This window comes from Cupriavidus gilardii, assembly GCF_013347325.1.
Taxonomy (GTDB): Bacteria; Pseudomonadota; Gammaproteobacteria; order Burkholderiales; family Burkholderiaceae; genus Cupriavidus; species Cupriavidus gilardii.
In genome coordinates this window covers 3137255-3364504 of record NZ_CP054626.1, presented here as the reverse complement: position 1 = coordinate 3364504, position 227250 = coordinate 3137255, and the positions used below count along the sequence as shown (strand labels likewise).

The 227250-nt window shown below is 66.5% G+C and carries 204 protein-coding genes, 2 tRNA genes, 3 pseudogenes and 2 riboswitches (1 of these 211 running past the window's edge); of the genes and pseudogenes, 153 read left to right on the top strand and 56 right to left on the bottom strand.

The annotated features are described in order from the left end of the window. The first annotated feature begins 96 nt into the window (after positions 1-96). From FOB47_RS25410 to FOB47_RS25285, 26 genes are all read left to right on the top strand, one after another. Positions 97-624, top strand: coding sequence for a hypothetical protein (locus tag FOB47_RS25410; RefSeq protein ID WP_053822759.1), 528 nt, complete (start codon positions 97-99; stop codon positions 622-624). 10 nt (positions 625-634) lie between these two features. After that, on the top strand, positions 635-2605 hold the full coding sequence (locus tag FOB47_RS25405; RefSeq protein ID WP_053822758.1) for a phage terminase large subunit family protein: 1971 nt from the start codon (positions 635-637) through the stop codon (positions 2603-2605). Between the two features lie 10 nt (positions 2606-2615). After that, a complete protein-coding gene (locus tag FOB47_RS25400; protein WP_053822757.1) occupies positions 2616-2822 on the top strand; it encodes a phage head-tail joining protein in 207 nt (68 codons plus the stop codon). 1 nt (position 2823) lies between these two features. After that, the gene (locus tag FOB47_RS25395) at positions 2824-4350 is read left to right on the top strand and encodes a phage portal protein (RefSeq protein WP_053822756.1); all 1527 of its coding nucleotides are present in this window, start codon (positions 2824-2826) and stop codon (positions 4348-4350) included. A 22-nt stretch (positions 4351-4372) separates the two neighbouring features. Further along, positions 4373-5680 (top strand): S49 family peptidase, encoded by a 1308-nt coding sequence (locus FOB47_RS25390; protein WP_053822755.1) that lies wholly within the window; start codon positions 4373-4375, stop codon positions 5678-5680. Position 5681: 1 nt separating this feature from the next. Continuing rightward, the gene (locus tag FOB47_RS25385) at positions 5682-6059 is read left to right on the top strand and encodes a head decoration protein (RefSeq protein WP_053822754.1); all 378 of its coding nucleotides are present in this window, start codon (positions 5682-5684) and stop codon (positions 6057-6059) included. A gap of 2 nt (positions 6060-6061) precedes the next feature. Further along, positions 6062-7063 carry a major capsid protein gene (locus FOB47_RS25380; protein ID WP_053822753.1) on the top strand — a complete coding sequence of 334 codons (1002 nt, stop codon included), beginning with the start codon at positions 6062-6064 and terminating at the stop codon, positions 7061-7063. Continuing rightward, complete coding sequence (locus FOB47_RS25375; protein WP_174782328.1) at positions 7063-7347, top strand: head-tail joining protein; 285 nt, start codon at positions 7063-7065, stop codon at positions 7345-7347. The genes FOB47_RS25380 and FOB47_RS25375 overlap by 1 nt, the downstream gene beginning before the upstream one ends. An 11-nt stretch (positions 7348-7358) precedes the next feature. Then, a complete protein-coding gene (locus FOB47_RS25370; protein ID WP_053822752.1) occupies positions 7359-7784 on the top strand; it encodes a hypothetical protein in 426 nt (141 codons plus the stop codon). Between the two features lie 6 nt (positions 7785-7790). Next, positions 7791-7970: a DUF7210 family protein gene (locus FOB47_RS25365; protein ID WP_053822751.1), complete on the top strand. Its 180-nt coding sequence runs from the start codon at positions 7791-7793 to the stop codon at positions 7968-7970. A 2-nt stretch (positions 7971-7972) separates the two neighbouring features. Further along, positions 7973-8725 carry a phage tail tube protein gene (locus FOB47_RS25360; protein ID WP_060784898.1) on the top strand — a complete coding sequence of 251 codons (753 nt, stop codon included), beginning with the start codon at positions 7973-7975 and terminating at the stop codon, positions 8723-8725. Positions 8726-8735: 10 nt separating this feature from the next. Next, entirely contained in the window at positions 8736-9125 is a 390-nt protein-coding gene (locus FOB47_RS25355; RefSeq protein WP_060784897.1) for a DUF6631 family protein, read from the top strand. A 189-nt stretch (positions 9126-9314) separates the two neighbouring features. After that, complete coding sequence (locus FOB47_RS25350; RefSeq protein WP_053822749.1) at positions 9315-9962, top strand: DUF6441 family protein; 648 nt, start codon at positions 9315-9317, stop codon at positions 9960-9962. Between the two features lie 3 nt (positions 9963-9965). After that, positions 9966-13163, top strand: a complete 3198-nt coding sequence (locus FOB47_RS25345; RefSeq protein ID WP_053822748.1) for a tape measure protein — start codon at positions 9966-9968, stop codon at positions 13161-13163. Between the two features lie 2 nt (positions 13164-13165). After that, positions 13166-14137 (top strand): hypothetical protein, encoded by a 972-nt coding sequence (locus FOB47_RS25340; protein WP_053822747.1) that lies wholly within the window; start codon positions 13166-13168, stop codon positions 14135-14137. Between the two features lie 7 nt (positions 14138-14144). Further along, the gene (locus FOB47_RS25335) at positions 14145-15287 is read left to right on the top strand and encodes a hypothetical protein (protein WP_060784896.1); all 1143 of its coding nucleotides are present in this window, start codon (positions 14145-14147) and stop codon (positions 15285-15287) included. Beyond that, positions 15288-16970 (top strand): hypothetical protein, encoded by a 1683-nt coding sequence (locus FOB47_RS25330; RefSeq protein WP_141192903.1) that lies wholly within the window; start codon positions 15288-15290, stop codon positions 16968-16970. Continuing rightward, positions 16967-17770: a phage BR0599 family protein gene (locus tag FOB47_RS25325; RefSeq protein WP_053822743.1), complete on the top strand. Its 804-nt coding sequence runs from the start codon at positions 16967-16969 to the stop codon at positions 17768-17770. Before FOB47_RS25330 ends, FOB47_RS25325 begins: the two co-directional genes overlap by 4 nt. A gap of 9 nt (positions 17771-17779) precedes the next feature. Continuing rightward, complete coding sequence (locus FOB47_RS25320) at positions 17780-18010, top strand: hypothetical protein (RefSeq protein WP_053822742.1); 231 nt, start codon at positions 17780-17782, stop codon at positions 18008-18010. Next, positions 18007-18219 (top strand): hypothetical protein, encoded by a 213-nt coding sequence (locus FOB47_RS25315; protein ID WP_053822741.1) that lies wholly within the window; start codon positions 18007-18009, stop codon positions 18217-18219. The genes FOB47_RS25320 and FOB47_RS25315 overlap by 4 nt, the downstream gene beginning before the upstream one ends. Beyond that, on the top strand, positions 18216-20435 hold the full coding sequence (locus tag FOB47_RS25310; RefSeq protein WP_060784894.1) for a phage tail protein: 2220 nt from the start codon (positions 18216-18218) through the stop codon (positions 20433-20435). The genes FOB47_RS25315 and FOB47_RS25310 overlap by 4 nt, the downstream gene beginning before the upstream one ends. Before the next feature lie 29 nt (positions 20436-20464). Continuing rightward, positions 20465-20818, top strand: coding sequence for a DUF2793 domain-containing protein (locus tag FOB47_RS25305; protein WP_060784893.1), 354 nt, complete (start codon positions 20465-20467; stop codon positions 20816-20818). Positions 20819-20881: 63 nt separating this feature from the next. After that, positions 20882-21184 carry a DUF6127 family protein gene (locus tag FOB47_RS25300; protein ID WP_060784892.1) on the top strand — a complete coding sequence of 101 codons (303 nt, stop codon included), beginning with the start codon at positions 20882-20884 and terminating at the stop codon, positions 21182-21184. Further along, positions 21181-21657, top strand: a complete 477-nt coding sequence (locus FOB47_RS25295; RefSeq protein ID WP_053822739.1) for a hypothetical protein — start codon at positions 21181-21183, stop codon at positions 21655-21657. The genes FOB47_RS25300 and FOB47_RS25295 overlap by 4 nt, the downstream gene beginning before the upstream one ends. After that, entirely contained in the window at positions 21654-22118 is a 465-nt protein-coding gene (locus FOB47_RS25290; RefSeq protein ID WP_053822738.1) for a lysozyme, read from the top strand. Before FOB47_RS25295 ends, FOB47_RS25290 begins: the two co-directional genes overlap by 4 nt. A 78-nt stretch (positions 22119-22196) precedes the next feature. Continuing rightward, complete coding sequence (locus FOB47_RS25285; protein ID WP_053822737.1) at positions 22197-22487, top strand: hypothetical protein; 291 nt, start codon at positions 22197-22199, stop codon at positions 22485-22487. Positions 22488-22493: 6 nt separating this feature from the next. Here FOB47_RS25285 and FOB47_RS25280 read toward each other — a convergent pair whose 3' ends face one another. The 4 genes from FOB47_RS25280 to mads1 all read right to left on the bottom strand — a co-directional run bounded on the left by FOB47_RS25280 (position 22494) and on the right by mads1 (position 29497). Then, the gene (locus tag FOB47_RS25280) at positions 22494-25565 is read right to left on the bottom strand and encodes a type I restriction endonuclease subunit R (protein WP_244959387.1); all 3072 of its coding nucleotides are present in this window, start codon (positions 25563-25565) and stop codon (positions 22494-22496) included. After that, complete coding sequence (locus tag FOB47_RS25275; protein WP_223819439.1) at positions 25480-26799, bottom strand: restriction endonuclease subunit S; 1320 nt, start codon at positions 26797-26799, stop codon at positions 25480-25482. Before FOB47_RS25275 ends, FOB47_RS25280 begins: the two co-directional genes overlap by 86 nt. Before the next feature lie 77 nt (positions 26800-26876). Further along, positions 26877-29249 (bottom strand): type I restriction-modification system subunit M, encoded by a 2373-nt coding sequence (locus FOB47_RS25270; RefSeq protein ID WP_053822734.1) that lies wholly within the window; start codon positions 29247-29249, stop codon positions 26877-26879. A gap of 44 nt (positions 29250-29293) precedes the next feature. Beyond that, on the bottom strand, positions 29294-29497 hold the full coding sequence (gene mads1 / locus FOB47_RS25265) for a methylation-associated defense system helix-turn-helix domain-containing protein MAD1 (protein ID WP_053822733.1): 204 nt from the start codon (positions 29495-29497) through the stop codon (positions 29294-29296). A 111-nt stretch (positions 29498-29608) separates the two neighbouring features. Here mads1 and FOB47_RS25260 point away from each other — a divergent pair, with 111 nt between their 5' ends. The 3 genes from FOB47_RS25260 to FOB47_RS25250 are packed head-to-tail and all read left to right on the top strand — an operon-like array spanning position 29609 to position 33974. Next, complete coding sequence (locus FOB47_RS25260) at positions 29609-30751, top strand: hypothetical protein (RefSeq protein WP_053822732.1); 1143 nt, start codon at positions 29609-29611, stop codon at positions 30749-30751. An 11-nt stretch (positions 30752-30762) separates the two neighbouring features. Continuing rightward, positions 30763-32871 (top strand): ATP-binding protein, encoded by a 2109-nt coding sequence (locus tag FOB47_RS25255; protein WP_053822731.1) that lies wholly within the window; start codon positions 30763-30765, stop codon positions 32869-32871. Beyond that, positions 32868-33974: a DNA methyltransferase gene (locus FOB47_RS25250; RefSeq protein ID WP_063392212.1), complete on the top strand. Its 1107-nt coding sequence runs from the start codon at positions 32868-32870 to the stop codon at positions 33972-33974. The genes FOB47_RS25255 and FOB47_RS25250 overlap by 4 nt, the downstream gene beginning before the upstream one ends. Before the next feature lie 166 nt (positions 33975-34140). On the opposite strand, the gene FOB47_RS25245 is transcribed toward FOB47_RS25250, so the two are convergent. The 6 genes from FOB47_RS25245 to FOB47_RS25220 form a co-directional block, all read right to left on the bottom strand. Next, positions 34141-35424 (bottom strand): hypothetical protein, encoded by a 1284-nt coding sequence (locus FOB47_RS25245; protein ID WP_081092653.1) that lies wholly within the window; start codon positions 35422-35424, stop codon positions 34141-34143. 81 nt (positions 35425-35505) lie between these two features. Next, positions 35506-36390 (bottom strand): plasmid partitioning protein RepB C-terminal domain-containing protein, encoded by an 885-nt coding sequence (locus FOB47_RS25240; RefSeq protein ID WP_053822728.1) that lies wholly within the window; start codon positions 36388-36390, stop codon positions 35506-35508. Beyond that, positions 36387-37286, bottom strand: a complete 900-nt coding sequence (locus FOB47_RS25235) for a plasmid partitioning protein RepB C-terminal domain-containing protein (RefSeq protein ID WP_061953543.1) — start codon at positions 37284-37286, stop codon at positions 36387-36389. Before FOB47_RS25235 ends, FOB47_RS25240 begins: the two co-directional genes overlap by 4 nt. Continuing rightward, positions 37283-38776 (bottom strand): recombinase family protein, encoded by a 1494-nt coding sequence (locus FOB47_RS25230; protein ID WP_223819441.1) that lies wholly within the window; start codon positions 38774-38776, stop codon positions 37283-37285. Before FOB47_RS25230 ends, FOB47_RS25235 begins: the two co-directional genes overlap by 4 nt. Positions 38777-38980: 204 nt before the next feature. After that, positions 38981-39448 carry a hypothetical protein gene (locus FOB47_RS25225; protein ID WP_053823232.1) on the bottom strand — a complete coding sequence of 156 codons (468 nt, stop codon included), beginning with the start codon at positions 39446-39448 and terminating at the stop codon, positions 38981-38983. Positions 39449-39549: 101 nt separating this feature from the next. Further along, on the bottom strand, positions 39550-40161 hold the full coding sequence (locus tag FOB47_RS25220) for a type IV toxin-antitoxin system AbiEi family antitoxin domain-containing protein (protein WP_053822725.1): 612 nt from the start codon (positions 40159-40161) through the stop codon (positions 39550-39552). A 153-nt stretch (positions 40162-40314) separates the two neighbouring features. Between FOB47_RS25220 and FOB47_RS25215 the strand changes: the two genes are divergently transcribed. Further along, positions 40315-41430 carry a Fic family protein gene (locus tag FOB47_RS25215; protein ID WP_061953545.1) on the top strand — a complete coding sequence of 372 codons (1116 nt, stop codon included), beginning with the start codon at positions 40315-40317 and terminating at the stop codon, positions 41428-41430. Here FOB47_RS25215 and FOB47_RS26255 read toward each other — a convergent pair. Then, a complete protein-coding gene (locus FOB47_RS26255; protein ID WP_244959386.1) occupies positions 41412-41978 on the bottom strand; it encodes a helix-turn-helix transcriptional regulator in 567 nt (188 codons plus the stop codon). The genes FOB47_RS25215 and FOB47_RS26255 overlap by 19 nt on opposite strands. Further along, entirely contained in the window at positions 41959-42426 is a 468-nt protein-coding gene (locus FOB47_RS25205) for a helix-turn-helix domain-containing protein (RefSeq protein ID WP_060784888.1), read from the bottom strand. The genes FOB47_RS26255 and FOB47_RS25205 overlap by 20 nt, the downstream gene beginning before the upstream one ends. A 341-nt stretch (positions 42427-42767) precedes the next feature. Here FOB47_RS25205 and FOB47_RS25200 point away from each other — a divergent pair, with 341 nt between their 5' ends. The 11 genes from FOB47_RS25200 (at position 42768) to FOB47_RS25155 (ending at position 53042) form a co-directional block, all read left to right on the top strand. Continuing rightward, positions 42768-43667, top strand: a complete 900-nt coding sequence (locus FOB47_RS25200) for a tyrosine-type recombinase/integrase (RefSeq protein ID WP_104566654.1) — start codon at positions 42768-42770, stop codon at positions 43665-43667. After that, positions 43664-43975 (top strand): hypothetical protein, encoded by a 312-nt coding sequence (locus tag FOB47_RS25195; RefSeq protein ID WP_123876282.1) that lies wholly within the window; start codon positions 43664-43666, stop codon positions 43973-43975. Before FOB47_RS25200 ends, FOB47_RS25195 begins: the two co-directional genes overlap by 4 nt. A 27-nt stretch (positions 43976-44002) precedes the next feature. Then, entirely contained in the window at positions 44003-45049 is a 1047-nt protein-coding gene (locus FOB47_RS26055; RefSeq protein WP_197742969.1) for a hypothetical protein, read from the top strand. Between the two features lie 140 nt (positions 45050-45189). After that, a complete protein-coding gene (locus FOB47_RS26315) occupies positions 45190-45324 on the top strand; it encodes a hypothetical protein (protein WP_255407782.1) in 135 nt (44 codons plus the stop codon). Positions 45325-45569: 245 nt separating this feature from the next. Next, positions 45570-46388 (top strand): phosphonate ABC transporter ATP-binding protein, encoded by an 819-nt coding sequence (phnC, locus tag FOB47_RS25185; RefSeq protein WP_020200553.1) that lies wholly within the window; start codon positions 45570-45572, stop codon positions 46386-46388. A 2-nt stretch (positions 46389-46390) separates the two neighbouring features. After that, positions 46391-47251 (top strand): phosphate/phosphite/phosphonate ABC transporter substrate-binding protein, encoded by an 861-nt coding sequence (gene phnD, locus FOB47_RS25180; protein WP_046983516.1) that lies wholly within the window; start codon positions 46391-46393, stop codon positions 47249-47251. 12 nt (positions 47252-47263) lie between these two features. After that, on the top strand, positions 47264-48061 hold the full coding sequence (phnE, locus tag FOB47_RS25175; RefSeq protein ID WP_009238668.1) for a phosphonate ABC transporter, permease protein PhnE: 798 nt from the start codon (positions 47264-47266) through the stop codon (positions 48059-48061). A 24-nt stretch (positions 48062-48085) separates the two neighbouring features. Beyond that, complete coding sequence (locus FOB47_RS25170) at positions 48086-49096, top strand: phosphonate dehydrogenase (RefSeq protein WP_009238667.1); 1011 nt, start codon at positions 48086-48088, stop codon at positions 49094-49096. Further along, positions 49093-49977: a LysR family transcriptional regulator gene (locus FOB47_RS25165; RefSeq protein WP_080324167.1), complete on the top strand. Its 885-nt coding sequence runs from the start codon at positions 49093-49095 to the stop codon at positions 49975-49977. Before FOB47_RS25170 ends, FOB47_RS25165 begins: the two co-directional genes overlap by 4 nt. A gap of 204 nt (positions 49978-50181) precedes the next feature. Continuing rightward, entirely contained in the window at positions 50182-50973 is a 792-nt protein-coding gene (locus FOB47_RS25160) for a glycosyltransferase (RefSeq protein ID WP_045785179.1), read from the top strand. Between the two features lie 113 nt (positions 50974-51086). Then, positions 51087-53042, top strand: coding sequence for a glycosyltransferase family A protein (locus FOB47_RS25155; RefSeq protein ID WP_157773973.1), 1956 nt, complete (start codon positions 51087-51089; stop codon positions 53040-53042). A 592-nt stretch (positions 53043-53634) separates the two neighbouring features. On the opposite strand, the gene FOB47_RS25150 is transcribed toward FOB47_RS25155, so the two are convergent. Next, a complete protein-coding gene (locus FOB47_RS25150) occupies positions 53635-54162 on the bottom strand; it encodes a hypothetical protein (protein ID WP_174782327.1) in 528 nt (175 codons plus the stop codon). On the opposite strand from FOB47_RS25150, the gene FOB47_RS25145 reads away from it, so the two are divergent. From FOB47_RS25145 to FOB47_RS25110, 8 genes and pseudogenes are all read left to right on the top strand, one after another. Continuing rightward, positions 54161-54997, top strand: coding sequence for a DUF2243 domain-containing protein (locus FOB47_RS25145; RefSeq protein ID WP_174782326.1), 837 nt, complete (start codon positions 54161-54163; stop codon positions 54995-54997). The two genes, FOB47_RS25150 and FOB47_RS25145, sit on opposite strands and share 2 nt — an antisense overlap. Before the next feature lie 11 nt (positions 54998-55008). Beyond that, positions 55009-55304 (top strand): annotated as a pseudogene (locus FOB47_RS26250) (helix-turn-helix domain-containing protein). A 269-nt stretch (positions 55305-55573) separates the two neighbouring features. After that, the gene (locus FOB47_RS25135) at positions 55574-57787 is read left to right on the top strand and encodes a DUF6351 family protein (RefSeq protein WP_174782324.1); all 2214 of its coding nucleotides are present in this window, start codon (positions 55574-55576) and stop codon (positions 57785-57787) included. A 195-nt stretch (positions 57788-57982) separates the two neighbouring features. Beyond that, the gene (locus tag FOB47_RS25130; protein WP_174782323.1) at positions 57983-59968 is read left to right on the top strand and encodes a sensor histidine kinase; all 1986 of its coding nucleotides are present in this window, start codon (positions 57983-57985) and stop codon (positions 59966-59968) included. Then, a complete protein-coding gene (locus FOB47_RS25125) occupies positions 59952-61373 on the top strand; it encodes a sigma-54-dependent transcriptional regulator (protein WP_174782322.1) in 1422 nt (473 codons plus the stop codon). Before FOB47_RS25130 ends, FOB47_RS25125 begins: the two co-directional genes overlap by 17 nt. A 469-nt stretch (positions 61374-61842) precedes the next feature. Next, entirely contained in the window at positions 61843-62112 is a 270-nt protein-coding gene (locus FOB47_RS25120) for a MoaD/ThiS family protein (protein ID WP_053822864.1), read from the top strand. A gap of 100 nt (positions 62113-62212) precedes the next feature. Continuing rightward, positions 62213-63340, top strand: coding sequence for a WD40/YVTN/BNR-like repeat-containing protein (locus FOB47_RS25115; protein WP_053822863.1), 1128 nt, complete (start codon positions 62213-62215; stop codon positions 63338-63340). Positions 63341-63544: 204 nt separating this feature from the next. Continuing rightward, positions 63545-64285: an aquaporin gene (locus FOB47_RS25110; RefSeq protein ID WP_053822862.1), complete on the top strand. Its 741-nt coding sequence runs from the start codon at positions 63545-63547 to the stop codon at positions 64283-64285. Here the strand turns inward: FOB47_RS25110 and FOB47_RS25105 are convergent. Further along, positions 64269-66035: a carbohydrate porin gene (locus FOB47_RS25105; RefSeq protein WP_244959385.1), complete on the bottom strand. Its 1767-nt coding sequence runs from the start codon at positions 66033-66035 to the stop codon at positions 64269-64271. The genes FOB47_RS25110 and FOB47_RS25105 overlap by 17 nt on opposite strands. Before the next feature lie 490 nt (positions 66036-66525). Here FOB47_RS25105 and FOB47_RS25100 point away from each other — a divergent pair, with 490 nt between their 5' ends. The 4 genes from FOB47_RS25100 (at position 66526) to dinB (ending at position 69970) form a co-directional block, all read left to right on the top strand. Next, positions 66526-67671, top strand: coding sequence for a TRAP transporter substrate-binding protein (locus FOB47_RS25100; protein ID WP_023265089.1), 1146 nt, complete (start codon positions 66526-66528; stop codon positions 67669-67671). Positions 67672-67750: 79 nt separating this feature from the next. Then, on the top strand, positions 67751-68641 hold the full coding sequence (gene rarD, locus FOB47_RS25095; protein WP_006579856.1) for an EamA family transporter RarD: 891 nt from the start codon (positions 67751-67753) through the stop codon (positions 68639-68641). A 19-nt stretch (positions 68642-68660) separates the two neighbouring features. After that, entirely contained in the window at positions 68661-68834 is a 174-nt protein-coding gene (locus tag FOB47_RS25090; protein ID WP_174782321.1) for a hypothetical protein, read from the top strand. 17 nt (positions 68835-68851) lie between these two features. Next, positions 68852-69970: a DNA polymerase IV gene (gene dinB / locus FOB47_RS25085; RefSeq protein ID WP_174782320.1), complete on the top strand. Its 1119-nt coding sequence runs from the start codon at positions 68852-68854 to the stop codon at positions 69968-69970. A gap of 18 nt (positions 69971-69988) precedes the next feature. Here the strand turns inward: dinB and FOB47_RS25080 are convergent, their stop codons facing one another. Both FOB47_RS25080 and FOB47_RS25075 read right to left on the bottom strand, forming a co-directional pair. Further along, positions 69989-71041 carry a DUF2272 domain-containing protein gene (locus tag FOB47_RS25080; protein ID WP_390884854.1) on the bottom strand — a complete coding sequence of 351 codons (1053 nt, stop codon included), beginning with the start codon at positions 71039-71041 and terminating at the stop codon, positions 69989-69991. Between the two features lie 305 nt (positions 71042-71346). After that, positions 71347-71625, bottom strand: a complete 279-nt coding sequence (locus FOB47_RS25075) for an HU family DNA-binding protein (protein WP_006579334.1) — start codon at positions 71623-71625, stop codon at positions 71347-71349. A gap of 1211 nt (positions 71626-72836) precedes the next feature. Here FOB47_RS25075 and FOB47_RS25070 point away from each other — a divergent pair. Then, positions 72837-73388: an SET domain-containing protein gene (locus tag FOB47_RS25070; RefSeq protein WP_053823252.1), complete on the top strand. Its 552-nt coding sequence runs from the start codon at positions 72837-72839 to the stop codon at positions 73386-73388. 34 nt (positions 73389-73422) lie between these two features. On the opposite strand, the gene FOB47_RS25065 is transcribed toward FOB47_RS25070, so the two are convergent. The 4 genes from FOB47_RS25065 to phhA form a co-directional block, all read right to left on the bottom strand. Continuing rightward, a complete protein-coding gene (locus FOB47_RS25065) occupies positions 73423-75030 on the bottom strand; it encodes a sensor histidine kinase (RefSeq protein ID WP_244959496.1) in 1608 nt (535 codons plus the stop codon). A 148-nt stretch (positions 75031-75178) separates the two neighbouring features. Next, positions 75179-75883 (bottom strand): response regulator transcription factor, encoded by a 705-nt coding sequence (locus FOB47_RS25060; RefSeq protein ID WP_053822859.1) that lies wholly within the window; start codon positions 75881-75883, stop codon positions 75179-75181. 206 nt (positions 75884-76089) lie between these two features. Continuing rightward, positions 76090-76407 carry a 4a-hydroxytetrahydrobiopterin dehydratase gene (locus FOB47_RS25055; RefSeq protein WP_174782318.1) on the bottom strand — a complete coding sequence of 106 codons (318 nt, stop codon included), beginning with the start codon at positions 76405-76407 and terminating at the stop codon, positions 76090-76092. Between the two features lie 109 nt (positions 76408-76516). Further along, positions 76517-77464: a phenylalanine 4-monooxygenase gene (gene phhA, locus FOB47_RS25050; protein ID WP_174782317.1), complete on the bottom strand. Its 948-nt coding sequence runs from the start codon at positions 77462-77464 to the stop codon at positions 76517-76519. 195 nt (positions 77465-77659) lie between these two features. Here phhA and FOB47_RS25045 point away from each other — a divergent pair, with 195 nt between their 5' ends. From FOB47_RS25045 to FOB47_RS25015, 7 genes are all read left to right on the top strand, one after another. Beyond that, positions 77660-78133 (top strand): Lrp/AsnC family transcriptional regulator, encoded by a 474-nt coding sequence (locus FOB47_RS25045; RefSeq protein ID WP_053822856.1) that lies wholly within the window; start codon positions 77660-77662, stop codon positions 78131-78133. Positions 78134-78257: 124 nt separating this feature from the next. Next, positions 78258-84521, top strand: coding sequence for an alpha-2-macroglobulin family protein (locus FOB47_RS25040; RefSeq protein ID WP_174782316.1), 6264 nt, complete (start codon positions 78258-78260; stop codon positions 84519-84521). Between the two features lie 29 nt (positions 84522-84550). Continuing rightward, a complete protein-coding gene (locus FOB47_RS25035; protein WP_174782566.1) occupies positions 84551-85231 on the top strand; it encodes a lysoplasmalogenase in 681 nt (226 codons plus the stop codon). After that, positions 85228-87567, top strand: a complete 2340-nt coding sequence (pbpC, locus tag FOB47_RS25030; RefSeq protein ID WP_174782315.1) for a penicillin-binding protein 1C — start codon at positions 85228-85230, stop codon at positions 87565-87567. The genes FOB47_RS25035 and pbpC overlap by 4 nt, the downstream gene beginning before the upstream one ends. Before the next feature lie 127 nt (positions 87568-87694). Then, positions 87695-88720, top strand: a complete 1026-nt coding sequence (locus FOB47_RS25025; RefSeq protein ID WP_174782314.1) for a delta(1)-pyrroline-2-carboxylate reductase family protein — start codon at positions 87695-87697, stop codon at positions 88718-88720. Then, a complete protein-coding gene (locus FOB47_RS25020; RefSeq protein WP_174782313.1) occupies positions 88717-88872 on the top strand; it encodes a hypothetical protein in 156 nt (51 codons plus the stop codon). Before FOB47_RS25025 ends, FOB47_RS25020 begins: the two co-directional genes overlap by 4 nt. Positions 88873-89043: 171 nt before the next feature. Beyond that, positions 89044-89772 (top strand): OmpW/AlkL family protein, encoded by a 729-nt coding sequence (locus FOB47_RS25015; RefSeq protein WP_053822855.1) that lies wholly within the window; start codon positions 89044-89046, stop codon positions 89770-89772. Between the two features lie 57 nt (positions 89773-89829). On the opposite strand, the gene FOB47_RS25010 is transcribed toward FOB47_RS25015, so the two are convergent. Then, a complete protein-coding gene (locus tag FOB47_RS25010) occupies positions 89830-90024 on the bottom strand; it encodes a heavy-metal-associated domain-containing protein (RefSeq protein WP_006577909.1) in 195 nt (64 codons plus the stop codon). A 189-nt stretch (positions 90025-90213) separates the two neighbouring features. Here FOB47_RS25010 and FOB47_RS25005 point away from each other — a divergent pair, with 189 nt between their 5' ends. From FOB47_RS25005 to FOB47_RS24935, 15 genes are all read left to right on the top strand, one after another. Continuing rightward, entirely contained in the window at positions 90214-92718 is a 2505-nt protein-coding gene (locus FOB47_RS25005; RefSeq protein WP_174782312.1) for a heavy metal translocating P-type ATPase, read from the top strand. A 20-nt stretch (positions 92719-92738) separates the two neighbouring features. Continuing rightward, a complete protein-coding gene (gene cueR / locus FOB47_RS25000) occupies positions 92739-93197 on the top strand; it encodes a Cu(I)-responsive transcriptional regulator (protein ID WP_082371578.1) in 459 nt (152 codons plus the stop codon). Positions 93198-93250: 53 nt separating this feature from the next. Further along, a complete protein-coding gene (locus FOB47_RS24995; RefSeq protein WP_174782311.1) occupies positions 93251-94141 on the top strand; it encodes an alpha/beta hydrolase in 891 nt (296 codons plus the stop codon). A gap of 161 nt (positions 94142-94302) precedes the next feature. Continuing rightward, a complete protein-coding gene (locus tag FOB47_RS24990; RefSeq protein ID WP_174782310.1) occupies positions 94303-95922 on the top strand; it encodes a GMC family oxidoreductase in 1620 nt (539 codons plus the stop codon). A 402-nt stretch (positions 95923-96324) separates the two neighbouring features. Then, positions 96325-97101, top strand: coding sequence for an ABC transporter ATP-binding protein (locus tag FOB47_RS24985; RefSeq protein ID WP_053822852.1), 777 nt, complete (start codon positions 96325-96327; stop codon positions 97099-97101). A gap of 20 nt (positions 97102-97121) precedes the next feature. Beyond that, positions 97122-97847 (top strand): ABC transporter ATP-binding protein, encoded by a 726-nt coding sequence (locus FOB47_RS24980; RefSeq protein ID WP_053822851.1) that lies wholly within the window; start codon positions 97122-97124, stop codon positions 97845-97847. Positions 97848-97941: 94 nt separating this feature from the next. Then, positions 97942-99150, top strand: a complete 1209-nt coding sequence (locus tag FOB47_RS24975) for an ABC transporter substrate-binding protein (RefSeq protein WP_006577642.1) — start codon at positions 97942-97944, stop codon at positions 99148-99150. 156 nt (positions 99151-99306) lie between these two features. After that, on the top strand, positions 99307-100191 hold the full coding sequence (locus tag FOB47_RS24970; protein ID WP_006577643.1) for a branched-chain amino acid ABC transporter permease: 885 nt from the start codon (positions 99307-99309) through the stop codon (positions 100189-100191). A gap of 146 nt (positions 100192-100337) precedes the next feature. Further along, positions 100338-101255, top strand: coding sequence for a branched-chain amino acid ABC transporter permease (locus FOB47_RS24965; RefSeq protein ID WP_226994916.1), 918 nt, complete (start codon positions 100338-100340; stop codon positions 101253-101255). 427 nt (positions 101256-101682) lie between these two features. Next, the gene (locus FOB47_RS24960) at positions 101683-102120 is read left to right on the top strand and encodes a hypothetical protein (protein WP_053822850.1); all 438 of its coding nucleotides are present in this window, start codon (positions 101683-101685) and stop codon (positions 102118-102120) included. Positions 102121-102250: 130 nt separating this feature from the next. Then, positions 102251-103009 carry a TSUP family transporter gene (locus FOB47_RS24955; RefSeq protein WP_174782309.1) on the top strand — a complete coding sequence of 253 codons (759 nt, stop codon included), beginning with the start codon at positions 102251-102253 and terminating at the stop codon, positions 103007-103009. A 326-nt stretch (positions 103010-103335) separates the two neighbouring features. Then, entirely contained in the window at positions 103336-104484 is a 1149-nt protein-coding gene (locus tag FOB47_RS24950; RefSeq protein WP_174782308.1) for an ABC transporter substrate-binding protein, read from the top strand. Positions 104485-104656: 172 nt separating this feature from the next. Beyond that, positions 104657-105709, top strand: coding sequence for a branched-chain amino acid ABC transporter permease (locus FOB47_RS24945; RefSeq protein ID WP_053822848.1), 1053 nt, complete (start codon positions 104657-104659; stop codon positions 105707-105709). After that, entirely contained in the window at positions 105709-107589 is a 1881-nt protein-coding gene (locus FOB47_RS24940) for a branched-chain amino acid ABC transporter ATP-binding protein/permease (protein ID WP_226994915.1), read from the top strand. The genes FOB47_RS24945 and FOB47_RS24940 overlap by 1 nt, the downstream gene beginning before the upstream one ends. A gap of 27 nt (positions 107590-107616) precedes the next feature. Further along, on the top strand, positions 107617-108360 hold the full coding sequence (locus FOB47_RS24935; RefSeq protein ID WP_053822846.1) for an ABC transporter ATP-binding protein: 744 nt from the start codon (positions 107617-107619) through the stop codon (positions 108358-108360). Positions 108361-108502: 142 nt separating this feature from the next. Here the strand turns inward: FOB47_RS24935 and FOB47_RS24930 are convergent, their stop codons facing one another. Beyond that, entirely contained in the window at positions 108503-109447 is a 945-nt protein-coding gene (locus tag FOB47_RS24930) for a LysR substrate-binding domain-containing protein (protein WP_174782307.1), read from the bottom strand. A gap of 194 nt (positions 109448-109641) precedes the next feature. On the opposite strand from FOB47_RS24930, the gene FOB47_RS24925 reads away from it, so the two are divergent. From FOB47_RS24925 to FOB47_RS24810, 24 genes are all read left to right on the top strand, one after another. Further along, the gene (locus tag FOB47_RS24925) at positions 109642-110646 is read left to right on the top strand and encodes a tripartite tricarboxylate transporter substrate binding protein BugE (RefSeq protein WP_174782306.1); all 1005 of its coding nucleotides are present in this window, start codon (positions 109642-109644) and stop codon (positions 110644-110646) included. Next, the gene (locus FOB47_RS24920; protein WP_174782305.1) at positions 110646-111500 is read left to right on the top strand and encodes an N-formylglutamate amidohydrolase; all 855 of its coding nucleotides are present in this window, start codon (positions 110646-110648) and stop codon (positions 111498-111500) included. The genes FOB47_RS24925 and FOB47_RS24920 overlap by 1 nt, the downstream gene beginning before the upstream one ends. 299 nt (positions 111501-111799) lie before the next feature. Then, complete coding sequence (gene mnmG / locus FOB47_RS24915) at positions 111800-113743, top strand: tRNA uridine-5-carboxymethylaminomethyl(34) synthesis enzyme MnmG (RefSeq protein WP_174782304.1); 1944 nt, start codon at positions 111800-111802, stop codon at positions 113741-113743. After that, entirely contained in the window at positions 113744-114496 is a 753-nt protein-coding gene (gene rsmG, locus FOB47_RS24910) for a 16S rRNA (guanine(527)-N(7))-methyltransferase RsmG (protein WP_174782303.1), read from the top strand. It begins immediately after the preceding gene. 25 nt (positions 114497-114521) lie between these two features. Continuing rightward, positions 114522-115304 (top strand): ParA family protein, encoded by a 783-nt coding sequence (locus FOB47_RS24905; protein WP_006579397.1) that lies wholly within the window; start codon positions 114522-114524, stop codon positions 115302-115304. Positions 115305-115338: 34 nt separating this feature from the next. Next, positions 115339-116241, top strand: coding sequence for a ParB/RepB/Spo0J family partition protein (locus FOB47_RS24900; RefSeq protein ID WP_053822842.1), 903 nt, complete (start codon positions 115339-115341; stop codon positions 116239-116241). Positions 116242-116589: 348 nt separating this feature from the next. Beyond that, the gene (locus FOB47_RS24895; RefSeq protein ID WP_244959493.1) at positions 116590-117066 is read left to right on the top strand and encodes an ATP synthase subunit I; all 477 of its coding nucleotides are present in this window, start codon (positions 116590-116592) and stop codon (positions 117064-117066) included. 263 nt (positions 117067-117329) lie between these two features. Then, a complete protein-coding gene (gene atpB, locus FOB47_RS24890; RefSeq protein ID WP_053823245.1) occupies positions 117330-118193 on the top strand; it encodes a F0F1 ATP synthase subunit A in 864 nt (287 codons plus the stop codon). A gap of 64 nt (positions 118194-118257) precedes the next feature. After that, positions 118258-118524, top strand: coding sequence for a F0F1 ATP synthase subunit C (gene atpE, locus FOB47_RS24885; protein ID WP_006579745.1), 267 nt, complete (start codon positions 118258-118260; stop codon positions 118522-118524). A 98-nt stretch (positions 118525-118622) separates the two neighbouring features. Further along, positions 118623-119093, top strand: a complete 471-nt coding sequence (locus FOB47_RS24880) for a F0F1 ATP synthase subunit B (RefSeq protein ID WP_006579746.1) — start codon at positions 118623-118625, stop codon at positions 119091-119093. Between the two features lie 2 nt (positions 119094-119095). Further along, entirely contained in the window at positions 119096-119638 is a 543-nt protein-coding gene (locus FOB47_RS24875) for a F0F1 ATP synthase subunit delta (RefSeq protein ID WP_053822841.1), read from the top strand. A 41-nt stretch (positions 119639-119679) separates the two neighbouring features. Then, positions 119680-121221 (top strand): F0F1 ATP synthase subunit alpha, encoded by a 1542-nt coding sequence (gene atpA, locus FOB47_RS24870; protein WP_006579748.1) that lies wholly within the window; start codon positions 119680-119682, stop codon positions 121219-121221. An 83-nt stretch (positions 121222-121304) separates the two neighbouring features. After that, the gene (gene atpG, locus FOB47_RS24865) at positions 121305-122180 is read left to right on the top strand and encodes a F0F1 ATP synthase subunit gamma (protein ID WP_053822839.1); all 876 of its coding nucleotides are present in this window, start codon (positions 121305-121307) and stop codon (positions 122178-122180) included. A gap of 45 nt (positions 122181-122225) precedes the next feature. Further along, complete coding sequence (gene atpD, locus FOB47_RS24860; RefSeq protein WP_023264072.1) at positions 122226-123629, top strand: F0F1 ATP synthase subunit beta; 1404 nt, start codon at positions 122226-122228, stop codon at positions 123627-123629. A gap of 87 nt (positions 123630-123716) precedes the next feature. Beyond that, complete coding sequence (locus tag FOB47_RS24855) at positions 123717-124133, top strand: F0F1 ATP synthase subunit epsilon (RefSeq protein WP_006579588.1); 417 nt, start codon at positions 123717-123719, stop codon at positions 124131-124133. 691 nt (positions 124134-124824) lie between these two features. Next, positions 124825-125250 carry a CoA-binding protein gene (locus tag FOB47_RS24850; RefSeq protein WP_174782301.1) on the top strand — a complete coding sequence of 142 codons (426 nt, stop codon included), beginning with the start codon at positions 124825-124827 and terminating at the stop codon, positions 125248-125250. Between the two features lie 90 nt (positions 125251-125340). After that, a complete protein-coding gene (locus FOB47_RS24845; RefSeq protein ID WP_174782300.1) occupies positions 125341-126303 on the top strand; it encodes an alpha/beta hydrolase in 963 nt (320 codons plus the stop codon). 101 nt (positions 126304-126404) lie between these two features. Next, positions 126405-127505, top strand: a complete 1101-nt coding sequence (hemE, locus tag FOB47_RS24840) for a uroporphyrinogen decarboxylase (protein WP_174782299.1) — start codon at positions 126405-126407, stop codon at positions 127503-127505. A gap of 547 nt (positions 127506-128052) precedes the next feature. Continuing rightward, positions 128053-130455 (top strand): primosomal protein N', encoded by a 2403-nt coding sequence (locus tag FOB47_RS24835; RefSeq protein ID WP_244959492.1) that lies wholly within the window; start codon positions 128053-128055, stop codon positions 130453-130455. A gap of 242 nt (positions 130456-130697) precedes the next feature. Then, positions 130698-134705, top strand: a complete 4008-nt coding sequence (putA, locus tag FOB47_RS24830; RefSeq protein ID WP_174782298.1) for a trifunctional transcriptional regulator/proline dehydrogenase/L-glutamate gamma-semialdehyde dehydrogenase — start codon at positions 130698-130700, stop codon at positions 134703-134705. A 188-nt stretch (positions 134706-134893) separates the two neighbouring features. Continuing rightward, positions 134894-136045 (top strand): branched-chain amino acid ABC transporter substrate-binding protein, encoded by a 1152-nt coding sequence (locus tag FOB47_RS24825; RefSeq protein ID WP_053822835.1) that lies wholly within the window; start codon positions 134894-134896, stop codon positions 136043-136045. Between the two features lie 295 nt (positions 136046-136340). Then, a complete protein-coding gene (locus FOB47_RS24820) occupies positions 136341-138269 on the top strand; it encodes a tetratricopeptide repeat protein (protein WP_174782297.1) in 1929 nt (642 codons plus the stop codon). 123 nt (positions 138270-138392) lie between these two features. Then, entirely contained in the window at positions 138393-139616 is a 1224-nt protein-coding gene (locus FOB47_RS24815) for a cation:proton antiporter (protein ID WP_064574726.1), read from the top strand. Further along, positions 139616-140731: a YbdK family carboxylate-amine ligase gene (locus FOB47_RS24810; RefSeq protein WP_053822833.1), complete on the top strand. Its 1116-nt coding sequence runs from the start codon at positions 139616-139618 to the stop codon at positions 140729-140731. The genes FOB47_RS24815 and FOB47_RS24810 overlap by 1 nt, the downstream gene beginning before the upstream one ends. Positions 140732-140780: 49 nt before the next feature. On the opposite strand, the gene FOB47_RS24805 is transcribed toward FOB47_RS24810, so the two are convergent. The 7 genes from FOB47_RS24805 to gcvT all read right to left on the bottom strand — a co-directional run bounded on the left by FOB47_RS24805 (position 140781) and on the right by gcvT (position 148854). Beyond that, positions 140781-141521, bottom strand: coding sequence for an MBL fold metallo-hydrolase (locus tag FOB47_RS24805; protein ID WP_053822832.1), 741 nt, complete (start codon positions 141519-141521; stop codon positions 140781-140783). Positions 141522-141553: 32 nt separating this feature from the next. Beyond that, entirely contained in the window at positions 141554-142045 is a 492-nt protein-coding gene (locus FOB47_RS24800; protein WP_174782296.1) for a DUF4351 domain-containing protein, read from the bottom strand. Between the two features lie 92 nt (positions 142046-142137). Beyond that, positions 142138-143514: an L-serine ammonia-lyase gene (locus FOB47_RS24795; protein ID WP_174782295.1), complete on the bottom strand. Its 1377-nt coding sequence runs from the start codon at positions 143512-143514 to the stop codon at positions 142138-142140. Positions 143515-143592: 78 nt separating this feature from the next. After that, positions 143593-144126 (bottom strand): DUF421 domain-containing protein, encoded by a 534-nt coding sequence (locus FOB47_RS24790; protein WP_174782294.1) that lies wholly within the window; start codon positions 144124-144126, stop codon positions 143593-143595. 120 nt (positions 144127-144246) lie between these two features. Next, the gene (gene gcvP / locus FOB47_RS24785) at positions 144247-147165 is read right to left on the bottom strand and encodes an aminomethyl-transferring glycine dehydrogenase (RefSeq protein WP_174782293.1); all 2919 of its coding nucleotides are present in this window, start codon (positions 147163-147165) and stop codon (positions 144247-144249) included. A 73-nt stretch (positions 147166-147238) separates the two neighbouring features. Then, complete coding sequence (gene gcvH, locus FOB47_RS24780) at positions 147239-147619, bottom strand: glycine cleavage system protein GcvH (protein WP_006576219.1); 381 nt, start codon at positions 147617-147619, stop codon at positions 147239-147241. Between the two features lie 107 nt (positions 147620-147726). Further along, positions 147727-148854, bottom strand: coding sequence for a glycine cleavage system aminomethyltransferase GcvT (gene gcvT / locus FOB47_RS24775; RefSeq protein WP_151022886.1), 1128 nt, complete (start codon positions 148852-148854; stop codon positions 147727-147729). Between the two features lie 98 nt (positions 148855-148952). Continuing rightward, a riboswitch (glycine riboswitch) is annotated at positions 148953-149097 on the bottom strand. A 21-nt stretch (positions 149098-149118) separates the two neighbouring features. Continuing rightward, positions 149119-149229, bottom strand: a riboswitch (glycine riboswitch). A gap of 237 nt (positions 149230-149466) precedes the next feature. On the opposite strand from gcvT, the gene FOB47_RS24770 reads away from it, so the two are divergent. From FOB47_RS24770 to hemN, 4 genes are all read left to right on the top strand, one after another. Next, positions 149467-151551 carry a UvrD-helicase domain-containing protein gene (locus FOB47_RS24770; protein WP_174782292.1) on the top strand — a complete coding sequence of 695 codons (2085 nt, stop codon included), beginning with the start codon at positions 149467-149469 and terminating at the stop codon, positions 151549-151551. Between the two features lie 140 nt (positions 151552-151691). Then, positions 151692-152453, top strand: coding sequence for a response regulator (locus FOB47_RS24765; RefSeq protein ID WP_174782291.1), 762 nt, complete (start codon positions 151692-151694; stop codon positions 152451-152453). A 4-nt stretch (positions 152454-152457) separates the two neighbouring features. Then, complete coding sequence (locus FOB47_RS24760) at positions 152458-153543, top strand: ATP-binding protein (RefSeq protein WP_338031316.1); 1086 nt, start codon at positions 152458-152460, stop codon at positions 153541-153543. 147 nt (positions 153544-153690) lie between these two features. Further along, positions 153691-155307, top strand: a complete 1617-nt coding sequence (gene hemN / locus FOB47_RS24755) for an oxygen-independent coproporphyrinogen III oxidase (RefSeq protein ID WP_174782290.1) — start codon at positions 153691-153693, stop codon at positions 155305-155307. Between the two features lie 90 nt (positions 155308-155397). Here hemN and FOB47_RS24750 read toward each other — a convergent pair whose 3' ends face one another. Further along, positions 155398-156309: a c-type cytochrome gene (locus FOB47_RS24750; protein WP_174782289.1), complete on the bottom strand. Its 912-nt coding sequence runs from the start codon at positions 156307-156309 to the stop codon at positions 155398-155400. A 364-nt stretch (positions 156310-156673) separates the two neighbouring features. On the opposite strand from FOB47_RS24750, the gene FOB47_RS24745 reads away from it, so the two are divergent. The 7 genes from FOB47_RS24745 (at position 156674) to FOB47_RS24710 (ending at position 162170) form a co-directional block, all read left to right on the top strand. Then, a tRNA-Arg gene (locus tag FOB47_RS24745) sits at positions 156674-156749 on the top strand. 199 nt (positions 156750-156948) lie between these two features. After that, complete coding sequence (locus tag FOB47_RS24740) at positions 156949-157323, top strand: VOC family protein (protein ID WP_053822818.1); 375 nt, start codon at positions 156949-156951, stop codon at positions 157321-157323. Between the two features lie 41 nt (positions 157324-157364). After that, entirely contained in the window at positions 157365-158054 is a 690-nt protein-coding gene (locus tag FOB47_RS24735) for a helix-turn-helix transcriptional regulator (protein WP_174782288.1), read from the top strand. A 207-nt stretch (positions 158055-158261) separates the two neighbouring features. Further along, a complete protein-coding gene (locus FOB47_RS24730) occupies positions 158262-158957 on the top strand; it encodes an MOSC domain-containing protein (RefSeq protein ID WP_174782287.1) in 696 nt (231 codons plus the stop codon). A gap of 102 nt (positions 158958-159059) precedes the next feature. After that, the gene (arfB, locus tag FOB47_RS24725) at positions 159060-159458 is read left to right on the top strand and encodes an alternative ribosome rescue aminoacyl-tRNA hydrolase ArfB (protein WP_174782286.1); all 399 of its coding nucleotides are present in this window, start codon (positions 159060-159062) and stop codon (positions 159456-159458) included. A 343-nt stretch (positions 159459-159801) separates the two neighbouring features. Beyond that, the gene (locus FOB47_RS24715; RefSeq protein ID WP_174782285.1) at positions 159802-161004 is read left to right on the top strand and encodes an MFS transporter; all 1203 of its coding nucleotides are present in this window, start codon (positions 159802-159804) and stop codon (positions 161002-161004) included. 92 nt (positions 161005-161096) lie between these two features. Continuing rightward, a complete protein-coding gene (locus FOB47_RS24710; protein WP_174782563.1) occupies positions 161097-162170 on the top strand; it encodes a GlxA family transcriptional regulator in 1074 nt (357 codons plus the stop codon). A gap of 30 nt (positions 162171-162200) precedes the next feature. Here the strand turns inward: FOB47_RS24710 and htpX are convergent, their stop codons facing one another. Beyond that, positions 162201-163079 carry a protease HtpX gene (htpX, locus tag FOB47_RS24705; protein WP_174782284.1) on the bottom strand — a complete coding sequence of 293 codons (879 nt, stop codon included), beginning with the start codon at positions 163077-163079 and terminating at the stop codon, positions 162201-162203. Positions 163080-163181: 102 nt separating this feature from the next. Continuing rightward, on the bottom strand, positions 163182-163625 hold the full coding sequence (locus tag FOB47_RS24700; RefSeq protein WP_244959383.1) for a hypothetical protein: 444 nt from the start codon (positions 163623-163625) through the stop codon (positions 163182-163184). A gap of 241 nt (positions 163626-163866) precedes the next feature. Here FOB47_RS24700 and FOB47_RS24695 point away from each other — a divergent pair, with 241 nt between their 5' ends. The 4 genes from FOB47_RS24695 to FOB47_RS24680 all read left to right on the top strand — a co-directional run bounded on the left by FOB47_RS24695 (position 163867) and on the right by FOB47_RS24680 (position 165917). Further along, positions 163867-164310 (top strand): Cd(II)/Pb(II)-responsive transcriptional regulator, encoded by a 444-nt coding sequence (locus FOB47_RS24695; RefSeq protein WP_174782283.1) that lies wholly within the window; start codon positions 163867-163869, stop codon positions 164308-164310. A 172-nt stretch (positions 164311-164482) separates the two neighbouring features. Then, on the top strand, positions 164483-164695 hold the full coding sequence (locus tag FOB47_RS24690; RefSeq protein WP_174782282.1) for a hypothetical protein: 213 nt from the start codon (positions 164483-164485) through the stop codon (positions 164693-164695). A gap of 201 nt (positions 164696-164896) precedes the next feature. Then, the gene (rnk, locus tag FOB47_RS24685; RefSeq protein WP_174782281.1) at positions 164897-165316 is read left to right on the top strand and encodes a nucleoside diphosphate kinase regulator; all 420 of its coding nucleotides are present in this window, start codon (positions 164897-164899) and stop codon (positions 165314-165316) included. A gap of 247 nt (positions 165317-165563) precedes the next feature. Beyond that, positions 165564-165917, top strand: coding sequence for a hypothetical protein (locus tag FOB47_RS24680; protein WP_064574697.1), 354 nt, complete (start codon positions 165564-165566; stop codon positions 165915-165917). 192 nt (positions 165918-166109) lie between these two features. Here FOB47_RS24680 and ypfJ read toward each other — a convergent pair whose 3' ends face one another. The 6 genes from ypfJ to gcl form a co-directional block, all read right to left on the bottom strand. Further along, positions 166110-166979: a KPN_02809 family neutral zinc metallopeptidase gene (gene ypfJ / locus FOB47_RS24675; RefSeq protein ID WP_174782280.1), complete on the bottom strand. Its 870-nt coding sequence runs from the start codon at positions 166977-166979 to the stop codon at positions 166110-166112. A 119-nt stretch (positions 166980-167098) separates the two neighbouring features. After that, positions 167099-168568, bottom strand: coding sequence for a pyruvate kinase (gene pyk / locus FOB47_RS24670; protein WP_174782279.1), 1470 nt, complete (start codon positions 168566-168568; stop codon positions 167099-167101). Positions 168569-168732: 164 nt separating this feature from the next. Beyond that, on the bottom strand, positions 168733-170043 hold the full coding sequence (locus tag FOB47_RS24665; protein ID WP_174782278.1) for a glycerate kinase type-2 family protein: 1311 nt from the start codon (positions 170041-170043) through the stop codon (positions 168733-168735). Between the two features lie 155 nt (positions 170044-170198). Next, positions 170199-171113 carry a 2-hydroxy-3-oxopropionate reductase gene (glxR, locus tag FOB47_RS24660; RefSeq protein ID WP_064574689.1) on the bottom strand — a complete coding sequence of 305 codons (915 nt, stop codon included), beginning with the start codon at positions 171111-171113 and terminating at the stop codon, positions 170199-170201. An 81-nt stretch (positions 171114-171194) separates the two neighbouring features. Next, positions 171195-171977 carry a hydroxypyruvate isomerase gene (gene hyi, locus FOB47_RS24655; protein ID WP_174782277.1) on the bottom strand — a complete coding sequence of 261 codons (783 nt, stop codon included), beginning with the start codon at positions 171975-171977 and terminating at the stop codon, positions 171195-171197. A gap of 93 nt (positions 171978-172070) precedes the next feature. After that, positions 172071-173861, bottom strand: coding sequence for a glyoxylate carboligase (gene gcl / locus FOB47_RS24650; protein ID WP_151022897.1), 1791 nt, complete (start codon positions 173859-173861; stop codon positions 172071-172073). 255 nt (positions 173862-174116) lie between these two features. Between gcl and FOB47_RS24645 the strand changes: the two genes are divergently transcribed. Beyond that, positions 174117-175037 (top strand): LysR family transcriptional regulator, encoded by a 921-nt coding sequence (locus FOB47_RS24645; protein ID WP_064574685.1) that lies wholly within the window; start codon positions 174117-174119, stop codon positions 175035-175037. A 33-nt stretch (positions 175038-175070) separates the two neighbouring features. Continuing rightward, complete coding sequence (locus FOB47_RS24640) at positions 175071-175436, top strand: DUF2784 domain-containing protein (protein ID WP_174782276.1); 366 nt, start codon at positions 175071-175073, stop codon at positions 175434-175436. Between the two features lie 24 nt (positions 175437-175460). Here the strand turns inward: FOB47_RS24640 and FOB47_RS24635 are convergent, their stop codons facing one another. Together FOB47_RS24635 and FOB47_RS24630 are read right to left on the bottom strand one after the other, a co-directional pair. Next, complete coding sequence (locus FOB47_RS24635; RefSeq protein WP_053822801.1) at positions 175461-176150, bottom strand: GntR family transcriptional regulator; 690 nt, start codon at positions 176148-176150, stop codon at positions 175461-175463. A gap of 42 nt (positions 176151-176192) precedes the next feature. Continuing rightward, positions 176193-177641 carry a C4-dicarboxylate transporter DctA gene (locus tag FOB47_RS24630; RefSeq protein WP_053822800.1) on the bottom strand — a complete coding sequence of 483 codons (1449 nt, stop codon included), beginning with the start codon at positions 177639-177641 and terminating at the stop codon, positions 176193-176195. 471 nt (positions 177642-178112) lie between these two features. Between FOB47_RS24630 and FOB47_RS24625 the strand changes: the two genes are divergently transcribed. Then, positions 178113-179378 (top strand): allantoate amidohydrolase, encoded by a 1266-nt coding sequence (locus tag FOB47_RS24625; protein WP_174782275.1) that lies wholly within the window; start codon positions 178113-178115, stop codon positions 179376-179378. Between the two features lie 77 nt (positions 179379-179455). Further along, positions 179456-180724: a M20/M25/M40 family metallo-hydrolase gene (locus FOB47_RS24620; RefSeq protein WP_174782274.1), complete on the top strand. Its 1269-nt coding sequence runs from the start codon at positions 179456-179458 to the stop codon at positions 180722-180724. A 255-nt stretch (positions 180725-180979) separates the two neighbouring features. Here the strand turns inward: FOB47_RS24620 and FOB47_RS24615 are convergent, their stop codons facing one another. Both FOB47_RS24615 and FOB47_RS24610 read right to left on the bottom strand, forming a co-directional pair. Beyond that, positions 180980-181624 (bottom strand): hypothetical protein, encoded by a 645-nt coding sequence (locus tag FOB47_RS24615; RefSeq protein WP_144425854.1) that lies wholly within the window; start codon positions 181622-181624, stop codon positions 180980-180982. A 166-nt stretch (positions 181625-181790) separates the two neighbouring features. Continuing rightward, positions 181791-182375: a GNAT family N-acetyltransferase gene (locus FOB47_RS24610; protein WP_174782273.1), complete on the bottom strand. Its 585-nt coding sequence runs from the start codon at positions 182373-182375 to the stop codon at positions 181791-181793. Between the two features lie 110 nt (positions 182376-182485). On the opposite strand from FOB47_RS24610, the gene arsC reads away from it, so the two are divergent. Further along, positions 182486-182845 carry an arsenate reductase (glutaredoxin) gene (gene arsC / locus FOB47_RS24605; RefSeq protein ID WP_053822796.1) on the top strand — a complete coding sequence of 120 codons (360 nt, stop codon included), beginning with the start codon at positions 182486-182488 and terminating at the stop codon, positions 182843-182845. A gap of 72 nt (positions 182846-182917) precedes the next feature. On the opposite strand, the gene FOB47_RS24600 is transcribed toward arsC, so the two are convergent. The 3 genes from FOB47_RS24600 to FOB47_RS24590 form a co-directional block, all read right to left on the bottom strand. After that, complete coding sequence (locus FOB47_RS24600; protein WP_226994792.1) at positions 182918-183199, bottom strand: hypothetical protein; 282 nt, start codon at positions 183197-183199, stop codon at positions 182918-182920. 117 nt (positions 183200-183316) lie between these two features. Beyond that, positions 183317-184075 (bottom strand): exonuclease, encoded by a 759-nt coding sequence (locus FOB47_RS24595; RefSeq protein WP_174782272.1) that lies wholly within the window; start codon positions 184073-184075, stop codon positions 183317-183319. A 16-nt stretch (positions 184076-184091) separates the two neighbouring features. Further along, entirely contained in the window at positions 184092-184742 is a 651-nt protein-coding gene (locus FOB47_RS24590) for an MBL fold metallo-hydrolase (RefSeq protein ID WP_174782271.1), read from the bottom strand. 299 nt (positions 184743-185041) lie between these two features. On the opposite strand from FOB47_RS24590, the gene FOB47_RS24585 reads away from it, so the two are divergent. After that, positions 185042-185884 carry a septal ring lytic transglycosylase RlpA family protein gene (locus FOB47_RS24585; RefSeq protein WP_390884855.1) on the top strand — a complete coding sequence of 281 codons (843 nt, stop codon included), beginning with the start codon at positions 185042-185044 and terminating at the stop codon, positions 185882-185884. A gap of 226 nt (positions 185885-186110) precedes the next feature. Here FOB47_RS24585 and rsmI read toward each other — a convergent pair whose 3' ends face one another. Continuing rightward, positions 186111-187010 (bottom strand): 16S rRNA (cytidine(1402)-2'-O)-methyltransferase, encoded by a 900-nt coding sequence (gene rsmI, locus FOB47_RS24580; RefSeq protein ID WP_053822792.1) that lies wholly within the window; start codon positions 187008-187010, stop codon positions 186111-186113. Positions 187011-187028: 18 nt separating this feature from the next. Between rsmI and FOB47_RS24575 the strand changes: the two genes are divergently transcribed. The 4 genes from FOB47_RS24575 to FOB47_RS24560 all read left to right on the top strand — a co-directional run bounded on the left by FOB47_RS24575 (position 187029) and on the right by FOB47_RS24560 (position 190508). Continuing rightward, the gene (locus tag FOB47_RS24575) at positions 187029-187460 is read left to right on the top strand and encodes a YraN family protein (RefSeq protein WP_053822791.1); all 432 of its coding nucleotides are present in this window, start codon (positions 187029-187031) and stop codon (positions 187458-187460) included. Positions 187461-187751: 291 nt separating this feature from the next. Continuing rightward, complete coding sequence (locus FOB47_RS24570) at positions 187752-188537, top strand: BON domain-containing protein (protein WP_174782560.1); 786 nt, start codon at positions 187752-187754, stop codon at positions 188535-188537. Positions 188538-188849: 312 nt separating this feature from the next. Beyond that, entirely contained in the window at positions 188850-189179 is a 330-nt protein-coding gene (locus FOB47_RS24565) for a c-type cytochrome (protein ID WP_053822790.1), read from the top strand. Between the two features lie 33 nt (positions 189180-189212). Further along, a complete protein-coding gene (locus FOB47_RS24560; RefSeq protein WP_053822789.1) occupies positions 189213-190508 on the top strand; it encodes an NAD(P)/FAD-dependent oxidoreductase in 1296 nt (431 codons plus the stop codon). 56 nt (positions 190509-190564) lie between these two features. On the opposite strand, the gene FOB47_RS24555 is transcribed toward FOB47_RS24560, so the two are convergent. Continuing rightward, the gene (locus tag FOB47_RS24555) at positions 190565-191236 is read right to left on the bottom strand and encodes a hypothetical protein (RefSeq protein ID WP_174782270.1); all 672 of its coding nucleotides are present in this window, start codon (positions 191234-191236) and stop codon (positions 190565-190567) included. Continuing rightward, on the bottom strand, positions 191194-191976 hold the full coding sequence (locus FOB47_RS24550; RefSeq protein ID WP_174782269.1) for a hypothetical protein: 783 nt from the start codon (positions 191974-191976) through the stop codon (positions 191194-191196). Before FOB47_RS24550 ends, FOB47_RS24555 begins: the two co-directional genes overlap by 43 nt. 258 nt (positions 191977-192234) lie before the next feature. On the opposite strand from FOB47_RS24550, the gene FOB47_RS24545 reads away from it, so the two are divergent. The 12 genes from FOB47_RS24545 (at position 192235) to FOB47_RS24490 (ending at position 201486) form a co-directional block, all read left to right on the top strand. Continuing rightward, positions 192235-192633 (top strand): ArsR/SmtB family transcription factor, encoded by a 399-nt coding sequence (locus tag FOB47_RS24545; RefSeq protein WP_226994791.1) that lies wholly within the window; start codon positions 192235-192237, stop codon positions 192631-192633. Positions 192634-192758: 125 nt separating this feature from the next. Next, positions 192759-194165: a sulfite dehydrogenase gene (soxC, locus tag FOB47_RS24540; protein ID WP_174782268.1), complete on the top strand. Its 1407-nt coding sequence runs from the start codon at positions 192759-192761 to the stop codon at positions 194163-194165. Further along, positions 194149-195309 carry a c-type cytochrome gene (locus FOB47_RS24535; RefSeq protein WP_244959382.1) on the top strand — a complete coding sequence of 387 codons (1161 nt, stop codon included), beginning with the start codon at positions 194149-194151 and terminating at the stop codon, positions 195307-195309. Before soxC ends, FOB47_RS24535 begins: the two co-directional genes overlap by 17 nt. Positions 195310-195437: 128 nt before the next feature. Further along, positions 195438-195767 carry a c-type cytochrome gene (locus FOB47_RS24530; protein ID WP_006577473.1) on the top strand — a complete coding sequence of 110 codons (330 nt, stop codon included), beginning with the start codon at positions 195438-195440 and terminating at the stop codon, positions 195765-195767. Positions 195768-195966: 199 nt separating this feature from the next. Next, positions 195967-196422, top strand: coding sequence for a thiosulfate oxidation carrier protein SoxY (gene soxY / locus FOB47_RS24525; protein WP_053823237.1), 456 nt, complete (start codon positions 195967-195969; stop codon positions 196420-196422). Positions 196423-196477: 55 nt separating this feature from the next. Continuing rightward, positions 196478-196789, top strand: a complete 312-nt coding sequence (soxZ, locus tag FOB47_RS24520; RefSeq protein WP_006577471.1) for a thiosulfate oxidation carrier complex protein SoxZ — start codon at positions 196478-196480, stop codon at positions 196787-196789. A 105-nt stretch (positions 196790-196894) separates the two neighbouring features. Beyond that, positions 196895-197353 carry a DsrE family protein gene (locus FOB47_RS24515; RefSeq protein ID WP_053822785.1) on the top strand — a complete coding sequence of 153 codons (459 nt, stop codon included), beginning with the start codon at positions 196895-196897 and terminating at the stop codon, positions 197351-197353. A 102-nt stretch (positions 197354-197455) separates the two neighbouring features. Then, on the top strand, positions 197456-198289 hold the full coding sequence (soxA, locus tag FOB47_RS24510; protein WP_053822784.1) for a sulfur oxidation c-type cytochrome SoxA: 834 nt from the start codon (positions 197456-197458) through the stop codon (positions 198287-198289). A 20-nt stretch (positions 198290-198309) separates the two neighbouring features. Further along, positions 198310-199011, top strand: coding sequence for a sulfur oxidation c-type cytochrome SoxX (gene soxX / locus FOB47_RS24505; RefSeq protein ID WP_174782267.1), 702 nt, complete (start codon positions 198310-198312; stop codon positions 199009-199011). A gap of 64 nt (positions 199012-199075) precedes the next feature. Then, positions 199076-199549, top strand: coding sequence for a TlpA disulfide reductase family protein (locus FOB47_RS24500; RefSeq protein WP_244959491.1), 474 nt, complete (start codon positions 199076-199078; stop codon positions 199547-199549). 69 nt (positions 199550-199618) lie between these two features. Continuing rightward, positions 199619-201340, top strand: a complete 1722-nt coding sequence (soxB, locus tag FOB47_RS24495; protein ID WP_174782265.1) for a thiosulfohydrolase SoxB — start codon at positions 199619-199621, stop codon at positions 201338-201340. Positions 201341-201410: 70 nt separating this feature from the next. After that, positions 201411-201486 (top strand) — tRNA-Ala (locus FOB47_RS24490). A gap of 263 nt (positions 201487-201749) precedes the next feature. On the opposite strand, the gene FOB47_RS24485 is transcribed toward FOB47_RS24490, so the two are convergent. Continuing rightward, a complete protein-coding gene (locus FOB47_RS24485; protein ID WP_164491225.1) occupies positions 201750-202703 on the bottom strand; it encodes a hypothetical protein in 954 nt (317 codons plus the stop codon). Between the two features lie 3 nt (positions 202704-202706). After that, positions 202707-203942 carry a hypothetical protein gene (locus FOB47_RS24480; protein WP_164491224.1) on the bottom strand — a complete coding sequence of 412 codons (1236 nt, stop codon included), beginning with the start codon at positions 203940-203942 and terminating at the stop codon, positions 202707-202709. A gap of 244 nt (positions 203943-204186) precedes the next feature. On the opposite strand from FOB47_RS24480, the gene FOB47_RS24475 reads away from it, so the two are divergent. The 5 genes and pseudogenes from FOB47_RS24475 (at position 204187) to FOB47_RS24455 (ending at position 209674) form a co-directional block, all read left to right on the top strand. Further along, positions 204187-204528, top strand: coding sequence for a helix-turn-helix domain-containing protein (locus tag FOB47_RS24475; RefSeq protein ID WP_060121794.1), 342 nt, complete (start codon positions 204187-204189; stop codon positions 204526-204528). Positions 204529-204676: 148 nt separating this feature from the next. Then, a pseudogene (locus tag FOB47_RS24470) lies at positions 204677-204901 on the top strand (hypothetical protein); the annotation flags it as partial. A 223-nt stretch (positions 204902-205124) separates the two neighbouring features. Then, positions 205125-206768 (top strand): DotA/TraY family protein, encoded by a 1644-nt coding sequence (locus FOB47_RS24465; RefSeq protein WP_174782264.1) that lies wholly within the window; start codon positions 205125-205127, stop codon positions 206766-206768. Between the two features lie 1350 nt (positions 206769-208118). Then, positions 208119-208808, top strand: a complete 690-nt coding sequence (locus FOB47_RS24460; RefSeq protein WP_174782263.1) for an ATP-dependent DNA ligase — start codon at positions 208119-208121, stop codon at positions 208806-208808. Continuing rightward, positions 208805-209674 (top strand): hypothetical protein, encoded by an 870-nt coding sequence (locus FOB47_RS24455; RefSeq protein WP_174782262.1) that lies wholly within the window; start codon positions 208805-208807, stop codon positions 209672-209674. The genes FOB47_RS24460 and FOB47_RS24455 overlap by 4 nt, the downstream gene beginning before the upstream one ends. Positions 209675-209934: 260 nt before the next feature. On the opposite strand, the gene FOB47_RS24450 is transcribed toward FOB47_RS24455, so the two are convergent. Together FOB47_RS24450 and FOB47_RS24445 are read right to left on the bottom strand one after the other, a co-directional pair. Continuing rightward, the gene (locus FOB47_RS24450; protein WP_053821754.1) at positions 209935-210363 is read right to left on the bottom strand and encodes a protein tyrosine phosphatase family protein; all 429 of its coding nucleotides are present in this window, start codon (positions 210361-210363) and stop codon (positions 209935-209937) included. A 28-nt stretch (positions 210364-210391) separates the two neighbouring features. Further along, a complete protein-coding gene (locus tag FOB47_RS24445; RefSeq protein ID WP_053821755.1) occupies positions 210392-211141 on the bottom strand; it encodes an MBL fold metallo-hydrolase in 750 nt (249 codons plus the stop codon). Positions 211142-211265: 124 nt separating this feature from the next. Here FOB47_RS24445 and FOB47_RS24440 point away from each other — a divergent pair, with 124 nt between their 5' ends. The 11 genes and pseudogenes from FOB47_RS24440 to tnpC (FOB47_RS24390) all read left to right on the top strand — a co-directional run bounded on the left by FOB47_RS24440 (position 211266) and on the right by tnpC (FOB47_RS24390) (position 221223). Beyond that, on the top strand, positions 211266-211574 hold the full coding sequence (locus FOB47_RS24440) for an ArsR/SmtB family transcription factor (RefSeq protein WP_053821756.1): 309 nt from the start codon (positions 211266-211268) through the stop codon (positions 211572-211574). Between the two features lie 12 nt (positions 211575-211586). Beyond that, on the top strand, positions 211587-212018 hold the full coding sequence (locus FOB47_RS24435; RefSeq protein ID WP_053821757.1) for a YeeE/YedE family protein: 432 nt from the start codon (positions 211587-211589) through the stop codon (positions 212016-212018). Between the two features lie 10 nt (positions 212019-212028). Further along, the gene (locus tag FOB47_RS24430) at positions 212029-212466 is read left to right on the top strand and encodes a DUF6691 family protein (RefSeq protein WP_053821758.1); all 438 of its coding nucleotides are present in this window, start codon (positions 212029-212031) and stop codon (positions 212464-212466) included. 11 nt (positions 212467-212477) lie between these two features. Continuing rightward, positions 212478-213272 carry a sulfite exporter TauE/SafE family protein gene (locus tag FOB47_RS24425; RefSeq protein WP_053821759.1) on the top strand — a complete coding sequence of 265 codons (795 nt, stop codon included), beginning with the start codon at positions 212478-212480 and terminating at the stop codon, positions 213270-213272. A gap of 255 nt (positions 213273-213527) precedes the next feature. Then, a complete protein-coding gene (locus tag FOB47_RS24420; RefSeq protein ID WP_075791073.1) occupies positions 213528-214091 on the top strand; it encodes a recombinase family protein in 564 nt (187 codons plus the stop codon). 90 nt (positions 214092-214181) lie between these two features. Further along, positions 214182-214898, top strand: a pseudogene (locus FOB47_RS24415) (DUF4158 domain-containing protein); the annotation flags it as partial. A gap of 141 nt (positions 214899-215039) precedes the next feature. Beyond that, positions 215040-218027 (top strand): Tn3 family transposase, encoded by a 2988-nt coding sequence (locus FOB47_RS24410; RefSeq protein WP_174782261.1) that lies wholly within the window; start codon positions 215040-215042, stop codon positions 218025-218027. Then, complete coding sequence (tnpC, locus tag FOB47_RS24405) at positions 218020-218364, top strand: Tn3 family transposase post-transcriptional regulator TnpC (protein WP_053821762.1); 345 nt, start codon at positions 218020-218022, stop codon at positions 218362-218364. The genes FOB47_RS24410 and tnpC (FOB47_RS24405) overlap by 8 nt, the downstream gene beginning before the upstream one ends. Positions 218365-218787: 423 nt before the next feature. After that, entirely contained in the window at positions 218788-219252 is a 465-nt protein-coding gene (gene tnpA, locus FOB47_RS24400) for an IS66-like element accessory protein TnpA (RefSeq protein WP_017514071.1), read from the top strand. Next, complete coding sequence (tnpB, locus tag FOB47_RS24395) at positions 219252-219602, top strand: IS66 family insertion sequence element accessory protein TnpB (protein ID WP_017514072.1); 351 nt, start codon at positions 219252-219254, stop codon at positions 219600-219602. The genes tnpA and tnpB overlap by 1 nt, the downstream gene beginning before the upstream one ends. A gap of 31 nt (positions 219603-219633) precedes the next feature. Continuing rightward, complete coding sequence (gene tnpC, locus FOB47_RS24390) at positions 219634-221223, top strand: IS66 family transposase (RefSeq protein WP_034021473.1); 1590 nt, start codon at positions 219634-219636, stop codon at positions 221221-221223. Between the two features lie 711 nt (positions 221224-221934). On the opposite strand, the gene FOB47_RS24385 is transcribed toward tnpC (FOB47_RS24390), so the two are convergent. The 4 genes in view from FOB47_RS24385 to FOB47_RS24370 are tightly spaced (each overlapping or abutting the next) and all read right to left on the bottom strand, a layout consistent with a single transcriptional unit that may run on beyond the window. Continuing rightward, a complete protein-coding gene (locus FOB47_RS24385) occupies positions 221935-222273 on the bottom strand; it encodes a copper-binding protein (RefSeq protein WP_053821763.1) in 339 nt (112 codons plus the stop codon). Beyond that, on the bottom strand, positions 222270-225440 hold the full coding sequence (locus FOB47_RS24380; protein ID WP_174782260.1) for an efflux RND transporter permease subunit: 3171 nt from the start codon (positions 225438-225440) through the stop codon (positions 222270-222272). The genes FOB47_RS24385 and FOB47_RS24380 overlap by 4 nt, the downstream gene beginning before the upstream one ends. Then, positions 225437-227002, bottom strand: coding sequence for an efflux RND transporter periplasmic adaptor subunit (locus FOB47_RS24375; protein WP_151023070.1), 1566 nt, complete (start codon positions 227000-227002; stop codon positions 225437-225439). Before FOB47_RS24375 ends, FOB47_RS24380 begins: the two co-directional genes overlap by 4 nt. After that, on the bottom strand, positions 226999-227250 hold the 3' end of the coding sequence (locus FOB47_RS24370) for a TolC family protein (protein WP_151023068.1). 1056 nt of this gene lie beyond the right edge of the window; the window shows 252 of its 1308 coding nt (coding positions 1057-1308); its start codon lies off the right edge, out of view; it ends in the stop codon at positions 226999-227001. The genes FOB47_RS24375 and FOB47_RS24370 overlap by 4 nt, the downstream gene beginning before the upstream one ends.

Genomic DNA, 227250 nt, shown 5'->3' with positions numbered 1-227250 from the left:
GATGGGTGACGTGATGAACGCGCTGTTCCAGAGAGAAGCCAAGCTGATTCCGGGGGAATGACGAACAAATGAATGAAGGGGCCGCTGGTTCTCAAAATGGGCATCTCGATACGCGCTTACGCCCGCCACCGGGGCGTAACCGACACCGCTGTTCACAAGGCCATCCGGGCTGGGCGCATCACGCCGGAAGCTGACGGCACCATCGACGCCGACCGCGCGGATCGGGAGTGGGCACGCAACTCGGATGCTCCCAAGGCGGGGACGCGCGCCAAGGCCACGAAGGTCGCCGTACCGGAAGGCGGTGGCGACGGTCCCGCCGCCCTTCCTGCTGGCGGTGCGTCGCTGCTTCAGGCGCGCACGGTCAACGAGGTGGTCAAGGCGCAGACGAACAAGGTGCGGCTGGCCCGGCTCAAGGGCGAGCTGGTGGATCGGCCGCAGGCCATCGCCCATGTCTTCAAGCTGGCGCGCTCCGAGCGCGATGCGTGGCTGAACTGGCCCGCTCGCATCTCCGCGCAGATGGCGGCCAAGCTCGGGGTCGCCCCGCACACGATGCATGTCGCGCTCGAGGCCGCCGTGCGCGAGCACTTGCAGGAACTTGGCGATCTGCGCCCGCGCGTGGACTGAACAGGAACAAATGGACGTCGATTACGAAGGCGCAGCCGAAATCGAACGCGCGTGGCGCGAGGGCTTGACGCCCGATCCGCTGCTCACGGTGTCCGAATGGTCGGATCGGCATCGGATGCTCTCCAGCAAGGCATCCGCCGAACCGGGCCGCTGGCGCACCAGCCGCACGCCGTACCTGAAGGCCATCATGGATTGCCTGTCCCCGACCTCGCCGGTCGAGCGCGTGGTGTTCATGAAGGCTGCCCAGCTCGGCGCGACCGAGATGGGATCGAACTGGATCGGCTACGTCATCCACCATGCGCCGGGCCCGATGATGGCGGTCTGGCCGACGGTCGAGATGGCCAAGCGCAACTCCAAGCAGCGCATCGACCCGCTGATCGAGGAATCGGGCGTGCTGGCCGAGTTGATCGCTCCGGCTCGCTCGCGCGATTCGGGCAACACGATTCTGGCCAAGGAGTTTCGCGGCGGCGTGCTGGTGATGACCGGCGCGAACAGCGCGGTCGGCCTGCGCTCGATGCCGGTGCGCTACCTGTTCCTCGACGAGGTGGACGGCTACCCGCTGGACGTCGAGGGCGAAGGCGACGCGATCTCGCTGGCGGAGGCGCGCACGCGCACCTTCGCGCGCCGGAAGATCTTCATCGTTTCCACGCCGACGATCTCGGGCGCATCGGCCATCGAGCGCGAGTACGAGGCCAGCGACCAGCGCCGCTACTTCGTGCCGTGCCCGCATTGCTCGCACCGGCAGTGGCTGCGCTTCGAGCAGTTGCGCTGGGACAAGGGCGCGCCGGAGACGGCGGCCTATGTCTGCGAATCCTGCGACACCGCGATTGCGGAGCACCACAAGACGTGGATGCTCGAACACGGCGAGTGGCGCGCGATGGTCGAGGACGGTGCGCCGCGCACGGCGGGCTTTCACCTGTCCTCGCTATACAGCCCGGTCGGCTGGCGCGCGTGGCGCGACATCGCCGCCGCGTGGGAAGCGGCGGTCAGCAAGGAATCCGGTTCCGCCGCCGCGATCAAGACCTTCAAGAACACCGAACTCGGCGAAACGTGGGTCGAGGAAGGTGAAGCGCCCGACTGGCAGCGGCTGGTCGAACGCCGCGAGGATTACCGCATCGGCACGGTGCCGCAAGGCGGTCTGCTGCTGGTGGGCGGCGCGGACGTGCAGAAGGATCGCATCGAAGTCTCGGTCTGGGCCTTCGGACGCGGTAAGGAAGCATGGCTCGTCGAGCACCGCGTGCTGATGGGCGACACCGCGCGTGAGCAGGTGTGGAAGCGTCTGGCCGAGATGCTCGACGAAACCTGGACGCACGCCACGGGCGCGGCGATGCCGCTGGCACGCTTCGCGCTCGACACCGGCTTTGCCACGCAGGAAGCCTACGCCTTCGTGCGCGCCTGCCGCGATGCGCGCGTGATGGCCGTCAAGGGCGCATCGCGCGGCGCGGCGCTGATCGGCACGCCGACGGCGGTCGATGTCTCGCGCGACGGGAAGAAGCTGCGCCGTGGCATCAAGGTATTCACCGTCGCGGTCGGCATCGCCAAGCTGGAGCTTTACAACAACCTGCGCAAGGCGGCCAACGTCGGCGAGGACGGCGTCACCACGACGTTCCCCGCAGGCTTCGTCCACCTGCCCAAGATCGACGCGGAGTTCACCCAGCAGCTCTGTGCCGAACAACTGATCACCCGCCGCGACCGCAACGGTTTCCCCGTGCGCGAATGGCAAAAGATGCGCGAGCGCAACGAGGCGCTCGACTGCTACGTCTATGCCCGCGCCGCCGCAGCGGCGGCGGGCCTGGATCGCTTCGAGGAGCGTCACTGGCGCGAACTGGAGCGACAACTCGGCATGGAGCGTCCACCGGACGATTCGCCGCCGCTCGAACCGACACATCCCAACGAGGCCACCCACAGCGGTGGCCTTTCTGCTTCTGGAACCCGCAACGGCAGCCGGCGCGTGATCAAGAGCCGCTGGCTGACCCGATGAGAGAAGACCTTTGACCTACACCACCACCCAACTCGATGCGCTCAAGCGCGCGCTGGCCACTGGCGAGCGCCGCGTGAGCTTCGGCGACAAGACGGTCGAGTACCGCTCGGTCGAGGAACTGCAGGTCGCTATTCGCATCGTCGAAGCGGAACTTGCGCGCAGCGTCGGTCGGAGCACCAAGCGTCAGATCCGTGTCACCACGGGCAAGGGCTTCTGACATGGCGTGGTTCTCCCAAACCGTGCGCCGCCTGTTCGGCCAATCGCCCGTCCATGAAGCCGCCGGCCGTGGCCGCCGCGCGCTGGCGTGGATGCCCGGCAATCCCGGCGCGGTCGCCGCGATGCTGGCCACCCACACCGACCTGCGCGTCAAGAGCCGCGACCTCGTGCGCCGCAATGCGTGGGCGCAGGCCGCGCTCGACGCCTTCGTCGCCAACGCGGTCGGCACCGGCATCAAGCCGCAGAGCCTGTCGGACGACGAAGACTTCAAGGCCGACGTGCAGGCGCTGTGGCGCGACTGGACCGAGGAAGCCGACGCGGCGGGCCAAACCGATTTCTACGGCCTGCAAGCCTTGGCCTGCCGTTCGATGCTCGAAGGCGGCGAATGCCTGATCCGGCTACGGCCGCGCCGTGTCGAGGATGGCTTGGTCGTGCCCTTGCAGCTTCAACTGCTGGAGTCGGAGCACCTGCCGATCCACCTCACCACCGATCTGCCCTCCGGCAACGTGGTGCGCTCGGGCATCGAGTTCGACGCGCTGGGCCGCCGTGTGGCCTACCACCTGTACCGCTCGCACCCCGAGGACGGACGGCTCGCGCCGATGTCGGGCCAGGGCGGGATGGAGACCGTGCGCGTGGACGCGCGCGAGGTCATCCACCTCTACCGCGTGCTGCGTCCCGGCCAGATCCGCGGCGAGCCGTGGCTGTCGCGCGCGCTGGTCAAGCTCAACGAACTCGACCAGTACGACGACGCCGAACTGGTGCGCAAGAAGACCGCCGCGATGTTCGCGGGCTTCGTCACGCGCCAGAACCCCGAGGACAACCTGATGGGCGAAGGCCCGGCCGATGGCGACGGCATCGCGCTCGCCGGGCTGGAGCCGGGCACGCTGCAGATTCTGGAGCCGGGCGAGGACATCAAGTTCTCCGATCCGGCGGACGTGGGCGGCTCGTATTCGGAGTTCCTGCGCACGCAGTTCCGCGCGGTCGCCGCCGCCATCGGCATCACCTACGAGCAACTGACCGGCGACCTGACGGGCGTGAACTACTCGTCCATCCGCGCCGGACTGCTTGAGTTCCGCCGCCGCTGCGAGATGGTGCAGCACTCGGTGCTGGTCCATCAGATGTGTCGCCCGGTGTGGGCGACGTGGATGAAGCAGGCCGTGCTCGCCGGCTCGCTCGATGCGCCGGGTTTCGCGCGCGGTGGGCCGGCGCGCCGCCGCCAGTACCTGCAAGCCAAGTGGATTCCGCAGGGCTGGCAGTGGGTCGATCCCGAGAAGGAATACAAGGCCATGCTGCTGGCGATCCGTGCGGGCCTGATGAGCCGCTCGGAAGCCATCTCGGCCAACGGTTACGACGCCGAAGACGTCGACCGCGAGATCGCCGCAGACAACAAGCGCGCCGACGACCTCGGCCTGATCTTCGATTCCGACCCTCGCTACACGTCGAAGGACGGCGCGAATGTGCGTGATGGGGCGGAACCCAACCGCAACGCCATCGCGCCCGACGCCACCGGCGGCGACTCCTCCGCCTGACCGCTTTCCCCGAAGGATTCCCATGACCGTGCTGCCTCATCTGGCGGCTCGCCTGTTCGGCGTGCCGCTGGCGATCCATCGCCCGAAACTCGACGTCATCCTCTCCGTGCTCGGCGCACGCATCGGCCTCGCCGATCTCGCCGCGCCCGTGGGTTACACGCCAACGGCGCGCGCGCCCACGCCGGTCAGCGGCAAGGTCGCTGTCATCCCGATCCACGGCACGCTGGTGCGCCGCACCTCTGGCCTCGAAGCCGAGTCGGGCCTCGCCAGCTACGCCGGCATCGCCGCGCAACTGGACGCCGCGCTCGCCAGCCCCGAGGTCGCGGCCATCCTGCTCGACATCGATTCACCGGGCGGCGAGTCGGGCGGCGTGTTCGATCTGGCCGACCGCATCCGGGCGGCGTCGCAGCTGAAGCCGGTCTGGGCCGTGGCCAACGACATGGCATTCTCGGCCGCCTATGCGCTGGCGTCCGCCGCCACCCGCGTGTTCGTCGCGCGCACCGGTGGTGTCGGTTCGATTGGCGTCATTGCGATGCACGTCGATCAGTCCGCCAAGGACGCCAAAGACGGCGTTCGCTACACCGCCGTGTTCGCGGGCGAGCGCAAGAACGACCTCAACCCGCACGAGCCGATTTCCGACGCCGCGCACGCGGTGCTCAAGGCCGAGGTGGATCGCGTCTACGAGCTGTTCGTCGAGACCGTCGCGCGCCATCGCGGCCTCGACGCGGGTGCCGTGCGCGCCACCGAAGCCGGCCTGTTCTTCGGCCCGAATGCCGTCGCCACCGGACTGGCCGATGCCGTCGGAGGTTTCGACGACGCGCTCGCCCAGCTCACGCAATCGCTTTCCCCACTCCCGACTCTGGTGACTCCGGCCAGCCAAGCGGGCTTACGCGCCGCCGGGCCGTCCCAAGGCAAGCGCGCCCCCTCGGGGGGCAGCGAGCCGCAGGCGCAGCTTGGGGGCCATTTTCGCAACCACCCGATGGAGTCTTCCATGAATGAACGATCCGACCCCACTGCTCTTGATCGGCCTCTTGCTGATCCTGCTGGCAGTCCTCCTCAACCGTCCGCCGGCACCACGTTGAGTGTGCTTGAGGCCATCGAGATCGCACAGACCTGCACGCTCGCCGGTCGCGCCGACCTGATCGCAGGCTTCCTCGAAACCAACACCGCGCCCGCCCAGGTGCGCAGCCGACTGCTCGCGGCGCAGGCCGAGGCCAGTCCCGAAATCGTCAGCCGCATCGCGCCCGATGCCGCGCGTCCTGCGGCCAGCAATCCGCTGATCGACGCGGCCAAGCAGCTCGCGGCGCAATCCACCAAGAAGGAGATCTGAAATGTCCGTTCTCGCCGAACCGCTGAATCTGGGCGACCTGCTCAAGTTTGAGGCGCCCAACCTCTACTCGCGCGACCGCGTCACGGTCGCCTCCGGCCAGAACCTGCCGCTGGGCGCGGTCATCGGCATCGTCACCGCCACCGGAAAAGTCACACGGATCGACCCGTCCGCCACCGACGGCACGCAGGTCGCCGCCGGCGTGCTGCTGCAAGCTTGCGACGCGACGCTCGCCGACCGCGACGACGGCCTGATCGTCGCGCGCCACGCCATTGTCGCCGACCACGCGCTCGTGTGGCCCGCGGCCATCACCAACGCCGAAAAACTCAGCGTCGTGGCGCAGCTCAAGGCGCTGGGCGTGCTCGTCCGTCAAGGAGCCTGACCATGAATAACCCCTTCAGCAATCCCGCATTCTCGATGGCCGCGCTGACCGCCGCCATCAACATCCTGCCCAACCGCTACGGGCGCCTGGAAGAACTGAACCTGATGCCACCCAAGCCGGTGCGCCAGCGCCAGATCGTCGTCGAGGAAATGAACGGCGTGCTCAACCTGCTGCCCACGCTGCCGCCGGGTTCGCCCGGCACGGTCGGCGTGCGCGGCAAGCGCAAGCTGCGCTCCTTCGTCGTGCCGCACATCCCGCACGACGACGTGGTGCTGCCCGAGGAGGTGCAAGGCATCCGCGCCTTCGGTTCGGAAACCGAAACCGAGACGGTCGCGGGCGTGGTCGCGCGCCATCTGGAGACGATGCGCAACAAGCACGCGATCACGCTGGAGCACCTGCGTGTCGGCGCGCTCAAGGGCGTGATCCTCGACGCGGACGGCTCGGTGCTCTACGACCTGTTCGATGCCTTCGAGATCGCGCAGCAGACGGTGTCCTTCGAGCTAGGCACGGCGGGCACCAACGTCAAAGCCAAGTGCGGCACGGTGCTGGCGACCATCGAGGAAAACCTCAAGGGCGAGTTCATGAACGGCGTCCACTGCCTGTGCTCGCCGGAGTTCTTCGCCGCGCTCACCGGCCACGCCAAGGTCGAGAAGGCGTTCGAGAACTGGCAGAACGGAGCCATCCTCATCAACGACATCCGTCGCGGCTTCACCTACGGCGGCATCACCTTCGAGGAGTACCGGGGCCAGGCTACGGACGCCAGCGGCACCGCGCGCCGCTTCATCGCCGCCGGTGAGGCGCACGCCTTTCCGCTGGGCACCATCGACACCTTCGGCACCTACTTCGCGCCGGCGGACTTCAACGAGACCGTCAACACGGTCGGCCAGCCACTGTATGCCAAGCAGGAGCCGCGCAAGTTCGACCGGGGCACGGACCTGCACACCCAGTCGAACCCGCTGCCCATGTGCCACCGCCCGGGCGTGCTGGTGAAGCTGACCGTCTAATGGTGCGCGTCGAGGAGCTGTACGCGGCGGCCGCGGACGCGGGGCTGCTGGTGGATGCAGAGGTCGGCGGGCAGATCGTCATGGTGGACTTCCTTGCCCCGGACGAGACCGTGCTCGATGGCCTCGCGCTCTCCACCGACTACACGATGCGCTTCCTCGCCTCGGCTCTGCCCGATCTGGCCGTGGGCCAGGTCGTGAGCATCGGTGGCACGAGCTACCGCGTGCGCGACGTGCGGGCCATCGGTGATGGCAGCGAGCGGCGTGCCGATCTCACCCGCATTTGAGGACTCTGCCTATGAACTCCATCCGTGAGCGCATCTTGCGGGAGGTCGTGGCCCGTCTGTCGGCCGCTGTCGCACCCGTTCCAGTGCTGCGACAACCGGCCGTGCCGGTCACCCGCGACGCGAGCCCCGCGCTGCTGCTCTTCGCCGAGAGCGACCGCATCACCGGCTACGCCAACCACCTCGTCGACCGGGTGCTGACGCTGCGCCTCACCGTGGTGGCGCGCGGCGATGACGCGTTCGACCAGGCCGACCGGGCGATGGTAGACGCCCACTCGGCGCTGATGCCTGACGCGACCCTCGGCGGCCTCGCGCTCCTGCTGCACGAGGTCGATGCCGAGTGGGATGCCGAGGATGCCGACGCTGGCGCCGTCGCGCTGCCGGCCCGCTACGAGATCCGCTACCGCACCCATGCCATGGACCTGACCCAGAAAGGATGACTTGCCATGACCGTTGAACTCATCAAACCCCACACCCATGCCGGCGTGCAGTGCGTCCCCGGCACGCGCCTCGACGTCGACGAGGCCACCGCACGCTGGCTGATCGAACGCGGCGTCGCCAAACCTACCGAGGCGCCCGATGAGCCGGGCGTCAAACCGCAATTCACCGCACGCAAGGGAGACTGACCATGCCGTATTTCTCTGGACAAGGCCGTGTCTACATCGGCGCCCGCGACGCTGCCGGCAACCCGCAAGGGCTGAGTTTTGTCGGCAACGTGCCCGAGCTCAAGGTCTCGCTGTCGGTGGAAACGCTGGAACATCAGGAATCGACCAGCGGACAACGCCTGACCGACCTGCAGCTGATCAAGACCAAGAAGGGCGAATTCGCCTGCACGCTGGAAGAGCTGATCGCGGTGAATCTGGGCCTGGCGCTCTACGGCACGACCATCGAACAGGTCAGCGGCACGGTGACGGCCGAGGCACTGCCCAACCCGGTCACGGCAGGAAGCCTGTACCTGCTCGCCAAGCAGAACGTCTCCTCTGTGGTGGTCAAGGACGCCTCGGGCACGCCCAAGACGCTGCCCGCCGCCCAGTACAGCCTCAATGCGAAGCACGGATCGCTGGTCATCAACGACAAGACGACGGGCGGCCCCTACGTGGAGCCGTTCAAGGTCGACTACGCCTATGGAACCGCGCAATCCACCGCGTTGTTCACGCAGCCGCTGCCGGAGCGCTGGGTGCGTTTCGAAGGCCTGAACATCGCCGACAGCAACCGCGAGGTGGTGATCGACCTGTACCGCGTGGCGATCAACCCGGCCAAGGAACTGTCGGTGATCACCGACGAACTGCTGAAGTTCGAGCTTTCCGGACAGGTGCTGGCGGACACGCTCAAGCCCGCTGCCGGCGACCTCGGTCAGTTCGGCCGCATCGTGCTGCTGTGAGGAGTACACGATGACCACCTCTGACCTGGATGTTCTCGTCCCGCAAACCCAATCCCTGGAGATCGCCGGGCAGCGCCTGACGATCAGCCCGCTGGTAATCGGCGAGCTGCCCGCGATGCTCAAGGCCGTGCGGCCCTTTGCCGAGCAGCTGACCGGCGAGCCGGACTGGCTGGCTTTGCTCTGTGAACACGGCGATTCCTTGCTCACCGCTCTGGCGTTGGCCAGCCGACGCCCGCGTGAATGGGTGGACGCGCTGGCGCTCGACGACGCGATCACGCTCGCCGCCACGGTGTTCGAGGTGAACGCGGATTTTTTCGTGCACCGGGTCGCGCCGAAGGTCAGCACGCTCGCGCAGTCTCTGAGCGGACGGTTGGCTGGAGCGACGCCATCGCCCGCCTGATCCGCAGTGGCCACCGCTACCCGGACATCCTCGGCTACACGCTGGGCCAGCTGAACGCGTTTCTGGCCGCCGACAGCCGTCTCGAGCGCGAACGGCTCTCCACCCAGCTCGCGGTCATGACCACCGCCGCCCAGGGCAACCGCGAAGGCATCCGTCAGCTCCAGGCCGAACTCCAACAGGGAATGCGCGATGAAGATCGATCTGGTCGCTGAGGGCTTGCTGGATCGTCGTCGCTTCAACGCCTGGCAAACCGATACCCACAAAACGATCCACACCGCCGTCGCCCGCGCGATGCGGGATTCCGGCAAAGAGATGGCCGAGCGGGTGCGGGGCGAAATGCGCGCCAGCTTCAAGGTTGCAAGTCCCAAGTTCCTCCGGTCGATGCACGCCAAGGTGTTCGACCGTAAAGCCACGGAATTTCCGGCGCTCTACATCGGCTCGAAGGTGTCCTGGCTGGGCCTGCACGAACAGGGAGGAACGATTCGGGGGCGGATGCTGATCCCGCTGCTGCCGCAACACCGGCGTATCGGACGCAAGGCGTTTGCCCGGGTGATCGATGCGCTGATGCGATCCGGCAATGCCTGGTTCGTCGAAAAGAACGGCCAGCAGATCCTAATGGCCGAGAACATCGGCGAGAACGCCCGGCCGCTGGCGCGCTTCCGCAGCGCCGAGCGGGAGCGCACCGGCGCCAAGCGCATCAAGCGTGGCCAGGAGATTCCTGTCGCCATGCTGGTGCGGCGCGTGACCCTCAAGAAACGTTTCGACCTTACCCGTTCGGTGCGGGTCGATCTTCCCCGCCTGACGGCGGCCATCAGCAAGGCAATGTCGAAGGTTTGAGCAATGGCGAATAATCGCGCGCAGATCCTCATCACCGCCGTCGATGAGACGCGACGCGCCTTCCAGTCCGTCCAGGGCAGCCTCTCGCGCCTGCGCAGCGAAGCAGGCCAGGTGGGAGAAGTCCTGTCCCGCATCGGCGGTGCCATCGGTGTGGGACTGGGTGTGCGCGAACTGGTCGAGGTCGCCGACCAGTACAAGAACCTGCAGGCGCGCCTGCGGCTCGCGGTCACCTCCCAGGAGGAGTTCAACCGCGCCGACGCGGCGTTGTTCGAGATCGCGCAGCGCAACCGCGCACCGCTCGCCGAAACCGTCACGCTCTACGCGCGGCTGGCGCCCTCGGTGCAGGCGCTGGGGCGTTCGCAGGCGGACGTGCTGGCGGCGACCGATGCCATCGGACAGGCCGTATCGCTCTCCGGCGCCTCCAGCGAGGCCGCGGCCGGGGCGCTGTTGCAGTTGGGCCAGGCCTTCGCCTCGGGACAACTGCGCGGCGAGGAATTCAATTCGGTCATCGAGCAGACACCGCGTCTGGCGCAGGCCATCGCCGATGGCATGGGCGTGCCGCTCGGCTCGCTGCGGGCCCTGGCGCAGGAAGGAAAGATCACGTCCAAGGCCGTGCTCGACGCCTTGCTCAAGCAGCGTGGCCGGCTCGCCGAGGAGTACGGCAGCCTGCCCGATACGGTGTCGGGTGCGCTCACCCGTCTCAAGAACGCCTTTCTGCGCGCCTTCGGCGAGCGCGACGCGAGCTCCGGCCTGACCGCAGGTCTGGCGCAGGCGATCCAACTCGTCGCCCAGCATCTCGAACTGCTGATCGATCTGGCGGGGGTCGTTCTGGTTACCGCCTTCGGCCGGATGGCGGGCGCCTTTGCCACCAGCATCGCCGCCGCCCGAGCGGAAGCGGCGGCGCGGCGTGCCAACCTGCGCACGCTGGAAGCCGAGGCGCTGGCACGGGTCCGCCTCGCCGATGCGGCCTTGGCCCAGGCGCGGGCGCAAGGCCTCGCCACCAGCGCACTGGTCGTCGATGCGGCAAAGGCCCGGCTGCAAGCCACCGCCGCCACCGGTGCCGTGACTCAGGCGGTGGCCTCCACGTCGCTGCTCGGTCGCGCGGCGGGTTTGTTGCGCGGGGTGCTGGCACTCCTGGGCGGCCCCATCGGCGTGATCGTGACCACGGTGACGCTTTTGGCCGGGGCCCTCTATTCGGCGCGCAACGCCGTGGTCGAGTTCGGCGGCAAGACCGCTTCGATCAAACAGATCATCAGCGCCACCTGGGACCTGGTGGTCGAGAAGGTCGGCGACGTCGTCAGCGCCCTGGGGCGGCTGGTCGGCGCCAACAATCTGAGCTGGGCGCGCGTCCGCGAGGTGATGGTCGATGCGCTCCGAGCCATCGGATCTGCCATTCGAACGATGGTCAATGTCGTCATCGGCGCCTTCAACGCGGTCGGCAGCGTCGTCGGCGTCACGGCTGCCTTCATGGTCGAGCGCTTTCGCAATGCCTTCTCCGACATCGGGGAACTGGCTAAGGCCTTGGGCCAGGACGTGGCAGCGGCCTTCAGCGGCGACTTCTCGATGCAGTCGCTGCGCGCCGCGCTCGGCCGCCAGCTCGGCGAGGTACGAGATTTCGGGCAGGAACTGGCGGGGGCCGTGCGCGATGCCGTGACGCGCGACTACGTCGGGGAGGTCGCACAGGCCATTGCCGGCCGCATCCGCTCCTCCGATAAGAACCAGCCTGGCGTATTCGGCCGTCCACAACCACCCGCCAAGCCGACACCCGACAAGGGGGTCGAGGCGGCCAAGCTCGAACTCGTGCAGGCGCAGGCCGAGGCCGAATTCAAGATCCTCAAGGATGCGCTGGATCGCCAGGCGCGCGAACTGGACGCGGCGCTCGAAGACCGGCTGATTTCGCTGAAAGACTACTACGCGGCCAAGACCCGGATCGAGCAGCAGGAGATCGATGCGGAAATCCGGCGCGTGCAGGTGTCGCTCTCGCAGCAGCAGCGGCTGGAAAAGACGGGCAAGGACGAGCCCGCACGCATCAAAGCGAAAGGAGAAGTCGCAAAGCTCGAGAGCGAGTTGACCGTCCTCAACCACAAGCGCGCGGACGTCGAGGTCGCCAATGCCCGCAAAGCCGTCCAGGCCGAGCGCGAGTTGCGCGAGGAGCTCGCCAAGGTGCGCGACGAACTGCTCGATCTCACGGGTGCGGCGACCAGCCAGGACCGGCGCGCAGCCATCGAGCGGCAGTACCAGCCCCTGATCGAGCGGCTCCGTGCCGAGGGCGACACCGAAGGGGCGGCCACCGTCGGTCGGCTGATCGACGTCAAAGCATCGGCCGCCGACCTCGCCGAGTACGAGCGCCAGTTCAACGACACGCTCGCGCGGATGCGTGCGTCTGAAGAGTCGATCAATCTGCAGCGTCAGTCCGGGCTCCTCACGGAATCCCAGGCCCGCCAGCAGATCCTTGCGCTGCACCGGCAGACCGGCCAATCGCTCGATGCTCTGCTGCCGCAGTTGGAGGCTACCGCCACAGCCATTGGCCCGGACGCCGTCGCCCGGGTGCAAGCGTGGAAGAACGAGATCGCGCAGGTGAAGTTGGTCGTCGACGACGTGGCGGTGGCCATCGACGGCGCGGTGCAGGATGGTTTCGCGCAACTGTTCCAGGACATCGGCAGCGGCGCCAAGTCGGCCAAGGACGCATTCGCGGATTTCGGGCGATCCGTGCTGCAGACGATCAACCGCATCGCCTCGCAGAAACTGGCCGAAGCCTTGTTCGGCAGCCTGATGGGCGGTGGCACGGCAGGCAGTGCCGGAGGCTTGGGCGCGTTGATCTCGTCGTTCTTCGGCTTTGCCTCCGGGGGCTACGTGACCGGTCCTGGCACATCGACCAGCGACTCCATCCCGGCGCGCCTCTCCCACGGCGAGTACGTGGTCAATGCCCACGCGGTGAGCCGGCTCGGGTTGTCGTTCCTGGATGCCATCAACGGCTTGTCTGCCGGGCCCCGTGTGGCTGGTGGTCGTCTGGCCTTTGCCGCTGGCGGCCTCGTGCCGGAAGCCCCCGCGCAGCCAGCCCCGGGTCAGAACATCCGCATCGTCAATGTCATCGACCCGGCGATGGCGGCCGACTACCTCAACAGCAGCGCCGGCGAGCGCGTGGTGATGAACCTCATCCAGCGCAATGCCGCCTCCGTTCGCAACATCCTTGGAAGATAAGAATGGCCTGGACTTCTGGCACCGCAACCAATGCCGCCGACCTGTTCAACAAGCTGATCACGTTTCTGACCTCCGACGCGACCCTGGTCGCCGGGGGCGAAGCCTGGACGCTGTTACGCCGTGACACCTTCACGCTTGACGCGAAGCGGGATCTGGCCGAACTGCGGGGCCCAGGTTCCTCGGCGGGCGATGCGATCTACGTGCAGGTTTGCCTGTTCGCCGACGGTGCGGCACCCGCGTATTCGATCCGGGTGCTCGGGTCACAGTCCTGGCAAAGCATCGTTTCGATCAACACACCCGAGGGCCAGCCGGGCAGCCTGCTCTCGGGCGCCGGTTCGCTGGGCATCGTGCCGAGGATGCCGCTCTTCAACAGCGCGATCAGCTACTGGTTCGTCGCCAACGGCCGGCGCTTCATCGTGGTGGCGAAGTCCTCGGCGTATTGGGGCGCGCTCTACGCGGGCTTCATCCTGCCTTACGGCACCCCGGCCCAATATCCGTACCCGCTATTCATCGGGGCCAACACGTCGCGCGGCGACAACTACCAGAGTTCGGATCTCGACATCGCGGGCAGCGCCTTCTGGCGCAACGATGGTGAATACGGCAGCTACAGCGCGGCGCTCCTGCAACCGAGCGGCGGCTGGGTCGGCACCAACCGCTTCGATACGACCTACACCGGTCGCGCCTGGCCCTGGGCGATGTCGTTGGAGACCAGGAAAAACAGCGCCGGGCGCTACGACCTGGGCAATCTCACGCAGTTGCCGAGCGGCGCGAGCCCGCTGCTGCCGGCGATCCTCTATGACTGCGCGACGACTCGTCCGTTCTCGATATGGGGCGAGCTGCAAGGCGTGTTTGCCGTGCCGGGCTTCGGAGTGGCCGCTGGCGACACCGTGACCGTGGCCGGCAAATCCCATCTGGTCGTGCAGGCGGCGACTTCCACCAACGCGGCGCGCTTTGCCGCCATCCAACTCGCTTGAGGCGATCATGGCTTACATCACCGGTGCGTCGGCCGACATCAACACGCTGCTGACTGCCATCAAGAATTTCGCGGTCGCCAACGGCTGGACGGCCAATGCAACCGACACCTTTACGCTGACCTTTCCGACCTATGGATCGAATGGTGGCGCCACTCACGCCGGCACGACGTCGATGATTTCCTCGGTCAGTGGCTCCGATGCGTACAAGAACCAGTCGGAAACGAGCCTCGTCGCGAACCGGGTCGTGCTGACCAAGAACGGCTTGTCCTACCAGCTGTTCGCGGTCAACAAGAAGCTCTACAAGAACGGCGTCAATGGCACCTACGCCTGCCTGGAGGCCTGGGTGTGCGACGGCTTCGCTGCCGGCACGGCCGCCAACCTGCAGACCAACAACCGAAAGTTCGTGATGGTAGGTCCCTTGGCCACCTCACTCTATGCCTACCACCTGTTTTCCAACGGCGACTTCGTGCACGTGGTGATCGAGGAAACGCCGGGCCGATTCCGCCACCTGTCGTTCGGCTTCATCAACAAATACGGCGCCTTTGCCGGGGGCCAGTATCTGACCGCAGGATGCCCCATCGAATCGTTCACGACCACGGCCTACGCCTTCAACAGCTCGAATCAGATGGTCCCGTTCGGATCGAACGGCCAAGGGCTGTCGCGATCGGCGCTCGCGTCGAACGGTTATCCCGGTACCTACGTCCGAGCCGACATCGACGGCTGGACGGTCGGCTGGCGCCTGCTTTCGACCGGTGTCTGGGATACGGCCAACCTGGATGCCTACGGCTGCACGACCTATTCCAACTCGGTGAACAACCGCGCAGGCTATATCTCGGGGGGACCCCAGGTTTCCTTCCACACCCTGGCACACGATCTGGCCTACCACTGCTCCCCGCAGAGCTACAACGGCCTGGCACCGATGATGCCCTGCTACGTGGGCGTCAATCGCACGCCCTACGTCGGCACCTGGACGCTGCTCGGTGAATTCCCCGATGTGCGCTTCCTGAACATCTCCAATTTCAACCCGGGCGACGAACTGACCCTCGGCACCGACGTATGGAAGATCTTCCCGCTGTGGAACAAGGCCTACACGCTCGGGGCAGAACCGATCAGCTACGACTACGGCTTGGCTTACCGCAAGGTGGTGTGAATGCCTGACTTTGTCGGAGCCTTCACGTCAGGCATTCTGGGCGGTGCAGCGGCCGCAGGAATGAACGCCCTGTGGGACAACGGTCGGCCCGGGTATTACGAGCCGGCCACCGCCGTTGCCGCCATCGTCGGTGCGATGGGTGCCATCGCGAGCGGCCAGCCATCGCCCGAGGCCCTGATCGAGCGGGCCGGCGCACACTGCGGTTCGTTCTCGGACGACTACTACCACCGGATCTACCTGTCGCCGTCCCGGATCGAGTTCGGCAACCTCGTCATCCCCACGACCCGTACCGTCGAAATCTGGAACGCGTTCCTGGACCCGGTCACGATCTTCCTGCTCGATGGCGATACCGAGGGGCTGTCCCTGGGCTTCTTCCCGCCAGCGAGGATGCGAGCACTGGAGGACATCTTCTACGAGGTCACGGCCACCCTCGACGGCCCGAGCTTTGTCGACACGCTGCTGACGCTGCATTTTTCCGCCGGCGGCACCCGCGACCTGGCGATCAGCTACGGCCGGGTGCTGGTCATGGGCCTGCTGCACGATTGGCAAGGCGGCTTCACCGAGCGCCTGGAATGGCTCACCGACGTGCTGACGATGCGCGATGGCGGCGAGCAGCGGGTGCGGCTGCGAGCCGATCCCCGGCGCTCGTTCGAGTTCGACGTGCTGGAGTACGGCAACGGCGGGCAGCTGGACCTCTTGATGAACGTCTGGCAGTCGCGCGTCTATGCCGTGCCGGTGTGGACCGACAAGGCCTGGCTTGCGGCCGCCATCCATCCCGGCGACACGGTGCTGGCCGTGAATACCACTGACATGGACTATCACCCCGGTGGGCTCGCCATCGTCGGCTCAAGCGCTGGCGCCAGCGAGGCCCTCGAAGTTCTGTCCCTGACCGCCGGAACGATCACGCTCAAGCGCCCGACGTTGGGGAACTGGCCCGCAGGCTCCTGGATCGCCCCGGCCCGGCTGGGACGGTTACCCGCCCAGCAGACCGTCACCCGGCCAACGGCGGCAATCTCCCAGGCCAAACTGCGCTTCGAGCTGGAGGACCTGGCCTCGCCGGTGACGGCGATCAGTTCGCCGATCCAGTACCGAGGCTACGACACGCTGCTGCAGCACCCGAACCGGGTCGAGGACGTCAGCATCGACTATCAGCGACTCGCCGATGTGTTCGACGTTGAGACCGGCACGCCTGCGGTGATCGACATCCCGAATCGTCCCCTCATCGTGCGCCGCCACCAGTACCTGCTACCGGATCGCGCCCGGCTCACTGCGATGCGGGGCTGGCTCGCCGCCCGCGCCGGCCGGCAGGTGCCTTTCTGGGTGCCGACCTGGGAGCGTGGCCTCGAAGTCGCCCAGCCCTTCGCCCTGGATGCCACGGAAATTCTGGTCCAGGGCCGGGGCTTCGCCACCTACTACCAGGCCATGCCCGGCCGGCGGGACGTGGCCTTCCTGCACAACGACGGCACCTGGTTCTTGCGCAGCATCACCGGGTTCGAGTTCGTGGACGGGGTGGTGGAACGGATGCGGATCGACGCCGCGCTGGGACGGGCCTGCGTGCCGTCCGATTTCCGGATCGTCTGCTTCCTGGAACTGGCACGACTGGAGAGCGATGCCGTGGAATTTTTCTTCGAAACGGATCGTGTGGTTCGGGTGACTTTGCCTATTCGGAGCATCAACGGATGACCTATCAGAACATTGAGGCGAGCGTCCATTCCGGGCAGCCGGTCGAGTTGTACCGGTTCACGCTGGGCACGACCGTCTGGCGCTACACGTCGGCGCGGGATGCCGTGACCTACAATGGCGAGCCGTACATCCCGGCGCCGATCCGGCGCTCGGAGATCGAGCAGACGCAGGAATTCGGCCGCGCGATGCTCAATCTCGAAGCAGCGCTCGACATCGGCGTGGTGCAGTCCTTCATCGTGACCCCGCCCGATGGCGTGCTGTCACTCACCATCTTTCGCCAGCACCTGTCCGACCCGGGGACGGAATTCATCACTTGGTGGAAAGGGCGCGTCGTGTCGGTGGTGTTCGGCGGCATCACGGTGCAGATGCGCTGCGAACCGATTTTCACGACGCTCAAGCGTTCGGGGCGGCGGGCGAACTACCAGATCAACTGCCGTCATCCGCTCTACCACGGCGGCTGCAAGGTCAACGCGGCCGATTACAAAACGGCCGGCATCGTCGAGAGCGTGGCGGGGCTGGAGGTGACTGCGTCCGTCTTTCTGCCCAAGCCGATTGCCTGGTTTGTCGGCGGACGCCTCATGGCCGCCGGGGCGCAACGGATGATCGTCGCCAGCTCCGGCGGCGCGGTGACCCTCTCGGCGCCGATCCCCGGCCTGAAAGCCGGCGACGCCTTCGAGGCGTATCCGGGCTGCGACCACACGCTCGCGACCTGCGCCGCCAAGTTTGGCAACCAGCTGAACTACGGCGGTTTCCCCTACATCCCGGTGAAGAACCCCTTCACCGGCGACGCCATCGTTTGAGGCTTTTCCATGTGGCAATACCTGATCGTGTGGGTGATCACGACGGTCCTGTCGTCGCTGCTCGCCCCCAAGCCCAAGACCACCACGCCGCAGCCCGGCGATGTCGATGCGCCGGTCGCCGCGACCGACAGCCCGATCCCGGTGTTGTTCGGCACGCGGACGATCAAGCAGCCGAACTGCGTCTGGTTCGGCGACGTGCGCACGGCGCCGATCAAGACCAAGGGAGGCGGCAAGAAATGAGCGAACCCCGCATTGCTACCCATCTCGATGCCAAGGCGCTCGGCTACTGCAACGCTGGTCTGCGCCGATGGTTTCCGCGTGACGGCGTGACTTTCGATGATTTTCGCCGGCAAGGCGTGAGCACCGACTGGCTGCGCGCCACCGGGGACGCGATGGCGATCCGGCTGGCCGAGCACGTGGAGCGGGCCGAAACGGGAGCCAAGGCATGAGCGGCGGCAAAGGCAGCAAGAGCGTCACGGTCGGCTACCGCTACTACGCGGGGATGCATCTGACGCTGTGCCACGGTCCGGTCGATTCGCTCAACAAGATTGTCGTCGGCGAGCGCACGGCGTGGTCGGGGTCGATGACGTCTAGCGGCCAGATCACCATCAATCAGCCCGACCTGTTCGGCGGTGACGACCGTGAGGGCGGTATCGTCGGCGCCGTGGACCTGGTGATGGGCAATGCGGCGGACGGCCAGAACGACTATCTCGTGGCCAAGCTGGGAACCAATGTGCCAGCTTTCCGGGGCGTGGTGTCGCTGGTGCTACGTCAGCCGCAACTGTCGGCGATGAACCCCTACATCAAGCCCTGGAGCGCGGAACTCACGCGGATCATCCGCCGATCCGACGGCTCGCCGCAGTGGTACTCGGACAAGGCCGCCATCGCGGGCGACATGAATCCGGCGCACATCATTTATGAGTGCCTGACCGACCGCACCTGGGGCCGGGGCTACAGCTCGGCAGAGATCGACGACGCCTCCTTCCGTGCCGCTGCCGACACGCTCTATGCCGAGAATTTCGGGCTGTCGATCCTGTGGGATCAGCAACAGGACATCGAGGCCTTCATCGAACGCATCCTGCAGCACATCGACGGTTCGATCTACGTGAGCCCCCGCACCGGCCTGTTCACCTTGAAGCTGACCCGCGACGACTACGATCCGGCGACGCTGCTGGAGCTGAACCAGACCAACGTGATCCGGCTGGAGTCTTTCGAGCGCACCTTGCCGGAGGAGCTGATCAATCAGGTCACACTGTCCTACCACGACCGCACGACCGACAAGAGCGTGTCGATCTCGGTGCAGGACATCGCCGGCATCGAGCGATCCCTGGGGGAAATCAAGGACGCCAAGGTCAGCTACGAGGGCGTGGCCAACGGCGCCTTAGCCGCACGCCTCGCGATGCGGGATCTGCGCCAGCTTTCGTCCACTCTGGCGAAGATCACGCTGGTGGCCAACCGCACGGCCGCCAGCCTCAACATCGGCGACGTGTTCAGACTCTCCTGGCCCGAGCTGCGGATCGAGCAACTGATCCTTCGGGTCGCGCAGATCAGCTACGGGACGCTGGCCGACGGCCGGGTGCGGATCACCTGCGTCGAGGACGTGTTCGGCCTGCCCGATGCCGTCTATCTCGCACCCGCCGAGAGCGGCTGGGTCGATCCCCGGCAAGCGCCTATCGCCGCGAATTTCGTGTCAGTGAGCGAACTGCCGTACTGGACGATTGTTCACGAGCTGACCGGCGAGTCGGCCGCCGCCCAGGCCGAGATTGATCCGAATGGCGGGTTCCTGTCCGTCTCCGTCGTGCGACCCTCGGATGCGGCGATCAACTATGCAGTGCTGACCCGACAGGGCTCGGCGGCCTTTGAGAAGATCGGCGTCGGTGACTTCGTCCCCTCCTGCGTGCTGGCAAACGATATCGGGCAAACCGAGACAGTACTGAACGTGCTGTACGGGGTGGACTTGGATTTGGTCACGCTGGGCACCTACGCGCTGCTCGATGGCGAGCTGGTCGCGGTGAAGGCGGTGAATGTCGCCGCCGGCACGGTAACGGTGGATCGGGGCGTGCTGGACACGGTGCCTGTCACGCATTTGGCCGGCGCCCGGATGTACTTCGTCGACGGTGGACAGTTCTACAACGCGACCCAATACCTGAGCGGCGAGACGGTGCAAACCAAGGTGCTGCCAGCTACCGGGATGGGCGTTCTGGCCGAGGCGTCGGCACCGGCGATCAACTACACCTTCGCCAAACGGCAGACCCGCCCCTATCCACCCGGCAAGTTCCGCGTAAACAACCTCGACTATAGCCTCAGCTACATCACCGGGGAGGTGACGGTCAGCTGGGCGCACCGCAGCCGGGTGCTGCAGACCGCCTATCTGGTGACGCAAGGCGAAGCGAATATCGGTCCGGAGACCGGCACGACCTACACCGTGCGCATCTACGGCGAGGCCGGCACGCTCAAGCACACCGAGACGGGACTGACCGGCACGAGTTGGACCTATCCGATGGCCACTGAGATTGCCGACAGCGGCCTGAATCGTCCGAACGAGAAACTGACCGTCAAGGTGGAGACGGTACGCGACGGCCACAGCAGCTGGCAGGCCCAACAAATCGACATCCCCGAGTGCCGGGGCTACGGGATGTTCTATGGGGCAAGTTATGGGGAATGACCCCACCACAATCCATTGGAGAGAATGACATGGCAGCTCTGCAAGGCCCGAACTTGGGCGTGAACTACGGCTGGGCCGCCCGCGAGTCGGGCTGGAACACGGGGATGGACGCCAACCTGAAGCTGCTCGATGCGGTGCTGCAGCTGTCGGTGAAGTCGCGCGCGCAAGCCACGCCGCCGGCCTCGCCCGCCAACGGCGACCGCTACATCGTGGCGGCCAATCCCACCGGTGCCTGGGCCGGAAAAGCCGGCCAGATTGCCGTCCGCATCGATGCGGGGTGGTCGTTCTATGCTCCGAAGATCGGCTGGACCTGCTTCATCGAGGACGAGGGCGTGCTCTCAGTCTACAAGGCCTCCGGCTGGAGCCCTGGCCTCGCCTTCTGATCATTACTTTCGCCCACCTGAAACCCGCCCTCGAGGCGGGTTTCGCATTTCTGGAGACCACCCATGACTGAACCTGACAGCAAACCAGCGCTCGTCGAGAACATGCTCCTGCTGCGCAAGGAGGACTTCGACGAACTGCTCGACCGTGCCGCCGAACGCGGAGCCGAGCGTTGCCTCGCCCATCTCGGCCTGGAAAACGGCCACGCGGCGCGCGACATCCGCGAGCTGCGTGATCTGCTGGATGCGTGGCGCGATGCCCGGCGCACCGCGTGGCAAACCTTCATCAAAGTGGTCACCACCGGCATCCTGGCCGCGCTGCTGGTCGGTGCCGCCATCAAACTCAAACTGATGGGAGGCCCCCAATGATCGAGACTCTGCTTGGCGGCCTCCTCGGCGGCGCCTTCCGTCTCGCGCCGGAAATCCTGAAATGGCTCGACCGCAAGGGCGAGCGCGGCCACGAACTGGCGATGCAGGACAAGGCACTGGAGTTCGAGAAGCTGCGCGGCGCGCAGCGGATGGCCGAGATCGGCGCGAGCGCGGATGCGGCGTGGAACGTCGGTGCCATCGAGACGCTGCGCGAAGCCGTGCGCACGCAGGGAGAGAAAACCGGCGTGCGTTGGGCCGACGCGCTGTCGTGCAGCGTGCGGCCCGTGATCACCTACTGGTTCATGGCGTTGTACTGCGCGGCCAAGACGGCGGCGTTCGCGGCCGCCGTGACTGCCGGCACGGGATGGGGCTTGGCCGTCCTGCACGCGTGGACAGAGGCCGACCAGGCGCTGTGGGCCGGGGTGCTGAACTTCTGGTTTTTGGGTCGCGTGTTCGACCGGGTGCGGCCGTGATCGAGGTGCCGCAATCGGCCATCGATCTGGCCAAGCGCTTCGAGGGCTTCCACCGCGTTCCGAAAGCCGATCCGGGCCGCGCGTATCCGTACATCTGCCCGGCGGGGTATTGGACGATTGGCTTCGGCCACCTCTGCGATGCCCAGCACCCGCCGATCACCGAGGACGAAGCGGAAGCGTATCTCGCCCTCGACCTGAACACGGCGCTGGCCGCCACGCTGCGCTATTGCCCGGTATTGGCCTCCGAACCCGAAGGGCGGTTGGCGGCCATCGTGGATTTCACATTCAACCTCGGTGGTGGGCGCTTGCAGACCTCGACGCTGCGGCGGCGGATCAACCAGCGGGACTGGCCCGCCGCCGCGACGGAGCTGCGGCGCTGGATCTATGGCGGCGGCAAGGTGCTCCCCGGCCTTGTATCGCGTCGGGAAGCTGAGGCCGTTTGGCTCCTTTGCAATGCCTGAAAACGAGCAGTTCGCAAGCGCTTGGCTTCACGCCGAAACAGCGCGTTCATGTCATCTCCTTGATTTCTGGAGTGCGCTGTGAACCCACGATTCAAGAAGGCCATCATCGACGACGTCACCGCCGCGAATGTCGACGAATCCTTGCAAGCCCATCTTCTCGATCTCTTCGAGTACGCCATGAAGTCCGTCGCTCCAACGCTGATCCGAGAGGCGCGGTTTGACACCAGCGATTTCGGCACGGCCTGCCAGCACGGCGGCGACGGCTTCGCCATGCTGCTCAGCCGGGCCCATGCCAATTCCCGCGATGCATGGTTTGGCGCGTTCCAGCGCGGCGACCAACGACTTGATGTGGTCGGGCACCTTGAGTGAACAGATTCACGCGCTGCCCTGCGGCGGCGCGGGCGGTGTTGCACCGGGGCGATAGGTCGAATCGAACACCATGTCCGCCAGCCAGCGTTTGAAGTTCGGGTTGTCGCTGAACTGCTTGAAGAGTTCCGTGTGGTCGTCCAGCAGCTCCAACACCACGCGATTGAGCGCCTTGTCGTGCTCCAGCCGCGCGTTCTGTTTGCCCGAGTTGGCCTGCGCGTTCTGGTAGGCCTTGTCCTGCGCGACGCGCGCCGGAATCTCTTCGGTGACGACCTTGCGAATGTTGTCGGCGTCATGCCACTCGATGTTGCCGAACAGGTCGTTGAACTGCTTGATGATGTTCGACAAACGATCCAGTTCCGGCTCGCCGCCACCTCCGCCACCACCGGGCGGTGGAGGTTCGACCAAGGCATCGGTGTCGTCCATGGCCATGCGCATCGAGGCCTGCGCCTGCGCGCGGTAGCTGTCCATGTCGATGGCCTCCAGCACACCCTTGGACAGGTCTTCCTCTTTGGGCGCGGGCAGCTTCGGAATCAGGAAGTTCAGGAAGATCGACAGCTTCTCCCAGGCCGGGTGACCGTAGGGCAGGATGGCCGAAAGGAACGAATAGCTGCGGACGAAGGCCTTCGCCTTGCCCTTGAACTTCACTTGGTCGTCCTCCGAGAGCTTTTCGACGTACTCGGCGACGCACGCATCTAGGATCGGGTCGAGCCGGTCGCGCTCGGCGCCGCCCAGGTACTGCGCAACGAGGTCTTCGACCTGCTGCCAGCTGTAGACCTGCTGTGCGTCCAGGTCGCTCTTCAGGTCGTGGAGCTTGTTCGGGTCAGTCTCCCCCTCCTGGATCGTGGCGCGGTAGTACTCCTGAAACGCCGCCTTCACGGCCTCCGCGTTGTCGGCGAAGTCGAGCACGAAGGTGTCGGCCTTCTGCGGGTGCGCCCGGTTCAAGCGCGAGAGCGTCTGCACCGCCAGCACGCCGGCCAGCGGCTTGTCCACGTACATCGTGTGCAGCAGCGGCTCGTCGAAACCGGTGACAAACTTGTTGGCGACGATCAGGAAACGATACGGCTCCTGCCTGAGCTTGGCCGGAATGTCCTTGCTCGGAAACCCGTTGAGATCGGCCTCGGTCTTCTTCGAGCCGCCCACCTCGAACTCGCCAGAATACGCCACGATGGCCTTGTACGGACTCTTGATCTCGGTGAGGTAGTCCGACACCTCGCGGAAGTAGTCGATGGCCCGGGCGATGCCGTTGCAGACGATCATCGCGCGGGCTTTGCCGCCGATCTTCTTGGCGCCGATCACCTGTTCGGCAAAGTGATCGACCATGATCTCGGCCTTGCGGCGGATGGCCTTGTCGTGGGACTCCACGTAGCGCCGGATCTTCTTCAGCGCCTTGGCCTTGTCCACCTCCGGGTCGTGCTCGACGGTCTTGGCGACGTGGTAGAAGCTCGACACCGGCGTGTAGTTGGCGATCACGTCGAGGATGAAGCCCTCCTGGATCGCCTGCTTGGTGGTGTAGGTGAGCTCCTCGGGCGAACGGAATTGCACCGTGTCGCCCACCACCTGGCGCTCGCCGAAAAGCTCCAGGGTCTTCGTCTTGGGCGTGGCCGTGAAGGCGTAATAGCTGGCGTTGCCCAGCATCCTTCGGGATTCGATCAAGGCGTTGACCTTGTCCTCGACCGACTCCTCTTCTTCCTCGGCGCCCTCTGCCGCCTGGCTGGAGAGCGCCAGATGCATCTTGGCCGTGGTCTTGCCGCCCTGGCTGGAATGCGCCTCGTCGATTAGCAGCGCGAACTTCTTGTCACCAAGGTCCCCCAGTTCGTCCAGGATGAACGGGAACTTCTGCACCGTGGTGACGATGATCTTCTTGCCCCGGCGCAGGAAGGTGCGCAGCTCGTCGGCGCTTTCCGAATGACCGTAGATCGAAGCCACGTGGTCGTAGGCCTTGATGGTGCGGGCGATCTGCGCATCCAGCGCGCGGCGGTCGGTGATGACGATGACCGAGTCGAACTGCGCCTGTGTGTTGTCCGCCGCCGTCTTCAGCTCCACCAGCTGGTGTGCCAGCCAGGCAATCGTGTTGCTCTTGCCGCTGCCGGCCGAGTGCTGGATCAGGTAGCGCTTGCCCACGCCGTCGGCGCGCGAACGGCGCAGCAGCGCGCGCACGGTGCGCAACTGGTGGAAGCGGGGAAAAATCTGCTTGCGCGTCCTGCGTTTGCGGCCATTGGTGTCTTCCTCTTCCTCCTCGATGACCTGCGCGTAGTTCTCGATGATGTTGGCCAGCGACTCCTTGGCCAGCACCTGCTTCCACAGGTAGTCGGTCCTCAGGCCATTCGGGTTCGGCGGGTTGCCCGCGCCGCTGTTCCAACCCTGGTTGAAGGGCAGAAACCAGGAGGTCTTGCCGGTCAGGTGGGTGCAGAAGCGCACCTCGGCATCGTCCACCGCCACGTGGGCGATGCAGCGGCCCAGCTGGAACAGCAGTTCGGCCGGGTTGCGGTCGGTCTGGTACTGCACCACGGCGTCCGCCACGGTCTGCTTGGTCAGTGAGTTCTTCAACTCGAAGGTGAGCACCGGCAGGCCGTTGATAAACACCACCATGTCCAGCGCACGCTGAGACTCGTCGTTGCTGTACCGCACCTGGCGGGTGACGCTGAAGAGGTTCTTGCCGAAGGCCTCGGTGGCGGCCGCATTGCCCGGCGTGGGCAGCAGCTTGTAGAGATCGACGTGTACCGGCCCGTGGCCCACACCTTTGCGCAGCACGTCCACCACCCCGCGCTTGGCGATCTCGCCTTGCAGCCGGTGCAGAAACTGGGTGCGCTGGATGCCATCGGCGTCCAGGTTCAGCGTTTCGACGGCCTTCGGCTGCGTGGCCCGCAAGAAGGCGAGCAACTGGGTCAGGTCCAGCGCCACGTCGCGGTGGTAGTCCGCGGCATGGCCCTGCACGTAGCCGCAGGCGACCAGATCGCGCACGATCAGGGCTTCGAGACCTTTTTCGCTGGTGTCAGTTGTCGCCATCGGCTTCCTCCTCGTCGCTGTTGCCAGCCTCGTCGTCGCCCAAGGCAGCCAGTTCCTCGTCGCTCGCCACATCGTCCGGGCCGGGCTGCCATCCGCGCACATCGATTTGGCCGGTGACCACGTCGGCAATGAGACGGTCGCGGTATTCGCGGATCAGCTTGATTTCCTGCTCGGCGCGGGCGATGGCTTCGTCCAGCGGCGCACTCTCGGTCTTGATGTGCGCAACGATGTCCTGCTGCTCATTCACGGTTGGCGGCAACGCCACAGGGAAGCGCCCCAGCACAGTTTCTGCGATGGCGGGATATGCGATGCCGATGGAATTGGCCGTCACCCGGTTCACGAAGGCGTTGCTCTGGATGACGTAACCGAGGTACTCCGGCTCCACACTGTTGCTGGGTGTGAGCACCGCGAAACCGGTGGATGCGATCAGGTCTTCTGCGTCCTCACTGACATACCAGATGGCCTTCAGGTAAGTCCGCACAGTCGAGATAATGGTGTCGCCTCGGCGCAGGACGCGACGCGCTCGGGACGGCGCAGCCTCGAAGCGGATGCGCTCAAGTTCCTTCGCCAAGCGCCCGGTTCCTACCGAGCCGATGTCCACGTAGCGGAACTCGAAGTCGGGGTCTGTTTTCTCGCCGAGCGTTCTGGCGTTAAGGCGTGCCCACCGTTTCAGTGGCTTCACCTCCCAATGCGCTGGCACCTCGCCCAGCCATGCGATGCCGGAGGGTTTGAGCGGCGCGGCGGGGTTCAGGCCGCGCGTGACGGCGCGGTCGATGATGGCGAGCTTCTGTTCGGTGAGCAGCTCGATGAGCTTGCGCTTGGCGCGGATGAAGCGGGCGATGTGCGCGTCCTGCGCGCGCAGGTAGGCGACGATCTGGTCTTGCTCGGGGCGCGGAGGCACAAGCGAGGGCATCTGTTTGAAGGACTCCCAATACAGCCGGTTGCGGTCAGCCACGATGCCACGCGAGAACTTGTTGACCTCCTGCATGTAGGCTGCTGTGCGGAACAGGTAGCTGCAGTAGTGGCTGTTCGCCTCGTCGTAGGGCCTCACCACGACATAGGCCGGGCTGACCAAGCCGTCGGCAGGAGCGGGGCCGACCGCGCCTTGCCACATGCGCATCATGTTGTAGGCAATGTCGCCCTTGCACGCGCGCTTGTATTTCTCCTTCTGGCTCATCATCTGCTTGCGCTTCAGGTTGTCCATGTCCCGGACGCGAACGCCTGTGCGCAGCGACACCTCCAGAATCGGCAACTCAGGAAAACCCGTTTCCACACGGTGGCTGAACAGCCGACCATTGCGCAGCACTTGCCAGTCAGCGGGCACCCTGGGAGCCCATGGCAGGCCAGAGTCGCGGTAGCACGGATACGCGCTGCCCGCCGCCATCACACCGCCCCCACGATCTTCTTCAGCAAACCCTCGCTCTGCTGCTCCAGCGCGAGGATGTCGGCGCGGATTTCGGCCAGTGTGCGCAGCGGCGCGGGCTTGTAGAAGTAGCGGGCGAAGGAAATTTCGTAGCCGATCTGGGTCTTGCTCCGGTCGATCCAGGCATCCGGGGCGTGGGGCAGCACCTCGCGCTCGAAAAACGCCTCGATGCCGCCGGGCTCCTTGAGCGGCACCTGCTCGGTGTCGCGCAGCTCCGGGTCGGGCTCGTACTCGACCAGGAAGCGATCCTTGCCAACGACCTCCAAATACCTGCCGTCAAAGCCCTGCTCGAAGTGCCCGTCCATTTTCAGCTTGGTGCGCTTGGCAATCACCGGCGGCGCCGATTCGTCGCGCCAGCTCACGGCCTTGAAGATCGCCTTCTTTTCGGCGGCGGTCGGTTTCTTGTCGTGTGCGGCCATGGCGGCGTCGAAGCGCTTGCGGAACACGTTGTGGTCGTCGAAGACGCCGTCGCCCAGCTCCTGCCGAGCCAGTAGCGCCAGTTCCAGCAGCGCCTTGTCGCGTTGCCACGTCGTGGCATCGAGCAGCTTCTTGCGGCGCTTCTCGGGCACTGCCTTCTTTGCGGGCGTGCCCTCGTCCTCATCGCCCTCCAATTCGTCTTCTTCTTCCCCAGTATCGCCCTTCAGCCAGGCTTCGATTTCGGGCTTGAGCTTGGCGAACCGGGTGTAGAGCGCATCGCCATACCGGGCCCAAAGCTCGGCGCGCAGCGCCTCATCGCCGCTGGCAAAGCGCAGGCTCTCGATGGCGCTGCGCTTGAGCTGGCTCTTCAAGCGCAGCGGGCGTTCGACGGTGATCTTCCAGTAGCCGAAGTCGGCGTTGTCGAACCATTTGCATTCGGGTGTGTCTTGCGGCTGCCCGAGGTAGAGGTCCAGAATGCGCTGGATGTCGGCCTCGGCGAGCTCGCAATTCTTCTTGCCCAGGTTGCGGCGCAGCGGCGCAAACCATTTGCTGGCGTCGATCAACTGCACGCGGCCCTTGCGGTGCTCGGCCTTGCGGTTGGCGAGCACCCAGATGTAGGTGGCGATGCCGGTGTTATAGAAGATGTTGAGCGGCAGCGCGATGATGGCTTCGAGCCAGTCGTTCTCGATCACCCAACGGCGGATGTTGCTTTCGCCCTGGCCGGCGTCGCCAGTGAACAGGGCCGAGCCGTTGTGGACGATGGCGATGCGGCTGCCCAGGGGTGAGTTCTTCTTCATCTTCTGCAGCTTGTTCACGAGGAACATGAGCTGCCCGTCGCTGGTGCGGGTGATGAGCCGGAACTCGGGGGCGCCGCCGTGGCTCACGATGAAGCGCGGGTCGGAAAAGCCCTGCTTGCCGCCCATGCGCTCCAGATCGGTCTTCCAGCTCTTGCCGTAGGGCGGGTTGGAGATCATGAAGTCGAACTCGCGGGCGCGGAACTGGTCGGCCGAGAGGGTGGACTTGTCCGCGCCGCCGACGATGTGCTCGGCCTCGTCGCCCTCGCCCTTCAAGAGCAGATCGGCCTTGCAGATGGCGTAGGTTTCGGGATTGATCTCCTGCCCGAAGAGATGGATGGAAACTTCCTTGCCGTGCTCCTCGGCCAACTCCTGAAGCGTCTCCTCCGCGACGGTCAACATGCCCCCGGTGCCGCAGGCGCCGTCATAGAGCAGGTAGGTGCCGGACTGGATTTGGTCGGCGACGGGCAGGAACAGCAGCTTGGCCATGAGCTTGACCACGTCGCGCGGTGTGAAGTGCTCGCCAGCCTCCTCGTTGTTTTCTTCGTTGAAGCGACGGATGAGTTCCTCGAACACGGTGCCCATGCCGTGGTTGTCCAGCGCGGGCAGCTTGATGCGGCCGTCGGCGTCCTTGACCGGCAACGGCGACAGGTTGATGTCCGGGTCGAGAAAGTCCTCGATCAGATAGCCCAGCACATGGGCATCGACCAGGGTCTGGATCTGGTCGCGAAACTTGAACTTGGTGAGGATCTCCTGGACGTTGGGCGAAAAGCCGTCGAGGTAGGCGATGAAGTCTTCGCGCAGGCGCTGGCCCTGGCTTGCGGCCTTGAGCTTGGCCAGCGTGAATTCGGACGTGTTGTAGAAGGCCTGGCCGGCGGCCATGCGCAAGGCCCCGTCCTGCTCGGCGACCTTGTTCGTGTCGAGGAAGCGTTTGCGCTCCAGCACCTTCTGCTTGGTCGGCTCCAGCACCGCATCTAGCCGCCGCAATACCGTGAAGGGCAGGATGACGTCGCGGTACTTGCCGCGCACGTACACGTCGCGCAGGCGGTCATCCGCGATGTTCCAGATGAAGTCGGAGATCCATTTGATCTGGCTTTGGTCTTGTACTTTTCCGCTGTTCATATCGTCATGTTCTGTTCGCGCGGCACGGGCTGGGCTTGGGCATGTCAATCCTTATGGCCTTGCCGCCCCCCTTCGGTCTGCTCCGTGATCCACAGGTCGATTTCCTGGCGCCGGAAGCGCCAGGTGCCCCCGACTTTGAATGCCGGGATCTTCTTGGCCGCTGCCAGGCGGTACACCGTGCGCTTGCCCACCTTGAGGTAGGCCGCCACTTCATCGAGCGTGAATATCTCTGCCGCGTCGTCTGTCATCGCTGTTTCACCCGGTGCCGAAAGTAGGCCGGCATGGTGGTAATCTTGGCTAGGATACGGCAAAATCGTGCAATCTTGAACAGCTAACCGATTTACTTGGCAGGAGGGGGGATGATCGACCCGGCAAGCCAGGCCCAACTGAAGGAGGCCATCGCGGACTGCATCGGCACCGACCAAGGGGTGCTGGATGCGCTGCGGGAAGAGATTCGCCCGCTGAAAAGCGCCACACGCCGCATTCAGCCGCGCGCGACGACGTCCATCTCGCTGGTCGGCACCGATGGCGGAAACAACCAGCTCCAGTTCGACCCCTTTCTGATCCAGCTGGTCCGGGTGGTGGACAGCAGTAACAACGAGTACTGCTTGGAGGCCGTCTCGCCCACCACACCGGTTCAGAAGCTCAATGAGCGTCAGTTCGGGTCGGACGGGTCGGCGCGCACAGCCTTGGGCGAGATGATGGCTTTTTTGGGCGTCGACAACCTGCCGGCGCTCTCTCACATGATTCGACCGACCGACAAGGGCAAGCCGGTCTCTCCCAGCTGGGTGCAGGTCTACCGGGAGCTGGTCGAGTGGGCCATCTTGTTCGCGATCCTGAAGAAGGACTTTGGCACCGATACCTTGATCGTTTGCGACGGCCTGCTGCGCAGCAAGGTCTTCGCCAAGGATCGGTTCCAGCGGCTGCTCCAAGGCATGAAGGAGCGTATCGACGCGCAGTGGAACAAGAGCCGTCGTCGGGTGTACCTCGCTGGTGTGGCCAAGCACAGCAAGGTGCTTTCGCGGTATCGGCTCGCCATGGCCCTGGAAGGCGTGCTTCAAACTGACTACCCGGCCTACGTGGAAGTGCCGCGTGAAGTGGAGGAGAAGGCCTACGTCTGGTCGGAGTTCGCGCGAGGAGATGACCGCGCTGATGATGGCGGGGAGACCAACAAGTTTGTCGGCGGCAAGATGTTCTTGGTGAAATTCGGGTCGCACCGGCGTGACCCGGTGTGGCCGGTTGACGTCTTTGTTCCGCAAGTTGGCGATGCTCAGACCATCCTCGGCTCGATGCTGGCTGACGCGATCAACGGCTTTCCGGTGCCGCACTATCCGCGTTGCCTGCAGAAGGCCCATGAAAACGCAGCCCTGGTCGATTTCGATTTCGACATCCTGCAGGACTTCATTTACGAAGGTGTGCGATCGAGTCTTGGCGGTGACGCCGGGACCCTGGACGCGTTTCAGCTACAGGACGCTGACCCAGCCCAACGCCGGTACGGATAAGGAAGCACAACATGGCAGAAATTCAACTCTTTCCCAGGGAGCAGGTCGTCGGCATCTTCCGGGGCTTCCAGCAAGGCGGCATGGAGTTCCACGCCGACCTGGTATTGCCGTACCGGAACGAGTTCCAGAACATCCCGATGCACGGGCAGTTCCTCCTTGTCCAATTGGAGACGCCCGATGAGGCCGTGCTGGGACGCATCGCCTCCTTCTCCTCGGAGGGCAAACTGTCTTTCGGCTCCGGCGAGGAATTCAATATCCGCGCAGTCCGCGAGGAGCGGCCGATCCCCGAGGATCTGCGCGAGCAATACCTCAAGTACCGGGTCAACATTCGCGTGCTGGGCGTGCTGCGAAAGAATGGCAAGGGGCTGACGTTCGTCCCCTCGCATCGCCGGCTTCCCCATGTAGGCAGCAAGGTGGCCTTCCCGAGCGATGAGGTGCTGCGCGAGATCGCCGGCCACAACATCGACGGAGCTCCCATCGGCCATCTCGCCTTCGGCGAGTACATCTACGCCGCGGGCAGCAAGTCCTTCCAATCGCAGGAATGGATGCAGGTCGTAGACCCGGAGGTGCTGGTCCGCTTCCCCATCGAGTCGCTTGTGTCTCGCCGCAGCTTCATCTTTGCCCGCGCGGGCTTCGGCAAGTCCAATCTCAACAAGCTGCTTTTCTCGAAGCTCTACGAGACGACACCCTTCGTCACCAAGCGTGCCGGCAAGCAAGTTCCCGTAGGCACGGTGATCTTCGATCCGGATGGCGAGTATTTCTGGCCCGATGACAAAGGCCGCCCAGGTCTCTGCGATGTCCCGGCGCTGGAGGACAAGGTCGTCGTCTTTACGGACAGGAGGAATCCAAGTCCCTTCTACCAGTCGTTCGTGGCGGGCGGCATCAAACTGGACATCCGGCGCTTGCGCCCAGGCGATGTGATCTCGATCGCGCTCGGACCCGAGCGCCAGGAGCAGCAGAACGTTCGCAAGCTACGCGGTCTTCCGCAAGACCGGTGGGAGTCGCTGGTCAACCTGATCGACACCAACGGGAATACCACGCCGCTGGACGACATTTGTGGGCTGCTCGACCTTGACCCCCAGCGGCAAGAGGCCGAGGCCTTGGCGGCCCGAGGCAACATGACAGCGATCGTGAAGATGCTGCATGACAAGAGCAGCCAGCTCATGGACATGCTGGTTCACGCGTTGTCCGAGGGGAAGCTGTGCGTCATCGACGTGTCCCAGATGCGTGGCGGTCAGTCATTGGTGCTATCGGGGTTGATTCTTCGCCGGATCTTCGACCGCAACCAACAGGAATTCACCGCAGCCGACCCGAAGACGATTCCGACGATTGCCGTCGTCGAAGAAGCGCAGTCGGTGCTGAACGAGAACGCCCCGGCTGCCGAGCCCTACGTCGCTTGGGTAAAGGAGGGCCGCAAATACGACCTCGGCGCGCTGTTGATTACCCAGCAGCCGGGCAGCATCCCTGTCGAGATTCTCAGCCAGGGCGACAACTGGTTCATCTTCCATCTGCTGTCGGCAGCGGATCTCACCTCACTGAAACGGGCCAATGCCCATTTCAGCGACGACTTGCTGAGCTCGCTGCTCAATGAGCCCATCCCGGGCCAGGGTGTGTTTTGGAGCTCAGTGGGAGGCAAGCCTTACCCGGTCAGCCTTCGCGCCTTGTCCTTCGAGAAGATGTTCTCGATGCGCGATCATGACTACAACCAGCCTGCGGGCAATACCTATGCGCAAACCCTGCGCAGCACTTTCTCCGGGATGAGGCAGATGGCGGCCCGTGTCCCGGAAGCCGAGGGCACCGGCGGCTTGTTTCCAGCGGAGACGGAGCATGAAGAAGCCGACTCCGTGGATGTCATGGCAGCCATTGAGCGGCGCGCTATCGAAGCTCTGCAGGGAAACGACGACCTTCGCCAGAAACTCGAATCCCAAAATGGCATGCCATGGTATGGGGTTCAACAGTTCCTGATCGACCACTTGCCGGAGCACTTGGAGGACCGCCGTCAGTTTGCGTACAACTTGGTCTCGAAGGCCATGAACGCAGTGTTTGGACCACAACCCACAGCGTGGGAGACCTTCAAGAACCCAGGCACAGGAAAGACGTGGATAAGAGTCAGAAAATGACCGTTAACTTTCAGCGTGGCGATACCGCCCTGAATGGAATTTGTCCGTACTTCACGATGTTCCCGCTCGATTTTCCGCTGAACATACTGCAGCGGAAAGCGCGCCCGGGTGATGTCGTGCTTGATCCATTCTGTGGCCGGGGCACCACCAATTTCGCGGCGCGTCTGGTCGGCCTCCGTTCCCTTGGGGTGGATTCCAGTCCGGTTGCCGCAGCCATTACGGCTTCCAAGCTCGCGACAGCCACCGTCGAAGACATCCTTGCCGAAGCGCGCAAGATTCTGACCGAACGTGAGGCGCACCGCATCCCGACCGGTGAGTTTTGGCAATGGGCATTTCACTCCACCGTGCTGGATTCGCTGTGTCGGTTCCGGGAGGCATTTCTGGAGGACTGCGCCACGGACGCGCGCATCGCGCTGCGCGGCATTGTGCTGGGTGCCCTGCATGGCCCGAAGCAGAAGACCTTCCCGAGCTACTTCTCCAACCAATGCCCCCGCACCTACGCTCCCAAGCCTGCCTATGCGACACGCTTCTGGCAAGGGCGGGGACTTGTGCCCGAGCCTATCGACGTGTTGGCCGTGATCGAACGCCGGGCGAAGCGCTACTTCGGAACGTCTTCCGACATCACGGGCGCCGTGCGATTGGCAGACAGCCGCGAGGCGGGAGCGCTCCACCCGAACACTGCGGGCACTCGGTTCGACTGGGTGATCACCTCGCCGCCGTACTACGGGATGCGGACCTACATTCCCGACCAGTGGCTGCGCAACTGGTTCGTCGGCGGTCCCGACGCTGTTGACTACAGCAATCGCGATCAGGTCGTACATTCCAGTCCCGAGGACTTCGCAGCTGATCTGCGCCGGGTGTGGCGGAACGCGGAAGAGGTGTGCGCCGAAGATGCAAGAATGGTCATTCGATTCGGCGGCATCACGGACAGGCGCGCCGACCCGCTGGACCTCATCAAGAGCTCTCTCGGTGACAGCGGCTGGCGCATCACCACGATCAGGGAGGCAGGCTCCGCCACCGAAGGCAAGCGCCAGGCAGATGCCTTCCTTCGCACCAAGTCCAAACCGATGGTCGAGTACGACGTTTGGGCGACCAGACAGTAGCCTGTGGCCCGGGTTGCCTTGAGCTTCCCAGCTTTCACTTTTCTGCCCGCCCGGGTCGAAGAGCGAAAGTGGGCCGCGAAATGAGCGAAATCAACGAAATGAGAGTCCCGACAAGGACTTGCGGGCGTTTTGGTGAGGCGAAGCGAGCGAAATGAGCTTCGCGCCACTACGCGAGTCGGTACACCCGCGTTGGCGTACCCGGCGTGTCGGCAGGCCGCTCGACCCACTGCACGCTGATCCTGGGCGGCGTGCTGGCCAACAGGTGCTCCAGGCTGGCGTCGATCCGCGCCTTGGTCACCTTGCCCCGGAAGCACTCCGCGCTGATCTGGCTGCGCGTGGCCTGGCCACGCTCGTGGAGGAAAGCCAGCACGCGGTTCGACATTTCCAGCACCTGCGCCAGCTTCGCCTCCTCGGCGGCGCTGACGAACACGAAGCGCACGGACGCCGTGGCGTGGCGAATCCATGCCGTCGCCGCGTCGATGTGCTTGGCATCGATGCGGGTTTGCAGATCGGTCAGCGCCATCAGCATCGCCAGCCGTAGCAGCATCGGGGCACGGCGCTCCAACAACGCGCCGACGACGCCGTCGCCGAGATCGTCGTTCAGTTCGCCCCGGTAGAGCTGGGCATAGCGCCATTGCGCCTGCGGCGATAGCTCCATCCGCAGGTGGTCGCGACGGTCGTGCCGATTGGCATGAACGAAGGCCAACACCTCGAGCGTCCTGCACGCCAGATGCTCCACCACCGCCTGCGGCGTCTCCTTCGGGAAGGGCAGCATCCGCGTGCGCTCGGCCCAGATCAACAGGAAGCGATTGGCGAAGCCGTTGGTGAGATCGCGGGCGCTCATCAGGCCCGTCAGTTCGCTGGGCGAGATCGCGCCGCTCAGGCAGACGTGTGGTTGGCTGGCGTAAAGCCGGTTCGACTTGGTGGCGGGCTTCAGATCGACGCCATCCCAACAATCGCGCAGCGCCGCCGACAGCGTGTTGCCGTCGCGCCGTCCCTGATGCAGCACGTTGGCGAATTCGGATTCGACCACCCACAGCCGCTTGTCCTCGATGGCGGGCACCTCTAGTCGGCCTTGCCGATAACCATCGTGCATCAGCGCCACCAACCCCTCGCGGCTGGACAGGCCGCCGCGATGAATCTGCGGCGCGAAGCCTTCGTCCATCGCGCGCAGCGCCTGATCGATGCGCAGCACCAGCGACACCGCGTCGCCCTTGCGGCCACGGCCCGAGCGCCCGACATGCAAGCAGAACAGCCGCGCGTGGTGGCGGGTGTTGCCGACAGGCAGGTACACGCCGCGCCCGACCGCGCAGGACAGATAGGCCATGAAGTTGGCGGCGATGGCGACTGCATTGGTTTCCGTGCCTTCGCTGCCGGCATGGGCCACGTCGCCGATCAGGCCATACAGGCACGCCGGATCGGCCACGGGCGCATTGCGATGCGCGACCATCGCCGCCTCTCCGCCGTCATCGGCATCGTCCGGCGGTGATGTGGCGTGCGGTCGGTGAATAGCATCGCCGATCCGTCGCATTCACTTTCCGTCCAGCGCCACGGTCTGGATGATGTTCTCGAACTCGGCCAGCACGTCAGGCTGGCGCTGCGACAGAAAACGGAACACCGCCTTGTTGTCGATCAGCTTGCCGAGGTAGCCGCGTGCCAGGACCAGGAGTAGCACGTCCTGACCGTAGGACTTTTCGACCAGCTTCAGTTGCCCTTGGATGTTTCCCATCTCGCGCTCCATCTTCACCATCTGTTCCGCCGTGACGCCGGGCAGCTTCCGAGGCCGCTTCTCGCTGACCAGCAGGTGCGGCGGCGTGGCCGCAAGCAGGGCTTCGGCGTAGGCGACCGTCATGTTGTTGGCAGTGAGCATCAGCTCCACGCACTCGACCTGCCGGGTGGGTTTGAGTTTGCGCAGCACCGAACCGAGGTTGGCAGAGAAGTGCTGATCCTTCAGCATCTCGACCGCCTCCGGGCAGATGCCTTCGAGCAGGCTCACCTTCTTGTGGATCTGGCTGATGTCCACGTTCAGCGCCTTGGCCAGCCGCTCGGGCGAAACGCCACGCTCGACTGCTCGCCGAAGCATGTGGTGCTCCTGAATGGACGAGATGCGGTTGATCCGGTTGTTGTAGGTGTAGCTTTCGTCGTCGGTAGCGACCAGGCACGGTGCGTCGACGTAGCCGAGCTGCCGCAGCGCCAGCAGGCGCATGTGCCCGTCGAGCAGGATGTGCTGGCCGGTGGCCTTATCGGCCTTGCCCACGCTCAAGGGTTCGATCAGTCCGACTGCTTCCATCGAGGCCATGATCTGCTTGAACTTTCGCGACGTATTCAAGCCCTCCGGCGTCTTGCGCGACGGCAGAATCCGATCCAGCGCAAGCGTGATCGGTTCTGGGATGAACCCCAGCGGCGGGCGGCTCATGCCGCGTGACCTCCAGCCCAGACGCGCTCGGCCAGTTGCTTGGGCAAGGTGTCCAGTCCTTCGGCGCGCAGCAGGTTGGAGAAATGCTCGTCGGCCAGCAACTGGCGCAGCGCCTCGATCACGAACAGCAGGCGCTGCTGGGTGAATTCGGCCTTCTTGACCATCAGCTTCTGCCGCTCGACCTCGTGCTGGTAGTTGCGCACCAGGCTGGAGGTGGTGACGGACGCTCCCTTGCGCGTGGGCCGGTGGGCCAGCGTTTTGCCCAAGCTGCTGCGCCGCTGAAGCACGCGACGCGCCTGCATCAGTTGCCCGCCGCGCAGTTGGCCGCTTTCGTAGGCGTCCTGCAACGCGGCCTGCACCGCTTCTTCGTCGCTTGCGCCCGCGATGGTGATGGCGACGCTGAGCGGAACCCTTCCGGCCTCGACGGCGGCCAGCAGGCGTTCCTCGCTCTTTTCGAAGAGGAGCAGGATGCCTTTGATGTAGTCGAGACTCAGGCCGGTCTTCTGGGCGATGACGCGCTTGTCGTAGCCCTGTTGGCTCAACTGCTCGATGCTCATCAGCAGTTCCAGCGCACTGTATTTCCTGCGGGCGATGTTCTCGGTCAGGCTCATGATGAAGGCGTCTTCGTCATTGACCCGCACCACCAGTGCCGGAATCTCTCTCTCGCCGAGCGACTTGAAAGCCTTGAGCCGTCCCTCACCGCAGATCAGCAGGTAGCGTTTGCCGTCTTCGAGATCGTCGCGCGGCGTGACCGTGACCGGCTTCTTCAGACCGACGTTCTTGATGTTGCCGACGATCTCCTCGAACACGCGGCCGTTGCGGTCGCGTGGGTTGAGCACCGCGATCTGATCGACCGGGATCATCTGCAGCTCGGTGGCGTGGTGCATTTTGCTCATGCGACTCTCCTCAGACGGCTGCGCTCGGCCATGCCGTAGAGGTAGTCCAGGCTGTCGAAGCGGTAGCTCTCGAATTCGAGGCCGTTGTGATCGGCCAGGTGAATGCGCGGCTGGCCGAAGTCCAAACGCGGCAGCAAGTAGTAGTCCAACGCAGCCTGATTGCTGTCATCCAGACGCACGGCGACCGTGATGTCGGGCGTCAGGCTGGTATCGAAGCGCACCTTCCAGCGGCGGCGGTCGTTGTCCAGCAACTGGCAGCGCGAGAGCACCAGCGAGACGGTGAACTCGCGGTTGACCGTGAGCAGGTCGGTCGCCGGATCGCGCGCGACCGCGCCGCCGACATCGGCGATCATCCGCTCGGTTTGGCCGACGATCTCCGGGTGGAGGCGGCGCAGGAACTGGTTGACCTCCAGATACTGGTAGTCCCGATCCGGCGTGAAGCCCACCGTCTGGTAGGCGCGGATCAGGCTGCCGAAGCGGTGCGCGTAGGCCGCCGCCGACGGCATCCCCTCGGACTCGTCGATGATCAGGCCGGACAGGTAGCCGTGCTGCTGGAAGAGCCGCCGCAGCTTCTCGATCAGCTCCTCGTTGCTGAAGCGGTGGGCGCGTTCGCGCAGGATGCCTTGCGCCGTGTAGAACAGCTCGGGCGGCACGATGCCCTCGAACGCGCCTTCCTTCTTGATCCACATCTCCGGGCGGTTCACCACGCGCACCTTCTTGAGCTTGAAGGAGCGCCTGTTGTAGACGTTGTTGCCGATGTATTTCTCGTTGGACAACACCTCGCGCACCGTGGCCCGCGTCCAGTCGCGCCCGAGGTCGGTCCGAATGCCGCGGGTGTTGAGCCGGTCGGCGATCTCGGATTCGAACAGGCCGTCCTCGACGAACCAGCGGTAGATCTGGTTCACGACCGCCACTTCCTCGTCCGGGCCGGGCTGCAGGATCACGCGGTCGGTTTGCAGGCTCTTGTGCTCACCACGCGAAAGCTGCCCCTTCACCGCACCGGACTGGTCGATCAGCACGCGTCGCAGACCGTAGCCCGCTGGCCCGCCTTGGCGGAATCCGAGTTCGATCAGGCGGCACTGTCCGGCGAACACCTTCGCCGACAGCTCGCGGCTGTATTCGCCCGCCATTGCACGTTTGACGCCTTTGACGATGGTGGACACCGGCGAGCCGTCGTTCTCGAACTGCTCGGCGCAGTAGGCGACCTGAATTCCGGCGCGGCGGCAGATGTATTCGTAGTAGGCGCTTTCGTCGGCGTCCTGGAACCGGCCCCAGCGGCTCACGTCGTAGACGAGGATGATCTGGAAGTCGGCCTTGCCTGCCTGGACGTCGCCGATCAGTTGCTGGAGCGCCTGCCGACCGTCGATGCGCAGACCGCTCTTGCCCTCGTCGGCGTAGGTGCGGACGATCTCGATGTTGCGCCGGGCGGCGTACTCGCGAATTTTGTCGGCCTGGTTCTCCGTCGAGTATTGCTGGTGCTCGGTGGACATGCGCACGTACTGCGCGGCGCGGAACACCGGCCCCGGCGGACTTATAGGCGATTCGTTCGATTGCATAGACCCGGTCACTCCGTGATTGGCGATCTCGGGTCTGCCGCCCCTTCAATGGACACGCCGCCGCCGCACGGCGGCAACGCACACGGTTGGAATCGTTGCCATGCAGGATGTTCGAGAGAACCCGTTTTGGAAGCAAAGTTACGGGCGAATCGACGAGGCGTCGATCACGTCCTCTCTTGACACGTCCATCTTGCACGGACACGTCACGCAGACCGGCGTGATCTCGACGACCCACGAGTCGCCGTTTTCCCTCGGCAATGCCGGATGCAGCGTGATGCGGTACAGGCCGCTCGGCAGGTCGCACGCGTCCATCTTTGCAAGATCGCCGTTTCGGCCCTGGTCCCGCGACCGCGGCTGCTCGCGGTTGCGCTGTGCGTACTCGGGCCGGGCGTCGCGGTAGTTTCGCCAGTAGTCCTGATTGCGCTGCGACCACGCCTGCTGGGCGGCGCGCTGGTTGATCCGGTAGTCCGGATCGGATTGGAGCTTGGCTCGCTGCCACTGGCGCTTGCGGGCGCGCTGGCAGTCGGGCGCGGAACAGAAGGCTTGGTCGGGAACTTGCGGGCGGGGTTCGAAGGGCTCGCCGCAGCAGGTGCAGTGTCGGGTCATCGTCGGGGTCTCCATGCAAATCCGCACGGAAGCCGCGACCGATCACCGTCGCCGGATGATCACGGGGGCGATCAGGCGCTCATGGGAGCGAGGCCGCGCGATTACTCATGGGCGACCACTTCCATGTAGGGCCGCATCACGTTGGCGACCCGGCACACCTTGGCGTACCGCCACAGATCCTCCGCCGAGGCCTTGCGCGCCCTCCAGGCATCTTTCAGCGCCTCCATCGCCACATCCAGACCGATCTTGTTGCGGTGCTTGAAGCAGTCCACGACCGTCTTGGCCGCGCTGTAGACCCGCAGCGTCACGCCGTCGCCCCGGTGTTCCTCGATGCCTGCTGCGTGGGCATCACCCGTCATCTGCACCATCCTGATCGGCGGCCAATCGATGCGCGGCGCGTGGCAGCCGCGCGGCATGGCGATCCAGACCTGGGGTGGCAGTTGGGTGGTCAGTCCGTGGAATTGCAGCGCGGACAGCAGGCAGAACACGGCCTGCGGCGCTCTGGCCGCCACCACCACGAGGCTTTCGTGTTCCGAGACCGGATGGCCGGGTAGGCGGTAGAGGCCGCGCCCGACCCGGTCCAGCAGGCCGGCGGCGATCAGGCGCGTCAGGACGACCCGTGGCGCGTCGATGGCGTCCAGATCGCTGGCGCGCAGCAAACCTTTCTGGCTGGCCAGATCGAGCACGCGCTGGCTGTGGGTGTCGGCGGGCATGGCTGGAGCATGTTCCATATATTCTCTCAATGTAGCATTTTGGAGAAACATAGGAACATCGTGCTGCTGGATGCGGTGATTAGCTGCCACATTCGCCGCACATCATGCGGAGAATGACTTGCCCTTGCGGCGAATAAGGTGTTTAATCTCCGCATGGATAGCGGAGAAAAACTCTACATCTGGCAGGCCAACGACTGGCCGAAATGGCGCTACGACCTGTCGGCGCTCACTGGCCCGTTGACCGAGGTCAGCCGCGCCCAAGGCGTGCTGCTGGGCCGTCTGGCCGACGTGGGCATGGCGCTGCGCGATCAGGCCAGCCTCGCCGCCTTGACCGAGGACGTGGTCAAAACCAGCGAAATCGAAGGTGAAGTGCTGAACGTGGAATCCGTGCGCTCGTCCATCGCCCGGCGCTTGGGCGTGGACATCGGCGCAGTGGCTCCGGTGGATCGGCACGTCGAAGGCGTCGTGGAGATGGTGCTCGACGCCACCTCGCGCAGCGCCGAACCACTGACCGCCGAGCGCCTGTTCGGCTGGCACGCCGCCCTGTTCCCGACCGGGTACTCGGGCATGAATAGGCTCACCGTGGGCCAGTGGCGCGACGATGCCGCCGGGCCGATGCAGGTGGTTTCCGGCCCGGTGGGGCGACGCAAGGTTCACTTCCAGGCACCGCCCGCCGACGTGCTGCCCGTGGAGACGGCGCGCTTCCTCGCATGGGCCAATGAGGAAACCGGCGAGCCCATGCTCATCAAGGCCGGGCTGGCGCATCTGTGGTTCGTCACGCTGCACCCCTTCGACGACGGCAACGGCCGCATCGCCCGCGCCGTGGGCGACCTGTTCCTCGCGCGCGCCGATGGTAGCCCGCAACGCTTCTACAGCCTGTCGGCGCAAATCCAGCGCGAGCGCAAGGACTACTACGACGTGCTGGAGCGCACGCAGAAGGGCACGCTCGACGCCACCGGCTGGCTGTCGTGGTTCCTCGACACACTCGGGCGCGCCGTCACCAGCGCACAGTCCACGCTGGATGCCGTGCTGGTCAAAGCACGCTTCTGGCAACGCTGGGCGGGCATGTCGTTGAACGAGCGGCAGGTGAAACTGCTCAACCGCCTGCTCGACGGCTTCGAGGGCAAGCTCACGAGCAGCAAGTGGGCCGCCATCGCCAAGTGCTCGCCCGACACCGCGTTGCGCGACATCACGCAGTTGCTGGAATTGGGCGTGCTGAAAAAATCGCCCGGCGGCGGGCGCAGCACCGGCTACGAGCTCGCGGACTGAAGTGCATCGACGGGCATGCCCGCACCGCTGCGGCACGGACGCAGGTGATGCACCTCCCAGCGGAAGACTTCTTCGATGCTGAAACGGATGACGTCACCGTTCGCCATCCTGTAGAAAGGAATGCCGAGCCGCTGGCGTTCCTGATTCTGGTGAAGCCAGTGAGCGGGCAATCCAGTGATGTCGGCCACCTCCTTGGCGGAGTAGAAAATCTGATCGCGCCGACCGGGTCGCTGCTGCATCATCTGCTCGATGGCGTCTTCGCGCGCGGTGGACGAGGATTCGGACAAGGCGCGTCCGGCGCTGGATCTCCACGTCACCTGCGCCTTGCGCTCGAAGGCCTCGACCTCCATCAGGAGGTAGCGGACAGACCTGCCGATGTGCCATGCGGGCGGGCCGATGCCCTCCGAACGCCAGCGTTGGAGCGTCTTGGGCGAGAGGTTCCACCTCGAGCACAGCTGCGTTTCGTTGAGAACCGGATACTTGATTGGCGGTTCATCCGGGCCGGTGTCGGCGCGGCGGGTAGTGGAGTCAGCCTTGGGTTTCATCATGCGCCTCCGTCAGGGCGGCCTCGGCCGCCGCAAGGCTGCCGTACTGCGCGATGAGCGCGAAGGCCTCGTTGAGGTAGTACCGCTTCGGCTCGGGCGCGGCTGGCACCTGAGGTTCGACGACGGGCGTCGCCGCCGTCAATGGCGGCAAGGCAGCGTCGTTGGGCATCCCCTGGCGGTTTGCCTGCTCATAGGCCACGATTTCAGCCACCGCGTAGCGGACGGCCTTGGAGAGCTTGAAGTACGGTGGGCCGCGCTCTTCGCTGCGCCAGCGTTGCAAGGTCTTGATGCTGATGTTCCAGCGCAAGGCAAGTTCGGTTTCGGTGAAGGCGGGTTCGGTCAACATGGCGCTCCTTTCGTCGTTCGTGCTGGGCATTACGGCGGCGAACGCGACGAAAGCCAAGTTGCAGGCCCAGAAGCGCCCGGCATTGGCGACGGCTGCGAGTGCCAATCGGCCTCTCTGAACTTCCGGTCGTGGGCATGCGCGGGGGCGCGGAATCCTTCCTCGGAATCGCGCACATATGGCGGGGTTTCCGACCCGTGGCGAGGCACAGCGGAGAAGCGGGTTTCGTTTCTTGTTAAACTACGCCACCAGATACTTGTCCGACGAGGTTCGTCGGAATCCGAAAAGCCCTTTGTCTTCAACGACTTAGGGCTTTTTTCATTCCGGCGAGGTCCGACGAGGTACGCCCCGATCCAAGCGCCGTTGCAGAAGATTTTGCGGAAAGTCCAAATACCTTCCGACGATCTTCGCAGCGCTCTTCAACGAGTTCAGCGTAAGGAGGCCACAAGATGGCTTTGGAGAAGATCAAGGGCGACCGCGAGATCAAAGCACTCAAGCCCGGAGCGAGTCGACTCAGTGATGGAGGCGGCTTGTACCTGGTGCCATTCGCCTGGGGAAGCACGCATGTGTGGCGAATTGACTACACTTTTGAAGGCAAGCGCAAAACGCTGAGCTTGGGCACCTATCCCAAGGTCGGACTCGAAGACGCACGCCACAAAGCCCGTGAAGTTTGGTCATGTCTTGCTCAGGGTGGAGATCCCATGCAGGCACGGCACGCGGCCAAGCAAGAGCGCAAGGCGCTCAAGGAGGCAGCCCGCAGGAGCAAGGCCGGCGAGCCCCCCATCGGCAGCTTCGAAGAAGTAGCGCGCCGATGGTTTTCGGTGAAAAAGCGCCAATGGATGGATTCCTACAGTTCCAAGATCATCCGGCGCCTCGAGTTGCATGCCTTCCCCCGCTTTGGGCACATGCTGCTTGAAGACATCACACCCAAGACGGTGCTCGAGGCCTGCCGTGCTGTGGAGCGTAACGACACCCTGGAGACCGCACATCGGCTGCGCGAGCACTGTGCGCGGGTGTTCCGCTTCGCCATTGCGGAAGGCAGGGATCTGCGCGACCCATGTCAGGACATCCGTGACGCGCTGCAACAGCCCGTTGTGAAGCACCACGCAGCCATCGTCAAACCTGAGCCTCTGGGAGCTTTGCTGAGGTCGATCGATGGCTACACGGGCACATTCGTCGTGAAATGCGCTCTGAAATTGGCCCCCATGCTGATGCTGCGCCCAGGAGAGTTGAGACAAGCACGCTGGGAAGAGTTTGACCTCGACAACGGTCTGCTTTACGTGCCCTCTTCACGGTTGAAGAGAACAAAGCGTGAGAAGGCCAACGGCCACCGGATCATTCCGGCGTGATGCCGATGATTTACATGGCCGTGGAGGAATGTGGACCCATCATCGTGCCACTGGATGCGGTAGCCCTGTCTGCCATGCGAAGGATGTACTGGGTCGAGGACGATCAGACCGTCATCACCTGGCTGGATCACATCAAGCGACTTCTGCTGGCCGACGCAGGCCAGGGGTTGCTGGGCAACTTGCGCAGGACTGCGCCTTGGTTGGCTCACAACCCATTGCTCAAGATGGAGCGGCAACACAGCCGTGACATGGCCGCGCTCAAGGCGCTTTACACCAGTCTGGGCCATGACACCCAGACCACGCATTGATCAAGTGAAGGAAAGGGAAGGTTCACGATGACAACATCCATCACGTCCTACGAGAAACTCGAAGAGTTCGGGCGCGTCCCCCTGTCCGAGCACTTCTTCATGCGCGATTTCCTGCACAGCGAGATTGCCGCCTGGCACGGTTTGCGCAACATTCCTGATCACCCTGACGCGGCCATCTACGCTGGCGAGCAGCTTTGCCAACAACTGCTGGAACCGCTGCAAGCCACCTTTGGGCGCATTCATGTTCGCTCGGGTTACCGCTCGCCTGCCGTCAACGAGTTTGGCAATCAGAACAAGCTCAATTGCGCCAGCAATGCGTCCAACTACTCGGCTCATATCTGGGACTATCCGGATGCGCAAGGCAAGCGCGGTGCCACGGCTTGCATCGTGGTGCCCTGGCTGGTGGATCACATCGAGCGAGGTGGCAGTTGGACCAACATGGCCTGGTGGATCCACGATCACCTTCCCTACCACTCGCTGTACTTCTTCCCGCGCCTGGCGGCTTTCAACATCCGCTGGCATGAAGCGCCTGTCCGTCGAGTGGACAGCTACGCCGCCCCAAAGGGCTGTCTCATTCAACCCGGTACGCCGGGTGCGCCAGGCATGCATCAGGAGCACTACGTTGGGTTTCCCGACGTGGACGCGCCAATGATTGGGTCCGCCCCAGCCGTCTTCCCCACTCAAACCATCGTCCAGCCAGTCCAACACACCATGCAAACACCTGTCCCGACAAAACCTACAGCGGCTCGTCAAGGGTCAATCTTCTACCGTGCGGTGCATGCCACGACCGCTTGGCGGAAGGTGAACTCACACCACAGTCTGACGTCTGCGCTGACTGGCCCCCGAGGCGCCCGCGTGCTGTTGGCAGGCAAAGGTGCCATTGATTACGACTTGCATGGTGATGCGTTGTATGTGCTCGTGTGGGAAGCCGGTAGCCAAGAGGGGCAGGCTGTGCGACGTCATCCCACTCGAGCGGGCGAGTATCAGTTCGCCAAGGTACCCGTGGCCACACTCGAGCGCTTTGAAGCCGCAGGCCATGCGAGCCAAACTGATCTGGCATCACTTTTCGCGTGAGTTGTACAGAGGGCAACAGAGGCGCGACACCCATGCTTTGCGCATCAGTTGCATGGATGAGGCCAGGGTATGTGATCGCTCACACGCAAGGCTGGGATGGGCGCATGCTCCTCCCGGTCTTCAGTTAAGGACCCGGTGATATGAAACTCATCTCCAACATCCTCTTGTTCATCGCCTTGTACATCGCGGCCAGGATGCTTGATGCCATGCAGTACCACTTTTGGGGCTGGTCGGTCTTCTCCTTTCTTGGCTTCTGGGAGCACACGAGGAGATGACCACTATAGGCTGAGAGCTGCCCCTCGTGCTGCGCGCTTGGATCGGCGGCTATCGACCGATAGCAGGCGTCTATATTTGGCATAGATAGCACAACTTATTTCCCTCACAGGCACCCGCGACCATGTCTCAAAAATGACATCAACGAGTCATCAGGGTGTCATATCACGACATTACCATCGCTGCAATTCAGATTCGTAATCAGGTCATCATTTTTGATTACGATTTCAAATCTGCCGGAGGTGTCATGATCGAACTACAGAATGTCTCAGTCAGTTATGGTGATGCGATTGCACTGTATCCCACCACTCTCAAACTCCATCAGGGACAGTTCACCGTATTGCTCGGATCTTCCGGCGCTGGAAAATCCACGCTACTTCGCTGTATTAATTCGCTGCATGCGTCGCAGCGCGGCACCACCATTGTCGCCGGCTTAGGAAATTTGGCGAACTCGCGTGCATTGCGCATGCATCGCCGACAGACTGGCATGGTGTTTCAACAGCATCAATTGATTGGCCGACTGACGGCTTTGCAAAACGTTTCGATGGGCCGAATGGGCTACCACACGGCATTACGCAGTCTATTCCCCCTCCCGGCGAAGGATCAATCCATATGCCTGCAAAGTCTGGACCGAGTCGGCTTATTGCACAAAGCCTTAAGCCGTGTCGACGCATTGAGCGGCGGCCAGCAGCAACGCATCGGTATTGCCCGGGCTCTGGCTCAGCAACCTAAACTGGTGTTGGCTGATGAACCGGTAGCCAGCCTCGATCCTGCTACTGCAGAGCGAGTGCTAAGTCTGCTGCACCGCATTTGTAAAGAGGACGGGATTTCGGCGGTCGTCAGCCTGCATCAGGTAGACCTCGCTCAACGTTATGCCGACCGTATTATTGGCCTGTCCCATGGCCGAGTCATTTTTGATGCCGCCCCGCAGACTTTGGATCAAGCCAGTTACGACACGCTGTATGAACAAGTACCCCGTTCTTCTTTGAGCGTTCCACAAGACGCTCGAGAGGAACGGCTTATCGATACTTCATTTCCCATGCAACTTGCTACCGTAAAGGATTGATTATGAAAAAACTCGCATCCGCATTATTGTCTGTCTTGCTTGCCGCCGTCTGCAGCATTGGCCATGCATCATCCAATCCCGATCCAGAAACGCTCAAAGTTGCGCTGCTGCCGGACGAAAACGCATCGACCGTAATTAAAAACAACAAGCCGCTCGAAATCTATCTGGAAAAAGAGCTGGGAAAGAAAATTGAGCTGGTGGTTACCACTGATTACTCGTCAATGATCGAAGCCATGCGTCACGGCCGTATCGACATGGCATATTTTGGCCCCTTGTCGTATGTGCTGGCTAAGCAAAAGAGCGACATCGAGCCATTCGCAGCGATGAAGCAAAAGGGTAGCACTACCTACCAGTCCGTATTGATCGCCAATACTGGCGCCGGCATCGCCAAAATCAGTGATATCGTCAACAAGAATGTCGCTTACGGTGATAAGGCATCCACCTCCAGCCATTTGATTCCGAAGTCGATATTGGCGGAAAACGGTTTGAAAGCCGGCGAAAACTATCGCGAACACTTTGCCGGTGCGCATGACGCGGTGGCCATGGCCGTGCAAAACGGTCACGCGCAGGCTGGCGGCTTGAGTAAGCCGATTTTTGAATCCCTGGTTCAGCGCGGACTGGTCGATCCCAACAAAGTAAAAGTTCTTGCCGAATCGAAGCCATATCCGCAATACCCGTGGACCATGCGCAGCAATCTGAAGCCGGAACTGAAGGAAAAGATCCGTGCAGCCTTCTTGAATCTCAAAGATCCGGAAGTCCTGAAACCTTTCAAAGCCGATGGTTTCGGCCCGATCAGCGACAAAGACTATGACGTGGTGCGCAGCCTTGGCACACTGCTCAAGCTCGATCTGTCGAAGTTCTAAGTGAGCGACAGCATGCAAGCTGATTTTGGTTTGATTCTGGCCGAGCGCCAGCGCGTATGGAACCGCACGATACTGCAGTTTGCCGTTGTGCTGGCGATTGTGATCGGTTGCTGGTATTACGTCGGCCTATTTGATGCCGAGCGATTGAAGGATGGCATGCCAAGCCTGGTAAAAATTGCCGGCGAGATGTTCCCACCGAACTTCTCGCAGGCTGGCACCTGGGTCAAACCGGTACTGGATACCTTGGCCATGAGTATCGCCGGTACGGCAATCGCGGTATTGCTATCCATTCCCTTAGGAGTGCTCGCCGCGCGGAATACTAGCCCTCATCCACTCGTGTATCAAGCCACACGCGGCCTGTTAAACGCTTTGCGATCGATACCCGAACTGATCATGGGCATCCTGTTCGTGGCAGCCGTTGGCTTCGGCGCATTGCCGGGTGTTTTAGCCCTAGGCTTACATTCGGTTGGCATGATCGCCAAATTTTTTTCGGAATCGATCGAACATGCCGATCCGGCACCGGTAGAAGCCGCGCATGCAGCGGGCTGCACGCCATTGCAGGTGATTTTTCATGGGATCTTTCCCCAAGTGCTTCCGCAAATGGCCGATACCGCGATCTATCGATGGGAATACAACTTCCGTGCTTCGACCGTGATGGGCATGGTCGGCGCCGGTGGAATCGGGTTCGAGCTGATGGGCTCTCTGCGCATCATGCAATACCAGGATGTCTCGGCTATTTTGCTGGTTATTTTAGGCATGGTTACCCTCGTCGACGCCTTCAGCTCCTTCCTGCGTCGCAAGTTCAAATAACTCCCAAAGCTTACAAAGGTTTTTATGAAGCCCAAAGTCGTCCTCACCCACTGGGTGCACCCGGAAATCATCGAATTGTTGTCCGCTAGCGCCGATGTTATCCCCAACACCACACGGGAAACCTTGCCGCGTTCTGAGGTAATTGCGCGAGCCAAAGATGCGGATGCACTCATGGCTTTCATGCCGGACAGCATCGACAGCGCGTTTCTCGAGGAATGTCCAAAGCTGCGTGTCATCGGCGCCGCGCTTAAAGGCTATGATAACTTCGATGTCAACGCCTGCACACGCCACGGTGTATGGCTTACGATTGTGCCGGATTTGCTTACGATCCCGACCGCTGAACTGACTATCGGCCTTCTTCTCGGTTTGACAAGGCATATGCTGGAAGGCGATAGGCAAATCCGTAGCGGACACTTCCAAGGCTGGCGGCCGACACTATATGGCTCTGGTTTGACAGGAAAAACGCTTGGCATCATTGGTATGGGGGCGGTCGGCCGTGCAATCGCCCAGCGCTTGGCTGGCTTTGAAATGAATCTCTTGTATTGCGATCCGATTCCGCTCAATGCCGAACAAGAAAAGGCTTGGCACGTACAGCGCGTCACGCTCGATGAACTGCTCGAAAAATGTGATTATGTCGTGCCGATGGTTCCGATGGCCGCAGAGACACTGCATCTGATCGATGCCACCGCGTTGGCCAAGATGAAAACCGGTAGCTACCTGATCAATGCATGTCGCGGCTCGGTCGTGGATGAGAATGCGGTGATAGCAGCACTGGCGTCTGGAAAACTAGCTGGATATGCAGCCGATGTCTTCGAGATGGAAGAATGGATACGCGCTGATCGCCCGCAGGCTATCCCCAAGGCGCTGCTCGACAATACGGCACAAACGTTTTTTACGCCGCATTTGGGATCGGCGGTCAAGGAAGTTCGGCTTGAAATCGAGCGGCAGGCAGCGATGAACATCATCCAGGCACTCGCTGGTGAAAAACCGATGGGCGCGATTAATCAGCCGTATCCGGGAGTAAAGGCGGCGTGATAGATCTGGAGCGTGTGGCGACGTTCATTGCCGTCGTCAAATGCGGGGGCTTTCGCGAAGCGGCGAAGCAAACTGGATTGTCCCAGCCAACAGTAACGCAGCATATCAAGCGGCTGGAGCAGTCTTTGCAGGCCCGGCTGATTGACCGCGCAACAATGCCGCAAAGCCTGACATTGGAGGGAAAGATTTTTTTCCCCTATGCGGAACAATTGCTCCGTACTAGCCATAAGGCTACGGCAGCCCTCCACAATAAAAGCCTGGTCGTTGGTGCAAGCTCCAATATCGGCATTTATCTTTTACAACCCTATATCAAGGCGCTCCAAGATAAATTAGCAAACAAGATCGATGTGAGGATCGGCAAAAATATCGAGATTGCCGCTTTGCTGGAAACGCTTGAAGTGGATGTAGCGGTAATGGAGTGGTGGGACTCACGTCCTGGGTTCGTCTCAACAGTATGGCGGCGCGAGAGGATGGTTGTCATTGTTCGCCCCGGCCATCCTTGGGCTGCCGAGTCGACCATTCCACTTAAGTGGTTAAAATCCCAGATCTTGCTTGGAGGCGAAGCGGCTACCGGAACTGGGCGCCTACTACAACAATATGCCGGTGCCGACTCGGCAGAGTTCACAGTGGGTATGCAGTTAGGTAGCACCGAGGCGGTCAAACACGCGGTCCACGCAGGGCTAGGAATCTCGCTTGTGATGGAAAGCGCGGTCAAGCATGAACAGGCAAGCGGATGGTTACATGCAATTCCGATTGAAGAAGATGTTTACAAAGATCTTTATCTCGTACATCGCTCAGAAACTTCGTTAAGCGGTCCGGTGGCAAGCCTTGCAGATTTGATTCTCCATTCTCCGGATTTAGGCTCAATAGAATATAAATAGCAAAACGAATGTCTGCTTCTGGCCGAGAGCTGACCTTCTCTGCGCGCATCTCACTGACCGCAACCGCTGCAGAGCCGCCGGTCGCCCGGCGCCTTAAGGCTGGGTGCGTGGCGACCGGTGGCTTTCGACCCGACAGCGACGTTGACTGCGTCGGTGCCAAGCTGATCAGATAGAAGCGCGCAGAACGCGCAGAGAATATAGCCCATGACCGGGCAGCACATACCCATCGCCACACTGATCGCTTCAAAGCCCAAGAATCCAGATTTGCTGCGCCGTGCTCTGATCTCCGTCATCCAGCAGTACCGACGTCCAGACCTTTTGCTGCTCGCATTTGATCGTCGATTACCAGAGCCTGGCGCATTAGATGGTGTGATCAGTAATCCGTTTATCAATGGCGTCGTTGTCCTGCGGAACGAGCGCATGCAAGGGGCTGCTGGCACCTGGAACACCGGCTTGTCTTGGCTGCAAGAACAAGGCTTTGATGGCTACGTGGCGATACTCGATGACGACGATGAATGGGACCCCGATCACTTGAGCCAATGTGAGCGAGCAGGTGCCCGCGGTGGTGCTGACGTCGTCTTGTCTGGTCTTCGGGTGATGAAGGATGGCGTTGAGATTCCGAGAGCGCCGTTGTCTTCGGTCACAGTGGATGACTTCCTCGCCGGTAACCCCGGGTGGCAGGGCAGCAATACCTTTGTCAAGCTGGAGGCCCTGATGCGTGTCGGTGGCTTCACCGATGGTCTACCCAGCACCAATGACCGAGACTTGGCCGTGCGTTTACTCGGACTGCCTGATTTGAAAGTGGCATTCACCCACCGAATGACAGCGACCTGGCACATTGACAGCCAGGCAGATGCTTTGTCCCGCCCCGGCAGCCCTGAGAAGCGCGCAGGTCTGCTTCAGTTCCTGGCGATGCACGGTCACTTGATGTCGCCTGACGTCATGACCAGGTTCAAGGCGCGTGCCCGTGATCTGTTTGGCGTTGACATGCCATGAGCGTGAACGGGCATGAGCAGCCAGGGCTGCCAGATTGGTCAGAGCCGAGGGTACCCAAGGTACGCCTGACGCACCGAAACATTCACTTCCTCATCGCACCCGGTGACGTCGCCATGCAAGCATCGGTCATCGTGGGTCTGTCTCACCGCAACCACCCGAGTGGTTTGAACGAGGCGTTGCGGAGCGCCATGGCGCAAGACATGGCAGACGATCTGGCGTTCCTGGTGCTGGACGACAGTTCGGATGAGGGTTGGATGCAATCGCTGCATGCCGACCTCTTGTCTGACCCTCGGCTGGTAGTCGCAGCAGGGCACTTCGGTTCGCCCACCCAATCCAGGAATGGCTTGCTCGACCTGGTGGACGAGTGCTTTCCAAATGCGAAGTGGGTCGCTCGATTGGACGCCGACGATCGCTTTGCAGAACCCTCTAGCCTGCGGGCGCTGGTGCAAGCCGGCGATCAGCGTGGCACCTTGTTCGTCATTGGAAGCAATCGCCTGTCGGTCGATGGCGAGTTACTGCCCGCCGTGAACTGGGCAATGGCTGAAATCCTCCTGGATCAAAGCCGTCTCAATGGCTTCATTCAAGCGTTTTGTCGCCAGCAAGTCCCCAATGAGCTGCCGTCATGCAATTTGGTGCTTCGCACATGTTCGGGCATCAGGTACCCCAATGCCAACAGCGCCGAAGACCACTGGCTAGTTGCTGGCTTGCTGATGAATCGGCCAAACGAGGGCTGTGTGGTGACAGAGCCTGCCTACGCGGTGTACTCGCTGGATGGAGTGGTGACGCAGGCCAATCAGAAGTCAGATGCATGGGCAAAGTCCAGGCTGGCGTTGGCTCAGGCCGCGGAGGTGTGGCATCGCGCTCATATGACGTCTGACGCCTCGGTGTTGGGTTGGGGGCAAGAGGGCGTGGTCTGGCGAGATCCGTCTGGCACCTTCAAGAGTTTCTACCCGTACTCGCTGACCTATGAAGCGCTCAGTGAGATCAGGAGCCTGGCGGCATCCGTTGGGGATGCGGTCATTGCATTCGACATTTGCGATGACTCTGACCCTGGGGCACTGATTCGGCTTGACTCAGAACCTTTGCAGGAGCCGGGACGACGTTGGCCATTGGAGTTGTCTCGTCACTTCTTGCAGAAGCTTTATCGCGCAGGTGTGGTGACCAGCAATGTCAAGCGAGACAACCTGCGGATCACCGCTTCAGGCACTTTGCAGTACATCGACATTGGCCGAGACATCGTGCGTCTGACGGCTTCGCGCTTCCTAGATTGCGCCGCAAGGCTGTACGCCATTGGGGAGTTGGGATGGTCCGATCATGAATTGGCACGACGTAGGACACCTGAGCGCCAAGTGGAGGCCTTGAGTGCGCTGCCTGGCTTTGATACCTACTACGGCGAGTTGATGCGGTCATTGCACCCTGCTTGCGCGCTGGATACCGATAAAGAAGTGCCGATCCCCGAGCCGTCAGCTCACCCTGATGTGACGCTCTTGATCAAGTGCTGCCCGCAGGATGCGAGCTCTGCCCACTTGCAGGTGCAGCACCTGGTCAGTGAGTTGGGGATGCGTGCGCGTTTTGCGAAGAGGGTTCTTTTGATTGACCCTTTCGAGGGGCCTTACCTTCGGCAGTTCGCTGAGGGCGATCTGTCCGCGCTGCGTGTCGCAGCCAGTCAGTTGCATCAGTCGGGTTTTATTGACGAGGTGTGGGTTGCGCCCACCGATCCGGTTGAGAGATTCCACCTCAAGGACAACTGGTTTTCATCGAGGACCGGATACGTGATGACTGGCTCTTCCGGGCTGGCCACAACACCCTGTCTATCGGCATCAACCTTGGGCTTCATCGCGCGCCTCCGTCAGCGCGGCCTCGGCCGCTTCAAGACTGCCATACTGCGCGATGAGTGCGAAGGCCTCGCTCAAGTAATACCGCTTTGGTTCGGGGGCGGCGGGCGCGGGAGATTCGACAACGGGCTGCGAGTCGCACAAGGATGGCAACGGCGCTTCGTTGGACATGCCCTGGCGGATTGCCTGCTCATAGGTGACGATCTCATCGACTGGATAGCGGACGGCCTTTGAGAGCTTGATGTACGGCGGGCCGCGTTCTTCGCTGCGCCAGCGTTGCAGGGTCTTGATGCTGACGTTCCACCGACGTGCGAGCTCCGTTTCGGTGAAGGCGGGTTCGGTTTGCATGGCATTTCCTTTCGTCGTTCGTGCCGGGCATTACGGCGACAAACGAGAGGAAAGCCAAGTTGCATCCCCCAGATTCCCTGGCAGTTGCGGCAACTGCGAGTGCCAATCGGCCTCTCCGAACTTACAATCATGGGCATGTGCGGTTGCGCGAAATCCTTCCCCGGAATCGCGCGAGGGTCTCAAGGCTTCCGACCGGGGCTGAGAGACTGCTGATATGTGGGTTTGGTTTTCTGTTACACTCCACCACCAGGTTGAAAGAAAAACGGACGCTTCGGCGTCCGTTTTTCTTTGGTGCTCCGCCTTGCCGGCACCGGTCCCCCGTTTCGTTCTCGCCCCGTCCTGGCCACGCAAGGTGGCCGCGCCGTTCCGCCGCAAAGCCGGCAGAGCCTTCCACCACTCCCGCCGCCACGACCGACGCTGCAACAACGTGCATGCCGTCCGACACGCAGGCGGCAAAGCTTACAAGCGTTGGTATGTCTTACCCAGCCGGCGAGGCTGTCTTGCGCCGCACCGACAGACGGCCGGTCCACCGCCGCATCGCCAACCCGCGATTGGAACGCCGATTGCATATTGACGGGCGGCCCCCGATCGCGGGGTTCATGTCAGCGCTACGGGGACTTAGCGCACCGCTGGAGGAAAACAATATGAGAACGATGACTTCTATCGCCGCCCTGGCTTTCGCCATGGCTTGCGGACTCGCAGGCTGCACCGCCGCCGGCAGCGGCACGGGGTCGGGATCCGGTTCCGTTTCGGGCTCGGGCACGGTGACGCCGACCGACAGCTCGCGGTCGGGCACCGGCACGGGGACCAGCACGAGCGGCAGCTCGTCCGGTACCTCGAGCGGATCCGCCACCGGCACGAGCGGCACGCGCTGAGCGCCGCCGTCCATCCGCGACCACCAGTCGCTGCAAGCGGGCCCATCGGCTGACGTCGGTGCGGCCCGCTTGGCTTTGCGCTGGCATTGCGCAGCCACTGCGTCCCAACCGATTCGAAGGAGCGATGCCATGCCGACAGACCGTGCGATCCCTGTTGCCGGACCGGCCCATCCGCGCGCGTTCGCATGGGCCGGCTACACGCTTGGCTTCGCGATGAGCGGCTTCTTCGACGGCATCCTGCTGCATCAGATCCTGCAGTGGCATCACTTGCTGTCGGGCATCGAAGGCGGCGCGCTCGGCGACCTGCGCGTGCAGGTGATGGCCGATGGCGTGTTCCACGCGCTGATGTACGTGATCGCGGCGATGGGGATGTGGCTGCTGTATCGAAGCCGCGACGCACTATCGATCGCCAACGCTCCCCGGCACCTGCTGGCCAACTTCTGGATCGGCTTCGGCGTCTGGCACGTCGTCGATGCGGTGCTGTCGCACTGGATCACCGGCATCCACCGCATCCGCATGGACTCCCCCAATCCCTTGCTGTGGGATCTGATCTGGCTGTTCCTGTTCGGCGTGATCCCGTTGATCGTCGGCATCCGCATGCGCAAGACGAGCAGGGGTGCCGGACCTCGTGCCGGCGCCGGCCCGCGCGGCCCCGGCATGGCCGCAAGCTGGGTCGTGGCCGTGCTGGTCGGCGGTACGCTGCTCGGCGCCGCGCTGAACCTGTTCCCGGCAAGGGCGGCAACGATCGATACCACCACGGTGGTGATGCGCCCCGGCGCGGCGCCTTCGCAATTGTTCGCCGCACTGGAGGGCAGCGACGCCCGCATCGTCTGGACCGATGCCGGCGGCGGCGTCTGGGTGCTCAGCGGTGCCGAGGCGGTGGACCGGCTGCGCCTGTACCGGCATGGCGCGATGTACGTCAGCGGGACGGCAGCACCGGCCGGCTGTTCGGCCTGGGTTCGTTAGGCGCATTCCGGATCGGCCAATGGCCACGTCGAGCTGGACAGGACTACATCGCTCGCCATGCCGAGGAACGGGGTCTGATTCCGCATGCCGTGGTTCAGCGCACGGTCGAAGGCGCGACGCCCGCGCGAGCCTGGCGAGAACATCTCGGACTGACCCAATCCGATGTCGCGGCCCGTATCGGCATCTCCCAGTCGGCATCTCCCAGTCGGCGTACGCGCAGCAGGAACGCGGCGAGCGTCTGCGCAAATCGACGCGCGAGAAGATTGCCGCCGCGCTTGGCATTCGGCCGCAGCAACTCGACTTCTGATTGCGCGCCGACGCGACTTTCCGCACACCGCGCGCGTGCGGCTGTGCGGATTCCCATCCATGTCTGCCGCGATGCAGACATTGTCCGCAAGGCAAAACGCTTGTCTTTCAGCGACTTAGCTGCCGCCATCGGGCATGGCCTGCAATGGCACGCCCATTGCAACGCAGGCGCCTCGCAAGCTGCCGCGACAGACGGCAGACGCGCTGACCGCTCCGCTGCGGAGCGTGGAAAAGGCAGTGCCGGCGAGGCCGGCCAAACAGGAGACGACGATGCGGCAAACAGCAGCTCGGTGGAAGCGGCCGTCCTTGGGGACCGTCGCGATGGTGGCGGCATTGGTGGCCGCCGGATGCGGCGGCGGCGATGATGGGGGCGGCGGCAATCTGCAGCCGCAGAGCGCCGAGAACGCGCCCGGCCTGGGCCTGGGACACCGGGCCACGGTCGAGGCGACCGTGCTGTCGTCCGCGCCCGAGCGCGTGACGGGCGGCGATGCGCTGATCCGGCTGAGCGCCAGCGAGCGTGCGTCCGGCAACAAGTTCAAGGTCAGCCTCAACGGCGTCGATGTCAGCGACGCCTTCACGCCGACCGCCGACCGCGAGGCGCTCGGCATCGTCAGCGGACTGAAGCTCGGCGAGAACACGCTGGAGGTCAAGCACGGCCCCGCGCGCACCACGCTGACGCTGACCAACTATCCGATCACCGGCCCCGTGTTCTCCGGCCCGCACGAAAAGCCCTATATCTGCGCGACGCAGAATTTCACGCTGCCCGACGGCAGCAAGCTCGGCGCACCGCTCGACGAGAACTGCTCGGTCGAACGCCGCGTGCACTACGTCTACCGCTCGACCGCCAACAGCTTCAAGCCGCTGCCGACGCCGGTCGCCGCGTATCCGGCGGACCTGGCCAGCACCACCAACAACGCGGGCGCGACCGTGCCTTACATCGTTCGCGTCGAGACCGGCACGATCAATCGCGCGATCTACCAGACCGCGATCCTGCACGACCCATTGAAGGACGCCGAGCCGACGCCGCTGGCACCGCCCTCGGGCTGGAACCGCAAGGTCATCTATCCGCTCGGCGGCGGCTGCCAGGGCGGCTGGTACATGCAGGGCACGCCGGTGGCCGTTCTGAACCACAACTACCTGCGCAAGGGCTACGCGGTGGCCAGCGCCTCGCTCAATACCTTCGGCAACAACTGCAACGACCTGCTGTCGTCCGAGACCATCGCGATGGTCAAGGAACGGCTGATCGAGAACTACGGCACGCCGTTCTTCACGATCGGCACCGGCGGCTCCGGCGGCGCCTATCAGAGCCACCAGACCGGCGACAACTATCCGGGCCTGTTCGACGGCATCATCGTGACCTCGGTGTTCCCGGACGTCACCTCGTCGACGCTCTTCAAGCTGCACGACTCGCGCCTGCTGCACCTGTACTTCACGCAGAACGCGCCGGGCCAATACAGCGACGCGCAGCGCTCGGCGATCTCCGGCTACCTGAAGCCGGGCAATATCGCCGCGATGAGCAGCAGCGCGGGCCGTCTCGATCCGGTGGTGTCGTTCCCCGCGGGCTTCCCGGCCGACCAGAAATACCATCCGGTCACCAACCCGACCGGCGTGCGCGCGACCGTCTACGACCACACCGTCAACGTCTACGGCAAGGACGCGCGCGGCTTCGCCAAGCGGCCGATCGACAATGTCGGCGTGCAGTACGGCCTGAAGGCGCTGAACGACGGCATGATCACGGCCGACCAGTTCATCGACCTGAACGAGAAGATCGGCGGCGTCGACGTCGACTTCAAGAAGATCGCGCAGCGCACGGTCGGCGACCTCGACGCGATCGCGCGCGCCTATCAGTCGGGCCGCATCACCTCCACCGGCGGCGGGCTGGCCACGACGCCGATCATCGATCAGCGCGACTACTTCGACGATCGCGTCAACGGCGACATCCACAACAAGATCCACAGCTACTCGGTGCGCGCGCGGCTGATCGCGGCCAACGGGCATGCGGACAACCAGGTCATCGTGGGGCCGGGCACCATCCGCGACGACAACTTCGACCAGATGGACCGCTGGCTGACGGCGATGCTGCGCGACACCGGCCCGGGCAGCAAGGCCGAGAAGGTGGTGCGCAACAAGCCGGCGGATCTCGTCGATGCGTGCTGGGACGCGAGCGGCAACAAGATCATCGAGCCGCAGACCGCGCACGGGCCCGGCCAGTGCAATACCTTGTACCCGGCCGGCATCACGCCGCGCATGGTCGCCGGCGGCCCGCTGGCCGACGATATCGTCAAGTGCCAGCTCAAGCCGATCGATCCGGCCGACTACAGGGTGATGATGACCCCTGCGCAGCTCGCCCGGCTGCAGTCGATCTTCCCGACCGGGGTCTGCGACTGGTCGCGGCCAGGCGTCGAGCAGCAGCCGTTGAAGGGCACCTGGCTGTCGTTCGGCCCGTCGCCGGTCAATCTGCTGTTCGATGTGACGAAGCCCTGACGGCGCGGCCGTGAAGACCTGATGGCCCTGTCAGCGCGGACTGCCCCCTGACGGAGAAAGGGGGCCGGCGCCGATGCATCGACGATCCGATGCATCGGCGCGCCTGATGTTTACGCCGATTGACGCGCCGGGGCGCGGCTTTGCCTAATGGCCGGTCGTTGGCGCACGTCGCCCGCATCCTTCCCGCGCATCGATATGTTGGACTCCACCGCGACTTCCCCTGCGACGCAGACGATGCCGCCGCCGGCATGGCCGCGCGGGCGGGCGCGTCGCGCGGCGGCGATCGCCGCGGTCTGCGCCGTGATGGCGGCCGGTGTCACGGTCGCCTATCTGTGGGGCGAGCGCGTCGGCATCCGCGCGCAGCGCGATGGCACCGCGCACCGCATCGAAGCCTATATCGGCGGACTGCGCAGCGAGATGCGCCGCTACGAGTATCTGCCCGCGGTGGTCGCGCTGAACCACGACGTGCAGCGGCTGCTGCGCGAACCCGATACACCCGGCCTGCCGATGGCGGCCAACCGCTTCCTCGCCGAGGTCAACGCCGCCGCCAAGTCGACCGCGATCTACGTGATGGACGCCCACGGCCTGACGCTGGCCGCGAGCAACTGGAACGAGGCGGCCAGCTTCGTCGGCATCAACTTCTCGTACCGGCCGTATTTCCGCGACGCGATGCGGGGCAAGCCGGGCCGCTTCTATGGCATCGGCACCGTCAGCCGCGAGCCGGGCTACTACTTCTCGCAGCCGATCGTGCGCGAGGGCACGATGCTCGGCGTGGCCGCGGTCAAGGTCAATCTCGACAAGATCGACGAGCCCTGGCTCGCCAACGACGACCGCGTCCTGGTGGTCGACGCCAACGGCATCGTATTCCTGAGCTCGCAGCCCGACTGGCGCTTCAAGTCGCTGCGCGAGCTGCCCAGCGAGACGCGCTGGCAACTGGCGTCGACGCGGCAGTATTCGACGGTCGACTCGCTCGATCCGATCGGCTTTCGCGAGCAGCGCCGCTTCGCCCCCGACATCAGCGTGGTGCAGATGCCCGACGGCGACGAATTCCTCGCGCGGAGCCGGCGCATACCCGATACCGACTGGCGGTTGATCGTGCTGTCCGACATGGAGCCGATCCGCACGCTGGCGCGCAACAGCGCGGTGATCGGCGCCTTCGCGCTCGGCTTTCTGCTGCTGCTGATCCTGTACGTGCTGCAGCGGCGCCGTGCCGCCGCGCAGAACCGCGCCGCCAAGGAGGCGCTGCAGCGCGCGCACGACGAGCTCGAACGCAAGGTCGCGATGCGCACGCAGGCGCTGTCGGGATCGAATCTGAAGCTGCAGAAGGAGATTGCCGAGCGCAAGCGCGCCGAGCAGGTATTGAAGGCGGCGATGGACGAACTGGTGCAGGCGAGCAAGATGGCCGCGCTCGGCCAGATGTCGGCCGGCATCACGCACGAGCTGAACCAGCCGCTGGCGGCGCTGCGCACGCTGTCGGCCAATACCATCGTGTTCTTCCGCCGCGGCCAGACCGATGCGGTCGAGACCAATCTGAACGTGATCTGCCAGATGGTCGAGCGGATGGGCAAGATCACCGCGCAGCTGAAGAAGTTCGCGCGCAAGGCGCCGGTGCAGTCGGTGCCCACACCGGTCGGCACGGTGATCGCCGATGCGCTGTTCCTGCTCGACTCGCGCATTCGCGCCGACGGCGCGGAGCTGGTGGTGTCGGTGCCCGAGCCGTCGCCACTGGCGCTGTGCGAAGGCAACCGGCTCGAGCAGGTGCTGGTCAACCTGCTGTCCAATGCGCTCGATGCGATGAAGGATGCGAGCCCCAACGACGCAGACCACGACAGTGACAGCAAGGACGCCGCCGCACGCGTGCTCGAGATCCGCGTGCAGGCGGACCCGCAGTGGGTCACGATCGAGGTCGCCGATCGCGGCTGCGGCATCGACGACGACGTGATGCCGCGACTGTTCGAACCGTTCTTCACCACCAAGGAGCAGGGCGTCGGTCTGGGCCTGGGGCTCGCGATCTCCGCCGGCATCGTCCGCGAATTCGGCGGCACGCTGCGCGCGGAGAATCGCCGCGCGGTCGGAGTGTCCGGCGACCCCGGCGACCCGGACAACCGCGACGACATCGTGGGCGCGCGCTTCATCGTTCAGCTTCCCGCCGCACAGGAGACCCATGCCGATGCGAACTGATCTGTCGGTCCTCTATGTCGAAGACGATGCCGCGGTGCGGCTGGGCAGCACGCAATCGCTGCAGATCGCGGGGCTGTCGGTGGAAGCGTTCGGGTCGGCCGAACAGGTGCTGCACCGCCTCACGCCCGGTTTTGCCGGCGTGCTGGTCACCGATGTGCGCCTGCCCGGCATCAACGGCCTGGCGCTGCTCGACAAGGCGCTGGAAATCGATGCCGCGCTGCCGGTGATCCTGGTCACCGGCCACGGCGACATCTCGATGGCAGTGCAGGCGATGCGCCGCGGCGCCTACGATTTCGTCGAGAAGCCCTATTCGCCCGGCGAGCTGACCGAGGTCGTGCAGCGCGCGATGGAAAAGCGCGCGCTGACGCTCGAGGTCGAGGCGCTGCGCCGGCAGCTGGCCGACACGCAGGCGATCGAGGCCAAGGTCATCGGCCGCTCGGCGGCCGTCGAGCGGCTGCGCAAGCTGATCCTCGACCTGGCCTGTACCGACGCCGATGTGCTGATCCTGGGCGAGACCGGCACCGGCAAGGAACTGGTGGCGCGCTGCCTGCACGAGTACGGACCGCGGCGGCAGGGCAACTTCGCCGCGCTCAATTGCGGCGGCGTGCCCGAATCGCTGTTCGAGAGCGAGGTGTTCGGGCACGAGTCCGGCGCGTTCACCGGCGCCGCGCGGCGGCGCGTCGGCAAGATCGAATACGCGCAGCGCGGCTCGCTGTTTCTCGACGAGATCGAGACGATGCCGATGTCGCTGCAGATCAAGCTGCTGCGCACGCTGCAGGAGCGGCAGTTCGAACGGCTGGGCTCGAACACGCTGCTGCCGATGGACTGCCGCGTGATCGCGGCCACCAAGGTCGACCTGCTGGCGCTGTCGGCGGAGCAGCGCTTCCGCGCCGACCTGTACTACCGCCTGAACGTGGCGGTGATCGACATCCCGCCGCTGCGCGAACGGCGCGAGGACATTCCGCTGCTGTTCTCGCACTTCCTGCTGCAGGCGGCGCTGCGCTACGAGCGGCCGGTGCCCGAGGTATCGCCGCCGCATATGCGCGAGCTGATGATGCATCCGTGGCCGGGCAATGTACGCGAGCTGCGCAATGCCGCCGACCGCTTCGTGCTGGGACTGCCGGGCGGCGGCACCGGCTTGCCCGGCAGCAACGGCGGTGCATACGGCAGCGCATACGGCAGCGGCAACGCGAATGGAAACGGCAATGGCGGCGACACGCGTTCGCTCGACGAGCAGGTTGCGGTGTTCGAGCGGCATCTGATCGAGGAAGCGCTACGCGCAGCGTCGGGGCGCACCGCGGCGGCGAGCGATCTGCTGCGCGTGCCGAAGAAAACGCTGTACGACAAGATCAAGCGGCTCGGCGTCAATCTCGAGGCGTTCCGCGCGAACGCGGGCACGGAGTGAGTCGCGGCGTCCGTGCCGCGGCAATGCCGTCCACATCGAGGCTGTCCACATCGAGGCTGTCCACATCGGGTCCGTCCACATCCGGCGTGTCCACATCGAGCCTTCCACGTTTCGTCCGCATGTCGCCAGTTCGGCCGGCTCTTGCTAGACTGCGTGCGCGCATGCGACGCGGGGATGGAAGGGCTGAAAGCCATGCGCACTTCGGTGCCGGGCCTGGCGGTTTGCCGGCGCCGTCGCAGCGGTAAATACGACGTCAACAAAAGACAGGACTGCCAGGCGGCGTCTTTGTCGCGAGAGCGGCAAAGACGCCGGTTCTGATCGCAGTCGACATCCGCGTTGTCCACATCGAAGTGTCCACACGCGGTGTCCACATTCCTGCGCCGCAATTTCCCCGCATTTGCCCTTCCCGCGCAGCGCCGAGCGCCTACACTGTAGTGACCGTTTTTCGCGCTCCCACGCTCGCCGCACCATGGCCCATCTCACCTTCGCCCCGGCGATCCAGCGCCATGTCCCCACGCCAGACCGTCAGCTGTCCGCCGACTCGGTGCGGGCCGCGCTCGACGCGGTGTTCGCCGAGCAGCCGGAGTTGCGCGGCTACATCCTCGACGACCAGAACCAGTTGCGCCGCCATGTGACCGTCTTCATCGACGGCACGATGATTCGCGACCGGCAACGGCTCAGCGATCCGTTGCGCGAGGACAGCAAGGTCTACGTGGTGCAGGCGCTGTCCGGCGGATAAGCGGCGCGGGAGCACGGCGGCTTCGACGAACCATGTTCCGACAGCCAACGCGCCGACGGCCACGCGACCGGCGGCCGATCGATACCAGGAGACCTGAACGATGAACGACCGACTTCTCGTGGCAACGCGCAAGGGCTTGTTCGAGATCGAACGCCGGCCCGAGGGACAGTGGCAGCAAACCCGGGCGCATTTTCTTGGCGAGCCGGTCACGATGGTGCTGTCCGACCCGCGCGACGGCACCCTCTATGCCGCATTGAATCTGGGGCACTTCGGCGTCAAGCTGTGGCGCCGCGCGCGCGGGGAGACCGAGTGGTCCGCCTGTGCGGTGCCGGTGTATCCGCCGCAACCGGAAGAGCAGGCCGCCGCTGCAAGCCATGCCGCGCCGGACCCCGACGCGCCCAAGCCGGCGCCCTGGTCGCTGCAGCAGCTGTGGGTGCTCGAGGCCGGCGGTGCCGACGAACCGGGCGTGCTGTGGGCCGGCACCATTCCCGGCGGCCTGTTCCGCTCCGGCGATGGCGGCGCGAGCTGGGCGCTGAACCGGCCGCTGTGGGATCGACCCGAGCGCGCGCAGTGGTTCGGCGGCGGCTACGACTATCCCGGCATCCACTCGATCTGCGTCGATCCGCGCGACAGCCGCCATGTGTCGATCGCGATCTCGTGCGGCGGCGTCTGGCAGACCCGCAACGGCGGCGACAGCTGGGAGGCCACCACGCGCGGCATGAAGGCGGGCTATATGCCGCCGGAACGCAGCGAGGACCCGAACATCCAGGACCCGCACTACATGGTGCAATGTCCGGCCCAGCCCGACGCGCTGTGGGTGCAGCATCACGACGGCGTCTTCCGTTCCGAGGACGGCGGCGCCAGCTGGCGGCGCGTCGAAGGGCGTCCGTCGAAGTTCGGCTTCGCGGTCGCGGTGCACCCGCGCGATCCCGATACCGCGTGGTTCGCGCCGGCCACCAAGGACGAATGCCGCGTGCCGGTCGACGGCAGGCTGGTGGTGTCACGCACGCGCGACGGCGGGCGCAGCTTCGAGGTGTTCGACGAAGGCCTGCCGGCGCCGCCGGCCTACGACCTGATCTATCGGCATGGGCTGGCCGTCGACGGCAGCGGCGAACGGCTGGCGATGGGCTCGACCACCGGCGGGCTGTGGGTATCGGAGAACGGCGGCGAACGGTGGACCTGCGTATCGGCGCATCTGCCGCCGGTCTATTGCGTACGCTTCGGCTAGCGGCGCGCCGCATTCGATACCGCGGATCAGGACACAACTGCACCGGCGCGCATTGACGGCGGGCGGGGCGGGCGGAACACTGCGCGCTTCCCGCGCCGGACAACATCGCGCCGCGCACGGTCCCTGCAGGCCCCTGTCACCTTCGCTCCGCGTTCGATGTCCAGCTGCCGTTCTCACGCCACCTTCCCGGCCGATGCCGCCTCCATGGATTTCGCTGTCTCGCCCGCGCGCAGGCTGGTCGCCGAGGCGCTCGGCACGGCGCTGCTGATCGCGGTAGTGATCGGCTCCGGGCTGCGCGCCGAGCGGCTCGCGGCCGGCAATGCCGCGCTGGCGCTGCTGGCCAACTCGCTGGCGAGCGGCGCGGGGCTCGCCGCGCTGCTGCTGACCTTCGGCGGCATTTCGGGCGGCCATCTGAATCCGGCAGTCACGCTGTCGGCCTGGCTGCAGGGAATGCTGCCGGCGCGCGAGGCGCTGCGCTATGGGCTGGTGCAATGCGGGGGCGCGGTTGCCGGCGTGATCGCCGTCCACCTGATGTTCGGCGAGCCGCCGTTGAACGGGTCGAACCACGCGCGCACCGGCGCGCCGATGTGGTGGAGCGAATTCCTGGCGACGTTCGGACTGATCGCCGTGGCGATGGGCACCGCGCGCGCCCGGCCGGCGCTGCTGCCGTTCGCGGTGGCGGGCTATATCGCCGCGGGCTACTGGTTCACCGCCTCGACCTCGTTCGCCAATCCTGCGCTGACGCTGGCGTGCGCGCTGACGGCGAGCTTCAGCGGCATCCGCGCGATCGATGTGCCGGGCTTCGTGCTGGCGCAGTGCGGCGGTGCGCTGACCGCGACGCTGGTGTTCCACTGGCTGCTGCGCACCGTGCCCGGCGGCAGCCGTGCCGCGGCAAGGTCCGACGGTGCGTGCCCCGGCGGCGCCGCGCCTACCAGCGCCGATTGAGCTGGATGCCGAAGATCGAACCCGTGGCCTGCGAGGCCCAGGCGTCGGCCGGCGCCGCGAAGGTGATGCCGTCGACGTCGTTGGCGCGGCTGTAGGTGTAGAAGGCGCGCAGATTGGCGTTGCCGGCGGCCTTGCCGAGCGTCAGCGTCGGCGCCACCGTCAGCGCGGTGCGCTGGCCGCTGACGCCAAAGCCCGACGAAATCTGGTCGTGCGCGACCTCGAAGCTCAGGCGGAAGCGCTCGGTCGGCGCATAGGCCGGCCGCACGCGCGTGGTCATCCATTGCAGCGTGCCCAGCGCCGAGCGGTCGTACTGCAGGCTCGATTCGACCGAGCCGATCAGGCCCGCGCGTCCCTTCCATTCCATCGATTCGGCGACCCGCACGCGCGACAGCGTGTCGCCCATGCCGGTATAGCCGGTCATCGCGGTGCGGCTGCCGGCGCCGTACTGCAGGCCGAAGCGGTTGGTGCCGGCCAGGACGCCCTTCTGTTCGTGCATTGCCGACGCCCACCAGGCATCGCCGGCGGCATCGGCCAGCGCGTCGGCCTGGACGCGCGTGAAGCCCAGCTGCAGCGTGCCCTTGTCATTGACGCCGATCGGCGCGGTGCGGACCGAGTGATAGCTGGGCAGATGCTGGCCATTGGTGTCGTTGCGGGCGGTGTACTGATAGCTGAGGCCGACGCCGGCGATCCTGGCGTCGTCGACGCCGAAACGCAGCGCGCTGGAGGTCGGCGGCAGCAGGCCCGACGACATCAGGAACGGGGACGTGTCGCGCCGGCCGGCCCACATGGTGGCGCCGTCCAGCGCGGCCACGCCCTTGACCGCGGTATAGAACTGCGGGATCAGCTGATAGGGATCGACCGGAGCAGGCCGCCCATCGATGGTCGTGGTATTGGTGCCGCGCGCCTGCGCCACCACCTCGATCGCACCGCCGCCGTCCAGCGTATAGAGCTGCTCGCGCAGCTTGACCTCGCCGCTGCTCTGGCAGGCCACGCCGTGGCCGATGCCGGTCGACAGGCTGCCGCCCGGACAGGCCCGCATCGCGTGGGTGTTGTCCTCGTAGGCCGCGCGGCCGCTGTACGACAGGCTCCAGACGGTCTCTTCGGCCGGTTCGGCGCTCGGCAGGTTGGAGGCGAATACCGGCGGCGCATCGCTGGGCGTGGCCGCGGCGTCGCCGCCGGCCGGCGCCATGGCCTCGGGCATGAATTCGCCGAGCCGGTTCGGGAACAGCACCACCGGTGGTGGCGCAGGCGGCAGCGGCTCGGGCGGTCCTGCCAGGCCCGGGTCGAGGTCGGCCAGCGCGGTCTGTTCCGGCGTATCCGCGGGCGGCAGGTCCAGCGTTCCGGTGGCGGCGTCGGCCGCGGCCGGCGCCTCGCGCTGAAGCAACCCGGCGAGCGGATCGGCGTCGGCGGCCTGCGGCTGCGGCTGCGGCTGCGAGCCTGCCGACTCCGCCGGCGGCACCGGACCCTCGACCGACGGGTTCTGCGTCGGGTTCTGCATCGGATTCTGCGTCGGATTCGGCCTTGAATCCGGCGTCCAGCTCGACAGCCGCGCAACCGCCGGCACCGGGGCGGCCGGCGCGAACACCGGCGGCGCGATCGGCTCCGGCGCCGGCGGCGTCTGCGCGCAGGCAACGATGCCCCACGCCGCCAGGCCGGCCAGATACAGCCAGCGCGGACGCGGCAGTACGGACGAACGGACGGAGCGGTTCAGCGGACGACGGCGAGAGGAAGACGACGCGGACAACGACATGCGGTGACAACAGGGCGGCAACGGTGCGCAACGGCGAGCACGGGCTCGGCCGTGCCGGACCGACGGTTTTATCAGTCGGGCTGATTGGACAGCAAGAGAGGTTACAAAATCCATCGGCTGTGCACTGCAGATGACGAAAGCGTACGTTCGGCCACCGATGCCGACGCAGCGCGCCATGCCGGATCGCCCCCCGCGAAGGCGCGCCATACCGCACTTTCCTAGCGAAAACCCGGAGCTTGGCGCGGCCCCGTGGCGAATTGGGCACCGCTATAATCGATCAGCCTGCTGGAACGGGTATGAGCGGGCAAACCAGAGGGTGAATCCGGGCCTGTTATCGGCGCAAGCTGCCACGTCGGCGGGTGCGGCGGTAACAGGCCCGTTATTGCGCGCTGTCGTACCACGGCCTGCCGCGCGTTCCCGGCCAGCGTTGGAGTCGACGCACTCTCTCGCCCTCGGCCGGACCAAAATTCGAAAACGAGGAGAGTAGTCGATGGAACGTCGTTCCTTTCTGTTGAAAGCGTCGGCCGTGGCGGCCACCGGTGCGCTGGCCGCCTGCGGCAAGCAAGAGCAGGCCGCCGCGCCGACCCCCGCCAGCGCCCCCGGCACGCCCGCCGCGCCTGCCGTGGTCGGCAGCAACCCGGCCGTCGAATGGCGCCTGGCGTCGAGCTTTCCGAAATCCCTCGACACCATCTACGGCGGCGCCGAGACGCTGTCGAACCGGGTCAAGGAACTGACCGACGGCAAGTTCAACATCAAGGTGTTCGCCGCGGGCGAAATCGTGCCGGGCCTGCAGGTGCTCGACGCCGTGCAGAACAACACCGTGCAGATCGGCCACACCGCCGGCTATTACTACTTCGGCAAGAACCCGACGCTGTGCTTCGACACCACGATCCCGTTCGGCCTGACCGCGCGCCAGCAGAACGCCTGGATGGTGCAGGGCAACGGCATGAAGCTGATGCGCGAGTTCTTCAAGGAATACAACGTCGTCAACTTCCTGGGCGGCAATACCAACGCGCAGATGGGCGGCTGGTTCCGCAAGGAGATCCGCACCGTCGCCGACCTGCAGGGCCTGAAATACCGCGTCGCCGGTTTCGCCGGCGTGGTGCTGTCGCGCCTGGGCGTGGTGCCGCAGCAGATCGCCGGTGGCGACATCTATCCGGCGCTGGAGAAGGGCACGATCGACGCCGCCGAGTGGGTCGGCCCGTATGACGACGAGAAGCTCGGCTTCTTCAAGGTCGCGCCGTTCTACTACTACCCGGGCTGGTGGGAAGGCAGCGCACAGCTGTCGTTCTACGCCTCGGCCAGCGAATTCGAGAAGCTGCCGGCGCTGTACAAGCGCGCGCTGGAGACCGCGACCTTCGAGGCGCACACCACGATGATGGCCAAGTACGACACCGTCAATCCGCAGGCGCTGGCGCGCCTGCTGGAGAACGGCGTCAAGCTGCGCCCGTTCTCGCGCGAGATCATGGAGGCGTGCTTCAAGGCGACCCAGGACGCCTATGCCGAGGAAAGCGGCAAGAACCCGTCGTTCAAGAAGATCTACGACGACTGGCGCGTGTTCCGCAACAACCAGGCCGCGTGGTTCAACGTCGCCGAGCAGGCCTTCGCGCAGTTCAGCTTCGCCCGCAAGCTGTAAGCGCCGGCGGGCGGCATCGCGCCGCCTGCACGGCTCGGTCCGCACCGGTAGAATCCTCGGCTTCTGAGAGGATTCTCCGATGCAGACCGGCATACTCTACGCCCTGCTGGCGTACATCATCTGGGGCCTGCTGCCCCTGTACATCAAATCCCTCCACGGCATCGCGCCCCTCGAGATCCTGCTGCACCGGATGGTGTGGTCGCTGGTCTTCCTCGGCGCCATCCTGGCGATCCGCCGGCACTGGGGCTGGCTGCGCGGGGTCTGGTCCGATCGCCGCCTGCTGCTCGGCTTCGTCGCCAGCGCGGCGCTGCTGTGCGGCAACTGGTTCCTCTATATCTGGGCGGTGTCCAACGATCGCGTCGTCGATGCGAGCCTGGGCTACTTCATCAATCCGCTGTTCAGCGTGCTGCTCGGCGTGGTGTTCCTGCGCGAGCGGCTGCGGCCGGCGCAGTGGGTCTCGATCGCGCTGGCGGCCGCCGGCGTGGTGTGGCTGACCTTCGCCGCCGGGCAGCTGCCGTGGATCGCGCTGGCGCTGGCCGGCACCTTCGGCGGCTACGGGCTGCTGCGCAAGACCGCAGCACTGGGTGCGCTCGAGGGGCTGTCGCTGGAAACGCTGCTGCTGTTCCCCTTCGCCGTCGCCGCGCTGGGCTGGATGTTCTCGACCGGCGAGGCCGGCTTTGCCCATGCGAGCCTGGGCGTGCAGTTCCTGGTGGCGATGGCCGGGCCGGTCACCGCGGTGCCGCTGCTGTTCTTTGCCGCGGCGGCGCGCCGCATCCCGCTGTCGCTGCTCGGGCTGTTGCAGTACACCGGTCCGACGCTGCAGCTGCTGCTCGGCGTCTGGCTGTACCACGAGCCGTTCCCCGCCGACAAGCAGCTCGGTTACGCGATGATCTGGGTATCGCTGGCGCTCTATGCGCTGGAGGGGTTCTGGATGTCGCGGCGCCGCCCGCCGGCGGTGGCGGTCGACTGATCGATCATTGGCGGTATCGATGGAACGTGTTACTGGCGGCGCGCGACCATTCGTCGACAACATGATTGTGCCTGTCGAGCGGGGGACTGACGCGATTGCCATGCGGCGGCGCCGGGCACATCCACGCCATTCCATCGATGCGACCGATGGCATCGGCGATCCGGCCGCCATGTTTGATTATTGGCACGAATAATCGAACGCCGAGCTCCCATGTCCAGTACGACGGTCCCGCCGCTGCGCAAGATCATCCATTGCGACTGCGACGCGTTCTACGCCTCGGTCGAGATGCGTGACGACCCGTCGCTGCGCGGCCGGCCGATGGCGGTCGGCGGCGCCCCGGACCGGCGCGGCGTGATCGCGACCTGCAACTACGAGGCGCGCGCCTATGGCGTGCGCTCGGCGATGTCGTCCGCGCAGGCGGTCAAGCGCTGTCCCGAGCTGCTGATCCTGCGGCCGGCGATGGACAAGTACAAGGAAGCGTCGCGCCAGATCTTCGGCATCTACCGCGAATACACCGAGCTGGTCGAACCGCTGTCGCTCGACGAGGCCTATCTGGACGTCAGCGCGTGCACGCAGCACCGGGGCAGCGCGACGCGCATCGCCGAGGAGATCCGCCGGCGCGTGCGGGAAGAGGTCGGCGTCACGGTCTCGGCCGGCGTCGGGCCCAGCAAGTTCATCGCCAAGATCGCCAGCGACTGGAACAAGCCGGACGGCCTGTTCGTGGTGCGGCCCGAAGCGGTCGACGCCTTCGTCGCCGCCTTGCCGGTCGAGCGCATCCACGGCGTCGGCCGGGTCACCGCGGCCAAGCTGAACCGCCTCGGCGTCAAGACGTGCGCGGATCTGCGGGCGTGGACGCCGGACCTGTTTCATCGGCACTTCGGCAGCTTCGGCGGCCGGCTTTACAACCTGTGCCGCGGCATCGACGAGCGGCGGGTATCGCCCGAGCGCGAGCGCAAGTCGATCAGCGTCGAGGAGACCTATGCCGACGATCTGCCCGACCTGGCGGCGTGCCTGGCCGAGCTCGAGGCGCTGATCGCGCAGCTGCAGGTACGCATCGCGCGCGCCGGTGCCCAGCATCTGATCCACAAGTTGACGGTCAAGCTGCGTTTCTCCGACTTTCGCCAGACCACGGTCGAATGCCGCGGCCAGATGCCCGAGCGCGACGTCTACGCGCGGCTGCTGGCCGAGGGCCATGCGCGGCGGCGCTTGCCGGTGCGGCTGCTGGGCGTGGGCGTGGCCACCAGCGATCCGGACACGGCACAGCTGGATCTGTTCCAGGATCTGGCCGATGCGGGCGACGGCAGGGACAGCGCGCACGAAAGCGCCTGAGCCGGTCCGCCGCCATCGTCACGGCAGCTGATTGCGCATCAGCACCAGCCAGGGGGCATGCGAATTGGTAAAGCCGTCCACCAGGCCGGAATCGCCCAGCTCGACCAGCTCCATCGACACCGACTGCTGCAGGTTCCCGCCGATGGTCTTGACCACGCGGGCGGTCGCATCGACCTCGACCACGATGTCGCAGTGCATCGGCGTGGTGCCGAAGCCGACCTCGTCGACGCTGCTCAGGTATTTGTCGCGGCCGCGCCCCGCGCACAGGATGTCGCCGGGGCGCGGCATCGCGGGCAGCGGCTCGAGGCGGAAGGCCGGCGCGGGCAGGATGCCGTCGCGCGCATCGACCACATACATCGAATGCGATTGCCCGGTCAGGAACTGGCGCTCGTTCAGCCCCGCCTGGCGCAACACCCACGAAATGAACACCGCGGACCACGCCCACCGTCCCTCGGTGATCTGCTGGCAATCGACCTCCTTGCCGACGATGGCCCAATAGCGCTGCGCCAGCGCGCAGCCCTGCGGCGTCGCCTCCATGCCGGTGCCGTCCGGAAAACCGGCGCACCCCGGGGCGGCAGTGGTGCCGAAACTCTCGTCGGTATCGGCCGACGAGGCGGACGCGCCATTCGTCGCGCCATTCTGGATCCGCGCTTCGATGCCGTCGGGCAGCGCCGGCGGCGGCAGTGGCAGCGGACTGCTGACCACGCAGGCGGTGTCGTCGCGCCCGATGCGGATCGTCTGGCCTCCCCAGCGCTGCCACTCCTGCAGCGCGATCTGCACGATGCGCTGGCGCGGCGTGGCGCCTGGCATCGCCGGCGGCGCCTGTACCTGGGCCTGCGGCAACGGGACCGCCTGCAGACGCGCCGTCGGTGGCGGCCCCGGCGGAGCGGGCGGCTGCATCGCGCAGGCGCTCAGCAGGCAGGCGGCAACCGTGCCGGCGAGGGCCGCCAGACGGCGGCGCAGCGCGCGCGACACCGCCCCCGGTAAACCTGCCGGGCGCTGTGGAAAATCATGTGAGAAACGATGTGAATAACGCTGTGGAAATCCGGGTGGCAAGGCGTGCATCGGCATGACCTGAAAACGGCGGACGACGACGAAGGAGGCGCGCGCAATGGCGCCGAAAGACCCGCGCAAGGCTGAAAAGACGCGGAAAAACGCGGGAAAGAACGCCGATCCGGCATGCCGCGCGTGGCATCGCGACGCCGCCTCGGGCGCCGCCCGGCCCGGGGGCCGATGCCGGTGGAAAAACGGGGAAAAGCCTTGCGGCTGCGTTGTGGATAACATTTCCCGCCCGGTGCCCCACGCTCGCCTTGCGGCGACAGGCGGCGGCACGGCGGGACCCTGTGGAACCGGGCTGGTCGGTACCGCCCGGCAGCTTACTGATTGACGGCGTCCTTGAACTTCTGGCCGGCCTTGAACTTGACCGTCTTGGCCGCTTCGACCTTGATCTCTTCGCCGGTACGCGGGTTGCGGGCCATGCGCTCGCCACGCTCGCCCTGGCTGAACGTGCCAAAGCCGATCAGGCTCAGCGTGTCGCCCTTGGCGACGGCGTCCATGATGGCGTTCAGCGTCACGTTCAGTGCCTGCTCGGCCTTGGCCTTGGTCAGACCATCCACACCCGCTGCGATCGCGTCGATCAGTTCGGTTTTCGTCATGCTTCACTCCGTATCGAGTTGAAAAAACACATTGCCTCCCGCCCGCCCGGTGTGCCGGACGTGGCCCCGGAAAAGGCGCTGCGGGCCACATCATACCGTGTCGCGCCAGCCGGTCCCCGCGCGACATTGTTACAGCAACCCTTGCTGGACAAGGCCTGCCGGGATTGGAGCGGGAAGTTGGACGGTTTACGGGCGCGCCAGCAAGGCATGCAGCGCGCCGCATACCGCCATGCATACCGTCACGCAACCGTGACGTATACGGACCCTGCCGAACCGCGTTGACGGCCGTGCAGGGCCCGTATACGCCTGCTGAGCGCCACGGCACCCCTGCAGGTCCCGGAGCCCATCCAGGGACGTTAACGGCGCTCCGGGGGGCTCTCAGGCGCCTCCGGGCCTGCTCGGGCCGATTCCGGCACGTTGCGGGCACAGGTATACGCCGGTTTGTCGGCATTCCACGTCCGGGGTTCACACGGGGTGCGGATGCGGAGTCAAGGCGGGCTGGACGTATACCGGCTCGGCCGACAGCCTTGTCCAAGGTATACGGCGTCCAGCGGTATACGCCCGATACGCCTCGACGGGGTAAACGCCGCACGGGTTTACCTCGTTTTGCCTGTCTTTTCTGGTGTCCCGCGAGGGAGCCGATGGGGGACGTAGTCCCTTTGGTTTAGATAGTTCTTTTGATGTATACGGATAGTAGTAGTAGGTAAACCCGCCCCCTTTCTGTGGACAAGTAGGTAAACGTCAGGCGGATCAATGGTTTACCGAATGCAGAACCATCGGGACGAAATCCCGGTGCAGGTGGATGACTCAGCCGTTCGGTGGAGGGACCCGCCGACAGTGCTAGGACTTATGCCCGAGGCATCCCCATGCCAGCCCCAGGCGGCCCACATCAAACCCGCGTGCTTATCCACAGAAGAAGGCGAGGTTGTCCACAACTTCGGTTCGTTCGTCGCCCCCTTTGCGTCGCGCTACGCGGGTATACGTCGGTGGGCAGCACGTGGTGGATGGACCGCTTCTTGCTCCGTTTCGCGTCGGCCGTTTCCGTAGCGCCCCGGTAAACGGCCACCATGCGGCCACCAGGTATACGCCGCGCCACGCACCATCACGCACGGTCACGCGGCGCGGGTATCATCCGGCATCGCCCGGCCGGCACGCGCCGGCATCGGGAACACGACCAGCAGACAGACCGAACGACGGTAAACAGGATGGATATGGCCGAACAGTCGAAGCGCAAGCAGGACAGCAAGGGGGACAAGAGCGACAAGGCAGGCAAGGGCGCCAAGGCCGAAAAGGACAAGAAGCCCAGGACCGCCAAGGACCGCATCGAGGTCCGCCAGTCCGGCGTGCACGGCAAGGGCGTCTATGCGATCGCGCCGATCGCCGCCGGCGAACGGATCATCGAATACAAGGGCGAGCGGATCTCGTGGGAGACCGCGCTGGAGCGCCACCCGCACGATCCGAACGAGCCGAACCACACGTTCTATTTCAGCCTCGAGGGCGGCGACGTGCTCGACGCCAAGTTCGGCGGCAACCGTTCGCGCTGGATCAACCATGCCTGCGAACCGAACTGCGAGGCACGCGAGAAGAAGGGCCGGGTGTTCATCCACGCGCTGCGCGATATCGAGCCGGGCGAGGAGCTGTTCTACGACTACGGGCTGGTGATCGACGCCCGCTATACGAAGAAGCTGAAGAAGGAGTTCGAGTGCCGCTGCGGCAGTCCGAACTGCCGCGGCACCATGCTGGCGCCCAAGGGCCGGCGCTGACGCGCTGCCGCCGCGGCGGCCGGGGCCAGCGGATCTAGCCCGCCCCGGGCGCCTCGCAAGGAATCCGGATCACGAAGCGCATATTGGCGCGCGCCTGGCCGTCGGCGCGCTGTGATTCCGTATCGGGCACATCCTCGATGCTGATGCTGCCGTGATGCAGGCTGATGATTTCGTGCACGATCGCCAGCCCCAGTCCGGCGCCGCCCGGCGTGGCCTCGGGACTGCGTCCGGGAACATGGTCGCCGCGGAAGAAGCGCTTGAACACCTCCTCGCGCCGTGCCGGCGCAATGCCGGGGCCGTTGTCCTCGACCATCACCACCGCCATGCCCCGATGACCGATGGCCTCGCCGCCGGCCCGCACGGTGATGCGGCCGCCGGCGGGCACATACTTGACCGCGTTGTCGATCAGATTGTTCAGCGCCTCGCGCAGCAGCAGCCGGTTGCCGCGCACCATCGACGGCGCGGCGCCGGTGAAGGTCGGTCCCGGCAACGTTTCGAAGCCCAGGTCGATATGGCGCGCCAGCGCCTGCGGCACCCATTCGGCGCCGGTCTCGAAGGCCAGCGTGGCCAGGTCGAAATGCTCGATCGGGCCGAGCCGCTCCAGCGACAGGCCGGGCTCGGCGCGCGCCAGCGACAGCAACTGGTTCGACAGCCGCACGGCCCGGTCCGCCGCCGACTGCAGCTCGCGCAGCGCATGGCGGGCCACCTCGGCGTTCTCGGCCTCGACCGCGCGGTCGGCATGCAGCTTGACCGCGGTCAGCGGCGTGCGCAGCTGATGGGCGGCATCGGCGATGAACTTGCGCTGGGCGTCCAGCGCATCGCGCAGCCGCGCCAGCAGCGCGTTCAGCGCGCGGATCAGCGGCTCGACCTCGGCCGGCACTTGGGTCTCGTCGAGCGAGGCCAGCGAGCGCGCGGTCTGCCGGTTCAGCTTGTCGGTCAGGATCTGCAGCGGCACCAGCTCTTCCTTCAGCACGTGCGACAGGATCAGGCTGCCGACCAGCAGCAGCAGGATCAGCGGCACCGACACCGACAGCAGGATCTCGTTGGCGGCGGTCTCGCGCCGGTCCAGCAGTTCCGCGACCTCGACGACGATCGGGCCGCGCGACGGGGCGGCGGCGGCCTGCGGCACACTGGCCGCGCCGTTCGCCGCGCTGGCGGGCACGCTGTTTGTGATGCTCGCGGCAACGTCCGCGGCAACGTCGATGTCGCCATCGGCCGGCGCGGCCGGCACCGGATCGAGATGCACCGGCAGCCGCACCGCCCGTACCTGCCGCCCGCTGAACCAGGCGTAGAACAGCCGCGCGTCATGCAGCGTGGTCTGGCCGGTGCCGTATCCCAGCCAGGTGTCCATGCCGCCGATCAGGCCATCGGGTCCATGGATGCGCCAGTAGATCCGGTCGCTGCCTTCGGCCTCGACCAGCGTCTGCGCGATCGCGGGGATATCGTGTTCGAGCCGGGGACCGGCGATGCGGATCTGCTGCGCGATATTGTTGGCGACGCCGTACAGGGCGCGGTCGAACACCTGCGTGGTGTAGTGTGCCGCGAGCCAGTAGGACAGCGAGCCGCTGGCGAGCACCAGCGCGAACAGCGGCGTGGCCAGCGCGCGCAGCAGGTGGATGCGCAGGCTTTGCGTCGAGGCCAGGCGTACCTGCTGGGGGCCGCCGCTGGCGCTCGCGCCCGCGGTGCCGCCGGTCCCCGCGTTGCCGCCGGTCCCCGCGTTGCCGCCGGATGCGCCTTCGCCGCGCGCGCTCCGCAGAGGCGCCTGGAGCCGCCGCACGCCGCGCCTCGCGCTAGGCCTGGCCGCGGCTTTGCAGCAAATAGCCGAAGCCGCGTACCGTCACGATCTCGACGTCGCTGTCCTCGAGCTTCTTGCGCACGCGGTGAACGTAGACCTCGATCGCGGTATCGCCGACGGTGTCCCCGCCATCGCCGGCCGGATGGGCGAAGGTCGCCAGGTGGTCCTGCAGCTGCGCCTTGCTGACCACGCGCCCCTGCCGCTGCAGCAACAGTTCGAGCACCGCGAACTCGCGCGGCGACAACTCCAGCGGCTTGCCGTCGACGAACATGCGCCGGTCGCTGCCCGACAGCCGCAGCCGGCCCAGCCGCACGTCGCGGTCGGGCGCCGCCTCGCCATGCTGGCTGCGGCGCAGCAGCACGCGCACGCGTGCCTCCAGTTCGGGAAAGGCGAAGGGTTTGACCAGATAGTCGTCGGCGCCGGCGTTCAGGCCGGACAGCTTGTCCTCGAGCTCGTCGCGCGCGGTCAGGATCAGCACCGGCGTGGTGCGGTTGCGCGCGCGGTAGCGCGACAGCAGCGTCATGCCGTCGATGCCGGGCAGGCCCAGGTCGAGGATCACCAGGTCGTGCTGCTCCTTGAGCAGATGCTCGGTGGCATAGACCCCGTCATGGACGACGCGCACCTGGTGGCCCGCCTGGAACAGGCCGGCTTCGACGCCGCTGGCGATCTGGCGGTCGTCTTCGATCAACAGGATGCGCATGGGCGAAAGGTTCGGCTACGGGTTCGGCAGGGTGCTGCGGGGCGCCGGAGGGAACGCGGCTGGCGTCGCGCTTCGGGTGCCGGGGCCCCGCCTGGCCGCCGATTGTACCGCGCGTGGCGCGGGCCTTCCTTTCGATTGGCTTGCGGACCGGGGCCACGGCGGGTCCCGGGGACAACAGGATCGGCCTTGCGGTACGCCGGCGCGGTTCAGCGCCTGACGAGAGTCGCGGCGGCCTGCTCGATGAAGCGGGCCAGGTCGATATCGCGCTGGGTCAGGCCGTTGGCGTCATGGGTCGACAGCGTGATGTCGACGCGGTTGTAGACGTTGAACCATTCGGGATGGTGGTCGGCTTTCTCGGCCTGCATCGCCACGCGCGTCATGAAGGCGAAGGCGGCGTTGAAGTCGGCAAAGGTGAAGCGCTTGTGGATCGCGTCGCGGTCGGCGACCGCACTCCAGCCGGGCAGCGACGCCAGCAGCGGCGCGCGTTCCTGTTCGGACAACGGAGAAAGAGCGGGTGAGGTCATGATGGCAAGGCCCGTAAAGTAGGGAATCGGAACAAGGCAGAGCCGGCCCGCCCGACCATCGCGGTCGGACATGCCGGCATTGTTTCATAAAGCGGGAAACGCGGCGGCGTCAGATATCGTCGCTGTCGCCCCAGCCCTCGCGATTGCCCGCCTGCAGCACCAGGTCGCCGTCGGCGATGTCGCCGGCGCCCAGCGTCCGCTGCTGGCGCAGCTCGGCGTACAGAGGCGTGAAGTCCGGGCGGGTCGCCTCGAACAGCTGTTCGAAGCTGTCGATGACGAAGTAGGTCTTCTGGAAGGTGTCGATGCGGTAGCGGGTCCGCATGATGCGGCGCACGTCGAAGCCGATCCGGTTCGGGCTGGCCGAGTCCAGGCTGTAGATCGACTCGCCCTGGCTCGAGACGATGCCGGCGCCATAGATGCGCAGGCCCTCGGACGTGCGGATCAGGCCGAACTCGACGGTGTACCAGTACAGCCGCGCCAGCATGTCCAGCGCGCCCATGCCGGCCGCCTTCAGGCCGCCCTGGCCGTAGGCCTGCATGTAGTCGGCGAAGACGGGGTTGATCAGCAGCGGCACATGGCCGAACACGTCGTGGAAGCAGTCCGGCTCCTGCAGGTAGTCCAGCTGCTCCGGCTTGCGCATCCACCAGCTGGCCGGGAAGCGCCGGTTGGCCAGATGCTCGAAGAAGACCTCGTCGGGCACCAGGCCCGGCACCGCCACCACCTGCCAGCCGGTGGCGGCCATCAGCTTGTCGTTCAGGCGGGCGAAGTCGGGCACGCGGTCGGCGTCCATGCCCAGCGTGTCCAGGCCGCGCAGGAACTCGTCGCAGACCCGGCCGCGCAGCATCGACGCCTGGCGCGCATACAGCTGGCGCCAGACGGCGTGGTCGGCGTCGGTGTAGCGGTGCAGCGGCTGGGCGATCGTGAAGTCCGGATTCAGGTCCGGGTCGGACAGCAGCCCGGCTTCGAACTGTTCCTTCAGCTTGTCGGTCAGCGTGCCGGTGAAGGTGGCGCTGGCCGCGGCTTGCTGCTCTGGGGTCTGGTCGAGGATCGCTTCCATCTGCTTGTCTCCGGCGATTCGGTGCGGGTCGGGCCCGGTGTCGTTTGCGGTATTGCCGCACGCGGTTGGTGGTGCATGCGGGATTTCTGCAAAGTCTACCGAGATGACGCTGCAAATAGCCCGCAAAAACGGCTTGGATTGCCGTTCCGATGCGGGTAATCTGCATCAAACGCAAAACCGATGCAGGATCTTTGTATGCTGAGTCTCGACAACTTCGATCTGGCGCTGCTGGCCGCGCTGCAGGCCGACGGCCGCAGCACCCACCAGCAACTGGCCGAGCAGGTCCATCTGTCGCCCAGCCAGGTCGGCCGGCGCATTGCGCGGCTGGAGGCCGAGGGCGTGATCTCCGGCTACCGTGTCGTGCTGTCGCCGCCGGCGCTGGGGCTGGGCGTGCTGGTCTTCACCAGCGTCAAGCTGGCCCACCACGGCGACACCGCGATCGAGCGCTTCAAGGAAGAGATCCTGCTGCTCGAGGAAGTGCAGGAGTGCTACTCGGTCGCCGGCGAGGCGGACTACCTGCTGCGCATCGTCGTCACCGACCTGCCGGCGCTCGCCGATTTCACCATGCGCAAGCTGATGCGGGTGCCGGGCGTCGAGAGCGTGCGTTCCAATATCGTGCTGACCGCGCTCAAGCGCGAAGGCGCGCTGCCGCTGTCCCATCTGCGCTAGGCCCCGTGCGTGCGGCTCGTGCGCCAACCCGTCGGTTGGCTTGCGCGCGGACGCCTCGCATGTCACTCTCGCCAGGTGCCCGCTGATGCACCGCAGCGGGGCCGACCATGCGGAGAGGGACGAGATGCGAGACCGGGCCACGGGCTTTGGCGGGGAAGGCGAACAGGACGTCGTGGGCCAAACGGGGACGGACGACCCGCCGAACAGGGCGAGGACCGATGCCCGCGGACCGGCCCGCCGGCGCCTGTTTGCGCATGTCGTGGCGGCCTGTTCGCTGGCGCTGGGCGCCCACGCCGCGCTGGCGACGCAACTTACCCGCGTTTCGCCGGAAGGCCAGGTCTCCAAGGTCCGCCAGGTCACGCTGCGCTTCGACCAGTCGATGGTGCCGCTGGGCGACCTGCGCGCGACCGCACCGGCCGCCGTCCAGTGTACCGGCGCCGCGCCGGCGGATCTGGGCGGCGAAGGCCGCTGGGTCGACGACCGCAACTGGGTGTTCGACTTCGTCCACGACCTGCCGCCTGGCGTCTCGTGCACGATCCGGCTGCGCGCAGGCCTGAAGAGCCAGGCCGGCCAGGATTATCGCGGCAAGTCCGATTACCGTTTCGAGACCGGCGGTCCGATCGTGGTGTCCAGCCGCCCCTCCGGCGGCGAGATCGAGGAGGACCAGGTCTTCGCGCTGCGCTTCAACGGTCCGGCCACGCCGGACTCGGTGCGCCAGCATGCCTTCTGCCAGGCGCAGGGCGTCGGCGAGATGATTCCGGTGCGGCTGGTGACCGGCGCGGACCGCGACGCGGTGCTCAAGGCGCTGGGCTGGAAGCCGCGCGGCGCGGACAGCGTGCATCTGCTGGCCTGCCAGCAGCGGCTGCCGGCCGGCGCCAGGATGGAACTGCTGCTGGCGCCGGGCATTGCAACGCCGTCGGGCCTGGCCAGCAAGGAAGGGCGCCGCTTCGAATATCGCGTGCGCGAACCGTTTACCGCCAGCTTCAGCTGCGAGCGGGAAAACGCGCAGGCGCCCTGCACGCCGCTGCGGCCGATCTCGCTGGAGTTCTCCGCGCCGATCGCCCGCCGTGCTGCCGAAGCCGTGGTGCTGCGCACGCCGTCGGGGCAAGTGGCGCCGAAACTGGAGGCGAACCTGGCGGCCGATGCCACGGTCACCTCGCTGCGCTTCGAGCCCCCGTTCGCCGAGAACGCGAACATGACGCTCGAGCTGCCGTCGGGACTCAAGGACGAAAGCGGCCGCCCTTTGAGCAATGCCGATCTGTTTCCGCTGCGGGTGACGACTGCGCCGATGCCGCCGCTGGCCAAGTTCGCCGCGGCGCCGTTCGGCGTGATCGAGCGCTTCGGCGAGGTGCCGAGGAGCCGGACCGACAAGCCGGCCGACGGGTTGGCTGATTACCCGCCGCTGCTGCCGGTCACGCTGCGCCATGTCGAGCGTGAACTTAAAGTGCTCGGCGTGCGCGCCGAAGCCGGAACGGTCAGCCGGGTGCGGGTCGACGACGATGCCGCGGTGTTGCGCTGGCTGGCACTGGTGCGGCGCATGCACGAGACCAGCTGGACCCGCGCCGAGCTCGACGCGATGCTGGCCGGCAAGCCGCCGTCGGCGGCCCGCATTCCGCGCAACGCGCCCCAGATCGAGACGCGCGCCGTGTCGCTGCTGGCCGGGGTGCCGGGCGTGCGCAAGCTGGCCGTGCCGGCCTCGGTGGGCGAGGGCGCCAGCCGGCCGTTCGAGGTGGTCGGCATTCCGCTGCCGGAGGCGGGCTTTCATGTGGTCGAGATCGCCTCGCCGAGCCTGGGCGCGGCGCTGCTGGGCAAGCCGGCGCCGATGTATGTGCGGACCGCGGCGCTGGTGACCAATCTGGGCGTGCACTTCAAGGTCGGGCGCGACAACGCGATGGCCTGGGTCACCACGCTGGACGGCGGCAAGCCGGTGCGCGAGGCCAATGTCGCGGTGCGCGATTGCAGCGGCAAGCTGATCGCCACCGCGCGCACCGACGATGCCGGCGTGGCGCGCTTCGGCCGGCTCGGCGACGATGGCACCGACGGCGCCAGCCGCGCCAGCCGCTATTGCGAGGACACCGGGCTGTCGGGCTACTTCGTGTCGGCGCGCATCGTCGCCGCGCACCCGCAGGCACGCGGCCAGGCCGACATGGCCTTCGTGATGTCGGACTGGAACCGCGGCATCGAGAGCTGGCGCTTCCATGTGCCGACCGATACCAGCCCCACGCCGACCGTCCGCGCGCATACCGTGTTCGACCGCACGCTGCTGTCCGCGGGCGAGACCGTCTCGATGAAGCACTACCTGCGCGTCGAGACCTCGAACGGCTTCGCGCTGCCGCCGGGCGGCGCCGGTGGATCGGCGCAAATGCCGGAGAAGCTGGTGATCCGCCACGAGGGCAGCGGCCAGACCTACGAACAGCCGCTGCAATGGCGCATTACCGCCACCGGCGGGCGCAGCGCCGAGAGCCGCTTCACGTTGCCGCCGGCGGCCAGGCTGGGCCGCTATACGGTCGAGCTGGCCGACGCGCGCCAGCGCAGCTACGACAGCGGCGCCTTCCGCGTCGAGGCCTTCCGCCTGCCGGTGCTGGCCGGCACGATTCGCGCCGCGACCGCCGGCGGCGCCCAGGCGGTGGTCGCGCCGAAATCGCTGCCGCTGGACGTCGAGGTGCACTACGTGTCGGGCGGCGCCGCGGCGGGTTTGCCGGTACGGATATCCGCGCTGCTGCGCGAGCGCCTGCCGCGCTTTGCCGATGCCGCCGGCTACAGCTTCGATGCGCCGCGCGCGCCGGACGAGCAGCGCGACGAATCGGACGAGGTCGAGGACCAGGACCCCGGCCAGCCGGCGGCGCAGGACGGCCAGACGCTGATCGCCGACAAGCGCGCGCTGACGCTGGACGCCAACGGCGGCGGCCGCCTGACGCTCGACACGCTGCCGCCGGTCACCGCGCCGCGCGATCTGCTGGTCGAGGCCGCCTTCGCCGATCCCAACGGCGAGATCCAGACGCTGCGGCAGACGCTGCCGCTGTGGCCCGCCGCGGTGGTGGCCGGCATTCGCGCCGACGACTGGGTGGCGGTCAAGCGCCAGGCCACGGTGCAAGGCATCGCGCTCGATATCGACGGCAAGCCGCGCGCCGGCGTGCCGATGGAGGTGCACGCGCGCGCGCGCATCACGACGTCGGCGCGCAAGCGCGTGGTCGGCGGCTTCTATCGCTACGACAACCGCACCGAGGTGCGCGAGCTCGGCAAGGTCTGCGAGGCGAAGACGGACGCGCGCGGCCGCATGCAGTGCGCGGTGTCGCTGGAACAGACCGGCGAGGTCGAACTGATCGCCCGTGCCCGCGACGATGCGGGCCGGGTCTCGGAAGCGGCGACCAGCGTCTGGGTCACCGGCCAGGGCGAGCTGTGGTTCGGCGGCGAGAACCACGACCGCATCGACCTGCTGCCCGAGCGGCCGTCGTATGCGCCCGGCGATACCGCGCGCTTCCAGGTGCGGATGCCGTTCCGCCAGGCCACCGCGCTGGTCGCCGTCGAACGCGAGGGCATCCTCGAGACCAGCGTGGTGACGCTGGCCGGCAAGGACCCGACCGTCAGCGTCAAGGTCAGGCCCGAGTGGGGGCCGAACGTCTACGTGTCGGTGCTGGCGCTGCGCGGACGCCTGCACGAGGTGCCCTGGTATTCCTTCTTCACCTGGGGCTGGCGCGAGCCGCGCGAATGGTGGCGCGCCTTCCGCAGCGAGGGCCGCGAATACGTCGCGCCGACGCCGCTGGTCGATCTGTCCAGGCCGGCATTCCGGCTCGGTCTTGCCGAGATCCGCGTCGGCAACGAGGCACACCGGCTCGACGTCAAGGTCGTCACCGACCGCGCCAGCTATCCGGTGCGGGGCCAGGCCAGGGTGACGGTGCAGGTCGCGCTGCCGGACGGCAAGCCGGCCGCCAACGGCGAAGTCGCGCTGGCCGCGGTCGACGAGGCGCTGCTCGAACTGATGCCCAATACCAGCTGGAACCTGCTCGAAGCGATGCTGCAGCGGCGCAGCTACGGGGTCGAGACCGCGACCGCGCAGATGGAGATCGTCGGGCGGCGCCACTATGGCCGCAAGGCGGTGCCGGCCGGCGGCGGCGGCGGCAAGAATCCGACTCGCGAACTGTTCGACACGCTGCTGCTGTGGAATCCGCGCGTGCAACTGGACGCGGCCGGCAAGGCCACGCTGACGGTGCCGCTGAACGATTCGCTGACGCGCTTCCGCATCGTCGCGATCGCCGATCTGGGCGTCGCCCGCTTCGGCACCGGCAGCGCCACCGTGGCGGCGACACAGGACCTGCAGCTGATCTCGGGTTTGCCGCCACTGGTGCGCGAGGGCGACCGCTATCGCGCGATGTTTACGCTGCGCAATACCACCGCGCGCGCGATGACGGTGGAGGTCGGCGCGCGCAGCGTGCCGGCTGGTGCCGCCGGTGGTGGCGCCTCCGGCGCCGTGGCCGGCGATCCGGCAGCCGGCGCGGGGACGGCAACGCTGCCCACGCAGACCGTGGCGGTACCGGCCGGGCAGGCGCGCGAAATCGGCTGGGACGTGGTCGCGCCGCTGCTGGCGCAGGCGAGCGGCGAGCCCACGGTCACCGAGAGCGAGCTGCAGTGGGAAATCACGGCCACCGAACAACGCAAGGGCGACGGCAAGAGCGAGGACAGCGCACCCGCGTCGGACCGCATCCGCATCGGCCAGCGCTTGGCCGCGGCGGTACCGCTGACCGTGCAGCAGGGCACGCTGGCGCAGCTGGCGCCGGGCCTGTCGGTGCCGGTCCGCGCGCCCGCGGCCGCGCTGCGCGATCCCTCCGGGGCACCGCGCGGCGGCCTGCAGATCGGCCTGCAGTCGTCGCTGGCCGGCGGCCTGCCCGGCGTGCGCGACTGGTTCGCCCGCTATCCGTATACCTGCCTGGAGCAGCGCGCGTCGAAGGCGGTCGGCCTGGGCGACGCCGCGCTGTGGCAGTCGCTGATGGGGCAGCTGCCCGCCTATCAGGACGACGACGGGCTGGTGGCGTACTTCCCGATGCAGGGCGAGGCGGTGCGCGACGGCGGCAGCGAGGTGCTGACCGCCTATCTGCTGGCGCTGGCCGACGAGGCGCATCGCGCGGGGCTGCCGCTGCAATTGCCGGCGCAGGCGCGCGAGCGGATGGAGCAGGCGCTGGCCGCCTTCGTCGAGGGCCGGCTGCAGCGCCGTGCCTGGGCGCCATCCTCCGACCTGGAGATCCGCAAGCTGGCCGCGCTGGAGGCGCTGTCGCGCGGCGGCAAGGCGCAGGCCCGCATGCTCGGTTCGATCCAGATCGCGCCGCAGCAGTGGCCGACCTCGGCGCTGCTCGACTGGACCGCGCTGCTGCAGCGACTGCCCGATGTGCCGCAGCGCGAGGCGCGGCTGGCCGAGGCGCAGCGGTTGCTGCGCGCGCGGCTGGACCTGCAGGGCACGCGGCTGGCCTTCTCGACCGAGCGCGACGACCACTGGTGGTGGCTGATGGCCGGCGGCGACATCAACGCCGCGCGGCTGCTGACGCTGGCGCTGGAACTGCCCGAGTGGCGCGAGGATGCGCCGCGGCTGGCCAGCGGCCTGCTGGGCCGCCAGAACGGCGGCGCATGGAACACCACCAATGCCAATGCCTGGGGCGTGCTGGCGGTGCGCCGCTTCGCGCGGATGTTCGAGCGCGAGCCGGTCGGCGGCACGACGCGCGTGACGCTGGGCGAGGCTTCGCGCAGCTTCGACTGGCGCTCGGCCGCAACCGGCAAGGACGGTGTGGCGGCGGGCGCGCTGATGCTGCCGTGGCCCGCGCAGCCCCCGCAGCCCCCGCAGCCCCCGCAGTCGCCGCAGCCGACCCCGTCCGCCGCGCCCGCCACGCTGCAGCTGCAGCACGAGGGCGCCGGCCGGCCGTGGGCGACGGTGCGCGCGCTGGCGGCGGTGCCGCTGGCCGAGCCGATCGCCGCCGGCTACCGCATCCGCCGCAGCGTCAGCGCGGTCGAGCAGGCCACGCCGGGGCGCTGGTCGCGCGGCGACGTCTATCGCGTCAAGCTGGAGATCGACGCGCAGGCCGACATGACGTGGGTGGTGGTCAGCGATCCGGTGCCGGCGGGCGCGACGATCCTGGGCAGCGGCCTGGGCCGCGACTCGCAGATCGCCACGCGCGGCGAGCGCCGCACCGGCGCCTGGCCGGCCTTCAGCGAGCGCACGCCGCAGGCGTACCGCGAGTACTACGCCCACCTGCCCAAGGGCACGGCCACCATCGAGTACACCGTGCGGCTGAACAACGCGGGCGAGTTCGCACTGCCGCCGACCCGGGTCGAGGCGATGTACGCGCCCGAGGTGTTCGGCGCCGCGCCCAATGCGGGCCTGAGCGTGGGGCCGCGTTCGTGAGCGATGTCCTCGAACGGCGCGGCTGGACGATGCCGCCGCGCGTGCGCGAATGGTGGATGGCCGGCACCGTCGCCGGCACCATCTACGGCACGCTGCTGGTCAGCGCCGCGCTGGAGCTGCCGCCCGGCACGCCGCTGACGGGCAGCTTCGCCTGGCAGCCGGCATGGAAGACGGCGATGGCGTTGCTGCTGGCGCGTGCGGCGTGGTTCCATCCGGTGCGCCGCGAGCGGCGCTGGCTGGTTGCTGCGCTGCTGTTCTCCGCGGTGGGCGATCTGCTGCTGGCGGTGCCGTGGCTGCCGTTTTCCTTCTCCGGCGGGCTCGGCTTCTTCCTGCTGGCGCATCTGTGCTATCTCGCGTTGCTGCTGCCGCTGGTCGGCGACGACCGGCCGCACCGGCTGCTCGCCAGCGGCGCGGTGATCGGTACGGTCGGCACGCTGCTGGGGCGCTTCTGGCCCAACCTCGGCACGCTCCAGATCGAGGTCTGCGCCTATGTCGTCGCGCTGACGGCGATGGCCTGCGCGGCGCTGCTGGCGCGGCTGCCGACGCCGCTGGCCGCGCTCGGCGCGCTGTGCTTCGTCGTGTCCGATGCGCTGATCGGCATCGCGCGCTTCCTGTCGCCGTTCGATCGCTTCGAACTGGGCATCTGGTGGACCTATGCCGCGGCCCAGGTATTGCTGGTCGCGGGCATCGTCGCGGGGCGGCGGCCATGACGCGGGCAACGCGATGGCCCGGCATCCGGCGCGCGGCGCGGGCGGCGGCGCTGCTTGGCGTGCTGCTGTCCGCGATACCGTCCGCGCCGGCGTTCGCCGACGCGCTGCCCGGCTTCGACCAGGTGCGCGGCAGCTACCGCAGCGCCGACGTGATCGTGCGGGATCGACATGGCGAACCGGTCGCCACGGTGCGGACCGATTTCGGCGCGCGGCGCGGCCAGTGGGTGGCGCTCGACGAGATCTCGCCGGCGGTGCGCACCGCGATCGTGCTGTCGGAGGACCGGCGCTTCTACCGGCACAGCGGCGTGGACTGGCAGGGCGTGGCCGGCGCGGCCTGGGCCAATCTGTGGAACACGCGCACGCGGGGCGCCTCGACGCTGACGATGCAGCTGGCCGCGCTGATCGACGACGAGCTGCGCCGCGGCGCGGGCGGACGCAGCGCGGCGCAGAAGATGAGCCAGGCCTGGCGCGCGGCGCGGCTCGAACAAGGCTGGAGCAAGAGCCAGATCCTCGAGGCCTACCTGAACCTGGTACCGCTGCGCGGCGAGCTGGTCGGCCTGTCGGCGCTGTCGCAGGGGCTGTTCGGCAAGCTGCCGAGCGGGCTCGATGCGCGCGAGGCGGCGCTGGCAGTGGCGCTGGTGCGCGCGCCCAATGCCGCGCCGGCGCGCGTGGCGCAGCGCGCCTGCCAGATCCTGCGCGAGATGGCGCAGCCGGACGGCTGCAACGGGCTGGACGGCTTTACGCAACTGGCACTGGCGCGCGCCGCGATGCCGCCGGCCGGACCGGGCCGCGCGCAGCTGGCGCCCCACCTGGGCCGCCTGCTGGTCGAGCGGACCCTGCACAGTGCAGGCACGACGGCGCGGGCCGCGATCGACTCGACGCTCGATGCCGGCGTGCAGCGGCTGGCGATGGCCAGCCTGCAGCGGCACCTGCGCGAGCTGGCCGGACGCCATGTCGAGGACGGCGCGGTGGTCGTGCTCGACAACGCCAGCGGCGACGTGCTGGCCTATGTGGGCTCGTCGGGCGCGCTGTCTGCGGCGGCGCAGGTCGACCATGCGGCCGCGCTGCGCCAGGCCGGCTCGACGCTGAAGCCTTTCCTCTATGCGCAGGCGCTGGAGGAGCGGCGCCTGACCGCGGCCTCGCTGCTGGACGACCGGCCGGTCAACCTGCCGACCGGCGGCGGCCTCTATATTCCCCGCAACTACGATGGCCGCTACGGCGGCTGGGTCAGCATGCGCGCCGCGCTGGCCGGTTCGCTCAATGTGCCGGCGGTGCGCACGCTGGTGATGGTGACCCCGCACCGCTTCCATCGGCGGCTGGTGGCGCTCGGCCTGCCGCTGACCGAGGCCGGCGACTACTACGGCTACAGCCTGGCGCTGGGCAGCGCCGACGTGTCGCTGCTGACGCTGACCAATGCCTACCGCACGCTGGCCAACCAGGGCCGCCAGGCGCCGGTGCGGATGCGGCTGGCCGAGCCGGCGCCGCGGCCGCTGGCCGTAATGTCGGCCGCGGCGGCGCATGTGATCGGCGACGTGCTGTCCGACCGGCATGCGCGCGCGCGGACCTTCGGCCTCGACAGTCCGCTGACCACCCGCTTCTGGACCGCGGTCAAGACCGGCACCAGCAAGGACATGCGCGACAACTGGTGCATCGGCTGGTCGCAGCACTACACGGTCGGGGTCTGGGTCGGCAATGCCAGCGGCGCGGCGATGCGCGATGTGTCCGGCGTATCGGGCGCGGCGCCGGTCTGGCACGACGTGATGGCCTACCTGCATCGCGAGCGCGCGAGCCGGCCGCCGGCGATGCCTGCGGACGTGGAGCGCATGCCGGTGCGGTTTGAAGGCGTACCCGAGCCTGCGCGCGAAGAGGTGTTCCTGGCGGGCACCGCGGTGCCTGTCGTCGCCGTCGGCAGCCACCACGCGGGCACGGCGGCGGGGCGCGGTGCAGGGCGGACGGCGGCGGCGCGCGGTGCGGACACCGGCCGTGCCGCGGCGATCGCCAGTCCGGCCGATGGCACCGTGTTCGCGCTCGATCCGGATATTCCGCCGCAGGCGCAGCGCGTCTGGCTGCACGCCGAGGATGTCGCGGGCCGGACCGCACGGGCGGTGGCCTGGCGGCTCGACGGCAAGCGCCTGGGCCGTGGCGGCAAGCTGGCCTGGCTGCCCTGGCCGGGGCGGCATCGGCTCGAACTGGTCGATGCCGGCGGCACGGTGCTCGATACGGTCCGCATCGAGGTGCGCGGCGCGACCGTGCGCGAAGGGCGCGACGGTCCTCCGCCAGGGCGGGGCAGGACGGCGGCGAGGCAGGGCGCCGCAGCCGCGGCCGAGCGCGGATAATCGCTGCCTCGCTGCCTCGCTGCCTCGCTGCCTCGCTGCCTCGCTGCCTCGCTGCCTCGCTGCCTCGCTGCCTCGCTGCCGTCGGCCGCTACCCTCAGATTCCCAGCGTTCCCAGGAGCTCGATCCCATGCCTACCGAACCGATTGCCTCGCCGACCGCCTCACAGACCGTCCCGCCGATGCTGCTCGATGCCGCGCAGACGGCGGCGCGGCTGCCGTATCCCGAACTGGCCGTCGCCATTGCCGACATGCTCGGCGAACTGCGCGCCGGCACCGCGATGGCGCCGCCGCGGCTCGCGCTGCCGGTCGGCGACGTGACCGCCGCGGCCCCGGAGGGCGAGGGGACGCTGCTGGTGATGCCGGCCCGCAATGCCGACCTGGTGATGACCAAGAACATCACGGTCCATCCGGGCAATCCGGCGCGCGGGCTGCCCAATATCCTCGGCGAAGTGGTGGTGGCCGACGCGCATACCGGCGTGCGGCTGGCGCTGCTGGACGGACCGACGGTGACGGGGCGACGCACGGCCGCGGTGTCGCTGCTGGCGGCGCAGCGCTTCGCCGCACGGCCCGACGGCGGGCTGCTGATCGTCGGCGCCGGCGTACAGGCCACCACGCACCTCGAGGCCTTCGCCGCCGGGCTGCCGCTGCGGCGGGTCTGGCTGCATTCGCGCACGGCGGACAAGGCCCATGCGCTGGCGGCGCGGGCACGCGAACTTGGCCTGGAGGCCGAGGTGCTCGAATCCGCCGGCGAGGTCGAGGCGGTGCTGGGCCGCGTGTCGATGGTCGTCACCGTGACGTCGAGCCGCACGCCGGTGCTGCCGGACCTGGATGCCGGCTGCTGGCGCGACGACCACTTCATCGCCGCGGTCGGTGCGTTCCGGCCGGACATGTGCGAGTTGCCGCCGGCGCTGTGCCGCGGCGCCGCGCAGGCGGGGCGGCTGCTGGCCGATACGCTGTTCGGCATCGAGGACGAGGCCGGCGACCTGCTGCAGGCCGGCATCGACTGGGCCGCGGTGCAGCCGTTCGAGACGGCGATCCTGGCCGCCGACGCGATCCGCGCGCGCACCGGCAGTCCGCTGGTGTTCAAGAGCGTCGGCTATGCGCTGTGGGATCTGGCGGCCTGCGCGCTGGCCGTGCGAAGCGACCGCGCATGACGGCGCCGACGGTGCCGGCGGTGCGGATGGTGCCGATGGTGCCGATGGTGCCGATGGTGCCGATGGTGCCGATGGTGCCGATGGCGTCGATGGCGTCGATGGTGCCGATGGTGCCGATGGCCCTGGATCACCGCTCGCTGTCACATTACTGAGACACTTCTGCCGCCTCTCTCCCGGCTGTGGTGCCCCTTCGGATACCGCGGATTGCGGTAAACCCTCGATTTAGTGGCGTGCCTCTACAAAATGTCTCTGGAATGAAACGATGACGGCATCGGCGGCGGGATAATGCTGCCCTTGCAGTTGAAAACCACGAAGGAGAGAGGATGTTGAACAACAAGAAAATCCTGGTGGCTGTCGCGGCCATGGTAGTGGGCGGAGCTGCCCAGGCACAGTCGGCCGGCAGCACTGTCGTCAGTGCGGGCTGGTTCCGCGTGATGCCGAACAGCTCGGCCGACCCGCTGACCATCGACAGCGTCGGCGGCCGCCCGGTCGGCATGCAGCGTCCCAATACCGGCGCCGACATCAAGGCGGCCAATACGCTGGGCTTGTCGATCGACCACTTCGTTACGGACCACATCTCGACCGAGTTCGTGGTCGGTATCCCCCCGGAGCACGATGTCGAGGGCGACAAGGGCTACGGCCGGTACGGCAAGCTCGGCACGGTGCGCCAGTGGAGCCCGGCGGTGCTGGTCAAGTACCACTTCCTCGAGCCGGCCTCGCGTTTCCGCCCCTATGTGGGCCTGGGCGTCAACTACACCTGGTTTACCGACGAGACGATCACCAACCAGCAGTTCGTGCGCCAGGAGTTCGGCCCCAACGCCACGATGACCGCGAGCGCCAAGTCGTCGTGGAATCCGGTCTTCAACATCGGCGCGAACTACAAGATCAACGAGCGCTGGCATATCGGCCTGTCGGTGTCCTACCTGCCGCTGGATACCCGCGCGACCTTCGTCACGCGCAATTCCGCGCAGGGCGGCGCCACCGTGGTGTCGCACACCAAGATCAAGATCGATCCGATCGTGACCTTCCTGAACGTCGGCTACCGCTTCTGAGCCGCGCCGACCGGCCGCGTCCGCGTCTCCCCGGAGCGCGGACGCGGTTCCTTCCGGTCAGCCCTTGACCGGATAGCCCGCCGCTTCGATCGCCTCCCGCACCTCCTGCACATCGGCGTCCGCTTCCACGCTGACCGCCTGCGCCGCGATATCGGCCGACACGCGCGCGTCGGGATCGACCTGCTTCACCGCACGCGTGATCGCGCCCACGCAGTGATTGCAGGACATGCCTTCCACTTGAAACTGCATCATCGTTGAACTCCTCGGAATGGGCTGGAAATCCGGCAAGTACCCGGAATGACGCCATTGTGAACCTTCCCATCGTGTCAGGCGCAAGCCCCGCAGCCTCGCTGCGACACCTGGCGCACCGGCCTTGACCTTCCTAGCATGGTAAGGTCCAGCATCCAGTGACAGGCTATGTCAACGAGGATGTCAACCGCCATGTCCACTTCTTCACTTCCGCTGTCGCCGGCCCCGTCCGGTGCCAATACCACGCCGGCCGCGCCCGAATGGCGCCTGCCGATCGAAGGGATGACCTGCGCCTCCTGCGTGCGCCGGGTCGAGAATGCGCTGGCCAAGGTGCCGGGCGTGCGTTCGGTCGCCGTCAACCTGGCCACCGAGGAGGCTACCGTCCAGGCCGACAGCGCGGCCGTGCTGCCGGCGGCCGCCGACGCCGTCGCCGCCGCCGGCTATGCGGTGCCGCGTACCGAGCTGGAGCTGGCGGTGCGCGAGATGACGTGCGCCTCCTGCGTCGGCCGCGTCGAGCGCGCGTTGCGCGCGGTGCCCGGCGTGGTCGATGCCCAGGTCAATCTGGCCACCGAGCGCGCCCTTGTGACGCTGGTGGGCGGCGGTGCGGCCGACATGCTGCCGGCGCTGACCGAGGCCGTGGCGCGTGCGGGCTATGCCGCCGAACCGGTGGCCGAGACGGCGACGGGCGGGCAGACCGCGCCCGAGCGCGCCGCCGGCTTCTGGTCCGGACCGTGGGCCGTGGCAATCCCGGCCGCGCTGTCGCTGCCGCTGGTCGCGCCGATGGTGCTCGGCTGGTTCGGCATCGACTGGAACGTGCCGGCACTGTGGCAATGGCTGCTGGCCACGCCGGTGCAGTTCGTGTTCGGCTGGCGCTTCTATCGCGCCGGCTGGAAGGCGGCACGCGCGGGCACCGGCAATATGGATCTGCTGGTCGCGCTCGGCACCTCGGCCGCCTACGGCCTGTCGCTGTGGCTGGTCTGGCGCGGCGCCGCGGCGCATGGCGCGGGCCATCCGCACCTGTATTTCGAGAGCGCGGCGGTGGTGATCACGCTGGTCCGGCTCGGCAAATGGCTCGAGGTCCGCGCCAAGCGGCAGACCGCGGACGCGATCCGCGCGCTGGCCGCGCTGCGGCCGGATACCGCGCGTGTGCGCCGCGACGGCGTCGACACCACGGTGCCGCTGGCCCAGGTACGCGTCGGCGACGAAGTGATCGTGCTGCCGGGCGAACGCATTCCGGTCGACGGCGTGGTGATCGACGGCGACAGCCATGCCGACGAATCGATGCTGACCGGCGAAAGCCTGCCGGTGCCCAAGCATGTCGACGACCGCGTGACCGGCGGCGCCATCAACGGCGAAGGCCGGCTGGTGCTGCGCACCGCCGCGGTCGGCGCGGAAACGGTGCTGGCGCGCATCATCCGCATGGTCGAGCATGCGCAGGCGGCCAAGGCGCCGATCCAGCGGCTGGTCGACCGCGTCAGCGCGGTGTTCGTGCCGGTGGTGCTGGCGATCGCGCTGGTCACGCTGCTGGGCTGGGGACTGGCGCTGGGCGACTGGCAGTCGGCGCTGCTCAATGCGGTGGCGGTGCTGGTGATCGCGTGCCCGTGCGCGCTGGGCCTGGCCACGCCGACCGCGATCATCGCCGGCACCGGCGCCGGCGCGCGCGCCGGCATCCTGGTCAAGGACGCCGAGGCGCTGGAGACCGCGCATCGCGTCAATGTGGTCGCGTTCGACAAGACCGGCACGCTGACCGTCGGACAGCCCGAGGTGGTGGCGTTGCTGCCGGCGGACGCAACGGCCGGCGACGCGCCGTCGTTGCTGCTGCGGCGGCTGGCCGCGCTGCAGGCCGGCAGCGAACATCCGCTGGCCCGGGCGGTGCTGCACGCCGCCGGGCAGCGCGAGTTGACGGTGCCGGTCGCCAGCGAACTGCGCGCGCTGCCGGGCCGCGGCATCAGCGGGCGCATCGACGGTGTTGCATGGGCGCTCGGCAGCGAGCGGCTGCGCAAGGAGCTGGGCGCGTCGCGGGACGAAGGTTCCGCGCTGCAGCGCGAAGCCGATGCGCTGCGCCGGGCCGGCCGCACGGTGTCGTGGCTGATCGAGATCGATGCGCGCCGCGTCGAAGGGCTGGTCGCGTTCGGCGATGCGATCAAGCCCGGCGCGCGCGAAGCGGTGGCGCGCCTGCACGCGGCCGGCGTGCGCACCGTGATGCTGTCCGGCGACAGCCAGGGCGCCGCGGCGCAGGTCGCCGACGCGCTCGGCATCGACGACGTGCAGGCCGAGGTGCTGCCCGAGGACAAGGCCGCGCGCGTGGCGGCGCTCAAGCGCGCCGGCGCGGTGGTCGCGATGGTCGGCGACGGCGTCAACGATGCACCGGCGCTGGCCGCGGCCGACGTCGGCATCGCGATGTCCACCGGCACCGACGTGGCGATGCACGCGGCCGGCATCACGCTGATGCGCGGCGATCCGGGCCTGGTCGCCGATGCGCTGGCAATGTCGCACCGTACGGTGCGCAAGATCCGGCAGAACCTGTTCTGGGCATTCGTCTACAACGTGATCGGCATCCCGCTGGCGGCGGCCGGTCTGCTCAGTCCGGTGGTGGCGGGCGCGGCGATGGCCTTCTCGAGCGTCAGCGTGGTCGGCAACGCGCTGCTGCTGCGGCGCTGGCGGCCGGCGCCGCGCAGCGAGGCCGTGCAGCGCTGAAACATGGAGGAAGCAAGGCGATGAATATCGGCGAAGCGGCGGCTGCCTCGGGCGTGTCCGCCAAGATGATCCGGCACTACGAATCGATCGGGCTGCTGCCCGTGCCGCCGCGCAGCGAAGGGGGCTATCGGCGCTACGACGAGCGCGCGCTGCATACCTTGCGCTTCGTGCGGCGCGCCCGTAATCTCGGGTTCTCGCTGGACGAGATCCGCAACCTGCTGCTGCTGTGGCAGGACCGCGGGCGTGCCAGCGCGGACGTCAAGGCGCTGACGCTGCGCCATGTCGCCGAACTGGAAACGCGCATCGCGGAACTGGTGGCGATGCGCGACACGCTGCGCTCGCTGGCCGAGGCCTGCAGCGGCGACGAGCGGCCGGACTGCCCGATCCTCGCCGACTTCGCCGAGCCGGGGCACGCGCCGTCCGCGGACACGTCCGACCGCAATGCACGCGACGGCAATGCGCGCCCCGCCTGCCACTGATGAACGCTGACCGGCGTGCGGCCGCGCCGCGTGCCGACGAGGAGAGCGATTGCATGGATGCATCCCAGAGCGCCGCCATTGCGCCGGCCGAAAGCCGCCAGCGCATGCGCGACGGCACCGAGCTGCTGCTGCGCACCTGGCTGCCCGACCCGCGGCTGTGGCCCGAACCGTCGGGCACGCTGCTGCTGGTGCACGGGCTCGCCGAGCACTGCGGGCGCTACGCGCATGTGGCGGCGCGGCTGTGCGCGCTGGGGCTGCGGGTGGTGGCCTACGACCAGCGTGGCCACGGCGCCAGCGGCGGCGCACGCATGGTGGCCGAGCGGCCCGATGTCTTCCTGGACGACCTGGTGGAGATCTACGACGGCGCGGTGCAGCGCTGGCCGGAGTTGCCGATCGTGCTCGGCCACAGCATGGGCGGGCTGGTCGCGGCGCGGCTGGCAACCTCGCGCGTGCGGCCGGTGCGCGCGCTGGTGCTGTCCTCGCCGGCACTGGCGCTGCGCATCGGCGGCGCGATGCTGACCCTGCAGCGGATGCTGCTGACGCTGGCGCCGAACCTGCGCGTACCCAGTCCGATCCGCCCGTCCGACCTCAGCCACGATCCCGCCGAGGTGGCCAGCTATCGCAGCGATCCGTTGGTGCAGCGCACGCTGACGGCGGGCATCCTGCACAGCATGATGCTCGGCATCGAACGCGCGCAGGCCGATGCGCCGCTGCTCGAGGCGCCGACGCTGCTGCTGGTCGCCGGGGCCGATCGCGTGGTCGATCCGGCGGGCAGCCGGCGCTTCTGCGACAATGCGCCGGCCGACCTGCGCGAATGCGTCTGGTTCGAGCACGCCTACCACGAGATCTTCAACGAGCAGGCGGCGCTGCGGACCGAGGTGCTCGACGCGCTGAGCGACTGGCTGCGCCGCCATCTGCAGCCGGTGGCGGACGCGGACCGCTGAAGCGCACGACGACGCGATCGCCGGTATCGATCCAGACCGGACGCCCAGCACCGAACGCACGACGCACCACGCAGAAGGCAGAGCAGAACGCCTCAGCTTGCCGGCCGTCCTCCCGCGGCGGACGGACGCATCCCGATCGACATCCAACCCAGAAGAAGAGCATGGAGACCTACGACTACATCATCGTCGGCGGCGGCACCGCGGGCTGCGTGCTGGCCAACCGGCTGACGCAGGACGCCGACGTCAGCGTGCTGCTGCTCGAGGCGGGCGGCAAGGACGACTACCACTGGATCCATATTCCGGTGGGCTACCTGTACTGCATCGGCAATCCGCGCACCGACTGGATGTACCGCACCGTCGCCGAGCCGGGACTGAACGGGCGCTCGCTGATCTATCCGCGCGGCCGCGTGCTGGGCGGCTGCTCGTCGATCAACGGCATGATCTACATGCGCGGGCAGCGCGAGGACTACGACGACTGGGCGCGCATCACCGGCGACGACGGCTGGCGCTGGGACAACGTGCTGCCGCTGTTCAAGCGCAGCGAGGACCATCATCGCGGCGCCAACGAATTTCACGGCGCCGGCGGCGAATGGCGCGTCGAGCCGCAGCGCCTGCGCTGGGACATCCTCGAGCGCTTCATCGACGCGGCCGAGCAGACCGGCATTCCGCGCACTGACGACTTCAACCGCGGCGACAATTTCGGCGTCGGCTACTTCGAGGTCAACCAGCGCCGCGGCATCCGCTGGAACACGTCGAAGGCGTTCCTGCGGCGCGCCTCCGAACGGCCGAACCTGACCATCGTCACCGGCGCGCAGGTCAGCGAGCTGACCTTCGACGGACGCCGCTGCAGCGGCCTGCACTATGTCGGCGGCGGGCAAGCCCATACGGTGGCGGCACGGCGCGAGGTGATCCTCGCCGCGGGCGCGGTCAACACGCCGCAGCTGCTGGAGCTTTCGGGCATCGGCCAGCCCGAGCGGCTGCAGGCGCTCGGTATCGCCGTGCGGCAGGCGCTGCCCGGCGTCGGCGAGAACCTGCAGGACCATCTGCAACTGCGGATGATCGACAAGGTCGAGGGCGTGCGCACGCTGAACACGCGTGTCGGCAACTGGTGGGGCAAGCTCGGCATCGGGCTGCAGTACGCGTGGAACCAGAGCGGGCCGATGAGCATGGCGCCGTCGCAGCTCGGCGCGTTCGCGCGCTCGGATCCGGACCAGGCGCGGCCCAATGTCGAGTACCACGTGCAACCGCTGTCGCTCGACAAGTTCGGCGAGCCGCTGCACACGTTCAACGCCTTCACCGCCAGCGTCTGCAATCTGCGGCCGACCTCGCGCGGCAGCGTCCACATCGACAGCCCGGACTTCCGCCAGGCGCCGGTGATCGCGCCCAACTACCTGTCGACCGACGAGGACCGCAAGGTCGCGGCGGACTCGCTCAGGCTGACCCGCCGCATCGTGGCCGCGCCCGCGCTGGCGCCGTACCGGCCGCAGGAATGGCTGCCGGGCCCGCATGTCGAGGACGACGAGTCGCTGGCGCGCGCGGCCGGCGATATCGGCACGACGATCTTCCATCCGGTCGGCACCTGCCGCATGGGCAAGCCCGACGATCCGCAGGCGGTGGTGGACCAGCGCCTGCGCGTGATCGGGGTGCAGGGCCTGCGCGTGGTCGACGCCTCGGTGATGCCGCTGATCACCTCGGGCAATACCAACTCGCCGACGATCATGATTGCCGAGCGCGCCAGCGACATGATCCGCGAGGACTGGCGCAGCGGCGCGCGCGGCTGACGCGCCGGCGCAGCATGACGGTCGCGCCGCCGCGTGCGGCGCCGCACCGCTTCCCTTTGGCAGTTCTCCCCGGCAATACGTCCGCACTGCCTGGCAAACATGACAGCTGGTTCATGTTTCAGGCTCAGTGCAAACCCGGATGTTTTGCGACGCAACAGGTGCCCACAATAGACGCCGGACAGTCGTGATGCCGCGCTCACATCCGCGCGGGCTTCCGCGTTGCATCCGACCGCGCCGCCGCTGCCACCCAGCGCGCTGCCACACAAACCAATAAGACATTGCAGACAAGGCGATCCCCACACGCGCGCCGCCATCGCGCAGCGCCGTCAGGGGTCGCGGGTCGAATCCGGGCACGACGGGCCAGAAGCCAAGCGTCGTGCCGAACGAGGACGGGCAGGAGACATGAACCAGCAGGAAACCATCCTGGAGACGCGCAACCTCACCAAGGAGTTCAAGGGGTTCACCGCGGTCAGCGACGTCAATCTGCGGGTCAGGCGCGGGTCCATCCATGCGCTGATCGGCCCGAATGGAGCGGGCAAGACCACCTGCTTCAATCTGCTGACGAAATTCCTGGTGCCGACCACCGGCACCATCCTGTTCAACGGCACCGACATCACCGGCGAGAAGCCCGCGCAAATCGCGCGCCGCGGCGTGATCCGTTCGTTCCAGATCTCGGCGGTGTTTCCGCACCTGACCGTGCGCGAGAACGTGCGCATCGGGCTGCAGCGCAAGCTCGGCACGCATTTCCACTTCTGGCGCAGCGAACGCACGCTGTCGGTGCTCGACGACGAGGCGATGGCGCTGCTCGAGCAAGTCGGACTGACCGAGTTCGCCGACACCGTCACCGTCAACCTGCCGTACGGCCGCAAGCGCGCGCTGGAGATCGCCACCACGCTGGCGATGGAACCGGAGCTGATGCTGCTCGACGAGCCGACCCAGGGCATGGGCCACGAGGACGTCGACCGCGTCACGCAACTGATCAAGAAGGTGTCGTCCGGGCGCACCATCCTGATGGTCGAACACAACATGAACGTGGTGTCGTCGATCGCGGACACGATCACCGTGCTGCAACGGGGCGCGATCCTGGCCGAAGGGCCATACGAGCAGGTCTCGAAGGATCCGCGCGTGATGGAAGCCTATATGGGCACGGCCGACGCCGAGCTGCAGGGCGCGCACTGAGAGCAAGCGGGAACGACGACATGGCAACTGAGAACACACCCGCCCTCGAGATCCGCGGCCTGCAGGCCTGGTACGGCGAATCGCACATCCTGCACGGGGTCGACCTGACCGTGAACCGCGGCGAGGTGGTCACGCTGCTGGGCCGCAACGGCGCCGGCCGCACCACCACGCTGCGCGCGATCATGGGCCTGACCGGCACGCGCAAGGGCTCGATCCGGATCGACGGCCACGAGACGATCCATCTGCCGACGCACAAGATCGCGCACTACGGCATCGGCTACTGCCCGGAGGAGCGCGGCATCTTCGCCAGCCTGTCGTGCGAGGAGAACCTGCTGCTGCCGCCGCAGCTCAAGGGCAACGGCGCCAAGCAGGGCATGAGCGAGGCCGAGATCTACGAGATGTTCCCGAATCTGGCCGAGCGCAGGCACAGCCAGGGCACGCGCCTGTCGGGCGGCGAGCAGCAGATGCTGGCGGTCGGCCGCATCCTGCGCACCGGCGCCAACCTGCTGCTGCTCGACGAGATTTCGGAAGGACTGGCACCGGTGATCGTGCAGGCGCTGGCCCGCATGATCCGGATGCTGAAGCAGAAGGGGTACACGGTGGTGATGGTGGAGCAGAACTTCCGCTTCGCCGCGCCGCTGGCGGACCGCTTCTATGTGATGGAGCACGGCACCATCGTCGAGCGCTTCGGCGCCGGCGAGCTCGAACAGAAGATGCCGGTGTTGCACGAACTGCTTGGGGTCTGATCCCTTCGGGATCGCAGGCATGACCGCAGTCAGGGGTCGCAGGTACGGTGTAGGAAAGGGCGGCGCGAGGCCGCCGAAACACAGGAGACAAGCAATGAAGATCAAACGGCTCGCAGCCGCGATGGCGGCCTTGGTGACGGGCATGGCGGCCGGAGCGGCCTCCGCGCAGGTATCGGGTGATTCGGTCAAGATCGGCTTCATCACCGACATGTCCAGCTTGTACGCCGACATCGACGGCAAGTCGGGTGTCGAGGCCGTCAAGATGGCGATCGAGGACGCCGGCGGCAAGGTGCTCGGCAAGCCGATCGAGCTGCTGTCGGCCGACCACCAGAACAAGGCCGACATCGCCGCGTCGAAGGCGCGCGAATGGATGGACCAGCAGGGCCTGGACATGCTGCTGGGCGGCACCAACTCCGGTACCGCGCTGGCGATGAACAAGGTCGCGCAGGAAAAGAAAAAGGTCTACATCAACATCGGCGCCGGCACGGCGCGCCTGACCAACGAAGAGTGCTCGCCGTACACGGTGCACTACGCCTACGACACGGTGGCGCTGGCCAAGGGCACCGGCAGCGCGGTGGTCAAGCAGGGCGGCAAGTCGTGGTTCTTCCTGACCGCGGACTACGCCTTCGGCCATTCGCTGGAGAACGACACCTCGGCGGTGGTCAAGGCCAATGGCGGCACGGTGGTCGGCTCGGTGCGCCATCCGCTGTCGGCGTCGGACTTTTCGTCGTTCCTGCTGCAGGCGCAGTCGTCGAAGGCGCAGATTCTGGGCCTGGCCAACGCCGGCGGCGACACGATCAACTCGATCAAGGCGGCCAAGGAATTCGGCATCACCAAGAACATGAAGATCGCCGGCCTGCTGATGTTCATCAACGATGTGCACAGCCTCGGACTGAAGAACACCGAAGGCCTGCTGATGACCGACAGCTGGTACTGGGACATGAACGACGAGACCCGCAAGTTCGCCAACCGCTTCTTCGCCAAGAACAAGAAGATGCCGAGCAGCCTGCAGGCGGCCGACTACTCCGCGGTGCGTACCTACCTGAAGGCGGTCGAGGCGGCCAAGACCGACGATCCGGACAAGGTGATGGCCGAGCTGAAGAAGGCGAAGATCGACGACTTCTACACCAAGGGCTATATCCGCGCCGATGGCCGCGCCATCCACGACATGTACCTGATGCAGGTCAAGAGCCCGGCCGAGTCGAAGAAGCCGTGGGACTACCTGAAGGTCGTGGCGACGATCCCGGGCGACCAGGCCTTCACGACGCCCGCCGAGTCGAAGTGCGCGCTGCTGAAGAAGTAAGCGATGGCGGCCGCGCGGTGCGCGCCTGGCGCATCGCCGCGGCCCGATGAACGACCGGCGCCGCGTGCGCGTTCGCTGCCGCCGGCCCATGCCTTCCTCGATGGACGGCGGGCCGGCGCGGAACGGGCCCGCGGCGCCGCATAGCTGAAGCCTGCGATGGACATCTTCGGTATTCCCTTGCCCGCCATGTTGTCCCAGCTGCTGCTCGGGCTGGTCAACGGGGCGTTCTATGCGATGTTGAGCCTTGGCCTGGCGGTGATCTTCGGCCTGCTCAACGTCATCAATTTCGCGCACGGCGCGCTGTTCATGCTCGGCGCGGTGCTGGCCTGGATGGGCATGGAGTACGCCGGGCTCAACTACTGGGTGATGCTGCTGCTCGCTCCGGTCGTGGTCGGCGTGCTCGGCGTGGTCATCGAGAAGACGATGCTGCGCTGGATCTACAAGCTGGACCATATCTACGGCCTGCTGCTGACGCTGGGCATCACGCTGGTGATCGAGGGGGTGTTCCGCTCGATCTACGGCGTGTCGGGCCTGCCGTATTCGACGCCGGAACTGCTGTCGGGCGCGACCGACCTCGGCTTCATGATCCTGCCGAACTATCGCGCCTGGGTCGTGGTGGCCTCGCTGGCGGTGTGCCTGGCGACCTGGTACATGATCGAGAAGACCAAGCTCGGCGCCTATCTGCGCGCCGGCACCGAGAACCCGAAGCTGGTCGAGGCTTTCGGCGTCAACGTGCCGCTGATGGTCACGCTGACCTATGGCTTCGGCGTCGCGCTGGCCGCCTTCGCCGGCGTGCTGGCCGCGCCGGTGATCCAGATCTCGCCGCTGATGGGACAGAACCTGATCATCGTGGTGTTCGCGGTGGTCGTGATCGGCGGCATGGGCTCGATCCTCGGCTCGATCGTCACCGGCCTCGGGCTGGGCGTGATCGAGGGGCTGACCAAGGTGTTCTATCCGGAAGCGTCGTCGACCGTGGTGTTCCTGATCATGGTGATCGTGTTGCTGCTGCGGCCGGCCGGGCTGTTCGGGAGGGAGAAGTGATGGACGGACAAAGCGCATCGCGCGCACAACCCCAGGGCGCGCAAGCTTCGACGCCGGCGCAGGCGGGCGCCGCGCGCGGCGGCGTGCCGCGCACCGTGCCGCTGCTGTTCTATGGCGTGCTGCTGGTCGCGCTGATCGCCGCGCCGATGGCCGGCGCCTATCCGGTCTTCGTGCTGAAGGTGCTGTGCTTCGCGCTGTTTGCCTGCGCGTTCAATCTGCTGATCGGCTACACCGGCCTGCTGTCGTTCGGCCACGCGGCCTTCTTCGGCGGCGCCGGTTATGTGGCCGGACACGCGATGAAGGTGTGGGGCGTGACGCCGGAAGTCGGGCTGGTGCTCGGCACGCTGGCCGGCGCGGCGATCGGTTATGTGGTGGGCGCGCTGGCGATCCGGCGCCAGGGCATCTATTTCTCGATGATCACGCTGGCGCTGGCGCAGATGCTGTTCTTCTTCTGCCTGCAGGCGCCGTTCACCGGCGGCGAGGACGGACTGCAGGGCATTCCGCGCGGCAAGCTGTTCGGCGTGCTGTCGCTGTCGGATGACCTGACGCTGTACTACGTCGCGCTGCTGATCCTGGTGCTGGCCTTCGCGCTGATCGTCCGCACGGTGCATTCGCCGTTCGGCCAGATCCTGAAGGCGATCAAGGAAAACGAGCCGCGCGCGATCTCGCTGGGCTACGACACCGACCGCTTCAAGCTGATGGCCTTCGTGCTGTCGGCCGCGCTGTCGGGGCTGGCCGGCGCGATCAAGGCGCTGGTGCTGGGCTTCGAGACGCTGACCGATGTGCACTGGTCGATGTCGGGCACGGTGATCCTGATGACGCTGGTCGGCGGCCTCGGCACGCTGTCCGGTCCGATCGTCGGCGCCTTCGTCATCGTCGCGCTGGAGAACAAGCTGGGCGACATCGGCAGCTTCCTGGCCTCGGCCACCGGCGTCGAATGGTTCAACTCGCTGGGCGAGTCGGTGACGATGGTGACCGGCGTGATCTTCGTGATCTGCGTACTGCTGTTCCGCCGCGGCATCATGGGCGAACTGCAGGCGCTGTTCTCGCGCAGCCGCCACTAGCGCCATGGACGCCGTCCCGGCGGAGGCAGGGCAGGGCGATGGGGAGTGGCCGCCGGGATACATGCCCGTTTTTAGGGCTAGGGTTTTTTCTAGCTTGTTCGATACGCACCGCTTCGTTACATTGCAGTCACGGTTTTCGCAGGTTAAATGGAGGCGGAAGCGAGGAGACGACAGGCGCGCACCCACGATGAGCATTCCGTGAGGAAGCAGCGTTAAATAAGGAAAGGGCGTTGACGGGTGATCCTCGGCAACGCCCTTTTTAATTTGTGCCGTGCTCCGTGAGACAATGCGCGCCTTGCCCGCGACCGCCATGCCGTCTCCGTCCGACCCCACCTCTTCTGCCAATTCCGGCCGTTCTGGCCCCGCCGGCGCTCCGACGCCAACTCCCAACTATCTGATTCGACAGGCTTTTCCGGCCGACCAGCCGATGCTGGCGGACTGGCTGCAGGCGTGCGCGCCGGCGCCGGTGCTGCTGCAGCGCGGCCGCGCCGCGATGCTCGAGCGGCTGCTGCAGCGGCCCGAGCTGGGCCTGTGCCTGCTGGCGTCGCGCGACGGCGCGCTGGTCGGCTGCCTGCCTGTCCAGCTGGTGCCGCGCCTCGATCTGGGCGGCCTGGCGGCGCTGGCCGCCGAAGCCTGGTGCTTGCCCGGTACGCACGAAAGTGGTGCAATCCTCGCTTCTTGCCGCGACTGGCTCGCCGACTGGTGCCGCGCGCATGGCGTGCGCCATCTGCTGTGGGCGCCGGGGCTGCCCGGTGCCGGTGAGCCGGACGGCGATCCGGACCGCGATCCCGGCGGCGGCCTGAGCCGGCTGCCGTGCGGCCTGTGGCACCGCGACCTGGCCCCGGCCGCCAAGCAGCTGGCCTGATCCGACCGCAGCCCTCGACCGTTCCGGTCTCGGTGGCGTCCCTGGAGTGCCGATCCCCCAGCCGCGGTCTGCGCTTTCCTTTTCCGCTTTCCTGCTTTCCCGCTTCCCCGCTTTTTTCCCGGAAATTCGAATGGAGTTCGCCTTCCTGTTTGCCGCCGCCTTGCTGGCCGGCCTGATCGACGCGGTCGCCGGCGGCGGCGGCCTGATACAGATTCCCGCTATCTTCAGCGCGTACCCGAGCCACGCGCCGGCGACGCTGATCGGCACCACCAAGGTGGCCTCGATGGCCGGCACCTTCAACGCCGCGGTGCGCTACGCGCGCAGCGTGCGGATCTACTGGGGCGCCACCGGGCCCGCGGTGGTGGCGGCGTTCCTCTGCTCGATGGCCGGCGCCTACACGCTGACGCTGGTGCCCGCCGAACCGCTGCGCAAGCTGCTGCCGTTCGTGCTGGCGATCCTGCTGATCTATACGCTGGCCAGGAAGGACCTCGGCGCCGAGCACGCGCCAACGCTGTCCGGCGCGCGCGAGCGCTGGGTCGCCGTGCTGGGCGGCGCCGCGATCGGCTTCTACGACGGCATCTTCGGGCCAGGTACCGGCAGCTTCCTGATGATCATGTTCGTGCGGCTGTTTGGCTACGACTTCCTGCACGCGGCGGCGTCGACCAAGCTGGTCAACCTCGCCACCAATGTCGCCGCGCTGATGCTGCTCGGCTTCAAGGGCCATGTCTGGTGGGAACTGGGGCTGGTGATGGCGGTGGGCAACGTCATCGGCAGCCAGCTCGGCAGCCGCCTCGCGCTGAAGCACGGCAGCGGATTCGTGCGCAAGGTCTTCCTGCTGGTGGTGACCGCGCTGATCCTGAAGACCGCCTGGGACGCCTTCGCCGGTTGACCTTCAGCACCGCCGAAAGCCGCGCCGATGCTGGCGATGCGGGTTAATCCTGCCTTGGCGGCAAGGGACGCTGTGTTAGACTCGGTGCGAATTCCCGACCGATCGGTCGGCGAATCGAAGCCGGCGTCGGCCGAGTTCGTCGCGAACCTGTATTGAGCGCGGACGAACGGCCGCGACCCTCTGCAGAGGGCACGCGCGGACGGGATCGGGCACGACGGAGGAGAGCGGCGCCAGCAGCGCGGCACGGTCCGTCAGAACAACAAGCCAGGCGCGGACCGGCGCAAGCCGGATCGATGCCGACCGGTTTGACAGAAGAAGGAGACACGATGAATTTCAAGCGCGCCAGCCTGCTGGCCTTCGCCGCCGCCTGTCTGTGCGCCGGCGCCGCCCAGGCCCAGATCAAGATCGGGGTCACGGTATCGGCGACCGGTCCGGCGGCTTCGCTGGGCATCCCGGAGAAGAACACCTTCACGCTGCTGCCCAAGGAGATTGCCGGCAAGAAGGTCGAATACATCGTGCTCGACGACGCCTCCGACAGCACCACCGCCGTCAAGAACACCCGCAAGCTGATCAGCGAAGACAAGGTCGACGCCGTGGTCGGCTCGACCGTGACGCCGAACTCGCTGGCGATGGTCGACGTGGTCGCCGAGAGCGGCACGCCGATGATCACGATGGCGGCGTCGGCGCGCATCATCGAACCGATGGACGCCAAGCGCGCCTGGGTCTTCAAGACCCCGCAGAACGACTCGCACATGGCGACCGCCATCTCCGAGCACATGGGCAACAACAACGTGAAGACGGTGGCCTTCATCGGCTTCGCGGATGCCTACGGCGAGAGCTGGTCGCAGGAGTTCGCCAAGGTGGCGGACATCCGCAAGATCAAGGTGGTGGCCAACGAGCGCTTCGCCCGCACCGATACCTCGGTCACCGGGCAGGTGCTGAAGATCATGGCCAGCAATCCGGACGCGGTGCTGATCGCCGGGTCGGGCACGCCGTCGGCGCTGCCTGCCAAGGCGCTGAAGGAGCGCGGCTACAAGGGCAAGATCTACCAGACCCACGGCGTTGCCAACCCCGACTTCCTGCGCGTCTGCGGCAAGGACTGCGAAGGCGCGCTGCTGCCGGCCGGCCCGCTGCTGGTGGCCGAACAGCTGCCCGACAGCAATCCGGTCAAGAAGCCGGCAATGACCTACAAGACCGCCTACGAGAAGGCCTTCGGCGGCCAGGTGTCGACCTTCGGCGGCCACGCCTGGGATGCCGGCCTGCTGCTCGAGCGCGCGATCCCGGTTGCGCTGAAGAAGGCGCAGCCCGGCACGCCGGAGTTCCGCAAGGCGCTGCGCGATGCGCTCGAGCAAACGAAGGAGCTGCCGGTCTCGCACGGCATCATGACGATGAGCCCGACCGATCATCTGGGCCTGGACCAGCGCTCGCGCGTGATGGTGCAGATCGTCGACGGCAAGTGGAAGCTGCAGAAGTAGGAACGCCTCCAGCTTCGCCGCGCGGCAGGGCGCATGGACGCACCATGCGCCTTTTTTGTTTTGGGGCCCCGGTGAAACGAAAGCGGGCGCTAGGGTTCGCGCGGATTTCCTCGAAGCGTAAGACCTTTACTATTTCGTAATTCGCTGCATCGCGGCAACCCCCGAGGAGATCATGGACCTCTCGATTGCGGCCATCCTGGCACAGGACGGCATCACCTCCGGCGCGATCTACGCGCTGTTGGCCCTGGCCCTGGTGCTGGTGTTTTCGGTGACCCGCGTCATCTTCATCCCGCAAGGGGAGTTCGTCGCCTACGGCGCGCTGACGCTGGCGGTGATGCAGGCCGGCCACGCGCCGCAGACCTCGTGGCTGCTGGTGGCAATGGGCGTGCTGACCTTCGTCTACGAGGGCGCCACGGTGCTGCGCAGCGCCGAACTGCGCCGCAGCGCCGGGCGCCGGCTCGCGGTGCTGGCCGGCAAGTACCTGGTCTTTCCGTTCGCGGTGCACTGGCTGACCCAGGCCTATGGCGCGCAGCCTTTGCCGATGCTGGCGCAGATCGCGCTGACGCTGCTGATCGTGGTGCCGATGGGTCCGATGCTGTATCGGATCGCCTACCAGCCGCTGGCCGAGGCCAGCACGCTGGTGCTGCTGATCGTCTCGGTCGGCGTGCACTTCGCGCTGGTCGGGCTGGGTCTGGTGATGTTCGGTGCCGAGGGGTCGCGCACCACCGCGTTCTCCGATGCGCGCTTCGACGTCGGCGCGCTGTCGGTGTCGGGCCAGAGCCTGTGGGTGATCGGCGTGTCCGGCCTGTTGATCGCCGGCCTGTACTTCTATTTCGACCGCACGCTGACCGGCAAGGCGCTGCGCGCCACCGCGGTCAACCGGCTGGGCGCGCGCCTGGTCGGCATCGGCACCACGCAGGCCGGCCGGCTGTCGTTCACGCTGGCGGCCGCGATGGGCGCGCTGTGCGGCATCCTGATCGCGCCGCTGACCACGGTCTACTACGAGTCGGGCTTCCTGATCGGCCTGAAGGGCTTCGTCGGCGCGATCGTCGGCGGACTGGTCAGCTATCCGGTGGCGGCCGCCGGCGCGTTGCTGGTCGGGCTGCTCGAATCCTATTCGTCCTTCTGGGCCAGTGCGTTCAAGGAGGTCATCGTGTTCACGCTGATCATTCCGGTGCTGCTGTGGCGCTCGCTGACCAGCAAACATGTGGAAGACGAGGAATGATGCAACGGCAAGCCACACGGACTACAGGGACGCAGCAGGCGTCCGACACGGCGGCGGCAACGCGGCCGATCCCGGCCCCGAGCGCGGTCTCCGGCAGCGCGACCCTGCGCAACCGGCTGCTCCTGATCGCGTTCGCGGCGGTGCTGGCGCTGCTGCCGGTACTGCCGACGCCGGAGTTCTGGATCACGCTGGGCAACTACATCGGCCTGTACAGCATCGTCGCGATCGGGCTGGTGCTGCTGACCGGCGTCGGCGGCATGACTTCGTTCGGGCAGGCGGCCTTCGTTGGCTTGGGCGCCTACAGCACCGCCTACCTGACCACGCAGTACGGACTGTCGCCATGGTTCGGGCTGCTGGTCGGGCTGGTGATCACGATGGCATCGGCCTATGTGATCGGCCTGATCACGATGCGGATGTCCGGGCATTACCTGCCGCTGGCGACGATTGCCTGGGGGCTGTCGCTGTTCTTCCTGTTCGGCAACCTCGAGTTCCTCGGCAAGTACGACGGCCTGAACGGCATCCCGGTGTTGTCGCTGCTGGGCTTCGAGCTGCAGTCGGGCCGCTCGATGTTCTATCTGATCTGGGTCGTGGTGCTGCTCGCAGTGCTGGCGATGCAGAACCTGCTGGACTCGCGTCCCGGCCGAGCGATCCGTGCGCTGAAGGGCGGCGGCGTGATGGCCGAGGCGATGGGCGTCAATACCGCGTGGATGAAGGTCGTGGTGTTCGTCGTCGCCGCGGTGCTGGCCTGCATCTCCGGCTTCCTGTACGCGCACCTGCAGCGCGCGGTGAACCCGACGCCGTTCGGCCTGAACTATGGCATCGAGTACCTGTTCATGGCGGTGGTCGGCGGCGTCGGCCATGTCTGGGGCGCGGTGCTCGGCGCGGCGATCCTGACGATCCTGAAGGACCTGCTGCAGGGCGTGCTGCCCAAGCTGCTGGGCGCCAATGGCAACTTCGAGATCATCGTCTTCGGCGTGCTGCTGGTGCTGCTGCTGCAGCATGCGCGCGACGGGCTCTGGCCGTTCCTGCGCAAGGCGTGGCCCAGCGGGCCGCCGGTGCGCGCGCCCGAGCAGGCCGCCGCGCTGCCGGTACGGCAGAAGCCGCAGGCCGGCGAACTGATTCTCGACGTGCGCGCCGCGCGCAAGGAGTTCGGCGGGCTGGTGGCGGTCAACGATGTCAGCTTCCAGGTGCGCGCCGGCGAGATCGTCGGGCTGATCGGGCCCAATGGCGCCGGCAAGTCGACCACCTTCAATCTGGTCACCGGCGTGCTGCCGCTGACCCGCGGCGAGGTGCGGTATCGCGGCGAGGCCATCACCAACCTGCCGTCGCGCGAGATCGTCAAGCGCGGCATCGGCCGGACCTTCCAGCACGTCCATCTGCTGCCGACGATGACGGTGCTGGAGAACGTCGCGATCGGCGCGCATCTGCGCGGCGATTACCGTCCCCAGGGCGGCGTGTCGGCGGCGATCCTGCGCATGAACCGCGGCGAGGAAGCCAAGCTGCTGTTCGAGGCCCGGCGCCAGCTCGAGCGCGTGGGGCTGGCCGACTGCATGTACATGGAGGCCGGCAGCCTGGCGCTGGGCCAGCAGCGCATCCTGGAGATCGCTCGCGCGCTGTGCTGCGATCCCGCGCTGCTGCTGCTCGACGAGCCGGCCGCCGGCCTGCGCTACAAGGAGAAGCAGGCGCTGGCCGACCTGCTGCGCAAGCTCAAGGGCGAGGGCATGAGCGTGCTGCTGGTCGAGCATGACATGGACTTCGTGATGAACCTGACCGACCGGCTGGTGGTGATGGAGTTCGGCACGCGCATCGCCGAGGGCGTGCCCGAGGAAGTGCAGAAGAACCCCGCGGTGCTCGAGGCCTATCTGGGCGGCGTGGAATAAGGATCAGCAAGGATTCAGGAGCGAGCGGTGAGCGTGATTCTCGAAGTCAACGACCTGCATGTCCGCTACGGCAAGGTCGAGGCGGTACACGGGGCCAGCCTGTCGGTCGAGGCCGGCAAGATCGTCACGGTGATCGGCCCCAATGGCGCGGGCAAGTCCACGATGCTGAACGCGATCATGGGGGCGCTGCCGCCGACCGGCTCGGCCAGCGGCACGGTGTCCTATCTGGGCCATGACATGGCGGGCATTCCGGTCGAGGGCCGGGTCGCGCGCGGCATGTGCCTGGTGCCGGAGAAGCGCGAGCTGTTCGGCTCGATGAGCGTCGAGGACAACCTGCGGCTCGGCGCCTTCCGCCGCAAGCGCGCCGGCGAGAAGAACTTCCTGGACCAGATGGACGTCGTCTACGCGCTGTTCCCGCGGCTGCGCGAGCGCGCACGGCAGGATGCCGGCACGCTGTCGGGCGGCGAGCGCCAGATGCTGGCGGTGGGCCGTGCGCTGATGGCCAAGCCCGGACTGCTGATGCTGGACGAACCCAGCCTTGGCCTGGCGCCGCTGATCGTCAAGGAGATCTTCCACATCATCAACGACCTGCGCCGTACCGGCGTGGCGACGCTGCTGATCGAGCAGAATGCGCGTGCCGCATTGCAGGTGGCCGACTACGGCTATGTGATCGAGACCGGAGAGATCGCGATGGCAGGGCCGGCCGACGAGCTGGCCGCGGATCCGCGTGTCATCGAGACCTATCTGGGGTTGGCGAAGAAGGCGGCTTGAGCGCGCCAGGCTGGCGTTGCTAGAGCCTCCATCCGGTGGATGAATAACGGCGCGCTTCGGTGCGCCGTTGTCATTTGTCGCGCTTATGTATTCGCGGTGGAGATTATCGGGATGGATGTTTCGATGCTTGGATTATCCGTCTTCATCCATCCGATGAATCGTTGTCCCGGGAGCGGACCACATCCGGATCCTGTGCGGCGGTTTCCAGCAGCCACTGCCGGAAGCGGTTCAGCGCCGGATGGTCGCGCCGCTCCCGCGGCGCGCACAGGAAATAGCCGCGCGTCAGCCGGATCGGCAGGTCGAACGGCGCCACCACCCGGCCGGCCGCGATCTCGTCGCGTACCAGGCAGCGCTGCAGCACCGCGATGCCGATATCGGCCTTGACCGCCTGCACCAGGATCGAGACCTGGTCGAATCCCGTGGCCAGCGTGGGCGCAGCGTCGGGTACGCCCGCCGCAAGGAACCAGTGCTGCCAGTTGGCCGGGGCGCCGGTGTGAAAGAGCAGGGGCTCCTGCAGCAGATCCGCCGGCGTTTGCCATTGACCGGCTTCGCGCCGCAGCTGCGCGCGCTCCGGATGGCAGACCGGCACCATCTCGCTGCCGATCACATAGTCGACCTGCAGGTTGGGCCAGCTGCCCGCGGTGCCTGCCAGCAGCGCCGCATCGGGCGCCGGCCCGGAGAAATCCTCGTCGCGCCGGTACGGCACGAAGTCGAGCCGGATGTCGGGATGGCGCCGATGGAAGTCCGGCAGCCGCGGCACCAGCCAGACGCTGGCCAGCGTGGGCAGGGCCGACAGCGTCAGATGGTGCTGGCGGTCGCCGGCCAGCAGCGCCACGCTGGCCGATTCGATTGCCGCCAGCGGTCCCGACACCGCTTCAAGAAAGCCGCGGCCGGCTGCGGTCAGCACCAGCCGGTGCGCGTTGCGCTGGACCAGCGGCTGGCCGAAGTGTGCCTCCAGCCTGGCGATGGCCCGGCTGATCGCGCCCTGCGTCACGCACAGCTCCTGCGCGGCGCGCGTGAAGCTGCCAAGCCGCGCCGCAGTGGCGAAGGCGTGCAGCTCGGACATCGACGGCGATCGCAGGCGCATGCGGCCTTCTCCGCTCACGGGCACGCATCTGCGGTGCCGTGACAATGAACTTTGGTAATGGAAGCGTGCAATATAGTCGTTTGTGCACGCTCGGTAAACTGGCCGACACTTGACGCGTCGCGGGGCATCGTTGGCCCCTCAATCGGCCCTGTCCGCCACATAAAACACAAGGCAATTCCAAGGAGAACATCGCCATGAATCGAGCCGTGACGACGCGTCGTCGCTTTGTGCTGTCCACCGTCACCACCGCCATCGCCGCCGCCGTGCTGCTGCCCGCGGCGGCCGCCGCCGCGCCGGCCAACTATCCCAGCCGCCCGATTCGCCTGATCGTGCCGTTCGCCGCCGGCGGCTCCACCGATCTGTCGGCGCGCCTGGTCGCCGAGTACGCCGGCCGAGAGCTCGGCCAATCGATCGTGGTCGAGAACAAGGGCGGGGCAGGGGGCTCGCTCGGCATGGGCGAGGTCGCCCGTTCGGCACCGGACGGCTACACGATCGGCATGGCCACGGTCAGCACGCACGGGTCGAACCCCGCCGTCTATCCGAAGCTGAGCTACGACCCGATCAAGGACTTCGTGCCCGTCACCAATGTCGTGGCGATCCCCAGCGTATTCGCGGTCCATCCGAGCGTGCCGGCCAAGACCATGAAGGAGTTCATCGCGCTGGCCAAGGCCAACCCGGGCAAGTACAGCTTCGCCTCGCCGGGCGCCGGCTCGCTGGGCCATGTGAATATCGAGAACTTCATGATGCTGTCGGGTATCGATCTGCTGCATGTGCCGTACAAGGGCGCCGGCCTGGCGCTGAACGATGCGGTCGCCGGGCAGGTCAACGCGATCACCGACAACCTGTCGTCGACGCTGCCGCACGTCAAGGGCGGCCGACTGCGCGCGCTGGCCGTGCTGGGTGCGGGCCGCTCGGCCCAGCTGCCGGACGTGCCGACCTACGCCGAGCTCGGCTTCAAGGACATGGGCGAGGGCGGCTGGTTCGGCATCGTCGCACCGGCGGGCACGCCGGCTCCCGTGGTGGCCAAGCTGAACGCCGCAATCCACAAGGCGATGCAGAACCCGGACTTCAAGCGCAAGGTCGAGGAATCCGGCGGCACGCTGGTACCGACCACGCCCGAGCAGTTCAAGGCCCAGATCGAGCAGGCGATGGCCCGCTACGCGCGCGTGGCCAAGGCCGCCAAGATCGAGCTGAACTGATGGCAGCGGCGTTCGAACCCATCGTCCGCCGCCTGCCCGAGGGCGAACCGCTGCCGCTGGTCTGCGATTCGCCTCACAGCGGCACGCGCTATCCGGACGACTTCGGTGCCGCCGTGCCGATGGCGCGGCTGCGCGAAGGGGAGGATACCCACGTCGACGCGTTGTGGGAGGCGGTACCGGCGGTCGGCGGCACGCTGATCGCCGCGAATTTCCCGCGTGTCTATATCGACCCGAACCGGATGCCGGATGACCTCGACCCGGCGCTGCTGGACGCGCCGTGGCCCGAGCCGCTGGCCCCGGGAGAGAAGACGCGGCTGGGCTTCGGCCTGGTATGGCGCAACATCGACGCCGATACGCCGATCTACGCGCGCAAGCTCGGCGTGGCGGAGGTGCGCAACCGGATCGAGCACTACTACCGGCCGTACCATGCGGCGCTCGCGGAAGCGGTGGATGCGACTTACCGCCGCTTCGGCGCGGTCTGGCATCTGAACCTGCACTCGATGCCGAACAATGCCTATGAGCGGCTGAAGAAGGTCAGCCCGCAGCCGTTGGCGGACTTTGTGCTGGGCGACCGCGATGGCACGACCTGCGATCCGGAGTTTGTCGGGCTGATCGAGTCGGGCCTGCGCGACATGGGCTATACCGTGGCTCGCAATGATCCGTACAAGGGCGTGCAGCTGATCGCGCAGATCGGCAGGCCGGCGGAGCGCCGCCACAGCCTGCAGATCGAGATCCGCCGTCCGCTGTACATGGACGAGTGCACCCGGGAACGCAATGCCAACTTCGGCACGGTGCAGCGGGATATGGGGCGGCTGTTGGAGCGGGTCGCAGACTATTTGCGGCGGCAGCGATAAGTCCTCGGAGCCCGGAAGGGGGCAGGGGCGTCGCATCGCCGCGGGGACGGTAAAAGGCTGGGCCGGTGGCCCGGCCTTTTTGTTTCACGTGGAACACCCTGGCGGCCGCGGCTGCCCGATGTTTCACGTGAAACAAGCGGTGACGGGATATGACTTATGCCTTGTTTCACGTGAAACATGCCCTCGCGGAAGCACAATGTTTCACGTGGAACGGGCGTGTGTCCGGAATGCCCCAATGAATGCCGGTATAATTCGGCATCCCGTTTTTCCCTCTCCAGCCTCCCGGAGGAGGTGCCCCCATGCTTTACCCGAGAGAATTCGATGTCATTGTCGTCGGCGGTGGCCATGCCGGCACCGAAGCGGCCTTGGCCGCGGCCCGCATGGGCTGCCAGACGCTGCTGCTGACCCATAGCATCGAGACGCTCGGGCAGATGAGCTGCAATCCGTCGATCGGCGGCATCGGCAAGGGGCATCTGGTCAAGGAAGTCGACGCACTTGGCGGCGCGATGGCGGCCGCAACCGACGAGGCCGGCATCCAGTTCCGCATTCTGAACTCCAGCAAGGGTCCGGCCGTGCGTGCCACACGCGCTCAGGCCGACCGTGTGCTGTACCGCAAGGCCATCCGCACCCGCCTGGAGAATCAGCCGAATCTGATGCTGTTCCAGCAGGCCGTGGACGACCTGATGGTCGAGGGCGATCGCGTGGTCGGCGCGGTGACGCAGGTCGGCATCCGCTTCCGCGCGCGGGCGGTTGTGCTGACCGCCGGTACGTTCCTCGACGGCAAGATCCACGTAGGCCTGGACAACTACACCGGTGGCCGCGCCGGCGATCCTGCCGCGGTGACGCTGTCGGCCCGGCTCAAGGAACTGAAGCTGCCGCAGGGCCGGCTGAAGACCGGCACGCCGCCGCGCATCGATGGCCGTACCATCGACTTCTCGGTGATGGAAGAACAGCCCGGCGATCTCGATCCGGTGCCGGTCTTCTCGTTCCTGGGGCGCCCGGAACAGCATCCGCAACAATTGCCGTGCTGGATTACCCACACCAATGCCCGTACCCACGAGATCATCCGTGGTGGGCTGGACCGCTCGCCGATGTACACCGGCGTGATCGAAGGGGTGGGGCCGCGTTATTGCCCCAGCATCGAGGACAAGATCCATCGCTTTGCCAGCAAGGAAAGCCACCAGATCTTCCTGGAGCCGGAAGGGCTGACGACGAACGAGTTCTATCCGAACGGCATCTCGACCAGCCTGCCGTTCGATGTGCAGCTCGAGCTCGTGCATTCGATCCGCGGCCTCGAGAACGCGCATATCCTGCGTCCCGGCTATGCAATCGAGTACGACTACTTCGATCCGCGCGCGCTGAAGGCGTCGCTGGAGAGCAAGGCGATCGGCGGGCTGTTCTTCGCCGGCCAGATCAATGGCACCACCGGTTACGAAGAAGCCGCGGCCCAAGGGCTGCTGGCAGGCATCAATGCCGGCCGCTATGCGCAGGAGCGCGAGGCCTGGGCGCCGCGCCGCGACCAGGCCTATCTCGGCGTGCTGGTGGACGACCTGATCACCCGTGGCGTGACCGAGCCGTACCGGATGTTCACCAGCCGGGCCGAGTTCCGCTTGAGCCTGCGCGAGGACAACGCCGATATGCGGCTGACCGAGATCGGCCGGGAGCTTGGCGTGGTCGACGACGCGCGCTGGGACGCCTTCAACCGGAAGCGCGACGCTGTTTCACGTGAAACAGAGCGCCTGAAGAGCGCCTGGGTCAACCCGGCAAGCCTTCCGGCGGAGGACGCGGTGCCGTTGCTGGGCAAGGCGATCGAGCGCGAATACAGCCTGGCGGACCTGCTGCGGCGTCCGGGTGTCGGCTACGAGGCGCTGATGGCGCTGCAGGGCGGCCGCCATGCGCCGGACGCTCCGCTGGCCGACGACCCGCTGCAGGCCGAACAGATCCGCGAGCAGATCGAGATCGGCATCAAGTATCACGGCTATATCGCCCGCCAGGCCGCCGAGGTCGACAAGCTGGAGGCCAACGAATCGACCCGGCTGCCGGACGACTTCGACTACACCGAAGTGCGCGGCCTCGGCTTCGAGGTCAGCCAGAAGCTGAACCAGCACCGTCCGCAGACGCTGGGCCAGGCCTCGCGTATCTCGGGCGTCACGCCGGCGGCGATCTCGCTGCTGTTGGTACATCTGAAGAAGAAGGGCATGGGGCGCGGCAAGACGGCCGGCTCGGGCCGCGAGGCGGCCTGAGTGAGCGGTCCGCACGTATCCCAGGCGCGGCGCCACGGCGCGGTCGACGAGGCCGTGCAGCGCCGCCGCCTCGAGGCGGGCCTGGCCGCGATCGGCCTGCCGCTCGACGGCGCCCGCGTCGAGTCGCTGCTCGCCTATCTGGCGCTGCTGCGCAAATGGAACGCCACCTATAACCTGACCGCGATCCGCCATCCGGACGAGATGCTGACGCATCATCTGCTGGATTCGCTGGCCGCGGTGCCGGCGCTTGCCGATGCCGCACGCCGGCCCGAGGTTGCGCCAGGCGCGCGGGGCAGGGTGCTCGACGTCGGCTCGGGCGGCGGCATGCCGGGCCTGCCGCTGGCGATCGCCTGCCCCGACGTGTCGGTGCTGATGGTCGACATCGTGCAGAAAAAGACCGCCTTCCTGACCCAGTGCCGCGCGCAACTGCGGCTGGCCAATGCTTCGGCGCATTGGGGACCGGTGGAAAAGCTGGCCGATGCCGAGGGCTTCGCCGTGATCACGTCGCGAGCCTTCGCCGAACTGGCCGATTTCGTCACGCTCGCCGGCCATCTGCTGGCGCCCGGCGGCCGCCTGATTGCGATGAAGGGAGTCTATCCGCACGCCGAGCTGGAGCGGATGGAGCAGGCCGGACTGATGTCCGCCTGGCAGGTCGAAGCGGTGCCGCAGCTGGCGGTGCCCGAACTGGACGCGCAGCGCCACCTGGTGGTGCTGTCGCGCCGTGGCGAGCGCAGCGATGCGCGCGCCGACTGAATACAAGCGAGGAGCTGCAGAACCCATGGCAAAGGTATTCGTGATCGCAAACCAGAAGGGCGGGGTGGGCAAGACGACCACCACGGTGAACCTCGCCGCTGGCCTTGCCGCGCAAGGGCAGCGCGTGCTGCTGGTCGATCTCGATCCGCAAGGCAATGCGTCGATGGGTTCGGGTATCGACAAGCAGGGGCTGCAGCACAGCGTCTATCAGGTGCTGGTCGGCTTTGCCACGATCCCGCAGGCGCGCCAGCGTTCGGAGTCCGGCAAGTACGACGTGCTGCCGGCAAACCGGGAACTGGCCGGTGCCGAAGTCGAACTGGTCGAGCTCGAGCACCGCGAACGCCGGCTGCGGCAGGCGCTGGCCGAGGTCGAAGGCGAGTACGATTTCGTGCTGATCGACTGTCCGCCGTCGCTGTCGCTGCTGACGCTGAACGGCCTGTGCGCCGCCCATGGCGTGATCGTGCCGATGCAGTGCGAATATTTCGCGCTCGAAGGGCTGTCCGACCTCGTCAATACGATCAAGCAGGTACACGCGAATCTGAACAAGGACCTGAAGGTAATTGGCCTGTTGCGCGTGATGTTCGATCCGCGAGTAACGCTGCAACAGCAGGTCTCGGCCCAGCTGGAAGCGCATTTCGGCGACAAGGTGTTCAAGACGATGATCCCGCGCAATGTCCGGCTGGCCGAGGCGCCGTCGTACGGCATGCCGGGCGTGGCCTTCGATCCCGCGTCGAAGGGCGCCAAGGCCTACCTCGATTTCGGCGCCGAGATGATCGCGCGCGTCAAGCAACTGGGCCAGATCGCCTGAGCCGGCGAGCGGCAGCAAGCAAGGAGCCACCACCATGAGTACCGCGAAGAAGAAGGGCCTGGGCCGTGGGCTGGAAGCCCTGCTGGGCGGCCCGGCGGAGATCGTCGAGGCGGCGCGCCAGGAGGGCGCGCCGACCGTGCTGCGCGTCGACCAGCTGCAACCCGGCAAGTACCAGCCGCGCACGCGGATGGACGAGGGCGCGCTGCAGGAGCTCGCCGCCAGCATCCGCGCGCAGGGCCTGATGCAGCCGATCCTGGTGCGGCGCGTGGCCGAGCCGGACCGCTACGAGATCATCGCCGGCGAGCGGCGTTTCCGGGCCTCCAAGCTGGCTGGCCTGGACAAGGTGCCGGTGCTGATCAAGGACGTGGCAGACGAGGCCGCGGCGGCAATGGCGCTGATCGAGAACATCCAGCGCGAGGACCTGAATCCGCTGGAAGAGGCGCAAGGCATCATGCGCCTGATCCGCGAATTCAAGTTCACCCACGAGCAGGCCGCCGAGTCGGTCGGCCGTTCGCGCAGCGCCGTGTCGAATCTGCTGCGCCTGCTGAACCTGGCGCAGCCGGTGCAGACCATGCTGATGGCAGGCGACCTCGACATGGGCCATGCGCGCGCGCTGCTGGCGGTGGACGGCGCGCATCAGATCACGCTGGCCAACCAGATCGTCAACAAGCGGCTGTCGGTGCGCGAGACCGAGAAGCTGGTGACCTCGACGTTGAAGCCGTTCGATCTGAAGTCGCTGAAGCAGAAGACCGGCCAGGGCGCGCGCGATGTCGCGCGGCTGGAGGAGGAGCTGTCCGACGCGCTCGGCATGCCGGTGCAGATCAAGCTCGGCGCGCGCGGCAAGGGCCAGCTGACGATCCAGTTTTCCAGCAACGATGCGCTCGACGGTGTGCTCGCCCGCCTGCGCGAACCGGCCGCGGGGCGGCAGGTGGCGTGATCACGGGTGGGCGATGATCGCCCAACGGAATAAAGCGAATGGCGTCGGGTCCTTCCCCCGACGCCATTTTTTTGCTACGCAATCCGATTACGTCTGAGGTCATTGCCGCGCAATATCCGCGCAAGCATGATCGAAGCGAGATAGCAAGAGTTGTGGTGTTTTACCTTGCAAGGCAACTGTAAGCAGATTGACTCGTTATCCGCATTCCCCGTAAAATCGTGCGGTTTGAATACTGGCCGAGGACGAAAAGTTCCTGGTCAGAACTGCAAGCAGGCAGACCGACAAGTTGTAGTGGCGACAGACCCCAAGCCGCCTCGTGCGGGATCGAATACCGACCGTACCGAGCGGATTTCCGAGCGTCAGCCGGATGACTGGGATCAGGACGACTGGCGCGACGACGATGAGCGTCCCGCCCCGATCCGGCCCCTGTCGCACGACGATGCGGTATCGCTGTTCGGCGAACGGGCACTGCGGCCGTCGCGGATGACGCCAGGCAAGGTGGTGCTGGCGCAAGTCGCGGTGACGCTGTTGTCGGCGATCGGCTGGGCGGTGTTCGGGCCCGAGGCCGGACCGTATGGCTGGTCGGCGCTGTTCGGCGGTGCGGTGTGCTGCGTGCCAAGCGCGTTCTTTGCCTTCCGGCTGTGGCTCGCGCGGGACCGTGCGTCGATCGGCGGACTGGTGATCGGCGAGGCGATCAAGGTCCTGGCCACCGTCGCGCTGTTCGTGCTGGTGGTGGTGCTGTACCGCGATCTGCGTTGGGTGCCGATGCTCGTCACGTTCCTGCTTGCATTGAAGACGTACTGGGTGGCGCTGGCGATTCGATAGCCATTCGTTTCGTCGAATTGCGGAACGCCATGCCCCGAACCGGTGCCGCGTTGTTCTGATTCAGGGCAATTGAGGGCCGGTTTCGAGAAAACAAGGTTTGGATGTCGCACCGATCCGGAATCGGGCGCGGCGTCGGGAAGTAACGAAGCGTCTTGCATTGCGGTGACCGGCCGACGAGCCGAAGGCGGTGCAAGAAGCATACCGAGTGTTCGCGATGGCGAATGCCGGTCAAACAGGTTTCGCAATATACGGTTCGATTCGACATGGCAACTGCTCAAGGCGCTGAAAACGCGCTCACCCCATCCGGCTATATCGCCGAACATTTGCAGAACCTGAATTCGATCGGCGGCAAGCAGGCCTCCGTGGTCGACTTCAGCGTGATCAATTACGACACCGTGATCTGGTCGGTGCTGTGCGGCGCGATCGCCGTGCTGTTCCTGTACATGGCCGCGCGCCGTGTCACCGCCGGCGTGCCGGGCCGCTTCCAGGCCTTCGTCGAGATGATCGTCGAGATGGTCGACGACCAGGCCAAGGGCATCATCCACGGCGACCGCTCGTGGATCGCGCCGCTCGCACTGATGGTGTTCTGCTGGATCACCATGATGAACGCGATCGACCTGATCCCGGTTGACTGGGTCCACGGCCTGAACCACCTGCTAGGCGTGTTCGGCTTCCACCTGCCGCACCACAAGGCCGTCGCGACCGCCGACCTGAACGGCACGCTGGGCATGTCGTTTGCCGTGCTGATCCTGATGATCTACTACAGCTTCAAGATCAAGGGCGCGGGCGGCTTCGCGCACGAGCTGCTGTCGGCCCCGTTCGGCGGCAAGTGGTACCTGGCCCCGTTCAACCTGGTGCTGAACATCATCGAATTCCTGGCCAAGGCCGTTTCGCTCGGCATGCGACTGTTCGGCAATATGTACGCCGGCGAACTCGTGTTCCTGCTGATCGCGCTGCTGGGTTCGATGTGGACCTTCGGCGCCGACCTGTCGGCACTGGGCTTCATCGGCCACGTGATTGCCGGCGCGGTCTGGGCCATCTTCCACATCCTGATCGTGCTGCTGCAGGCCTTCATTTTCATGATGCTGACGCTGGTGTATCTGGGCCAGGCACACGACAAGCACTGATTTCCGGTTTTTTGGTTTTTGGTTTTTTTGGTTCTAAGTCTCTTCTCAAATTAAAGGAGTCGTCATGCAAGAATTTCTCGCCAACATCCAGGGTCTGACCGCCATCGGTATCGGCATCATCATCGGCCTGGGCGCGATCGGTGCCTGCCTGGGTATCGCTCTGATGGGTGGCAAGTACATCGAAGCCTGCGCGCGTCAGCCGGAACTGATGAACCCGCTGCAGACCAAGATGTTCCTGCTGGCCGGCCTGATCGACGCGGCATTCCTGATCGGTGTGGGTGTGGCCATGCTGTTCGCGTTCGCCAACCCGCTGCTGGCCGTCATTCAGTAAATCTTTTCGGTCTGCATGATGCTGACGGGCGGCGCAGGCCACTAGCCTGGCCGCCTTTGCGCATTTATCTGTAGTTTGATTACCGAAAGGAACACACCATGAATCTGAACGCAACGTTTTTTGCGCAGATGGTCGTGTTCTTCATCCTGTGGTGGGTTGTCGCCAAATTCATTTGGCCGCCGCTGGTGAAGGCGCTCGACGAACGCGCAAAGAAAATCGCCGACGGTCTCGCGGCTGCCGAAAAGGGCAAGGCCGAACTCGAGCTGGCCAACAAGCGCGTGGACGTGGCTCTGGCCGAAGCCCGCGCCGAAGGTGCGCAGCGCGTCGCCGACGCGGAGAAGCGCGCCCAGATGGTCGCCGAAGAGATCAAGCAAAACGCCCAGGCCGAAGCCGCACGCATCATCGCGCAAGCGAAGGCGGACGCCGAGCAGCAGGTCACCAAGGCACGCGAGCAGCTGCGCGACCAGGTCGCCGTGCTGGCCGTCAAGGGTGCAGAGCAGATCCTCAAGCGTGAAGTGAATGCGCAGGTCCACGCCGACCTGCTCAACCAACTGAAGGCCGAGCTCTAATCATGGCAGAAACCGCAACCATTGCCCGTCCCTACGCCGAGGCGCTGTTCCGCGTCGCCAGCGAGGCCAACGCCGGCAATCTGGGTGCATGGTCCGAGCTGGTTTCGGAAATGGGGCAGGTCGCGGCCACCCCGGAGATCAAGGCGCTGGCCGACGATCCGAACGTTCCCGGCGACAAGCTGGCCGAACTGTTCCTGTCGGTGCTGAAGTCTCCGGTCAACGACGAGGCGCGCCGCTTCGTGCAGTTGCTGGTGGACAACGACCGCCTGACCGTGCTGCCGGAGATTGCCGAGCAGTTCCATGCGCTGAAGAACGCCCAAGAAGGTTCGGCCGACGTCGAAATCACCAGCGCGTTCCCGCTCGACGGCGCGCCGCTGACCGATCTGGTCGCCTCGCTCGAACGCAAGTTCGGGCGCAAGCTGGTGCCGACCGTGACGGTCGACCCCTCGCTGATCGGCGGCGTTCGCGTCAAGGTGGGCGACGAAGTGCTGGACACCTCGGTGCGCGCGCGCCTGGCCGCCATGCAAGCCGCGCTGACCGCCTGATGCGCGGACAGCCGACGGATTGAAGAATTAGGAGCATTGTGATGCAACTGAACCCCTCAGAAATCAGCGAGCTGATCAAGTCCCGCATCTCGGGCCTTGGCGCCGAAGCTGAAGTGCGCAATACCGGCACGGTGATCTCCGTGACCGATGGCATCTGCCGCGTGCACGGCCTGTCCGGCGTGATGCAGGGCGAGATGCTGGAATTCCCCGGCAACACCTTCGGCCTGGCGCTGAACCTCGAGCGCGACTCTGTCGGCGCCGTGGTGCTGGGCGACTACGAGCACATCTCGGAAGGCGACCAGGTCAAGTGCACCGGCCGCATTCTGGAAGTGCCGGTGGGCAAGGAACTGCTGGGCCGCGTGGTCAACACGCTGGGCCAGCCGATCGATGGCAAGGGCCCGATCAACGCCAAGCAGACCGACGTGATCGAGAAGGTCGCCCCGGGCGTGATCGCGCGCCAGTCGGTGAGCCAGCCGGTGCAGACCGGCCTGAAGTCGATCGACGCGATGGTGCCGATCGGCCGCGGCCAGCGCGAGCTGATCATCGGCGACCGCCAGACCGGCAAGACCGCTGTCGCCGTCGACGCGATCATCAACCAGAAGGGCAAGGGCGTCTTCTGCGTCTACGTCGCAATCGGCCAGAAGGCTTCGACGATCGCCAACGTGGTGCGCAAGCTGGAAGAGACCGGCGCGATGGAATACACCGTCGTGGTGGCCGCCGCCGCTTCGGATTCGGCCGCCATGCAGTACCTGGCCGCCTACGCCGGCTGCACGATGGGCGAGTACTTCCGCGATCGCGGCGAAGACGCGCTGATCGTCTATGACGACCTGACCAAGCAGGCCTGGGCCTATCGCCAGGTGTCGCTGCTGCTGCGCCGCCCGCCGGGCCGCGAAGCCTACCCGGGCGACGTGTTCTACCTGCACTCGCGTCTGCTGGAGCGCGCCGCGCGCGTCAACGCCGACTACGTCGAGAAGTTCACCAATGGCGAAGTCAAGGGCAAGACCGGTTCGCTGACCGCGCTGCCCGTGATCGAAACGCAGGCCGGCGACGTGTCCGCGTTCGTGCCGACCAACGTGATCTCGATTACCGACGGCCAGATCTTCCTGGAAACCGACCTGTTCAACGCCGGTATCCGCCCCGCGATCAACGCCGGTATCTCGGTGTCGCGCGTCGGTGGCGCCGCCCAGACCAAGGTCATCAAGAAGCTGTCCGGCGGTATCCGTACCGACCTGGCCCAGTACCGTGAACTGGCTGCGTTCGCGCAGTTCGCCTCGGACCTGGACGATGCCACGCGCAAGCAGCTCGAGCGCGGCCGCCGCGTGATGGAACTGCTCAAGCAGCCGCAATACCAGCCGCTGCAGGTGTGGCAGCTGGCCGCGTCGCTGTACGCCGCCAACAATGGCTTCCTCGACAACGTGGAAGTGAAGGACATCCTGCCGTTCGAAAAGGGCCTGCACGACCACCTGAAGACCAAGTACGCCGATCTCGTCAACCGTATCGAAGACACCAAGGATCTGTCGAAGGACGACGAAGCCGCCCTGCGTGCCGCGATCGAGGATTTCAAGAAGTCCGCCGCGTTCTAACCGCGTGATTCCACGGACCGCGCAACCGGCCTGCGCCTGAAAGGGACGGCAGCCGGAGGCGCGGCACGACTGGAGAGGAAGATATGGCCGGAACGAAAGAGATTCGAACCAAGATCAAGAGCGTGCAGAACACGCGCAAGATCACCAAGGCGATGGAAATGGTCGCCGCATCCAAGATGCGCAAGGCGCAGGAGCGGATGCGGGCTGCCCGTCCGTACGCCGAGAAGGTGCGCAACATTGCCGCGCACCTGGCCACGGCCAACCCGGAGTTCAAGCATCCGTTCCTGCAGGCGCGCGAAGTCAAGCGCGCCGGCTTGATCGTGGTGACGACCGACAAGGGGCTGTGCGGCGGCCTGAACACCAACGTGCTGCGCGCCGTCACCAACGAACTGCGCGAATGGCAGAACCGCGGTGTGCAGGTGCAAAGCACCGCGATCGGCACCAAGGGCATGCAGTTCCTGGGCCGCGTTGGAGCCAAGGTGGTCTCGCACGTGGTGCATCTGGGCGATACGCCGCATCTGGAAAAGCTGATCGGCGCGATCAAGGTCCAGCTCGACGCCTTCACCAATGGTGAGGTGGACGCCGTGTACCTGGCGTACACGAAGTTCGTCAACACCATGAAGCAGGAGCCGATGGTCGAGCAGCTGCTGCCGCTGTCCGCCGAGCGGATGGCGCAGACCGAAGAGGAAAAGCGCGCTTACTCGTGGGATTACATCTACGAGCCCGACGCCCAGACGGTGGTGGAAGACCTGCTGGTCCGCTACGTCGAAGCGCTGGTGTACCAAGCCGTGGCCGAGAACATGGCGTCCGAGCAATCGGCACGCATGGTGGCCATGAAGGCGGCGTCCGACAACGCCAAGAACGTGATTGCAGAACTGCAGCTGGACTACAACAAGACCCGCCAGGCAGCGATCACCAAGGAATTGTCGGAAATCGTCAGCGGTGCGGCAGCCGTGTAACTGACGAGACTGGGCGTCAAGAATTCAAGCTATCGGAGATACGAAATGAGTATCGGAAATATTGTGCAGTGCATTGGCGCCGTGGTGGACATCGAGTTCCCCCGCGACGCGCTGCCGAAGGTGTACGACGCGCTGGTGCTGGAAGAGAGCAACGAAGCGTCGTTCGCCGAGAAGGGCCTGACTTTCGAAGTGCAGCAGCAGCTCGGTGACGGCGTGGTCCGTACCATCGCGCTGGGCTCGTCCGACGGCCTGCGCCGCGGCATGGCCGTGAAGAACACCGGCGCGCCGATTTCGGTGCCGGTCGGCCACGGCACGCTGGGCCGCATCATGGACGTGCTGGGTCGTCCCATCGACGAAGCCGGCCCGATCGCCGCGGACGAAGTGCGCGCGATTCACCAGAAGGCCCCGCAGTTCGACGAGCTGTCGCCTTCGGTCGACCTGCTCGAAACCGGCATCAAGGTGATCGACCTGGTCTGCCCGTTCGCCAAGGGCGGCAAGGTCGGCCTGTTCGGCGGCGCCGGCGTCGGCAAGACCGTCAACATGATGGAGCTGATCAACAACATCGCCAAGCAGCACAGCGGCTTGTCGGTGTTCGCCGGCGTGGGCGAGCGTACCCGTGAAGGGAACGACTTCTACCACGAAATGAAGGACTCGAACGTGCTCGACAAGGTGGCCATGGTGTTCGGCCAGATGAACGAGCCGCCGGGCAACCGTCTGCGCGTGGCGCTGACCGGCCTGACCATGGCCGAGCGCTTCCGCGACGAAGGCCGCGACATCCTGTTCTTCGTCGACAACATCTACCGCTACACGCTGGCCGGTACCGAAGTGTCGGCACTGCTGGGCCGTATGCCTTCCGCCGTGGGCTATCAGCCGACGCTGGCCGAAGAAATGGGCAAGCTGCAGGAGCGCATCACGTCGACCAAGACCGGCTCGATCACCTCGATCCAGGCCGTGTACGTGCCGGCGGATGACCTGACCGACCCGTCGCCTGCCACCACCTTCCTGCACCTTGACTCGACCGTCGTGCTGTCGCGTGACATCGCCGCGCTGGGTATCTACCCCGCCGTCGACCCGCTCGACTCGACCTCGCGTCAGCTGGACCCGCAGATCGTCGGTACCGAGCACTACGAAGTGGCCCGCCGCGTCCAGCAGACGCTGCAGCGCTACAAGGAACTGCGCGACATCATCGCGATTCTGGGCATGGACGAACTGTCGCCGGAAGACAAGCTGGCGGTGGCGCGTGCACGGAAGATCCAGCGTTTCCTGTCGCAGCCCTTCCACGTCGCGGAAGTGTTCACGGGTTCGCCGGGCAAGTACGTGCCGCTGAAGGAAACCATCCGCGGCTTCAAGATGCTGGTGGACGGCGAGTGCGATCACCTGCCCGAGCAGGCGTTCTACATGGTCGGCTCGATCGACGAAGCCTTCGAGAAGGCCAAGAAGCTCCAGTAAGCCTCGCCATGCGACGGCGCGCCGGCACGGTCTGCGTGCCCGGGCGCGCCGCCGTTGCAAGCGAAGCGACTGGACAAAGGAATTCACATGGCAACCATTCTTGTAGACGTCGTCAGCGCGGAAGCCTCGATCTTCTCCGGCCAGGCGAAGTTCGTGGCGCTGCCGGGCGAGTCGGGTGAGCTGGGCATCCTGCCCGGACACACGCCGCTGATCACGCGCATCCATCCGGGTGCGGTGCGGATCGAGAAGGAAGACGGCAGCGAAGAGTTCGTGTTCGTCGCCGGCGGCATTCTGGAAGTCCAGCCCAAGCACGTCACCGTGCTGGCCGACACCGCGATCCGTGGCGCCGACCTCGACGAGGCCAAGGCGCAGGAAGCAAAGCGCGCGGCCGAGGAGCTGCTGCAGAACCAGAGCAGCGAGTTCGATCTGGCGCGTGCGCAGAGCGAGCTGGCTGTCGCCGCTGCCCAGCTGGCGGCCATCGCCCGTCTGCGCCGGAAGAAGTAAGCAGGACCGGTTCGGGCGTTGCTTTTTCGTCAGCGCGAAGGAAAAAGGCAGCCGCGAGGCTGCCTTTTTTCATGTTGCGAGCTATGCTGTTAGCTGAAGTCAGACAAACACTGACAAAAAACAAAAACGACAAAAAAAAGCGCGCGGGCCGGGGAGGCTCCGCGCGGACGGGAAAATCCCTTCGAGGGGTCAATTCGAAGGAACGGGTTCGGCCGGGCGACGGGTAGCGTGTCCTGTTGCATGGACAGCCTGTCTTGCAGGCTTCGCTACCGTTCGCCAGGACCGGCATCCGATCGGGCGCTGATTTCACTACTATTCGCGCCGTCTATCGGGACACCGGCAATACATCCTGCTGCTGGGCTTTCTTCAGGGCGCCTTGGGCTCTCTGGCTTGCGGCGCCGTCACAAGGTTCACAATGTGTCAAAGCATTGTGGGGGAAACTTCCCCTGATGGCAGTAACAAAGTGTATCGGTTTGCAAGTAGTTGAAAGCGAAAAGACGGCAAATTCGCCGCAATAGCCACAAAAATAGGCCCACTCTGTTGGCTGCCGCACGCTGGCATCGTTCTGGTGCATGACTATTTCCGTTTCGGCACTGCTGGTCCCCTCACCTCGTCGGGGTTGACGCCGGGTGCGTGCACCGGCAGTGTTCCATCGCAACGGGCGACATGCCCGGTTGTCGAGGAGCACTGAATGGACACCCTGCAGGCCGATATCGACGGCATGTTGAAGCTGCGCACGGTCGCCGTGGTCGGCCTGTCCGACAAGCCCGAGCGCGCCAGCCACGAGGTGGCCGCCTTTCTGCAGCGGCATGGTCACAGGATCGTGCCCGTCAATCCCAACCACGCCGGCGACTCCATCCTGGGCGAGCGCTGCCATGCCTCGCTGCAGGACGCCGCGTGCGCGTTGGCGGCGGAGGGCGCGCGCATCGACTGGGTCGATATCTTCCGGCGCTCGCCCGATGTGCCGCCGGTCGTGGACGACGCGATTGCGATCGGCGCACGGGGCGTGTGGCTGCAACTCGGCATCGTCAATGATGAGGCCGTAGTCCGTGCGAAGAACGCCGGCCTGATGGCGGTCCAGGATCGCTGCAGCAAGATCGAATCGATGCGCGCTTGAGCGGCGTCGTCGCCTATCATTCGGGCCTTCGATTCGAGCATTCGCATTCCGTCCTTTTACCTCCACTCCACGTTTGCTGCCCAGCGCGCCATGGCCATCGACCCAGACCTGCTTGCCTACTATCGCGGACTCGCCGAGCGTTTTGCCGGCGCGCCGGTGCCCGTCGACGCGGCGCAGCGGCGCGCCCGCTTCCGCGAAGTCGCGGCGCTGTCGTATCGGCCCGATCCGGATGGCCTATCCGTCTCGGAGTTGCCGATCGCGCTCGCGGGCAGGACGTTGAACGCGCGCCAGTTCCGTCCCGCGGCGGTGGACAAGCCGCGCCTGCTGGTCTATTTCCATGGCGGCGGCTGGGTCGTCGGTTCGCACGACACCCACCACGGCGTCGCCGCGGCACTGGCGCTCGATACCGGCTGCGCGGTCGTCAGCGTCGACTACCGGCTGGCGCCGGAGCACCCCTATCCCGCGCCCTGCGACGACGCGCTCGATGCGCTGCGCTGGCTGGCGCAGCGGCGCGACGCACTCGATGTCGATCCGGGTTTTCTCGCTGTCGCCGGCGACAGCGCTGGCGGCCATCTTGCAGCACAGGCCGCGGCATTGGCCAATGCCGATACGCCGGGCCTGGTGCGTGCGCAGCTGCTGATCTATCCGGTCACGGCACCGCGTTTCGCCAGCGAGAGCTATCGCGCCTTCGCGTCCGGGCCGGGCCTGACCCGCGACGAAATGGCGTGGTACTGGGCGCAGTTCATCGGCGAAGCGCGGCTGGCGGACGGTTCCGCGATCGACGATCCCCGCCTGCATCTGATGGCGCCGCCGCCCGGCGGCTCCAGACCGGTTCCTCCGTCGACGGTGGTACTGGTCGCGGCTCACGACGTGCTGCGCGACGACGGCCTGGCGTACGCCGACCATCTGGTCCACGAAGGCGCCGCGGTGATCACCATCGAAGCCAGCGGCATGACCCATGGCTTCGCACGCCTGCAGGGCGAGTCGCCGCGCGCACGGGAATGGATGCGGCGCGGTGCCCAGGCCTTTGCGCAGCTGCTGGACGAGCAGTGAGTGCGGCAAGACGGCGCGCGGTATCATGGCGCCGCAATACCACCGATACTGCCGGCGGCGGTGTGGCGATCCCGTAGAATGGCGGGCTGACGAGGACCGCCATGACCGCACTGCAAAACGACATCTTCCTGCGCGCGCTGCGCCGCCAGCCGACCGAATACACGCCGCTGTGGCTGATGCGCCAGGCCGGGCGCTACCTGCCCGAGTACAACGCCACGCGCGCACGAGCCGGCAGCTTTCTGGGCCTGGCGAAGAATCCGGCCTTTGCCACCGAAGTCACGCTGCAGCCGCTCGACCGCTTCCCGCTCGACGCCGCGATCCTGTTCTCGGACATCCTGACCGTACCCGACGCGATGGGCCTGGGCCTGTCGTTTGCCCAGGGCGAAGGTCCGCGCTTTGCGCGGCCGCTGCGAACCGAGGCCGATGTGGCCAAGCTGGCGGTGCCCGACATGGGCGAGCTGCAATATGTGTTCGATGCGGTCGCCTCGATCCGCCGCGCGCTGGTGCAGGACGGCCGCCAGCGCGTGCCGCTGATCGGCTTCTCCGGCAGTCCGTGGACGTTGGCCTGCTACATGGTCGAAGGCGGCGGCTCCGATGACTTCCGGCTGGTCAAGGGCATGATGTATGCCCGTCCGGACCTGATGCACCGGATCCTCGAGATCAATGCGCAGGCCGTGTCCGGCTATCTGAACGCACAGATCGAGGCGGGGGCCCAGGCCGTGATGCTGTTCGATACCTGGGGCGGCACGCTGGCTGACGGCATGTACCAGCGCTTCTCGCTCGACTACATGCGCCGGGTCATTGCCGGCCTGCGCCGCGAGCACCAGGGCGAGAGCGTGCCGGTGATCGTCTTTACCAAGGGCGGCGGCCTGTGGCTGGAACAGCTGGCTGACAGCGGCGCCGACGCCATCGGCCTCGACTGGACGGTCAACCTGGCCGCAGCGCGCCGGCGCACCGCAGGCCGCGTGGCGCTGCAGGGCAATCTCGATCCGACCGTGCTGTTCGCGGACGAGGCCGGCATCCGCGAACAGGCCCGCCGCGTGCTGGACGACTACGCGGCCGGTGGCGGCAGCGACGGCCATGTCTTCAACCTCGGACATGGCATCTCGCAATTCACGCCGCCGGAAAGCGTGTCGGTGCTGGTGGACGAAGTACATCGCCACAGTCGCGCCCTGCGGCAGCGTGGCGGCGCGGGGGCATAGGCGGCCGGCTGCTGCAGCCGGTCTGGGCTGCCGGTTCGTGCATATGCGGGGCGCCATCATGGCGCTTCGGCGATGAATCGGTGCCTGTCAAGGCTTGACTTATGCACACAAATGGGCTTTCCGCAGTGCACGAGCGGGTAATTACTTAACACGATCGGGGGATATTGCTAAGTCATTGAATTTTAATGACTTGACAGCAGGCACCAGAGCGTGGTCGTGACCCAGAAAGCCTTGTTTCGCGCGCCTTGGCGGCAAGTCGGCCCAAGTTTTCAACAAAGTTATCCACAGGCGATGTGGAGAGATGGGAAAACTGGTCATCTATCATCGACTTAGCCCCACATTTGAAGTTTTACTTTAAGTTGATGCTGCACTGCACCCAACGGGCGGCGCGTCGCCGCCGTGCTCCCGACATCGCGCCGCCGATGCACAGTCTCGGAGACGATGTGTCGGGTATGGTGCACACTCTGGCGGCGGCCGTCCCGGTCTGCCGTCCTGGCCTGCGCTGATCGTGTCGCCCCCGTCTTCCCCCCCGGCAAGCTCGCCGTCACTGACCGAAGCCGAAATCGAAGGCGCCGCGGCGCCGCTGGTGCAGATCGCGCTGGACACGCCCGCCGACGACCGCTTCGACTATCTGAACGCCGATCTGGACGGCGGCCTCGTCCGTCCGGGCGAGGTCGTGGCCGTGCCGTTCGGCCGGCGCGAGATGGTGGGCGTCGCCATTGCGGGCACCGATCGCAGCGAGGTACCGGCCGACCGTCTGCGCCCGGTCTCGCAGCGGCTGGCGTGGCTGCCGCCGCTCAATGCGCACTGGCTGGCGCTGGCCGCCTTTGCGGCCGCCTATTACCACCGGCGGCTGGGCGAGGTGATCCTGCCCGCCTTGCCGCCCGGTTTGCGCGACGCGCAGACGTGGCCGCGGCTGGCGGCACGCGCGCGCACCGAGCGCTTCCGTCTGCGCGACGGCTGTGCCGAGGTGCTGCTGGCCACGGTGCCGCCGCGCGCGCGTTCGGTCGGCGCACTGGCAAAGGCGCTGATCGATGCCGCCTCGCAAGGGCAGTGGTTGACCCAGCAAGGCGCCCGCGCGCTCTGCACGGCCGCGCCGGCGCGCCTTGCGCAGTGGACGGAGGCAGGCTGGGTCGAGCGCGAGACGGTGGACCGGCCGCTGCTGACGGCCGCCGAGCCGCAGGAATCCACCGGGCAGGGCGAGCCGGGCGAACCGGGCAGTCCGGATGAACCGGCCAATACGGCGGCGGCATCGACAGCGCCCACACCGTCAGTCACCCCATCGCCAGCCACCCCATCGCCAGTCTCGCCGATCCCCGCGCTGCACCCGGAACAGCGCCAGGCCGTCGACGCCATCGCCGCCGCTACCGGCTTCGCGCCGTTTCTGCTGCACGGCGTGACCGGCAGCGGCAAGACCGAGGTCTACCTGCACGCGATCGCGGCAACGCTGGCCCGCGACCCGGCCGCGCAGGTGCTGATGCTGGTGCCGGAAATCAATCTGACGCCGCAGCTGCAGGCACGCATCGCGGCGCGCTTTCCGGCCGCGCCGCTGGCTGTGCTTCACAGCGGCATGGCCGACCAGGAGCGCACGCTGCACTGGCTGGCCGCGCATCGCGGCGAGGCGCGCATCGTGCTGGGCACGCGGATGGCAGTGATGGCGTCGCTGCCGGCGCTGGCGCTGATCGTCGTCGACGAGGAGCACGACACCTCGTACAAGCAGCAGGAAGGCCTGCGCTATTCGGCCCGCGACCTGGCGGTCTGGCGCGCCAAGCAACTCGCCATCCCGGTGGTGCTGGGCTCGGCCACGCCGTCGATGGAGTCCTGGTGGCGCGCCGAGCAGGGGGCCTACCGCAAGCTGGTACTGCGCGAGCGCGCGCAGGCGGAGGCGGTGCTGCCGACGGTGCGGCTGATCGATCTGAACCATGAGCGGCAGCGCCAGCGGCCGCTGTACGAGGGCCTGTCGGCGCCGCTGCTGCAGGCGATCGAGGCGCGCCTGGCCCGTGGCGAGCAGAGCCTGCTGTTCCTGAACCGGCGCGGCTACGCACCGGTGATCGCCTGCGACAGCTGCGGCTGGCTGTCCGGCTGTCCGCGCTGCTCGGCGTACCTGGTGCTGCATCGTCCCGAGCGCTGCCTGCGCTGTCATCACTGCGGCTTCGAGGCCCGCATCCCGCACCACTGCCCCGACTGCGGCAACGTCGACATCGCCCCGCTGGGCCGCGGCACGCAGCGGATTGAGGAGGCGCTGGCCGCGCGCTTCCCGCAGGCGCGGATCGCGCGCATCGACGCCGATTCGACGCGCCGCAAGGGCAGTGCGCAGGCAATGTTCGACGAGGTCCACGCCGGCGAGGTCGACATCCTGGTCGGTACCCAGATGATCGCCAAGGGCCACGACTTCCAGCGCGTGACGCTGGTCGGCATCGTCCATCCCGACGCGGCGATGTTCAGCCACGACTTCCGCGCGGCCGAGCACCTGTTCGCCTCGCTGATGCAGGTGTCGGGCCGTGCGGGGCGCGCCGGCCTGGCGGGCGAGGTGCTGATCCAGACCCGGTATCCGGACGCGCCCGCGCTGCAAGCTTTGGTACGGCACGACTACGACGGCTTCGCCGCCACGCAGCTGCGCGAACGCCGGCAGGCCGGGCTGCCGCCTTTCGTCCATCAGGTGCTGGTGACGGCCGAGCACGGCCAGTTGCAACGGGCGCTGGATTTCCTGCATGCCGCCCGCGACCGGGCCGACGGCATCGTCTTGGGCGCCGAGGTGCAACTGCACGATCCGGTCCCGATGTCGATGGTGCGCATCGCCAACCGAGAGCGTGCCCAGATGCTGCTCGAAAGCGGCTCCCGCATGGCGCTGCAACGCTTTGTCGGAGAGTGGACGCAAACTTTCGGCGAGGTTGGGGCCACCGTCAAAGGGGTGCGCTGGCAGTTGGAGATCGACCCGCTACGGATCTGAGGCAGGGTCCTGGAAGGCCCGGAGATCCGGACCGGCCGGATGCATGGTGCAACCACATGACATCGGCACATCTCGACGTGGTTGCACTAATGGGTGATACCAGGTTGCACCTTGGCTTTCTTCGAGGTTATGATCGCTCCAGTTTGCGTCACATCACGCGACTTCCGCACCGACCATTCCGGCCCGCATGACGCTGGCCGGGCACCGAGAGCGGCAAGCGCGTCCCTCGGAGATCTCCTCGCATGGCCACTACCACCCTCGGCGTCAAGCTCGACGACGCCTCCCGCGACCGCCTGAAGCGCGTCGCCCAGTCGATCGATCGGACGCCGCACTGGCTGATCAAGCAGGCGATCTTCTCCTACCTCGAGCAGATCGAGCGCGGACAGGCGCCGCACGAGATCAACGGCAGTGGCCAGCCCGAGAACGATGGCGCCGACACGCTGGAGGCGGTCGCCGGCGAGGGCGCGCCGCAGCCATTCCTCGAATTCGCCCAAAGCATCCAGCCCCAGTCGGTGCTGCGCGCCGCCATCACCTCCGCCTACCGCCGGCCCGAGACCGACTGCGTGCCGGTGCTGCTCGAGCAGGCCCGCTTGCCGCAGCAGCAGGCCGACGCCGCGCTGGCAATGGCCAGGAAGCTGGCCCTGAATCTGCGCCAGCAGAAGGTCGGCAGCGGCCGTGAAGGACTGGTGCAGGGGTTGATCCAGGAATTCTCGCTGTCGTCGCAGGAAGGCGTGGCGCTGATGTGCTTGGCCGAGGCGCTGCTGCGCATTCCCGACAAGGCCACGCGCGACGCGCTGATCCGCGACAAGATCAGCGGGGCCAACTGGCAGTCGCACCTGGGCCAGAGCCCGTCGCTGTTCGTCAACGCCGCGACCTGGGGCCTGCTGGTGACCGGCAAGCTGGTGTCGACCCACAACGAGGCGGGCCTGACCCGCGCACTGACCCGCATCATCGGCAAGGGCGGCGAGCCGCTGATCCGCAAGGGCGTCGACATGGCGATGCGGCTGATGGGCGAGCAGTTCGTCACCGGCGAGACCATTTCGGAAGCGCTGGCCAACGCGCGCAAGTACGAGGCCCAGGGCTTCCGCTATTCGTACGACATGCTGGGCGAGGCGGCGATGACCGAGGCCGACGCGCAGCGCTACCTGGCTTCCTACGAGCAGGCCATCCACGCGATCGGCCAGGCCTCGCGCGGCCGCGGCATCTACGAGGGCCCGGGCATCTCGATCAAGCTGTCGGCCCTGCATCCGCGCTACAGCCGCGCCCAGCACGAGCGCGTGCTCGGCGAGCTGTACGGGCGGCTCAAGTCGTTGACGCTGCTGGCCCGCCAGTACGACATCGGCATCAATATCGACGCCGAGGAAGCCGACCGGCTGGAGATCTCGCTGGACCTGCTGGAACGGCTCTGCTTCGAGCCCGAGCTGGCCGGCTGGAACGGCATCGGCTTCGTCGTGCAGGGCTACCAGAAGCGCTGTCCCTTCGTGATCGACTATCTGATCGATCTGGCGCGCCGCAGCCGTCATCGCCTGATGATCCGGCTGGTCAAGGGCGCCTACTGGGACAGCGAGATCAAGCGCGCCCAGGTCGACGGCCTGGAGGGCTATCCGGTCTACACGCGCAAGGTCTACACCGACGTGTCGTACCTCGCGTGCGCGCGCAAGCTGCTGTCGGTGCCCGACGCGATCTATCCGCAGTTCGCCACCCACAACGCGCACACGCTGGCCGCGATCTACCAGATCGCCGGCCATAGCTACTACCCCGGCCAGTATGAATTCCAGTGCCTGCACGGCATGGGCGAGCCGCTGTACGACCAGGTGGTCGGCCCGGTCGCCGAGGGCAAGCTGAACCGGCCGTGCCGGATCTACGCGCCGGTCGGCACGCACGAGACGCTGCTGGCCTATCTGGTGCGGCGCCTGCTGGAGAACGGCGCCAATACGTCCTTCGTCAACCGCATCGCCGACGACTCCGTCTCGCTGGACGAACTGGTGGCCGATCCGGTCGCGCAGGTCGAACGGATGCACAAGGAGGAGGGCACGCTGGGCCTGCCGCATCCGCGCATTCCGATGCCGCGCAGCCTGTACGGCAAGGCGCGCGCCAATTCGGCGGGCCTCGATCTGTCGAACGAGCATCGCCTGGCCTCGCTGTCGTCGGCGCTGCTGCATGGCGCGACCGAGCGCCTGAGCGCCGAGCCGATGCTGGGTGTCAGCGGCGCCGATGGCGTCGGCGGCGGCGAACCCGCGCCGGTGCTCAATCCTTCGGACCATCGCGATGTGGTCGGCCAGGTCACCGAGGCCAGCGCGGCCGATGTCGAGGCCGCGCTGCAGGCCGCGGTCAACGCCGCGCCGATCTGGCAGGCCACGCCGCCCGAGGTCCGCGCGGCCGCGCTGGAGCGCGCCGCCGATCTGATGGAAGCGCAGATGCAGGCGCTGATGGGCGTGATCATGCGCGAGGCCGGCAAGACCTTCTCGAACGCGATCGCGGAAGTACGCGAGGCGGTCGACTTCCTGCGCTACTACGCAGTGCAGGTGCGCGAGCATTTCTCGAACGACACGCACCGGCCGCTGGGACCGGTGGTCTGCATCAGCCCATGGAACTTCCCGCTGGCGATCTTCACCGGCCAGGTTGCCGCGGCGCTGGCTGCCGGCAACACGGTGCTGGCCAAGCCGGCCGAACAGACTCCGCTGATCGCGGCGCAGGCGGTACGCCTGCTGCGCGAGGCCGGCGTGCCGGCCGGCGCCGTGCAGTTGCTGCCAGGCCGCGGCGAGACCGTCGGCGCGGCGCTGGTCGGGGATGCGCGCGTCAAGGGCGTGATGTTCACCGGCTCGACCGAGGTCGCGCGGCTGCTGCAGCGCAACCTTGCCGGCCGCCTCGATGCCGCCGGCCGCCCGGTGCCGCTGATTGCCGAGACCGGCGGCCAGAACGCGATGATCGTCGACTCGTCGGCGCTGGCCGAACAGGTGGTCGCCGATGTCGTGACCTCGGCGTTCGATTCGGCCGGCCAGCGCTGCTCCGCGCTGCGCGTGCTGTGTCTGCAGGACGATGTCGCGGACCGCGTGCTGGAGATGCTCAAGGGCGCGATGGCCGAACTGACGATGGCCAACCCGGACCGGCTGTCGACCGATGTCGGCCCGGTGATCGACGAGGAGGCGCGCGCCGGCATCGTCAAGCATATCGAGGCGATGCGGGCCAAGGGCCGCCGCGTCCACCAGGCCGATCCGAACGCGGCGATGTCGGCCGCCTGCCGCCATGGCACCTTCGTGCCGCCGACGCTGATCGAGCTGAACCACATCGGCGAGCTGCAACGCGAGGTGTTCGGCCCGGTGCTGCACGTGGTGCGCTACCAACGTGCGCGCCTGGACGCGCTGCTCGACCAGATCAATGCCACCGGCTACGGTCTGACCATGGGCGTGCACACCCGCATCGACGAAACGATCGAACACATCGTCGCTCGCGCCCATGTCGGCAACCTCTACGTCAACCGCAATATCGTCGGCGCGGTGGTCGGCGTGCAGCCGTTCGGCGGCGAGGGCCTGTCGGGCACCGGTCCGAAGGCCGGCGGTCCGCTCTATCTGCACCGCCTGCTGTCGACCTGCCCGCAGGACGCATTCGTTGCCGTCGCCCTTGCCGCCGCCCGTCCCGCCGCGGCAGCCGACGCGCCGGCCGCGGAGCCGCGCGCGGTCCTGCGGCCCGAAGCCCAGGCCGCCTTCGACGCCTATCGCCAGTGGGCGGCGACGGCTGCCGCCATGCCGGAGCTGGCGCAGCAGTGCGAGCGCTTTGCCGCTGCCTCGACCTCGGGCATGACGGTGACGCTGCCGGGCCCGACCGGCGAGCGCAATACCTACACGCTGCTGCCGCGCGACACCGTGCTGTGCCTGGCGCCGAACGAGGCGGATCTGGCCACGCAACTGGCCGCGGTGCTGGCGGTCGGCGCCGGCGTGTTGTGGCAGGACGTCGAACCCGCGCGCACGCTGTATGCGCGCCTGCCGAAGGCAGTACAATCGCGCGTCCGCGTGGTTGCCGACTGGACCGCGGCCGACGTGGCCTTCGATGCGGTGCTGCATCACGGCGATTCGGACCAGCTGCGCGCGGTATGCGAACAGGTCGCGCAGCGGCCCGGACCGATCGTCGGCGTGCAGGGGCTGGGCCATGGCGACACCGGCATCGCGCTGGAGCGTCTGCTGATGGAGCGCTCGCTGTCGGTCAATACCGCGGCGGCCGGCGGCAACGCGAGCCTGATGACGATCGGCTGACCGCAACGACTGACCGCCCGACCCGGTCGGACGTATCGGTCCGACGCCCGGGTTGGGCGCCAGACAGGCGCAGGTGCGGCGGCGATCCCGCCCTCGCTGTGCCACCAAAGAAGGCGTGGTCCGCAGGGGTGGGCCGAACGCTTCCAACAGTGCAGTGAACCGGCCTACAGGCTACCCAAGGAGAACGGATGAACACGACCTTCCACAAGACGGCGCTGACCGTCGCACTGACGATCGCCGGCCTGACCGCGGCGTCCGCCGCGTTCGCGCAGGCGCAGGAGATCAAGCTCGGCTTTGCCGCGCCGATGACCGGCGGCCAGGCGCAGTACGGCAAGGACATGCAGAACGGCGTGGTGCTGGCGATCGAGCAGATGAACGCCACCAAGCCGAAGATCGGCGGCAAGGAAGTCAAGTTCGTGCTGCTGTCCGAGGACGACCAGGCCGATCCGAAGACCGGTTCGGTGGTCGCGCAGAAGCTGGTCGACAACGGCATCCAGGGCATGCTGGGCCATTTCAACTCCGGCACCAGCATCCCGGCATCGATGGTCTACAACCGCGCCGGCATCGCGCAGATCGCGATGGCGACCGCGCCGGAATACACCCGCCAGGGCTTCAAGACCACCTTCCGCATGATGACCTCGGACACCCAGCAGGGTTCGGTGATCGGCAACTTCGTGGTCAAGAAGCTCGGCGCCAGGAACATCGCCATCGTCGATGACCGCACCGCGTACGGCCAGGGCCTGGCCGACGAGTTCGAGAAGGCCGCCAAGGCCGCCGGCGGCAAGATCGTGCGCCGCGAGTACACCAACGACAAGGCCGTGGACTTCAAGGCCGTGCTGACCAACATCAAGCGCAGCAACCCGGACATCATCTTCTTCGGCGGCGCCGAGACGCAGTCCGCGCCGATGGCCAAGCAGATCAAGGAACTGGGCCTGAAGGCACCGCTGGTGTCGGGCGAGATGTCCAAGACCGACAACTTCCTGAAGCTGGCCGGTCCGGCCGCCGAAGGCACGGTGGTGTCGCTGGCCGGCCTGCCGCTGGAGCAGATGCCGGGCGGTGCCAAGTATGCGCAGGCCTACGAGAAGCGCTTCGGCAGCAAGGTGCAGACCTACTCGCCGTACGCCTACGACGGCGCCACCGCGCTGATGACCGCGATGATCAAGGCCGGCTCTGCCGATCCGGCGCGCTATCTGCCGGTGCTGGCGGCGACCAACATGCCGGGCGTCACCACCAAGACCTTGGCCTACGACGCGCGCGGCGACCTGAAGGACGGCGGCATCACCGTCTACAAGGTCGTCGGTGGCAAGTGGACCGTGCTGGAAACGCTGGGCGGCAAGTAAGCCTCGTTCCCGCGGCGCCCCACGTCGCGTCGCGCCCGCGCGGGCGGGAACCCAGCGTCTTCGACAAGTCCTGGGTCCCCGTCTGCGGCGACGATCGGATTGCCCCGGATCGTCCCGGAACCCTCAGCAGACTCACGCCACCTTCCGGTGGCGTTTTCTTTTGGGCGCCGTGCTCGCCCAGGGCTCTTCCGCGCGCTTCCGCGGCCTTGCCTCGCCGGTGGCGCATAATCGCGGTCTTGCCGTTTCCTCGCTATCCCAGTTGTCTCTCTTTGCCCATCACCCTGAAGGAGTACCCGTGTCCGCGCAGCCAGTCAGCTACGACCACGCCATCGAGCTCGCCACGCAGGAGCGCTACGACGAAGCGCTGGCGGTGATCGACGCGTTGGCGCGCCAGCGGCCCGAGGTCGTCGATTACGAGGCGCTGCGCGCCCGGCTGCTGTTCGACAAGGGCGAGCCCGAGCAGGCGCTGGCCGCGCTCGACGCGGCACTGGCCCGGCTGCCCGAGCTGCCGCTGCAGTCGGCGCACCGCTGGGCCTCGCGCGGTGTGCTCGCGCATCGCTACGGCATGCTGCTGATGAACCAGCAGCGCTTTGCCGAGGCGCTGCCCTGGCTGGAGGAAGCAGCGCGGCGCAATGGGCTGGCGACCGGCGAATGGAGCGCGCAGTTGCATGCGGGACTCGCGCATTACCGGCTGGGCCAGTTCGCCGAGGCCGGCCGCTATTGGTACGACCTGCTGTATCGCGCGCCGGATCTGGGCGCGCACGACATCCTGGCGCTGGCTGCCGACCACGTGCAGGGCGCCGAGGCCGAGGGCCGGCGTGCCGAGCCGATGCTGCGGCTGTGCCTGGCCCGCATCGGCCTGGACAATGCCGATCTGCTGGAGATGAGCGAGGAGCAGGGCGACGCGCTGGCCGCGCAGCAGGCGCAGATGGTGCTGGCCGAAGAGCCGGATCACCCGCATGCGCGACGCATCCTCGCGCCGCTGCGGCTGCGGTCCGGAGATCTGGCCGGCGCGCGTGAGGATCTGGCGGTCTACCAGCGCCAGGTGCCGGACCCGAAGGCGCAGGTACGCGAACTCGAGTGGCGCCATCAGGGCGGCGAGGCCGAGCCCTGGCGCGATTTCGCTTTGACCGAGGCGGCCACCGACGCGCATGGCTATTACCTTGCCGGTCTCGCGCTGGCGGACTTCATCGAGCGCGTACCCGCTGCCGCGGACACGTTGCGGCCGCAGCTGCTGCGCGCGTGGCAGACGGGCCTGGCCCGCTTCGAACAGTATTTCGCCACCGGCGAGGGCGGTTACGACGACGCCGATCCGCATATCTATTCGCTGCTGTGCGACCGCCTGGCGCGCCGCCTCGACCTGGACGATCCGGCGCAGCGCGACGAACGCATCGCGTTGCACGAGAAGGGCATCGCGGCCAGCGATTTCATCGAGCACTGGCTCGATCTGCTGGCCTGCCACGATGCGGCCGGGCGCCATCAGCGCGTCGTTGAAATTGCCGGCGAGGTGCTGAACCGCTATCCGCTGGATCGCCATGCGGGCCACGTGACCTGGGTGTTCAGCCGGCTGATCCATGCCTGGAAGGCGATCGGCGGCAACGACGCGATCGCCGCGGCGCGTGCCGCAATCGCGCATATGGAAGCGCGGCTGGACGCGCTGCCGGTCGAGGAGCGCAGCGAGGCCGCGCTGTCGATGGCGCATGCGCGCACGCATTTCGCCACGCTGCTGGCGAACTCGGCCGGCTCGATGGAAGCGCGCGAGCGCGCGCTGGCACTGGACGAGATCGAGGCCTTGCAGGCGCGCGCGGTGGCCATCGAGGATGCCTGGGTCTACGACGCATTCGGCCGCATCTGGCGGGGACTGGCCGACAACGAACGCGCCTTGCCGCTGTTCGAGCGCGCCATCGCGCTGACCGACGGCGATGCCGAGGACCAGGCCGCGGCACGCCTGCAGCGCGGGCTGATCCGGCTCGACGCCGAGCAGTACGCGCAGGCGTTGACCGACTTCCATGCCGCCTTCGCGGTGCGCGACGACTGGGACGCCGACGTGCATCTGCACGCCGCGCAGGCCGCGCTGGGCCTGGCCCGGCGCGAGGAGGCCCGCGCACTGTTCCTGCAGGCCCGCGCGCGCGGCGCCGCGCAGGGACGCACGCGCGCGTTGTACGCGAAGGTCGAAAACGCACTGAAGGCGACACGGCCCGCCTGGAAAATCTGGGGCGTGTAAGCCGGACCTGCAGGCGGTGAGGTCAGCGGAGAAGCGATCCGAAAGAACGTTGGCAGAAACCTCAGCAAAACTCGTGCCTTGTCGGACAAACCCGGACACGGGTTCAAAGGCCCTTCCGTTAGGATGTCACCCATGAATGGATTGAGCCAACTATTTCCGACCTGGCCGCTCGCTCCCAGCGGGCTGTTCTGGGTCGGCCTCGCGCTGGTAGGCGCGGGCCTTGCCGGCGAAGTGTGCCGGATGTATCTGAGATTGCCGCGTATCGTCGGTTATGCCGCCACCGGTCTGTTGGCCGGCACGCTGGGGCGGCCCATCGTCGACCAGACGATGATTGCGCAGACCCGCATCCTGATCGACATGGCGCTGGCGCTCGCGCTGTTCGAGCTTGGGCATCGGCTGTCGCTGGTCTGGCTGCGCGCCAATCGCTGGCTGCTGTTTACCAGCGCCTCCGAGTCTCTGCTGACCTGGGGCCTGGTCACCGCGGTGCTGCAATGGATCGGCGTAAGCCCGACCGTCGCGATCCTGGCGGGCGGCATCGCGGTCAGCACGTCGCCGTCGATCGTGCTGCAGTTGAAGAACGAGTTGCGCGCGGAAGGCCAGGTCACCGAACGACTGATGGCGATGACCGCGCTCAACAGCATGTATGCGGCCGTGATCGTGCAGCTGGCGACTGGCTGGCTGCACTCGGAATACGGCAATCTCGGCGCCGCGCTGCTGCATCCGCTGTATCTGCTGGTCGGCTCCTGCCTGCTGGCGTGGCTGGTAGGCAAGCTGAGCCAGGCAGTCTATGCGCGGATGCCGGCCGACGACCAATACAGCTTTCTGGTGCTGGTCGGCATCGTGCTGTTCACGCTGGCGCTGACACGGCTGCTGAAGCTGTCGATGCCGCTGACGCTGCTGCTGGCCGGCGTCGTGTTCAAGCATCAGGACAATCAGCCGCGCGTGTGGCCCGCGCATTTTGGCAGCGCCGGTACGCTGCTGATCATCGTGATGGTGGTGTCGCTTGGCTTGCCGGTGACCGTGCGCGACTGGTCCATCGCCGGCGTCGCCGCGATCGTGCTGGTGCTGCTGCGGCATCTGGCCAAGCTGGGCGGCGTGGTGTCGCTGGGTTCGTTCTCGGGCCTGAGCCTCAGGCAGTGCGTGGCACTCGGCGTGGCGTTGGGGCCGATGTCGGGTCTGGCTTACCTGTTGATGAGCGATGTGGCGCGGCTCTATCCTGAAACCGGGGAAATGCTCAACGCGATCGTGCTGTGCGCGCTGGCGATCGAGCAGATCGCGGCGCCGGTGCTGGCCGCATGGGCACTTCGCTATGCCGGCGAGGTCAGAGGCAATGGAGGAGGGCGCTGATGTCACTCGAACCGTTCAAGCAATCCGAGGCGCTGACCTTCGGCGTCGAGCTGGAAATGCAGCTGGTCAATCGCCATGACTACGATCTGGCACCGTTCGCGCCCGACCTGCTGAGGTTGCTGAAGGGCGCCCAGCATGCCGGCGATATCAAGCCGGAGATCAGTCCATCGATGATCGAGATCAGCACCGGAATCTGCCACGACTACGCGCAGGCGCTGTCCGAGCTGACGACGATGCGCGACCTGATGGTCGAGGCCTCGCATTCGCTGAATCTGGGCATCTGCGGCGGCGGCACGCATCCGTTCCAGCAGTGGGCCGATCGGACGATCTCCGACTCGCCGCGCTACCAGTACATCTCCGAGCTGTACGGCTACCTGGCCAAGCAATTCACGGTGTTCGGCCAGCATGTGCATATCGGTTGCCCGACCGCCGACGATTCGCTGTTCCTGCTGCACGCGATTGGCCGCTACGTACCGCATTTCATCGCGCTTGCCGCGTCGTCGCCGTATGTGCAGGGCGTCGATACCGGCTTCGCTTCCGCGCGGCTGAATTCGGTCGCGGCCTTCCCGATGAGCGGCCGCGCGCCGTTCATGCTGACCTGGGACGCCTTCACCGCGTACTTCGAGAAGATGCGCAAGACGGGCGTGATCGAGAGCATGAAGGACTTCTACTGGGATATCCGTCCCAAGCCGGAGTTCGGCACCATCGAAGTCCGCGTCATGGACACGCCGCTGACGGTTGCGCGCGCCTGCGATATCGCGGCCTATATCCAGGCGCTGGCGCGTTATCTGCTGCTGTCGCGGCCGTTCGTGCCCCAGGAGGACGACTACCTGGTCTATACCTTCAATCGCTTCCAGGCCTGCCGCTTCGGGCTCGACGGCGAGTACGTGCATCCGAACGAACTGACGCGGATGCCGATCGCCGACCATATCCTGTCGATCTGCGACGTGCTGGTGCCGCATGCCGAAGCGCTCGGATCGCTGGAGGCGCTGGCCAATATCCGCATGCTGGCTGCCAGCCGCCGTGGCGACGCCGAGTGGGCGCGGCAGGTCGATGCCGATACGCGCAGCCTGCGCGAGGCGGTGCGGCAGAGCTGCGACCGCTGGGCCGGCTGAGACAGTCCTCGCGCCGCGCCGCTGGGCCCGGCCTTGACCGGCGCGGCGATCAGACCCCGTGCGGGATGTTGTCGCCGTCGCCGAGGCCGAGCCGCTGATTGGCCGGCACGGCGACCGCCAGCAGCTTCGGTGGCGGCAGGTTCAGCCCTTTCATCATCTCGATGAATTCTTCACGCGTGCGGCCGCACAGCCGGCTATTGGTGGCCCGCTCGTGCCCGATTGTCGAATGGGTGCGGCCCTTGTAGTCATGAGCCGGATACACCAGCGTGTCGTCGGGCAGCGCAAACAGCTTGTGCGTCAGACTGTCGTACAGCGTGCCGGCGTCGCCCGATTGAAAGTCCGTGCGCCCGCAGCCATCGATCAACAACGCATCGCCGGTAAAGACGCGACGCACCACACCGCCGTCCGGCTGCGGCTCTTCCCACAGATAGCTCATGCTGCCGGCCGTATGGCCCGGGGTATGGATCGCGCGCAGCGCCTGCGTGCCGAACGCGATGGTGTCGCCGTCGATCAACTGCTTCAGCGCCGGCCGGATCTCGCAGCCCGACGGCGCAGCGGTATGCGCGCCGGTGCGTTGTGCGACATGTCCTGCCGAGGTGATGTGGTCCGCGTGCGCGTGGGTTTCGATGACCCAGGCCAGGCGTACCCCGGTCTGCTGCACCAGCGCCAGATCGCGTTCGAGCTGACGGTCGACCGGATCGATCAGCACGGCATCGCGCGTCGCGGCATCGATCAGCAAATACGTGTAGGTGCAGGACTCGGGGTCGAACAGTTGATGGAAGGTTTGCATCTGCGGGAATACTGACAATCGGTCGCCAGGGTTCAGGCTTCAAATACGTCGGCGAGGTGTTGGGCGCTGAGCAACCTTTCTCCCCAGGCTTGCAATTGTTCGGCCGAGGCGCCGTTCAATCGTGTTTCCAGCTCGGCCGGCAGAGGGCCGAACCGTTTGGCAAGCATGTTTCGCAGCATCATGGCCTGGCCTTGCTGCAGACCTTCCTGCCGGCCCTCCTGCAGGCCTTCCAGTCGGCCTTCTTGCAGGCCTTCCAGTCTGTAGTTGGCCTTCCACCGTGCGATATTCGTCGACAGCGACATTTCAGCCTCCATCAGGTTGTGTACATTCGTGAAATCCAGACCGGCATGGCGATGCGGTGAGCCTACATCCTTCAGCCAGCGTACGAAAGTGTTCGACAGGACCGGGTTGTCGGCGACGCGCCGCCTGAGCCAGCGGACCGTATCGAGCAACGCTTCCTCGCTGGTCGCGTTCTCGAAGCGGAACACGGCGGCGACCAGATTGTCGAGTCTGGGCTCACGCATCGCAGTTGCGGTGCCTGGAGAATGCCGCGCCGCGGGGACGCGGGATTCCACAAAAGTGCGTGCTACTTTAGTGTTCGAACAGCAGACCCACGTCAGCACTCGACGATATTGACCGCGAGCCCGCCGCGCGCCGTTTCCTTGTATTTGGTCTTCATGTCGGCGCCGGTTTCGCGCATGGTCTTGATCACCGAATCGAGCGAGACATAGTGATTGCCGTCGCCGCGCAGCGCCATGCGCGCCGCGTTGACGGCCTTGACCGAGGCCATCGCATTGCGCTCGATGCAGGGAATCTGCACCAGCCCGCCGACCGGATCACAGGTCAGGCCGAGGTTGTGTTCCATGCCGATCTCCGCGGCATTCTCGACCTGTTCCGGCGTGCCGCCAAGCACCGCGGCCAGCGCGCCAGCGGCCATCGAACACGCGACGCCGACCTCGCCCTGGCAGCCGACTTCGGCCCCGGAGATCGACGCGTTCAGCTTGTACAGCAGTCCGATCGCGCCGGCCGTCAGCAGGAAGTCGATCACGCCGCGCTCGTTCGCACCGGGTACGAAGCGGTCGTAGTAATGCAGCACGGCCGGGATGATGCCCGCCGCGCCGTTGGTCGGCGCAGTCACCACGCGGCCGCCGGCCGCATTTTCCTCGTTGACGGCCATCGCATAGAGATTGACCCAGTCCATCACCGACAGCGGGTCCGACAGCGTCCGTTCGGCGCGCTCGGTCAGATTGCGGTACAGCTCGGGCGCACGCCGCTTGACCTTGAACGGGCCGGGCAGCTCGCCATCGGTGCGGCAGCCGCGCGCGACGCAGGCCTGCATGACCTGCCAGATATGCAGCAGGCCCGCGCGCACATCGGCTTCGCTGCGCCACGTGCATTCGTTCTCGAGCATCAGCTGCGCAATCGACTTGCCGGTGCTGCTCGCCATGTCGAGCATCGCGCGGCCGCTGCGAAAGGGATGCGGCAATTGCCGGTCGGCTTCGAGCACCTGCGTGTTGGCGGCGCCGGCGCTGACGACGAAGCCGCCGCCGACCGACAGATAGCGGCCCTCGCGCAGCGTCGCGCCGGCGGCATCGAAGGCATGGAATTTCATGCCATTCGGATGCTCGGCCAGTGCTTCGCGCCGGTAGAACGCGATGTGTTCCTTCTCGACGAAGGGGATCGGATGCTTGCCGAGCAGGTCCAGCGTGCGCGAAGCGCGCAGCGCAGCCAGCCTGGCGTCGATGGTGTCGGGATCGATGGTGTCCGGCGCCTCGCCGAGCAGGCCGAGGATCACGCCCTTGTCGGTGCCGTGCCCCTTGCCGGTTGCGCCGAGCGAGCCGTACAGTTCGACCCGCACGCTAGCCACGCGCGGCAGCAGCCCGTCGCGCTCCAGCGCATGCGCAAACATGCCGGCCGCACGCATCGGTCCCACCGTATGCGAGCTCGATGGTCCGATGCCGACCTTGAACAGGTCGAAAACGCTGACAGCCACGTTGGTCTCCTATCGTTTGCGGCGGTGTGCAGGCCCGCGCGGCGGCCCGCCCTCCGGCTGGACCGGAACGGGCCGGAGCTAGACCGGCCGATCGTCCTCGGGTCGCTCCCACAGGGAGACGCCGGGGCCGGGCGGTTCCTCCGGCAGTTCCTTGCGCTTGAGCACGCTGATCGCGCCGTCGTTCTCGAGGATTGCGATATAGACGTCGTCCAGGCTCGCGCATCCCTCGCGCCGCAGTACCTTCATCAGGTCGTCGCTGGTCAGCCGCGCGCCGTGCATGACCTCGTCGATCACCTTGCCATGGCGGATCAGCAGTTGCGGATGGCCCTCGACCGCGTACTCGAACTTGCGGCTGCGCCAACTGAGCCAGCTGACCAGCACGTTGATGCCGATCAGCGTCGCGGCGAGGATCAGGCCCGCGGACACCGACTTGTCATCGCCGACCATGGCGTTCTGCACGCCCTCGGACAGGATCAGCAGCAGGATCAGATCGAATGGTGTCATCTGTCCGATCTGCCGCTTGCCACCCAAGCGCATCATGATCAGCAGGGCGAAATAAACGATCAGCCCTCGGACAATGAATTCCCACCACGGCGCGCTCATTTGCCACATCGACAGTCTCCTTACCGATGATGGTTCCGGCCCGGAGGCCGGAACCAGAAAGGCCGCACGCCGTCCAGCGTGCGCGCGGCAACAAGCCGCCGTGCGAGATGCAGCAGGAAGCGTGCCCGCTTACTCCTCGTACGCGCTCATCGGCACGCAGGAGCAGAACAGGTTGCGATCGCCGTAGACGTTGTCGGCCCGGCCGACCGGCGGCCAGTACTTCTGCGTCCGCAGCGAGGCGACCGGATAGGCGGCTTCCTCACGCGTGTACTTGTGGTTCCACTCGTTGGCGGTGATGACCGCCGCGGTGTGAGGCGCGTTCTTCAGCGGGTTGTCCTCGCGGTCGAAGCTGCCGTCCTCGACGCGCGCGATTTCCTTGCGGATTGCGATCATCGCGTCGATGAAGCGGTCCAGCTCGTGCAGCGCCTCGCTCTCGGTCGGCTCGATCATCAGCGTGCCCGGGACCGGGAAGCTCATCGTCGGCGCATGGAAGCCATAGTCCATCAGCCGCTTGGCGACATCCTCGTTGCTGATGCCGGTCGCCTTCTGGATCGGGCGCAGGTCGAGAATGCACTCGTGCGCGATATGGCCGTTGCCGCCGGTGTACAGCACCGGGTAGTAGTCCGACAGCCGCTTGGCGACATAGTTGGCCGCCAGGATCGCGTTCTCGGTGGCGGCGGTCAGTCCGCGCGCGCCCATCATCGCGATATACATCCACGAGATCGGCAGGATGCTGGCCGAGCCGTAGGGCGCGGCCGAGATCGCGCCGATGCCGTCTTCCGCGCGGCGATAGCCGCTGCTGGCGTGGTTGGGCAGGAACGGCGCCAGATGCGCGCCGACCGCGACCGGACCGACGCCCGGGCCGCCGCCGCCGTGCGGAATGCAGAAGGTCTTGTGCAGGTTCAGGTGGGACACGTCGCCGCCGAACTGCCCCGGCGCCGCGGTGCCGACCATCGCGTTCATGTTCGCGCCGTCGACGTAGACCTGGCCGCCATGGCTGTGGACGATCTCGCAGATGCGCTGCACGCCTTCCTCGAACACGCCGTGCGTGGACGGGTAGGTGATCATGATCGCGGCCAGGTTCTTGCTGTGCTGCGCGGCCTTCTTCTCCAGATCGGCCAGGTCGACGTTGCCGTCCTCGTCGCAGGCCACGACCACCACCTGCATGCCGGCCATCTGCGCGGAGGCCGGATTGGTGCCGTGCGCCGACGACGGGATCAGGCAGATATTGCGGTGGCTCTCGCCGCGGCTCGCATGGTAGGCGTGGATGATCTGCAGGCCCGCGTATTCGCCCTGCGAGCCGGCGTTGGGCTGCAGGCTGACGGCGGCATAGCCGGTGGCCGCGCACAGCATCGCCTCGAGCTGGGCGATCATCTCGCGGTAGCCGACGGTCTGGTCGTCCGGCGCGAACGGATGGATGCTCGAGAACTCCGGCCAGGTGACCGGAATCATCTCGCTGGTCGCGTTGAGCTTCATCGTGCAGGAGCCCAGCGGGATCATCGTGCGGTCGAGCGCCAGATCCTTGTCGGCCAGCATGCGCAGATAGCGCAGCATCTCGTGCTCGGCGTGGTGCGTGTTGAAGACCGGATGGGTCAGATAGGCGCTCTGGCGCGACAGCGCCGCCGGATAGCCATCATCGGCCGCGGCTTCCAGTGCGTCGAAGGCCGGCACCGGCTTGCCCTGCGCGAAGATCTCCCACAGCGCGACCACATCGTCGCGGGTCGTGGTCTCGTCCAGCGAGATGCCGACGTGCGTGGCGCCGGCGCGGCGCAGATTGATGCGGCGCGCGGCGGCAGCGGCGTGGATCGCCTCGGTGGCGGCGCCGGTCTCGATCGTCAGCGTGTCGAAGAAGGTCTGGTTGGTGCGTGCGTAGCCCAGCGCCTGCAGGCCGCCGGCCAGCGTCGCGGTCAGCCGATGCACGCGCTGTGCGATGCGCTTCAGGCCCTGCGGCCCGTGGTAGACCGCGTACATCGACGCCATGACCGCCAGCAGCACCTGCGCGGTACAGATGTTCGAGGTCGCCTTTTCGCGGCGGATATGCTGCTCGCGCGTCTGCAGCGCGAGCCGGTAGGCCTTGTTGCCCTGCGCGTCGACGGTGACGCCGACCAGGCGGCCCGGCATCGAACGCTTGTAGGCGTCCTTGACGGCCATATAGCCGGCATGCGGGCCGCCGAAGCCCAGCGGCACACCGAAGCGCTGCGAATTGCCGACCGCCACGTCGGCGCCCCATTCGCCCGGCGCGCTCAAGAGCGTCAGCGCCAGCAGGTCGGCGGCGGCGACCACCAGGCCGCCGGCCGCGTGCACCGCATCGGCGATCGCGCGGTAGTCCGCCACGTCGCCGTTGACGCCCGGGTATTGCAGCAGCACGCCGAACGCGTGCGCCTGCGCCGCGTCGGCGGCGGGGCCGACCTTGACCTCGATACCAAGCGGCAGCGCGCGCGTACGCACCACTTCGATGGTCTGCGGCAGCACGTCGTCGGCCACGTAGAACGTATTGGACGCGTGCTTGTTCACGCGCTGCAGCAGCGTCATCGCCTCGGCCGCGGCGGTGCCTTCGTCGAGCATCGACGCGTTGGCGATATCGAGGCCGGTCAGGTCGGTGATCATCTGCTGGAAGTTCAGCATCGCCTCCAGGCGGCCCTGCGAGATCTCGGGCTGGTACGGCGTGTAGGCGGTGTACCAGGCCGGGTTCTCGAAGATATTGCGCAGGATCACGCCCGGCGTCAGCGTGTTGTAGTAGCCCTGGCCGATGAAGCTCTTGAACACCTTGTTCTTGCCGGCGATGCCGCGCAGCTTGGCCAGCGCGGCTTCCTCGCTCAGCGGCTCGGTGAATTCGCCCAGCGGCATGCCGTCGCGGCGGCGGATCGCGGCCGGGATGATGGCGTCCATCAGCGCGGCGCGGCTGTCGTAGCCCAGCACCTTCAGCATGTGCTGCTGTTCGGCGGCGTCGGGACCGATATGGCGGTGGGAGAAGGCGTCGCGAGCTTCGAGTTCGGCCAGCGAAGGGCGAGCGGATTGAGCGGCGTTCATGGGCAGGGGAGCGTTCATGGCAAGTGACTCGGAGAGGCGGGCCGGGACATGGTGGTCAGCCATGCCCTGGCGCCACGGGCGGGGCGCCGGCTCAGGCGCCGACGCTGGCCTTGTAGGCGTCGGCCGTCATCAGGCCGTTGACGTCGTCGCCGTTGGCCGGCTTGATCTTGAACAGCCAGGCATCGAAGGCGTTGGCGTTGACGCTCTCGGGCGCATCCTTGACGGCGTCGTTGACGGCGACCACTTCGCCGGCCACCGGCGCGTAGATGTCCGACGCGGCCTTGACCGATTCGACCACGGCCAGCGCGTCACCGGCGCCGACCGTCTTGCCGACCTCGGGCAGCTCGAGGAAGACGATGTCGCCGAGCGCATCCTGTGCGTGATCGGTGATGCCGATCGTCAGTGTGCCGTCGGTTTCGACGCGCACCCATTCGTGCGACTCGGTGTACTTCAGGTCAGCGGGGAAATTCATCGAGATTCTCCAATTTCAGATTCTTGTGTCGCGCCGCCGCGTGCCGTCGGAATGAAAGGGGCCGCGGGGCGCAGCGTGACCGGGTGGACGATGTCCGCAGTGAGCCGTCAGCTCACGAGTGCCTTGCCATTGCGCACAAACGGCAGTTTAACCACAGTCGCAGTCAGTTTGCGGTCGCGGATCAGCACCTGGACTTCGCTGCCGAGCGCCACATCCTTGGGCAGGCGCGCGAAGGCGATCGATTGGGACAGGGTGGGGCTGAAGGTGCCAGAGGTGATCTCGCCCTCGCCGGCGGCGGTCAGCACGGTCTGGTGCGCGCGCAGCACACCGCCCTTGTCGCGCAGGATCAGGCCGGCGAACTGCTGGCGCTGGCCGTTGGCCAGCAGCGCGGCCTTGCCGACGAAATCGCGCTCGCTCTGCAGATCGACGGTCCAGGCCAGGCCGGCGTCGAGCGGCGAGGTATGGATGTCCATGTCCTGGCCGTACAGGTTCATGCCGGCTTCGAGCCGCAGCGTGTCGCGCGCGCCGAGCCCGGCGGGACGCACGCCGGCGGCATGCAGCTTTTCCCAGACCGCGGCGACGTTGTCGGCGGGCACCACCAGCTCGAAGCCGTCCTCGCCGGTGTAGCCGGTGCGGGCCACCATGATTTCGCCGATCGCGGCGTCTTCGACGACCATCGCGTTGAACGGCTTGAGCGCTTCGCTGGGCTGGGTCGACGGGAACGCGGCCCACACCTTGGCGCGCGCGTTCGGGCCCTGCACGGCGACGATGGCCAGCGGCGCGGCGTGATCGGAGGCGTTGTCGGTGCGACGGGGAGTAATGGTCACGCCGGCGCCGGTGTCGGCATTGCGCTGGCGGATCCAGTCGATATCGCCGGTCGCGGTGCTGGCGTTGACGACCAGGCGGAAGCGGTCCTCGGCGAAGAAATAGACGATCAGGTCGTCGATCACGCCGCCGTTCGGGTCGAGCATGCAGGAGTACAGCGCCTTGCCGGGGGTTTGCAGCTTGTCGACGTTGTTGGCGAGCAGCCCGCGCAGGAAGGCGCGGGTATTGGGGCCGGCGAGGTCGACGACGCACATGTGCGAAACGTCGAACATGCCCGCATCGCTGCGCACCGCATGGTGTTCCTCGATCTGGGAGCCGTAGTTGACCGGCATGTCCCAACCGCCGAAATCGACCATGCGGGCGCCGAGGGCGCGGTGGATGGCGTTGAGCGGGGTGGCCTGGAGCGTCATGGATTCCTCGGAGCGTGGCATCGTTCGGTCCGGCGCGCGCGGCGCGCCAAACAAAAAAGGGTCATCCGTCGCGCGGCTCGGTTGAACCGTCGCGACGGATGACCCCCTCTGTCCTCGATACCTGAGAGATTACGGCGGGCCTTGCTGTCCTTGCGACAGGCTGGCCACGCTGTGCGCCCCTTCGGTGGACACGCTCATCATTCAATTGATGAATGGCGGGTGTCGCTCTCCAGAGTTCGGCATACATCGTGTGCATGCTGCATGCCGATCCGCCCGGTCCATGGTGCCTGAGAGTTTTCGGGTGATTCCCCTTCGGCGGCGCGAGTGAAAAGCACGTTGCACTAAGCAGGTCGCGCGCTCTCCCGGACGGATGGCGCGACTCTAACCGCAGGCTTGGCGGCTGTCAACGCGAGAGCGGCGCCGCCGAGGAGACCGTCCAGGGGCGGCGGCGAGCGCCGGCCGCCGTGTTAACATCGCCCGCTTCGACCCGTTCGGCCCTTCCGCGGCGCTTCTACAGTTCGGCGGTTGGCCCGCACGGATCGCACCCTCGGCCCGCATCCCTCGCGATGCCGGCGCCGCCTCCCGCTGTACCCGATTTCCGATCCCCGACCGATGACCCACGGACTGAACGCCGCCCAATCCGAAGCCGTCCGCTATCTGGACGGGCCCTGCCTGGTGCTCGCCGGCGCGGGTTCGGGCAAGACCCGTGTGATCACGCAGAAGATCGCGCATCTGATCGAGGACAAGGGCTTCGAGCCCCGCCACATCGCCGCGGTGACCTTCACCAACAAGGCCGCCAAGGAAATGCAGGAGCGGATCGCCAAGCTGATGGAGGGCAAGACCCGGGACGGCAAGCGCATCCCGCTGCGCCAGCTGACCGTCTGTACCTTCCACTCGCTGGGCGTGCAGATCCTGCGCGCCGAGGCCGAGCACCTGGGCCTGAAGCCGCAGTTCTCGATCATGGACGCCGATGACTGCTTCGGCCTGATCCAGGAGCAGTTGGCGACCACCGACAAGAAGCTGATCCGCAGCGTGCAGAGCACGATCTCGCTGTGGAAGAACGGCATGGTCGATCCCGAGACCGCGATCGCCGAGGCCGCCGACGCCGACCAGCACCAGGCCGCGCTGATCTACCGCAACTACGTCGCCACGCTGGCGGCGTACCAGGCGGTCGACTTCGACGACCTGATCCGGCTGCCCGCCGAGCTGTTCGCACGCGACGAAACCGTGCGGCTCAAGTGGCAGAACCGGCTGCGCTACTTCCTCGTCGACGAATACCAGGACACCAACGCCTGCCAGTATCAGCTGCTGAAGCTGCTGGCCGGCGGCTCGCATCTGCGTGCGCCCGCCTTCACCGCGGTCGGCGACGACGACCAGGCGATCTACGGCTGGCGCGGCGCCACGCTGGACAATCTGCGCCTGCTGCAGACCGACTTCCCGAACCTGAAGGTCATCAAGCTCGAGCAGAACTATCGCTCCACGGTGCGCATCCTGCAGGCTGCCAATGCGGTGATCGCCAACAACCCCAAGCTGTTCGACAAGACGCTGTGGAGCGAGCACGGCATGGGGGACCCGATCACCGTGACGCCGATGAACGACGAGGAGCACGAGGCCGAGTCGGTGGTGTTCAAGCTGTCGGCGCACAAGTTCGAGCGGCGCGCGCAGTTCCGCGACTACGCGATCCTCTATCGCGGCAACCATCAGGCGCGCCTGTTCGAACAGATCCTGCGCCGCGAGCGCATTCCCTATGTGCTGTCAGGCGGGCAGAGCTTCTTCGACAAGGCCGAGATCAAGGACATCTGCGCCTATCTGCGGCTGATCGCCAATCCCGACGACGATCCCGCCTTCATCCGCGCGGTCACCACGCCGCGGCGCGGGGTCGGCAATACCACGCTGGAGGTGCTGGGCACCTTCGCCGGCCAGGCCAAGGTCTCGCTGTTCGAGGCGGCGATGATGGGCGGCATCGAAGGCAAGCTGCAGCCGCGCCAGCTGGAGCCGCTGCGCACCTTCTGCGAGGCGATGGTGCGGCTGGCCGACCGTGCCGCGCGCGATCCGGCCACCGAGGTGCTCGACGACCTGATGGAAGGCATCCACTACGAAGCCTATCTGTACGACACCTTCGACGAGCGCCAGGCCCAGGCCAAATGGACCAATACGCTGGAATTCCTCGACTGGCTCAAGCGCAAGGGCACCAAGCCGGAGGCCGCGGACGGCGAGGCGACGGGCTTCGACACCGCCGACGGCTTCGGCGACGAAGGCAAGAACCTGCTCGAGCTGACCCAGACCGTCGCGCTGATGAGCATGCTCGAAGGCCGCGAGGAAGATCCCGACGCGGTGCGGCTGTCGACGCTGCATGCGTCCAAGGGCCTCGAATACCCGCATGTGTTCCTGGTCGGCGTGGAGGAGGGCATCCTGCCGCATTGCCGCGAGGACGAGGACCTGAGCGACGAGAAGATCGAGGAGGAGCGCCGCCTGATGTATGTCGGCATCACGCGCGCGCAGCGCAGCCTCCATATCAGCTGGTGCAAGAAGCGCAAGCGCGCGCGCGACACCTACTCGTGCCAGCCGTCGCGCTTCATCGGGGAGATGAAGCTCGAGGAAGCCCCGGCACCGAAGAACGAGACGCCGGCGATGAGCCCGAAGGACCGGCTGGCGGGACTGAAGGCGCTGCTCGGCAACAAGGCCGCGGCCGGCTGAAGCGCAGCGCCGGGTACGCGCGGCCTTTCGTATCAGTGCCGATACAAAGCAGCCAAGGGCCTGCAACATCGGGCTGCTACAGTGGCGGATCGCCGAGGCCGCTCGGCGCCGCGGCATACCGCTTCTTCCCTTCCTCCTCGATGGACCTGAGTCTTCCCGATGCCGCGCCCGCGGCAATCCGCCTGCTGATCGTCGATGACGACGCGCAAATCCGCACGATGCTTGCCGACTACCTGTCGACCTTCGGCATCGCTGCGGACGGCGTCGAAGGCGGCGCCGCCATGCGGGCCGCGCTGGCCGCCCAAGCCTACGACCTGGTGATCCTCGACCTGTCGCTGCCGGGCGAGAACGGCCTGGCGCTGTGCCGCGAACTGCGGGAGCAGGGCGATCTGCCAGTGATCATGCTGACCGCGCGGGCGGAGCTGGCCGATCGCGTGGTCGGCCTGGAGGTCGGGGCCGACGACTACGTCACCAAGCCCTTCGAAATGCGTGAATTGGTGGCCCGCATCCATACCGTGCTGCGGCGCAGCCGCGCCGGCGAGCGCGGCATGCGGGCCGGCCCTTCGGCGGCAGCGGCTCGCGCCCGGGTCGAACTGCGCTTCGGCGACTGGCGCCTGCACACGGTGCTGCGCCAGCTGGTCGACCGCGACGATACCGTGGTGCCGCTGTCGAACGCGGAATTCCGGCTGCTGCTGGCCTTTCTTGACCATCCGCAGCAGATCCTCGATCGCGAACGGCTGATCCAGTTGGCGCGCGGCCGCGAACTGGATCTGTTCGATCGCAGCATCGACCTGCTGGTGTCGCGGCTGCGGCAGAAGCTGCGCGAGGACCCGCGCGAGCCCGGACTGATCCGCACGGTTCGCGGCGAGGGCTACGTCTTTACCGCCAGCGTGCAGGGCTGAGCCAGTGGCGGCGCGTCGCTTCGACACGATGTTCGTGCGCCTGTTCGTCGCGATGGCGGCGATCATGGTTGCGGTGCATATCCTCGGCGTGACCGTGGTGGAAAGCGTGTTTCCGCGGCACGGTCCCCGGCACGGCAGCCACGCCGTCGGTGGTACCGCCAACCGGCCCGCCGCACCGGCGCACGAGGGCCAGCGTCCGCCGCCGGGCCCACCGCGTCCGCCAGGCCCGCCCGGTCCGGCCAGGCCACCGCCATTCGGCATGCTGTTCCAGTTCGCCGCGATCGTGGCCGCCTCCTGGGTGGGTGCGCGCGTGCTGGCGCGCCCGGTGCAGCAGCTCGCGCGCGGCGCCGGCAGGCTGACCCAGGACGTCCACGCGCCACCGCTCGACGAACAGGGCGGACCGAACGAGGCGCGCGAGGCCGCGCGCGCCTTCAATCGCATGCAGCAACGGATCCAGACCCAGCTGGCGCAGCAGGCTCGCTTCCTGGCCGCGGTCTCGCACGATCTGCGCACGCCGCTGACGCGGATGGCCTTGCGCATCGAGCAGCTCCACGATGCCGACACGAGCCGGCGGCTGCGTCAGGACCTCGCCGAGATGAACGCGCTGATCGATGCGACGCTCGGCTATCTGCGCGAGCGCGAAGGCGCCGTCGGCCCGCGCCAGCGCGTCGACATCGCCGCGCTGGTGCAGGCCGTCGTCGACGATGCGATGGAACTGGGCCAGCAGGTCTCATGCAGCGGCTCGGCCCAGCCGCTGGCAGTCTATCCGGCCGAGCTGCGCCGCGCGCTGGTCAATCTGATCGAGAACGCGCACCGCTATGGCGGCGGCGCCCGCGTGGCGCTGACCGATGCGCCGGACAAGGTCGTCATCGATGTGGACGACGATGGCCCCGGCATTCCGCCGGACGAACTGGGGCGCGTGATGGAGCCGTTCTACCGCATCGAGTCGTCGCGCAGCAGGGCCACCGGCGGCGTCGGCATGGGCCTGGCCATCGCCGCCGACGCGGTGGCGCGCCATGGCGGCGAACTGATGCTGGAGAACCGGCCGGAAGGCGGTCTGCGGGCGAGGGTGACGCTGCCGCGGGAGTAAGGTGGGTCTGCCGCAGCGGCGTTTGGCTGCAGCAAAGCCACGCCGAAGGCCCCGCGCCAGATACGATTCGCCGGCGCTTGATGCCGGTCAAGTCCTGCGGGCGCCGGTCTGGCTAGCATCGAAGCGGATTCCTCAGAAGGCCGCCTCATGGCAACGACCGTTCCCCATTCCGCTCCCGCCGCACCCGCCACCGCTCCGGACTCCGTCATCCGCCGCGGCGACCTCGCCGATTTCCGCGCGCTGGCCGAGCGCATCGACGTCAACGGACCGCGCTACACCTCCTATCCGACCGCCGATCGTTTCCATGCGGGCTTCGGCGAAGACGCGTATCGGTCCGCGCTGGACGACTGCCGGGCGGCGGGTGCCGACGCGCCGCTGTCGCTCTACCTGCATATCCCGTTCTGCGAGAACATCTGCTACTACTGCGGCTGCAACAAGATCATCACGCGCGACCACGGCCGCAGTGCGCGCTATGTCCGCTATCTGGCGCGCGAGATGGCGCTGGTGGCGGCCCGGCTCGGGGAGCGCCGGCCGGTCGTGCAGTCGCACTGGGGCGGCGGTACGCCGACCTTCCTCGATCCCGCCGAAATGCGGCAGGTCATGGCCGCGCTGCACCGGCACTTCGATCTGCGGCCGGACGGCGAGCATTCGATCGAGATCGATCCCCGCCGCGTCGACGACGAACGGATGGCGCTGCTCGCCGAGCTCGGCTTCAATCGTGTCAGCCTCGGCGTGCAGGACTTCGATCCCGAGGTCCAGGCCGCGATCCATCGCGTGCAGCCGGTGGAAGACACGCGCCGCGTGGTGGCCGCTTCCCGGCGGCTCGGCTTCCTGTCGATCAGCATGGACCTGATCTACGGCCTGCCGCACCAGACCCCCGCCCGCTTCGGCGCCACGATCGACCGTGTGCTGGAGATGCGGCCCGACCGGCTGTCGTTGTACAGCTACGCGCATCTGCCGCACGTCTTCAAGCCGCAGCGTCGGATCGACGAGGCCGCGATGCCGTCGGCCGGCGAAAAGCTGGACATCCTGGTCTCGGCCATCGAGCGGCTGACCGCGGCCGGCTATGTCTACATCGGCATGGATCACTTCGCGCTGCCGGACGACGCGCTGGCCCGCGCCCAGCGCGAAGGACGGCTGCAGCGCAACTTCCAGGGCTATGCGACCCACGCCGGGCACGACCAGCTCGGTTTCGGCATCTCGGCGATCGGCGCGGTGGCCGGCCGCTATGTGCAGAACGCCCGCACGCTGGACGAGTACTACGGCGCGCTCGATGCCGGCAGGCTGCCCGTGCTGCGCGGCCATCATTGCGACGCCGACGACCGGCTGCGCAAGGACATCATCGGCGCGCTGATGTGCCATGGCGAACTCGATACCGCCGAGGTCGCGCGGCGGCACGGTATCGACTTCGACGCCAGGTTTGCCGCCGAGCGCGCCGAACTCGTGACACTGGCGGAGCAGGGACTGGTGCGGATCTCCGGGACGCGCATCGCGGTGACACCGCTGGGACGGCTGCTGGTGCGGCGCGTGGCCATGGTGTTCGACCGCTATCTTCGTGACGAGCGGGCGGCCGCGGCGCAGCCGGGTTCGGATCGCGTGCCCGATTCCAAATCGGTGCCTGTTTCGGATCCCGTTTCAGGTCCCGCTTTGAATCCCGATTCGGACCCCGCTTCGCAAAGGCCCGCGGCGCACCCACTGCTGCGGATGCCGCCGACATCCCGCTCCGGGGCGGCGCCGACCGCCCGGTACTCGCGCGTGGTGTAGCGCGGCCAAACGCCGGCCGTAAAAAAGCCAGCGGCATGCCGCTGGCTTTTTTGTCCTGGCGAGGCGAGCGCCGCGCCGGTGTCCCCGGTTTTACTTCGAGGCGTTGACCATGTAGTCGGCTGCGGCGATCACGTCGGCGTCGGGGCCGGCGTAGCCACCCTTCGGCGGCATCACGCCCTTGCCCTTCAGCGCGAAGTTGTGGACCGCGTCCATGCCTTCCTTGATACGCGGCGCCCAGGCGGCCTTGTCGCCGACCTTCGGCGCACCGGCAACGCCGGCGGCGTGGCAGGCCGCGCAGACCTGATCGTAGACGCGCTTGCCGACCTCGGCCGAAGCCGCGGCGGGAGCTGCAGCCGTGGTTTGCGCCGGAGCCGCTGCGGCCGGAGCGGGAGCGGCCGGTGCCGCCGGGGCGGCGGCGGCAGGAGCCGGAGCGGCCGCTGCAGCGTCAGCCGCCGGTGCGGCAGGTTCGGAAGCAGCAGCGGTGGTCGCTGCCGGCGCGGGCGCGGCAGGCTCCTGCAGCTTGCCGCCGGCCGAGTTGACCAGATGCACCATCGCACGGTCCAGTTCGTAATCGGAGAAATCGTCCGGCGAGGTGCCGGCGCGCGGGGGCATCGCGCCCTTGCCGGCCATTACCGATTTCAGCAGGCCGTCGTGGCCCTGGCCGAGGCGGGCGCTCCAGTCGCCGGCGGCGCCAAACTTCGGCGCACCGGCCGCGCCGGTGGCGTGGCAGGCCGCGCAGACGGCGGTATAGACCTGTTCGCCGGTCTTGTAGACGCGGGGGGCATTGGGATCGCGCAGTTCGAGCGAGGCAACCGGCTTGATCCGGTCAACCACCGCTTCCGCCGTATCGGTGGAACCGGCGCCTTCCGGGCCACCGTAGCCGACGAAGCTGACCAGCAGGATGATCACGGTGATCGGCACCACGAAGGCGGCAATCACCACAGCGATCAGCTGCTTCGGGGTCTTGATGGGAGACTCGTGTTCGTTATGGACGTCGCTCATGCTGAACTCTCGATTTTGCAGGAAACCCGTGACCGCTCCGCTTGGCGGCCTTTCGTTGGTCCGTGTCTGGGCCTGACTGCCGCCCCCTCCGCGCTTTCGAGTCTGCCGAGCCTGACAGCCACACCCCATGCCGCCTGGCGCGCCGTCCGAGTGGACGAGACGCAGCCCCGCTTTTGCGCAAATAACGGGCGATTATAGCCGCAAAGCCCTTCCCGATGGCGCGAAAAGCGCCTCGGACGAAACCCGTAGGGCCCGGGGAAAAGATGTGCCGGCATGGACTCGCCACGACAAACGCGGTATCCTATGCGACTTTCCGACGTCGGCATTCGCCGCAGTCGACCGCGCGGCTCCCGCCGCATCTCGTGCGCCCGTAGCTCAATGGATAGAGTACTGCCCTCCGAAGGCAGGGGTTGCTGGTTCGATCCCAGCCGGGCGCGCCAAGTTTTTCTTCAGCGACGATCCCGTTTTTCCTTGTGGTGAAGGCATCTGCGCATGCCTGGCATTTGCATGCGGCGCGAGTGCCGACATGTGCGGCCGTAAGTCGCCCGATCCATCGCCCCATCGTTCCCTCCTGACACCACGCTGTCAGCAGCCCCCTCGCAAACTGCGGTCTCCTTCAACGACCACCGAGGTGGCATCATGCAAAACGTTCTGATCAACTGGCTGGAAATTCCCGTCGTCGACATGGGTCGGGCTGTGCAGTTTTACGAGCGGGTATTCGAGACGAAGCTGCGGCGGGAAACGATGAGCGAGATCGACATGGCAATCTTTCCGCATTCCCATTCCGGTGGCGCGCTGGTGGCCGGCGAGGGCTTCAAGCCGAGTACCGAGGGAAGCTTGCCTTATCTGCATACGCCGGCGCTCAACGACTTGCTGGGCCGAGTTGCCGCGGCCGGGGGCAAGACCGTGTTTGGTCCGATGGAGCTGCCGGACGAGATCGGCCGGATCGCCCATATCATCGACAGCGAAGGCAACAAGATCGGTCTGCACGAGCCCGTGCCGGCCAACCGCTGATCCTGGCCAGACTGGCCTGACTGACCCCCTGACTCACGCCGATGAGCCGCCGCGCCGACCGCCTGTTCCAGATCGTCCAGGTCCTGCGCGGCCGCCGCCTGACCACCGCGGCGCTGCTGGCGCAGCGGCTGGGCGTGTCGGAGCGGACGGTCTATCGCGATATCCAGGCGCTGTCGATTTCCGGCGTGCCGATCGAAGGCGAGGCCGGGATCGGCTATCGGCTGCGGGCGGACTTCGACGTGCCGCCGATGATGTTCTCGGGCCTCGAGGTCGAGGCGCTGGTGGCGGGGCTGAGGATGCTGAAGGCCTGGGGCGGCGGCGCGCTTGCCGCCGCGGCCGATCCGGCGCTGGAGAAGCTGGTGGCGGCGCTGCCACCGACGCGCCGGTTGTCGGCGCAGCAGAGCCGGGTCTTCGCGCCGGCCTATATGCACGACAGCAAGGTTCGCGAGGCCTTCGACGTGGTCCACGGCGCCATGGGCGAGCAGCGGCTGCTGCGGCTCGATTACTGCGACGCGCAGCAGCGGCTCACGGAACGCGTGGTGCAGCCGCTGGGCCTGTTCTTCTGGGGCAATGTCTGGCTGCTGGCCGCCTGGTGCACCGCGCGCGAGGACTATCGCAGCTTTCGCCTGGATCGCTGCCGGGCGATCCGCATGCTGGACGACCGTTTCCACGAGACGCCCGACCGTTCGCTGAACGGCTTCCTGAAGGCCGTCAAGGCGACCGGTTACTGAGGGGCATGCGGAGCCCCGGCAGCGTTCTCCACCAGACGCCCGACCGCTCGCTGGACGGCTTGCTGAAGGCGGCGAAGGCCACCGCTTGCTGAGGAGCGTGCCGTACCCCGGCAGCCTTCCTGTGTTCGGCGCTACACTTGCCGGCTCGATGCACGCCGGCGTCCCGCCGGCGTCGACCCATATCCATCCCGTTCAGGAGAGATAGCCGTGAGCCCGTCCCAGGTCACGATCCGCGAGGTATTGACCGGCACCGCCAAGCCTTATGGCGGGCCCAGCAAGCCCGGGAAGCAGAGCGCGATCGACAAGCATCCCGTCGGCGCTCCCGTCGCGGTGGGTACGCTGGGGCTGCAAGGCGACGAACAGGGTGACCGCCGCATCCATGGCGGGCCGGAGAAGGCGGTCCATTGCTACCCGTGGCAGCACTACGCCACATGGCGGCGGGACATCGGCCCGTTGCCGGTGCTGGAACGCGCCGGCGCGTTCGGCGAGAACCTGAGCTGGGCCGGCGGCGACGAGCAAGACGTCTGCCTCGGCGACGTGTGGCGGATCGGCTCGGTGACCCTGGAGCTGTCGCAGCCGCGGCAGCCGTGCTGGAAGCTGAACGTGCGGTTCAGCCGCGACGACATGTCGGCGCTGGTGCAGCAGAGCCTGCGCATCGGCTGGTATTTCCGCGTGCTGGAGCCGGGCAAGCTGCAGGCCGGCGATGCCGCGGTACTGCTGGAGCGGCCGCATGCCGACTGGTCGGTGGCGCGGCTGGCCGGCCTGGTGCGCGACCGCGAGACCGATCCGGAACTGCTGGATGCGGTGCTGGCGTTGCCGCTGGTCGATTCGTGGCGGCGGCTGTTCGAGCGCCGCCGACAGAGCGGGGCAATCGAGGACTGGACCCCAAGACTGCGGGGATAGCCGAGCGGATCGCGGAGCCCGGCCGCTCCGGCCGCCGGAACTTTGCCCAACGCGCGCCGGACTGACCTTGAAGCGCGCCATCACGCCCCCAGTTGACCGACCATGCCCGTCGCCATCCCCCACCACGAATACCAGATCACCGCGATCCGCGCCCAGGGGGCGGGCGGGCAGAACATCAACAAGGTGTCGAACGCAGTGCATCTGCGTTTCGATGTCCGCGCGTCCTCGCTGGCCGACGACCACAAGCAGCGCCTGCTGCAGCTGCACGACCATCGCATTACGCGTGACGGCGTCGTCGTGATCAAGGCGCAGCAGCACCGCAGTCTCGAACTGAACCGCGACGAAGCGGTCCGGCGGCTGCACGAGCTGGTCGACAGCGTGGCGGTGCCGCCGCCGGTGCGTCGACCGACGCGGCCGACGTTCGCATCGAAGCTGCGGCGGCTGGAAGGCAAGACGCAGCGCAGCCACATCAAGGCCTTGCGCGGCCGGGTGGCGGAGTAGGGCGGCGGCGCGCGCCTTCGCTCTCTCGTCTTCTCGTCTTCTCGTCCCGGGACCTGCGCCGCTCGCACCGCGGCGCCCTCGCATTCCTCGCATTCCTCGCATTCCTCGCATTCCTCGCATTCCTCGCATCCCTCGCATCCCTCGCATCCCTCGCATCCCTCGCATCCCTCGCATCCCTCGCATCCCTCGCACCCCTCGCACCCCTCGCACCCCTCGCACCCCTCGCACCCCTGGTCCGGCCGCTTGGCAGAAATCCACGGATCGTTGTCCGAAGGCCAGGCAACGGGACTCTTAAGCTCGGTGGCATCCCTGCGAACGACAGGAAATGCCGAGGAAAGTCCCGATGAAGCCGATGTCCCCGATGACCCATGCCCGCGTGCTGGCGATCTGCCAGGCGCTGTTCACGTCCGCCCTGTCGGTCGACCTGACGCTGACCGGCCTGGTCGGCTACACGCTGGCGCCCGACAAGGCGCTGGCCACGGTGCCGTTCGCGCTGATCACGGTGGCATCGGCCGTGACCGCAATCGCGGCGGCCTTTCTGATCGAGCGGCTCGGGCGGCGGTTGGCCTTCTGCCTCGGCGGGATCGCCTGCACCGCGGGCGGCCTGATCTCGGTCTGGGCCATCGCCCATCACGATTTCCTGGCCTTCTGCGCCGGCACCGCGCTGGTCGGCGTGTTCCAGGCCTTTGCGCGCTTCTATCGGCTGGCCGCCGCCGATGCCGCGCCGGCCGCCGACAAGCCGCGTGCGATCTCGGCCGTGCTGACCGGCGGCGTGGTGGCCGCGGTCTGCGGTCCGGCGATCGCCGCCTGGTCGACCGACCTGATGAGCCCGCTGCCGTTCGCCGGTTCCTACGCCGTGGTGGCGGCCTTCGGCGTGGCGACGGTGCTGCTGCTGGCGTTTGCCTATCGCGAGCCGCCTCCGCCGCCGGCCGGCAGCAATCCGGATTCGCAGTTGCCCGCGCGTCCGCTGGGCGAGATCGTGCGCCAGCCGGTGTTCCTGGCGGCCTTCGCCAACAACGGCATCGGCAACGCGGTGATGATGTTCGTGATGACGGCCACGCCGATCGCCGCGGTCGCCTGCAACCACACGATCGCGCAGGGCGCGCAGATCATCGAATGGCATCTGGTCGGCATGTACGCGCCATCCTTCGTGTCGGGCTGGCTGCTGCAGCGCTTCGGCAATCCGGCGATGCTGATGGCCGGCATCGGGCTGTCGGCGCTGTCCAGCGTGATCGCGCTGGCCTCGACCTCTCTGCCCGCGTTCTATGCCGCGCTGCTTTGCCTGGGCGTGGGCTGGAATTTCATGTTCGTCGGCGGCACGACCCTGCTGACCAGCAGCTATCGCGATGCGGAGCGGGCGCGGACGCAGGCGGTGGCCGAGTTCTCGACCGCGGTGCTGACCGCCGCCGCGACGCTGGCGGCGGGCCAGATCCTGCACCACTACGGCTGGGATGCGGTGAACCTGGCGGCCTTGCCGGCGCTGGCCGTGGCGCTGCTGATCACGCTGGGCTGGCAGCGGCGCAGCCGGGCGCTGGCGCCGGTATGATCGGCCGCATACCGGCCTTTACGCTCGCCTTGGCAAGAACCTTGCCCCGTTCGCCAAGGGAGCCGACCAAGCCCACCAAGCCCACCAAGCCCATGCCCAGCCATCTGCATTCCGTCTCGGACACGCCACGCGTGGTGTTGATCGTCGCCCCGGACCCGGCGCAGGAGCTCGACGTCACCGGCCCCACGGCGGTGTTCGGGCAGGCCAACCGGCTGTCCGGGCGGCCCAATCCGCCCTATCTGATCCGCATCGCCAGCGTCAGCGACGACGCGGTGATCCGCACCGAGAGCGGCATCCGGCTGCTGGCCGACGCGCCGTTTCACCGGATCGCCGAGGCCTTGCCGGACCCAGTCGACACGCTGTTGCTGGCCGGCGGCGCCGGCCATGCGGCGGCGGCCGACAACGCCGCGCTGATCCACTGGCTGCGCGAGATGGCGCCAAAGGTGCGCCGGCTCGGCGCGGTCTGTACCGGCGCCTTCGTGCTGGCGCGCACCGGGCTGCTCGATACGCAGCGCGCCACCACGCACTGGCGCCATGCCGAGAAACTGGCGCGGCGGCATCCGCGCGTGATGGTCGATGCCGATCCGATCTGGATCCAGGCCGGGCGCCTGTACACGTCGGCCGGCGTCACCGCGGGCATGGACCTGTCGCTGGCGCTGGTCGAGGACGATCTGGGGCACGCGGTCTCGCTGGCGGTGGCGCGCGAACTGGTGCTGTTCCTGCGGCGGCCGGGCAGCCAGGCGCAGTTCTCCAGCGCGCTGCAGGCGCAGGCGGCGCAGAGTCCGGAACTGAGGGAGTTGCAGGGATGGATTGCCGACCATCTGGACGCGGACCTGTCGGTCGGCGCGCTGGCCGAGCGTGTGTCGATGAGCCCGCGCAATTTCGCGCGGGTGTTCGCGCGGCAGGTGGGGCAGACGCCGGCCCGCTACGTCGAGACGCAGCGGGTCGAGGCGGCGCGGCGGATGCTCGAGCAGAGCGACCGCCGGCTGGAAACGGTGGCGCGCATCGCGGGATTCGGCAGTGCCGACGGCATGCGGCAGGCCTTTCTGCGCCATCTGCGCACCACGCCGGAACGCTATCGCGCCGCGTTCCGTGCGCAGTCCACGCAATTGCAGATGCAGACGCAGACCGGGGCGCCGCGGGAACCGGTGAACGCGGCCGCGTAATGTGGCCGCGGCCGGTCCCGCGGACCGGTTTTAGCGGGTGCCTTGCAGCGCCGCGATGCGGGCCTCGATCGGCGGATGGCTGGAGAACAGCGCCATCCAGGACTTGCCGCCCGAGATGCCCATCGCCTGCATGTTCTGCGGCAGGCCGTCGGCTTCCATGCCGCCCAGGCGGCGCAGCGCCGCGACCATCGGCGACGGCGTGCCCATCAGGCGCGCGGCGCCGGCGTCAGCGCGGAATTCGCGATAACGCGAGAACGCGGCGACGATGATGCTGGCGAGGATGCCGAACACGATTTCGCAGACGATCACCGTGACCATGTAGCCGATGCCGGGGCCGCTCGACTCCTCGTCGTTACGGCGCAGCATCGAGTCGACGAAGTAGCCGACCACGCGGGCGAGGAAGATCACGAAGGTGTTCACCACACCCTGGATCAGCGTCAGCGTCACCATGTCGCCGTTGGCCACGTGCGCGACTTCGTGCGCCAGCACGGCCTCGGCCTCTTCGCGCGACATGCTCTGCAGCAGGCCGGTCGACACCGCCACCAGCGAGCTGTTCTTGGTCGCACCGGTGGCGAAGGCATTGGGCTCGCCCTCATAGATGGCGACCTCGGGCATCGGCAGGCCGGCGCGCTGCGCCAGCTTCTCGACGGTCTGCACCAGCCAAAGCTCGGTGCTGGTGCTCGGATGGGTGATCACCTGCGCGCCGGTCGACCATTTGGCAATGGTCTTGGACATCAGCAGCGAAATGAAGGCGCCGCCGAAGCCCATCAGCGCGGCGAAGGCGAGCAGCGTGCCCAGGTTCAGGCCATTGGCGGTCAGGAAGCGGTTCACCCCGAGCAGGCTCGCGGTGATGCTGAGCACGATCATGACGGCGAGGTTGGTCGCCAGGAAAAGCAGGACGCGTTTCATCTTGGTTCAGTCAACAGGGGAAAAAAGCGCGGACAGGGCCGCATGGCGAAGGCCCGCGAGCCATCGCGGGGCTTCGGGTTCGGGATCGGCGGATGGCCGGGGTCAGCCGCGCGGCGGGCGCGGCAGCAGTGGCAGGTCGGGTTCGGGCAGCCGCAGCGCGGCGTAGGCGGGCGGGCCGGTGCGGCCGCCGGCGTCCGTCATCGCGGGCGCCGAGGGAAGCAGCAGTTGTTCGGCCAGATCGGCCCCGGACGGCGCGGCTTCGCCGGCATCGGCGAACGGGGACGGCGCGGGGGCGCCGCAGTCCGATGCCGGGTCGGCGGTGGCGCTCAACAGATCCGAAGCGCCGGCCAGCACCGTGTCGATGGTTGCGGCGACGTCGATCGCTCTGGCGGCCTCGACCGATTCGATCGCATGCACGGCCGCGCCGCCCGCGGGCATGCCGGCGCCTGCCCAGCCATGCAGCGGCAGCAGGGCAAGCAGCAGCGGCAACAGCGACAGCCGGAGCAGCCGCTGCAGCGATCGCACGAAGGTGGCGGAGCGCAGCACGAGGTTCCCGTGGGGTATCGAAAGCAAATCCGGGCCAGCTTCTCGGGCCGACCCGGTTGAGCGATTCTACCCGAGATGCGAACGCGTCATTCGTGGTCCTGCCAACGGCATCCCGTGTCGTCCCCGCGAAGCCGGCGACCCGGCGGCTCGTGCGATTCGGCCCGAGCCGCTCGCCGCAAGGCGCACCGCGCTGAACTACACTGGCCCTTGAAAACCCTGTAACTGCTACAAGGTAAGTTGCATGAGAATCGGAGAACTCGCCCGTCAGTCGGGCTGCGACGTGGAGACGATCCGCTACTACGAGCGCGAAGGGCTGCTCGATGCGCCCCAGCGCGAGGACAACGGCTATCGCCGCTACGGCGACGCGCATCTGGTGCAGCTGAACTTCGTGCGGCACTGCCGCTCGCTGGGCATGAGCCTGTCCGACGTGCGCCGGCTGCGCGATTTCGCGCGCGATCCGAGCGCGGCCTGCGACGGCATCAATTCGCTGCTGGACCGGCAGATCGAGCAGATCCACGCGCAGCGGCTCGCGCTGGAGGCGCTGGAGAGCCAGCTGCGGGCGCTGCGGCATACCTGCGAGGAAGGCCACCGCGCCAGCGAATGCGGCATCCTGCAGAACCTGCAGCAGGCGGCAGGCGGTGGACCCTGCGAGTGCCACCGCACCGAAGCCGGCCACTCGCACTGAGCCGCGGCGGTCCGGGGGCGCGCCGCTTTGCCGGTGCTGTGCTAGCATCCCGATAACCGGTCACGCGATTCGTCGCGCCCGCTTTTTTTTTGTGCAGCCGGTTTTAGTTTCCGAACTACGACCTTCGGGACCGCGGCCACGGAGCCGCATCCCCAAACCGAACCCAGTGCCGATGTTCGCTCGCCGCTTCGTCTCGTTCGCCCAGGCCCGCCGCCTTGCCCGGCTGGCCGGCGTACGCGTGGCGCGGCAGATCGCGAACGCGGCCCGGATGCGCGCGCCGCTGATGCGCGCACCGCGCATGGCGGCCGGTCTGGCCACCGTCCCTTCCCGCCGGATCACGCGCCGAATCTCCGCCCCGCTTGATCCCGCCCGGTTCCCAGCCTAGCCGCACCGCAGTCGCGCCGGGCCAGCCGAACCGGGCCCGAGCCTCCTTTTCCGGATCGTTTTCCCGCCACGCGCGCCGCTCGCAGTAGCCGCACGCCGGGCGCCCACCGGCACCATCGCCGCACGGACGCCGATCCGGCCGAATCCAACAGACAAGCAAGACCAGCGCGCCGAGCGGCGCGCCAGCCATACAGGAGCCGCCATGACCGCATCCGCTTCGCTGCAGCCCACGCTGTACCTGACCGAACTCGACGTGACCCGACTGGAGCGCATCGCCAGCCGGGCCCCGGCCAACGGCATCGCCGAGATGCTGGACGACATCCTGGCCCGCGCGGCGATCGTGCCGCCCGAGGCGATCCCGCAGGACGTGGTGACGATGAACTCGTCGGTGCGCTGCGCGCTGGAAGGCGACCCCGTGCCGCGCCAGTGGACGCTGGTGTACCCGGACAACGCCGATTTCGAGGCGGGCCGGATCTCGGTGTTCTCGCCGGTGGGCCAGGCGCTGCTGGGCGCCCGTGCCGGCGAGACGGTCAGCTACCGTCTGCCCGATGGCCGCGAGCAGCGCGTGACGGTGCTGGAGCTGTCCTACCAGCCCGAGGCCAACGGCCAGTTCACGCTGTAGTCCGGGCTGCAGCCTGGCTGCAGTTCAGCCGAAAGGGCCGGCGGCCCGTGCCGCGGCGCCGCGCGCGGGGCGCCGCTGATTCCGCCACGTTGTCGTTTCACGGCGCACAACTCACCGTTCGTCGCAGGCCCATTTGTGGCCGCAGGACCAGGGACTAACCTTCAACCCGTGCTCACATGGCGACATAGATCGCTCAGGGGCAGCAGGTAGCTGACACACAAATAAAGCTCAGTTGAAGGAGTCCCAAATGATCACCAGCCGTATCATCGGCGGCGCATTGGCCGTCATCGTGGCTGCGACCTCGGCGGTCGCCGTGGCCGCGCCCGCCACCTCGAGCAAGGTCGGCAAGTTCGACGTCTATGCCGATGCGCTGCGCGCCGGCAAGTTCAACACCTTCACCGACGGCGCCCGTCAGGGCAAGTTCGATACCTTCAGCGAAGGCGCCCGCCAGGGCAAGTTCGATCCCTATAGCGAAGGGACCCGGCAGGGCCAGTTCGACAGCTTCAGCGAAGGCGCCCGTGCGCCGAGCGGCGAGATTGCCGCGAGCTCGCTGGACAACGCCCGCAGCGGCGACGGCTCGCTGTACGGCTATCGCGTCTGACCCGCGTCTGACGCCGGACCGGCGCCGCGTGCCGGGTGGCCACGGATTACCCCTCACGCCACCGCCACGCACGCGCGCCGGCCGCACCGGTTTATCTCCCACCTGCCCGATTGACCTCCTTTCCTCCTTCTCTCTCTCTCCGGGTGGGTGTTTTTTATTCCGCAGTCCGTTGCCTGCCGAGCGCGCTGGCGGTTACAGCTGGCGCGCCGCGAAGGCGTCGCAGCGGCCGATATCGGCCGATTCAAGCCCCCGCCGCAGCCAGCGGACCCGCTGCTCGCTGGTGCCGTGCGTGAAGGCTTCCGGCACGACATAGCCTTGCGACTGGCGCTGCAGGCGGTCGTCGCCGATCGCGGCGGCGGCCTGCAGTCCCTCTTCGATATCTCCGGGTTCGAGCAGCTGCTGATTGGCGCGCTGCGCGGCCGCGGCCCAGACTCCGGCCAGGCAATCGGCCTGCAGCTCCATCCGCACCGACAACTGGTTGGCCTGCGCCTCGCCCATGCGGCGGCGCGCGCTGTCGACCTTGTCGGCCACGCCGAGCAGGTGCTGCACATGGTGGCCGACCTCGTGCGCGATCACATAGGCCTGGGCGAAGTCGCCGGCCGCGCCAAAGCGCTTGCGCAGTTCGTCGTAGAAGGCCAGGTCGATATAGACCTTCTGGTCGGCCGGGCAATAGAACGGGCCCATCGCGGACTGGCCCATGCCGCAGGCGGTCTGCGTGGCGCCGGTGAACAGCACCAGCGTCGGCGGCTCGTAGCGCCGGTTCAGCTCGGTTTCGAACAGCCGCGACCAGGTGCGCTCGGTGCTGCCGAGCACCTTGCGCACGAACACGGACATCGGGTCGGTGGCGGGCGGGCCCTGGGTGGCCTGCTGCTGCGGCGCGTCGGACTGCTGCAGCACCGAGGCGCCCTGCATGATCACGGTCGGATCGATGCCGAAGAAGTAGGAGGCGGCGAGGGCAATCAGGATCGTGCCGATGCCGATCGTCTTGCCGCCGGCGCCGAAGCCTCTGCTGCCTCGCCGGTCTTCCACATGTTGGCTTTCGGCTTCGTCGTCAAGGCGCATGGTGGCTCCGCTGGTTCATGTACGCGGCCACGGGGGAACGGGCAACGGCGCCCGGCCGCGAAGTGCCGCCAAGTATAGCAATGGCGGCACCGCGCGGGATTGCCGGAGAGCGCCCCGGCTTATGCGGGCACGGCGCTGGCGGTCTCGACCGCGACGCTGGCCGGCGCCCTGGTCCCGCCGACCTCCGCCACGCGCAGCAGATTGGTGGTGCCGCCCTGGCCGAACGGCATGCCGGCGGCGATGGTGATCTGATCGCCGGGCTGCGCATAGCCTTCGGCCAGCGCCGCGCGTGCTGCGGCATCGACCATCTCGTCGACGCTCTGCACATCCGGGCTGACCGTCGAATGCACGCCCCAGGCCAGCGCGAGCCGCCTTGCGATCTCGACATGCGGCGTGATGCTGACGATCGGCGCGCACGGCCGCTCGCGCGCGGCGCGCAGCGCGGTGGCGCCCGACGACGTGTAGGTCACCGTCGCCGCCGCGCCGATGATCTGCGTGACCTCGCGCAGCGCGGCGCAGATCGCGTCCTGGCGGGTCGACAGCGGCGCCTCGTGCTGTGCATCGAGCAGATTGCGATAGAGCGGATCGCGTTCGACCTCGGTGATGATGCGGTTCATCATGGCGACCGCGGGCACCGGGTGGCGGCCGTTGGCCGATTCGGCCGACAGCATCACCGCGTCGGCGCCGTCGTAGATCGCGCTGGCGACATCGGACGCCTCCGCGCGCGTCGGCACCGGCGAGTCGATCATCGATTCGAGCATCTGCGTGGCGATCACGATCGGCTTGCCGAGCTGCCGGCAGACCCGCAGGATGCGCTTCTGCACGCCGGGCACGCGCTCCGGCGGTAGTTCCACGCCGAGGTCGCCGCGCGCGACCATCACCGCGTCCGACACGCGCACGATCTCGTCGAGCTGCTGCAGCGCGGCCGGCTTCTCGATCTTCGACAGCACGCCGGCGCGCGTGCCGATGATCTCGCGCGCCTCGACGATGTCCGACGGGCGCTGCACGAACGACAGCGCGATCCAGTCGGCGCCGAGCGACAGCGCGAACTCGAGATCGCGGCGGTCCTTGTCGGTCAGCGCGGGAATCGGGATCACCGCGTCGGGCACGTTGACGCCCTTGCGGTCCGACAGCGTGCCGTGATTGACCACGCGCGTGGCGATGCTGCCCGCCGACACCGACTCGATCCGCAACTGCACCTTGCCGTCGTCGATCAGCAGCGACTGGCCCGGCGCGGCGACGCGGAACAGCTCCGGATGCGGCAGATGCACGCGCGTCGCATGGCCCGGGGTCGGATCGCTGTCGAGCACGAAGGGATCGCCTGCCTTGACCGCGACCTTGCCGACCGCGAACGTGCCGATGCGCAGCTTCGGCCCCTGCAGATCGGCCAGCACCGCGATCGGACGGCCGGTCTCTGCCTCGACCTGGCGCACGGCGTCATAGCGCTGGCGATGGTCCTCGTGCGTGCCGTGGCTGAAGTTCAGCCGGAACACGTCGGCGCCGGCCTCGAACAGCTGCCGGATCACCGCGATATCGGTGCTTGCCGGTCCCAGCGTGGCAACGATCTTGGCTTTGCGCTGGCGTCTCATGGTGTCTCCTGTTGCGGTGATTGCAGTGGTGCGGTGTTTGCAGCGATCGCGTTGTTCGCGTTGTTGCGGTGGGGGGCGGCACGCTGGCGTGCCGGTGGCGATTCGATACCGTTGCTGTTGTGGTTGTCGTTCCCGGCAGGCGCGGCGGCGTCGCAGGGCCATCGTCAGAGGATCAGCATCGCGCGGAAGTCGTTGACGTTGGTGCGCGTCGGCCCGGTGACGATCAGATCGTCGAGCGCGGCGAAGAAGCCGTAGCCATCGTTGTCGGCCAGCCGCGCACGGGCAGACACGCCGCGCGCGGCGGCGCGCGCCAGCGTGTCCGGCGACAGCAGCGCACCGGCGTTGTCCTCGGAGCCGTCGATGCCGTCGGTGTCGGCCGCGATCGCATGCACGCCGGGCAGGCCGTCGAGCGCCACCGCCAGCGACAGCAGGAATTCCGCGTTGCGTCCGCCGCGGCCCTTGCCGCGCACCGTCACGGTGGTCTCCCCGCCGGACAGCAGCACGCACGGCTTGCGCCACGGCTGGCCGCGCTGCGTGACCTGGCGCGCCAGCGCCGCGTGCACCAGCGCGACCTCGCGCGCCTCGCCCTCGATGCAATCGGACAGGATGTGGGCCTCGATGCCGAGCGCGCGGGCGCGCGCGGCGGCGGCTTCCAGCGCCTGCTGCGCGGTGGCCAGCGTCACGCTGCGATGGCCTTCGAAGCGCGCGTCGCCGGGTTTGGGCGTTTCGCCGGCGCCGCTCTCCAGATGCGCGCGCACGGCCGCCGGCACCTCGATGCCGTATTTGTCGATCACCGCCAGCGCATCGGCGCAGGTGGTGGCGTCGGGCAACGTCGGCCCGCTGGCGATCAGCGTCGGATCGTCGCCCGGAATGTCCGAGATCAGCAGTGTCTCGACGCGCGCCGGCGCGCACTGCAGCGCGAGCCGGCCGCCCTTGAGCGCGGACAGATGCTTGCGCACGCAGTTCATCTCGCCGATATTGGCGCCGCTGCGCAGCAGCGCCTTGTTGACGGCCTGCTTGTCGGCCAGCGTCAGTCCCGGCGCGGGCGCCGCCAGCAGCGCCGAGCCGCCGCCCGAGATCAGGCACAGCACCAGGTCGTCGGCGCTCAGTCCCTTGACCAGTTCGACCATGCGCTGCGCGGCCTGCTGTCCGGCGGCGTCGGGCACCGGATGCGCGGCCTCGACGACTTCGATGCGCGAGCACGGCGCGCCGTGGCCGTAGCGCGTCACCACCAGTCCCGACAGTTCGCCCTGCCAGTTGGCCTCGACCGCCTGCGCCATCGACGCGGCGGCCTTGCCCGCGCCGATCACCACGGTGCGGCCCTTTGGCGGGGGCGGCAGTTGCGGCGGCAGGCACTGGCCCGGACTGACCGCGGCGACCGCGGTGTCGAACAGCTCGCGCAGCAGTGCACGCGGATCGGCAAGACTGTCGCGACGCTGCGGCGTCAGCAGGGCGGCGTGGGAATCGGAATACATGGCGGTGCGGGATGAGCTTGGGCGGATATCGACACGTCATTCCGGCGAAGGCGGGAACCCAACGGCTTTCGAAGTCACTGGGTCCCGCGCATTCGCGGGGACGACGCCATGGTCGGCCATGACGAGGGCGCTGGTAGCGCGCCCCCGCCGGCCGCTTACTTCGCGATCGTATGGTTCGACATCAGCTCGATCGCGCGGCACAGCGCCGAGTGATCCTGCTTGCCGAAGCCATTGGCGGCGCAAGTGTTGAACAGTTCCTGCGCGGTCGCGGTGTTCGGCAGCGCCACGCCCAGCGCCTTGGCGCCCTGCAGCGCCAGGTTCAGGTCCTTCTGGTGCAGCTCGATGCGGAAGCCCGGGTCGAAGGTGCGCTTGACCATGCGTTCGCCGTGCACTTCCAGGATGCGCGACGACGCGAAGCCGCCCATCAGCGCCTGGCGCACCTTGGCCGGATCGGCGCCGGCCTTCGAGGCGAACAGCAGCGCCTCGGCGACGGCCTGGATGTTCAGCGCGACGATGATCTGATTGGCGACCTTGGTGGTCTGGCCATCGCCGTTGCCGCCGACCAGCGTGATGTTTTTGCCCATCAGCTCGAACAGCGGCTTGACCTCCTCGAAGGCCTCGGCCGGGCCGCCGACCATGATGGTCAGCGTGGCCGCCTTCGCCCCCACCTCGCCGCCCGACACCGGCGCGTCGAGGTACGCCGCGCCCAGCTTGTTGATGCGCGCCGCGAAGTCCTTGGTCGCGATCGGCGAGATCGAGCTCATGTCGACCACGATCTTGCTGTGCGAGGCTTCCTTGCCGGCGGCCTTCAGCGCGGCGGCCACGCCCTTGTCGCTGAACAGCACGCTTTCCACGTGCGGGGTGTCCGGCACCATGATGATCACGATGTCGGCGCGCTTGGCGACCTCCTCGGCGCTGGTGCAGACCGTGACGCCGGCGTCGACCAGGGCCTGCGGCGCGGGGTTGACGTCATGGACGAACAGCGTGTGGCCGGCCGCGCGCAGGTGGCCGGCCATCGGCGCGCCCATGATGCCCAGGCCGATGAAGCCGACGTTGCGTTGGTTTGCCATGGTGAGTCTCCTTGGAATGGTGATCAATGAAATCGGTTCTGTCTTCTGTGTGCTGTGCCCAGCTGCAGCGGTCCGGCCGGATCACTGCACGCCGAACTGCGCGCGCCAGCCCAGGCCGGCCTCGGTGGTCGTGCGCGGCTTGTATTCGCAGCCGACCCAGCCGGTGTAGCCGATCTGGTCCAGCCACTGGAACAGGAAGGCGTAGTTCAGCTCGCCGGTGCCCGGCTCGTTGCGGCCCGGGTTGTCGGCCAGCTGCACATGCTTGATGCGCGGCAGGTTGGCCTTCAGCGTCGCGGCGATTTCGCCTTCCATCCGCTGCATGTGATAGATGTCGTACTGCACGTACAGATTGGGCTCGCCGACCTGTTCGATCAGATCGAGCGCCTGCTGCGTGCGCGACAGGAAGAAGCCCGGAATGTCGAAGGTGTTGATCGGCTCGATCAGCAGGTCGATTTTCTCGGCGGCCAGCTTGCGGGCCGCAAAGCGCAGGTTCTCGACCAGCGTCTCCTGCGCCTGCTCGCGCCTGACGTTCTGCGGCAGGATGCCGACCAGGCAGTTCAGCTGTTGCACGCCCAGCACCCTGGCGTACTGGATCGCGTCGCCCACGCCGTCCTGGAACTCGCCGACGCGGTCCGGATGGCAGGCGATGCCGCGCTCGCCCGCTTCCCACTTGCCGGCCGGCAGGTTGTGCAGCACCAGGTCGAGCTGGAAGCGGTTGAGCCGATCGGCGATCTGATCGGCGTGGAAGGCATAGGGGAACAGGAATTCGACGCCGCGAAAGCCCGCGCGCGCGGCGGCTTCGAAGCGGTCGAGGAAACCGACCTCGTTGAACAGCATGGTCAGGTTGGCAGCCAGTTTCGGCATGGATGTCTCCAGAGTCTGGGTGGGTTTGTCGGTGGGGCCATCGGGGCGGCGGGGGCGATGGCCCTGAAGGGCCTGCCTCCGCCGGCGCGCGCGTCAGGCCGTTTCCGCTTCTTCTTTCAGGATCGCTGCGTCGGCTTCCTCGTCGACGCGATCGTCGATCGGCTCGAACTCGTTGATGTTGTCGATCTCGGTGCCCATCGCGATATTGGTCACGCGCTCGAGGATCACCTCGACCACCACCGGCACCGAGAACTCGGCCATCAGGTCGCGCGCCTCGGCGAAAGCCGGCGCGATGTCCTCGGGCTTGAACACGCGGATCGCCTTGCAGCCCAGGCCCTCGACCACCTTGACGTGGTCGACGCCATAGCCCTCGAGCTCCGGCGCGTTGATGTTGTCGAAGGCCAGCTGCACGCAGTAATCCATGTCGAAGTTGCGCTGCGCCTGGCGGATCAGGCCGAGATAGGAGTTGTTGACCAGCACGTGGATGTACGGCACCTTGAACTGCGCCGCCACCGCCAGCTCCTCGATCATGAACTGGAAGTCGTAGTCGCCGGAGATCGCCACCACGTCCGATTCGGGCGAGGCGACCTTGACGCCGATCGCGGCAGGAATGGTCCAGCCCAGCGGGCCCGCCTGGCCGCAGTTGATCCAGTGGCGCGGCTGGTTGACCGACAGGAACTGCGCCGCGGCGATCTGCGACAGGCCGATCGTGCTGACGTAGCGCACGTCGCGCGGGAAGTACTGGTTCATCTCGCGATAGACGCGCTGCGGCTTGACCGGAACGTTGTCGAAATCGCTCTTGCGGTGCATCGTGCGGCGGCGCTTCTGCACCTCGGCGACCCAGGCCTTGCGGCACGGCAGCCGGCCGGCCTGCTTCATTTCACGGGCGACCTCGACGAACTGCTGCAGCGCCAGCTTGGCATCGGAAACGATGCCCAGGTCCGGGCCGAACACGCGGCCGATCTGCGTCGGCTCGATATCGACGTGCACGAACTTGCGGCCCTTGGTGTAGACGTCGACGCTGCCGGTATGGCGGTTGGCCCAGCGGTTGCCGATGCCCATCACGAAGTCGGACGCCAGCAGGTTCGCGTTGCCGTAGCGGTGCGAGGTCTGCAGCCCGACCATGCCGGCCTGCAGCGGATGATCGTCGGCCAGCACGCCCCAGCCCATCAGCGTCGGCACCACCGGCACGTTGACCAGCTCGGCGAACTCGACCAGCAGGTCCGCCGCATCGGCGTTGATCACGCCGCCGCCGCAGACGATCAGCGGCTTGGCCGAGGCGTTCAGCATCGCGATCGCCTTCTCGATCTGCGCGCGCGACGCGGCCGGCTTGTACGGTTGCAGCGGCTGGTAGGTTTCCGGATCGAACTCGATCTCGGCGACCTGCACGTCGAACGGCAGATCGATCAGCACCGGACCCGGACGGCCCGAGCGCATCAGGTGGAAGGCCTGCTGGAAGACCTGCGGCACCAGCGCCGGCTCGCGCACGGTCACGGCCCACTTGGTCACCGGCTTGGCGATCGATTCGATATCGACAGCCTGGAAGTCTTCCTTGTACAGGCGGGCGCGCGGCGCCTGGCCGGTGATGCAGAGGATGGGAATCGAGTCGGCCCAGGCCGAATACAGCCCGGTGATCATGTCGGTGCCGGCCGGTCCCGAGGTGCCGATGCAGACGCCGATATTGCCGGCCTCGGCACGGGTATAGCCCTCGGCCATGTGCGAGGCGCCCTCGACGTGGCGCGCCAGGTAATGGTCGATCGAGCCGGTCTTGCGCATCGCCGAATAGAACGGGTTGATGGCGGCGCCGGGTACGCCGAACGCCACGGTGATGCCTTCCTTTTCCAGCACGGCTACCGCCGCGTCCACTGCTCTCATCTTCGGCATGTCTGTCTCCAAGGGTGATCCAATCCGTTGGAGTCGATGCTATTACCGCCTTGGCGCTGCGATAAAGGGAAGAGAGATCAGTTGATTCCATACCTGAGGTTTGGAATGATGTCGTCGGGCGCGTGCGCAGGCGCACCGTCCGCGTTGATTGGCATTCACCGGCGACATGCGTTCCGGCGCATTGCCGGCATAGCGCGCGGCGGATGCCGCAGCATCGCGGCGCGGCGCACAATCGTGCGCGGGAGGAGACAAGAATTGGACAAACTCAAACAGATCGAGGCCTTCATTTCCGTCGTGGAGCAGGGCAGCATGGCGGCCGCCGCGCTGACCCAGGGCGTCACGCCGGTGATGATCGGCCGGCGCATCAACGCGCTGGAGGCGCGCATCGGCGTCAAATTGCTGCACCGCTCCACGCGGCGCATCGTCGTGACCGAGCAGGGCGCCGCCTTCATGGAGCAGTGCAAGAAGGCGCTGGCCGACCTGGACCGCGCCGAGATGCTGATCGCCGAGGGCCGCCACAAGGCCACCGGCCATCTGATCGTTTCGGCGCCGGCGGCATTCGGCCGCAAGCATGTGGCGCCGCACGCGCCGGCCTTTCTCGCCAGCAATCCCGAGGTGCAGATCTCGTTCAACCTGACCGACCGGGTCGTCGATCTGGTGCGCGAGGGCTACGATGTCGGCATCCGCATCGGCGGTGCGATCGACCCGAACTTCGTCGCGATCAAGCTGGCGACCAACAAGCGCGTCGTGTGCGGCACGCCGGCCTACTTCGCGAAGCACGGCGTGCCGCGTACGCTGGATGACCTGGCGCAGCACAACTGCCTCGCCTTCAACCTGCAGGGCGGACAGCAGCGCGGCTGGTACTTCCGCCACAACGGCAAGGCCGTCAGCGTGCGCGTGACCGGCAATCTCGACTGCAACGACGGCGAGCTGCTGCACCGCTGGACCTGCGAGGGGCTTGGGCTGGGCTGGCGCTCGACGTGGGAAATCCTGCCGCAGCTCGAGAGCGGGGAACTGATCACGGTGCTGGACGAATACGCGCTGCCCGACTACGACATCCTGGCGGTGTACCCGCAGCAGCGACCCGTACCCGCGAAGATCCGCTTCTTCATCGAGCACCTGAAGACCGAGTTCAACCGCCCGGGCTACTGGACCGCGCGCGCCGGCGGCGCGTAAGCATCCGAGTGCCGGCTTCGAAGGGGAGGGCCGATGGCTGCCTGGCTGGCCGACGCCGTGGTGGTGCTGCACCTGCTGTTCGTCGCCTTCGTCGTCGCCGGCGGCGCGCTGCTGTGGCGCTGGCCCCGGGTCGCGTGGCTGCATCTGCCCGCCGCGCTATGGGGCGCCACCGTCGAATGGACCGGCTGGATCTGTCCGCTGACGCCGCTGGAGAACCGCCTTCGGCGGGCCGCGGGCGAACACGCCTATGCCGGCGGCTTCGTCGAGCAGTATCTGCTGCCGCTGCTGTACCCGCAGGCCCTGACGCGCGAGATGCAGCTGTGGCTGGGCGCGCTGGTGGTGGGCATCAATGTCGCGATGTACGCGCTGTGGTGGTGGTCGCGGCGGCGCCGGCATTGACGCGGCGCGCGGCCGACGCGGCCGTCACGCCAGCAGCGCCGTCACCAGGTCCTTGCCGGCCGGCGCCGGTACCTCGTCGAAGTGCAGCGCGCCTTCGACATGGCTCAGGTGGCCGACCATCAGTTCGACCGCGCGCTCGGCGTCGCCGGCGCGGGCCGCCTCGATGAATTCGCGATGTTCGTCCGACGAGCACGCCGCATCCCGGCGCGACTGGTACAGCATCGTGATCACCGCGCTGCGCATCGACAGCTCGTGCAGCATCTCGGTCAGCACCTTGTTGCCGACCACCTCCGCCAGCAGGATATGGAAGTCGCTGAGCAGCCGGGTACGGGTCTGCGCGTCGTTGCCGGCCAGGGCCTTCCTTTCGGCGGCCAGATGCTTGTCGATCCGCTTGTAGTCGGCGGCGGTGGCGCGCGCGACGAATTCGCGGGCCAGCGCGGCCTCGAGGATGCGCCGCACGGCAAAGACCTCGCGCGCCTCCTCTGCGCTGGGCTTGGCGACGAACGCGCCCTTGTCGGGCACGATCTGGATCACCTTGTCCTTGGACAGCATCAGCAGCGCCGCGCGCACCTTGGTGCGGCTGACCCGGTAGACCGCGGCCAGAGCCTCCTCGCGCAGCTTGGTGCCGGGCGGCAGGCGGTGCGAGACGATCGCCGCGACGATGTCGTCGGCGATCGCCTCGGCGGTCATGGCAGGGTCGATATGCTCGGGCATGGGGCGCAGCGCGGGCGGCGCGCTTGGGGGAAATGCCGAATTCTATCGTCCCGTGGCTTTACCCGGCACCGGCGCATACCCGGGGGGATGGCCGCCTTCCACGCCGTCCAGGCCGTCGAGCACCGGCGCGCTGAGCCCTTCGTCCAGTTCGGCCGCCGGGATCTGGCCGTTCAGCACGGCATGCGCGCGTTCGCGGTCGATGTCCTTTTCCCAGGACGCGACCACCACGGTCGCGACGCAGTTGCCGATCAGGTTGCCCAGCGCACGGGCGATGCCGATGAACCAGTCGACCGACAGCACCAGCACCAGGCCGATCGCCGGGATCGCGGGATGTGCGGACAGCGTCGCGGCCAGGATCACGATGGCGGAGCCGGGGATGCCGTGCGCGCCCTTGGAGGTCACCAGCGCGACGGCCAGGATGCCGAGCAGATCGGCCATCGACAGCGCCGTATTGGTCGCCTGCGCGATGAACACTGCCGCCAGCGTCAGGTAGATCGAGAAGGCGTCGAGGTTGAACGAGTAGCCGGTCGGAATGACCAGGCCGACCACCGACTTGCGGATGCCCATGAACTCGAGCTTGCGCATGACCTGCGGCAGCACGCTGTCCGACGAGGCCGTACCCAGCACCACCAGCAGTTCGGCGCGCAGGTACTTGATCAGCTTGAACACCGAGAAGCCCGACATCCGCATCACGGTGCCCAGCACCACAGCCACGAACACGACGACCGCGCCGTAGAACAGCACCACCAGGAAGCCGAGCTGCTTGAGCGAGCCGATGCCGTACTTGCCGACGGTGAAAGCCACCGCGCCCAGCACGCCGAGCGGCGCCAGCTTGATGATGAAGCCCATCATCTTGAACAGCGTCTGCGAGAAGGTGTCGATCAGCCTGACCAGCGGCCGGCCCGGCTCCCCGATCAGCGACAGCGCGCAGCCGAACAGCACCGAGACCAGCAGCACCTGCAGCACGTCGCCCGACGAGAAGGCGCCGATCACGGTCGATGGAATCAGCTTGAGCAGGAAGTCGACGGTGCCGCCGCTGGCCACCTTGGCCGCGTTGTCGACATAGGCGCTCATCGCCGAGGCGTCCAGCGAAGCCGGGTTGACGTTCATGCCGGCGCCGGGCTGGAACACGTAGGCCAGCAGGATGCCGAGCGCCAGCGCGATGGTGGTGACGATCTCGAAGTAGACCACCGCCTTGACGCCGACGCGGCCGACCTTCTTCAGCTCGCCGGCGCCGCAGATGCCGGCGACGACCACGCAGAACACGATCGGTGCGATCAGCATCTTGATCAGCTTGATGAAGGCGTCGCCGAGCGGCTTGAGCTTGGCGGCGAACTCGGGGAAGGCCAGGCCGAGCACCGTGCCCAGCACCAGCGCGATCAGCACCTGGCCGAACAGCGAGCGCGTGAAGCGGTGGACCGGATGGCGGGGGACGGGATTGGGGGTAGGCGTGTGCGGCCGGCCGGCGCCGGGCAGGGCGGGTTGCTGCATGACTTGTCTCCAGACGGGCGGGTCCGTGTCGGTGTGACGGCTCGCCCTGTTCGATTCAGGACTGCCACCGGCGCCGCTTGTCGGCAACGGTGTCTCGGGTCCGGCACACCTCCCGATACGGGGGTGTGAGCTCGCGTGGAAGGCCCCCCTGTTGGGGCGGAATTCACGCCGACGACTGTCTGGACCGGATTGTCCGCAGCGCTTTGTCGGAACCTGGACCGGAATATAGTGCATATCGTTTTTGTATGCAATTTTTGAATTCACTGTGCTAACATGGTCTGCATCGATGCCCCGGGCGCGCCTCTGCGCCGGGGAAACAGCGCAACCCACAAGCACAACAGCAACCGCGCCAGGCGGCCGGCCCAACAGGCTCGCCAAGCCGCAGGCGAGCGCGCTACAGTCATCGCATCCCCGTCCGGGGGCCCGGGTGCCGGCCGACAGCCGGCACGATCCGTTCAGCAGGAGACACGCATGGCAGCATCCACAACGCCCTCCCCGGTGTCCGGCACCGAAGTCGGCGCGCGCATCATGGCCTGGGCCGACGCCCTCGCCGTCCACACCGAGCAGCCCGGCATGCTGACTCGCACCTATCTGACCGAAGCCCACCACGGCGCCGCCGCCCAGCTCGCGGCGTGGATGGAAGCGGCCGGCATGACGGTGCGGCGCGACGCCGCCGGCAACGTGATCGGCCGCTACGAAGGCACCGAGCCGGACGCGCCGGCGCTGCTGACGGGTTCGCATTTCGACACGGTGCGCGATGCCGGCCGCTACGACGGGAATCTGGGCGTGATCCTGCCGATCGCCTGCGTCGCCGAATGGCATCGCCAGGGCAAGCGCTTTCCGTTCGCGATTGAGGTGGTCGGCTTCGCGGAGGAAGAGGGCGTGCGCTTCAAGGCGACGCTGCTCGGCAGTCGCGCGATCGCCGGCACCTTCGACCAGAACGTGCTCGAGAACGTCGACGACAGCGGCAAGACCATGCGCGAGGTGATGCGCGCGGCCGGCTTCGATCCGGCGGGCCTGCCGGCCGCGGCCCATTCGCCTGACAAGGTGCTGGCCTTCGTCGAAGTGCATATCGAGCAGGGGCCGGTGCTGCTGAACGAGAACTTGCCGGTGGGCGTGGTGACCGCGATTTCCGGCGCGACCCGCTTCATCGTCGAACTCGACGGCCTGGCCGGCCACGCCGGCACCGTGCCGATGGACATGCGGCGGGACGCCGCGATGGCCGGCGCCGAGATCGGCCTGTTCATCGAGCGCCGCTGCAGCGGCTCGCCGGGCCTGGTCGGCACCGTCGGCCAGTTCAACGTGCCCAACGGCGCCGCCAACGTCGTGCCGGGCCGTGCGGTGTTCTCGATCGATATCCGCGCCGGCGAGGACGCGGTGCGCCAGGCCGCCGTCGCGGACGTGCTGGCCGAGATCGAACGCATCTGCGCGCGCCGCAAGGTCCGCGCGCAGGTCCGCAAGACCCACGAGGCCGCCAGCGTGCCGTGCGCGCCGTGGCTGCAGCAGCAGTGGGCGGCGGCGATTGAGCGCCAGGGCGCGCCGGTCCGCCTGCTGCCGTCGGGCGCCGGCCACGACGCGATGGCCATCGCCGCGATCGCCGACGTGGCGATGCTGTTCGTGCGCTGCGGCAACGGCGGCATCAGCCACCATCCGACCGAGACCATGACGGTCGAGGACGCCGCGCTCGCCGCGCGCGTGTTCAGCGATTTCGTCGAACACTTCAGCGCCCGTCCTTGACTTCGGCCCTTGCCGGCCGCCCTGATTCCGAACACATTCCCGCGCCGAGCGCGCCCACAAACGACAAGCTAAGAGCCATGACCGCACGAGACAACATGAATCCCACGCAAACCACGCTGACCAACTTCATCGACGCGCATCGTCCCGCGCAGGAGGCCTTCCTTGCCGAGCTGGTCAAGGTGCCCTCGGACAATCCGCCGGGCGACTGCGACGCCCACGGCGCGCGCGCGCGGCAGCTGCTCGAAGGCCTGGGCTTCCAGGTCGAGGCGCACAAGGTGCCCGACGAACTGGTCAAGGCCGCCGGCATGATCAGCGCCACCAACCTGATCGTGCGCAAGACCTTCGGCAATGGCGGCCCGACCATCGCGATGAACGCGCACGGCGACGTGGTGCCGCCGGGACTGGGCTGGACCAAGGACCCGTACGGCGGCGAGATTGCCGACAGCGAACACGGCCCGGTGATGTACGGCCGCGGCGTGGCGGTGTCGAAGTCGGATTTCGCCACCTACACCTACGCGGTGCTGGCGTTGATGGAAGCGGAAAAGCAGGGCGCGAAGCTGAACGGCACCGTCGAGCTGCAATTCACCTACGACGAGGAAACCGGCGGCGACATCGGCCCGAAGTTCCTGCTGGACCAGGGCCTGACCAAGCCCGACTACGCGATCTCGGCCGGCTTCTCGTACGGCATCACGTCGGCCCATAACGGCTGCCTGCACGTCGAGGTCACGGTCAAGGGCAAGCAGGGCCATGCCGCGATGCCGCATACCGGCGTCGACGCAATCGAGGCCGCGACCCATATCCTGCAGGCCGTCTACGGCCTGCGCGCCGAGCTGGCGACGCGCAAGTCCAAGGTGCCGGGCATCGACACCGCAACGCTGAACGTCGGCCTGATCAAGGGCGGCATCAACACCAACGTGGTGCCCGACCTGGTGACGTTCCGTATCGACCGCCGGATGATCCCGGAAGAGATCGGCTTCGACGCGGAAGGCGAGATCCGCGCGGTGGTCGAGAAGGCCGCCAAGGACCGCCCGGGCATCGAGGTCAAGGTCGAGCGCATCATCCTGGCCGAGCCGCTGTCCGAACTGCCGGGCGTGGAGAAGCTGATCGGCGCCCTGAAGAGCCGCGCCGAGGAAGTGTTCGGCGTCGATATCCCGGTGCACGGCGTGCCGCTGTACACCGACGCCCGCCACTACACCAGCCGCGGCATCCCGACCGTGCTGTACGGCGCCGGCCCGCGCACGCTGATGGAAGCCCGCGGCCACAACTCGGACGAAAACCTGCGGCTGAACGACCTGAACCGGGCCACCAAGGTGGTGGCGCTGGCGTTGTCGGATTTGATGTCGTAACTTTTCCGGCGTGTCGGCTTACTAGCTGCATACCAAGGGCCGACCGGACAACCCGCGGCCCGTATCGTGCTATCATCGACCGGTCTTAAAAGCCTTCTGCCGCTTCGGTGAAAGCCAAAGGCCAGCGGAAGGTCCAGCCCGAGCTTGGGTTGGAAAGGCTTAGCAACTAGCGGGGTGTTTGCATCAAAAGCTAAGCGCCGCCTCGGCCCTGCCGAGGTCCCACCTGGAGTGGGATATCCAAGAGAGACCCCGCAACTATTTCCGGACGCCCCCTTTATCAAGGGGGCGTTTGCTTTTGGAGACGCTCTTCTTGCCCCCGGCGTTTCTATGCGATCTGGGGGCCAGGTCGTTAGGGTCGCGCTCTTCCCAGACGCATGCGAGCAGCTTGCGAAAGCTGAAGGGTTTTTTCAGCACCGGCTTGTCGTAGTACAGCACGTCCTCGGGAAATGCGGTCTCGACCCGCACCCGGATGAGTTTCGGCTCTTCCGGCGGGGCGTGCTTCTGGATCCGCATCATGACGTAGTAGTTGATCGTCGTGTGTATTGCGTCCGCCTCGTCATCCACCAACTCCACTTGCACAAAATTGTTGCCGGCTACGCTCCAGACACGGGTCTCGCTTCGGATCAGCGCGCTCATGATTCGCGGCAGATTCAGGGACAGCCGATAACGGCGCGGGCAAAACATGCGGACTTTGGCGCCATCACGAATCAGATATCCGGCTGGTATCTCCTCGCGCAGCGCGTCGATAGGGCGACGACTGTAGCAGTGGTTCGTGTAGGCGATCTCGACGCGCATTCGCTTAACTTGTCCGCCCCGTAGCGGGACGTCGACAACGGTGCGGTACGGTGCCAGATGAGAGATGTCGAAATCAGTGCCTGCAATCTTGATGTAGGTCGGCATAAGGGGCGGCACCGACCGCTGGACCGGTGGGCCGGCAGCCAGCCTACCGAACCGCCCCGCTTATTACTGTCGCAGTTTGCCGGGAACTGACGCTGGCGAGCAAAACACTTCGGCTGGACAGGGCCGGCGTTAGAGCGGCATTGCCAACCGTTTTGACCCACTCCGATCACCGCGCCAGAATCTCTTCAGGCAACGCCGTCGCCCCCGCCCCCAACGGCCTCTGCATCAGCGCCGTATCGATCCACTGTCCATGCTTGAAGCCGACCGCCTCCAGCCGGCCGGCCATGCGAAAGCCCATGCGTTCGTGCAGCGCGATCGAGCCGTTGCCCTCGCCGCCGGCGGGGCAGGCGATCACGGCGACCATCTGGCGCCAGGGGCCGTTCTCGCAACGGGCCAGCAGCGCGGCGAGCAAGACCGCGCCGATGCCGCGGCCGCGGTGGCGCTCGTCCAGGTAGATCGAGTCCTCGATGGTGTGACGGTAGGCGCTGCGGGTCCGATAGGCTGACGCGTAGGCGTAGCCCGCGACGACCGGGCGGCCGTCGCTCTGCAGTTCGGCCACCAGATAGGGCAGGCCCTTGGCCAGCACGGCGGCGCGGCGTTCCCGCATTTCCTCGAGCGTCGGCGGTACTTCCTCGAACGAGGCGCGGCCGTGCAGCACGTGGTAGGTGTAGATCGCGTGGATTGCCGGGAGATCGTCGTCGGTGGCATTGCGCACGGTCGGCGCGGCAAGGTTGGCCTGGTTCGTGGTCATGGGCTGCTGTAGTACGGATGGGGACGCGCGGCGAACCGGTTCGCCGGCGCTGCTTGTATAGTCCGTCGTGTTCGAAGATGACAACGTTTGCGTTTCGAGGTGACGAACCGATGATCAAGATTTACCACAATCCGCGCTGCTCCAAGTCGCGCGACACGCTGGCGCTGGTGCAGCAGGCCGCCGAGCGCCTGGGCGAACCGGTCGAGGTGGTCGAGTATCTGAAGACGCCGCCGACGCTGGCCACGCTCAAGCAACTGCAGGCGCTGCTCGACGTGCCGGTGCGGCAGATGGTGCGCGACAACGAAGCCATCTACGCCGAGCTCGACCTGGCCGATCCTGGGCTCAGCGATACCGAGGTGCTGCAGGCCGTCGCCGATCATCCGATCCTGCTGCAGCGGCCCATCGTGGTGCGCGGCCAGCGCGCGGCGATCGGCCGGCCGCCGGAGAACGTCGCCGCGCTGCTTTCCTGACCGCCAAATAGAAACCGGCCTCCGTGTGGAGGCCGGCCCGGTGCTGGAGGCGCGGTAGCTTCAGGCGGGTCGTTATTGGACACCCAGCCAGTGCATGGCCTCCTGACCGAAAGCGATGGCCGCCAGCACGATCAGCAGCAATACCAGCGCCACGGTGCTGACATAGACCGTGGCCTTGGCGATGTCGGCTTCATCGTCGGCGGGGTGGGAGTGGGCGACACTGTGCGCGTGCGGTGGCCGGTGCAGCCGTTCGGCCAGATGCCGCCAGTGAAGATCGGGATGGAAACGCATGATCGACACCTCCTCGACAGGAACGCGCGTCAGGCGGTCTTGACCAAAGCGGCGGACCGCCATGCATGGCAAGGCGCCGCAGTTGCGCACGGCGCGGCGTCGGAACGGCCATGCACGCTTTTACTATAGGCGATGGCGGCATGGCGGGCGCCGCGGCGTGGCGCGGACGCGACCTAAGGGTCAACCCTGCTGTGCGAGGTCGTCGGGCGGCGCGGAGGTGTCGCCGGGTTCGGCGGGTTCGGCGGGTTCGGCCGGTTTGGCCGGTTTGGCCGGTTTGGCCGGTTTGGCCGGTTCGGCCGGTTCGGCCGGTTCGGCCGGTTCGGCGGGGGGCTGCGGGGCGATCGCGGCGAGGGCCGCTTCGCGCTCGCGCAAGGCGGCCAGCATGTTGCAGAACAGCGCGCCCTGCTCGTGCGCATCGTCCAGCGCGACATGCGTATGCGGCAGCGGGTCCTTCCAGGCGTCCGGCAGCGCGGCCTTGACGGTGCGGCGGTAGCGCAGTCCCGTCAGCGAGAAACCCAGCGTCTTGATGTCGAGCGCGGCCCAGCCGAATGGCGAACGGCCGGCGAAACGCATCATGTACCAGAACATCCAGGTGAAATCGAAGCCGGCGGGGAAGGCCACGAACACCGGCTTGCCCGGCAGGCTTTCGACCCATTCGACATAGCGCACCATCGCCTGCTCCGGCGGCTGCAGATCGCGCCGGCACGCGGCCCAGGCCTCGGGCTCGGATTCCCACCACTTCATCTGCACCGGGTGGCCGACGGCACCCGGCAGCGTTTCCAGATTCGCCGAGAAGGTGCCGAGCACGGTCTTGTCGGCCAGCATCGCCACCGAGGCGAACGACAGCATCGAGTGCGGGCCGGGGATCGGACCGTCGGCCTCGACGTCGGTGCTGACGTAGATTTCGGGGCGGGTGTCGGGGGCCTGTTGCTTCGCCATGGTCGGATGCGCGCGGTTAGCCGACGTCGATCAGATGATCGGCGACGAAGGGGTTGTCGCGCCGCTCGTCGCCGAAGGTCGAGACCGGTCCATGGCCGGGCACGAAGGTCACGTCGTCGCCCAGCGGCCAGAGCCTGGTACGGATCGAGCGGATCAGGTCGGCGTGGTTGCCGCGCGGGAAATCGGTGCGCCCGATCGATCCGGCGAACAGCACGTCGCCGACGATGGCCAGGCGATGCGGCCGGGAGAAGAACACCACATGGCCGGGCGTATGGCCGGGGCAATGGTAGACCCCGAGCGTTTCTTCGCCGAACTGCACCGTATCCCCCTGATCCAGCCAGCGATCGGGTTCGAACGCCTCGGCGTGGCCAAAGCCGAAGCGCTTGGTCTGCTCGGGCAGCTGGTCGATCCAGAACTGCTCGTCGCGATGCGGTCCTTCGATCGGCACGCCGAACTCGCGCGAGAGCGCGGCGGCACCGGCGCAATGGTCCAGATGGCCGTGCGTCAGCAGGATCTTTTCCAGCGTCACGCCCTGCTCCTTCAGCGCGGCCTGGATCCGGTCCAGATCGCCGCCGGGATCGCAGACCGCGGCGCGCCCGCTGCGCTCGTCGATCAGCAGGGAGCAATTCTGTTGGAAAGGCGTGACGGGAATCAGCAGGACTTTCATCGTCGGGCAGGTGGTGCGAACGCGCGGAGGCCGCGCGGGTGGGGTGGATCTGGCGTCATGGCCGAGCGGACGGCCTGTCTCGTCGCATTGTAGCGTCGGCCTTTGATAGACATCGCCGGGTCAGAACTTTGTGGCGAGTAGTGCCTTTTCGTTGCGTCGAGGTCAACGGCAGGGATAGTCCGGAGAATCCCCGCAATCCGTTGTCAGTTCGGGGATTGCGAGCAATTGCACGCCGTAGCCAGACAATTCGTAACAAAATCACTGTAAATCGCGCGGACGACCGATGTTAGACTCGCGCGATGCTTTGGCCGACCCACCCCCTGACCCATGCTCGCCGCGCGCTCCGCTACGGCTTTCACGCCGTCTGCGCGTTGACGCTGGCCGCCTGCGCGGTGTCGCCGAACGACAATCCCGATGGCGCCGCCGCCGACCAGAATGCGGCGCCGACGGCTGCCACGCCCGCTGCGAAGCAGGCGCAGGCGCGCAAGTCCCGATCCCCGAACCAGGACAATCGCGCCGCCGCCGGCAACGAGCCGTCTACCGCCGCCAATACCGAAACGCCGGCCCCGACCGGCTCGTGGCGCCTGTTCAGCTGGGGCGACGACGACAGCAGCGACAGCGAGTCCGCGTCGCGCGGTACACCGCGCGGCTCTTCGCTGGAAGGCCTGCGCGCGGATATCGGCACCTTCGAGCAGCGCGGCACGGCCTCGTGGTACGGCAAGCAATTCCATGGCCGCAAGACCGCCAACGGCGAGCGCTTCGACATGGGCGCGATGACCGCGGCCCATCCGTCGCTGCCGCTGGATAGCTGGGTGCTGGTGCGCAACCTGCGCAACGACAAGGTGGCGGTGCTGCGCATCAATGACCGCGGCCCGTATCACGGCAACCGCGTGCTCGACGTGTCGTATCGCGCGGCCAAGCGGCTCGGCTTTGTCGACCGCGGGCACACCCAGGTCGAAATCCGCCGGCTGTCGCGCACCGAACTGGCCGCGCTCGGGCCGCTGCGCGAACCGGGCATGGACGATGGCGCCACCGATGGCGGTGGCGACGGCGTGGACGACGACACCGCGGCCAGGACGGTCAAGCCCAAGCGCGTGGTGCTGAAGACGCGCAAGACGGCCAGCAAGGCGAATGCTCGCTGAGGCCGGATTCCCTTTCCTCGCCTCCTTCCTCGCGCATCGGCGCGGCTCCGGCTGCGTCGTCGCCGCCGACCCGGCGACCCGCGGCATCGGCGTTTGCCTCGGTCACCACGTTGGTCTCTTCGCCGGTTCCACCCGGCACCTTCACCGGAGCGCCTGAGCGGCGCGGACCACGATGCCGGCGCGCATGGCTCCGCCTCGCATCTTTCCGGTCTGCATCCTTCCGACCTTATTCCTGCTCGCGGCGCGCCAGCGCCATCCGATAGAGCGCCTGGGTATCGGCCCCGGTGATCGCCGCGGCCAGCTTGGCGGCGCGCTTGGCCGGCAACTCCTCCAGCAGCAGCCCCAGTACCCGCTGCGCGTTCGCGTCCAGCGCGGCCTCGCCCTTGGCCGGTGCGCCGGCTCCCTCGATCACCAGCACGAACTCGCCCTTGCCCCTGCCCGCATCGGCGGCCAGCCAGGCCGGTGCGTCGGCGACCGTCATCGTCTCGGCCTGCTCGAACAGCTTGGTCAGTTCCCGGCCGATCAGCAGCCGGCGCGCCGGCGGCAGCTGCTGCGCGAGCGCGGCCAGCGTGTCGGCAATGCGGTGCGGCGCTTCGTAGATGACCCAGGCATGCTCCAGCGTCGCCAGCGCGGCGATCGCGTCGGTGCGCGCCTTGGCCTTGCTCGGCAGGAAGCCGGCAAAGGTGAAGCGGCCCGCGCCGGTGTCGAGCATCTCGCCGGCAACCGACAGCGCGGCGATGGCGGCGCTCGGTCCGGGCAGCGGCACCACACGATGGCCGGCGGCGCGCACCGCTTCGACCAGCCGCGCGCCGGGGTCGGAAATCCCGGGCGTGCCGGCATCCGAGACATAGGCGATGCGCTCGCCCGCCGCGAGCCGCTCGGCCACGCGCGCGCCGGCCTCGCGCTCGTTGTGCTCGTGCACCGCCAGCAACGGCCGCTGCAGACCCAGCCGCGACAGCAGCTGGCCGGTATTGCGGGTGTCCTCGCAGGCGATCGCGTCGGCAAGGCCGAGCACATGCAGCGCCCGCAGCGTCAGGTCGGCGAGATTGCCGATCGGCGTGGCGACGACGTACAGCGTGCCGGTGGGATAGGACTGGCCGGTTGCCAGCGAGATCCAGTCAGTCATGCTTGAGAACTTCCGTTGATGCGCACATTCAAAACCTCGGCACGCGACCCGGCACGCGGTTCGGCCACAGAGCGGGCCAAGGACGGCACGAAGGACACGGCGAAAGCGCGCGGCGAACGCGCCGAGGCGCGGGCGCTGGCCTATCTGCAGGGCCAGGGCCTGGCGCTGGTGGTGCGCAATTATCGCTGCAAAGGCGGCGAGCTGGACCTGGTGATGCGCGCGCCCGATGGCACGCTGGTCTTCGTCGAGGTCCGTTCCCGCAGCAGCGATGCGTTTGGCGGCGCGCTGGCCAGCATCACGACGACCAAGCGCCAGCGCATCCTGCAGGCGGCCAATCACTATCTGGCGACGCTGGACCACGCGCCGCGCTGCCGGCTCGATGTGGTCGCGATCGGACCGCGGCGGCTCGAATGGCTGCGCGATGCGTTCGGCGCGGGCGAGCCGGAATGACCGGGCAGCGCTTCCTCGCCGGGCGCTTGCATGGCACGGTGGCCGCTGCGGCCAGGCTGTCCGTCATAATGCGCGTTGCGGCGCACGGCCGACCGGGCATGCCCGAGCGCGGCACAGGCCGCCGTGCCGGCTGCCGATCCTCTTTCGCATTACCGCTACAGCAAGGAACGCATGAAGACTTCGCTTTTTTCGCGCGACGCGCTCGCTGAATCGACGCCGGGCCGTGCCCAGCCCGTCCGCGGCGCCAGCCGATTGGCCGCCATCGCCCGCGCCGCCGCCACCGCCACGCTGATGCTGACGGCCGCCACGCAGTTGAGCGGCTGCTTCCCGGTGATCGCCGGCGCCATGGGCGCCGGCGTGATGAGCGCCACCGACCGCCGGCCGACGTCGATCCAGGCGGTCGACCGCGGCCTGCAGCTCGAGATCGAAAACACGCTGGCGACGCGCTACAGCGGCGCCGCGCGCGTCAACGTCACGGTGTTCAACAAGAAGGTGCTGCTGACCGGCGAGGTCAAGGACACCAGCCTGCGCCAGCAGATCGAGCAGTACGTCCGCGGTCTGCCGAACGCCCGCGAGGTCGTCAACGAGCTGGAAGTCGTGTCGTCGCCATCGTTCGCGGCGCAGAGCCAGGACGCCTTCGTGACCAGCAAGGTCAAGACGATGCTGATGACGGCCGAAGGCGTGCCGTCGAATTCCACCAAGGTCACCACCGAGCGCGGCGTGGTCTATCTGATGGGCCTGGTGACCCGTCCCGAGGGCGATCGGGCCACCGAGACGGCGCGCAATGTCGGCGGCGTCAGCAAGGTGGTCAAGGTATTCGACTACATCGACGAAACCGAGCGCGCCCGCCTGGACGCGGCCGCATCGTCGCAGAACGCGGCGCCGGGCGAACCGGTCGGCGGCACCCCGGCACCGGTGCAGACCGCGCCGGGCTCCGCGGCGCCGACCGCCCCCGCCCCCGTCGGCGCCGACCTGTCTTCGCCGGTAACAACGTCGACCACCGCGCCGACCACCGCGCCGACGACGTCGCCCGTCCCGGGCCCGGTCAGCCTGCCTCCGGGCCGCAACCTGCCCTGATTCCGTCCTGACCCTGCCTGACCGCACAGGCGCGCCGGAGATCCTTCGATCCGGCCCGGCGCGCCTTGCTCCGTCCCTCCGCCGTCCGGCTCCCTCCCGCCGCGCCTCCGGCTGACCTACGCTGGTGTTGCGGCGGCCCAATGGCGTTCGCCGTCCGACCATCTGCGAAAACCGCAGTACGCCCGCGCCGGTTGATGTGATAGGGTTGCCCTGCCTTGCGCGTCACACACGCGCCCGACCGGCCGGTCGTTCGTCCGGTCCGCGCCGCGCGGCCGATCGATGCGCCGAGGTGCCGATTCGAGGAGCGAGACCATGAAGAACAACAATCCCCCGCGAACCGCCGCGGCTTGCCTGGCCGCCATGGCGATGCTCGCGATGGCGCCGGCCAGTGCCGCCGATGCCACGACCGAGCAGGCCCGCAACTGGGCGGCCGCCTGCGCCGCCTGCCACGGCCCTTCCGGCCGTGCACCCGCCGGAAGCCCGGTGCCGGGACTGGCGGGCCGGCCGCAGTCCTATCTGATCGAACAGATGCAGGCGTTCAAGACCGGCAAGCGCGAGGCCACGGTGATGCACCAGATCGCCAAGGGCTATACCGACGAGCAGATCGCAGCGATGGCGAAGTGGTTCGCCGCGGTCAAGTAATGCGGTCCCAGGAACGAGCAAGGGGAGGCTGACATGCAACGACGCAAATTTCTCGGTGCGGCCGCAGCCGCCGCGGCGGTCGGCCCGGCGACCCTCGGCACGCTGCTCGGCGGCTGCGCCAGCGCCGGCACGTCCCGCGCCAGCGGTGGCAAGGTGGTGGTGGTCGGCGGCGGCTACGGCGGCGCGACCGCCGCGCGCTATCTGCGCGAGTGGAGCGACAACACGATCGACGTGACGCTGGTCGAGCCGAACCCGACGTTCATCTCCTGCCCGCTGTCGAACCTGGTGCTGGGCGGCAGCAAGCGGATCGAGGACCTGACGATTTCCTACGATGCGCTGAGCCGGCGCCACGGGGTCAAGGTCGTGCGCGACACCGTCGCCGCGATCGACCCGTCGAAGCGCCAGGTACGCCTGGCCAGCGGCGCCACGCTGCCGTACGACCGCCTGGTGCTGTCGCCGGGCGTCGACTTCATGCCCGACGACGTGCCGGGACTGAAGCGGCCCGGCGGCGACCAGATCCTGCACGCATGGAAGGCCGGCCCGCAGACCGTTGCGCTGCGCCGCCAGCTCGAAGCGATGCGCGACGGCGGCACCTATGCGCTGACGGTGCCGCTCGCGCCTTACCGCTGCCCGCCGGGACCGTACGAGCGCGCCTGCCAGGTGGCGCACTATTTCAGCCAGGCCAAGCCGCGCAGCAAGGTGCTGATCCTCGACGCGAACCCCGACGTGACATCGAAGGCCGCGCTGTTCAAGCAGGTCTGGGCCAGCAAGTACAAGGGCATCGTCGAATACCGGCCGCAATACCGGACCGTCGATATCGACCCGGCCACGCGCACGCTGAAGTTCGAGGTCCAGGACGACGAGCGGGTCGACGTCGCCAACGTGGTGCCGGCCCAGCGCGCCGGCGCGATCGCAGTCAATACCGGGCTGGCCACCGCCAACGGCCGCTGGTGCGAGGTCGACTTCCTGACCTTCGAATCGAAGGCCGTGCCGAACATCCACGTGCTCGGCGACGCCATCCAGATCGCGCCGCTGATGCCGAAGTCCGGCCACATGGCGAACCAGCACGGCAAGATCGCGGCGGCCGCGATCGTCGCGCTGTTGTCGGGAAGGCAGCCCAATCCCGAGCCGCTGTACAACAACACCTGCTACAGCTTCACGTCCGATCGCGAAGTGATCCACGTCGCCAGCGTGCATCGCTACGATCCGCAGAAGAAGACGATGGTGACGGTGCCGGACTCCGGCGGCGTGTCGACGGCGCCCAATACGCTCGAAGGCACCTACGCGTTCGCCTGGGCCAACGCGATCTGGGCGGACGCGCTCGGATAAGCCCGGATAAGCGCCCGGGCCGCGCCGCGCCAGGCGAGGACGCGGCAATGCCGGCATCAAGCCACCGCAAATGACGTGACGGCTGCGGCGTCGCGCCGCGGCTTGCTGCTTGCGCCGGCATGAATCTCCTCGCGTGCGCCATAGCGGCTGGTGCATACGCGGCTCCATGTGTCGATGACGGGCGAAATGCGGCAATACTGCGCGACGTAGTTCTTGTTCGGATGCGTGCGCAGCAGCGGCTGCAACGGTTTGGTGTCGCCGTCCGCCGCGATGGCGTCCCGCGCCGACTTGTCGATGGCGGTCGCGATGACCGAGTGGCCCCAGACCAGCTGCAGCGCGCTGCGCGACAAGGCCGTGCCGGGTTGCGCCTGCTTTTCCACGGCAGTGCCCGTCAGAAACGCCGCCACCTTGCGCCCGTTTTCCGGGCTGATGCGCCAGCCGTTGCCGAGCGGATCCATATGAAGCAGGTCCAGCAGGGATAGTCGTATCCGATCGCTGGTCGGCTTATCCGACAGCACGAAGTTCATCGCGCGGTGATATGCCCCCAGGCCGCACGCGACGTGATCGTTCGCCAGGATGGCCGCGTCCTCGCTCGTCGCCACGGTGTCGCGCAGCGCTATCCACAGTCGCGGCACGCGGTCCTGGCCCGCGCGGTCGATGGCAAAAGACGAGTGCGCCCCCTGAATCAGGAAGGGCAGCACCCGCCTGCGGGCATCGCTGAACGACATGCCGCGGATTTCGTTGGCCAGTGTTCGGCAATACGCTGGATGGTCGCATCGTCGTCCAGCATGCGGCACAGCCCGGCCACCGCGCTTCCCTGGTGCATCGGATCACCGGTTTCCGCGAGAGAAAGAATGTGCCGGCTGGTGCTGCACAACGCGACGAGCCGCCGAATGTTGACGGCGTCGCGCCACGCCGCTTCGGCGACGATCGGCACGGAGATCGAGACGGCAATACGTTCGAGCGCGGAGCGATCGCCCTTTCGGCCGGCCGTCCGAATGCGCGCCAATGCCGCCGACGCGTCCCGGATGACCTCCATGGAAGCCGCCATGCAGGCAATGTTCTCGCTTGCCTCGGTTCGCTTCCCTTGCCCGATCGAATCCACTGCGAGTCCATAGAGGCTGTCCACGTACCGGAACGTGTGGAACTGTGTCTCGGTCAGCAATACCTGGCCGTCCAGGCCGATGCCCCGAAACACCTTGTCGAACAGTTTCCTGCAGAGGCTGCGCTGTTTTTGCACCGCTTCATCGAGCTCTGCAATGGCGCGCGTCGGCCGCTTTGCAAGCGGTGGCGTCAGATAGCGCAGACGGCCCGAATAGGGGCCGATCTGCACGGCGCCCCTTTTTTCGAAGTACGGCGCCGTAGAGCCCATCGCGCCGGCCGCGTCGCCATGTGCGGCGGCTGCCGTGCCTTCGGCGGCTTGCAATAGCGCCTCGTGGGAACAGGGAGTCGGATAGATCCGAGCCATGTTTCGGTGCTCCTTCGTCGTGGTGGAGGAGCGCAATGTATGGGCGCCGAGTACCGCGGCTCGATCGTCGAATGCCGCGGACTTTAGCAAGGCTGCGAGCATGGCCTCGACTCTCACGACGCTGCGGGGCGGCGGCCACATGGCCCGAGATGGCCCGAGATGGCCCGAGATGGCCGGCGTGGCCTGAGCGCCACCATCGCCGCAGGCGGGGGTAAACGATATATGCGTCATCACGCATATACGCATATAGTGAATCGCATGAACGAACTGGACCGCGTCTTCGAACAGGTGTCGCATTACTTCGCGCTGCTGGCCGAGCCGACGCGGCTGAAGATCCTGCACGCGCTGTGCGACGGCGAGAAGCCGGTCGGCGCGGTGGTCGAGACGGTCGGTTCGTCGCAGGCCAATGTGTCGCGCCACCTGAACGCGATGTTCCGCTCCGGCGTGCTGGCGCGGCGCAAGGAAGCGAACCTGGTGTACTACGCGATCGCCGACCAGAGCGTGGTGGAGCTGTGCCGGACCGTGTGCGTGCAGGTTGCCGCGCGGATCGAGGACGATGCGCAGCAGGTCGCGATGGTGGACCGCTTCATGCCCGCGGAGCCGAAGCGGCGCACGGCCGCACGGCGCAAGCCGGGGGCTGCCGCCGCGGCGCGCTGAGCGCGGCAAGCCGCGAGCAGGACCAGGCGCGCATCGGTCCCCACCGGCGCGCGCGACCCGATACGAACAAGGCATGCCGACCGCGCCCGCACCGGAGCGCGGCGAGCGGCCGGAGGAGACCGAACGTGCCGGACCGCAGTCGCCCGGGCCGCATCGTGCCCGCGCCGGAACACTTCGTCAGCGCCGACCTGCGGCAAGAGATCGGGCGCCACGGCATCGACAGCCGCCGGCGCGATCTGCTGCGCGGCAGCTTTCTCGCGGCGGCCGGCGCCACGGCGGCAGCGGTGGGCCTGGGCAGGCCGGCGCGCGCCGCGGCCGCGGATAGCGCAACCCACGGCGCCGCCAGCAGCGCAACCAGCAGCGCACCCGAAGGCGATCCCGCGATCCTGAAACCCCAACCGTGGGCCACCTCGCTCGGCCAGCCGGTCGCCGCAAGGCCCTACGGCCAGCCTTCCAGTCACGAAACCGCGCTGATGCGGCGCGAATCGCCGGGTTTGACGCGCGTCTCGGCGGCCTCGGTCAGCTTCGCGCCGCTGCAGGGGCTGTTCGGCATCATCACGCCCAACGGCCTGCATTTCGAGCGGCATCACCAGGGCTGGCACGACATCGACCCGACCCGCCATCGGCTGATGATCAACGGCCTGGTCAAGGCCCCCCGCGTCTATACGATGGACGAGCTGATGCGGCTGCCGTCCGTGTCGCGGATGCATTTCATCGAATGCGGCGCCAATACCGGCATGGAGTGGGGCAATGTCGCGGTGCCGACGGTGCAATACACGCACGGCATGCTGTCCTGCTGCGAGTTCACCGGCGTGCCGCTGCGCGTGCTGCTCGACGACGCCGGCGCCGACCAGCGGCGCGGCCGCTATCTGCTGGCCGAGGGCGGCGACGGTTCGGCGATGACGCGCACGATCCCGATGGAGCTGGCCGACGAGATCATCGTCGCCTGGGGCATGAACGGCGAGATGCTGCGGCCCGAGAACGGCTACCCGTTGCGGCTGGTGGTGCCGGGCGTGCAGGGCGTGTCGTGGGTCAAATGGCTGCGCCGGCTGGAACTGGGCGACCGCCCCTGGAACACCAAGGACGAGACGCTGCACTACGTCGACATGATGCCGGACGGCATGCTGCGGCAGTACACGTCGATCCAGGAGTGCAAGTCGGTGATCACCACGCCGTCGGGGGGCCAGCGCCTGACCGGCAAGGGCTTCTACAACGTCAGCGGGCTGGCATGGTCGGGCCGCGGCAAGATCCGGCGCGTCGACGTATCGGTCGACGGCGGGCGCAACTGGCGCACCGCGCGGCTGGAGGCGCCGGTGCTGTCCAAATGCCTGACGCGCTTCAATCTGGACTGGATCTGGGACGGCTCGCCGGCGATCCTGCAGAGCCGCGCGATCGACGAGACCGGCTACGTGCAGCCGACCATCGCGCAGCTGCGCGCGGTACGCGGCACGCGTTCGATCTATCACAACAACGCGATCCAGAGTTGGCTGGTCGCGGCCAGCGGCGAGGTGTTCAATGTCCAGGTGCGATAGCGGCAATCCGGCCCGCGTCGGCGCCCGCGCGGGCTGGCGCCGTGGCGCCATGCTGGCCGGCCTGCTGCTCGGCATCGCGGGGGCGGCGGTCCTGCCGCAAGCCGCGCAGGCCGAGCCGAAAGGCACGGCGCGCACCGACAGCAAGGACAGCAAGGACACCAGGGCGGCCCGCGCCCAGCTCGGCCGCACCGCCACCGCCGCCGAACTGAAGGCCTGGGACATCGACGTCCGCCCCGACTTCCAGGGCCTGCCGCCCGGCCGCGGCACCGTCGCCCAGGGCCAGGCCGTCTGGGACGCGCGCTGCGCCTCCTGCCACGGCGACTTCGGCGAATCCAACGCGGTCTTCACGCCGATCGCCGGCGGTACCACGGCGGCCGATATCGCCAGCGGACGCGTCGCGGCAATGACCGGCTCGCAGCCCTACCGCACCTCGCTGATGAAGCTGAGCACGGTCAGCACGCTGTGGGACTACATCCGCCGCGCGATGCCGTGGGACAAGCCCAGGAGCCTGACCGTCGACGAGGTCTACGCGGTGACCGCCTACATCCTGAACCTGGGCGATATCGTGCCGGCCGACTTCACGCTGTCGGACGCCAATATCGGCGAGGTCCAGCGCAGGCTGCCGAACCGCAACGGCATGACTACCGAGCACGGCCTGTGGCCGGGCCGCGGCAAGCCGGACACGCGCAATACCGCCTGCATGTCCAACTGCGCCGGCAAGGTCGAGGTCAGTTCGCTGATCCCGGAATACGCGCGCGGCGCGCACGGCGACCTGGCGGCGCAGCAGCGCAGCTTCGGACCGGTGCGCGGCATCGCCACCGGTTCGCCCGAGGACGAGGCGAAGCCGCCAGCCGCGCATCAGGCCAAGGCCGAGGCCACCACGGCGGCCGCTCAACCCGTCGGCGCAAGGCTGGCCGGCCAGTACCAATGCCTGGCCTGCCACGCGCCGGACCGCAAGCTGGTCGGACCGTCGTTCCACGAGATCGCCCAGCGCTATCGCGGCAAGGACGCCCACGGTGCGCTCGCACAGAAAATCCGCGGCGGCGGGCAAGGCGCGTGGGGACCGGTGCCGATGCCGCCGCAACCGCAGGTTCCAGAATCGGATATTCAAGCCATGGTGAAGTGGATACTTGAGGCAAAATAGCGTATTGGGCCGCCTGGCGCCTCCATCGAAGGGGGCCGGGCCGGACCAATACGCCGCCGTGCCGGGCAGATCCACTGCCACACGGCCGTGCCGTCCCCACGGCTCATTCCAGTTTGGAGAGGAGAACAATGAAGCAGTTCGTGATCGCAGCCATGATGCTGGCCGGTGCGGCCTCCGCCCACGCCGCCGTCGACGCGGCCAAGGCCCAGGAGATCGCCACCAAGAACGCCTGCATGGGCTGCCACCAGGTGGACAAGAAGCTGGTCGGGCCGTCCTACAAGGAAGTCGCCGCCAAGTACAAGGGCGACAAGGGCGCCATGGCGAAGCTGACCGACAAGGTCAAGAAGGGCGGTTCGGGCGTCTGGGGCCCGGTGCCGATGCCGGCCAACCCGAATATCAGCGAAGCCGACGTGAAGACCGTGCTGGAGTGGGTCCTGGCGGGCGCACCGGCCAAGTAATTGCCTGGTGAGGGGCCGGCGTGCCGGCGGCGATCGCAGTCGCGCTGCGGTAGCCGGCCCGAAGAAGAACGGCAGCAGCAACAGCAGCTACAGCAGCACAAGCAGCAAACGGGCGGCGATGCACCGCCCGCGCCAGGCCGGCCGGCCTGGCGGCCAAACGAATACCGCGGGGCGGGTAGAAGCAGGAGTGCACGACACCATGAACATCACAAGACGAGAGATGCTGCGGGTCAGCGCCGTCGTGTCGCTGATGGCGGCCGCGGGCCTGATCGGCGAGGCGCAGGCGGCCGAATGGAACAAGGCGGCCTTCGAGGGCAAGAGCGTCAACGACGTGATCAAGGCCCTGGGCGGCGGTGCGCCGGAGAAGAGCGGCGCGATCGCCTTCAACGCGCCCGATATCGCCGAGAACGGCGCGGTGGTGCCGGTGGCGGTCACCAGCAATCTGCCCGACACCGAGCAGATCGCGATCCTGGTCGAGAAGAATCCCAATACGCTGGCCGCGGACTTCGTGATCCCGGCCGGTACCGAGCCGTTCGTCTCCACGCGCGTGAAGATGGGCCAGACCTCCGTGGTGCATGCGGCCGTCAAGGCCGGCGGCAAGTGGTATGTCGCCTCCAAGGAGATCAAGGTGACGCTGGGCGGCTGCGGCGGCTGACAAGCCGAGCGCGGATTCCGCTCCCCCAGACTGCCCATCGCAACAGGAGAACGTCATGGCAGACCCGATGCGCGTACGCGCCACCGAGAACGGCGGCGTGGTCGACGTCAAGATTCTGATGAAACACGATATGGAAACCGGCCAGCGCAAGGACGCGTCCGGCAAGACCATCCCGGCCTGGCACATCCAGACGGTCAGCGCCCAGTGCAAGGGCAAGGAGGTCTTCCACGCGAACTTCGGGCCGGCGGTGTCCAAGGACCCGTTCCTGAACTTCAAGTTCAAGGGCGGCGCCAAGGGCGACAAGGTCACGGTGACCTGGGTCGACAATCGCGGCGACAAGCGGACCGACGAGGCCACCATCTCGTGATGCCGGCGCGGGCGGCAGCTTGCCGGCCGCTCTGGTAAGGTGGCCCTTCGGTAGCCGGGTCGGCGGCCGCGCACGAGGCGCGGCGGACACGGCGGAAGGAAGATCATGCGTCGAGCATTCTTTGCAAAGGCGGCCGCCGCGCTGGCGGCGGTCGGACTCGGGAGCCGGGCCGCGGCCCAGACTGCGGCCGCTCCCCGCAGCGGGGGCGGGCGCCACCGCGTGGTGTACCAGCTGTCGGAAGGCAACGACCAGGCGGTGCGCGCGATCGGCAATCTGCGCAACCATCTGGCGGGCGCGCCCAATACGAAGATCGTCGTGGTCGCGCTCGGCTATGGCGTGGATTTCCTGGTCGAGGGCGCCCGCGATGCGCGCGGCAACACCTTCGATGCCGCGGTCGGCGCGCTGGCCGGCATGGGCGTCGAGTTCCGCGTCTGCCGCAACACGCTGACCGCGCGCCAGATTCCCGAGAACAAGCTGCTGCTCGAGACGAAGATCGTGCAGGCGGGCGTGGTCGAGATCGCGCGGCTGCAGCAGGACGAAGGCTACGCCTATATCAAGCCGTAGCGGGATGTGTGGCGCCACGTGCGGCACGATTCGCGCATCGAACGATTGGCGCATAGAACAACAGCGGCCCGCCTGGTCGGCGAGACCGAGAGGAGAAACCCCATGAGACCGAACCGACGCCGCCTTGGCTGGCCCGCGCTGGCCGTCGCCGGCGCCGTCGCGCTGACGGGCGCGATGGCCGTGCAGGCGCAGGGCGAGAGCAATACCACCGACGAAATCGCCAAATACCGGCAGATGCTGGCCGAGGGCAATCCCGCCGAGCTGTGGGAAGCTGCCGGCGAGGAACTGTGGAAAAAGCCGGCCGGGCCGAAGAACGTATCGCTCGAGCGCTGCGACCTCGGCAAGGGCCCCGGCGTGACCAAGGGCGCCTACGCCGAGCTGCCGCGCTACTTCGCCGACGCCGGCAAGGTGATGGACCTGGAGCAGCGGCTGGTGTGGTGCCGCACGACGTTGCAGGGGCTGACCGAGCAACAGGCCAAGGCCACGCCGTTCTCGTCCTCGGGCAAGCGCTCCGACATCGAGCGGCTGGTTGCCTTCGTCACCGGCGAGTCGCGCGGCGTCAAGATGAACGTCAAGCTCGACCATCCGGAAGAAAAGCAGGTCTACGCGCTGGGCAAGAAGATGTTCTATTACCGCGGCGGCGCCTACGACTTCGCCTGCGCGACCTGCCATGCGGTCGACGGCCAGCGCATCCGCCTGCAGGACCTGCCCAACCTGCTGACCGACAAGGGTGCCCAGGCGGCCTACACCACCTGGCCGGCCTACCGCGTGTCCCAGGGCGAGGTCCGCACGATGCAGCACCGGCTCTACGACTGCCTGCGCCAGCAGCGCTTCCCCGAGCCCGCCTACGGCTCCGATGTGATCACCGCGCTCACGATGTTCCTGGCGCGCAATGCCAACGGCGGCACCTATGACGGCCCCGGCCTGAAGCGCTGAACCAGGGGGAGAGCACGAACATGATCCAGAAAAAACAATCGCGGTGGGGCGCCGCCGTTGCCGCCGCAGCGGTCGGCGGTGCGCTCGCGATGCTGGCGGCGCCGGCGATGGCGCAGGATGGCGCGGCATCGAAGGGCAAGGCCACGCCGAAGGCAGCGGCCAATATCCCGCCGGTTTCCGACGGCGACATGAAACGGCTGATCGCCAACTCGTTCAGCTCGAAAGGTCCGGCCACGCTGCAGGGCGTGCTCGAGCGCGACGAGATGCAACAGCTGTGCAGCGATTATCCGGACCGCAGCAAGGTGCCGGCCGCGGTGGCCAGGAAGATCGAGGCCGCCGAGCAGCAGAAGATCCGCTATCCGGCCGACAACCGCTGGCTCGGCGACTGGAAGGAAGGCGAGAAGGTGGCCCAGCTCGGCCGCGGCATGCAGTTCTCCGACCCGCCCGGCGGCGTCAACGGCGGCAACTGCTATGCCTGCCACCAGATGACCAAGGCCGAGATCTCGTTCGGCAATATCGGTCCGTCGCTGTATCAGTACGGCAAGCTGCGCGGCAACTCGGAGGCGGTGCTCAAGTACACCTGGGGCAAGATCTGGGACTCGAACGCCTTCGCCGCGTGCTCGAACATGCCGCGCTTCGGCCATAAGGGCATCCTGACCGAGCAGCAGATCCGCGACGTGATGGCGCTGCTGTTGGACCCGGCCTCGCCGGTCAACCAGTAAGGGGCGCGCGATGCGGGCCACGGCGGTGGTGACGGTCGGCTGGCGGCAGAGGCTGCATGGCGCGATGCTCGCCGCCGCGGCGGTCCTCGCACTGACAGTCGCCACGCCTGCCGCCGCGCTGGAAGTCGGCGACACCGTGCGGCTGCCGGCGGTGCAACTGCTGGATGGCCGCACCGTGCCGCCCGAGCACTGGGCCGGCAAGCCGCTGGTGGTGCAGATCTGGGCCTCGTGGTGCCCGTTCTGCGCGCTGCAGAACCCGCGCCTTCAGAAGCTCTACGACAGCACGCGCGGCACGCCGCTGCAGGTGCTGACCATCAGCATCGACAAGGATCAGAAGGATGCCGTCGGCTATCTGCGCCAGCGCGGCTATACCTTCCCGGCGGCGATGGACACGCCGGCGCTGCGCGCCGCGATCGGCCCGCGCAAGGGCCTGCCCGAGCTCTACGTGATCGACGCCAGGGGCAAGGTCGTCCAGAAGGAAGTCGGCGAGATGCTGGAGGAAGAGGTCGCCGCGCTGGCGAGGTACGCCAGGCCCTGACGCGGCGGCAACGCGGGTCGTGCCCGGTGCTGCACCGGACGGCACGGCCGCCATCGAGAGGAAACGACAATGAACCGACGCGAGTTCCTGCAGGTGCTGGCCATCGCCAGCGCCGCGGGCATGGCTTTCCCCACGCGCGACGCACAGGCGGCCCAAGCCGCCGCGAAGCTGTACGACGTGCCGCGCTTCGGCAACGTGCATCTGCTGCATTTCACCGACTGCCATGCGCAACTGCTGCCGGTCCATTTCCGTGAGCCGAGCGTCAACCTGGGCATCGGCGACTATGCCGGCAAGCCGCCGCACCTGGTCGGCCAGGCGCTGCTGAAGCACTACCAGATCGCGCCGGACAGCGCGCAGGCGCACGCCTTCACCTACCTGGATTTCACCGAGGCCGCGCGCCGCTACGGCAAGGTCGGCGGCTTCGCCCATCTGGCCACGCTGGTCAAGCAGCTGAAGGCCAGCCGCCCCGGCGCGCTGCTGCTCGATGGCGGCGACACGTGGCAGGGCTCGGCCACCGCGCTGTGGACGCGCGGCCAGGACATGGTCGACGCGGCGCTGGCGCTCGGCGTCGACGCGATGACCCCACACTGGGAAATGACGCTGGGCGCGGAACGCGTGCGCGAGGTGGTCGAGCGCGACTTCAAGGGCAAGGTCGCCTTCCTGGCGCAGAACATCAAGACCAAGGACTTCGAAGACCCGGTGTTCGAGGCCTACACGCTGCGCGAGATGAACGGCGTGCCGGTCGCCATCATCGGCCAGGCCTTCCCTTATACGCCGATCGCCAATCCGGGCTACCTGGTGCCGGACTGGACCTTCGGCATCCAGGAAGAGAACCTGCAGCGCATCATCGACGAGGCCCGCGCCAAGGGCGCGCAGGCGGTGGTGCTGCTGTCGCACAACGGCATGGACGTCGACCTGAAGCTCGCCTCGCGCGTGCGCGGACTCGACGCGATCCTCGGCGGCCACACCCATGACGGCGTGCCGGCGCCGGTGCGCGTGCGCAACGCCGGCGGCACCACGCTGGTCACCAACGCCGGCTCGAACGGCAAGTTCCTCGGCGTGCTCGACTTCGACGTGCGCGGCGGCAAGGTGGCAGACTTCCGCTACCGGCTGCTGCCGGTGTTCGCCGACTACCTGCCGGCCGATCCGGCGATGGAGGCGCTGATCCGCAAGGTCCGCTCCCCCTACGAGCAGAAGCTTGGCGAGGTGCTGGCGGTCAACAAGGAACTGCTGTACCGCCGCGGCAACTTCAACGGCACGTTCGACCAGTTGATCCTGGACGGGCTGATGGACGTGCAGGGAGCGGAGATCGCGTTCTCGCCGGGCTTCCGCTGGGGCACCACGCTGCTGCCCGGCGAGGGCATCACGATGGAAAGGCTGATGGACCAGACCGCAATCACCTATCCGTACACCACGGTGACGCAGATGAGCGGCGAGACCATCAAGACCGTGCTCGAGGACGTCGCCGACAACCTGTTCAACCCCGACCCCTACTACCAGCAGGGCGGCGACATGGTCCGCGTCGGCGGCCTGCAGTACACCATCGACCCGGCCGCCCCGATGGGCAAGCGCATCACCGAGATGCGCCTGAAGGGCAAGCCGATCGAGGCCGGCAAGACCTACAAGGTCGCCGGCTGGGCGCCGGTCGCCGAGGAAGCCCGCCACAACGGCGGCCCGCCGATCTGGGACCTGATGGCCGGCTGGCTGCGCCAGCGCAAGGAAGTGGCCGCGGCGCCGCTGAACCTGCCGTCGGTCAAGGGGATGGGCGGCAACCCCGGCATGGCGGCGTGAAACCTGAGGCGCCGGTTGCGCCGCCCCGGCTTGAAATCGCCGGGAAGCTCACGCTATAATCGCCCGCTACGGGCCGATAGCTCAGCTGGGAGAGCGCTGCGTTCGCAATGCAGAGGTCGGGAGTTCGATCCTCCTTCGGTCCACCACTATTCAGCGCCCAACCGTTCTCGGTTGGGCGTTTCCATTTCCGGGTTCCGCAGACGACGTGGGGTTCCGGGCCGGTCTGCGTGTGCCGACGGTCGGCGGACACCGGGCCATGATGCGCCCGGTTCGCCCCTGTTCCGCTCTCTCTTCTCTCGAAACCCGCGCCAACTTCCTTGCCGTGGCACAGGCGCGCGGCCGAGTCTGGCCGTGATTTACGCGCGTGCCGCCGCCATCGGTTGTCCGGCGAACTTGGAGCAGCAATGCATCACGCCAACGCGCCCGCCGCGCAGGGCATCGAGTACAAGCCTGCGCGTTGCTGCGTGACCACGAGCGCACCGTAGGCCGCGTGCTGCGTCGCAGGTTCCGGCTTGCCCTTGTCCTTCGACTTGATCTTGAACAGGTCGCTCGGTTTCGCGCTGTCCAGGCCTGCGCGTTGCATGATCCGTTCCGCCGTCGTGGCTTCGCCTTTGAACGACCACAGCGCCTCGAGCACCTTGGCCTGACCGTCGGTGAATCGGATCGGCGTGCTGCTGATATCAGGCAGCGTCGCCCATTTGAAGTCCGCCGAGAACGGCCCGTTCACCGGCGTGGCCGGATCGGCGGCCGCCGATTGCGCGGACGGTGATGATGCGCCGATGAGCGCGATCCCGCCGCCGTAGAAGGTGAAGCGCTCCTCCAGCGCCAACCACCCCACACCCGCACCGAAGGGCGATCCGCGCGTCGTGCGCGGCCTTGGCGTGATCACGCGGATGTCGCCGCCGGCGACGCGCACCCGATCCAGCAACGCTGGTTCTTGCAGCACGCGCGTCAGATCGCGGGCCAGCAGCACGGGCGAGCGGCGGGCCTCGCCCAGCCGCCACACGCCGTCGCCCAGATCATCGATGCCGTCGCGGCTTTCGATGCCGAGCGCGAGGCGCAGCTTCTGGCGCAACCATTCCTCGTCCAAGGCCAACGCCGCACCATCGTTCGCTTCCACGGCCACGGGCCCGCAGTCCGGGCAACGGCACATACGTCCACTTCGACCATCGCCCCAAACCTGCGCCCGATGCTGCTGGCAGTGTGGACAGAGCACGAACGACCGATCAACGACCGTCGGCTTGACCGCCTTGCCGAGGACGGACAGTGCAGCCACCTCGCGGGGCGACAGCGTGGTTCGCAGCACGGGCGTGCCGCCCGCGAACAGGCGGCAGACCAAGGCCCAGGCATCGTGCGCCGCCATCGATCAGTCCTCGAACGCCGAGGAGGAACTGATCGCGTCCGCTTCCGGCGGAAGCTCCTGCGCGCTCAGGGTCTGCCCCTTCTGCAAGATGCCCACCGAGACCAGATAGCCTTCCAACTGCGCCTGCATCTTGGCATCGAACTTGTGCAGGTTCAGACGCCCCTTGCTGGTCACCTCGATGGTGACCACCTTGGCGCGCGTCCGGCCCGGCTCGGGCGGATAGTAGAGATTGACCTGCGCCGCCGTCACCGCCCACTGACCTTCCAGCGGGCCCGGCAGTTTCTCCTTCAGCAGCTCATGCACCGAGCGTTGCTGGCTGGACTGCATCGCGGTGCATTCGATCTTCAGCGCGGTGTCCGGGCTGAGGAGCGTGAGCGCCTTCAGTTGCACCATCGAGAAACCGTCCTCGAACGCCTCCGGCACATCGAAGCCGGTGCGCAGCATCGACAAATCCAGGGTCGGCGACTTGATCCGGTGCGCGCTCGCCTTGACGCCCAGCACATGCTCGGCGAAGGCCTCGACCAGCATTTGCTGGTATTTCTGGCCGCCGCGCACCAGCGTGCGCACCACGCCCGTGGACTTGGCGTATTCCAGCACCATGTGGATGTTGGGATTGCCGACGCGACGCTTCAGGGTCGAACCCTCGAACTCCAGCCGCAGCATGGCCATGTCCTTGACGTGGACAGTGAGCAGGAACACGCCGGGGCTGCGCTCGACCAAGTGCGCCACGCTGCTGTCGCCGCACTGCATTTCGCGCTTGTAGAACGCCGAGATGGCGTGGCGCAGTGCAGCCAGGTTGGTGTCCGAACCGTTCGGCTGGCGCTTCAGGCCCAGATCGTATTGCTGGGTTTGCGGCCCGTGATGCTCCCAGAAGCTGAAGTCGTAGGCGCGCTCGAACAGCGCCGGGTGGTTGACGTACAGCCAGAACGAGCGATGGACGTCGCTGCGGCACAGCGTCAGGCCCGCCAGTGCGGCACCGTCCGCCACTGCGGCCTCGAACATCGCCTGCTTGCCCGCCGCATCACCCAGTTGGACGGCGGCCATGAGGTTGGCGATCATCTGGTCACGGGCGGCAGTGTCCGGCCAGACCTTGACCGCCTCCACCAAGAACTGGCTGGTCTCCGGTGCATCGTCCCACGCGAACCCGTCCGGCACCGGCAGGCCATGTGAGGTCAGGAAGTCGCGCAGCGTGGCGTCCACCGGCAGCTCGAGCATCACGTCGACAAAGGTCTTCTTCATCTTGTTTGTCCTTTCTGGATCGGCGTCGGAGGTCTGCGACCGATGTACGGGCTGCACGGGCCAGCGACAGGGTTACTGAACACGCATCTCACGCAAGTAAAGTAACGAGATACAAACGCGATTCTGAACCGCGGATTTCCGCTTGTCAATCAACGGGGCACATCTAGACCTTTTGTGTATCTCGCGGCTATACTGACAGTCTTGATTCATTCACCGGCTGTTTAGCCGCGACAGGAGCATCGCCATGGCTTCGGCGTTTGGAGCACGCCTGCGGCGCTTGCGCGAGGCGAAGAAGTTGACCCTGCAACAGGTCGCCGACGCGGTCGGCTGCACCAAGGCCTACATCTGGGAACTGGAAATGAAGGAGGGGCAGCGCCCCACCGCCGAGCGGATTCAGAAGATCGCTCAGGTGCTCGGCGTGACGATGGAGGACGTGATGGGTACGCCCATGCAGCAGGCACCCGAAGCCAGTCCCGAGGACGTGGCTTTCTTCCGCGAGTACGCCGGGATGACGGACGAGGAGAAGGATCGCTACCGGCAGGCCCTCAAGATCATGTTCCCCGACAAGGGCCAAGGCGGGGACTGAGGATTGAGCGCAGCGCAGAAGGGCGCGGCCCGCGCTACCTGAAGCTGTCCAAGCGCGTCGGCTATCCCGTGGACGCGGTCATCGAGTTCGAGCGCCAAGCGCTGCACGACTCGACGTCCGAGCGCGCGGCGGTCTGAGGAGCGATGCCATGAACGACATCACGCTCTTTCCCGCCGACATCGCCACGATGTCCATCGGCCAGTTGGCGGCGCTGCCCGCCGCGCAGAAGGCCGAGATCGACAAGAACCTCGACGAGGCCATCGACTGGTTGAAGAAGGCCCGCGCCAAGTTCGACGCGGCGCTCGACGCTGCCTACGGCGAGCAGGCCCGCGCGGCGCTGCGCGAATCCGGCCGCGACTTCGGCACCGCGCACAGCCACGGACATCGGTAGGGGCGTCGAGTACTGCTGATTCTCGACACTGGTAGACGTGCGGAAGCTGAATACCGGCTGCTTGTCAGTCAGCGCCACGGCATAGCTAAAAGCTTCATCGGTGGGAGTATCCGCAGCGCGTGTCAACTGGCGTTGCATTGCTGCTTCGATAGCTTCCTGCGCCTGCCGCAGGCGGGTATTCGAGGCGAACCTTTGTGGTGAGTCTGTGAACACGGCAATTGCTCAGATGCCTGCGGAAAGTGGAGTAAGCGCGGATGCGGCGGAGCGATTCTCGCCATCGATCTCGAGCAAGAGCATCAACATCGTGAACGGACGAGGACAGTCTTGCGGGGGGGCGAAGCTTGAGCTTCCGCAGCCTGTCACCATGTCAGTCGGAGGAGAGAGTATTGCCGGCTACGGGCTCGATACACCGACGTTGTTTGGTCCGATGCAGTCGGCTCACGAGGCGGGATTGGCTACCATGCAATCCACCCTGAATCGCCTAGCCCAGCAGTACGTAAATGCGGTGAGCGATGGAAGCGCTCCGCCTGACGTGAGCGCTGCACTGGCTTCGGCAGCACAGGTGTACGAGAACACCATCCGCCAAGCGATTGCCGGATCTCGGGGATCCATCGACTCACTGACCAGCAAGATTGAGCAGAATCTCAAGCGCGACGGTTGGATCATGACGGGGGCCTGGTATCAGACCTTCGCACAGGCTAACGCCCAGGCAACGGCGTTGGCTAATGCAACGGCCGCTGGTATAGCGGGAACGGACGCGAACAATCTGGCGTACCCACAACTGTACCGAAAGGTTTTGAGCGCCTACCAGCAGCAGCGCTCGAGGGAGGGGTCCAGTGCGTCCAGCACTGCAAATGCAGTGGCCGCATTGAAGACGGAATCGACGGATGCAAAAGGCTTTGTTGCGAGCATCTTCAGTGGGCAAGAGTGGGTCAAGGCCGCGATCAATTTGAACGGGAACAACGGAGGAGGCGGCACCACGAATCCGATGATCGGGATGAAGAATCTCGGCGACTACATCCTGATGGGTGGGTGGGCCGCACTTGGAACGTACACGGCTATCAAGGGTGGCCTGGCCGCAGCCGATTCGTCATTGGGAAAGGCCGCGACTGCCGTGGCCGATGTTGTCACGTTCGGAGCTGCTGGCGCTTTAAAAAAAGCGGCCCTGGGTGTGCTGGATGCATTGGGACCGTTCATCATCATCGCGCTGGTAGCGCTCTTCTTCTTCGGCGCGATGTTGTCAATATATATACCACTGGTGCCATTCATTATATGGTTTGGCGGCGTCACCTCATGGTACGCGGTGGTGGGGGAGGCTCTGATCGCATCGCCCCTCTGGGGCATCACTCACCTTGACGGGGATGGTGAAGGAGTAGGGCAGCGATCAACGCACGGCTACATCTTCCTGCTGAATGTCCTATTCCGACCCGCGCTGATGATGGTCGGCTTTGCGCTTGGCGGTGCCGGTGTCATCGTGCTTGGAACGCTGTTGAATACGATGTTTGGCGTTGCCATGGCAAATGCACAATTCGATAGCACGACAGGCTTGGTGAGCATTATCGGCTTCATTGCGGTGTACATCTCCTTGTGCCTGACATTGATCCACGGCTGCTTCAACCTGATTCACGTTGTACCCGACCAGGTTTTCGCCTGGATCGGAGGGCACATGTCTGGGCAGCTCGGCCGCGACACCGATGATCGGGCCAAGCAGGTGTTCCTTGGCGGCACCGCAACCGGCAAGGGGGCAGTGCAACAGTCAGCCTTCGGTGCAGGGAAAAATCTGGGAGACAAGCCGAAGAACCCACAGAGTCCTTCAGCGCCTACGAAGCCGAAAGGCTATGTGGAGTGATTCAGAGAACAAAAAGCCCGCTACGCAGCGGGCTTTTCTTTATCACTCTAGCGCCACTACGATGCACGACGTCGACGCAGTTCTTCCTCGTATGCCGCTTGGCCAATGGCCTGCCGATTTGCCTGGACCAGCATGTAGTTCTTGGGGTCTACTTTGCTAAGTTCAGCCAATGCTGCGTCCCTCACGGCACGAACTCCGCGCAAGTTTGCTTCAGCCTCTCGGAGCTGTGCCTCCAGCTCCCGAGCATACGCAGCCCAGTCGTCTGCGCGGCGACCTTGTGCCCGGGCCAACGTAAGGTTCAACGACTCTAGCATCACCACTCCCCAGTCCGCTTCACACCTAACTATAAAGGTCTCTCAGGCCACCCCGCAAGTCGACCCGTTGATATCCTCGCCTAGGCCTTATGGACATCGCTCGGGCATCGCAAAGGCACGCTGCAGTCATATCTCAATTGTAGCGCCGCCCGGCGAACCTGTGGGCAGCCGCCGACCGGTGGGGAAGGGCAGGGCAACCCGGAGGGTTGTCCTGTGCTTCTCCACGGGAAACCGCGTAGCGGTTAGGCGGGGACCCGCGAAGCGGGCTGTCCATAGGTTGGCCGGGCAAGTCCTTAACCGACGGGTTATCCACAGCGATGCGTCGGTTAACTACAGGGATATATAGGAAAACCTAAAGGAAGAAATACAGGAACTACAGGGTATACGTGCCAAGCCGCCAGCAGCTTGGCTTGGCGGCAAAATGATGCGACCAATTCACCCCTCAGGCGCGACAACTTCACCCCGACAGCGCGACCATTGCACCTCAGGTGCTGCGACCATTTCACCTCGATAAGCGCGACCATTTCACCTAGGATAACTTTAGTTATCCACAGGCTTGTGACAGTGCGTGGCATGCGCGACCAAATCACCCCGTTAATGGTGGCGCGACCATTTCACCTCGCACGCCACTGCCCCTGTAGGTCCACCGCCATCCGTACGCCCGCCGACGAGCGCGACCAAATCACCCCTCGGAGCCGACCGCCAGGGTACCGGGCACACACTAAATTTGTGCAGCATTAGGCGCGCGACCAAATCACCCCTGCGATCTTGAGAAAACGGTGTACGACACTCGCGGATACGACGGCCTGGCCGGATGGTGCGAAACTCAGTACGCTGCCCTCATGTGAGGAGCCTATGCCTGCAAAGAACACTCACGTTGTGCCGTCGGCGAACGGCCGGACCGTCCAGGTTGAAGGTGGTCAGGATGGTGATGTACAGCCGACACAGGATGCGGCGATTGCAGCCGGTACCGTGCACGAGATCCGGGAGCGAAACAGCTTCGGTCATGACCCACGGAATGTGAAGGGCTGATGCCATGTCTCGGCAGCATGCTGCCGCGTCGCTGGATTTGAGCTGCTACCCCCTGATGCTCGCTAAGCCCGGGATGATGCCGCAGAACGGTGACTGGGCTTACGAAATCAAGTATGACGGATGGCGGCTTCTGGCTCGAACTGGAGATCCTGCGCTCCGTCTGCGAGAGGGCGGCGATGCGACCACCTGGTTTCCGGAGATGCACCAGGCACTGGCCGCGCTGCCGGCGGGCTGTGTACTGGACGCTGAGGGCGTGGTCCTAGATGACATTGGCCGCCCTGACTTCAACGCCTTTCATGAGCGTGCATTGCGTAGGCGCTGGTATCGCGGCGCACGTCCAGTCGTCCTAGCTGCTTTTGATCTTCTCGTCTTGCGCGGACGGGATATCCGCGACTGGCCTATCGAAAAGAGGAAGGCGGCGCTACAGAAGCTGCTGCATGGCGTCGATGTTGGTCTGCTCTGCGTGAGCGCTGTAACTGACGGGGAGCGACTCTATCAGTTCGTCAAGCAACTGGGCATGGAAGGGATCGTTGCAAAGCGGGCGAGCAGTGCGTACCAAGGTGGGCTCTCCGACGATTGGCGAAAAGTCAAGGTATGCATTCCTGCCAATCAAGGCGTATCTGGAGACAGGATTGCCGGGGTTCCGCCCAGATCTCGCGGACAAGCCGGACAAGTGGGACCAGGGCGTCTATGATCAGCACGGGTACGCCGATCAAGGCAACGGATCGTCGCTTCACCATCATCGCCAATATCATCCAGAAGATCCGCGAAGGAACGGCGAAGAAGTACCCCGGGAATGACGATCCGATCCTTGCGGCGGTACGCGAGACGTGGCTAAGAATCGAGGAATTGAATCCCAACGAAGGGGCGGTAAATCGTGGAATCGCGTACTACCAGGCAGCGGTCACTGCGATGCGCACGCGCCATCCGGATGGGGAGGGCCGGTTTTGGACGACGGCTGAAGAGGAAGAAGAGCACATTCCCGAGGTCAGTACGATCGAGCGGTACGAAGGTGTTGATTTTGCCGCGGAATCGCCTGCCATTGCGCCTTCGGCAGCGGAGGAAGAATCTTCGAACCGGAGCGATCCCTACCACAATCCTCCCCTCCAGGAGAAGGCCGCGCCAAATGCGTTCGCTGAACTGGTGCGAGAGTTCGCTGAAGCCACACAGCGGCCGGCATCAGTCTTGTCGAGCATCAAGGAGGAGAGTGTAAGCGTTGTCGTGCCAGACGATTATGACGCCTTACCGGAAGCTCAGGCTGGCCCGGTGGATAGCCGCGCCAAGGATTCGGTCGCCCCAGCAAGCAACAGCGAGACAGATGGCGGTTTGCACGAATGGCTCGCGCAATATCAAGATGCGCAACAGGGTGATGGTGGCACGTCTGATGATCGCTTGCTGGCGGGTGATCCGAATTCGGACCCTTCCCAAGGGGAACTCCTCAACGCCGAGCCGCCGAGCCGAATAGCGCACGAGGTCGAAACGAATTCGGTCGTTATTGGCTTTAAGCGGGAAGCCGCCGAGATGCTGGTGCGCATGATCGACAATGGAGCATTGGAATAAATCTCATGATGTCTTAATACGAAGATCGAGCGTCCGGCGAGGAAACCGAACACGATCATCTTCCAAAGAACGGGGCCCGGATCGACACCGCGCCTCGTGCGGAACCACGCGGCAACAGAATGGGCAAGCGTTATGCCTGCTAAGAGTAGTGCTACTTGTACAGGGACGACGAGCGGCCCAAATCGTACAGCATCCAAAAAGTGGCTCCCTGAATCGAAATTTGTGAACTTTAACTTGCAGTTCTAGTTGCGAATGAACATCTATTTGGCCGTGACTTGCCTGACGAAGCTGGCGAAATCAGCGGAACCCTGAAGGTTGAACCCCATGGTTTGCGCTTCCTCGAACGTGCGTTCCGCTGTCCACCCATTCTGCTTTGCACGACTAAGCGCGAGCAGCAACGCGGCCCTCGTGCCAGTGGCGCAATGCAGTAAATGCGGCCCTTGTGTTCTCTGCATTACTTGACTTAACTCGTCAATCTGCTGCTCTGACAGGGCTGTCTTGTTGACTGGTACATTGAAGTAATCCAGTCCACTGTTCCTGACCAACTCGGCGTTCGAGGTGGCCGTTTCCCCAGGCGTACGCATGTCAATTACGGTGTGAATGCCTTGCTGCTTCGCCTCCACCAAATCCTGCCCCGAAGGCTGGGGACCGATGAACAGGCCATCCCCTATTTGCTTGAAGTTTGTCATTTCAATTTCTCCGTTGGTTAGCGGCACGTCAGCCCTGCGGGCTCTGGGTCATCTGGCGGCAATAGCTGGCCAAGTTCTCTGGCAGGTCTGGGGGACAGACGCCACATTGCTTATTCCCCGGGACAGCGTAGTCAATGAACTTAGGGTATGGAAGGTTCAGCTTGGCCATGATGTCCCTGAACTCTTCGAGCGTCTTTTCCCCGCCCAGGCGGGGATTACGCTTCTTTTCCTGCGCGATCGAGGAGACAAAACGCTGCTGGTAGTCGTGCGCCGGGTAGACCAAGGTTTCGTCGGGCAAAGCAAACAGCTTCTCTCGCACGCTTTTGTAGAGCGCATCGGCATCACCGTTTTGAAAGTCAGTCCTGCCACACCCCTCGATAAGTAAGGCGTCGCCTGTGAATACGCGGTCATTTAAAAGATAGGCAAAGTGCCCGTCGGTATGGCCGGGGGTATGCAGGGGCTGCAAAGTAATACCCCCGACCTGAAATGGCCTGCCTTCTTCGATGCCGACATCGGCACATGACAACTGATCGTAGGCAGGCGCGGCAATCTTGCTACCCACGGCACGCTTCATTTCCAAAGCTGCGGTGATGTGGTCGGCATGGATATGGGTATCGACCGTGTAAGCCAAGGTCAGACCTAACCTGTGCACCTCGGCCAGATCCCGATCCATGGTCGCAATCACGGGATCGATGAGGACTGCCTGTCCCGTGTCCTCGTCCCCCAGCAGATAGGTATAAGTGCTCGACAGGGGTTCGTACAGTTGTCTAAAAATCATGGGCGCTCCTTAATAGTCGTCGTGATCAGAGTTCGACACATGGATCATCGTCTCTACGTTTAATATATTATGTTATGGTATAATGTTCGTGTAAAGTGTTACTTTTAAACGGATCTACGTGGCCATGCCAAAGCAAATTGATTTAGTGAAACTGCATGCCGCAGCTGGGGAGGCTAGCAAGCTTCTGAAGGTACTGTCCAACCCCGACCGTATGCTCTTGCTATGCCAGATGACGCAGGGCGAGTTCTCGGTCAAAGAGCTGGAAACCATCACTGGGATCTTGCAGCCTACGCTTTCACAGCAGCTGACCGTGCTCCGCGAAGAGCGACTAGTGAATACGCGCCGTGAGGGCAAGCAGATCTTCTACAGCATCTCCAGTAGTGAGGCACTGGCAGTGCTACAGGTGTTGTACCAACTTTACTGCCCAACGTAATAGGAGGCTGTAATGATGATTGACTGGAACAATTTCACGCCCTGGACGTCGCTGGCGGGTGGGCTGATGATCGGAATAGCCACGGCACTGTTCTTGGTATTTAACGGAAGAATTGCGGGCATCAGTGGCATCGTGGGTGGCCTGTTAACGCCCGCAAGGGGCGATATCGCCTGGCGTCTTGCGTTCGTGGGCGGCCTAGTGCTTTCTCCTCTCGTGTTTTCAAGCATCGCTCCCCTGCCCCAAGTGCACATCGAGGCCGGTTACCCGGTCTTGATCCTGGCCGGACTGCTGGTAGGGATCGGTACCCGTTACGGTTCGGGCTGCACTAGCGGACATGGCGTGTGCGGGCTGTCGCGTCGCTCCCCGCGTTCGATGGTGGCTACCGTAGCCTTTATGTCCGCCGGATTCGTGACCGTCTACGTTGTTCGCCATCTTGTCGGCTAAGGGAGCAAAAATGAAAATCTTCATGTCGCTGTTGGTCGGCCTGTTGTTCGGCTTGGGGCTTATTTTGTCCGGCATGAGCGACCCCGCGAAGGTGCTCGGCTTTTTGGACCTGGCCGGAAACTGGGACCCGTCGCTTGCGTTCGTGATGGGCGGCGCTGTAGTCGTCGGCGCGCTGGTGTTTCCGTTCGCGGCCAAACGTCCGAGATCGATCCTGGGCGACGCCATGCGCTTGCCGACGGCTACGCAAATTGACCGCCGTCTCGTGCTCGGCGGACTCGCGTTCGGCGTCGGCTGGGGCCTGGCCGGCTATTGTCCCGGTCCTGCGCTCGCATCGCTCGCACAAGGCGGCGCCAAACCCTTGCTGTTCTTCATCGCCATGCTGGTCGGAATGGCGTTGTTTGAACTGCTCGAACGAGCAAAAGCCAAAGCCGCATCACCGGCCGCGTAACCGGGGCTGTGATGATTACGGGTCTTCTCTTGGGGGCGGTGGTAGGTATTGTCATGGGTCTGACAGGAGCTGGGGGAGGCATTCTCGCGGTCCCACTTCTTGTCTTCGGCATGCACTTAACGATCGCCGAAGCCGGCCCCGTTGGCCTGCTCGCCGTCGGTGTTTCTGCCGCAGCAGGTGCTTTGATGGGCTTAAAGGCTGGGATTGTGCGCTACCGCGCGACCGTGCTCATTGCCGGCACTGGCATCCTGCTCGCGCCACTCGGTGTATGGTTGGCTCACCGTTTGGACACGCGACTGCTCAGCCTGTTGTTTGCCGCTATTCTCGCCTGGGTCGCATATAAAACCTTCCGTGAAATCGTCGGCCGCAGTGTCGAGTCCACCTCTCTTACTCTGGATCGACCCTGCATTCGGGACGACATGAGTGGACGGTTTATCTGGACGAGCAAGTGCGCCGGCGCCTTATCGATCGCAGGTGCCATTGCGGGCATTCTGTCCGGTTTGCTCGGGGTAGGCGGCGGGTTCGTCATGGTGCCGGCCTTGCAGCGTTTCACGGATTTAGCGGTGCAATCGGTCGTCGCTACCTCGCTCGGTGTTATCGCACTTGTTTCGCTAACTGGCGTAGCGGCCAGCCTATCTACAGGAAAATTTCCCCTTGGTGTCGCGCTCCCGTTCGCAGCAGGAAGCATAGTCGGGATGGGAGTCGGCAGTGTGCTCACCTCGCGGCTTCCGCAAAAGTATCTGAAAGCTGCTTTCGGGGTGATATGTCTCGGGGTCGCTGCAATGATGACTTTTAAATCACTGTAGAGGAAACGATCGATAACACAACCCATATGCTCCTGCTGGCTCTCTTGGCCAGAGAATCACTCGTTCGTAGAACAGCATTAAGAAACCCCGTTCGCATTTTCGCCGTCACCTAAGCATGTGAGCTTAGGCTACACCCCAATTAGGCGTCAGGAGGGCCCTGCAAAATGCGTCAGGATAGAGTCATATAAACATTTTATTGACACCTGACCGGAAGGCTCATAGATTTCAGCCTGACATTCACAACAAGGAGGTTCCTTGAAGGGCCAACGAATCGGTTACGTCAGGGTCAGTAGTTTCGACCAGAACCCGGACCGGCAGCTCGAACATGCACAAGTCGACAGGGTATTCACCGACAAGGCATCGGGCAAAGACACTCAACGGCCGCAGCTGGAAGCGCTGCTGGGCTTCGTGCGCGAGGGGGATACCGTGGTCGTGCACAGTATGGACCGCTTGGCCCGCAACCTGGATGACCTCCGGCGCCTTGTGCAGAGCCTGACCAGGCGCGGCGTACGCATCGAGTTCGCCAAGGAGTGTTTGGCCTTTACCGGTGAGGACTCGCCAATGGCGAACCTGATGCTGTCGGTCATGGGCGCCTTTGCCGAGTTCGAGCGCGCCCTGATCCGTGAACGGCAGCGCGAGGGGATCGCGCTGGCCAAGCAACGTGGGGCCTACCGTGGCCGCAAAAAAGCGCTCGCGCCCGAGCGTGTGACTGAGCTACGCACTCGGGTCGCCGCCGGCGAGCCGAAAGCGGTCGTGGCCCGCGACCTTGGCATCAGTCGAGAAACCCTCTACCAGTACCTAAAAACGCGCACCGTATGAACGTTCATGCACTCATGATCGGACAGCCCTGAGCCCGGATTCTCTGCTCCATGTGCTTCTCTTTCATCAGATTTCCAAGAAATCGAACAAATGCCACGCCGCTCACTGCTTTCCGATACTGAACGCGACAGCCTGCTCGTGTTGCCCGAAAGTCAGGATGATCTGATCCAACAATATAGCTTCACGGACGCCGACCTGGCGTTGATCCGGCAACGCCGTGGCGCCGCAAACCGCCTCGGCTTCGCCGTGCAGATGTGCCTGCTGCGCTACCCTGGCTACGCGTTGGCCAGCGACACCATGCTGCCAGATCCTGTGATCCATTGGGTTGCCAAGCAGGTGCGCGGCGACGCCGGCGCCTGGCCGGAATATGGCGGACGGGAGAAAACGCGCAACGAGCACCTGCACGAGCTGCGCGCTTACCTCGGGCTGTCCGTGTTTGGCCTGCCTGATTTCCGCAAGCTGGTACACAGCCTGGCTGACCTCGCCATGCAGACCGACAAGGCCATGATCCTGGCTGCGCATTCCCTCGAAACGCTGCGCCAGAAGCGCATCATTCTGCCGGCGTTGACCGTCATCGAGCGCGCCTGCGCCGAGGCCGTGACGAGGGCGAACCGGCGGCTCTATCGCACGTTGATCGAGCCGCTGGAGCGCCACCACAAGCGCTCCCTGGACAACCTGCTCAACGTCGCGCCTGACATGAGCATTACCTGGCTCGTGTGGCTCCGCCAGTCGCCGCTCAAGCCCAATTCCCGCTACATGCGCGAGCACATCGAACGCCTCAAAGTGTTCCAGTCGGGGGTCATGCCAAGATTCGGGCAATCGGCTATCATAAGCCGCTGGGTTATATAAACAAGAAGAAACATTCCCTTTAGTTATAACTTTGGTCTAGAACTTTGCCATCGTCCTCGGCTAGACTGGCTGGCCCTTCAGAGATTGTCGAGATCCTGTATGGCCACCGTCGAGCGTACCGCCTACCCGCGTTTCCCGAAGGTTTTCTCCACTAAGGAGCTACAGGCGTGTTACACGCCGGATGCCGAGGAACTGGAGTGGGCCACCCGCTCAACACGTGGACAAGTGCCGCGACTTGGCTTGCTGGTGCTGCTGAAGGTCTTCCAGCAACTGCATTACTTCCCCAACCTGGACAGCATTCCCGTCGTCGTGATTGACCACGTGCGCGCCAGCGCTGGTCTGGCGCCAGATGCCGCATTTGGCTATGACCGCAAGCTATCCCCCACGCTGTACCGGCATTACACGGCGGTACGCGAATTTCTCGGCGTCCAGCCCTATATCGGCACCGATGGCAACGAGGTCACGATCCGCGCCGCGCGCGAAGCCGCGGAAACTATGGACCAGCAAGTGGACATCATCAATGCCACCATTGATGCGCTGATCCTGCGCCAGGTCGAGTTGCCAGCGTTCTCCACCCTAGACAACATTGCCGAGCAGATTCACACCCGCACGCAGACCGCACTGTTTCGAAGCGTTGCAAGGCGTTTGTCGGACGAGGAACGGCAGCGGCTGGACCGGCTTCTCACCCGGGAATTCACCAACCGACTTACCGCCTACAACAACATCAAGCGCCACGCGCGCCGTCCATCACGCAAGCATCTCAACCTACTCATAGAACACCTGACCTTACTTGACGGGCTTGGCGATTTCTCTCGCGCAATCGCAGGCGTGCCAGCCTCGAAGCTGCGCTCGCTGGCCAGCCAGGCCATGAGCCTGGACGCGGCCAATCTAAGGGAGATTCTACCTGAGAAGCGCTACACGCTGATCGTTGCCTTGCTCAACCATATGCGCGTGCCCACCCGCGACGATCTCGCGGAAATGTTCATCCGTCGCATGGGCTCCATCCACAAGCGAGCGCGCGACGAGATGGAGCGCATCCAGTCCCGTCAGCGCGCCCAGATGGAGAAGCTGGTCAGCTTGCTCGACGGCGTGGTCGATATCGTCGCCGATGGCCAGGACGACGCGCTGATCGGCCGGCAGGTGCGCCGCTTCCTCGCGCCGTCCGGCGATCTGGAGCCGCTGCGCGAGAGCTGCGCCGAGGTGCGGGCCTTCAGCGGCAACAATTACCTGCCACTACTATGGCGGCATTTCCGCGCGCATCGCTCCGTCATGCTGCGCCTGGCGCAGGTGCTGGAATGGGAGTCGACCAGCCAGTCGCGCACGCTGCTGGCGGCACTTGCGGTAGTGCTGGACAATGAATCCCTGCATCGCGAATGGATCGCCGCCGACGTCGATGTGAGCTTCGCCTCGGAACGTTGGCGAAAGCTGGTGCGTCGCCCCCACGACCAGGGCGCCCCTACCAACCGGCGCTACCTGGAACTGTGCGTGCTCTCGCATATGGTCAACGAGCTGCGATCCGGCGACTTGTGCGTGGTGGGTTCGGATGCCTTTGCCGATTACCGTGCGCACCTGCTGCCCTGGCGCGAATGCGAACGGCGCCTGCCGGAATACTGCGCCAAGCTGGACATGCCAGCCAACGCGCAGGACTTCGTGGTGTATCTGCGCCAGTGGCTCGCCGACACGGCGCGCACGCTGGATGCCGGTTTTCCCGACAAGCGCCAGCACGTCACCATCGGCCAGGATGGCGAGCCGGTGCTCAAGCGCACCGTCGCCCGGGAGATTCCGGCCAGCGCCGTTGCCTTGCAGCAGGCGCTGATCCGACGTATGCCGACGCGCAACCTGCTGGACGTGCTGGCCAACATCGAGCACTGGACCCGCTTCACACGGCACTTCGGCCCGCTCTCCGGCAGCGACCCGAAGATCCGCAATGCGGCCGAGCGCTACCTGCTGACCATCTTCGCCATGGGCTGCAACCTGGGACCCACCCAGGCGGCCCGCCATATCACGCCGCACATGATGTCGTTCGTCAACCGCCGGCATCTGAGCCTGGAGCGTCTCGAAACCGCGCAGCGGGAATTGATCGAGCTGTATCTGCGGCTCGACCTGCCCAAGCACTGGGGGGATGGCAAGACCGTCGCGGCTGACGGCACCCAGTACGACTTCTACGACAACAACCTCCTGGCCGGCTACCACTTTCGGTACCGCAAGATGGGCGCGGTGGCCTACCGGCATGTGGCCGACAACTACATCGCGGTGTTCCGGCATTTCATTCCGCCCGGCGTGTGGGAAGCCATCTACGTGATCGAGGGTCTGCTCAAGGCCGGCTTGAGCGTCGAGGCCGATACCGTGCATGCCGACACCCAGGGTCAGTCGGCCGCGGTGTTCGCCTTCACGCATCTGCTGGGCATCAACCTGATGCCGCGCATCCGCAATTGGCAGGATCTGAAGCTTTACCGTGCCGATGCGAACATCAAATACAAGCACATCGACCGGCTGTTCTCGGACACCGTGGACTGGGACCTGATCGCCTTCCACTGGAAGGACCTGATGCAGGTGGCGCTATCGATTCAGGCCGGAACAATCTCCTCGCCGCTCCTGCTGCGCCGGTTCGGCTCGGAAAGCCGCCGCAACCGCCTGTTTCTGGCGGCGCAGGAACTCGGCAAGGTCGTGCGCACGGCGTTCCTGCTCGAATGGATTGGCAGCCGCGAGTTGCGCCAGGAGATCACCGCCACCACCAACAAGATCGAGTCCTACAATGGCTTTGCCAAATGGTTCTCGTTCGGCGGCGATGTGCTGGCCGAGAACGATCCCGATGAGCAGCAGAAGCGTCTGCGCTACAACGACTTGATCGCCTCGGCCGTGATTCTTCAGAACACGGCGGACATGATGCAGGCCCTGCGCGCGATGGTGAAGGAAGGGATCAAAGTCGACGTGGCCGACATCGGCTTCCTGAGTCCCTACCTCACTAGCAACATCAAGCGCTTCGGCGACTATAAACTCAACCTGGAGCGGGTGCCGGAAGCCTGGATTCGCGACAGCCTCTTTGCCGCTCCCGCCCATTCCGTCCGCAAGCCTCGCCATGCCTGATACCGATACACCTTACGGCAGGGTCGACGCTGAGGCGTTGCAAGCGCTTCGGGACACGTTCGACACGACCACCATCCTGCGCGTGGTGGAACAACTCGATGCGATCCGCGCGCGTTGCTGTGAGCCAGCCGGACTGCGCGACGATCTGCTGCGCTTGCACGGCATGGCACATACTCTGATCAACGGCGCCGCATTGTCGTATCCAACCACTGGCCCGACCCTCGTGGACGAAACCGAGGCCATCATAGAGGAGTTGGATGACTGGATCTTGCTGCTCAAGCGCGCCGTTCAAGCGCTGCGCCCGCTGGAGCCGCTTCGCCCTCGCGACGATAGCTGACTCGGCTAGGTCGCTTGCGCGTCGAGACGGCGCATGTGAGGCCGGTTCCGACGAAGCAGCAGGACAAAAGTCAGTACGATAGCCGGAGCAACTTAGCCGCGTCCATTAGGCCCTTCGGCGCACTTTTTCCGCTTGCAGCGATGCGATCAACTGGCAGTACATTGCCTGTCGGGCATGGCAGGCGAACAAGCTCGGACATCATCAGATGTGTACAGTCGAGGTTGGTGTAGGAAATTGCAGCTATTTTTCTGACTTTCTGGTGCGCGCCAGTGAGTCGGCGCCGCATTGATTGGGCAGCCTTCGGACGGGCTTGTGGGCGTCGCGGATACCAGGCAAACAGTGTAAGCGCTCAATTGACGACGTCTGGTATTGAAGGCTGAACGTTGGCAGGCTTGCGTCCGCAAAGACTTTGCGGACGCAAACATGATCCAAGACGAGATTGACCTATTTCCGCTGCAGGCGGTGCGAGTCCGCTCCAATGGGAAGCGCGACTACGAGCCAGCGGCCAAGCGGCGTCTGATTGAGTTCTGCCTTCAATCGGGAGCATCGGTTTCGGGCACGGCTCTCAAGGCTGGCATCAACGCTAATCAGTTGCGCAAATGGATTCGGGAGTACCGAGATTCAGCGCAGGCGCGAGGTGCATTGCCGGCATTCGTGCCGGTTGTCCAGGAGGTTCTGGATTCGCGGCCGATCGAGACACCTGCAAAGGTCGTGGTGCCTCGCCGCGAAGCGGCCTCAGCGACTGCCGATTCGCCACCGCAGCGAGCGCTACCGCTGGCACTCTTGAGCGCGAAGCTACCCAACGGGGTATCACTCGAGCTCGAATGCGACGAGCGACACGTGGCGCTCGTAAGGGCAATGATCGAAGCCCTGAATGGAGGCCATTGATGTTCCGCCTCGACGCTGGGCTGCGGGTGTACCTGCATCGCGACGCTGTGGACTTCCGTAAGAACATCAACGGCCTGGCACTGCTGGTCGAGCAGGCGCTCGGGCTGGATCCGTTTGCATCTGCTGTATTTGTGTTCCGCAACCAGCGGGCCGATCGCATCAAGATTCTCGGCTGGGATCGCAACGGCTTCTGGCTACTGTTGAAGCGATTGGAGGCGGACCGGTTTGCTTGGCCACGCGAGGCGTCGGTGGCCACGCTGACGGTCGAACAGTTGCACTGGCTGCTCGAGGGAATCGACATCGAGGCGATGCGCCGGCACCCGCACCGAGAATACCATCGCGCTGCGTGAACGCTGCTTGGCGGCAGCGGTCTAACCCGCCATGCCATCCACGCCCGTCACCGTTACCGCCGCCGAGCTGCAACTGTTGCGAGACGCCGAGCGCGAGCTCAAGGCAATACTCGCGGAACGCGAGGCAATCAAGGGCGAGCTGCGTGTGATGACGGTCCAGCGAGACCTGCTCTTGGAACAGCTCAAGGCGTTCCAGCGTAAGCTGTTCGCCGCCAAGAGCGAGGCGCGAGGCTCGGAGCAGAAGGACTTGTTCCTCAATGAGGCCGAAGCCATGGCGGCAGCGGCCGCGCAGCCGGCGCAGGAAGAAGAAGGTACGCCCGAGACCGAAGTGGCCGGGCACACACGCAAGAAGCGTGGCCGTAAGCCGCTCGACCCGGCGCTGCCCCGTGTCGAGGTTCGTCACGAACTACCCGAATCGGAACGCGTCTGCCCCCTCGATGGCCAGACTCTGGTCGAGATTGCCGTTGAGGTCAGCGAACAGCTCGACATCGTGCCGCAACAGGTCCGCGTGATCCAGCACCAGCGGGTCAAGTACGCCTGCCCATGCTGCGACGGCGGCATCAAGACGACGCCGGCACCGGCACGCATTATTCCCAAGGGACTCCTTACCGAATCGGCGCTGGCCTGGTGCATCACCTCGAAGTATCAGGATGGCCTGCCGCTGTACCGCCAGGCAGCGCTGCTGCATCGCTTCGGCGGGGACCTCTCTCGCGGCACCCTGGCCGCAAGCATAGTGCGAGTAGGCCAAGCGGTGCAGCCAATCATCAACCTGCTGCGTGACCATCTGCTGGAAGCAGACGTCGTGTACGGTGATGAGACAACGGTACAGGTGCTCAAGGAGTCCGGCAGGCCTGCCCAGAGAAAGAGCTTCCTATGGGCGCAGATGAATGGCACGGGCCCGCCGGTACGGTTGTTTGCCTATAGCCCCACACGCGAGACAAAGCAGGCTACGGCTCTCTATGCCGGCATCAAGCCTGGGTCGGTGTTGATGACCGACGGCTATGCACCATACGACGACGTCGCAAACACCTATCAGTTGGTGCACCTCGGATGCTGGGCGCACGCGCGGCGCTACCTGGTCGAGGCGGAGCAAGCCTTGCCCAAGGACAAGCGCGCCGACCACACGGTCACCGGATTCCTGCAGCGCATCGGCAAGCTGTTTGCCATCGAACGCCACACGCTCGAGATGAGGCCGGAACAACGGCAGCAAGTTCGCGCCGAACAAAGCCAGCCGCTGCTGGCCGAGATCGAAACGATGCTGCTGCAACACCTGCATACCGTACTGCCGCAAAGCCTGTTCGGCAAGGCGCTGCACTACCTGCATGGGCAGTGGCCAAAGCTCGTGCGCTACATCGAGAACGGAACTTGGCCGATCTCGAACAATCCCTGCGAGAACGCGATTAGGCCATTCGTGATCGGACGGAGAAACTTCCTCTTCTGCGACACCGTGGCCGGTGCCAACGCCAGCGCAAGTCTTTACTCACTGGTGGAAACCTGCAAGGCCAACGACGTCGATCCGTATCAGTATCTCGTTGCCTTGTTCAAGGCGTTGCCACACGCACAGACCGCCGACGACTACGAGGCTCTGCTGCCCTGGACGCTCAAGTCCTCAGACGCCTAGCGGATACCGCCGGCGGCCGCAAGGGACGCCCTCAAAAGACCGCTTACCAAACAGTCATACAAAAGATCCTTGTCAAGGAAATCAGGGGCGACGATCAGCACCAGGTGCGGCACATCAATTGGCGCGAAAGCGTACACAGGCCGCTAGGAGCGAGAGTATGAACAAATCGTCAATTTGGAAAGTCATCTTGATTGTGTGCGCCGCCGTCGGCGTGATTGCCATCCTTGGTGTGGTAGGGATGCTTTTGATGCATCAGCGCATGATGGGCGGTCTGAGCTGTTGCTAGTCCGGGTAAGCAACGTAGCGGCGCCTGGGCACCGGAATGGAAGCCCCCAGCCGTGCGAGCCATTGCAAGGAGGTAACCAGTGGACGCCCCCTTTCCGACCGCTATTTGCTCCGTCTGCTCGACTTCCTGGTGCGCTTGCGCGAGACCGTGCCATGCTGGTCGCGAATTCGCCGGGGGCCGTGCCGTCGTCGCAGATACCAAGCAAACAGTCCGAGCATACAAAGGAGGATGGCCAGTGAGCTCAGGACGACGACGAGGACATCGTGGGGCAGATCAAAAGGGTTGTGGCGCACGGTCTGATTCGATTCGGAGTTGGCTTGCCAGGATCGTTGCGCAGTGGCGCCCATGGCTGCCAGCGTGACGTTGCTAGGCCATGCCGTGACGCGCACGGCCGCCGGCGGCGAACCCGTGCGCGCATGGGGCGATTACTTGCGCTGCATATCCACGACCGTCGGCGCGCCATCCACCTTGTCGAATGTCACCGACACGGCATCGCCTTCCTTGAACTTGCCAAGCGAGGCGCGATCCTTGACCGGGAACACCATGGTCATGCCGGGCATGCCCAGATTCTCGATCGGGCCGTGCTTGAGCGTGACCTTCCCGGTTTGCGCATCAATCTTCTTGATTTCTGCGGGCACCGGCCGAGCTGCCTGTTGCGAGGCGGCGGGCGCCTTCATGTCCATGCCGTCCATCGAACCCGCGGCGAACACGGCCGGCGCGGCAATGATGGCCAGGGCGGCGGCGAGGGTCTTGAGGTGTTTCATTGTGATTCCTCCTGAGGTGTGAGGTTGGGGGAAAGGGAAGCCTGCTTGATCTGACGGCGGCGTAGCAGCAGATACACCGCCGGGACCACAAACATGGACAGCAGCGGCGCCGTCACCATGCCGCCGACCATCGGTGCAGCGATGCGCTGCATCACTTCTGAGCCGGTTCCGTGCGACCACATGATCGGAAGCAGGCCGGCCAGAATTACAGCTACGGTCATCGCTTTCGGGCGCACACGCAGCACGGCGCCTTCCTGGATGGCATCGAGCAGGGCCGCAAGACTGTTTTGCCCATCCTCGAGCCGTTCCTGCCAGGCATGCTTCAGATAGAGCAGCATGATGACGCCGAATTCCGCAGCGACCCCGGCCAGTGCAATGAAGCCGACAATCCCGGCCACCGACAGGTTGTATCCCAGCAGATAGAGTAGCCAGAAGCCGCCGATTAAGGCCAGCGGTAGAGTGCCCATGATGAGCAGCGCCTCATCCAGCCGGCCGAATACCAGGTAGAGCAAGACGAAGATGATCAGCAGGGTGAACGGGACCACTACCTTCAGCTTCGCGGTGGCGCGCTCGAGATACTCGAATTGTCCCGACCAGCTCAGGGAGTACCCGGCTGGCATCGGGACGGCTCTGGCGACTGCCACCTGCATGTCTTGCACGGCAGAGCGCAGGTCCCTGCCGCGAATGTCGACGTAGATCCACCCGGAGAGCCGCGCATTTTCACTGCGCAACATGGGCGGCCCTTGCACAACCTGGATGCGCGCAACGTCGGCCAGCGTGATTTGCAGCCCCTTGTCGGTCACGATCGGTAGTCTGCGCAGTTGCTCGATGGAGTCCCGATAGTCGCGCGGATACCTGACATTGATCGGAAAGCGCGCAAGCCCGTCGACCACTTCGCCGACGTTTTCGCCACCGATGGCCGACGAGACGATCGCCTGAACGTCGTCAATGTTCAGGCCGTACCGACCCGCAGCGCCCCGATCGATATCGACGTCGATGTACCGGCCGCCCGTGAGCCGCTCAGCCAGTGCGGAGGTGACCCCGGGAACCGTCTTGACGGCCTCCTCGATGCGCGTGGCCAGGCGATCGATTTCCTTCAGGTCGGTACCGGCGACCTTGATCCCCACCGGGCTTTTGATGCCGGTCGCGAGCATGTCGATGCGGTTGCGGATCGGCGGCACCCAGATGTTGGACAGCCCTGGCACCTTGACGACCCGATCGAGCTCCTCCACCAGCTTGTCGGTGGTCATGCCGGCACGCCATTGGTCCTTGGGCTTGAACTGGATGGTGGTCTCGAACATCTCGATCGGCGCCGGATCGGTGGCGGTATCGGCGCGGCCCGCCTTGCCATACACCGTTGCGACCTCCGGCACGGTCTTGATGAGCCGATCGGTCTGCTGCAGTAGCTGGGAGGCCTTACCTGCAGAGAGACCTGGCAACGCGGAGGGCATGTAGAGCAGATCGCCTTCATCCAAGGGCGGCATGAATTCGCCGCCAATGCGCATAATGGGCCACGCGGTGGCGACGAGCAGCACGGCGGCGACTGCCAGGGTGGTCTTGGGATACGTGAGCACCTTGCCGAGCAGCGGCTGGTAGCCACGAATCAGCCAGCGATTGAGCGGATTGGCCTGCTCCGACGGGATCTTGCCGCGGATCATGTAACCCATCAACACTGGTACCAAGGTGACGGAAAGTCCCGCTGCGGCTGCCATGGAATAGGTCTTGGTAAAGGCGAGCGGCGAAAAAAGACGGCCCTCCTGCGCCTCCAGCGTGAACACCGGAATAAACGACAGCGTGATGATCAACAGGGAGAAGAAGAGGGCAGGTCCGACTTCGACAGCAGATTCGCCGATGACGCGCCAACGCTCATGCTCGCCGAGGTCGCGCTGCGGGTTGTCGGCATGCCAGTGCTCGAGATGTTTGTGCGCGTTCTCGATCATGACCACCGCGGCATCAACCATCGCGCCGATGGCGATGGCGATGCCACCCAGCGACATGATATTGGCGTTCACGCCTTGATAGCGCATCACCAGGAAGGCGGCCAGCACGCCCAGCGGGAGCGAGACGATGGCCACCAGCGCCGAGCGCAGATGAAAGAGAAACACCAGGCAGACCAGCGCAACGACCGCGAATTCCTCGATCAGCTTGGTGGTGAGATTGTCCACTGCCCGTTCGATCAGCGCCGACCGATCGTAAGTCGTGACGATCTCGACGCCCTTGGGCAGGCTCTTTTGCAAGGTGGCGAGCTTGGCCTTGACCGCTTCAATAGTTTCCAGGGCATTCTTGCCTGAGCGCAGGACGATGACGCCACCAGCCACTTCGCCCTGACCATTCAGTTCGGCAATGCCACGCCGCATCTCGGGGCCGAGTTGCACGGTGGCAACGTCGCCCAGCCGTACCGGGATGCCGGCGTCGCTGGTGACGAGCGGAATCTGGCGAAAGTCGTCCAGCGTTTTCAGGTAACCGGTCGCCCGAACCATGTACTCCGCTTCACCCAACTCCAGCACCGAACCGCCAGTTTCCTGGTTGGCACCCTTGAGCGCTGCGAGCACCTTGGCTTGCGACAGGTTGTAGGCGCGCAGCCGATCCGGCATCAGCACGATCTGGTATTGCTTGACCATGCCGCCAAGCGAAGCCACTTCAGCGACGTTGGGCAGGGACTTGAGCTCGAAACGCAGGAACCAGTCCTGTAGCGCCCGTAGCTGGCTGAGGTCATGCTGGCCGGTCTTGTCAACCAAGGCATACTCATAAATCCAGCCGACGCCGGTTGCATCGGGGCCGAGCGCGGGCTTGGCCGCTGCCGGCAGCCGCGATTGCACCTGGTTCAGGTACTCGAGCACGCGCGAGCGCGCCCAGTACAGGTCGGTCCCGTCTTCGAACAACACATAGACATAGGAGTCACCAAAAAACGAGTAGCCGCGCACGGTCTTGGCGCCGGGTACGGATAACATGGTCGTGGTGAGCGGATAGGTGACCTGGTTTTCCACGATCTGTGGTGCCTGGCCTGGGAACGGCGTGCGGATGATCACCTGCACATCGGACAGGTCCGGGAGGGCGTCAAGCGGTGTGCTCTGTACCGCCCAAAGTCCCCACGCGGTGACCATGACGGTGGTGAGCAGCACCAGGAACCGATTGCGGATGGACGCGAGGATGAGCCGGGCAATCATGGCTTGGCTCCCGCAGTGGCGTCGGCGGTCTCAACGGCGGAGAGGGTTGCCACGCCGTCGCTATCCAGGCGGAAGCGGAATCGGACCCGGTCCCCGGGCTTGAAACCTTTGGGCATGCCGGCTGGCGGCGCGCCAAACTCCATCGTCATGGCGCCCCACTGCGCCGAGGGAATGGCACCATGGGAGATCGTCATGCTCTGCTCGGTGAGGGCCTCGATCCGGCCGACGCCTTGATGCTCCGGCCCGGGCGCCGCAGCGGTGCCAGGCGCCGACGCGCCGGCTGCAGAGGCGGCTGTGGGGGCGGTCATGCGCTGAGTAGTGCCGCGCAGGCTCGCCTCCGAGTCGATCAGGAACTGTCCTGATACGACCACCTTCTGACCCGCTTTGAGCCCTTCAATGACTTCGGTTTGACCGCCTGCCGCCGCGCCGGTCTTGACCTCCACGGGGCTGAAGCCGCCTTGGCCGGATGCGACCATGGCGATGGTGCGCGTGCCGGTGCGAATCAGCGCCTCGGTTGGCACGAGCACACGATCTGGCCCTGGGGCGGCGTCAAAGCGCACCGAGACAAACATGCCGGGCAATAGCTGACGGGCCTTGTTCTGCAATTCGATGCGCACCTTGACCGTGCGGGTGCCGGCGCTGATATCTGGCAAGATGGCGTCGACCTTGCCCGACAGCGGGTGGCCGGGCAAGGCTGCCGCGGTGGCCGACACTGTCTGGCCGGGCCGCAACGGGGCGGCCTGGCTCTCAGGCACCTCGGCGATGACCCAAACGGTTGCTAGGCTCGCAATGCGAAACAGAGTCGTTCCCGGCGAAACCGTCATGCCATCGCGCGCCCCGATTTCGGTGACGATGCCGTCGACCGAACTGGTGATCGTCAGCCGCGGCTGCAGTTTGCCGGTGGACTGGACCAACCGGATATGGCTCTCGGTCATGCCCACCTGACGCATGCGCGCAATGGCGGCCTCGCGCAGCTCGCGCTGGAGGCTGCCGTCCATCCGGCTGATCGCCAGATATTCCTCCTGCGCCGCGACCCATTCTGGCGCATAGATTTGCGCCAACGCTTGACCTTTGCTGACCGGATCGAGGGTGGTCCGAGCGTACGCGTGCTCCACGAATCCGCTGGTGCGGGCCTGCAGCACTTCGATGCTACGTTCATTGATCGCGACATTGCCCGGCACTTGAAGTGCGGCCTCGAGTCGGCCGGTCTTCACCTCGGCCGTGCGAATGCCAAGGTTCTGTGTCACGCGGCTGTCAATGGTGACGGCCGCACCGCCGCTGGCTTCTTCATACACGGGCGACAACGGCATGTCCATGTACGGCGACTTGCCCGGCTTGTCAAAGCGCTGTCCGGGCACCATCGGGTCGTGCCAGTAGAGGATGCGCTTGCCAGTTTTCGGGTCAATGTCGCCCGCCTTGAGGGCGGCACCGCCGGCGCCGGTGCCCGAGTTTGCCGACGCGGGCGACTGGCGCCCTTGCTGTTGACCGAGGTAATAGGCAGCGCCAACGCTTGCCACCACCATCAGGCCTGCCACCGTCCGTGCAATCGTGGTCTTGTTCATGGTTGGGCTCCTTGCAGTGACGTGGGCTGGTTTGCAGTGGGTAACGGCATCAGGAAAGTCAGGTCCGCCCACAGGCGGGCGGTGGCAGCCTCAAGCTTCAGGCGCTCAAGCGAAATATTGAGCGCCTTGCGGCTGGCATCGGCCACGGCGGTCAGGGTGCCGGCACCCGCTCGATAGGCAGTCAGGGCCGCTTCGGTCTGTGCCTTGGCCAGCGGCACCGTGGTGCTCCGATAGCGCTCGAGCCGCGC

What these genes read in the sequence shown, in the direction of transcription:
- FOB47_RS25410 (WP_053822759.1), top strand. Translation starts at nt 97, where the DNA reads ATGGGCATCTCGATACGCGCTTACGCCCGCCACCGGGGCGTAACCGAC.
- FOB47_RS25405 (WP_053822758.1), top strand. Translation starts at nt 635, where the DNA reads ATGGACGTCGATTACGAAGGCGCAGCCGAAATCGAACGCGCGTGGCGC.
- FOB47_RS25395 (WP_053822756.1), top strand. Translation starts at nt 2,824, where the DNA reads ATGGCGTGGTTCTCCCAAACCGTGCGCCGCCTGTTCGGCCAATCGCCC.
- FOB47_RS25390 (WP_053822755.1), top strand. Translation starts at nt 4,373, where the DNA reads ATGACCGTGCTGCCTCATCTGGCGGCTCGCCTGTTCGGCGTGCCGCTG.
- FOB47_RS25385 (WP_053822754.1), top strand. Translation starts at nt 5,682, where the DNA reads ATGTCCGTTCTCGCCGAACCGCTGAATCTGGGCGACCTGCTCAAGTTT.
- FOB47_RS25380 (WP_053822753.1), top strand. Translation starts at nt 6,062, where the DNA reads ATGAATAACCCCTTCAGCAATCCCGCATTCTCGATGGCCGCGCTGACC.
- FOB47_RS25375 (WP_174782328.1), top strand. Translation starts at nt 7,063, where the DNA reads ATGGTGCGCGTCGAGGAGCTGTACGCGGCGGCCGCGGACGCGGGGCTG.
- FOB47_RS25370 (WP_053822752.1), top strand. Translation starts at nt 7,359, where the DNA reads ATGAACTCCATCCGTGAGCGCATCTTGCGGGAGGTCGTGGCCCGTCTG.
- FOB47_RS25365 (WP_053822751.1), top strand. Translation starts at nt 7,791, where the DNA reads ATGACCGTTGAACTCATCAAACCCCACACCCATGCCGGCGTGCAGTGC.
- FOB47_RS25360 (WP_060784898.1), top strand. Translation starts at nt 7,973, where the DNA reads ATGCCGTATTTCTCTGGACAAGGCCGTGTCTACATCGGCGCCCGCGAC.
- FOB47_RS25355 (WP_060784897.1), top strand. Translation starts at nt 8,736, where the DNA reads ATGACCACCTCTGACCTGGATGTTCTCGTCCCGCAAACCCAATCCCTG.
- FOB47_RS25350 (WP_053822749.1), top strand. Translation starts at nt 9,315, where the DNA reads ATGAAGATCGATCTGGTCGCTGAGGGCTTGCTGGATCGTCGTCGCTTC.
- FOB47_RS25345 (WP_053822748.1), top strand. Translation starts at nt 9,966, where the DNA reads ATGGCGAATAATCGCGCGCAGATCCTCATCACCGCCGTCGATGAGACG.
- FOB47_RS25340 (WP_053822747.1), top strand. Translation starts at nt 13,166, where the DNA reads ATGGCCTGGACTTCTGGCACCGCAACCAATGCCGCCGACCTGTTCAAC.
- FOB47_RS25335 (WP_060784896.1), top strand. Translation starts at nt 14,145, where the DNA reads ATGGCTTACATCACCGGTGCGTCGGCCGACATCAACACGCTGCTGACT.
- FOB47_RS25330 (WP_141192903.1), top strand. Translation starts at nt 15,288, where the DNA reads ATGCCTGACTTTGTCGGAGCCTTCACGTCAGGCATTCTGGGCGGTGCA.
- FOB47_RS25325 (WP_053822743.1), top strand. Translation starts at nt 16,967, where the DNA reads ATGACCTATCAGAACATTGAGGCGAGCGTCCATTCCGGGCAGCCGGTC.
- FOB47_RS25320 (WP_053822742.1), top strand. Translation starts at nt 17,780, where the DNA reads ATGTGGCAATACCTGATCGTGTGGGTGATCACGACGGTCCTGTCGTCG.
- FOB47_RS25315 (WP_053822741.1), top strand. Translation starts at nt 18,007, where the DNA reads ATGAGCGAACCCCGCATTGCTACCCATCTCGATGCCAAGGCGCTCGGC.
- FOB47_RS25310 (WP_060784894.1), top strand. Translation starts at nt 18,216, where the DNA reads ATGAGCGGCGGCAAAGGCAGCAAGAGCGTCACGGTCGGCTACCGCTAC.
- FOB47_RS25305 (WP_060784893.1), top strand. Translation starts at nt 20,465, where the DNA reads ATGGCAGCTCTGCAAGGCCCGAACTTGGGCGTGAACTACGGCTGGGCC.
- FOB47_RS25300 (WP_060784892.1), top strand. Translation starts at nt 20,882, where the DNA reads ATGACTGAACCTGACAGCAAACCAGCGCTCGTCGAGAACATGCTCCTG.
- FOB47_RS25295 (WP_053822739.1), top strand. Translation starts at nt 21,181, where the DNA reads ATGATCGAGACTCTGCTTGGCGGCCTCCTCGGCGGCGCCTTCCGTCTC.
- FOB47_RS25280 (WP_244959387.1), bottom strand. Translation starts at nt 25,565, where the DNA reads ATGTGGCGAGCGACGAGGAACTGGCTGCCTTGGGCGACGACGAGGCTG.
- FOB47_RS25270 (WP_053822734.1), bottom strand. Translation starts at nt 29,249, where the DNA reads ATGAACAGCGGAAAAGTACAAGACCAAAGCCAGATCAAATGGATCTCC.
- mads1 (WP_053822733.1), bottom strand. Translation starts at nt 29,497, where the DNA reads ATGACAGACGACGCGGCAGAGATATTCACGCTCGATGAAGTGGCGGCC.
- FOB47_RS25260 (WP_053822732.1), top strand. Translation starts at nt 29,609, where the DNA reads ATGATCGACCCGGCAAGCCAGGCCCAACTGAAGGAGGCCATCGCGGAC.
- FOB47_RS25255 (WP_053822731.1), top strand. Translation starts at nt 30,763, where the DNA reads ATGGCAGAAATTCAACTCTTTCCCAGGGAGCAGGTCGTCGGCATCTTC.
- FOB47_RS25250 (WP_063392212.1), top strand. Translation starts at nt 32,868, where the DNA reads ATGACCGTTAACTTTCAGCGTGGCGATACCGCCCTGAATGGAATTTGT.
- FOB47_RS25245 (WP_081092653.1), bottom strand. Translation starts at nt 35,424, where the DNA reads ATGGTCGCGCATCGCAATGCGCCCGTGGCCGATCCGGCGTGCCTGTAT.
- FOB47_RS25240 (WP_053822728.1), bottom strand. Translation starts at nt 36,390, where the DNA reads ATGAGCCGCCCGCCGCTGGGGTTCATCCCAGAACCGATCACGCTTGCG.
- FOB47_RS25235 (WP_061953543.1), bottom strand. Translation starts at nt 37,286, where the DNA reads ATGAGCAAAATGCACCACGCCACCGAGCTGCAGATGATCCCGGTCGAT.
- FOB47_RS25230 (WP_223819441.1), bottom strand. Translation starts at nt 38,776, where the DNA reads ATGTCCACCGAGCACCAGCAATACTCGACGGAGAACCAGGCCGACAAA.
- FOB47_RS25225 (WP_053823232.1), bottom strand. Translation starts at nt 39,448, where the DNA reads ATGACCCGACACTGCACCTGCTGCGGCGAGCCCTTCGAACCCCGCCCG.
- FOB47_RS25220 (WP_053822725.1), bottom strand. Translation starts at nt 40,161, where the DNA reads ATGCCCGCCGACACCCACAGCCAGCGCGTGCTCGATCTGGCCAGCCAG.
- FOB47_RS25215 (WP_061953545.1), top strand. Translation starts at nt 40,315, where the DNA reads ATGGATAGCGGAGAAAAACTCTACATCTGGCAGGCCAACGACTGGCCG.
- FOB47_RS26255 (WP_244959386.1), bottom strand. Translation starts at nt 41,978, where the DNA reads ATGATGAAACCCAAGGCTGACTCCACTACCCGCCGCGCCGACACCGGC.
- FOB47_RS25200 (WP_104566654.1), top strand. Translation starts at nt 42,768, where the DNA reads ATGGCTTTGGAGAAGATCAAGGGCGACCGCGAGATCAAAGCACTCAAG.
- FOB47_RS26055 (WP_197742969.1), top strand. Translation starts at nt 44,003, where the DNA reads ATGACAACATCCATCACGTCCTACGAGAAACTCGAAGAGTTCGGGCGC.
- FOB47_RS26315 (WP_255407782.1), top strand. Translation starts at nt 45,190, where the DNA reads ATGAAACTCATCTCCAACATCCTCTTGTTCATCGCCTTGTACATCGCG.
- phnC (WP_020200553.1), top strand. Translation starts at nt 45,570, where the DNA reads ATGATCGAACTACAGAATGTCTCAGTCAGTTATGGTGATGCGATTGCA.
- phnD (WP_046983516.1), top strand. Translation starts at nt 46,391, where the DNA reads ATGAAAAAACTCGCATCCGCATTATTGTCTGTCTTGCTTGCCGCCGTC.
- phnE (WP_009238668.1), top strand. Translation starts at nt 47,264, where the DNA reads ATGCAAGCTGATTTTGGTTTGATTCTGGCCGAGCGCCAGCGCGTATGG.
- FOB47_RS25170 (WP_009238667.1), top strand. Translation starts at nt 48,086, where the DNA reads ATGAAGCCCAAAGTCGTCCTCACCCACTGGGTGCACCCGGAAATCATC.
- FOB47_RS25160 (WP_045785179.1), top strand. Translation starts at nt 50,182, where the DNA reads ATGACCGGGCAGCACATACCCATCGCCACACTGATCGCTTCAAAGCCC.
- FOB47_RS25155 (WP_157773973.1), top strand. Translation starts at nt 51,087, where the DNA reads ATGCAAGCATCGGTCATCGTGGGTCTGTCTCACCGCAACCACCCGAGT.
- FOB47_RS25145 (WP_174782326.1), top strand. Translation starts at nt 54,161, where the DNA reads ATGCCGACAGACCGTGCGATCCCTGTTGCCGGACCGGCCCATCCGCGC.
- FOB47_RS25150 (WP_174782327.1), bottom strand. Translation starts at nt 54,162, where the DNA reads ATGGCATCGCTCCTTCGAATCGGTTGGGACGCAGTGGCTGCGCAATGC.
- FOB47_RS25135 (WP_174782324.1), top strand. Translation starts at nt 55,574, where the DNA reads ATGCGGCAAACAGCAGCTCGGTGGAAGCGGCCGTCCTTGGGGACCGTC.
- FOB47_RS25130 (WP_174782323.1), top strand. Translation starts at nt 57,983, where the DNA reads ATGTTGGACTCCACCGCGACTTCCCCTGCGACGCAGACGATGCCGCCG.
- FOB47_RS25125 (WP_174782322.1), top strand. Translation starts at nt 59,952, where the DNA reads ATGCCGATGCGAACTGATCTGTCGGTCCTCTATGTCGAAGACGATGCC.
- FOB47_RS25120 (WP_053822864.1), top strand. Translation starts at nt 61,843, where the DNA reads ATGGCCCATCTCACCTTCGCCCCGGCGATCCAGCGCCATGTCCCCACG.
- FOB47_RS25115 (WP_053822863.1), top strand. Translation starts at nt 62,213, where the DNA reads ATGAACGACCGACTTCTCGTGGCAACGCGCAAGGGCTTGTTCGAGATC.
- FOB47_RS25110 (WP_053822862.1), top strand. Translation starts at nt 63,545, where the DNA reads ATGGATTTCGCTGTCTCGCCCGCGCGCAGGCTGGTCGCCGAGGCGCTC.
- FOB47_RS25105 (WP_244959385.1), bottom strand. Translation starts at nt 66,035, where the DNA reads ATGTCGTTGTCCGCGTCGTCTTCCTCTCGCCGTCGTCCGCTGAACCGC.
- FOB47_RS25100 (WP_023265089.1), top strand. Translation starts at nt 66,526, where the DNA reads ATGGAACGTCGTTCCTTTCTGTTGAAAGCGTCGGCCGTGGCGGCCACC.
- rarD (WP_006579856.1), top strand. Translation starts at nt 67,751, where the DNA reads ATGCAGACCGGCATACTCTACGCCCTGCTGGCGTACATCATCTGGGGC.
- FOB47_RS25090 (WP_174782321.1), top strand. Translation starts at nt 68,661, where the DNA reads ATGGAACGTGTTACTGGCGGCGCGCGACCATTCGTCGACAACATGATT.
- dinB (WP_174782320.1), top strand. Translation starts at nt 68,852, where the DNA reads ATGTCCAGTACGACGGTCCCGCCGCTGCGCAAGATCATCCATTGCGAC.
- FOB47_RS25080 (WP_390884854.1), bottom strand. Translation starts at nt 71,041, where the DNA reads ATGCCGATGCACGCCTTGCCACCCGGATTTCCACAGCGTTATTCACAT.
- FOB47_RS25075 (WP_006579334.1), bottom strand. Translation starts at nt 71,625, where the DNA reads ATGACGAAAACCGAACTGATCGACGCGATCGCAGCGGGTGTGGATGGT.
- FOB47_RS25070 (WP_053823252.1), top strand. Translation starts at nt 72,837, where the DNA reads ATGGCCGAACAGTCGAAGCGCAAGCAGGACAGCAAGGGGGACAAGAGC.
- FOB47_RS25060 (WP_053822859.1), bottom strand. Translation starts at nt 75,883, where the DNA reads ATGCGCATCCTGTTGATCGAAGACGACCGCCAGATCGCCAGCGGCGTC.
- FOB47_RS25055 (WP_174782318.1), bottom strand. Translation starts at nt 76,407, where the DNA reads ATGACCTCACCCGCTCTTTCTCCGTTGTCCGAACAGGAACGCGCGCCG.
- phhA (WP_174782317.1), bottom strand. Translation starts at nt 77,464, where the DNA reads ATGGAAGCGATCCTCGACCAGACCCCAGAGCAGCAAGCCGCGGCCAGC.
- FOB47_RS25045 (WP_053822856.1), top strand. Translation starts at nt 77,660, where the DNA reads ATGCTGAGTCTCGACAACTTCGATCTGGCGCTGCTGGCCGCGCTGCAG.
- FOB47_RS25040 (WP_174782316.1), top strand. Translation starts at nt 78,258, where the DNA reads ATGCGAGACCGGGCCACGGGCTTTGGCGGGGAAGGCGAACAGGACGTC.
- FOB47_RS25035 (WP_174782566.1), top strand. Translation starts at nt 84,551, where the DNA reads ATGCCGCCGCGCGTGCGCGAATGGTGGATGGCCGGCACCGTCGCCGGC.
- pbpC (WP_174782315.1), top strand. Translation starts at nt 85,228, where the DNA reads ATGACGCGGGCAACGCGATGGCCCGGCATCCGGCGCGCGGCGCGGGCG.
- FOB47_RS25025 (WP_174782314.1), top strand. Translation starts at nt 87,695, where the DNA reads ATGCCTACCGAACCGATTGCCTCGCCGACCGCCTCACAGACCGTCCCG.
- FOB47_RS25020 (WP_174782313.1), top strand. Translation starts at nt 88,717, where the DNA reads ATGACGGCGCCGACGGTGCCGGCGGTGCGGATGGTGCCGATGGTGCCG.
- FOB47_RS25015 (WP_053822855.1), top strand. Translation starts at nt 89,044, where the DNA reads ATGTTGAACAACAAGAAAATCCTGGTGGCTGTCGCGGCCATGGTAGTG.
- FOB47_RS25010 (WP_006577909.1), bottom strand. Translation starts at nt 90,024, where the DNA reads ATGATGCAGTTTCAAGTGGAAGGCATGTCCTGCAATCACTGCGTGGGC.
- FOB47_RS25005 (WP_174782312.1), top strand. Translation starts at nt 90,214, where the DNA reads ATGTCCACTTCTTCACTTCCGCTGTCGCCGGCCCCGTCCGGTGCCAAT.
- cueR (WP_082371578.1), top strand. Translation starts at nt 92,739, where the DNA reads ATGAATATCGGCGAAGCGGCGGCTGCCTCGGGCGTGTCCGCCAAGATG.
- FOB47_RS24995 (WP_174782311.1), top strand. Translation starts at nt 93,251, where the DNA reads ATGGATGCATCCCAGAGCGCCGCCATTGCGCCGGCCGAAAGCCGCCAG.
- FOB47_RS24990 (WP_174782310.1), top strand. Translation starts at nt 94,303, where the DNA reads ATGGAGACCTACGACTACATCATCGTCGGCGGCGGCACCGCGGGCTGC.
- FOB47_RS24985 (WP_053822852.1), top strand. Translation starts at nt 96,325, where the DNA reads ATGAACCAGCAGGAAACCATCCTGGAGACGCGCAACCTCACCAAGGAG.
- FOB47_RS24980 (WP_053822851.1), top strand. Translation starts at nt 97,122, where the DNA reads ATGGCAACTGAGAACACACCCGCCCTCGAGATCCGCGGCCTGCAGGCC.
- FOB47_RS24975 (WP_006577642.1), top strand. Translation starts at nt 97,942, where the DNA reads ATGAAGATCAAACGGCTCGCAGCCGCGATGGCGGCCTTGGTGACGGGC.
- FOB47_RS24970 (WP_006577643.1), top strand. Translation starts at nt 99,307, where the DNA reads ATGGACATCTTCGGTATTCCCTTGCCCGCCATGTTGTCCCAGCTGCTG.
- FOB47_RS24965 (WP_226994916.1), top strand. Translation starts at nt 100,338, where the DNA reads ATGGCCGGCGCCTATCCGGTCTTCGTGCTGAAGGTGCTGTGCTTCGCG.
- FOB47_RS24960 (WP_053822850.1), top strand. Translation starts at nt 101,683, where the DNA reads ATGCTGGCGGACTGGCTGCAGGCGTGCGCGCCGGCGCCGGTGCTGCTG.
- FOB47_RS24955 (WP_174782309.1), top strand. Translation starts at nt 102,251, where the DNA reads ATGGAGTTCGCCTTCCTGTTTGCCGCCGCCTTGCTGGCCGGCCTGATC.
- FOB47_RS24950 (WP_174782308.1), top strand. Translation starts at nt 103,336, where the DNA reads ATGAATTTCAAGCGCGCCAGCCTGCTGGCCTTCGCCGCCGCCTGTCTG.
- FOB47_RS24945 (WP_053822848.1), top strand. Translation starts at nt 104,657, where the DNA reads ATGGACCTCTCGATTGCGGCCATCCTGGCACAGGACGGCATCACCTCC.
- FOB47_RS24940 (WP_226994915.1), top strand. Translation starts at nt 105,709, where the DNA reads ATGCAACGGCAAGCCACACGGACTACAGGGACGCAGCAGGCGTCCGAC.
- FOB47_RS24930 (WP_174782307.1), bottom strand. Translation starts at nt 109,447, where the DNA reads ATGCGCCTGCGATCGCCGTCGATGTCCGAGCTGCACGCCTTCGCCACT.
- FOB47_RS24925 (WP_174782306.1), top strand. Translation starts at nt 109,642, where the DNA reads ATGAATCGAGCCGTGACGACGCGTCGTCGCTTTGTGCTGTCCACCGTC.
- FOB47_RS24920 (WP_174782305.1), top strand. Translation starts at nt 110,646, where the DNA reads ATGGCAGCGGCGTTCGAACCCATCGTCCGCCGCCTGCCCGAGGGCGAA.
- mnmG (WP_174782304.1), top strand. Translation starts at nt 111,800, where the DNA reads ATGCTTTACCCGAGAGAATTCGATGTCATTGTCGTCGGCGGTGGCCAT.
- FOB47_RS24905 (WP_006579397.1), top strand. Translation starts at nt 114,522, where the DNA reads ATGGCAAAGGTATTCGTGATCGCAAACCAGAAGGGCGGGGTGGGCAAG.
- FOB47_RS24900 (WP_053822842.1), top strand. Translation starts at nt 115,339, where the DNA reads ATGAGTACCGCGAAGAAGAAGGGCCTGGGCCGTGGGCTGGAAGCCCTG.
- atpB (WP_053823245.1), top strand. Translation starts at nt 117,330, where the DNA reads ATGGCAACTGCTCAAGGCGCTGAAAACGCGCTCACCCCATCCGGCTAT.
- atpE (WP_006579745.1), top strand. Translation starts at nt 118,258, where the DNA reads ATGCAAGAATTTCTCGCCAACATCCAGGGTCTGACCGCCATCGGTATC.
- FOB47_RS24880 (WP_006579746.1), top strand. Translation starts at nt 118,623, where the DNA reads ATGAATCTGAACGCAACGTTTTTTGCGCAGATGGTCGTGTTCTTCATC.
- FOB47_RS24875 (WP_053822841.1), top strand. Translation starts at nt 119,096, where the DNA reads ATGGCAGAAACCGCAACCATTGCCCGTCCCTACGCCGAGGCGCTGTTC.
- atpA (WP_006579748.1), top strand. Translation starts at nt 119,680, where the DNA reads ATGCAACTGAACCCCTCAGAAATCAGCGAGCTGATCAAGTCCCGCATC.
- atpG (WP_053822839.1), top strand. Translation starts at nt 121,305, where the DNA reads ATGGCCGGAACGAAAGAGATTCGAACCAAGATCAAGAGCGTGCAGAAC.
- atpD (WP_023264072.1), top strand. Translation starts at nt 122,226, where the DNA reads ATGAGTATCGGAAATATTGTGCAGTGCATTGGCGCCGTGGTGGACATC.
- FOB47_RS24855 (WP_006579588.1), top strand. Translation starts at nt 123,717, where the DNA reads ATGGCAACCATTCTTGTAGACGTCGTCAGCGCGGAAGCCTCGATCTTC.
- FOB47_RS24850 (WP_174782301.1), top strand. Translation starts at nt 124,825, where the DNA reads ATGGACACCCTGCAGGCCGATATCGACGGCATGTTGAAGCTGCGCACG.
- FOB47_RS24845 (WP_174782300.1), top strand. Translation starts at nt 125,341, where the DNA reads ATGGCCATCGACCCAGACCTGCTTGCCTACTATCGCGGACTCGCCGAG.
- hemE (WP_174782299.1), top strand. Translation starts at nt 126,405, where the DNA reads ATGACCGCACTGCAAAACGACATCTTCCTGCGCGCGCTGCGCCGCCAG.
- putA (WP_174782298.1), top strand. Translation starts at nt 130,698, where the DNA reads ATGGCCACTACCACCCTCGGCGTCAAGCTCGACGACGCCTCCCGCGAC.
- FOB47_RS24825 (WP_053822835.1), top strand. Translation starts at nt 134,894, where the DNA reads ATGAACACGACCTTCCACAAGACGGCGCTGACCGTCGCACTGACGATC.
- FOB47_RS24815 (WP_064574726.1), top strand. Translation starts at nt 138,393, where the DNA reads ATGTCACCCATGAATGGATTGAGCCAACTATTTCCGACCTGGCCGCTC.
- FOB47_RS24810 (WP_053822833.1), top strand. Translation starts at nt 139,616, where the DNA reads ATGTCACTCGAACCGTTCAAGCAATCCGAGGCGCTGACCTTCGGCGTC.
- FOB47_RS24805 (WP_053822832.1), bottom strand. Translation starts at nt 141,521, where the DNA reads ATGCAAACCTTCCATCAACTGTTCGACCCCGAGTCCTGCACCTACACG.
- FOB47_RS24800 (WP_174782296.1), bottom strand. Translation starts at nt 142,045, where the DNA reads ATGCGTGAGCCCAGACTCGACAATCTGGTCGCCGCCGTGTTCCGCTTC.
- FOB47_RS24790 (WP_174782294.1), bottom strand. Translation starts at nt 144,126, where the DNA reads ATGTGGCAAATGAGCGCGCCGTGGTGGGAATTCATTGTCCGAGGGCTG.
- gcvP (WP_174782293.1), bottom strand. Translation starts at nt 147,165, where the DNA reads ATGAACGCTCCCCTGCCCATGAACGCCGCTCAATCCGCTCGCCCTTCG.
- gcvH (WP_006576219.1), bottom strand. Translation starts at nt 147,619, where the DNA reads ATGAATTTCCCCGCTGACCTGAAGTACACCGAGTCGCACGAATGGGTG.
- gcvT (WP_151022886.1), bottom strand. Translation starts at nt 148,854, where the DNA reads ATGACGCTCCAGGCCACCCCGCTCAACGCCATCCACCGCGCCCTCGGC.
- FOB47_RS24770 (WP_174782292.1), top strand. Translation starts at nt 149,467, where the DNA reads ATGACCCACGGACTGAACGCCGCCCAATCCGAAGCCGTCCGCTATCTG.
- FOB47_RS24765 (WP_174782291.1), top strand. Translation starts at nt 151,692, where the DNA reads ATGGACCTGAGTCTTCCCGATGCCGCGCCCGCGGCAATCCGCCTGCTG.
- hemN (WP_174782290.1), top strand. Translation starts at nt 153,691, where the DNA reads ATGGCAACGACCGTTCCCCATTCCGCTCCCGCCGCACCCGCCACCGCT.
- FOB47_RS24750 (WP_174782289.1), bottom strand. Translation starts at nt 156,309, where the DNA reads ATGAGCGACGTCCATAACGAACACGAGTCTCCCATCAAGACCCCGAAG.
- FOB47_RS24740 (WP_053822818.1), top strand. Translation starts at nt 156,949, where the DNA reads ATGCAAAACGTTCTGATCAACTGGCTGGAAATTCCCGTCGTCGACATG.
- FOB47_RS24735 (WP_174782288.1), top strand. Translation starts at nt 157,365, where the DNA reads ATGAGCCGCCGCGCCGACCGCCTGTTCCAGATCGTCCAGGTCCTGCGC.
- arfB (WP_174782286.1), top strand. Translation starts at nt 159,060, where the DNA reads ATGCCCGTCGCCATCCCCCACCACGAATACCAGATCACCGCGATCCGC.
- FOB47_RS24715 (WP_174782285.1), top strand. Translation starts at nt 159,802, where the DNA reads ATGAAGCCGATGTCCCCGATGACCCATGCCCGCGTGCTGGCGATCTGC.
- FOB47_RS24710 (WP_174782563.1), top strand. Translation starts at nt 161,097, where the DNA reads ATGCCCAGCCATCTGCATTCCGTCTCGGACACGCCACGCGTGGTGTTG.
- htpX (WP_174782284.1), bottom strand. Translation starts at nt 163,079, where the DNA reads ATGAAACGCGTCCTGCTTTTCCTGGCGACCAACCTCGCCGTCATGATC.
- FOB47_RS24695 (WP_174782283.1), top strand. Translation starts at nt 163,867, where the DNA reads ATGAGAATCGGAGAACTCGCCCGTCAGTCGGGCTGCGACGTGGAGACG.
- FOB47_RS24690 (WP_174782282.1), top strand. Translation starts at nt 164,483, where the DNA reads ATGTTCGCTCGCCGCTTCGTCTCGTTCGCCCAGGCCCGCCGCCTTGCC.
- rnk (WP_174782281.1), top strand. Translation starts at nt 164,897, where the DNA reads ATGACCGCATCCGCTTCGCTGCAGCCCACGCTGTACCTGACCGAACTC.
- FOB47_RS24680 (WP_064574697.1), top strand. Translation starts at nt 165,564, where the DNA reads ATGATCACCAGCCGTATCATCGGCGGCGCATTGGCCGTCATCGTGGCT.
- ypfJ (WP_174782280.1), bottom strand. Translation starts at nt 166,979, where the DNA reads ATGCGCCTTGACGACGAAGCCGAAAGCCAACATGTGGAAGACCGGCGA.
- pyk (WP_174782279.1), bottom strand. Translation starts at nt 168,568, where the DNA reads ATGAGACGCCAGCGCAAAGCCAAGATCGTTGCCACGCTGGGACCGGCA.
- FOB47_RS24665 (WP_174782278.1), bottom strand. Translation starts at nt 170,043, where the DNA reads ATGTATTCCGATTCCCACGCCGCCCTGCTGACGCCGCAGCGTCGCGAC.
- glxR (WP_064574689.1), bottom strand. Translation starts at nt 171,113, where the DNA reads ATGGCAAACCAACGCAACGTCGGCTTCATCGGCCTGGGCATCATGGGC.
- hyi (WP_174782277.1), bottom strand. Translation starts at nt 171,977, where the DNA reads ATGCCGAAACTGGCTGCCAACCTGACCATGCTGTTCAACGAGGTCGGT.
- gcl (WP_151022897.1), bottom strand. Translation starts at nt 173,861, where the DNA reads ATGCCGAAGATGAGAGCAGTGGACGCGGCGGTAGCCGTGCTGGAAAAG.
- FOB47_RS24640 (WP_174782276.1), top strand. Translation starts at nt 175,071, where the DNA reads ATGGCTGCCTGGCTGGCCGACGCCGTGGTGGTGCTGCACCTGCTGTTC.
- FOB47_RS24635 (WP_053822801.1), bottom strand. Translation starts at nt 176,150, where the DNA reads ATGCCCGAGCATATCGACCCTGCCATGACCGCCGAGGCGATCGCCGAC.
- FOB47_RS24630 (WP_053822800.1), bottom strand. Translation starts at nt 177,641, where the DNA reads ATGCAGCAACCCGCCCTGCCCGGCGCCGGCCGGCCGCACACGCCTACC.
- FOB47_RS24625 (WP_174782275.1), top strand. Translation starts at nt 178,113, where the DNA reads ATGGCAGCATCCACAACGCCCTCCCCGGTGTCCGGCACCGAAGTCGGC.
- FOB47_RS24620 (WP_174782274.1), top strand. Translation starts at nt 179,456, where the DNA reads ATGACCGCACGAGACAACATGAATCCCACGCAAACCACGCTGACCAAC.
- FOB47_RS24615 (WP_144425854.1), bottom strand. Translation starts at nt 181,624, where the DNA reads ATGCCGACCTACATCAAGATTGCAGGCACTGATTTCGACATCTCTCAT.
- FOB47_RS24610 (WP_174782273.1), bottom strand. Translation starts at nt 182,375, where the DNA reads ATGACCACGAACCAGGCCAACCTTGCCGCGCCGACCGTGCGCAATGCC.
- arsC (WP_053822796.1), top strand. Translation starts at nt 182,486, where the DNA reads ATGATCAAGATTTACCACAATCCGCGCTGCTCCAAGTCGCGCGACACG.
- FOB47_RS24600 (WP_226994792.1), bottom strand. Translation starts at nt 183,199, where the DNA reads ATGGCGGTCCGCCGCTTTGGTCAAGACCGCCTGACGCGCGTTCCTGTC.
- FOB47_RS24595 (WP_174782272.1), bottom strand. Translation starts at nt 184,075, where the DNA reads ATGGCGAAGCAACAGGCCCCCGACACCCGCCCCGAAATCTACGTCAGC.
- FOB47_RS24590 (WP_174782271.1), bottom strand. Translation starts at nt 184,742, where the DNA reads ATGAAAGTCCTGCTGATTCCCGTCACGCCTTTCCAACAGAATTGCTCC.
- FOB47_RS24585 (WP_390884855.1), top strand. Translation starts at nt 185,042, where the DNA reads ATGCTTTGGCCGACCCACCCCCTGACCCATGCTCGCCGCGCGCTCCGC.
- rsmI (WP_053822792.1), bottom strand. Translation starts at nt 187,010, where the DNA reads ATGACTGACTGGATCTCGCTGGCAACCGGCCAGTCCTATCCCACCGGC.
- FOB47_RS24575 (WP_053822791.1), top strand. Translation starts at nt 187,029, where the DNA reads ATGCGCACATTCAAAACCTCGGCACGCGACCCGGCACGCGGTTCGGCC.
- FOB47_RS24570 (WP_174782560.1), top strand. Translation starts at nt 187,752, where the DNA reads ATGCTGACGGCCGCCACGCAGTTGAGCGGCTGCTTCCCGGTGATCGCC.
- FOB47_RS24565 (WP_053822790.1), top strand. Translation starts at nt 188,850, where the DNA reads ATGAAGAACAACAATCCCCCGCGAACCGCCGCGGCTTGCCTGGCCGCC.
- FOB47_RS24560 (WP_053822789.1), top strand. Translation starts at nt 189,213, where the DNA reads ATGCAACGACGCAAATTTCTCGGTGCGGCCGCAGCCGCCGCGGCGGTC.
- FOB47_RS24555 (WP_174782270.1), bottom strand. Translation starts at nt 191,236, where the DNA reads ATGTCGTTCAGCGATGCCCGCAGGCGGGTGCTGCCCTTCCTGATTCAG.
- FOB47_RS24550 (WP_174782269.1), bottom strand. Translation starts at nt 191,976, where the DNA reads ATGGCTCGGATCTATCCGACTCCCTGTTCCCACGAGGCGCTATTGCAA.
- FOB47_RS24545 (WP_226994791.1), top strand. Translation starts at nt 192,235, where the DNA reads ATGAACGAACTGGACCGCGTCTTCGAACAGGTGTCGCATTACTTCGCG.
- FOB47_RS24535 (WP_244959382.1), top strand. Translation starts at nt 194,149, where the DNA reads ATGTCCAGGTGCGATAGCGGCAATCCGGCCCGCGTCGGCGCCCGCGCG.
- FOB47_RS24530 (WP_006577473.1), top strand. Translation starts at nt 195,438, where the DNA reads ATGAAGCAGTTCGTGATCGCAGCCATGATGCTGGCCGGTGCGGCCTCC.
- soxY (WP_053823237.1), top strand. Translation starts at nt 195,967, where the DNA reads ATGAACATCACAAGACGAGAGATGCTGCGGGTCAGCGCCGTCGTGTCG.
- soxZ (WP_006577471.1), top strand. Translation starts at nt 196,478, where the DNA reads ATGGCAGACCCGATGCGCGTACGCGCCACCGAGAACGGCGGCGTGGTC.
- FOB47_RS24515 (WP_053822785.1), top strand. Translation starts at nt 196,895, where the DNA reads ATGCGTCGAGCATTCTTTGCAAAGGCGGCCGCCGCGCTGGCGGCGGTC.
- soxA (WP_053822784.1), top strand. Translation starts at nt 197,456, where the DNA reads ATGAGACCGAACCGACGCCGCCTTGGCTGGCCCGCGCTGGCCGTCGCC.
- soxX (WP_174782267.1), top strand. Translation starts at nt 198,310, where the DNA reads ATGATCCAGAAAAAACAATCGCGGTGGGGCGCCGCCGTTGCCGCCGCA.
- FOB47_RS24500 (WP_244959491.1), top strand. Translation starts at nt 199,076, where the DNA reads ATGCTCGCCGCCGCGGCGGTCCTCGCACTGACAGTCGCCACGCCTGCC.
- soxB (WP_174782265.1), top strand. Translation starts at nt 199,619, where the DNA reads ATGAACCGACGCGAGTTCCTGCAGGTGCTGGCCATCGCCAGCGCCGCG.
- FOB47_RS24485 (WP_164491225.1), bottom strand. Translation starts at nt 202,703, where the DNA reads ATGGCGGCGCACGATGCCTGGGCCTTGGTCTGCCGCCTGTTCGCGGGC.
- FOB47_RS24480 (WP_164491224.1), bottom strand. Translation starts at nt 203,942, where the DNA reads ATGAAGAAGACCTTTGTCGACGTGATGCTCGAGCTGCCGGTGGACGCC.
- FOB47_RS24475 (WP_060121794.1), top strand. Translation starts at nt 204,187, where the DNA reads ATGGCTTCGGCGTTTGGAGCACGCCTGCGGCGCTTGCGCGAGGCGAAG.
- FOB47_RS24460 (WP_174782263.1), top strand. Translation starts at nt 208,119, where the DNA reads ATGTCTCGGCAGCATGCTGCCGCGTCGCTGGATTTGAGCTGCTACCCC.
- FOB47_RS24455 (WP_174782262.1), top strand. Translation starts at nt 208,805, where the DNA reads ATGATCAGCACGGGTACGCCGATCAAGGCAACGGATCGTCGCTTCACC.
- FOB47_RS24450 (WP_053821754.1), bottom strand. Translation starts at nt 210,363, where the DNA reads ATGACAAACTTCAAGCAAATAGGGGATGGCCTGTTCATCGGTCCCCAG.
- FOB47_RS24445 (WP_053821755.1), bottom strand. Translation starts at nt 211,141, where the DNA reads ATGATTTTTAGACAACTGTACGAACCCCTGTCGAGCACTTATACCTAT.
- FOB47_RS24440 (WP_053821756.1), top strand. Translation starts at nt 211,266, where the DNA reads ATGCCAAAGCAAATTGATTTAGTGAAACTGCATGCCGCAGCTGGGGAG.
- FOB47_RS24435 (WP_053821757.1), top strand. Translation starts at nt 211,587, where the DNA reads ATGATGATTGACTGGAACAATTTCACGCCCTGGACGTCGCTGGCGGGT.
- FOB47_RS24430 (WP_053821758.1), top strand. Translation starts at nt 212,029, where the DNA reads ATGAAAATCTTCATGTCGCTGTTGGTCGGCCTGTTGTTCGGCTTGGGG.
- FOB47_RS24425 (WP_053821759.1), top strand. Translation starts at nt 212,478, where the DNA reads ATGATTACGGGTCTTCTCTTGGGGGCGGTGGTAGGTATTGTCATGGGT.
- FOB47_RS24410 (WP_174782261.1), top strand. Translation starts at nt 215,040, where the DNA reads ATGGCCACCGTCGAGCGTACCGCCTACCCGCGTTTCCCGAAGGTTTTC.
- tnpC (WP_053821762.1), top strand. Translation starts at nt 218,020, where the DNA reads ATGCCTGATACCGATACACCTTACGGCAGGGTCGACGCTGAGGCGTTG.
- tnpA (WP_017514071.1), top strand. Translation starts at nt 218,788, where the DNA reads ATGATCCAAGACGAGATTGACCTATTTCCGCTGCAGGCGGTGCGAGTC.
- tnpB (WP_017514072.1), top strand. Translation starts at nt 219,252, where the DNA reads ATGTTCCGCCTCGACGCTGGGCTGCGGGTGTACCTGCATCGCGACGCT.
- tnpC (WP_034021473.1), top strand. Translation starts at nt 219,634, where the DNA reads ATGCCATCCACGCCCGTCACCGTTACCGCCGCCGAGCTGCAACTGTTG.
- FOB47_RS24385 (WP_053821763.1), bottom strand. Translation starts at nt 222,273, where the DNA reads ATGAAACACCTCAAGACCCTCGCCGCCGCCCTGGCCATCATTGCCGCG.
- FOB47_RS24380 (WP_174782260.1), bottom strand. Translation starts at nt 225,440, where the DNA reads ATGATTGCCCGGCTCATCCTCGCGTCCATCCGCAATCGGTTCCTGGTG.
- FOB47_RS24375 (WP_151023070.1), bottom strand. Translation starts at nt 227,002, where the DNA reads ATGAACAAGACCACGATTGCACGGACGGTGGCAGGCCTGATGGTGGTG.